Raw genomic sequence first — 223,749 nt, forward strand, 5'->3', positions numbered from 1 at the left:
GACCAGAAGGTAGAGCGCGGCGATGTCGTGGTGGCCTTCGGCGGCGGCGTCATCGGGGACCTGGCGGGCTTTGCCGCTGCGGTGCTGCGCCGTGGCGTGCGTTTCGTGCAGATCCCGACTTCTCTGCTGGCTCAGGTCGACAGCTCGGTCGGCGGCAAGACCGGTATCAACGCACCGCAGGGCAAGAACCTGATCGGCGCTTTCCACCAGCCGTCGCTGGTGCTGGCCGACACCGCCGTGCTGGGCACGCTGGAGGCGCGCGATTTCCTGTCGGGCTACGGCGAGGTGGTGAAATACGGGCTGCTGGGTGATGCCGAGTTCTTTGCCTGGCTGGAGGACAACGGCCCGGCGCTGGCGGCGGGCGACATGGCCGCGCGGGTTGAGGCAGTTGCGCGCTCGGTCCAGATGAAGGCCGACATCGTGGTGCGCGACGAGACCGAGCAGGGCGACCGCGCGCTGCTGAACCTGGGCCATACCTTCTGTCACGCGCTGGAGGCCGCTACCGGCTATTCCGACCGGCTGCTGCACGGCGAAGGCGTGGCAATCGGCTGCGCGCTGGCGTTTGAGCTGTCGGCGCGGCTGGGCCTGTGTTCGCAGGAAGATCCAAGCCGGGTGCGCGCGCATCTGAAGGCGATGGGCATGAAGACTGATCTGGCCGACATTCCCGGCGAGCTGCCGAACGCCGAGGCTCTGCTGGAGCTGATGGGGCAGGACAAGAAAGTGGTCGAGGGCCAGCTGCGCTTTATCCTCGCGCGCGGCATCGGGGAAGCCTTTGTCACCGGCGATGTGCCGCCTGAGGCCGTGCTGGATGTGCTGCGCGACGCCGGAGCGTGAAGGAAATTTCATCCTGAAACTGAAAAGGGCAGCCACTGGGCTGCCCTTTTTGATAACTGCGGTCCTGTTCTCAGAACGGGATTTCGTCGTCGTCGATGTTGTGCGAGGCGCCACCGCCGAAGCCGCCGCCCTGACCGCCGCCCTGCGGGCCGCTGTCATAGCCGCCGCCGTAACCGCCGCCGCCCTGGCTGCCGCCGCCATAGCCGCCGCCCTGACCACCGCCGCCTTCACCGCGGCCGTCCAGCATGGTCAGCGTGCTGCCGAAGCCCTGCAGAACGATCTCGGTGGAGTAACGGTCCTGGCCGCTCTGGTCCTGCCATTTGCGGGTCTGCAGCTGGCCCTCGACATATACCTTGGAGCCCTTGCGAAGATACTGTTCGCAGACCCGCACCAGGCCTTCGCTGAAAACCGCGACGGAATGCCATTCGGTGCGCTCGCGGCGCTCGCCGGTGTTGCGGTCCTTCCAGGTCTCGGAGGTGGCGATGCGCAGGTTGCACACTTTGCCACCGTTCTGGAAGGTGCGCACCTCGGGGTCGCGGCCCAGGTTGCCGATGAGCATGACTTTGTTCAGTGAGCCGGCCATAGGGTTCGGTCCTTTGTCTTTATGAGTCTTTTGGTGTTCCGGTTCGGCAGCGGTGCGGGGCGAATCCCGCCGCGCCGGTTGCATGCACAGTATAGGCCCATGCGGGGTGAGGAAACCCGGTCTCTGTAGAGGAAATCCCGTGCGGTGGCGGGGAATGGCGGATTTGCGACGCGATTGCTTTAAATTTGTGGCGCATCGGGTATAGTCCCCGCGAGTGGGACAGTGTCAGGACAGCGGACATGCGAAAAGCCGTTGCTGGGTTCGTTATTGCAATTGTCGGGGTAGGGCAGCCTGCCATCGCCGATGTACTAAGCAGCAAGAATCGGAAGGCCTTGTTTGCCGCCCATACCCGGGTGCTGGATGGTCGCGCGGCCAGCCAGTACAGGAATTCGGTCAGGTTGCAGCCCAAGACCTACGAGGTGCCCTCGGCGGCGGCGACCTTGCGCTACAATGGCAAGTACCGGGGCGAGTTCCTGACCATGGCGCGCGAGGCGGCGCGCAAGCACAATGTGCCCGAGGAGTTGTTCCTGCGGCTGGTGCAACAGGAGAGCAACTGGAACCCGACCGCCAAGTCGCACAAGGGCGCGCTGGGACTTGCGCAGCTGATGCCCGCGACGGCGCGGGCGCTGGGGGTGGACCCGGCGGTGCCGCGACAGAATCTGGAAGGGGGCGCGCGCTACCTGGCGCAGCAGTATCGCAAGTTCGGGGATTGGCGGCTGGCCCTGGCCGCCTATAACGCCGGGCCTGAGGCGGTGCGCAAATACGGCGGCATTCCGCCGTACAAAGAGACGAAGAATTACGTGAAGAAGATCTGGGGCAGCTAACCGCGCGCTTGCTGGCGGACGCTGCGCATTAATCTTCGGGTAAGATCCGTTAATGCCCCGTTAACTCCGTGGGTTTGCCACGTATTTGTCTAAATTTTTCATGAATCTCTCGGCTGAAAATACACGCTGCCAGGAGATTTAACCCATGTATGTCAACAGCTTCGAGGAACGGGTTCATCGGATCGAGTGGCGCCCCACGGCAGTGCCGAGCCGCGCGCTGATCGACAACATGCTGGGCGCGCGCCTGCCACGACGGCCGCGCAGCGCCGTGTTGAGCCTCGCGGCGGCGATTACCGGCCTGCTGATCGGTGTCGGGCTGAAAGGCATGACGCTGGAGGGATCGCCTTGGGGGCCGGGAACGGGGTTTGCCGGGCTGATCGGCGGCGGCCTGTCGCTGGCCGGGCTTGCACTGTCGGTGACGGCGGCCATAGCGGCGGCCTGGCAGGGCAGGAAGACGCCGCGGTTGATGCAATTTGCCTCGATGAACCTTTTGATGATCGTCGTCCTGCTGCTGAGCTGAACGGACCGCCCGCCTTTTCGCTGCAACCGGACACTTATCGCCGGACGCGGGTGCGTTCCATGTCACCTGTGCCCGGCAGTTCGTGGCGGAGTTTCGGTTACTCGGCCGCGGTTTTGATGACCGGCGTCATCCGTGCCAGCGTTGCATCGTCCAGATGGCACTTAATCTGGTGACCTTTGCCCAGCTGGCGTTGCGGTGGCACCTCCCGCTCGCACAGATTGCCGGGCACTTCGGACTTCCAGCGGCAGCGGGTCTGGAACGGGCAGCCCGGCGGCGGATCCATCGCCGAAGGAATGTCGCCTTCCAGAACGATATGTTCCTTCTCGACCGAGGTGTCGGCGATCGGCACGGCGGACAACAGCGCCTCGGTGTAGGGGTGGTAGGGCGGCGAGAAGACCTGTTCGGTGTCGCCCAGTTCCACCACATGCCCGAGATACATGACCATGACGCGATCGCTGAGATAGCGCACGATGCTGAGGTCATGCGAAATGAACAGCAGCGTGGTCTTCTCCTTCCGCTGGATCTCCATCAACAGGTCGGTCACGGCGGCCTGCACCGACACATCCAGCGCCGAGACCGGTTCATCCGCCACCACGATCCGTGCGCCGCCCGCAAAGGCGCGGGCAATGCCGACACGCTGCTTCTGGCCGCCCGACAACTGCCGGGGCATGCGGTTTGCGAAGGCGCGGGGCAGTTTCACCAGGTCGAGGAGTTCCAGCATCTTCTGACGTCGCTCTGCCTCGGAATTGCCGACCTGAAAGATTTCCAGAGCCCGCATGATCTGACGTCCCACCGTCATCGAGGGGTTCAGCGTGTCGAAGGGATTCTGGAACACCATCTGCACGTCTGAAATGGTGCGGGTGTCGCGGGCTTCGATCGGGGTCTGCTCGATATTGCGGCCATCCAGCAGAATTTCCCCCTCGGTCGCGGTTTCCAGACCCATCAGCACCTTGGCGAAGGTGGATTTGCCACAACCGGATTCCCCGACGATGGCAAGGGTTTCGGATTCGCGGGCCTCGAAGCTGAGCGTTTCGTTCGCCTTCACGACCTTCTTTTCGCCGCCGCCAAACAGCGCGTTGGCGGCAACCTCGTAGTATTTCTTGAGATTGTCCATTTTCAGCACGACCTTGCCGGGGGCGGATTTCTCCTTCTGCTCGGCAAGGGTCAGCGGGGCGTTCCAGTCGATCTCCTCGAACCGGAGACACCGGGTCTCGTGGCGGTCGTTCCCCGGCACCGGCCGCATCGGAATGACCTGATCCACATCGCAGCGCCCGGCCTCGAAGTAGTCGCACCGCGGCCCAAAGTTGCAGCCCGGCGGGCGTTCATGCGGCAAGGGGAAGTTACCGGGGATTGCCACCAGGGGACGGGCGTTCTTGTCGGCGCCGGGCAGGGGGATGGAGCGGAACAATGCCTGGGTATAGGGGTGCTGCATCTCGTCGAAGACGTCATGGATCGAGCCGCGCTCGACCGCTTCGCCGGAGTACATCACGCAAAGGCGGTCGCAGGTTTCCAGAACCAGGCCGAGGTTGTGCGAGATGAACAGCATCGAGGTGCCGTATTTCTTGCCGAGATCCTTGACCAGATCCACCACCGCGGCCTCGACCGTCACGTCAAGCGCGGTCGTCGGCTCGTCCAGGATCAGCAGCGAGGGTTTCGACATCAGCGCCATCGCAATGACGATGCGCTGCTGCTGACCGCCCGACAGCTGGTGGGGATAGGAGTTCAGCATCCGCTCGGGGTCGGGCAGGCGGACGTCGGTCACCACCTCCAAGGCGCGGGCATAGGCTTCCTTCTGGCCGACGCCCTCGTGGATCATCGGCACTTCCATCAACTGCTTGCCGATCTTCATCGCCGGGTTCAGGCTGGCCATCGGCTCCTGGTAGATCATCGCGATCTCGTTGCCGCGGATGTCGCGCAGCTCTTCGGCTGTCATCTCGGCCAGGTCGCGTCCCTTGAAGCGGATGCTGCCGCTGACCACCCGGCCGTTCTTGCCGAGGTCCTGCATCACGCCCAGCGCCACGGTGGATTTGCCGCAGCCGGATTCCCCGACCAGGCCGACCGCTTCGCCCGGCTGAACAGTGACCGAAAAGTCCATTACCGCCGGGATCTCGCGCAGTCGGGTAAAGAACGAGATCGACAGTTTGTCGATTTCAAGGATCGGGCCGTCGTAGTCCGCCAGTTTGCTCATGTTCATCTCTCCCTGTCGGAGCTGGAAACCTGTCTTTCCGTTTGCCCCAAGTCGCCGAGGGGCCGGAGGGCATGCCCCCGGTCCCGTCGGTACGGATCAGTCTTTCAGGCTTTCTTCGCGCAACCCGTCGGCCAGCAGGTTCAGCCCCAGCACCAGCGTCAGCAGCGCAAAGGCTGGCGCAAGGGCGGGGTGCAGGTAGACCGACAGCAGCTTGCGCCCGTCGTTGATCGTCGAGCCCCAGTCAGGGCTTTCCGGCGGCAGTCCAAGCCCGAAGAAGCCCAAGGTGCCCAGCAGAATGGTTGTATAGCCGATGCGCAGGCAGAAATCGACGATCAGCGGCCCGCGGGCATTGGGCAGGATCTCCCACAGCATGATGTACCACGGCCCCTCGCCACGGGTCTGGGCGGCGGCGACATAGTCGCGCGTCTTGATGTCCATGGTCAGCCCGCGCACGATGCGGAACACGGTGGGCGAGTTGACGAAGACGACCGAAACGAACACCACCAGGATGCCGCCGGGAATGTCAAAGAAATCCAGCACGCGGGGCAAGCCCCAAAGGGAAAAGGTCGGCGTGTTCACCAGGTAGCCGCCATTGGAGACCGTTTGCAGGTAGAGCCAGAAGGCGATCACCAGCACCCCGGCGAGCAGCGGGTTGCGAAGCTTGGGGCGGGTGTAATAGCGCGTGTTCAGCAATACGGTGACAAAGACGATCGGGAACAGGAACAGCACGAGCGCCATGTAGTTCGGCACACCGGTGGCAACGATCTCCGGGGTGACCAGAAGGTAGAACAGCAGGATCACCGGGAAGGCCAGGATCAGGTTCGCGAGGAAGGACAGGAACACATCCAGTCGCCCGCCGTAGTAGCCCGCGGGCAGGCCCAGGGTGATGCCGACCATGAAGGCGAACAGGGTTGCCAGCGGCGCGATCTGCACCACCACCCAGGCCCCTTTGACCAGACGGCTGAAAACGTCCCGTGCAAGGTTGTCGCCGCCAAGCAGGTAATAGGGGTAGCTGCCTTCCTCCGGGTTGCGCAGCGGGGTGCCAGGGGCCTTGTTTTTCATCCCGGACAGCTGCGCCAGCGGATCATGGGTCACGATCATGTCCATGGCCCCGTAGATGCCGGTGAAGACCCAGAACATCACCATGCCAAAGCCGATCATGCCGATCGGACTGTCGAACAGCTTGCCATAGAGCCCCAGTCGCCGCTTGAAGGCGATGGAGAAGATGAACAGGATGACCAGCGTGACCCAGACCGGCGACAGCTGGTAAAGGATCCGCAGGGTAATCTCAAACGTGTCAAGTGGTTCCATCTGCGGCCTCCCTCAAGAAATCCGGATCCGGGGGTTCAGATACACGTAGCCGATGTCGGAAATCAGCTGCGTGATCAGAACCACCAGGACCGAGACCACCGAAACCCCAAGCAGCAGTTCGATGTCGTTGTTGCCGGCTGCCTGCACCAGCGTCCAGCCGAAGCCCTTGTAGTTGAACAGGGTTTCGACGATCACCACGCCGTTCAGCAGCCATGGGAACTGCAGCATGATGACGGTGAAGGGGGCAATCAGCGCATTGCGCAACGCGTGTTTCAGCACGATGTTGTGAAAGCTCACGCCCTTCAGCCGCGCGGTGCGGATGTATTGCGCCGTCATCACCTCGGTCATCGAGGCGCGGGTCATGCGGGCGATGTACCCCATGCCATAAAGCACGATCGTCAGCACCGGCAGGGTGAAATTCTCGAAATTCGGGTTCTCCATGGCGCTGGTGGCGGTGCCCTTGAACCACTTCAGCCCCACCGCGGAGGAGGAAAAGATGGCGATGAACAGAACGCCCGAGACATACTCCGGTGTTGCGGTGGTGGTGATCGCCACCGTCGACAGGGAGCGGTCCATTGCCGAGCCTTCACGCATCCCGGCCAGCACGCCGAGGATGAGGGCCGAGGGCACCATGATCAGCATCACCCAGAACATCAGGTAACCGGTCAGCCCCAGACGGGTGGCGATGATATTGCCGACCTCGTCGCGGAACACGGTCGAATAGCCCCAGTAGCCCTGCAGGATGCCGCAGTAGCGGGGGGCTTCCTCGGCCGTCATGCCAGGTTGGATGCAGCGCCCTGTGACCGTTCCATCTTCGGCGACGTGCCGGTAGGACGGCGCCAGCCCGATCCACTCCAGGTACTTCTTGGGGGTGGATTGCAGGTAGCCGCCTCGCTCCAGCCAGGTTGCCACGGCTTCGTCCGACATGCGGAAGTTGCCTTGGGTCTTGGCCAGCTTTTCAAGGTTTGGATAGAGGTTCGTCATGAAGAACACGACGAAGGTCAGGCAGAGCGCGGTCAGCAGCATCACACCGACCCGTCTGAGGATGAACACTCCCATGGATTGCTCCCATTGGTGGCTTTGCGCACAGTCCGGGTCTGACCGGCATATGCCGGTCAGGCAAAGGGCGCGACTTGCGTCCAGAAGCGGTCGGCCGCCCGGCGTGGGCGACCGGTTGGGTCAGATCAGGCTTTGCGTGCCCATTTGTAGATCTGCGGCAGATCGGCAATGTGCTTGTCGACGCCGGTGACGGCATCGGTGTGGTGCCGAATTGCGGTGCGCCAGTAGGGCTGGATGGTGACGCCTTCCTCGATCATGATGGCTTGCAGCTTGCCCATCACTTCGCGTCGCTTGTCTGCATCCGCGATCGAGTTGGCTTCGGCCAGAAGGGCATCGAACTCCTCATTGGCAAAGCCGCTTTCGTTCCAGGCCTCGCCCGAGCGATAGGCCAGCGCCAGCACCTGCGTGCCCAGTGGGCGGTGGTTCCAGTTGGTCGAGGAGAACGGGTATTTCGCCCAGTCATTCCAGAAGGTCGAGCCCGGCAGAATGGTGCGCTTGACCTTGAAACCGGCGTCGCGCAGCTGCGCGGCGACCGCGTCGGTGGTGTTCTTGCGCCAGTCGTCATCAATGGACAGCAGCTCATGCTCGTAGTCCAGCATGCCTGCCTCTTCCATCAGCGCGCGTGCCTTTTCCGGGTCATAGGGCAGGCGGGTCACGCTGGGGTCATGCTCGGGGTGCATCGGCCCCACGTGACAGTTGTCGGCGACGACGCCATAGCCCGACATGCCGAGTTCGAGGCAGACGGCGTTATCCACCGCCATTGCCAGCGCCTGGCGTACGCGCTTGTCGGCATAGGGTTTCTTGCCGTCGACCTCGGCCTGCTGGTTGGGCCGGATCACGATGGTAAAGCCAGACGGAATTTCCGACCGGGTGAGGCCGATGCCATCGAAGATATCGACGTATTCGCCCACCGATTCCCAGTTCATGTCGATTTCCTCGGCCTCATAGGCGGCGAGGAAGGCAGCGGGGTCGGTGCCGTAGTCGATGAACTCGATACGGTCGAGGTAGCCGCCCTTTCCGGCCTCATAGCCCCACCACTCGTGGTTCTCGTTGCGGACCAGCACGCCCTTGACGCCAACTTCCATGCTTTCCGGGAGCATGTATCCGGTGCCGATGGGGTTCTCCAGCATGGTCGCCGGGTCGTGGCTGGCGTGGGTGATCGCCGCCGGGTAGTCGGCCATGCCGGGGATCAGGGTGATGTCGGGGGTCTGCGGGCGCAGGACCACGGTGTGGCTGTCGACCACGGTGATCGCCCCTTCGGCGGCCTTGCCACTCTCGTTGTCGATCAGCGAGGCCATCCGGCCTGCCATCGAGTTGCCCTCGATGCTCTTGTCGCACCAGCCGGTGATGTTGCGGGCGACGTCTTCAGCGGTAAAGTCATCGCCATTGTTCCACTTCACCCCCTTGCGCACATGCAGGGTGAATTCGGTGGCGTCGTCGTTGGCCTCCCAGCTTTCCAGCAGCATCGGCGCGAACGAGCCATCGCTGTTGTATTCCACCAGGTATTCCAGCCAGCCCGCGGTGAACGTGGCGATCTGGGTCCAGTCGTAGGTGCGCGGATCCTTGAGCGCGCGCACTTCCATCTGCATGCGCAGAGTGCCGCCTTGCTTGGCGTCTTCGGCGGCGCGAACCGGGGCTGCCATGCCCAGCAGACCATAGGCCGCAGATGCGCTCACCCCCAGTGCCGTGGCCCGGCTGAGGAATTCACGCCGGTCCAGCATGCCGTCCAAAACTTCCCTGGCGTGCATCTTGGCGGCCCAGTGGATCGGGGCGGCGGTACGGATGTCCTTGGTCATGTGGGTCTCCCTGGTTTTGTCTGGAAATTTCGTGTCGCACGATAGACATGCTCAGCTGCCCCGTTGGATGGGCGGCTGTGAGATTTCTTTGTGTTAAAGTTTCCCCATGGCTCCATTCGGGCAGAGATATTTTATTTCGTCAATCCATAGTTTCGGTATTTTAGGGGCGAATAACGACATTTTTCCTGTCGTTTTCTGCGGTTTGGGGGTTTTCAACTCCCACTTCTGTTCACTTGTGTACAGAATCTCTCGGAGCGACAGGCGGAACTCGCAACGCAGGACGGGGAGGGGCGGGAATCGGGGCGTGCGACTGCCCGGGGGATCAGTCGGCGCTGGATTGGGCCAGTTTGCGCAGCGCGCTGGGCGTCTTGCCGGTGTGGTGGGTGATAAAGCGGGTGAAGTAGGCGGCGCTGCCGAAACCGAGGCGGCCGGCAATGTCCCGGATCGGCAGGTCGGTGGAAATCAGCAGACCCCGTGCCGCATGTAGCTGATGCTCCGTCAGCAGGGCCGCGGCGGTTCGGCCGGTTTCGGCTTTGCAGACACGGGTGAGATGGGTGGGGGTCACGGACAGCGCCGCGGCATGGTCGGCCATGCAGGTCTGCGCGCCGGGATGTTTCGCGATCCGGCGGCAATAGGCGCGGCTCAGCCGACGCGCGGCCGAGCTGCGAGCCGGTTCCGGGGTTGCGTCAGCCTGGCGCTGGAGGCTGATGGCAGCCAGCTGGCTGAGGGCATGTACCGCACGCTGCCAATGTGTCTCTCGCGCCGCCTGCTCGCGGTTGATCGTCTCCAGGAGCGCGCTCAGACGGCTTTGCTCCTGGAGGTTGGCAAGTCGCTTGTGCGTGGCATGCTCCGGAAACGGCGGCGACGGCGGGCCGGTGATCTCGAGCACCTGCCCAAGACACTGCCGCGAGAAGTCCGCGGACCACAGGGTGCCAGCCGGAATGAAGATAGCATGGTGGGGGCCGAAGCCCCGCTGGGAGCCGTCGACGCAGATGCGCCCCTGGCCGCGGGTGATCCATATCAGCAGGTGGCTGCTCCGGGTGTGGGACAGGCCCGTTTGCCATGCGCCGTCTGGCGCGAGCCGAATGAGCGGCATGACATGAACGTCCCTGGAGAAGCTGGGATCAAATGGCATTTCGTATCGCGTCAAGAAAAAGATGCCTCAAACCAGCCATGAAACGGGTGATTCGGGCAAGTTTTCACCAAATGAGGTGAAAATTTGAATGGAATTTGCAGGGGTGTTCTGGCGGGCTGTCACCGCCAGCCAAGAGGCTTCAGCGCGCTGCCGATCAAGCGGCGACCTCAGCCGAGTGTCACTTGGGTCCAGGCCTTCATGCGGGCGCGAAACCAGCTGCGTTGACGCTTGGCGAATTGCCGGGTGGCGATCGCGGCGCGTTCCTCGGCGTCCTCGATGGAGATTTTTCCGGCCACATAGGTCATCAATTCCGGCACGCCGATGGCCTTGCAGGACGGAAGGGCAGGGTCGTAGCGGTCCCGCATCGCCTCGATTTCCTCGAGGGCGCCCTGTTGCAGCATCTGGCCGAAACGTCGGCGAATGCGGGCTTCGAGCCATGTTTTGTCTGAGTTCAACACCAGCGCGGTACAGTCTTCGAGCGCAAGTGCCGGGGCGGGGGTGTCGTCCTGCCAGCTGGCCAAAGGGCGACCGGTGGCGCGCAGCACCTCCCAGGCGCGTTGGACGCGAGCGCGGTTCTGCAGGTCGATGCGGCTGGCGGTCTCGGCATCCAGCCCGGCCAGAAGCGCGTCCAGCGACATGCTGTCCGCCTCGGCCCGGACCGCTGCGGGCGTGGCGGGAATCTCCGCCATGCCCTCGGTCAAGGCCGTGAAATACAGCCCTGTTCCGCCCACGATAATCGGCCGCTCTCGCGCGTCCAGCAGGGGCAGCACCTCACGCAACCAGTGCCCGGCGGAGTAGGGGGCATCATAGGGCTGGTGCCCATAGAGCGCATGCGGAGCAATGGCTTCCTCCTCCGGAGACGGGCGCGCGGTGATGACCCGCCAGCAGTCGTAGACCTGGCTTGCGTCGGCATTGACGACCACGCCTCCGTGGCGCTCGGCGATTTCGAGTGCCAGCGCGGATTTTCCGGAGGCGGTGGGCCCGGCGATCAGGACCGGTAGGTCCGGGGCGATTTCGGGCAGTTGCATCTAGGTATTTTCCGTTTCTCTGGCGGCTTGCGCAAAACTGCGGTCAAACCGCGCCGCGTGCATTGAATCCCACGGCGATTTGATCCATTTTGCGGCCAAACTAACCCTCACATCTTCTGGAGCGCAACATGCCTCAACCGCAAGACAAGCCGGAGCTCGATCCGGCCGCCGCCTATAAACGCGTCATGCTGAAAATTTCCGGTGAGGCCTTGATGGGGGATCAGGGGTTCGGCCTGCATCCGCCGACGGTTCAGCGCATCGCGCGTGAGGTCAAATCCGTGCACGACATGGGGGTCGAAATCTGCATGGTGATCGGCGGCGGCAACATCTTCCGCGGCTTGTCCGGCTCGGCCCAGGGGATGGAGCGCACCACCGCCGATTACATGGGCATGCTGGCCACGGTGATGAACGCGCTGGCGATGCAGTCGGCGTTGGAAGGTCTGGGCGTGTTCACACGGGTAATCTCGGCGATCCGGATGGACGAGGTGGCCGAGCCCTATATCCGCCGCCGCGCCGTGCGCCACCTGGAAAAGAAGCGGGTCTGCATCTTTGCGGCAGGCACCGGCAACCCCTATTTCACCACCGACACTGCCGCGACGCTGCGCGCCAATGAAATGGCCTGCGAGGCGATCTTCATGGGCAAGAACGGCGTTGACGGCGTCTATGACAAGGATCCAAAGGAACACACCGACGCGGTGCGTTATGACGAGGTCAGCTACGACGACGTCTTTGCCAAACGGTTGAAGGTCATGGACGCTTCGGCCATTGCCCTGGCCCGCGACAACAACCTGCCTCTGATCGTCTTCCCGCTGGATGAGCCCGGCGGATTCCGCGGTATTCTGGCAGGCAAGGGCACCTATACCAAGGTACACGGCTGACCCTCACCGGGCGATCGCGCCGGTTTCGCTGCGCGCCATTTGTCGTGGCGACCGGGTGCGCGCGTGTCATCCAGGTGTCATGCGGACCCGTTAGTGTCCGGGGTGGCGGCAGGGTGTTCTGGTGATCCGGTTTGGGCAATTTTGGGCCTGCCTGCCGTCGGGTCTATTTCGGCCAGTTAAAATGCGCGTGGCGGAGAACCGTCACGCGCATTGTCTTTTCCGCGGTCTGCGGCGCGCAGGCTGACGCTCGCCCCTTGGGCGGTAAAGGCAGGACCTTTCTCGGCGTCGGCCTATCTTACGCGTAGAGACGGGCCGGGGTGGCGCGGCGGAGGGTCTTGGCTGCGAATCCTCGCCATGATCGCTATACATCGGCCCGGCAATGGCTTATGAGCCAAGGGAAGACCGCCTCAAATAAGGGGAGAGAGCAGCATGTCTGATGAATTTGAACTGGATACCGACGATCTGAAACGCCGCATGGATGGCGCCATGGCCAATCTGCGGACCGAATTCGCCTCCTTGCGCACCGGCCGGGCTTCGGCCTCGATGCTGGAGCCGGTGATGGTGGACGCCTACGGGTCGATGACCCCGATCAACCAGGTGGGCACCGTCAACGTGCCGGAGCCGCGCATGGTGACCATCAATGTCTGGGACAAGAGCCTGGTCGGCAAGGTCGAAAAGGCGATCCGTGAGTCGGGCCTGGGGATCAACCCTCAGCTGAATGGCACCATCATCATGTTGCCGATTCCGGAGCTCAACGAAGAGCGCCGCCGCGAGCTGGGCAAGGTGGCAGGCCAATACGCCGAGCACGCCCGCGTCGCCATCCGCAACGTGCGCCGCGACGGCATGGACCAGATCAAGAAGGCCAAGGCCGACGGGATGTCCGAGGATGACCAGAAGTTCTGGGAAGCCGAGGTCCAGGAGCTGACGGACAAGATGATCAAGGTCGTGGATGAGGCGCTAGAGGCCAAGCAGGCCGAGATCATGCAGGTCTGACGGCACAGTATGCCGCATGATCCGAATCCAAGAGTGAGTGCTGTCGGCGAAGCTCCGGCAGCGCGCACCGGTCCGCGCCACGTGGCGATCATCATGGATGGCAATGGACGCTGGGCGCAGGCCCGGGGTCGTCCACGCCTCTTTGGTCATCACGCGGGCGCGCGCAGAGTGCGTGAAGTTGTCGAGTGCTGCCCGGATCTGGGCGTCGAATATCTGACCATCTTTGCCTTCTCGACCGAGAACTGGAAACGCACCCAGACCGAGGTCGCAGGTCTGATGAGCCTGTTCCGCCGCTATATCTCCAAGGAGATGAATGCCCTGGCAGAGCGCAATGTCCGGGTGCGGTTCATTGGCGACCGGGTGCGCCTGGACGCCAAGCTGATCGACCTGATGGACAAGTTGGAACAGAAGACCCAGAAGAACGATGGCACCCAGCTGACGATCGCGCTGAACTACGGCGGACGCGACGAGGTCGCTCGGGCCACGAAGCGGTTGGCGCGTGACGTCGCAGAGGGGCGGTTGAACCCCGAGGATGTCGATGTCGAGACGCTGCCGCGTTACCTTGATACCTGCGTGTTGCCGGACCCGGACCTGGTGATCCGCACCAGTGGCGAAGCCCGGATTTCGAATTTCCTGCTGTGGCAGTCAGCCTATGCCGAATATGAATTCATCGATACGCTCTGGCCGGACTTCACGGCCGAGGAGCTGGCGCGGTTGTGCCGCAGTTTTGGACGCCGCGACCGCCGTTTCGGAGCGGTGAAGACATGAGCGGCGCGGCCAAGGATCGTTGGGCGGACCTGCTGCCAAGGCTGTTGTCGGCGGTCGTCATGGTTGGCCTCGGCGGCTGGGCGGTCTGGGTCGGCGGCATCGTCTTTGATGCGCTGATCGCATTGTGCTGCGGTGGCATGATCTGGGAACTGATGCGGATGCTGGCACCGCAACGGCCCGCGATGGCCCTGCAACTGGGTGTTGTCTCTGGCCTGGCAGTGCTTCTGGCGTCCTTTCTGCCGGTGGCCTGGGTGCTGCCGGTTCTTGCAGCGCCTGTCACGGTCGGCTTTGGCCAGATCCGCGAGAACAGGCAGCATTTCACCGGGTTTGCCCTGTGGGTGATGTTGGCCGGGTTCGGCTTCATCTGGCTGCGTGGGCAGCAGGACACAGGCCTGCTGGGAATGCTGTGGTTGGTCAGCGTCGTCGTGGTGACGGATGTTGCCGGTTACTTCGCAGGCAAGATTATTGGCGGGCCGAAATTCTGGCCCCGTGTCAGCCCGAAGAAGACGTGGAGCGGCACCTCGGCCGGATGGCTGGCGTCAGCGGCTGTTGGTGCCGGGTTTGCCGTGTGGCTGGACAAGGGGGCAGGGATGGTAGTCCTGTCGGTGCTGCTGTCGATGGCGAGCCAGGCAGGGGATGTTGCGGAAAGCGCCTTGAAGCGAAAGATGGGCGTCAAGGATTCCAGCAATCTCATCCCGGGGCACGGCGGGCTGTTCGACCGGTTCGACGGCATGCTGGGGGCTGCGGCCATGTTCCTGGTCGTGACCGCATTCTGGGGCTGACCAGACAGGATCTACCATGCGTAAAATCTCGATATTCGGGGCAACGGGGTCGATCGGGCAAAACACCATCGACCTGATCCGCCGCGCACCCGATAGCTATGACGTGGTGGCGCTGACCGGCGGTGCCAACATCGAGCGGCTGGCGCGGGACGCGATAGCCCTGCGCGCCGATATTGCTGTCACGGCCTATGACTGTCACTTGCCCGCCCTGCAGGCGGCGCTTCAGGGAAGCGGTGTCGAGGCGGCGGCCGGGCAGACGGCGCTGCTGGAGGCAGCGGCGCGCCCGTCGGACTGGATCATGTCCGCCATCGTCGGAGCCGCAGGTCTCGCGCCCGGCCTCGAAGCGCTGAAGCATGGCACCACTCTGGCGCTGGCCAACAAGGAATCGCTGGTTTGTGCGGGCCAGCTGTTGCTGCAGACGGCCGAGCGGTATGGTGCGCGGCTGCTGCCGGTGGACAGCGAGCATTCGGCGGTGTTCCAAGGGCTGGTCGGCGAAGATATTGCGGCGGTGGAGCGTATCATCATCACCGCATCCGGCGGCGCGTTTCGCGATTGGCCGCTGGAAGATCTCCCCAAGGCCACCCTGGCGCAGGCGTCCTCGCATCCCAATTGGGACATGGGGCAGCGGATTACCATCGACAGCGCATCAATGTTCAACAAGGCCTTGGAGGTTATTGAAACCAAGGAGTATTTCGGCGTTCGCCCGGATCAGATTGAAGTCCTGGTGCATCCTGAATCCCTGGTGCATGCGCTGGTCGGCTTCAATGACGGCGCCATCATGGCGCATCTGGGGGCGGCGGACATGCGCCACGCAATCGGCTACGCGCTGCATTGGCCCGAGCGGCAGAGCCTGCCGGTCGAACGTCTGGACCTGGCCCGTATCGGGCAGCTGAATTTCCGCGCGCCTGATCCGGCGCGCTACCCGGCGCTGCGGCTGGCCAATGAGGTCATGGCCCGAGGTGGCATGATGGGCGCCGCCTTCAATGCCGCCAAAGAGCAGGCGTTGGACGATTTCATCGCCGGGCGCATCCGTTTCACTGACATGGCGGTGGTTGTCGAAACCGTGCTGGAGCAGATGTCAGGCGAAAGTGATCTCATTGACGCTGAAATGACCCTTGATAACGTCGGCCGGGTTGACCATCTGGCCCGCAAACAGGCAGCGTGTGCTGCTGCAGAACGCATAGGATAGATCCCTTGGACCTTGTCGCTTTCGTGCCGCAGCTTGGCGGTTTTCTGTATACCATCGCCAGTTTTGTCATCGCGCTGTCGGTGATCGTTGCGGTGCATGAATACGGCCATTACATCGTCGGTCGCTGGTCCGGCATCCATGCCGAAGTGTTCTCGCTGGGATTTGGGCCGGTGCTGTGGAGCCGGGTAGACAAGCGCGGCACCCGTTGGCAGGTGGCGGCGCTGCCCTTTGGCGGTTACGTGAAGTTCCTCGGTGATGCGGACGCGGCCTCCGGCAAGGACGCGGCGGTAATGGAGAGTGCGGCTGCGGATCCGGCCGCATTGCGACGGACCATGCATGGCGCTCCCTTGTGGGCCCGGACGGCGACCGTGGCGGCGGGGCCTGTCTTCAACTTCGTGATGTCGGCGGTGATCTTTACCGCGGTGGCCTTGTCGCAAGGCGTGATGCGTGACCCGTTGACGGTGGGCCAGCTGGCGACCCTGCCGCAGTCGGCGACGGGCCTGCAGCCGGGCGATGAGTTGATCTCCGCAGGCGGGGTTCCGGTTCCGAGCTACGACGACAGTGCGGCCTGGGATGCTTTCCGCGATAACGTGCCGCAGCAGCAGCAGCTGCAGTACCTGGTGCGGCGCGATGGCACCGAGATGACGGTGGAGGGGCCGTACCTGTATCCTCCCCATGTGCGCGGCGTGGCGCCCCGCAGCGCGGCGTCTGACGCTGGGTTGCGACCGGGCGACGTGATCGTCGCAGTTGACGGTACCCCGCTGGTGTCTTTCGATGAGCTGAAGGACCACGTGGAGGCCGCAGACGGTCGCGTGCTGGTGCTGGACGTCTGGCGCGAGGGGGAGGTGGTCGAAATGGCGCTGGCTCCCCGTCGCACGGATGAGCCGCAGCCTGATGGCAGTTTTGCCACGAGCTGGCGGATCGGCATTATCGGCGGCATGGCGTTCGAGCCAGCAACCGATGCGGCGGGTTTCGGGGAAGCGCTTGCCGCCGGAAGCTACCAGGTCTGGGCCGTGGTCGAGACGTCGCTGTCTGGGTTGAAGCACATGATCACCGGCGCGATCAGCACTTGCAACCTGTCCGGCCCGATTGGGATTGCCGAGACATCCGGTGCGATGGCGAGCCAGGGTGCGGAAAGCTTCATCCGGTTCATCGCGGTGCTGTCGACGGCGGTGGGGCTTCTAAACCTCTTCCCGGTGCCGGCGCTGGATGGCGGTCATCTGGTGTTCTACGCCTATGAAGCCGTAACAGGACGTCCGCCCAGCGACGGCGCAGTCCGGGTCTTGATGACCTTTGGCATCGCCATCGTTCTTTCTCTGATGCTCTTTGCAGTCGGCAACGACCTGTTCTGCTGAAGCTGTTCAACTGGGCGCCGACGGCCAATCCCGGCCATGTTGGTGCCCAATTGACGCCATATTCCGCGGTTAACTTTTTGGAAACCCGTTGACGGTGCACGCTGCGACCGTGAACGGGAGGGTGAGACCGGGGGTTAGACATGCAAACATTGACACAATCCTGCCGTGGCTTGGGGCTGTTGGTGCGGCTGAACTGGGATCGGGCGCTGGCCGGGTTTGCAATCTTTGGCGCATTGACGGCCGGGACCTGGCTGGCCACCTTGTGATTCCCTGCAACCCGAGCCCTGCGATTGGGTTCAGGTTGCAATCTCCAAGCGTCTTGGTTGGTTTTGACAACCGCATTCAAACCCGCTACGCACATGCCAAAGCTGCTATAATAATCGGGTTCTGAAAAATGGTTTGGGGGAAAAACGCAGGCAAGTCCTGTGGGGCGCGCAACACTGGCGTCAACATCTTGTATCGTAAAGTCTCTGCAATTTCTCTGGCCGTTGCCTTGGGTTATGCCTTTGCACCACAGATGGCCGGGGCGCAGAGCTATCGTTTCAATACCGTTCAGGTCGAGGGCAACCAGCGCATCCAGACCTCCACCATCGTGGCCTATACCGGGCTTGAACGTGGCCAGACCGTCAGCGCAGGCGAGTTGAACGACGCCTATCAACGCATCCTTGACAGTGGTGTATTTGAGACGGTCGAGCTGGTTCCCCGCGGCAATACGCTGGTGGTGAAAGTGACCGAGTTCCCCACCATCAGCCAGATCAGCTTCGAGGGCAACGATCGTATCAAGGACGACGCCCTGTCGCAGGTGGTCGAGTCGGCGCCGCGGCGGGTATTCAACCCGTCGGTGGCTGAACGCGATGCCGCTGCCATTGCCGAAGTCTACAGCGCGCAGGGGCGCCTCGCGTCGCGGGTGACACCGCGCATCATTCGCCGCAGCAACAACCGCGTCGACCTGGTGTTCGAAATCTCCGAAGGCGACACCGTCGAAGTCGAGCGCGTGTCCTTCACCGGCAACCGGGTCTATTCCGACCGCCGTCTACGGCGTGTGTTGGAAACCAAGCAGGCAGGGTTGCTGCGCACTTTCATCCGCTCCGATACCTTGATCGAAGACCGTCTGGAGTTCGACAAGCAGGTTCTGCGCGATTTCTACCTGTCGCGCGGCTATGTTGATTTCCGGATCAACAGTGCCAACGCCGAGGTCACGCAAGAGCGTGATGCCGTCTTCCTCGTGGTTGACGTCACCGAGGGTCAGCAGTTCCGTTTCGGCAACATCTCCGTCAGCAGCGAACTGCCCGAAGCGGATGCGGATCTGTTCCGCTCTGTGCTGAAGATCAAGCCGGGCGTGGTCTATTCTCCGACGCTGGTCGAAAACTCCATCGACCGTCTCGAAGGGCTGGGTGTTAAGCAGGAAATTGACTTTCTGCGGGTGGAGCCGCGGATCACGCGCAATGACCGTGATCTGACGCTGGATGTGGAATTCGTTCTGAAACGCGGCCCGCGGGTTTTCGTTGAACGGATCGACATCGAAGGCAACACCACGACACTGGATCGGGTCATCCGCCAGCAGTTCCGGACCGTAGAAGGCGATCCCTTCAACCCGCGCGCCATTCGCAACAGCGCCGAACGCATCCGCGCGCTGGGGTATTTTGCCAATGCCGACGTGGAAACCCGGCAGGGCAGCGCGCCGGACCAGATGATCGTCGATGTTGACGTCGAAGAGCAGCCAACCGGTTCTCTGAACCTTGGTGGTTCCTACTCGGTCAATGACGGGTTCGGCATCAATGTGGGGTTGAGCGAGCGCAACTTCCTCGGGCGCGGCCAGCGGTTGTCGTTTCAGCTCGCCACTGCGACAGAATCGGATTCCTATATTCTCGGCTTCTCGGAACCCTATCTTCTGGGCCGGGATCTGCGCTTCGATCTGGACCTTGGGTTAAACGAGACCGACTCGAGCTACTCAGAGTATGAGACCAAGCGGATTTTCTTCCGCCCGGCGCTGACCTTTGCCACGGGCGAGGATACGACCCTGCAGGTGCGCTACACCTGGGCCGAAGATGAAATGCGCTATACCGAAGATGATCGGGAAATCGTTGCTGGCACGCGCACTGGCGACTTTTTGGCCGGACCAATCGTCCGCAGCGAAATTGCACAGGGCGCGCGCACGTCCAGCGCCATCGGGCTGACCTATCGCTACGATAGCCGTCTGACCGGGCTGGACCCGAATGCTGGCTTCCTGGTTGAGATCGGCGCGGACTATGCCGGGCTTGGCGGCGATTCCAAGTTCCTCAAGACCACGACGAAAATGGTGGCGCAGAAACGTGTTTTCAACGAAGAAGTCACCCTGCGCGCAACTCTGGAAGCCGGATCGCTGCATTGGAAGAGCGACGGTTTCAGCCGTTCGGTGGACCGCTTCATTCTCACACCGTCGATCATGCGCGGCTTCGAACCCGGTGGTATTGGCCCGCGGGACCAGTCGGCTGGTTACAATGATTTCCTGGGCGGTAACTACTATGCGGTTGCACGCTTCGACGCGGAATTCCCGCTCGGATTGCCCGAAGAAATCGGCATGCGCGGCGGCCTGTTCTATGACGTCGGAAGCCTGTGGGGGCTGGAAAACGCCAATACTTCGGCTGGCAATGTTGTCGGGAACCAGCAATCCTTCCGGCATGTGATCGGGGTGTCGCTTCTGTGGACCACCGGCATTGGTCCGCTGCGGTTCAACTTCTCCAAGGCTCTGGAAAAAGAGGACTTTGACGAGGAGCAGAACTTTGACCTCACCTTGCAGGCGCGGTTCTGATCGGGTGCCAGTGCGGGCGTTCCTGGGCAAAACCCGGCTGACAGGGGCAATTGTGTTCCTGTCAGCCGGGTTGGCCCATGCGCAGGAGGCATCTGATGAAGGCCCAAGGCCGGGGCCGCCATTGGCGCTGGCGACGGCAAGCAATTACCAATTGGGTTTGCCGCAAAGCGGGATCCTGACAATTCAGCCGGATCGGTTGTTTTCGCAAAGCGCCTTTGGGCGCCGGGTCGAGCGCGAGATCGAGGCCGAAGGCGCGGTGCTGACTGCGGAAAACCGCCGGATCGAGGCGGAGCTGCGGGCCGAGGAACTGGAGCTGACCAAGCGGCGTGCCGAGATGGAACCTGACGCCTTTCGCGCCTTGGCGGATGCGTTCGATCAGAAGGTTCAGGAAACCCGCCGCCGTCAGGACCAGAAATTGCGCGAGATCAACCAGATGGGCGAGGAGGCCCGGCGCGAGTTCCTGAATGCGTCGCTGCCGGTGCTGCAGCAGATCCTGGCCGAAACCGGGGCAGGTGCGATCCTGGATCACTCGTCTGTTTTTCTCAGCGCCGAAGCCGCGGATATCACCGGGCTCGCCATATCGCGGATCGACGAGGTTCTGGGCGATGGGGTCGACACCGATGAGGATGCGCCCTGAGCGCGCAAACTTGCCCAAGCGCCGCTGTCTTGCTAGGCACGGCGAACTATATTTGACGAACATGGGAAATCACGCATGACCACCGAGCTGCAAAGCGCTGACATTCAACTGATCCAGCGGATCCTGCCGCACCGCTATCCGTTTCTGCTGGTCGACAAGGTGGTCGATATCGACGGCTACAAGTCGGCGCGCGGCATCAAGAACGTCACGATGAACGAGCCGCACTTCCAGGGGCATTTTCCCGGCACACCGATCATGCCGGGCGTGACCATCGTCGAGGCGATGGCGCAGACCGCCGGCGTGATGTTGGGCGTTGGCATGGACATGGTCGACACCGAATTGCTGATCTACTTCATGAACATCGACAAGTGCAAATTCCGCCGCAAGGTGGTGCCGGGCGATGTGCTGGAAATGCAGGTGGAAACCGTCCGCGGCAAACCCGGCGGCAAGATTTTCAAGTTTTCCGGTCGTGCCACTGTTGACGGCGAAACCGCCGCAGAGGCCGAATTCACCGCAATGGTCGACCGCCAAAGCGAAGAGGCCTGAGATGAGCAGCATCCACCCGAGCGCCATAATTGAAGACGGAGCCAAGATCGGAGAGGGCTGCGAAATCGGCCCGTTCTGCGTGGTTGGCCCTGACGTGGTTCTGGGGGACCGGGTGGTGCTGAAGTCCCATGTCATCGTCACCGGCGATACCGAGATCGGTGACGATACGGTCGTGTTCCCCTTCGCCGTGCTGGGGGAGATCCCACAGGACCTGAAGTTCAAGGGCGAGAAGTGCCGCACCGTGATCGGCAAGCGCAACCGCATCCGCGAGCATGTGACGGTGAATGCGGGCACCGAAGGCGGCGGCGGCATCACCCGGATCGGGGACGATGGATTGTTCATGGCTGGCTGCCACATCGCGCATGATGCGCAGGTGGGGGACCGGGTTATCGTGGTCAACTCCGCCGCCGTTGCGGGCCATTGCGTGCTGGAGGATGACGTCATCATCGGCGGGCTGTCGGGCATCCACCAATGGGTGCGCATCGGTCGCGGCGCCATCATCGGCGCGGTGACGATGGTGACCAACGACGTGATTCCCTACGGGCTGGTGCAGGCCCCGCGCGGCGAACTGGACGGGCTGAACCTCGTTGGCCTCAAACGCCGTGGTGTGACCCGCAGTGACATCACCGCGCTGCGTGCCGCGTTCCAGATGCTGGCACAGGGCGAAGGCACCTTTCAGGAACGGGCGCGGCGGCTCGGCGACGAGACCGACAGCGATTATGTTCAGGAAATCGTTGCCTTCATCACCGGTCAAAGCGACCGTTCCTTCCTGACGCCCGGAGGCTGATGCGATGCTGGCACTGATTGCAGGAACCGGCCAATTGCCGGCCGAGGTTGCGGCGTGCGCGCCGGGGCGACCGCTGATCTGCGCCATGGCGGGATCGGAGCCTGACCAGGTCGACCCCGAGATCACCTTTCGCCTTGAACAGCTGGGCTCGTTCATCGAACGGCTGAAGGCGGCGCAGGTCACGGAGATCTGTCTGGCGGGCGCGGTACAACGCCCCGCCATCGACCCTTCGGCGATTGATGCGGCGACCTTGCCGCTGGTGCCGGTTTTGCAAGGTGCGCTGGCCTCGGGCGACGATGGAGCCTTACGCGCCGTCATCGGAATTTTCGAACAGGCGGGTTTCACCGTTCGCGCGGCGCATGACGTGGCGCCGGATCTGTTGATGGCAGAGGGGGTGCCGACCCAGGTGCAACCCGGAGAGCTGGACAAGGCCGACGCCGAGCGCGGTGCCGAAATCGTCGCGGCGATGAGCGCGGCGGACATCGGGCAGTCTTGTGCGGTTCGCAAGCGTCAGGCGATCGCGGTCGAGAATGTCTTTGGCACCGACTGGATGCTGGCGGCACTGGCGCAGCGCCCAGACGGGCAGGGCGGATTGCTGTTCAAGGCGCCGAAGCCCGCACAGGACCGGCGGGCCGACCTGCCAACCATCGGCGTCGAAACGGTCGAGGCCGCGGCGCGCGCGGGCCTGTCCGGCATTGTGCTGGAAGCGGGCGGCGTCATCGTGCTGGACCAGCAGGCGGTGATCGACGCCTGCGATCGGCTCGGCCTGTTCTTGTGGCTGCGCGCAGCATGAGCCTGCGGGTGTTCATCCTGGCGGGGGAGCCTTCGGGCGACCGGCTGGGCGGGGCGTTGATGGCGGGGCTGAGGCAGCTGGCGCCGGGGGTGCAGTTTGACGGCATCGGCGGCGCGCTGATGGCGGAACAGGGGCTGGTGTCGCGTTTCCCGATGGATGAGCTGTCGGTGATGGGGCTGGCAGAGGTGCTGCCGAAGTACCGGCACCTGAAGCGCCGGATCCGGGAAACCGCCGATGCGGTGCTGGAGACCAAGCCGGATGTGCTGATCACCATCGACAGTCCGGATTTCTCCTTGCGCGTGGCGCGGCTGGTCAAGGCGCGCAGCAACATCCGTACCGTGCATTACGTGGCGCCTTCGGTCTGGGCCTGGCGGCCCAAGCGGGCCGGAAAAATGGCTGAAGTGATCGACCACGTTCTGGCGCTCCTGCCGTTTGAGCCGCCGTATATGGAAGCCGTCGGCATGGACTGTGATTTCGTCGGGCACCCGGTGGTGGCCGAGCCGCAGGCAACAGCCGATGAGATCGCCGCGCTGCGGGCGGAATTCGGGCTTGGAGATGCGCCTTTCGTGTTGGCGCTGCCCGGCTCGCGCCGGTCCGAGGTCGGGCGCCTGGCGCCGGTCTTTGGTGAGGCCCTCAAGCGTTTTGTGGCTCAGCATCCCGAGTACCGCGTGGTTGTGCCAGCCGCTGCGCCGGTCGCCGCGATGGTGCAGAAGGCCTTGGTGGACTGGCCGACGAACACGGTGATGATCGACCCCGGCCGGTTTCTGCCAGAGCGGGCCAAGGCCCATAAACGCGCGGCTTTCGCCGGGGCGGATCTGGCGCTGGCGGCCTCTGGCACCGTGTCGCTGGAACTCGCCGCCGCCGCCACTGCGATGGTGATTGCCTATCGGTTCCAGTGGCTGACCTGGCAGATCATGAAGCGCATGGCGCTGATCGATACGGTGACGCTGGTGAACCTGGTCAGCGACAGCCGGGTGGTGCCGGAATGTCTTGGTCCCGATTGCACGGCGGAAAACATCGCCGCGCAACTGGATGCAGTGCTGACACAGCCTGACGCGCAGCAAGACGCGATGGCGCTGACGATGCAACGCCTGGGGGCAGGCGGGGAGGCACCCGGCCTGCGGGCGGCGCGTGCCGTGCTGGAGCGGCTTGGCTGAATGTTGCTGGACGAGCTTGCCTTTGCTCTTACCGCGGCTGCGGCACAGATGGCGACCAGTCTCGATAACTTCGCGGTGCTTCTGGCGCTGCTGCTGACGGTTGGCAAGGGGCGGGCGATCGCGGGGTACCTCCTGTCGCAAGCGCTCATGCTGTCGGTGGCCTTGGGATTTGCACTGGGGGCGGACCACTCGATGCCCGGTGGGCTGGCGGGCTACCTTGGGCTCATTCCACTGGCGATCGGTCTGCGCGGGCTGGTTCGGATGCTGACGCGCCAGCCCGGCGCTGCGGATGTTCAGCTGTCTTCGCGTGCGGGGGGGCTTGGCATTGCGGTGCTGTTTCTGGCGTTGTCGTTTGACAGCCTGGCGGTCATGGCGCCGCTGCTTGCGGACAGTCACCCGGGCTACCGGCCCTGGGCGTTCGGCGGCGCGGCTGGCGTTGTCGCAGGCTTGGCAGGCGCAGCTGCGATGACGGCCAAGGTAGCGGGCCCGATTGGAGCTTGGGCCGCCAGAATCGACCGTATCGGCCCATTTGTCATGATCGCCGCGGGAATCTATGTCCTGCTGAACAGCGGCACTGATCTGCAGTAATGTGAACGCCAGCGCCTCGGTGAAGGGCGCTGGCGATCAGATGGCGAAAGTTTTCAGGCCCGCAGGAACGGCGTGCGGGCCGGTTTTTCAGTAGCCGCGCCAGATCCAGCCGCCGCCAAAAATGCGGCTGCCTTCGCTTGCATAAAAGACGCAAGCCTGGCCGGGGGAGACGCCCTCTTCCGGTGTCAGCAGTTCCACCTCGGCGGTGGTGTCGGTGAGGGGGCGGATGATCGCCTCGCGCGGGGGGCGCGTCGAGCGTACCTTGACCTTCAGATGCCATTCTTCGCGGCTGGTGAAGGGCTCGTCTCCCAACCAATTGATTTCGCGTACAGGAATCGTGCGCGTGGCCAGCAGTTCCTTGGGGCCAACCACGACGTGCTTTTTGTCGACATCGAGCTTTACGACGTACAATGGCTCTGACAGGCCGCCGATGCCCAACCCGCGGCGTTGACCGATGGTGTAGTGGATGACGCCATCATGGGTGCCCAGAACCCGGCCATCCGCATGTACGATCTCGCCCGGCTCTGCGGCACCGGGGCGCAGCTTTTCGATCACGCTTGCGTAATTTCCATTGGGCACGAAGCAGATGTCCTGGCTGTCGGGCTTGTCCGCCACGGCCAGCCCGTATTGCGCCGCCATCTCGCGGGTGGCGTCCTTGGAGGGCAGGTGCCCCAACGGGAATCGCAGGAACTCAAGCTGTTCCGGCGTGGTGGAGAACAGGAAATAGCTCTGGTCGCGGTTGGCGTCTTCGGCCGAATGCAGCTCGGGTCCGTTGGGGCCCATCTTGCGCTGGATGTAGTGGCCGGTCGCCATGCAGTCGGCCTCAAGGTCGCGGGCCGTTTCCAGCAGGTCCTTGAACTTCACGCGCTCGTTGCAGCGGATGCAGGGCACCGGGGTTGCGCCGGCCAGGTAGCTGTCGGCGAATTCGTCGATCACCGCATCCTTAAAAATGTTCTCGTAATCCAGAACGTAATGCGGAAAGCCGCGCTCTTCGGCGACACGGCGGGCATCATGGATATCGATACCGGCGCAGCACGCACCTTTCTTGGCCAGTGCCGCACCGTGGTCATAAAGCTGAAGCGTCACCCCCACCACGTCATAGCCTTGGTCTGCAAGATGGGCGGCCACAACAGAGCTGTCGACGCCGCCTGACATGGCGACCACCACGCGGGTTTCCGAGGGCGGTTTGGCAAAGCCGAGCGAGTTCAATTGCGGGTCTTGGTCCAGCGCCATGGGGCAGCTCCTAAAGGCAAGGGGGCAGGCGTCGCAGAATATATGAAAATCCTAAGGACTCTCAAGGGGCGTGGTTCACGCGCCGTTAAGCCTGATGGGAAATTCTTGCGCCAATGTCCAATGAATAAGATCTTCGGGGGAAGACGGATGTTCTTGAAGAAAGTTGACGGACCGCGCGCGGTCACCTTGCCGGATGGTACCATCATGACACGGGCGGATCTGCCGCCAGAGAAGACCCGGCGCTGGGTGGCCTCCCGCAAGGCCGCGGTGGTGCGCGGTGTGCTGTATGGTCTGCTGCCCCAGAGCGAGGCGATGCGCCGCTATGGGCTGAGCGAAGAGGAGTTCCGCAGCTGGGTGGCCGCGGTTGCAGACCACGGCGAGGAAGCGCTCAAAACGACACAGCTCAAAAAATTCCGCAACAGAGAGGCGAAATAGAAGGACGCCCAAGAGTTGAATTCATAAATTAACCATCATGGTAACGGGCCATTAACTTTTTTCCAGCAAGGTTAACGAGACCTGAGGGAAACAGTGTACAGGCGGAGAAAACAATATGCGCATTCTTTTGGTTGAGGATGATCCAACCACGGCAAAGAGCATCGAGCTGATGCTGACCCACGCGAATCTGAACGTCTACACGACAGATCTGGGTGAGGAAGGGATCGATCTGGCCAAACTTTATGACTACGACCTGATCCTGCTGGATCTGGGGCTGCCGGACATGAATGGCCACGAGGTTCTGCGCCAGCTGCGCATGTCCCGTATTGAAACTCCGATCCTGATCCTGTCCGGTGCCGATGATACCGACAACAAAATCAAGGGTTTCGGGTTCGGTGCCGATGATTACCTGACCAAACCGTTCCATCGCGAGGAGCTGGTTGCCCGGATTCACGCGATCATCCGCCGCTCGAAAGGACACTCGCAGTCCATCATCAAGACCGGCAAGATCTCCGTCAATCTGGACGCGAAGACCGTGGAAACCGGTGGCAAGTCCATCCACCTGACCGGCAAGGAATACCAGATGCTGGAGCTCCTGAGCCTGCGCAAGGGGACCACGCTGACCAAAGAGATGTTCCTGAACCACCTTTACGGCGGTATGGACGAGCCGGAATTGAAGATTATCGACGTTTTCATCTGCAAGCTGCGCAAGAAGCTGAGCACGGCAACCGGCGGCGAAAACTATATCGAAACTGTCTGGGGCCGTGGCTACGTGCTGCGCGATCCGCAAGAGGACCAGATGGGCGGCGATCAGAGGATGGCCGTGGGCGCTTGAAAGCGTGAGGATCCCAGCGGAGCCTGAGCCAGGCTCCGCCGGTTCTGAAAGACCTGCCTTGCGGCGGGTCTTTTTGTTTGTGGTACGCGGCATTATGCAGGGACGGTGCAGGGGCATCACAGGTGCTGGACGCGACGGGCGCGGCACCGTATCACCTTGGGCCAGAACGAAGAGGGACCGCGCGTGGCAGACATTCACAAAAAAGACGTGGCAGAGCTTACGGCAGACGAGGCGCGAGAAGAGTTTCTAGCGCTGGAACAGCAGCTGCAAACTGCGGATATCGCTTACCACCAGGCGGATGCGCCGGAAATCAGCGACGCCGAGTATGATTCTCTGAAACGGCGGTATCGTGAACTGGTTGCGGCGCATCCGGACCTCGCCGAGCAGGCCACGCAGCTGGAGAACGTCGGTGCGCCTGCGGCCTCGGGCTTTGGCAAGGTGACCCACGTGGTCCGCATGCTGTCCCTAGGCAATGCCTTCGAAGATGAAGATGTCGCCGATTTCGATCGCAGCATTCGCAAGTACCTCGGGCTCGGGGCCGATGCGGCGCTGAAGTACACGGCCGAGCCCAAGATTGATGGCCTGTCGCTCTCGCTTCGCTATGAGCAGGGCCAGCTGGTTCAGGCCGCCACTCGCGGCGATGGCAGCATCGGCGAGAATGTCACCGCCAACGCGCGCACCATTGCGGATATTCCGCAGCAGATCGAAGGCGCGCCCGAGGTTCTGGAGGTGCGTGGCGAGGTCTACATGAGCCATGAGGACTTCGAGGCGCTGAACGCGCGCCACGCCGACCGTGGGGGCAAGATTTTTGCCAATCCGCGCAACGCCGCGGCGGGGTCCCTGCGCCAGCTGGATGCGGAAATCACCCGAGCGCGCCCCTTGCGCTTCTTCGCCTACAGCTGGGGAGACTTGAGCGCGCCGCTGGCTAAAACCCAGATGGAGGCCATCGCGCGGCTGCAAGCGCTGGGGTTTCAGACCAATCCGCTGACGCGGCTCTGTGCCTCAACCGAGGAGATGATCGCCCATTACCGCCAGATCGAGGAACAGCGCGCCACGTTGGGCTATGACATCGACGGCGTTGTCTACAAGGTGAATGACCTGTCCCTTCAGGAACGGCTGGGCTTCCGCTCGACGACGCCCCGCTGGGCGATTGCGCATAAGTTTCCGGCAGAGCTGGCATGGACCCGGCTGGAAGGGATCGACATCCAGGTGGGTCGGACCGGCGCGCTGAGCCCGGTGGCAAGGTTGAAACCGGTCACGGTTGGCGGCGTGGTTGTCTCCAACGCCACCCTTCATAACGAAGACTACATTCAGGGCCGTGATTCCAAGGGCGGGGAAATCCGCGGCGGCAAGGACATCCGGATCGGTGATTGGGTCCAGATCTACCGCGCAGGGGACGTGATCCCGAAGGTGGCGGATGTCGACCTGTCCAAACGTCCCGCGAATGCACAGCCCTACCAGTTCCCGCAGACCTGCGAAATTTGCAACAGCCCCGCCGTGCGCGAGGAGGGGGACGCGGTCCGTCGCTGCACCGGCGGCATGATCTGCCCGGCGCAAGCGGTGGAAAAGCTGAAGCATTTCGTCTCCCGCGCGGCGTTTGACATCGAGGGGCTGGGTGCCAAGCAGGTCGAGCAGTTCCATGCCGACGGCTGGATCAAGGAACCCGCCGATATCTTTGACCTGAAAGAGAAATACGGGTCGGGCCTGCAACAGTTGAAGAACCGTGAGGGCTGGGGCGAAAAATCGGCGGAGAACCTCTTTGCCGCGATCGAGGAAAAGCGCACCATCCCGCTGGCCAAGCTGATCTTTGCCTTGGGCATTCGCCACGCGGGAGAGGTCGCGGCTCGTGATCTGGCGCTGCATTACCGCAGCTGGTCCGCGATGGCAGAGGCGATCGACACCGCGCGCCCCGCGGCCCTCGCGCATCGCGCAGCGGATGAAGCGGAAGGGCGAGAGCGCGAGGCCGCGCAGAAGGAAGGTCGCCGGGCGCGCATATCCGACACCCGTGCGGCGGCGATTGCGGCCTGCGATGTCCCGGCAGCCGCGGCCGCTGCCTGGGCCGACCTGATCGGTGTCGATGGCATTGGGGCGGTGCTTGGTCTGTCCCTGTCCGACGCCTTTGCGAACACGGATGAGCGGGCGGCGTTTGACCGGCTGGTCGCGAAGCTGACCATCGTTGCCCCGGACGCGCCCGCCGCCGACAGCCCGGTTGCCGGCAAGACGGTGGTGTTCACCGGATCGCTGGAAAAGATGACCCGGGCCGAGGCGAAGGCACGGGCAGAGGCGCTGGGGGCCAAGGTTTCCGGCTCGGTGTCGAAAAAGACCGATATCTTGGTGGCGGGGCCGGGGGCCGGCTCCAAGGCGAAGAAGGCGGCGGAACTGGGGATCCAGACGCTGGACGAAGACGGCTGGCTGGAGCTTATTGCAGGCGCATGAGCGGTCGTCCGGAGATCCTGTTCCCCTTGTTCGCGGGGGCGGAGACCCTGCCGGGGGTGGGGCCGAAAACCGCGCAGTCGCTTGCCCAGATGGGCGTGGAAACGCCGCGCGATCTGCTGTTTTCGCTCCCTTATTCGGTGATCGACCGACGTCGCCGTAGCAGTATCAAGGGCGCTGAGTTGCCCGCCACGTTGACGGTTGAGGTGACCATTGGGCCTCATCGGCCGGCGAGGAACCGTGGCGGGGCCTACCGCATCCACGTGACGGATGCCGAGGTCGAATTCCAGCTGGTCTTCTTTCACGGTCGCAGCCGTTACCTGGAGGCGCAGCTGCCGGAGGGGGCCCGCCGTGTCGTTTCCGGCAAGGTGGAGCTGTTCGACGGCGTCGCGCAGATGGTTCACCCAGACCACATGGTGCCCCTTGCCGAGGCGGACGACATACCCGCCTTTGAGCCGATCTACCATCTGACCCAGGGCGTGACGCAAAAGACCATTTTCAAGGCCGTGCGCGGTGCGTTGGAGCGCGCCCCGTCGCTGGCGGAATGGATCGACCCGGGGCAAGTGACGCGAGAGGGCTGGCCGTCCTGGACTGAGGCCATCGCGTCCGTACATGCGCCACAGGGAACGGCGGACCTCGCGCCCGAGTCGCCCGCGCGGGCGCGACTAGCCTATGACGAGCTGTTTGCGCATCAGCTGACTCTGGCCTTGGCCCGCCAGAAGGAACGCAGGGTTCGCGGACTCCAAAGCCGGGCCACGGGCCGTCTGCAATCCAAAGTGCTGGCGGCGCTGCCGTATCGGCCCACGAACGCCCAGGCCCGCGCGATCGAGGAGATCGCCGAGGATATGGCCTCCGACAAGCGCATGAACCGGCTGCTGCAAGGGGATGTGGGTGCTGGCAAAACCCTGGTTGCCTTCATGGCACTGCTGGTCGCGGTCGAAGCAGGCGGTCAGGGGGTGATGATGGCCCCGACAGGCATCCTGGCGCAGCAGCATCTCGAAGGATTGGCCCCCTTGGCCGAAGACGCAGGGGTGGTAATCGAGATCCTGACCGGCCGTGACAAGGGAGCCGAGCGCAAGGCCAAGCTGGCGGCGCTGGCGCGCGGCGACATTCAAATTCTGGTCGGCACCCATGCGGTGTTCCAGCAGGACGTCGCCTTTCGCGATCTGCGGCTGGCCATCGTTGACGAGCAACACCGGTTTGGCGTCCGCCAGCGGATGGAACTGGCGGAAAAGGGCAAGGGGGCGGATGTGCTGGTGATGACCGCAACGCCGATCCCGCGCTCTCTGGCGCTGGCCCAATATGGCGATATGGATGTTTCGGTCCTGGATGAGAAACCGCCGGGACGTAAACCGGTCAAGACCGCCGTCGTCAGTACCGAGCGCATGTCGGAGGTGGTGGATCACCTCCGTAAGGCAATCGCCGAGGGGCGGCAGTGCTACTGGGTGTGCCCGCTGGTGGATGAAAGCGAGGTGAGCGACCTGACGGCGGCGGAGGAACGTTTCAAACATCTGCGCGCGATCCTGGGGGACGATGCCGTGGGGCTGGTGCACGGCCAGATGCCGCCTGCCGAAAAGGATGCGGCGATGGCGGCTTTCCAGGATGGGAGAACCAAGGTTCTCGTCGCCACCACGGTGATCGAGGTCGGGGTGAACGTCCCCAATGCCTCGATCATGGTGATCGAGCGGGCAGAGATCTTTGGTCTCGCCCAGCTGCACCAGCTGCGCGGCCGGGTTGGCCGGGGCAGCGCGGAATCGACCTGCCTCTTGATGTATCAGCCGCCGCTGACGGAAGGTGGCCGCAAGCGGCTGGAGGTGTTGCGCGAAACCGAGGATGGCTTCCGCATTTCCGAGACCGACCTTCAGATGCGCGGCGCCGGCGACATGATTGGAACGGCTCAGTCAGGTTTGCCGCGTTTCCAGGTCGCCGACCTTGAACGGCAGGCGGGGCTGATGGCGGTGGCGCAGAGCGACGCACGGGCGTTACTCGCCGCGGATCCGCACCTGCAAAGTGACCGCGGGCAGGCGGCGCGTGTTCTTCTGTGGTTGATGAAACGGGATCAGGCAATCCGTTTGATTTCAGTGGGTTAAAACGCCATCGCGCCGGTTTGGGAGGCTGGTGTTCCAGTTTGTTCGCAGATGTTCTCAAAAAGTTCTTTACAGGTGCGCCTGGAAATGAGAACAAAGGGGCAACAAATTTGCCAGAGAGCGAAAAATCAGACTGGAGGAGGCCCGCGCCATGATTTCACAGATCAAGACCACGATTGAGAATGCTCATTCCACGCTTCTGCAGGACGCCATCGGCGCAGCCTCTTTGCTGGTGATGCTGGTTGCGGCCTTGCACCTGCCGAGCCTGCTCTGACGGCTCGATGCTGCGCCGGTTTGACCGTCGTTAATCGATTTTCCTGATTGCATCTGCGGTGCCGGGTTGGCCAAGATCCCGTCCCGGATTGCCTGGGGGTCACCCGCCTGTCCCGATCCCCGTCTGGATTGCCTCAAGATCCTGCCGGGCCGACCCGGATCCCGCACCGCAGAGCATGACTGCCGCCGCCATCTGCCCGGATGTGCGGCGGTTTTTTCATGGCTGCACAAGGCGACCGACCCGCGGCGGCGGGGCAGGTTGCCAAGGTTGCCTTATCATGGATGCGGGCGTCGACCGCTCAGGCGCACTGTGCCTTTGTGGCTGTCTTCAGGGCCTCCAGCGTGGCCTCCAGCGCCAGCAGAATGGAGGCGTGGCGGTTCTTGAACTCTTTGGCGGGTTGCAGGACCTCGAGCGCATCGAAAGGGGCGTCAGGGACCGGTCCGCCTGCGGTTAGCATCGCTTTCAACTGGTCCCGGGCGGTTTCCACTTCCTCGAGCGACCGGCCGATCACGTTGGCGCCGACGACGGCGGCAGAAGCCTGCCCCAGCGCGCAGGCTTTCACGTCCTGGCCAAAGGCGCTGATCCGGCCATCGGATACCTCGACATCCACCGTCACGGTCGATCCGCAAAGGGGTGAGCGCTTCTTGACGGTCGCATCCGGCGAGTCAAGCCGCTGGAGATGCGGAATATCCGCTGCCAGCGCCAGAATGCGGGTTGAATACAGCTTGATCAGATCGCTTTCGCCAGACATCGATACCGGGCTTTCCCTGCTAGTTCGTTCCTCATACATAGGGAGCCGACCAACAGATGCAAAAGGTTTTTCACCATGTCCCTTTCCGCGCGCTTTGATCCCGCCACGCTGTCCTACAACGAAGCGGGGCTGATCCCCTGCATCGCCCAGGACGAGACCTCGGGGGAGGTGTTGATGATGGCGTGGATGAACGCCGATGCAGTCGCACGCACGCTGGAGACCGGTCGCGTGACCTATTGGTCCCGCTCGCGCCAGTCGTTCTGGATCAAGGGGGAAACGTCAGGCCACGTGCAGGAGCTGGTGGACCTGCGCGTGGATTGTGACAGGGACTGTCTGCTGGCAGTGGTGCGCCAGACGGGCGCAGCCTGCCACACCAACCGTCGGACCTGTTTCTATACTGCCGTGCGCGACGGGGAAGAGGTCGAGCTTATGAAGCCGATGGAGTGATCCTGGCGCGCAAGGGCTTGGCACCGGACGGGGCTGCCTGCGCTGGATGTCAGCAAGAGGAAGGTGGCAATCCGACCATCTCGCGGATGTCCTGCGGGCGGGCACCTTCGGCGCGATATTTGGCGATGGCGCGCGCGTCATCGCGTTTCGCCAGCCTCTTGCCGGCTTCGTCGCGGATCAGCCGGTGATGGTGGTATTCAGGCGTGGGAAGCCCCAACAGCGCTTGCAGCAGCACGTGGATCTGAGTCGCCTCGAACAGGTCGGCACCGCGCACCGCATGGGTGATGCACTGATCCGCGTCATCCACCACCACCGACAGGTGGTAGGAGCTGCCCATGTTGCGGCGAACCAGGATGATGTCCCCGACCGCTGAAAGCAGCTGTTCGGGATCGAGTTCGTGTGTGCCGTTGAACTCCGGCCCGCTTTCCGAAAAGCCGCGCAGTTCAACGGCAGAGATCGCCTTTTCCATGTTCAACCGCACCACGTCTTGCGGCGTTCTGCCAGCCATGGGGCGGCTGCGGCAGGTGCCGGGGTAGATGCGCCCGTCGGGGCCAAATTGCGGAACGCCTTCCTGCGGCGCTCCGGCGGCGGCCTCGATATCGGCGCGGTTACAACGGCAGGGGTAGGTGAGCCCCATGGCTGTCAGCTGCTCCAGCGCCGCGCGGTAGCGCGCGAGCCGGTCAGACTGGCGCATCACCGGCTGCGGCCAGTCGAGGCCGAGCCAGCTGAGGTCTTCGTAGATCTGGCGCTCCCACGCCGGGCGGGCGCGGGATTGGTCGATGTCCTCTATCCGCAGCAGGAAGCGGCCGCGGCGGGCCTGCGCCATGTCATGCGCCAGCAACGCGGAATAGGCATGGCCCAGATGCAGCGGCCCGGTTGGAGAAGGCGCAAAACGGGTGGTGAATGTCACGCTTTTTCAATTACATATACGGTTGATTTCAGGTCGATGCCCGGCAGGTGGTCGCCGTATTCCCGAAATAGCAGCCGCGCGGCGGAACAGTCCAGCCAATCGTTCAGCTTGCCGGTGTAGGCCCGGTCTTCCAAGGCGTGATCGTTGTAGGAAAAGACGAACAGCCCGCCGCGATCCAGCCCACGCATGATGACATCGAAGGTGGTCGGCGGCGCGGCCCCCTTGCTGAGCAGGCCGCAGCCCACGATGGCCCGGTAGGTGCCCGGCTTTACCGGCGTCTTGTCGCTGGTGTCCAATTGCGACAGGTGCCGATAGGCACCCTTGGTGCGGGCCTGGGCGAGCATTTCGGGCGAGGGATCCAGCCCGTCCACGACCTCGTAGCCAGCGGCGCGCAACGCAAGGCCTGCAAGGCCGGTGCCGCACCCGAAGTCAAGGATCGGGCTTTGCGGATCGGGCAGGTACTTCTTCAGGGCGGTCGCAATCCGCCCCGGCGTGGCATAGCCGTTTTCCGCGATTTCAGCATCGTAAGAGGCGGCCCAGCTGTCATAGTGCTTGCGGATCGCCTCGGGGCCGTCCAATCCGTAGGACTTGTCGAGAAACTTGTCGCTCATACGCTGGATGTTAGACCTGCAGGCGGCGCAGCGTCTAGGAAAAGTTGCTCAACCACTCCTGCCAGACCTGTTTTGCGCGGTCGGTATAGGCCTTGTACCGGTCCTTGCGGCCGCGGCGACCACCCTTCAGGCCATCCACCGGGCGGAACAGGCCGAAGTTCACATTCATCGGCTGGAAGGTCTTGGCCTCGGCACCGCCGGTGATGTGATGAATCAGCGCGCCCATGGCGCTGTCCTGTGGAACCTCGGGCAAGGTTCGGCCCAGAATCTCGGCGGCGGCCATGCGTCCTGCCAGCAGACCCATGGCGGCGCTTTCAACGTAGCCCTCGACACCGGTAATCTGCCCCGCGAAACGGATATGCGGTTTGGACTTCAGCCGCATCTGCGAATCGAGCAGCGTCGGCGAGTTCAGGAACGTGTTGCGGTGAATGCCGCCCAGCCGGGCAAAGCTGGCATTCTCCAGCCCCGGGATCATCCGGAAGACTTCGGTCTGCGCACCGTACTTCATCTTGGTCTGGAAGCCGACGATGTTGTACAGCGTCCCCAGCGCGTTGTCGCGGCGCAGTTGCACCACGGCGTAGGGTTTTTGATCCGGCTGGTGCGGGTTGGTGAGGCCCACAGGCTTCATCGGGCCGTGGCGCAGGGTCTCGCGGCCGCGTTCGGCCATCACCTCGATCGGCAGGCAGCCGTCGAAATAGCCGGCGGTCTCGCCCTCGTGGAACTCGGTCTTGTCGGCGGCGAGCAGCGCGTCGATGAAGGCCTCGTACTGGTCCTTGGTCATCGGGCAGTTGAGGTAGGCGGTACGCTCTTCCTCGGTTTCGCCCTTGTCGTAGCGCGACTGCATCCAGGCCTGCGACATGTCGATCGACTCGGCGTAGACGATCGGCGCAATGGCGTCGAAGAAGGCCAGCGCTTCCGCGCCGGTCTCGGCCTGAATTGCCTGGCCCAGCTCGGGCGAGGTCAGCGGGCCGGTGGCAAAGATCCAATGGCCGTCGGTCGGCAGTTCGGTGATTTCCTCGTAGGAGACCGACACATTCGGATGCGCCTTCAGCTTGGCGGTGACGGTTTCGGCAAAGGGCTCGCGGTCCACGGCCAGCGCGCCGCCGGCGGGCAGACGGTGTTCATCGGCGGTGGCCATGATCAGGCCGCCCGCAGCGCGCATTTCCCAATGCAGCAGCCCAACGGCGTTCTGCTCGTCATCGTCCGAGCGGAAGGAATTGGAGCAGACCATCTCGCCCAGGTTGCCGGTCTGGTGGGCAAAGGTCTCCACCTTGGGGCGCATTTCGTGGATCACTACCTTTACGCCCATGTTCGCCGCCTGCCAGGCGGCTTCGGACCCGGCCATGCCGCCGCCCACGATATGCAATGTCTGTGCCGAATGATCTGTCATGATCCGCCACATAGGGCAGGGCGCGGGAGCGTGCAATAGGCTTGGCAAGCACGGGGCGTCTTGGGCGTTGTCGCAACTCGGATGGCCCAAAGCGCCGCAGGCTGGCGGGCGCGATGTCATGTCGGGGTTTGAGGGAGATTTGGGGCCGCCGCTGCGGGAACAGGTACACCGGTGAGAGAGAACCGGCTGGAGGGACCCTTCCGCAGCAGCAGCCCAAATTGTGCAGACCGTCTGGCCTTGCCCAATCTTTGCCATCTTTCCGCCCAGATTGAAAGGCAGTTGGCTGGCGTCTTATGGAAACAATAAGTTGCGATTGGTAAACAAAGCCTAAAAATTTCCGAAAACTTCAGGAAAATTTCCGGAAAATCGCAGTAAAGGCTTTGGCGGTTCAATCCTGCCAGTCGGGCGCGCGTTTTTCGATGAAGGCGGCCATGCCTTCGACCGTATCGCGGTGCATTAGGTTCTCGACAATAGCGTTGCTTGTATAGGCATAAGCTTGATCCAGCGGCATTTGCAGCTGCTGGTAGAATGCCTCCTTGCCGATCTTGACCGCGGCGCCCAGCTTGGCGGCGATGACCTCGGCCATGCGGGTGGTCTCTTCCTCCAGATCCGCCAGCGGCACGGCGCGGTTGATCAGCCCCAGCTCGGCGGCGCGCGGGGCGTTGATGAATTCCCCGGTGGTTAGTAGCTCAAACGCCTGTTTGCGCGGGATGTTGCGCGACAGTGCCACCATCGGTGTCGAGCAGAACAGCCCGATGTTGACGCCGTTGACCCCGAACTTGGTGTCTTCGGCTGCCAGCGCCAGATCGCAGCTCGCCACCAGCTGACAGCCTGCCGCGGTGGCAATGCCGTGGACCTGGGCGATCACCGGCTGGGGCAGGGACTGCAGACCTGTCATCACATCGGTGCAGCGCGCGAACAGATCCTGGAAATAGGCCAGTCCGCCATCTTCCGCCTGGCGCCCCGCGGTCATCTGCTTGATGTCATGCCCGGCGCAAAAGCCCTTTCCGGCGCCGGACAGGATCACCACCTTGATGTGGCTGTCCGTGCGCAGGGCGTCGATCTGCTCCTGCAGGGCGGCCAGCATCTCGTCCGACAGGGCGTTCAGCCGCTCGGGCGCGTTCAGGGTCAGCCGGGCAATCCGGCCTGTGTCGCAACGTTCCAGAATTGCCATCTTGCTCTCCTCCTCTGGCTTGCGGAAACATTATGCGGGCACAGGCGAAAGGAAAAGCATGACGCTGGCTTTTGACGTGGCGGGGCTGACACAGTACCTGCATGAGATTTTTCCGCAGGTGCGGGATGACTTCGCGATTGAAACGATGGACGGGCAGACTCTGCGGATGCGGCTGCTGACCGGCGAGCGCCACCTGCGGCCGGGGGGCACGGTGTCGGGGCCGTCGATGTTCGCGCTGGCCGACTGCGCGGTCTATGCGTTGATCCTGTCGCGGCTGGGGCCGGAGGCGCTGGCGGTGACCACCAACTGCAGCATCGATTTCATGCGCAAGCCTGCCGCCAAGACTGACATGATCGCCGAAGCGCGGCTGCTGAAACTGGGGCGGGTGCTGGCGGTGGCGGATGTACTGATGTATTCCGAAGGGCAGGCCGAGCCGGTGGCGCGCGCCTCGATGACCTACTCGATCCCGCCGAAACGCTAGATCGCGGTGGCCAACGGCTGGCCCAGTTTGATCAGCGTCTCCCGGCCCTTGGCGCTGTTTTCGACCAGATCCTCGGCAAAGCGCACCTTGCCCGGCTCGAACACCACCACCACGGTGGAGCCGCCGAATTTGAAATAGCCCTTTTCCTCCATCTTCCGCACCGCGCCCGACGTGCGCGTGTTGACGATGGAGCCGACGCCGAAGGCGCCGACCTCGACAAAACAGTAGCTGCCGATGGTGTCCGTCTCGATCAGGGTCCAGCTGCGCTTGTTTTCGCCGAACACATCCGGCCCGGCTCCCAGCGCGATCGGGTTCACCGAATGCAGCGCGCCGTCGATATCGCGGGCGTCCGTGATGCGCCCGTCGGCGGGGAAGTGGTAGCGGTGGTAATCCGCCGGACACAGCCGCACGATGGCCAGCGCGCCACCGATGAAGCGATCCGCGATGCCGGGCAGCATGCTGCGTACCGACATCGGATGGCCTTTCACCGGGACAAAGACGTCTTCGGCCAGTTCGGGAAACACCAGCACCCGTCCGTCGGCGGGAGAGACGATGTCCTTTGGATCATCGCTGTAGGGGCGGACCTCGGGTTTCAAGTGGCGGATGAAAAAATCGTTGAAACAGGTGAAGCTGTCCTGCGGTTGCGCGGCCTCACTCATGTCTATGCCCAGTTCCTCGACGACCCTGGCGATCTTGGCCCGCGACAGTCGGGAGTCGAACCACGCCCCCATCAGGCGGCTCACCAGGGCGGAGCGGAACAGCAGTTTCTCCACCGGCCGGGCACTGGCGCTCTGGTAGGCCCAGCGGATCCATTTTTCCCCCAGCACGGCCTCTTCGAAGGTTTCGCCGGTGGCGCGGTCGACGACAAGGATGGGCTGGTGCTGCATGAAATCCGCCATATGTGGGTTTTGCTGCCGCGTCGCCTAGCAAAGACCGGCAGTCAGGCCAAGAGGGGATTGGCCGGGGTTGCGGCAGGACCGCCCATGGCCGGGGACGTCCAGGGGCCGGAGGCCGTCTTGCAAAAGCTCCGGTGGAGCTTTTGAAGCCGCAGGGTGCGCTAGCACCGGGCGCGCAAAGCGTGCCCGCCCTCCGGGCTGGACGGGCACGGCCCGGACGCGGAGCGTCCGCGCGTCACTTGTTTTGAGAGCTGGAGAGCGGGACATGAAAAAGGGGGCCGTGGCCCCCTCGATCTGCTGGCCCTTACGGGAACAGCTTTCTGACGTAGTTCGGCAGGGCGAAGGCCGCCTTGTGAACTTCGGGGTTGTAGTACTCGGTCTCGATCCCGGCGGCGGCGAAACGCGCTTCCAGATCGGCAAGGCTGACGTTGCGCGCCTTGTCCGAATGGCTCCCCCAGCCGAAGGCCATCGGCCCGCCCGCATAGGTCGGGATGGTGGCGAGGTAGCAGGACGCATCGGCAAACAGCGCCTGAAAGGCCCGCAGAGTGCCGGTCAGCTCATCGCCCTGCATGAACGGCACGCCGTTCTGGGTCACGATGATGCCATCCTCGGTCAGTGCGCGCGCGGCGTGGCCATAGAATGTATCGGTGAACAGGACCTCGCCCGGCCCGATCGGGTCGGTGGAATCAACGATGATGACGTCGAACTTCTCGGAGGTCTCCTTCATGAAGACCGCGCCGTCGTTGATCACCAGGTTCAGGCGCGGATCGTCAAAGGCGCCGTCACTCAGCATCGGCAGATACTCTTTCGAGAAATCCACGACGCCGGCGTCGATCTCCACCATGGTGACATGTTCGACCGACTTGTGCTGCAGCGCCGCGCGGGCCATGCCGCCGTCGCCGCCGCCGATGATCAGCACGCGTTTTGCGGCCCCATGCGCCAGGATCGGCACATGGGTCAGCATCTCGTGGTAGATGAAGTTGTCGCCTTCGGTGGTCTGCACCACGTCGTCGAGCGTCAGAATGCGGCCGAACTGGCCGTTCTGGAACACTTTCAGGCGCTGGTGCTCGGTGTTGCTGTCATAGAGCATTTCATCCACGCGCAGGGACTGGGCGTAGTGGTCATGCAACCGTTCGGTCATCCACTCCTGCTTGTCGGTGTTGCTCATGCCGCGATCTCCTTGGCGATCAGCTCCTCTCCGCGCAGCAGCTCGCGGACCTCGACCATGTCGGTGGCAAAGGCTTCCTTGAGGACATCAACCGCATTCCACGGCTCGGCGTCGCCGCACATGAACACGTCAAACGCGCCATAGCCGATCTCGGGCCAGGTATGGACGGAGATGTGGCTCTCGGCCAGCACAGCCACGCCGGACACGCCCTGCGGCGAGAACTTGTGGGTGTGGATGTGCAGCAAGGTGGCGCCACAGACCTCGACCATGCGGCGGAAGGCTTTCTGGATCCGCTCCTCGCAGTCCAGGCCGGTACCTTTCATCACTTCGATGATCAGGTGTGTGCCGGCAAAGACCTTGCCGTTCTTGCGGATAAAGTGGTCCTCGCGGTCGCTGTCGACCAGAGAATCAGCAATAGCGGTGTTTACACCGCGGGCGGTATCTTCCTCATGGGCGCCTGTCTCCAGACCGATCCCCAGTTGGAAGAGGTTGGCGTCCGTCATGACACTCCCCTTCGTTCCAGTAGATGACAATCCAGCCGGCCCTTAGCGCCCCCCCGGATAAGAGTCCGGGGTTGGGATCGGTACCGAAAGTGAGGCGGCGTTTAGGATGCATGGCAGATTCGATCAACACCTAATTTCAGCCATCCCGCCGGACGCATGGCTGCCTGCCGACTGGGACAGGCCTGCGCGAAAAAAAGGCCGGGGCGAACCCCGGCCGTCAGGAAGTTCCTTTGCCCAGGGGATCACGGGCGCCAGAACGGAAGAGTGGCTTCATGATGGGCGTCCTCGCGGGTCAGCCCGATGTCCTTCAGATGCGCGTCGCTCAACTGCTTAAGCTGTCGGCGGCTGCGCTGGCGCAGGCTCCACTTGGTCAGCATTACCGCGAAGGCCACCGCCCATTGTGCCAGAACCGGCATCGCGCGGCGGCCGGCCAGGTAGGACATGTTCGATTGTGCGGTGGTCAGATGCTGTGCCATGGGATATTCCTTGCTATTGTATTGGTACAATCCTGTTGATTTGTCGTGTTGTTCTGATACAAATTGCGACACACTTTGTCCAAGGAACGATTGTAATGGGTACAATTTGGCCGCAAAGTCTTGGGGACAGCAAAGGGCCCAAGTATAAAAAGGTCGCCGATACAATCCGTTCGGCAGTTCAGAGCGGCGCCTTGACGGCTGGTACAAAATTGCCCCCCGTGCGCGAACTGGCGTATCAACTGGGGATCACGCCCGGCACCGTGGCCCGCGCCTATAGTATCCTGACGGATGAGGGCGTGCTGGAGGCCGAAGTGGGCCGCGGCACATTTGTAGCGCACAGGAAGACGCCGGTTCAGGATGACGTATGGTCGCGGCAGCTGCACTTGCTGGAGGCGAAGGACCCGGGACATGTCAGCCTGTTCAGTCCGAGGATCGCGGATATGGGGCAGGTCGCCGCGGTACGCGAGACCTTGCAGAAAGTCGCCGAGTGCGACGCTTACAAGCTGCTGAACTATCCCACCCGCGATGCCTACCGTCCGGTGCGCGAAGTGGCCGCCAGGTGGTTGTCACAATCCCCGGTGGGGCCGGTCAGCGAAAATGACGTGGTCCTGACGCACGGTGGGCAGAACGGCCTGATGGTGGTTCTGCAGGCAATCCTGAAAGGGCCGCAACCGGTCATCATGGTCGAGGACTTGACCTATGCGGGGTTTCGGCGCGCGGCAGAGCTTCTGCGCGCGCAGGTCGTCGGCGTGGCCATGGACGAGGAGGGCCTCCGCCCCGACTCGATGGAACTGGCAATCCGCAAGAGTGGCGCGACGGTGCTGTGCACCAGCCCGGAGGTTCACAACCCCACCGGCCAGTTCACGCCCCTGGCCCGGCGCAAGCAGATCGTCGAGATTGCCCGGCGCCACGGCGTGCAGATCATCGAGGACGATTGCTATCGCCTGGGCGAGGCCCGGGCCCCGGGCTACCGCGCGCTGGCGCCGGAGCTGGCCTGGCATGTGTCCTCCATTTCCAAGCTCCTGACGCCGGCTTTAAGGGTCGGATTTGCCCTGTCGCCGGAAGGGCGTGCGGCGGATCTGCGCAGGGTGGCGGAATATGGGTATTTCGGGCTAGCCCAGCCGCTTGCGGAACTGGTTCGCATTCTGCTCAGCGATCCGCGAATGCCGGAGCTGATGGCGGCGGTGCGGGCCGAGATGGCGCGCTATGTCCGTGTCGCGGTGAATGTGCTGGGGGCCTTCGACCTGACGTGGAACCCGGACGTGCCCTTCGTGTGGCTCCGGCTGCCGTCGGGGTGGCGTGCCGCGGCTTTCACCCGCGCGGCCGAGGCACATGGGGTGCAGATCCGCTCGGCGGATGAATTTGCCCTGCGCGACGGGCGAGCGCCGCATGCGGTCCGCATCGCGGTCAATGCCCATGTGCCGCTGAAACAGTTTGAAGAGGCAATGCTGCGGCTGCGCGCCCTGTTGGACAATCCGCCGGAGCAGATCAGTGTCTAGGTTTGGGGTATTATAATACCTAATTTTTAAACCATTGAAAATGAACGGTTTTATGTGGTTTATCTCTGTTGACGTGATCTTTGGTTAGCCGTAAACACCCTCCATCGCATTCAGGCGCTCCCGCCTTGGGATTCTGCCTTCACGACAAACAGGATTGACCTGCCATGAAAACCTTCTCTGCTACTCCGGCAGATATCGAGAAGAAGTGGATCCTGATCGACGCCGAGGGCGTTGTTCTGGGCCGTCTTGCCTCGATCGTTGCCATGCGCCTGCGTGGCAAGCACAAGCCGTCCTTCACTCCGAACATGGACATGGGCGACAACGTCATCATCATCAACGCCGACAAGGTGCAGATGACCGGCAAGAAGCGCGACGAGCACTTCTACTGGCACACCGGCCACCCGGGCGGCATCAAGTCGCGCACCAAACAGGAAATCCTGGAAGGTGCCCACCCGGAGCGCGTTGTGTTCCAGGCCGTCAAGCGCATGCTGCCGGGCAACCGTCTGGCGCGCAAGCAGATGACCAACCTGCGTATCTATGCCGGTGCCGAGCACCCGCATGAAGCCCAGGCCCCCGAAGTTCTGGACGTCAAGTCCATGAACAAGAAAAACACCCGGAGCTGATATCGATGGCTGATCAGATCAACACTCTCGAAGAGCTCGCAGCTGCAACCGGTGTGGAAGCAGTGGCCGAAGAAACCATCACCCGTGAGCCGGTTCGTGACGAGCTGGGCCGCGCCTATGCCACCGGCAAGCGTAAAGACGCTGTTGCCCGCGTCTGGATCAAGCCGGGCTCCGGCAAGGTCGAGGTGAACGGCAAGGAAATCAACAAGTACTTCGCCCGTCCGGTGCTGCAGATGATCCTGCGCCAGCCGTTCCAGGTTGCCGGTGTGGAAGGCGAGTTCGACGTCTACGCCACCGTCAAGGGCGGCGGTCTGTCCGGTCAGGCCGGTGCGGTCAAGCACGGCATCTCCAAGGCGCTGCAGCTGTACGATCCGTCCCTGCGCGGCGCGCTGAAAGCGGCAGGCTTCCTGACCCGCGACAGCCGTGTGGTGGAACGTAAGAAATACGGTAAGGCCAAAGCCCGCCGTTCGTTCCAGTTCTCCAAGCGTTAATTCGCAGCGAGACAGTTTTTGGAAAGGCCCGCCGCTTGGCGGGCCTTTTCGCATTCTGGCCCCTGGGGACGGGCGACAACTCTGGATGGTCGACAACCACAGGTGGGAATTTTCAGGTTTCTTTTAGAAAGTTTGCATAAACTGTGTCCGGCACTTTCATGCAGATCGTAAGGATGGACCGGATAAATGGTATCAGCAGACAGTTTCAAAACCGCGCCGATTGGCGATGGTACTCTCGAAATCGGCCGCTTTACGCATGGCTATGAAGACATGTCGATCCGCGGGCAGGGCGGCGGCACCAATGTCTCGATCGGCTCGTTCTGCACGATCGGCGAGGGGGTGCAGATCCTCATGGAAGCGGCACCACAGGTCGAGTGTCTGACGGCGTTCCCGTTTGGCGCCGTCTTTGCAGAGGAAATGGGCGGCCCGGACGTGCACCCTGCCGCGCCGCGCAGTGGTGATGTGGTGATCGGCAACGATGTCTGGATCGGGGCCAACTCGACCCTGCTGGCAGGCGTCACCATCGGGGATGGTGCGGTCATCGGACCCAATTCCACGGTGACCGAAGACATTGGCGCCTACGAGGTCTGGGGCGGCAACCCGGCGCAAAGGATGCGCAAACGATTCGACGACGCGGTCTGCGCGCAGCTGCAACGTTTGCGCTGGTGGGACCTGCCCGTGCCCCTGATCCGGGAGATGGCGCCGCTGCTGACCGCGCAGCCCACCGTGGAGTTGATTGAGGGACTGCAGTCCATCGTCGACGACCTGGTCACCTTCTCGGATGACGCCGCGGCCTGAGAAGGCCGGGGCGTGCCTCAGCTGTCCGGTTCGATCAGACCCAGCCCACGCAGGTAGATGCCGATGCCGCTTTCCAGCAGGTCTTCGGCCGGGAAGGGCGACGCCGCACCGGGCGAGTTTCGCGCATAAAGCTCGACCACGCCGTGGCTCATCGCCAGCACATGCGCCGAGAACATCGAGGCCGGCGGACGTTTCTCCGCCGGAATATGCTGGCTGAGATCCGCTGCCGCACGTTCCAGGATGGATCTGGCCCGGGCCGCGGCATCAGCCAGTTCCGGTGTGCGGTTCACGGAAATTCCGCTTTCGAACATGGCGATGTAATGGCCGGGATGCTTGCGGGCAAAGGCGAGATAGGCCCGGCCGGTCGCTTCGAAGGCTGCCAGCGCCGAGGGCTGATATTTTTCATAGGCGTGCTGCATCAGGTCGGCGAACATCACATAGCCCTGTCGTCCGGCTTCGGCGATCAGGTCCTCGCGTCCCTTGAAATGACGATAGACCGCAGCCGGTGTGACGCCCGCCTGCTTCGCAGCCTCTGACAGGGTGAACCCGGTCGGACCTTTGGATTCGATCAGTTGCAGCGCCGCTTCGACCAGCGCTTGCCGCAGATTTCCGTGATGATAGCCGCGTTTAGGCATCCCAGATGTCCGGGCCTCCGCAAATTTTCGGGTCCGCAACGCCCACGCGGTCGGGATCCTTGTTGTCGTAGTCGATCGCCGAGAGCACCCGTCGAATGACGGCCAACCGGGCGCGGCGCTTGTCATCGGACCGCACAACCGTCCACGGAGCCTGAGGACTGTGGGTGCGGGCAAATGTCTCGGAAATTGCGGCCGTATACGCGTCCCATTTTTGCAACCCCTGCACGTCGATTGCGCTCAGCTTCCATTGCTTCAAGGGGTCGGATTCCCGGTCGAGGAACCGTCGCAATTGTTCGGCGCGCCCAACGTTCAGCCAGATCTTGAACAAAAGGATCCCGTCATCGACCAGCGCGTTTTCAAAATCGGGAACCTGGTGAAAGAAGTGTTCGCGCTGTTCGTCGGTGCAGAAGCCAAAGACCTTTTCGACGACCGCCCGATTGTACCAGCTGCGGTCAAACAGGGTGATCTCGCCGCCGGAGGGCAGATGCTGCACGTAGCGCTGGAAATACCATTGGCTCCGCTCGGCCTCGCTGGGTTTGGACAGGGCAACCACGCGGGCGCCGCGAGGGTTCAGATTCTCGCGGAAACGCTTGATGGTGCCGCCTTTGCCGGCGGCATCACGACCTTCAAACAGGATCGCCACCCGCGTGCCGCTGCGCCGCACCCAGTCCTGGAGTTTGACCAGCTCGATCTGAAGCTCTTCGAGTTCCTGCTCGTAGGTCTTGCGCTTCATCCGCTCCCGGTAGGGGTAGCTGGGGCTCAGGATTTCATCCTTGTCCGCCGTCTTGATCGCCTTGCGGATATCTTCGGGCGCGCCCGATTTGCAATAGCTGCTGATGGCGCCGTCAAATGGCAGTTGCATAAGCAAAACCCCTCTGTCCTCAACCCTTTATATGGGAAGGCACTATGGAATGTTAAATGCCTTTACGCAAATGACGGCTCGTCGGCAGCTGTCTCAGCTGCCGATCCGCTCCAGCTCATACGGTGTGGTCTGGTAGATCTCGTTGATCCAGTTGCCGTAAAGCAGATGCGCGTGGCTGCGCCAGCGGTTCTGTGGCTGGCGGCTCGGATCGTCATCCGGGTAGTAGTTTCCGGGCACATTGATCGCGGTGCCATTCGCCACGTCGCGGTCGTATTCCTGCTTCAGCGTGTCATTGTCATACTCGAAATGATTGAACACGTAGAGCGCGCGATGGGCGGTGTCTTCCACCAGGCAGGGGCCGACCTCGTCACTGCCCAGCAGCGTCTTCAGCCCCGGCACCGCATCGATCTCCGACTGCTTCATCTCAGTCCAGCGGCTGACCGGCACCACGAAATCATCCGAGAAGCCGCGCAGGTAGGGGGACGCGGGCGCCAGGTTCTGGTGGCGGAAGCAGCCAAAGGCCTTGTGGTCCAGCATGTGCTTCTTCACGCCATGGAAATAGTTGATCATCGCCATGCCCCCCCAGCAGACGCCGAAGGTGGAATGCACGTTGGTCTGGGTCCAGTCGAACACCTCACGCATTTCATCCCAGTAGGTGACATCGGTGAATTCCAGATGTTCGATCGGCGCGCCGGTGATGATAAGCCCGTCGAATTTCTCGTGCTTCACCTCCTGAAAGGGGCGATAGAACTCGGCCATATGCTCGGCGGCGGTGTTTCGGGTACGGTGTTCGCTCATCCGGATCAGGCTCAGCTCGATCTGCAGGGGCGTGGCGCCGATCAGCCGGGCGAACTGGTTCTCCGTCTGGATCTTCTTGGGCATCAGGTTCAAAAGCCCGATCCGCAATGGCCGTATATCCTGACGCGCCGCTTGATCCGGCGACATGACCATGACGCCTTCGTTCGTCAGAACGTCATAGGCGGGAAGGTCTGCGGGGATCTTGATGGGCATGGTTCTGTCCTGATTTGCGGATGTGTGTACGATATAGCGGAGGCTGACAAATAGGCGACCTAGTGGCAGTCCTCAAGAGCCGTGGCGATCAAATCGATGAAACCGGCCTCGTCGCGCACCGCCGAGATCTGGTCGGCGGTCACGGTAATGCCCCAGTTGTCCGCCATCGCCTGATAGCGCGGCTGACGGTGTGCCAGCGCCTGTGCATAGGTCCAGCGGATGAAGGCGTCGGGGTCCACATCCGCTTCTGATAGACCGTTTTCCTTGAGATATTCCTGCCAGACCCGGTCGAGGAACTGGGGTTGATAGGACATCGGCTTGGGCGCACGGTCGAACCGGCGCACCAGCTCCGCGGTATGGTTTTCGTCGCCCTTGATCCACACCATCAGCGTGTGCTTCGACAATTCCGACAGGATGTGGTCATTGGGGTCATCCGGATCGACCCATTCGCAGATCGAGCCGCCGGTGTCGCAGATGAAATTGTCATAGCCGTAAAGCTGCTGGGCACGGGTCTGGAAATACTGGGTGTCGAGCAGGGCGCGGATCTCCGCCACACGGAACTGCTCCTGGCGCCGCCGGTATTCATCTATCGGCAGACCGCCCTTGGTCGTGTCGCCCGGTTTTCCGAGGTAGGCCGCGACGGGGGTGAGATTTTCAAAGGTGATGTTGGAACCGATATAGATCGAATCCGACAGCAGCAGTTCGCGCAGGAAGGGCACTTTCATCGCCTCGGCCTTGGCGTTGTCGGCGATGTATTCACCCATGTAGCGTGTGCCGATGCGGTAATCGATGGAGTAGTGGAACCAGCTGCCCGCGCCGCGCAGAATGTTGCTGACATAAGTTTTGCCAAGCCCGGACATGCCAAAGAACAGCACCCGTTTGTTGGGCGCGTCGCGCCAGTCCTGTGCGGAAGAATAAAGCATCGGAGTCTCAAAGTCGCTGAAGGTGTCGCGTCTTGCTAATCGTCAGAGCAGGCGCGGTCAATTCCATGCGCGCCCGTGCCGCAGACGGGGCCGGGTACAGGGCATGAAAAACCCCGCCACCTGTAGCAGGGGCGGGGCTGTCAGTACGGTGCGCGCTGTAGCTCAGAAGTGGTAGCCGACTTTCACGCCAAAGCTGATCGCCTTGTTGTCGCGGAAGTCGGCAACCGGGACGCCGCCGGGCGACGCAACTGCATCTCCCAGATCGGTGTAGCGAATGCCGGCAGACACCGTCATCTGGTCCTGCTTGTACTGGACGCCCAGACGGATCGCCTCATAGCCATGCGTCGGCGCTAGAGGAGATACCAGCTGGTCGCCGTCCACATCGGCATAGATCAATGCCAGGGAGCCGGACCAGTTCTCGTTGAACTTGCGCCCCACGCCCAGAGTGTAGGTGAAGGAGTCGTCCAGATCGATCAGGTCGCGACCAAAATTTCCGGGGACCAGATCGGTGACACTGTGCTCTGCCCAGCGGATGCCGCCGAACAGGAGCGTGTCTGCGGCAATGCCTGTCTGGAAGTCCAGATTGACCGACTGCGGAGTCTTGGTCTTTGTCGAGCTGTTTGCGCTTACGCTTGCCGGCCCGGAGAAGGTTTCGGTCAAGTCGAAATCATGCTCGATTTCCGAGCTGTAGGTCAGTGCGGCGCGCAAGGCGATTTCGGGGATCTCATAGGCAACGCCTGCGACCCAGCCGAACGCACCATCTTTGCCGACTTTCACGTTGTAGGAAGTGAAAGGCGCTGGCAGTGCACCCCCGTAAAAAGCTCCTGCCAGGTTAATCTCGCCGTCGATCTCCTGATAGCGGATACCGCCGTGGACGCTAAAACGGTCGTTGAACTTGTAGCGCAGCAAGGCGGTCAGCGCGTTGGAATCTGCCTGTGCGGTGGTACCGCCCAAGAGTGCGGAGCCGCCGACAGGGTAGTTTACATCCACGCCCCAGGGCTGGTCGAAGATCAGCGCGAAAGACAGCTGCTCGTTGATGTCTCGCTTGTAGCCTGCGCCGAACATGTTGAAGCGTTCCCCGACATCGCCGGAGGCTGAGCCTGCTGGGTTCAGGTTGGTGCGGTCATTGCCCGACAGGTCTACCGATGTCGTCGCGGCGGAGAACTCGACGTAGGAGCCTTCCTCGAAGATGATGCCGATGGGCTGGCCGGTGCGGTCCAGACCGCTGGCCATCGCGCCGCCCGAAACCAGCGCCAGCGCGGCTGACGTTGCAAGATAGCGTTTCATTGTTCCTCCCTCAGAAAAAGCCGACGTGCGGCTTCTTGTCATAGAACCGTAACCGCCGATTTTTTGCCAAATCAATGTTAACGGAACGGAAACTTGCCGAAATACATCAGCTGAGGGCGGTTGGACGCGGTTTGGGCGCAACTATATTGAGGTAATTTGCCACGCAGATCACCGCCGCGCCGCCCAGCACCCAGGCATCCAGCGCCTCGCCGTAGATCACCATGCCCAGCACGGCGATGGTCGGCAGACGGGCGAAATCGATCGGCACGACGACGCTTGCAGGGGCCAGCGATAACGCGGTGGTGAGGCAGAAATGCGCGGTCAGACCGGCAATGCCGATCAGCACAAGCCAATGCACGACGTCAGCGGACGGCAGCGCCATGTCGCCGTCCCAGCCAGCCATCAGCAGTCCCATGACCAGCTGCATGACGGTGAGCCACAACAGGATCGAGGCGGTCGACTCCTTGCGGGTCAACCGCTTGGTCAGGATCGCCGTCAGTGCAAAGAAGACCGCACAGGCCGCGGCCGCCAACACGCCCAGGTTCACGGTTTCCGGGCTGGGGCGCGCGACGATCAGGATGCCGATGAACCCCAGCGCCACGGCCAGCATCCGCCTACGGGTCAGGATCTCGCCCAGCAGGAGCGGCGACAGGATGATGACCCACAGCGGCGACGTGAATTCCAGCGCAAAGACCTGCGCCAGCGGGATCAGCGTTACCGCCAGGAACCACAGGTTCTGACCCGTAAAATGGCAGGCATTGCGCAGAAGATGCACGCCCAGTCTGGCCCGGCTGACCTGATGCCAGCGGCCGGTGAAGGTGAGTACGCCCACCACGATCAGAACCCCGACGAGACTGCGGTAGGTCATGATCTCGAAGGTATCCAGTGTCAGACCGGCCTCGCGCCCTGCAATCGCCATTGCAGAGAAAGAGACGATTGCCCCCAACATCCACAGCGCAGCGCGGCCCGCGCGAGGTTCTGACTGTTCCATTTATGCGCTCCCCGCTTTCTGGCGGTCACAGAGCGGCAAATTCGCGGCCGGGTCAAGACGGGATGCCCTCAGCCGCGCGCATCGTGCGACGGGCAGACACGCTTGCGGTGGCTTTGGCGTTTGTCTCGTTGCCTCAGGCGGCCAATGCGTTTTGCGCTGCCGGGGCGGACAGCGATTTTCCCGACTTGATGTAGTCCGACGCCAGGGCGACCGGATCGAACCTCATCCGATTGAGCAAGCTGCGGATTTCGGCCGTCAGCGCCTCGGTGACCTGATTGTCGAGCCGGGCGGCATCCCGTTTGGGGGGCAGAATTGGTTCTGCTTTGCGTCTCAATGCCGCCAGCAGCCTCGTTGCGCCTTGTGGTGTTGTCGCTTCTTCAAGGCGCGTTTCGACAAAGTTTATCCGATCGCTGAATTTCAGCACGTAGTAGGCGTATCGCGTCTCCATCTCGAGAGCGTACCAGAGGGCCCAGCCGATCTGCCCCATCGGGCGCAGGATCGCGGGGTCCACGATGATGTTCGGATAGCTCATGTCCAGATACCATTGCCAGGCAATGGTGATGTTCTGGAAATCATTCCGACTGACGTAGCTTGCACATTGTTTTGCCAGGTCGCGGCGCAGGATGATCACGGTGCTGCGGTCGGCCAGATCGCTTTCGGCCAGCGCCTCGATCAGGCCGCATTTGCCAAGGGTGTGATTGGGCTCCGCATAGGGGGCTTGCAATGCGGTCAGCTTGTTCTGCCAGAAGGTCTTCATGGAGGCGTCCATGCCCAAGGTGTTGAACCGGCGCATATGGCTGATTTCCGGCATCTGCGAGCCGAAATCCAGCACCCCGAGGGGTTCATGTTTCGACGCCACGTTCAGATTCTCGCCGAAGAATTGCGCCAGCCACGCCGTGCCCGTGCGCCCGGCCGGAATGTGATTGTAGAAATGCGCTTCGGTTTCGGTTCCGCCCGGCCAGACGTGCCTGCGCGCATTTGCACGTCCGCAGGTTAAATCGGAGTGATGATGCTGTCGTCGTCGCAAAAGCTGGAAAGGGCAATTTCAAATGATGTGCCGCCGACCTTCTTGGTCTTGATAAAGATCAGCTTCAGTGGGTGGCAAATGATCATCGCGTCCTCCCGGCGTTCCGTCTTTGCCGACAGATTCCAGAAACCCCTGACGGATTGATTGATCAGCTTCAAAAGAAAAACCCCGGCCGATGGGGCCGGGGTTTCGGTATGCGCTTTATTCCCACTCGATGGTGCCCGGAGGCTTCGAGGTGATGTCATAGGTGCAGCGGTTGATGCCCTTGACCTCGTTGATGATCCGGGTGGCGGTTTCGCCGAGGAACTCGTGGCTGAACGGGTAGTAATCCGCGGTCATGCCGTCGACGCTGGTCACGGCACGCAGGGCACAGGCATAGTCATAGGTCCGTCCGTCGCCCATCACGCCAACGGTGCGCACCGGCAGGATCGCCACGAAGGCTTGCCAGATTTCGTCGTACAGGCCGTGACGGCGGATCTGGTCGATATAGATGGCATCGGCCTCGCGCAGGATCTCCAGCTTCTCGCGGGTGATCTCGCCGGGGCAGCGGATGGCCAGGCCCGGTCCGGGGAAGGGGTGGCGGCCGATGAAGCTGTCGGGCAGGCCCAGTTCGCGGCCCAGGGCGCGGACCTCGTCCTTGAACAGCTCGCGCAGAGGCTCCACCAGCTTCAGGCCCATCTTTTCCGGCAGGCCGCCGACGTTGTGGTGCGACTTGATGGTGACGGACGGCCCACCCGAGAAGGAAACGGATTCGATCACATCCGGGTACAGCGTGCCCTGTGCCAGGAACTCGGCGCCTTCGATTGTGTCGGCGTGCTTCTGGAACACGTCGATGAACAGTTTGCCGATGATCTTGCGCTTGGTTTCGGGGTCGGACACCCCCTCCAGTTCGCCCAGGAACAGCTCGCTCTCATCGGCGTGGATCAGCTGGATGTTGTAGTTGTCGCGGAACATCGTGACAACTTCCTCGGCCTCGTTCTTGCGCAGCAGGCCGTGGTCAACGAAGACGCAGGTCAGCTGGTCGCCGATCGCCTCGTGGATCAGCACTGCGGCAACCGAGGAGTCGACGCCCCCGGACAGCCCGCAGATCACCTTCTTGTCGCCAACCTGCTCGCGGATCTTCTCGATCATCTGTTCGCGGTAGGCGCCCATGGTCCAGTCGCCGGTAAAGCCCGCCAGCTTGACGAAGTTCTCATACAGCTTGGCACCGTTGGGGGTGTGGTGCACCTCCGGGTGGAACTGCACCGCGTAGAAGTTGCGGCTGACATCTGCGGTGATCGCGTAAGGCGCGTTGGGGGAGGTGCCGTAGACCTCGAAACCCGGCGCGATCTGGCTGACATGATCGCCGTGGCTCATCCAGACCTGTTCACGATCGCCATCATTGGCGAACCAGCCATCCAGCAGCGGCAGACGCGCGGTGGTGGGGGTGACAAAGGCGCGGCCGAATTCGGCGGTGCCATGGCCGCTTTCCACCTTGCCGCCCAGCTGGTGCATCATTACCTGCTGGCCATAGCAGATGCCCAGGATCGGCACGCCCAGATCGAAGATCTCCTGCGGCGCACGGGGGGAGCCTTCGCGGGTCACGCTGTCGGGCCCGCCCGAGAAGATCACCGCCTTGGGCGCCATCTCGCGCACAAAGTCCATGGTGACATTCTGATAGGGGTGGATTTCGCAATAGACGTTCAGCTCGCGCAGGCGGCGCGCAATCAGCTGCGTGACCTGGCTGCCAAAGTCGATGATGAGAAGGCGGTCATGGGATGTCTCTGTCATGCACGCGCCATAGGGCAGGACGACCATTTCCGCAAGAGGCTTTGACAGCGCGGCATCGGGTTTTCCGGCCGGGGCGTCGATGCTTGTCCGGTATGCCATCGCCGGCCACGAGGGGCTGAAATGCGCAGGGCATGTCGCTTTTCAACGTGAAAGGACGCAATCCTGCGGCGCGGCAGGGCAGGCGGCCTATAATACCCTTGGCAATGAAATGCCTGTGGTGAGGATAAACCATGACAGAAGCAGCAGCACCGCGCCGTCGCGCCCGGGGTGGCGGTGGCGCCGCCCGCCGCGCCGAACGGTCCTCCGTCAAGATCGAGACGGCCAAGTACATCGAGCGCAACATTCCGAACTTTGAGGTTCTGAACGCCGAGGCGCTGGAGATCATCGAGCACAACGCCGATACCATCCTTGAGGAGGTTGGCGTCAACTTTGTTGACAACCCGGCCGCGCTGGAGCGCTGGCGCGAAGCGGGCGCTGACGTCGAGGGAGAGCGCGTGCGCATCCCCCGCGGTCTGGCGCGCAAGCTCTGCGAAACCGCGCCTGCGGAATTCACCCAACACGCGCGCAACCCGGAGAAATCCGTCGTCATCGGCGGCCGCAACCTGGTGCTGGCGCCGGTCTACGGCCCGCCCTTCGTGCGTGATGCCAATGGTGGCCGCCGCTATGCCACCATGGACGACTTCAACAAGTTCGTGAAACTGGCCTACATGTCGAAGTGGCTGCACCACTCCGGCGGCACCGTGTGTGAACCCACCGACATCCCGGTGAACAAGCGCCACCTCGACATGCTGATGGCGCATATGACCCTCAGCGACAAGCCGTTCATGGGCTCCGTCACCGAACCCAGTCGGGCGCAGGATTCCGTCGATATGGCGGGCATCCTGTTCGGTCAGGACTTCGTGCAGAACAACACGGTGATGACCTCGCTCACCAACATCAACTCGCCGATGACCTTCGACGACGTGATGATGGGCTCGCTGGAAGTCTACGCCAAGAACATGCAAGCCTGCATCATCTCGCCCTTTATCGTCGGCGGCGCCATGGCGCCGGTGTCGGTGGCGGGCACGCTGACCCAGGTGCTGGCGGAAGTGCTGGCGGGCATCGCCTACAGCCAGCTGGTGCGGCCCGGTGCTCCGGCGATCTTCGGCGCCTTCGTGTCCTCGATCGACATGAACTCCGGCGCGCCGACCTTTGGCACTCCCGAAGCGTCGCTGGTGACCTATGGCGCAGGCCAGTTGGCCCGCCGCCTGGGCGTGCCGTTCCGCTCGGCCGGGTCGTTCTGTGGCTCCAAGCTGCCGGACGCGCAGGCCGCGTATGAAACCGCGAACTCGCTGAACATGGGGCTGATGTCGGGCGTGAACTTCATGCTGCACGCCTGCGGCTGGCTCGAGGGCGGCCTGGTGGCCGACTTCGAGAAGTTCGTGATGGATGCCGACCAGCTGGGCGCGCTGCACGGGCTGGCCAAAGGCGTCATGGTTGATGAAAATCATCAGGCCATGGATGCCATCCGCGAGGTGGGCCCCGGCGGCCACTACCTGGGATGCGCGCACACCCAGGCCAACTTCAAGTCGGCCTTCTGGAAATCCGACCTCCTCGACTACAAGCCGTTCGAGCAGTGGGAAGAAGAGGGCAGCCGCGACACCTATGCGCTGGCGTCCAACCGGGTTGAGCATCTGCTCAACACCTATCAGCAGCCGGCTCTCGATCCGGCGATCAAGCTGGCGCTCGACGAATACGTCGCCAAGAAGAAAGCGTCGATGCCGGACGCCTTCATGTAAACGGGCCAATTGGCGCGATATCTTCCGGCCCGGAAACGGGTGCAGGCGGACAACGGCGGTCTTTCGAGGCCGCCGTTTCTGTTTTGGCTTGGCTGCGGCGCGCCGGGCCGCCCAGGCAAGCCGCTTCGCCGACCAGTGCGATCAGCACGTCAACGTGGCGGATCATCGAATATCCCGGGTCATCCGCCTTGCGGGCGGTGTAGAGGTCCTGTTCCAGCTCCAGCAGCCGCAGGGCGGCGACGGCGGGTTTGGGAAGCTGCCCATGGCCGAGGACACGGCGCAGGTCGCGTTGCCTGCAATAGCTCTGGGCCCCCAATCGGGCCGCGCGCGCCAGGATGCGCGGACGGCGGAGCAATCTCACCCGGCTGAATAGATCCTGCATTCCAGTCTCCTTTCCTCTCTTGGTGCAGGCTCTGCTATAACACAACCTCAGGTAGTGTTGCGCCGGGTGCGATATTGGCGAACGGTCCGTTTGAGGAAGATTATGTATTTTTTGGAAACATCCCGGCCTGAATTGAATTATTGTTGACTGTCTGGCGGATGTTTCTGCACGGGCCGAAGGGGACGCAGTTGGCCCGTACGGTGGCATTCGCTGACGACCGGGGTTGAACCATGCACAACAGTCCGCAGTCGCCCTTGCCAGGTTGGGTGCCGCCAGAAGCCAGCCGTTATCTCCAGCACACAGAGGCTGGCCGGTCCATTCGTCAGCTCGCGCGCAAGGCCGGTTGTCACCCGTCGACCAATTCGCGCCAGGTGCGACGGGTGGAGACCCTGCGGGATGATCCGCTGATCGACGAGGTGCTCACCTATCTGTCGGCTCCCTACCGGAGGGGGGCGGGAAACACTCAGCGTGCGGGGCCGCCCTCGCAGACGTCGGCCCAGCCTGCCCGAGGGTTGATGTCGGGGTTTGAGCGCGAGGCAACGGGCGTGCTGACCCTTCTGAGCCGGGGCGGGGCAGTTCTGGCGGTGGCCGAGGGCATGGAGATGGCGGTCGTGGTGCGCGAGGGCGCGGAGACGGACCGGCACAGGGTTGCGGTGTCGCGACCGCTGGCAGGTGCGCTTGCGCTGTCCGGCTGGATCACCTGCAGCCGCCAGGGGCGGATCTGCCGCTATGTCATCACCACGGCTGGACGCAACGCGCTCAACCGGATCATCGCGGATCAGGAAAACCGCGCCCGCGCCCGGCTGGAGGGCGGCTTTGCCGAGGCGCAAGATCCGTTTCTGGCCCCTGACAACGGCGGTGGGAATGCGGCGCGCAAGTCGCGCTATGGCGGTGCGGAAACGCCCTTGGAAATGCTCGCCCGCCTGAGCGACCGGAACGGCAACCCCTTCCTGACCGCGGCGATGGTGCGAGCGGGGAAGCGTCTTCGGGAGGATTTCGAACTCGCGCAGATCAGCTGTCACCTGCATCAGGATCAGCGCCATTACAGCGCGGACAACCAGCTGCTGTGTTCCGGCAGCCATGCGGCGGGCGCAGAGGCGCGCGCGCGACTGACCCGCGCATTGCAGGCGCTTGGCATGGGGTTGAGCGATATCGCCTTGCGCTGTTGCTGCCACCTGGAGGGGTTGGAAACCGCCGAGCGGAACCTCGGCTGGCCTGCCCGCTCGGGCAAGGTCGTGCTGCGCATTGCCTTGCAGCACCTTGCCGAACACTACGGCGAAGATGGCGCCTCGGCGGATGAGATGATCGGATGAAGGATGCGGCGTCGGGCGGTGCAACAGAAAACGGGCCCACCCATGGTGGACCCGTTGCAATCAGCCCAGCTGATCAGCTTCGGCTCAGGCCGGAACCGCTGCTTGGGTTTCTTTCAGGTACTTCAGCACGTTTTCCGGTGCGGATTCGCCATAGGGGTCTTCGTTGTGGTTGTCGCACAGGCCGGGCTCTTCGAACCAGGCTTCGACCACGCCGTCGTTCACGATGGCGGCATAGCGCCAGGAGCGGGCACCAAAGCCCAGGTTGTCCTTGGCCACCAGCATGCCGATGCGACGGGTGAACTCACCCGAACCATCCGGGATCACCTGCACGTTTTCCAGCTTCTGGTCACGCGCCCAGGCGTTCATCACGAATGCGTCGTTCACGGACATGCAGTAGATCGCGTCGATGCCCTCGGCCTTGAAGTCGGCAAAGCCCTTCTCGTAACCCGGCAGCTGGTAGGTGGAGCAGGTGGGGGTGAAGGCGCCGGGCAGCGAGAACAGAACGACGCGCTTGCCTGCGAAATAGTCTGCGGTGGTCTTGTCTTCCCAGCGGAACGGGTTCGGGCCCTCGATGGACTCGTCACGAACGCGGGTGCGGAAGGTCACGTCGGGCAGCTTAACGCCAGCTTTCATATCGGGATGCTCCTGAAAATGTGGATGTTCGTTTCGGCGCGCAGGCTTAAAATGATTCTAAGCGGGTAGCAACACGTGCCGATGCGCCTCGGCGTCGCAGCGCCTCCGGACTGCTTTTGATGCGGAAGAACTCGCGGGCTGGCCTGCCAAAAATGGCCAGAAATCCCCCGGAAATCCCAGTGGCAACCGCCGGGCAGCCATGTCTGCGGCGCAATGCCGGGTTGACGATATGCTCGTGCCAAGCCAGATCAGCTGTGCTACACCCGCTAGAAAGCCAGAGGCCGGAAGGGAAACCCACGTGAGAGACCTAAAGATCCCGGAGCAGCGCCACCCAGAGAAGGCGCATCGTCCCGATAACGCTCAGCCAAAGAAGCCAAGCTGGATCCGGGTCAAGGCGCCGGGCGGCAAGGGCTATGCTGAAACCCACAAGATCATGCGGGAAAACAATCTGACCACCGTGTGCGAGGAGGCCGGTTGCCCCAACGTGGGGGAATGCTGGAGCCAGGGCCACGCCACCATGATGATCATGGGCGAGATCTGTACCCGCGGCTGCACCTTCTGCAACATCGCCACCGGCAAACCCGACACGCTGGACGCCTTCGAGCCGGGCCGGGTGGCCCATGCGGTGCAGAAGCTGGGCCTCAATCACGTGGTCATCACATCGGTTGACCGCGACGACCTCGAGGACGGCGGTGCCGACCACTTTGCCCAGACCATCCGCGCCGTGCGCCATCGCTCCCCCGGAACGACGATCGAAATCCTGACACCCGACTTCATCAAATGCGATGCCAGCGCGCTGGAGAAGGTGGTCGAAGCCAAGCCGGACGTGTTCAACCACAACCTGGAAACCGTGCCCGGCCTCTACCCCGAGGTTCGCCCCGGTGCCCGCTACTTCCACTCGCTGCGCCTGTTGCAGCGGGTGAAGGAGCTGGACCCCTCGATCTTCACCAAATCCGGCATCATGGTTGGCCTGGGCGAGGACGCGCAGGCGGTGAAGCAGGTGATGGACGACATGCGCGCGGCGGATGTCGATTTCCTGACCATCGGCCAGTATCTGCAACCCACGCCCAAGCACCACGCGGTTGACCGGTTCGTCACACCTGAAGAGTTCAAGACCTACGAGAAAGCTGCCTATGGCAAGGGCTTCCTGATGGTTTCCGCGACGCCGCTGACACGGTCTTCCTACCATGCGGGCGACGACTTTGCGCGTCTGCGCGAGGCCCGCAACAAGAAGCTGGGGCTTGCATGACGCCGCAACGCCTGGAGCAGCTGACGCGGCTGCGCCAGGCCCTGCACCAGATCCCCGAGGTCTCAGGTGCCGAGGAAAAGACCGCCGCCATGGTGGCGGGCTACCTGCGTGATTTTGCTCCTGACAAGCTGCTGACCGGGCTTGGCGGCCATGGGGTCGCAGCGGTCTACAACGGGCTGGCGGCAGGGCCCACGGTCCTGATCCGCTGTGAGCTTGATGGATTGCCCATCGCCGAACTTTCCGACCAACCTTACCGCTCTCGGCACGAAGGGCGCGGCCATCTTTGCGGCCATGATGGCCACATGGCCATGGTCGCTGGGCTGGCAGCAGAGCTGGCCGCGCGGCGTCCGGCCCGGGGGCGGGCGGTGCTGTTGTTCCAACCTGCCGAAGAAACCGGAAAGGGGGCGGCGGCGGTTCTTGCCGACCCTGCGTTCGCGCAGATCGTGCCGGACTATGCCTTTGCGCTGCACAATCTGCCGGGCCTCGCGGTGGGCAAGGTGGGGTTGTGTTCCGCTGCAGCCAACTGCGCCTCGCGCGGCATGCGGATTCGGTTGACCGGGCGCACCTCGCATGCGGCCGCGCCGCAGGATGGGATCTCACCCGCCGCAGCCATGGCGCAGCTGATGACCGGGCTGCCGGACCTGGGGCAGGGCGGCGATCTCGACGCGGATTATGCGCTGGTCACGCTGACCCACGCGCGGCTGGGCGAGGCGACATTCGGCATTGCACCCGGAGTGGGCGAGGTCTGGGTGACCCTGCGCACCGTCACCGACGCGCGGATGGAGCAACTGGTCGCTGATGCGACCGCGTTGGCTCGCCGCGCTTGCGCGGATCACGGGCTGATGCTGGATATCGAATTCGATGACGTGTTCGAGGCCTGCACCAACCACCCCGCCGCTGTTCAGATCTTGCAGGACGCCCGCGCAGAGGCAGGCCATCCGGCGCAGCTCGGCGATTTGCCGCAACGCTGGTCCGAGGATTTCGGGCAATTTGCCCGCCACGCCAAGAGCGCCATGTTCTGGCTTGGCTCTGGCGTCACCCAGCCGCAGCTGCACAACCCGGACTATGACTTCCCCGATGCGGCGATCCCGGTCGGAACCGGGATCTTTCTGCAAACACTACGGACCCTGCTGGGCTGACTGACCAGGGTGCCCCCCGTCAGTTGGTCAGCGCGTCGACCACGGCCACCGCGCCGATGATGGCGAGCGTGTCTTTGACGACTTCGTAGATCTTGCCGTTCTTGCGGATGTAGTCATGGCCTTCGCGCGGAGGTTTCAGGCCCCAGCGGTCGTAGTCCTCGATCCGGACCCAATCGCCGCCGTGAATATGACCGTGCTTGGCGCTGTGGCGCTTCTTCACCTGACCGGGCGCGTAATGTGCGGCGCTGTTCTTGTGCCCGGGGGCCCATTTCGGCGGGCCTGCGTGAGCGGCAACAGCCGACAAGGCAATGCTGGTGGCCACGGTGGCGAGCAGGGGTCTGAACATGGCATCTCTCCAGTGAATTCTGCTGTTTCCAGAGACATGGGAGAGACGCAGGCAAAAGGCAAATCGGCATTGCCTGAATCTGCCGACCCCTGACCGGAAACCGGCGGGATGACGCCGGTTTCCATGGTAGGTGTCAATGGTGTTCTCTGTGGCCTCGGCGCGACAGTGGCGCACCGGGCGTGCTCACAAAAGGCTCAGGTCAGCCCGCGTCGGTAAAGCGCACTTTGCCGATATAGGGCAGGTTCCGATTGCGCTGGGCGTAATCGATTCCATAACCGACGACGAATTCGTCCGGGATCTCGAAGCCCACCCAATCGGAGCGGAAATCCACCTCGCGTCGCGATGGTTTGTCCAGCAGCGCGATGGATTTCAGCCGCGCCGGGTTGCGGCTTTGCAGCAGGTGGGTGACGTGGTTGAGCGTGTGACCGGTGTCGACGATGTCTTCCACGACCAACACGTCCCGGCCTTCAATAGCGCCGCGCAAGTCCTTGAGAATGCGCACTTCCCGGCTGCTTTCCATCGCGTCGCCATAGGAGGAGGCTTCCAGGAAGTCGACTTCGATCGGCAGATCCAGTTCACGCACCAGATCGGCGATGAAAACGAAACTGCCGCGCAGCAGGCCAACGACAACCAGCTTGTCGGTATCGCCGAATTCGCGCTGGATTTCACCGCATAGCTCTTCGATCCGGGCCGCGATGGCCTTGGCCGAGATCATCACATCAATGACATATGGACGCTGTGACATGGCTGCCCCCTTGAAATTTCCGCGCGTTCATAGGACATGACGCGCCACGATCATAGCAGGAAATTCGACGCAGACATGCCAACTCATTCGGAAACCCGCCCGCTGCCTTATACCGCCCAGCAGATGTACGATCTGGTGGCAGACGTGGCGCAGTATCCGAAATTCCTGCCGTGGTGCGCCGCCGCCCGCATTCGCAGCCGCGCGCCCTTGGGCGAGGCCGAGGTGATGGAGGCGGATCTGGTGATCTCCTTCAAGGTCTTTCGGGAGCGGTTCGGCAGCCGGGTCACTCTTTACCCGGACGCCCACAAGATCGACACCGAATACCTGGACGGGCCGTTTCGCTACATGAAATCACACTGGCATTTCACCCCGCGTGAGGACGGGGGCTGCGATGTGTCCTTCTTTGTTGATTTCGAGTTCAAGAACGCCGTGCTGCAGGGGATCATCGGCGTGGTGTTCAACGAAGCAATGCAGCGTATCGTGCGCGCATTCGAGCGTCGCGCGGCGGAGCTTTACGGCGGCCGGTGAGGGCGCTGCCTGACCATCTGTTAATCATTCGTTTACCACGCTCCCGGGAAACCCGGCATTGCTCAGGTTTTGCCGGATTCCTGCCTTATTTCGGGAGCACCTCCGCGTGCAGAATTAACTTTCTGTTAGGAGTTTTGAAACGATGGTCGTAGGTGGAATTATTCCGGCATCCCCACAACCGCAACCACAGCCACAACCGGAGCCTGCCCCGCAGGAAGCCGGACCGGCTGCCCCGAGCGGTGCGGGTGAAGCCAGCGGGGGGCAGGCGGACGGCGGGCAGTCCGGAGGGCAGGCCGCCGACACTGGCAGCGCGCGCCGAGGCGGCCGTCGGGGCGCCGAGATGCGCGCCGCGGGCCGGGCGGCGGAAAAATCGGACCAGCCCGCTGACGAGCCGCGCACGTCGGCGCCGGACGTGCAGGCGCGCGCACGAGCGCAGGCGGCGCTTGATGATGCCCGCGCCATGGCGCTAATCAGCAGCATGGCCACACCGCAGAACAACGAAGGCTATCTCGGAGCGCTCGCTGGAGGGCAGGCGGCAGCCGATGGCGCACCGATGGTTGCGCGCTATGTCGAAAGCCTCGGTGCAATTGCCGTGTCTCCGGGGCCGGAGGTGCAGGCTGCCAACCGCGCGGTCTGACGCCGGACACGAAGCAGGTATGAGACATAAAACGGCCCGCCCACGGGCCGTTTTTCCGATCGCTTGGGCGGCATTGAGGTGCCGCCGCTACCGCGCGGTGCAGAGTGCCCGGGGGCGGGAAGAGCTGCAGTGGCGGCTGAGGCCGCCGCTGCAAAGTGGCTCAGGGCAGCGCGCTGCGCAGCAGGTTCAGAGCATGATCGCACGCGGCACGACGCACCTCGGCGCGGCCCCGGGCGCCGAACTCGATAGTCTCGGTCTGGGTTGCGCCGCCATTTACGGCCAGGCCAAAGCATACCCGCCCTTCGGGTTTGAACTCGGACCCACCCGGACCCGCGATGCCGGTGACGGATACCGCCAATGCGGTGCCAGAGCGGTTCAGGGCGCCCTCGGCCATCTCGCGTGCAACCTCCTCGCTGACGGCTCCATGGGAGTTCAAGGTATCTTCCCGCACCCCGAGCATCTCCATCTTGGCCGCGTTGGAATAGGTGACAAAGCCGCGGTCGACCACGGCTGAGGAGCCCGGAACGTCTGTCAGCGCCGCGGCGATCAGCCCGCCGGTGCAGCTTTCAGCCGTTGCAATGGTGACCCCCGACGCCGTGGCCTGGGTAATCAGGTCTGTCGCCGCTGTCATAGCCCAAGGACCCCGTGTGAAAAGCCTGCAAGCAGCGCGACACCAATGGCGGCCAGGATGCCCGCGATGACATCATCCATCATCACGCCGAACGGCCCCTGCTTGCGGTCGGCCCAGCCCACGGGGCCGGGTTTCCAGATGTCGAACAGGCGAAACAGCACGAAGGCGGCGATCCAGCCGGGCCATAACGCGGTGACTGGCAACCCATGCAGCCAGGCGGGCAAAGACACCGCCCAGATCGCGATACATTGGCCTGCCACTTCATCGACGACGATCTCCGACGGGTCGTGGTCGTCGCTTCCAGCGGTCATCTGCGCCGTGGCCCAAAGCCCCGCCGGGATGCAAAGCAGCGTCGCCAGCGCCAAGAGGGGAAAACCGCCAAGCTGGTGCAGCCCGTAGGCCAGCGGCAGCGCCGCGAGTGAGCCCCAGGTGCCGGGCGCGGGGCGCAAGTAGCCGATGCCGCCAACGGTTCCGATCAGCTGTGCGGCAGTCATGATTTCACCAAGGCCGCGGTGGCGAGAGCTGCGATACCTTCGCCGCGGCCGGTGAAGCCCAACCGTTCCGACGTGGTCGCCTTGATCGACACCCGGCTGGCATCGATCCCGAGGATGTCGGCCATCACCTCCTGCATCCGCGCGGCGTGCGGGCCGACCTTGGGATATTCGCAGACCAGGGTGCAGTCGACGTTGGAGATGGTGAAGCCCATGCCGCGTGCGAGTTCGGCGGCGTGGCGCAAAAAGATGTCGCTGGCGGCACCTTTCCACTGCGGGTCGGTGGGCGGGAAGTGGCGGCCGATGTCGCCCTGGGCCAGGGCGCCATAGATCGCGTCCGTCACAGCATGCATGCCGACATCCGCATCGGAGTGGCCCTGCAAGGTTCTGTCATGCGGGATCTCCACCCCGCAGAGGATGACGCTGTCGCCGGGCCCGAACCGGTGCACGTCGTAGCCATTGCCAAGCCTGATATCCATTTCTGCCCCCAGAATGCGTTCCGCCCGGGCAAAATCCTCGGGGCGGGTGATTTTGATGTTGTCCGGCTCGCCCGGAATGATGCGCACGTCAAGCCCCGCGGCGCGGGCGACTTCGACATCATCGGCGGCGCCGCCGGGATGGGCCCGGTGCGCGGCCAGGATCGCCTCGTAGTGAAATCCTTGCGGTGTCTGCGCCGCATATAGCCCGCTGCGGTCGCGGGTGCCGGTCACGCTGCCCTCGGCGCCGGTCCACAGGGCGTCGCTGACGGCAAGCGCGGGTGCGGCGGCGGGCGTGTTGTCCAGCGCGCCCGTTATGCGGTGAACAAGGTCAGGGCTGACACAGGGGCGGGCGGCGTCATGGATCAGTACCTTGTGCGGCTCCAGCGGTGCCAGCGCCAGCAGCCCGTTCAGCACCGAGGCGGCGCGCTCCGCCCCGCCTTTTGCCAAAGTCAATCCGGGCCGCTCTGCGAATTCTTGCCAGGCTGTGGTATCGTCGGGCGAAAGAACCAGCGCGATATGCTCCACCCCCGCCTTTTCAAAGGCTTGCAGGGTCCAGTCAATGACCCGTCGCCCTTTCAGCGGCCGCCACTGTTTGGGCAGCCCGCCGCCTGCGCGGGTGCCGCGGCCGGCGGCGACGATCAGGGCGGCTGTGGTCATGGGAAACCTCCTGCGGGACAGACGTGCTTTGTTTATGGGGTGGCGCGGGCTTAGGCAATCACCTGGGGTGAAGCGCCCAAAAATTGGGCAAATGGCGCTTTGCCGGGCCTTGAACAGGGCGATTTCATTGCTGCATAGCAGGGGCTTCGGGTAAAAACAGATCAACTGCACAAGGATTAGGCATTTGTCCTTCACCCTCGGAACCACCGACATGACCCCGCCCATCGCGCTTGCACCGATGGCTGGAATCACCGACCGCCCGTTCCGGGATCTGGTCCGCTCCTTCGGGGTGGGGCTGATGGTCAGCGAAATGGTGGCAAGCCAGGAAATGGTTCAGGCCAAGCCGGGCGTGCGCGAGCGGGCGGAGCTGAGCGCGGATGTCGAGAACACTGCCGTGCAGCTGGCGGGACGCGATGAATACTGGATCGCCGAGGCCGCCAAGCAGGTGGCCGGGCAGGGCGCTCGGATCATCGACATCAACATGGGTTGCCCGGCCAAGAAGGTGACCAACGGCTATTCCGGATCAGCCTTGCTGAAGACACCGGATCACGCCCTGCGGCTGATTGAGGCCGTGGTCAACGCAGTGGATGTGCCGGTGACGTTGAAGACACGGCTCGGCTGGGACGATCGTTGTTTGAATGCTCCGGACGTCGCCCGACGTGCCGCCGATGCCGGTGTGAAGATGGTTACGATCCATGGCCGCACCCGCTGTCAGTTCTACAAGGGCTCCGCCGATTGGGCGGCGATCCGCGCCGTGAAGGACGCCGTGCCGGTGCCGCTACTGGCCAATGGGGACATCGTGGATACCGCGACTGCGCGGCAGGCATTGAAACTGTCCGGCGCAGATGGCGTGATGATCGGCCGCGGGGCCGAAGGTCGCCCCTGGCTGCTGGCCCAGGTGGCGCATGAGCTGTGGGGGTCCCCGGCGCCGACCATCCCTGAAGGAGAGTCGTTTGTGCAAATGGTTTCAGATCATTACGAGGCAATGCTCACCTTTTATGGCTGGGATCTGGGGTTGCGCGTCAGCCGCAAGCATCTGGGCTGGTACATGGACTACGCGGGCACCGGACCGGTGATGCGCCGTCGCGTCCTGACCGAGAAATCTCCGGCGGAAGTGCTGGCGCTGCTGCCTGAAGCGCTGATGCCGACCGCGACGGAGGTCGCAGCATGAGCGACAGTTCCGCACTCTGGGCCTCGCTGCCGGTTCCGGCCTTTCTGATCGATGCCTGGGACAAGATTGCCGACGTCAACGCCGCAGCGGAAGGGTTCCTGAACACCTCCCGCCGGGCGCTGCTGGGGCAGCCGGTCTGGGATACCCTGGCCATCGACGCGCCGATCGAAAGCGCCTTTGCCCGTGCCCGGGTTCAGGGCACGCCATTGTTCGTGAATGACATCGACGTCGGGTCCGGCAGTCGCGCGCCGCTGCAGTGCGGGGTGCAGGTGGCGCCTTTGCAGGGGCAGGACGGCACCATGCTGATGATGGTCACGCCGCGCGAACTGGCCGGGCGGTTGACGCAGAACCACTCGTCAAAATCCGCCGCCGCCTCGGCCATCGGCATGGCCGAGATGCTGGCGCATGAGATCAAGAACCCGCTGGCGGGGATTACGGGTGCCGCGCAGCTTCTCAGCATGAACCTGTCGGGCGAGGATCTGGAGCTGACCGATCTGATCGTCAGCGAGAGCCGCCGCATCGTCAAGCTGCTGGAACAGGTGGAGCAGTTCGGCAACCTGTCGGAGCCGGATTTCAAGCCGGTGAACCTGCATGATGTCCTGGACCGTGCGCGGCGCTCGGCGCTGCTGGGATTCGGCGCGCATATGACCATCACCGAAGGCTACGATCCGTCGCTGCCGATGGCCTGGGGGGATGCGGACCAGCTGCTGCAAGTGGTGCTGAACCTTTTGAAGAATGCCTCGGAAGCTGCTGATAAAAAAGGCGGAAACATTCACATCCGCACCTATTACGAGCATTCTTTCCGGCTTCGTCGGAGTGACGGAACAGGCAAGCTGCTGCCGCTGCAGATCGAAATCTGCGACGACGGCCCCGGCCTGCCGGAGAAAATCAAGGACGATATTTTCGACCCCTTCGTGTCGGGGCGCGAAAACGGCACCGGGCTCGGTCTTGCTTTGGTGAGCAAGATCGTCTCGGAGCATAATGGCTGGATCTCGGTAAGCTCGGTTCCCGGGCGCACGGTGTTCCGGCTGTCGCTGTCGCGCGTCCCGCGCGACGTAGAACTGCAGGAGAGCTGATCCATGGATGGCACCGTTCTGGTCGCTGATGACGACCGCACCATTCGCACCGTTTTGACTCAGGCGCTGACCCGCGCCGGCTGCAAGGTGCATGCCACGTCCTCCCTGACCACGCTGATGCGCTGGGTCGGAGAGGGCAAGGGCGACGTGGTGATTTCGGACGTCATGATGCCCGACGGGAACGGTTTGGAGATGCTGCCCAAGATCCAGGCCGACCGGCCCGGCCTGCCGGTCATCGTGATTTCCGCGCAAAATACGATCATGACGGCGATCCGCGCGGAGGAGGCCGAGGCCTATGACTACCTGCCCAAGCCATTTGACCTGCCCGAGCTGATGAAGCGTACCTCCAAGGCGTTGTCGGCCAAGCGGACCGCGTCAGCGCCCGCCCGGGAAGAGACGCAGGAGCGGCCCGAGGAGTTGCCGCTGATCGGCCGCAGCGAGGTGATGCAAACCCTGTACCGGCTGATTGCGCGGGTGATGAACACCGATTTACCACTGCTGGTGACGGGCGAGAGCGGGACAGGCAAGTCGCTGATTGCGCGGGCCATCCATGACTTTTCCGATCGCCGGACCTTGCCTTTCGTCCATGTGGATGGCGCGTCGCTGATCGAGCTGGAAGGCCCGGCGCGGCTGCTGGCCCAGGCCAAGGGCGGCATGTTGGTGATTGATGAACTGGCCGATTTGCCCGAGGAAGCCCAGGCGCGCCTGGTGCGGATGATGGATGCACCGGGCGATCACGCACCACGGTTCCTTGCCTCCAGCCAGCGTGATCTGGCCGCGGCGATGGAGGCAGGTGAGTTGCGGCAGGATCTCTACTATCGCATCTGTGGCACTGCCTTGCATGTGCCGGCGCTGAGAGAGCGGGTGGAGGATATTCCGCTTTTGGCGGAACACTTCCTGACACGGGCCGAGAATGAGGGCGCGCCGCATCGGAGCATGAACGAGGCCGCGCGCGAAGCGCTGCGCCATTTTGGCTGGCCCGGCAACGTGCGGCAGCTGGAGAACACCGTGCGTCGACTGGCGCTGACCGCGCGGGGCGAGGAAATCACCGAGGCCGACGTGAACGCGGTCCTTGGCCCGCACTCCGGGCCGGAGCCGAGCAGCGCCGGTTTTGCCAACGAGAAGCTGTCCGAAGCCGTGGGGCGTCACCTGCAGCGCTATTTCGATCTGCATGGCGACATGCTGCCGCCGCCGGGCCTTTACATGCGGTTGCTGCGCGAGGTGGAAACCCCGCTGATCGAAATCGCCCTGGCTGCGACCGGGGGAAACCAGGCCAAATGTGCCGATCTGCTGGGGATCAACCGGAATACGTTGCGCAAGAAAATCACCGATCTGGATATTGAGGTGACACGCCGCCGCAAACTGATGTAATATCGCCACAGAAATGTGGCCGCGTTGCGATTTTCCTCGGCAGGGCCACGATATATGGCGGTGACTCGTTTTGAGTCACACATCGGGATGAGGGCAGTCAGTGGCGCATAAGTCACATCTGAGGGCGGCATACGGGCCGTTTGCGGCTTTGGACCGCTGGCGTAAAACGCGCCGGGCGCGCAATATCGGCACCATCGGACTGGTGCTGCTGGGGCCGATCCTGGCGCTTGTGACCTTCCTCATCATCGGACCGTTGGGCCAGGGGGCGTCGTCGCGCTCGCTGCGGCTGATTCTCCTGGCGGACCTTGTTTACATCCTGACAATCGCGGCGCTGGTGCTGGCGCAGATCCTGCGGCTGTTTGCGGCGCGGCGCTCGAAATCCGCGGGCTCCCGGCTTCACCTGAGGCTGATCGGCGCGTTTGGATTCCTGGCCCTGATCCCGACCGTGATCGTCGCGGTCTTTGCCGTGCTGACCGTGAACGTCGGGCTCGAGGGCTGGTTCTCGCAGCGGGTGCGTCAGGTCATCGGCAGTTCGCTGGCTGCGGCGGAAGCTTATCAGACCCAGCAGAAAAACGATCTGAGCGAGGACGCACGGGCGCTGGCGCGTTACCTCGACAACAGCCGGGCGCGCAGTTTCTTCATCAACGATGCGGAGCTGCGGCAGGTGCTGGCACAGGGGCAGTTGCAGATCCAGCGTGGGTTGCGTGAAGCCTATATCGTCGACAGCGCCGGTTTGATCCGCGCCCGCGGCGAACGCTCGTATGAGTTCGACTTTGAAAAGCCGAACAGCCGACAGATCGAGGTCGCGCGCGAAGAAGGGCTGTTGCTGATCGAGGATTGGGCCAACAGCGAGTTTCGGGCGCTGGTCCGGCTGAACGCCTTTGTTGATCGGTTCCTTTACATCAGCCGGGATGTGGACGGCGAGCTTCTGAACCTGCTCGACGATACCCAGGAAACCGCGCATCTGTATCAGCAGCTCGAAAGCGAGCGGGGGCGGGTGCTGTTTGAATTTGCCCTGCTCTACATCGGCTTTGCGGTGATCCTGATCCTTGCGGCGATGTGGCTGGGCATGTGGTTTGCGGAACGGCTTTCGCGGCCGGTCGGGCGGCTGACGGTGGCGGCGCAGCGCGTGGGTGCGGGTAATCTTGACGTCAAGGTGCCGGTCGATGATGGCGGCGACGAGATCGCGCAATTGGGCCAGTATTTCAACCAGATGACCCGCGAGCTGAAAGCCCAGCATGAGCGGCTTTTGGACAACACCCGGCAGATCGAGCGTCGGCGTCGATTGTTCGATTCGGTGCTGTCCTCGGTGACATCCGGGGTGGTCGGGCTCGACGCCGAAGGCCGTGTGACCTTTGTGAACCGCTCGGCCGAACGGTTGCTGGACTGGCGCGAGGATCAGCAGTCACTTGCTCTGGCCGTGGCGGTGCCGGAGTTTGGTCCCTTGTTCGATGAACTGGCCGAAAGCGGCGCCGACGTGGCTCAGGAGGAGATCAAGGTCACGCGTCAGGGGCGGTTGGAAAACCTGCTTGTCCGCATGTCGCCGCGCCGCTCGGAGGAGGGTGGCCTTGAAGGATACGTTGTGGCCTTTGACGATGTCACCGATCTGGTCAGCGCCCAGCGAATGGCGGCCTGGGGCGATGTCGCCCGACGGATCGCACATGAAATCAAGAACCCGCTGACCCCCATCCAGCTGAGCGCCGAACGGATCAAGCGCAAGTTCGCGCCCAAGCTCGGAGAGGAAAACAGCGACCAGTTGCAAGCGATGACCGATGTGATCGTGCGCCAGACGAATGATCTGCGCCGCATTGTTGATGAGTTTTCGAAGTTCGCTCGCATGCCGGAACCGGAGCGGCGCGAAGAGGATCTGGCCCGGTTGGTGCGCGACGCGGTTGTGCTGCAACAGCAGGGCCAGCCGGGTGTTCAGATCAAGGCCGATCTGCCTGAGGAGCCGATGCGCTCTGATCTGGATGCCACCATGATCGGTCAGGCGCTGACCAATCTGATCAAGAACGCAGGTGAAGCCATCGAAAGCCTGCAAAACAAGAACCCGCCGCAGGATCTGGCACCGGAAATCCGTGTGTCCGCCCGCAAGGAGGGCAATGCCTATGAAGTCCGCATCGCCGACAACGGTATCGGCCTGCCGGAGGATCGGGCACGGTTGTTCGAACCCTATGTGACCACCCGCGATGCGGGCACCGGGTTGGGGCTTCCGATCGTCAAGAAGATCATCGAGGAGCACGGGGGCACGCTGACGCTGGAAGACGCCCCGGTGTTTGAAGGACAGGCGCATTTCGGGGCCATGGCGGTGATCCGTCTACCCGCCGCGGCCATGACGGCAGCGCCGAACAAGAATACAGTGAAAGCAGGTCTGACATGAGTGACATTCTGATTGTAGATGACGAGCGCGATATTCGTGAGCTGATCTCGGACATTCTGGAGGACGAAGGCTTTGCCACCCGCAAGGCCGGGTCGTCAGAGGAATGTATGGCGCGTCTGGAGGAGGCTCAGCCTGCGCTGATGATCCTGGATATCTGGCTCAAGGACAGCCAGATGGACGGCATCGACATTCTGAAGACGGTCAAGCGCGACAACCCGGAAATTCCGGTGGTCATCATCTCGGGGCATGGCAACGTGGAAATCGCGGTCGCCGCGATCAAGCAGGGAGCCTATGACTTTATCGAAAAGCCCTTCAACATCGACCAGTTGATGGTGGTGATCCGCCGCGCCATGGAAACGTCGCGGTTGCGCCGGGAAAATACCGACCTCAAACGGCGCGACAGCGGCCCCGCCGAGATGATCGGCACCTCCGCCGCTTTCCGGACCCTGTTGGGCCAGTTGGAAAAAGTGACAAAATCCAACGGCCGGGTGATGTTGACCGGGCCTGCCGGCAGCGGCAAGGAGATCGCGGCCCGCTACATTCACGCCAACTCGAGCCGCGCGTCGGCGCCGTTCGTGACAGTGAATTGCGCCAGCATCGAGCCCGATCGGATGGAGGAGGTTCTGTTTGGCCGCGAGTCCACCGAGCGCGGCGTGGAACCGGGGCTGCTGGAGCAGGCGCATGGCGGTGTCGTGTTCTTTGACGAGGTCGCGGACATGCCCCTGGGCACCCAGTCGAAGATCCTGCGCGTGCTGGTGGATCAGCAGTTCCAGCGGGTCGGTGGCAACGACAAGGTGCGGGTGGACCTGCGGGTGATCTCCGCGACCAACAAGAACCTGGAGGCCGAAATCGCCGCCGGCACCTTCCGCCAGGAGCTCTATCATCGCCTCAACGTGGTGCCGGTCGAGGTGCCGTCCCTTGCGGATCGGCGCGAGGACATCCCGCTGCTGGCCAATCATTTCATTGCGCATTTCAATGAAACCCAGGGTCTGCCGCTTCGCGAGCTGACCGAGGAGGCTGTTGCGTTGATGCAGACAATGCTCTGGCCCGGCAATGTGCGCCAGTTGAAGAACCTGGTGGAGCGGGTGCTGATCCTTGGCGATGGCAGCGGCCCGATCGAGGCAAAGGACCTGCCGCGCGAGGAAGAAAAGCCGCAGGAGGATGGTCGCGTGGTGCTCTCCGGTGCCTTGGCCACCCTGCCGCTGCGCGAGGCGCGTGAAGCCTTCGAACGCGAATACCTGTTGACCCAGATCAACCGCTTTGGCGGCAATATCAGCCGTACCGCGTCCTTCGTGGGCATGGAGCGTTCGGCGCTGCACCGCAAGCTGAAATCGCTGGGGGTGGTGACCTCGAACAAGGCCGGGGCGCGCGTGGCCCATGTCGAGGCCGAAGAAGAGCAGGTCTGAACCAGCCTGCTAGGCGCCCGCACCGGCTGCGGGCGCTGCGCTCACCAAGTGGCGGACGAGCTGTTGCACGGAGACGTCAGGCCGCCATGCGCCGCGCAGGTGGTTTCGACGCAAGCCGGGCTGTGGCACTGCAGCCCGCGGGGCTGCAGCACATGGGGCTGGTCAGCCTTTGGTCCGGATACTGACCGTGCCATCGCGATTGCGGATGGCGCAGGATGTCTCGTCCAGAGGGCCAAGCAATGTCTGGCCAACGGTTTCGCCTGCCGTGCTTGCCCCTGTACAGCGCTTCAATTCGATCTGCTGATAGCCTTTGTCGGCCATGCAGGCTTTGGCCAGTCGCTGGCGGAGCTGCCGGTTGGTGTCGACGGTGTAAGTGCCGCCATCAGCCCAGTAGCCGGGCCGATAGTAACATTGTCCGCCGCTGCAATAGCGGTGACCGGGGTAGAAGACCGCCGGGCGCTGGCGGATCTCGGTCGCCACCGGGGCGTCCTTCAGGGCGCGCGTCTCGCAGCTCAGGGTGTCGGCTTCCAGGCGCGAAACCTCGGCGCCGGGTTTGTAATAGGCGGGCAGAGGGCCGCAAGCGCTGACCATCAGCAACCCGGCGGCGCCCAGGGAGCGGAAAAATGCATCGATCATATGGGGAAGATGGGGGCAAGCAGAGGATTTTACAATTAATTTGACCGTGAATGCGGCTTCTGTCATGCACAGTGCGCGAAACTCTGCGCCTCACTTCGCCAAGGAACACGTCTATGAAGGTCATTATCTGTGGTGCGGGCCAGGTTGGCTGGCAGATCGCCCGGCATCTGTCCGGCGAACACAATGATGTCACGGTTGTCGATAACAATCCGGATCTGGTGCGTCGCGCCACTGACACGCTGGACGTGCAAGGTATCCACGGATTCGCGTCCTACCCGGATGTGTTGCAGCGCGCGGGCGCACGGGATGCGGATATGATCATCGCCGCGACCCATTCGGACGAGGTCAACATGGTGACCTGCCAGGTGGCGCATTCGGTGTTCAAGATCCAGCGCAAGATCGCCCGGCTGCGGGCAAAGAGCTACCTGACCGCGATCTATTCCGATCTCTACCAGCGGGAGCACTTGCCGATCGACGTGGTCATCAGTCCTGAGCGTGAAGTCGCTGCGGCGGCGATGCAGCGGCTGTCGGCGCCTGCGGCGTTTGACACCGAAACGTTCATGGACGGCAAGGCACAGCTTCTGGGCATCCAGATCGATGAGGGCTGCCCGGTGGTCAACACGCCCCTGCGACAGTTGACCGACCTGTTTTCCACCCTGCGCGCGATTGTTGTCGGCGTGCGTCGGGACGGGACCCTGTTTGCGCCGGAGCCGGGTGACCAGCTGTTCGTCGGCGACAGCTGCTATGTCTTTTGCCACGTCGATGACGTGTCGCGCACCATCGAGGTCTTCGGCAAGCACGAAAAGCGCCAGGACCGCGTGGTGGTCGTCGGGGGCGGCAATGTCGGGCTTGAGGTGGCAAAGGCACTGGAGGCCAGCACGACCCGCATTCGCGCCAAGATGATCGAGCGGGACCGCCGCTCCGCCGAACGCGCGGCCGAACAGTTGGAGCGCACGATCGTGTTGAATGGCGACGGGCTGGACCGGGCGCTGATGATCGAGGCGGGCATCGACAAGGCTGACGCCATGCTGGCCGTGACCGATGACGACAAGACCAACATGCTGGCAGCGGTGCGGGCCAAGGCCGAGGGCTGCCCCTTGGCGATTGCTCTGATCAACGATCCCACGCTGGTGCCGCTTCTGCCGCATCTTGGGATCGACGCCTATATCAACCCGCGCTCCACCACCGTCAGCTCGATCCTGCGCCACATCCGCTATGGCCGGGTGCGGCAGGTGTATTCGCTGGGTGACGCCGAGGCCGAGATGATCGAGGCCGAAGTGCTCTCGACTTCGCCCATCGCCGGTCAGATGATCCGCGAGACGGATTTCCCCGAAGGCGTTCTGGTCGGCGGCGTGCTGAAGGATGGCGAGATGCTGCGCCCCTCCGGCGAGATGCGGATCGAGGAGGGGGATGTGATCGCCCTCTTTGCAATGGCGGATGACGTGCCGGAGGTCGAGCGCCTGTTGCAGGTCTCGATCGACTATTTCTAGAATGCGACAATCGGTCAAAGCCCCGGTCGGGGTGCTGCGGCTGCCGCTGTTCTTGCTGATCTCGGGTATTGCCTCGCTGGCGATGTGGCTGCCGGCCATCCACGCGCTGGTGCTGGACGACCACCACACGTCGCGCAGCTTCTTCTACTCTGGCATCCTGGGGCTGACGCTGGTGGTGATGATCGCGCTGGCGCTGGGCAACAAGGTGCCGCGCTACAGTATGACGGGTCAGTTGCTGTCGCTGCTGGCGACCTTCACGGTGCTGCCACTGTTCCTTGCGGTGCCGGTGCAGGACGCCTTGGTCAGCACCCGTTATCTCAATGCCTATTTCGACATGGTCAGTGCGATCACCACCACCGGCGCAGACATCTGGGCCGATCCGGCGCGTCTGCCGCCCAGCGTGCATCTGTGGCGCGCGATGGTTGGCTGGCTCGGTGGTCTCTTGATGTGGATTGCCGCATCGGCGGTTCTGGCGCCAATGTCGCTGGGTGGGTTCGAGGTCACGGCAAGAGGCCAGCCGGGCGGTGGCACTGCCGCGCCTGCACATATGGAGCGGGCGGATCCGCGCCGCCAGTTGGTGCTGGTGACCCGGACCCTGTCGCCCATTTACATCGGCCTGACGCTGGTGCTGTGGGTTCTATTGATGATCACCGGGGAACAGGCGCTGATCGGGCTGAGCCATGCCATGTCGGTGATGGCGACCTCCGGCATCTCTGCCGTCGGTGGTGTGGAACGTGCAGCCAGCGGCCTGGCGGGCGAGATGGTGATGTTCCTGTTCATGTTCTTCGCCCTGTCGCGGTTGACGTTTTCCAGCGACACGGTGACGGCCGGGCAGGGGCGCCTCGACCGCGACCCCGAGTTCCGGACCGGGCTGATGATCGTTTTCGGGGTGCCTTTGCTTCTGTTCCTGCGTCACTGGGTTGCCGCCTATGAGGTCGACGCGGGCGAGGATGTGGCGCAGGCCCTGCGAGCCCTTTGGGGGAGCATCTTCACCGTGCTGTCGTTCCTGTCCACCACAGGGTTTGAGAGCGCCCATTGGCAAGCGGCACGGGATTGGTCGGGGCTGGAAACGCCGGGGATGATCCTGCTGGGATTGGCGGTGTTCGGCGGCGGCGTCGCGACGACCGCGGGCGGGGTCAAGCTGCTTCGGGTCTATGCGTTGTATCTGAATGGCCTGCGCGAGATGGAACGTCTAGTGCACCCCCACTCGGTCAGTGGCGAGGGGGACCGGACGCGCAGGCTGCAGAAGAACGGTGCCTTTGTGGCGTGGCTGTTTTTCATGTTGTTTGCCCTGTCGCTGGCGGTGATCAGTACGGCGCTGGCGGCGGTGGGGTCCGATTTCGAGCAGTCACTGGTGCTGGCCATTGCGGCGCTGTCCACCACCGGGCCGCTGACGGAAGCCGCCGCAAGCGAGCCGATCGTGTTGGCGCTTCTGACCACGCCGGCCAAGTTGATCCTGTGTTTCGCCATGGTACTGGGGCGGCTGGAAACCCTGGCCTTCATCGCGTTGCTGTCACCGAATCTGTGGCGCAGCTGAGCGCGGGTGAGGCCGGAAAGTGTTTTTGTGGTGGAAACTTGCCAATTCTGGGTCCATAATCGACTGCAACATGCGTGCTGGTCCGCAGCACGCTGCAAGAACAAAGGCGAGATAATAAAAAATGGCTTCGGACAGACAGAATCTTCAGGATGCCTTCCTGAATCACGTTCGCAAAACCAAGGTTCCGGTCACAATTTTTCTGATCAACGGGGTCAAGCTGCAGGGTGTTATCACCTGGTTCGACAATTTCTGCGTGCTGCTGCGCCGCGACGGACAGTCGCAGCTTGTCTATAAACACGCGATTTCGACCATCATGCCGGCCCAGCCGATCAGTCTCTATGAGGGTGAAGACTCCAATTGATGGAGCATGACAGGAAGCGTACCCGGGCCTGGGTGCTGCATCCGGAAATCAAGTCAGACAGCGGGCGCCGCGATGCCGGTCCCGCACTGGAAGAAGCCGTTGCTCTGGCAGCGGCCTTGCCCGACCTTGACGTGGTCGGGTCAAACGTCGTGCGCCTGCCCAAGGCGCACGCGGGCATGCTATTCGGCTCCGGCAAGATCGAAGAACTGGCCGGTGTCTTCAAACAGCACGAGGTCGAACTGGTTCTGATCGACGGGCCGGTCACCCCCGTTCAGCAGCGCAATCTCGAGAAGGCGTGGAAGGTCAAGATCCTCGACCGGACCGGGTTAATTCTGGAGATTTTCTCGGATCGTGCGGCCACGCGCGAGGGCGTTCTGCAGGTCGAGATGGCGGCGCTGAGCTATCAGCGCACCCGCCTGGTGCGGGCGTGGACCCACCTTGAGCGTCAGCGCGGCGGTCTTGGATTTGTCGGCGGACCCGGCGAAACCCAGATCGAGGCTGACCGGCGGGCCATTGACGACCAGCTGGTGCGGTTGCGTCGGCAGCTCGACAAGGTGGTGAAGACCCGAACGCTGCACCGCGCCTCGCGGGCCAAGGTGCCGTATCCGATCGTCGCGCTGGTAGGATATACCAACGCCGGGAAATCGACGCTGTTCAACCGGCTGACCGGCGCCGAGGTAATGGCCAAGGACATGCTGTTCGCCACGCTGGACCCGACCATGCGACGGGTGCAGATCCCGGATGGGCCGGAAGTGATCCTGTCCGACACGGTGGGCTTCATCTCGGATCTGCCGACCGAGCTGGTCGCCGCCTTCCGCGCCACGCTGGAGGAGGTTTTGGCCGCCGATGTGGTGCTGCATGTGCGCGACATCAGCCATGCCGAGAGCGAGCATCAGGCCGAAGATGTCGAGGCGATTCTCGCGTCGCTCGGGATGGAGGACAACCGCGCCCGTATCGAGGTCTGGAACAAGCTGGATCAGCTGCCTGAAGACGAGGCGGAGGCCCGCCGTCAGCGCGCCGCGCGCGAGGAGGGGATCCACGCGATTTCGGCGCTGACCGGTGAGGGTTTGGACGACCTTCTGCGCGACATCGCCGAGAAGCTACAGGGGGTGCGCCACGAGGAGGTTCTCAACCTCAGCTTTGCCGAGGGCAAGCAGCGTGCCTGGCTATTCAAGGAGGATCTGGTCCAGAAAGAGGAGCAGACCGACAGCGGGTTCGAGGTCACCGTTCTGTGGACCGACCGGCAGAAGGCGCGGTATCGAAAACTGTGACCCTGACGGTAATCTGGCCATGAAAACGGGCGCCACGGCGCCCGTTTTTTTATTCTCAGTCTCGGGGCGTGATCCGCGTGACCCCTACGGCGGCGGCGCGGGCCAGCTCCTCATCCAGGGACATCGGGATGTATTCGCCGCGGCGCCACAGCTGCGCCATGTCGTCGTAATAGCGCGACAGCGGATGGCCGGACTGCCCGGTCGAGGTGATGAACACCGAGCTATCGGGATCGGCGAAGTCATAAACGCCGCGGTAGCCGGCAGCATGGACGTTGTGGAACGGATCCGGGTCGCGCCCCGAGGTCTTGCCCCGTTGCAGGGTGTTGTCGCTGCCGCTGGTGGACTGGCGGATGTTCACGAAATAGCGCAATACCGGCACCTCGCCCAGCACCGGGTGGTCTTGGGTGGCCTGGTGCGCATCGCCCCAGCGCAGCGATTCCAGCGCGCTGCCATAGCGCTCCGAGATCCAGACCAATGCGTCGTCGAGCGCCAGCCGGGCCATGTCCTCGCAGGTCTCCCTGGGCGCGCTCTGGCGGACGTCGCACCATGCAGAGGCCCCATCGACGTTGCGAAACACCCGTTCGATGAACAGAGGCTCGACATGTCCAAAACTCTTGGCCAGCGGCCCAAGGTCATCGGTGATCAGCCGGGCCTGAAGGGCGCGCAGCCAGGCCGCGTAGATCAGCGGCTCCGGCAGGTGCTCGTTCATCTCCCCGTTCCACTCCGACAGCAGTGACAAGGCGATCTGGCGCTGCCGCTCCGGTGTGCCAGCGGGCGCGGCCTCACCGGTGAACCACAGGTTGGCACCGATCAGCGGCAGCAGGCTGCGGGCGGTATAGGACACCGTGTCGAGCTGCGCCTCGATGAAGCTGTCACGGGTGTGCACCTCGCGGGTCTGCATCAGCTTGTGCCACCGGTGGATGCGCTGGGTGTCCCCCCAATCATAGGACATGTGATTGGGGAAGGGGCGTTCGAGGATCTTGTTGTTGGTGTTCCCAAGGATCCCGCCCTGCGGAGAGACGAACTGGGGATTGTCCTCGTAGGGCGCGCGCCCCTTCCAACGGTTCTCTGGGCGCCAGCCCTGGCTTGGCATGCGGCCCCGGCTTTGGTGGGCGGCGTCGCGTTGCGGGAAGGCGCCCACGGTCTTGAGCGCGATGGTCTCGCGATCCACCAGCGTCAGGTTTTGCGACGGGGCGATGAAATCCTTGCCCGCATCGATGGCTTCGGCGACCGTGCCGCTGCGCATCAGCGCCAGGGCCGCGGTCATCGACGTGTCGCGCGGGCTGAGCGCGGTCCAGGCAAGCGAAACGACATGGCCGGGCGGGGTGATGTCTGCGAGGTTGAACATAGACCCCGGCAGCACGGGGCCATTGTCTGTCCAGCGCAGGGTCAGGGTGACCGGCGGCTGGTCCTTGATCTGGATGATCGACGGTCGGGTGACGAATTTCTTGTAGCCGTCGACGCTCAGATATTCTTGCGGGTTGTCCGGGTTCAGCCGTTCGATGAACAGATCCTGATCATCGAGGTAGGAGGAGGTCACCCCCCAGCCGAGGCTGTCAGAGCGACCGGTCAGAACCGCCGGGATGCCGGGGATGGTGCCGCCGATCACCGCGCCTGTGCCCAGTTCGAGCCGGGCGAGATACCACACGCCGGGCGCCGACAGGCCCAGGTGGGGGTCATTGGCAAGAAGCGTGCCGCCCGCGGCCGACCGGCTGGGGGCTGCGGCCCAGGCATTTGACGCCCCGGCAAGGCCGCGTGGCGCGACAGGGAACAGCAGGCTGTCCTCGGTCGTGTCGGTGCGTGCTGCGCGTCGGCTGGACGCCTGATGCAGGCCTGCGCCGGGGACCAGTTCGGCGTATTCCGGCAGGGCGGTCAGGCCGCTGCCCGGCGCATCGGGCAGGATGTCGCGCAACCGATCGCCGTCCTGCAACGCCAGAGAGGTGCGGGCGCGCAGGATTTCCTCCTTCATGTGGCCGGAGAGCTGCAGCGCCATCAACTTCATGATCGCGATGCTGTCCGCGGGTTGCCACGGGGCCATCGGCATATTGAACAGGAACATTTCCGGCGCGCCCCGGCCAAGCGCCTTTTCATTGATCTCCTGCAGGCGGGCGTTGACGCCGGCCGCATAGGCGGTGAGTGCCGCCATCGCCTCGGGGGACTGGACGGAGACCGATTGCTGCGCCAGCCGGTACAGGTCCAGGCGGCGCAGGTAGGTATCGGTCTCCACCGTGCGGCTCCCAAAGACCTCGGACAGGCGGCCCTGGGCAGTCCGGCGCAGCACCGCCATCTGCCACAGCCGGTCCTGTGCGTGCGCATAGCCGAGGCCATAGTACACGCTGTCATCACTGGCGCCGAAGCTGCCGAAGATATGCGGAACGTTGGCGTTGTCGCGGACGATTTCGACCGGGGCGGACAGGCCGGGCAGGGCGATATCCTTGTCATAGTCCGGAAGCGATTGCGAGGCGAGGTAGTAGACCAGGGCAACTGCCAGAACGCAAAGCAGGATGAGGCCTGAGGTCAGGCGCAGAAGCCAGCGAAAGAGATGTCGCATCAGCAGAGTTTTTCCGGTTCAATTTGTTGTTTCCGGCCTCCAGCGGATTGCACGCGGAGGGCCGGGTGGTAGTGTCGTCGCCAACATATGCGAAGTCTGAACAGGGGAAAAGCACATGGCGAAAATCGCGTTTCTGGGTCTCGGTGTGATGGGCTATCCGATGGCGGGGCACTTGCAGGCCGCAGGGCACGAGGTGATCGTCTACAATCGCACCACGGCCAAGGCCGAGGCTTGGGCCGCAGAGCACGGCGGTGGCTTTGCCAAGACGCCGCGAGAGGCTGCGGACGGGGCCGAATTCGTCATGGCCTGTGTTGGCAATGACGACGATCTCCGGTCGGTCTGCCTGGGCGAAGACGGCGCTTTTGCTGGTCTGGCCGAGGGGTCTGTATTCGTCGATCACACGACCGTGTCGGCCAAGGTGACCCGCGAGCTTTACGCGGCGGGGCGCGAGCGGGGCATCGCCTTTGTCGATGCGCCGATTTCGGGCGGTCAGGCCGGAGCCGAGGGCGGCGTTCTGTCGGTCATGTGTGGCGGCGATGCGGATGCCTATGCGCGGGCGGAGCCGGTGATGGATGCCTACGCCCGAATTTGCCGCCGGATCGGCGAGAGCGGCGCAGGGCAGATGACCAAAATGTGCAACCAGATCGCCATTGCCGGTCTCGTACAGGGGCTCAGCGAGGCGCTCCATTTTGCCGAGAAGGCGGGGCTGGACGGGCGTGCGGTGGTTGAAGTGATCAGCCAGGGCGCGGCGGGCAGCTGGCAGATGTCGAACCGTTACGAGACGATGCTGGACGATCATTTCGAACACGGCTTCGCCGTTGATTGGATGCGCAAGGATCTGGGTATTTGCCTGGACGCCGCTGACGAGACTGGGGCCAGCCTGCCGGTGACGGCGCTGGTGGACCAGTTTTACAAGGATGTTCAGAAGATGGGCGGCGGTCGCTGGGACACCTCGTCGCTGTTCAAGCGGCTGCGCGAATTGGGCTGATCGCCGGACACCTGAAACCAAGACACGCGAAACCAAAATGGCCTTTCCCGACGGAAAGGCCATAGTTTTTTCTGGGTGCCCGGATCAGGCCGACTTGGGCCTGGTCGACATCCTTACGGTCAGGGGATGATCCGGGTGTATTTCGTGCCTTCCACGGTTGCGCCGATGCGGAAGCCGGCCTGACCAAAGACCACCGCCAGCACGGGCGAGGTCAGCGTATTGGTGTCGGCGGTGACGGATTCGCCTTCGTTGTTCGCCACGGCTTCGATGTCGGCACCGGCCACCCAGCCGCTGGAGCGGCGGAAGTCGGCGAGCGCCTTGGGGGTCATGAAAAACAGGACATGCGAATGCTGCTGGGCGCCGAGCTGCAGACCTGCGTTGCCCTTGATGGCCGAATAGTAGTCCACCGTCACCCCATCGATACGCAGCACGCCGCGGCCGTAGGCCCCACCCAGCATGAAGCCCGCCTCGGTCACCAGGGGCATCACGAGCATGCCGCTGGCCTTATCGGCCAGGGTGCGGGTGTTGGGATATTGGTTGTACATCTGCCGCAGGGTTGCATCTGCGCGGGCATCGATGATCGCGCCGTTCTTGGTGCCGACGCCGTTGCCACAGGCGGCGGTGACGCCAGTGGCGGCCAGCGCGCCAAGGGCAAAGCTGCGGCGGGTCAGGGTGGGGGAGGATGAGCTGCTCATTTTCTCGGGTGCCTGTAATGGTTTGTGCCATGGCCGGTTGGCTCCGGCGCTGGCGCGGTTATACGCGGAAAACCGCTGCCTGTCATCTGCCGGGCAGACGTGGGCGGCGGCTTCCCGCTGAAACGTGGAGGTGGGCTCAGCCGTTCAGCAGCCGGGCGGCCTCGGGCGCGAAATAGGTCAGGACACCGTTGCAGCCCGCCCGTTTGAAGGCCATCAGGCTTTCCATCATCACCTGCTCGCCGTTGATCCACCCATTCTGTGCTGCAGCCTGGATCATCGCGTATTCCCCGGACACCTGGTAGGCGAAGGTGGGCACGCCGAAGGTGGACTTCACGCGCTGGCAGATATCCAGATAGGCAATGCCCGGCTTGACCATCACCATGTCCGCGCCTTCCATCAGGTCGCGCTCAATCAGCCGCAGCGCCTCGTCGCTGTTGGCGGGATCCATCTGGTAGGTCTTCTTGTCCCCCTTCAGCGCACCCGAGGCCCCCACCGCATCGCGGAACGGACCGTAAAAGCCCGAGGCGTATTTGGCGGAATAGGACAGGATCGTCACGTTGGGATGGCCTGCTTGCTCCAGGGCCCGCCGCATGGCGCCGATACGCCCGTCCATCATGTCGGAGGGGCCGATGATGTCGGCACCCGCCTCGGCCTGTGCCAAGGTCATCTTGACCAGGGCTTCGACCGAGGCGTCATTGACGATCTCGCCGTTCACTACGTAACCGTCATGGCCGTTGATGTTGTAGGGATCCAGCGCGACATCGGTCATCACCGCGATGTCCGGTGCGGCCTGTTTGATGGCGCGAATGGCGCGGTTGGTCAGGTTGTCCGGGTTCCATGCCTCGGCGCAGTCCTCGGTTTTCAGCGACGCGTCAGTGTAGGGAAACAGGCAGATCGCCGGGATCCCCAGCGCCTGTGCCTCGACCGCAGCCTCCGCCACCTTGTCGACCGAGCGCCGCAGAACACCGGGCATCGACTCGACAGGCTCCATCTGGCCTTCGCCCTCGCGGACGAAGATCGGCCAGATCAGATCGGCAGTGGTCAGGGCGTTTTCACGCACCAGGTCGCGGATGGGCTGGCTGACACGGGTGCGGCGCAGGCGAGCGGCGGGGAAGGGCGCAACGGTAGGTTTCATGGTGGACTCTCAGGTTGATTGGCCCATGGGTGGCATACCTGCGCTGGGCGCACAAGCGGCTGAACTGGCAAGGTGCGGTTTGGCCGCGGCTTTCAAGTTATCGACGCCATGGTCTTGCCTGCGCGGGCCGGGCAGTTGATATAGGGCCGGTTGACGCAATTGCGGTCCGAATTTCCGGGGCCGCAGAAGGGGGCAGGCGTGGATCTTCTTCAGATTATCTACGAAATGATTGAGCTGCGGTCGTTTTCCAACCTGTGGTACTGGATCGCGCTGGCGGTCCTGTGGTCCTCGGCCAGTCATTGGATCCTGGGGGTGCCCTACGACATGGTGCACAGGGCCGCGCGCAAGGGCGGCCAGGCGGAACGCGATCTGGAGGATATCACACGGGTCAATGTGAACCGGATGCTGTATATCGCCGAGGTGTCCGGCCCGTGGCTGGTGGCGCTGTCCTGTTTCCTCCTGAGCGGGCTGGCGGTTCTGGGATTTGGCTACTTGATGGAGATCGCACAGGCGGTCTTCTTGCTGCTGTTCCCGATGGCCATCGTGAGCGTCATCACCTTTGCCACCGCGCGCCGCATCGCGCGGGAAGCCGCGACGGGCCGGGTTCTGCGGCGGCGTCTGGCCTTTTGCCGACTGTATATCCAGATGGTCGGTGTCGTCGCGATTATCATAACCGCCTTCTGGGGCATGTATCAAAACCTGACTATCGGCGCATTCTGACCGAGGCGTGAGCCGGGTGGGTTCGAGGGTTTGAAGAGGAAAACGGCATGGCACAGCGTGCAATCACCATGGGCGGTGCGCCCGAAGGCTTTGATGCCCGGCTGATCCTGAAAGAGGTGCAAAGCTCTGGCGCACCGTTGCTGCATGTGGCGCGCGACGACAAGCGGATGGAGGCGATGCGTGCGGCGCTGGCCTTCTTTGCGCCCGATATGCCGGTGTTCGTTTTTCCGGGGTGGGACTGCCTGCCTTACGACCGGGTGTCTCCGAATGCTGACATCTCTGCCGCCCGTATGGCGACGCTGGCGGCCCTCGTGCATGAGATGCCCCGGCAGTTCGTGCTGCTCACCACGCTGAACGCCGCCAGCCAGCGGGTTCCCGCGCGATCCGTGCTGCGCGAAGCCGCCTTTACCGCGCGGGTCGGCGGGCGGGTCGATGAAGACGCGCTGCGCAAGTTCCTCGTCCGCATGGGATTTACGCAAAGCCCGACGGTGATGGAGCCGGGGGACTACGCCATCCGGGGGGGGATCATCGACATCTTTCCCCCGGGGGAAAGCGGGCCGGTGCGGCTGGACCTGTTCGGGGACGTTCTGGACGGTGCCCGCCGGTTCGATCCGGTGTCGCAGCGCACCACCGAAAAGCTCGAGGTGGTGGAGCTGGCGCCGGTTTCGGAGGTGATCCTCGACGAGGCGGCGATCACCCGGTTCCGTCAGAACTACCGCATCGAATTCGGTGCCGCGGGCACGGATGACCCGCTGTACGAGGCCGTGAGCGCCGGGCGCAAACATCAAGGCATCGAACACTGGCTGCCGTTCTTTCACGAAAAACTGGAAACCCTGTTCGATTACCTGCCGCAGGCCACGGTCACGCTGGACGATCAGGTGACACCGGCGCGGCTGGCGCGCTGGGACACGATCGAGGATCAGTACCAGACCCGCAAGCATACCATGGCGCAGAAAGGGCGGCTTGACACGGTCTACAAGCCGACGCCGCCGGGGCTGCTGTATCTGGATGACGGCGCCTGGGAACAGGCCACCAGCAACCACCGGGTGGTGCAATTCCACCCCCTGCCGCAGGCCTCGGGTCCGGGCACGGTGGATGCGGGTGGCCGCATCGGTCGCAATTTCGCACCCGAGCGACAGCAGGAAAAGATTAGCCTTTTCGGGGTTTTGGCGGAGCATATCAAAGCGCGGATGCAAGTCGGGCCGGTGGTTGTCGCCTCATATTCCGAAGGCGCGCGTGAACGACTGACCGGGCTGATCGAGGACGAGGGCCTGGCGGAGGCGATCCCGGTGATGGACGGCACCCGCATCGGCAAGTCCGGCCTGCATCTGGCGGTCTGGGCGCTGGAGCACGGGTTCGAGGCGCCGGACATGACGGTGATTTCGGAGCAGGACGTGCTGGGTGACCGGTTGATCCGCGCGCCGAAGAAGCGCCGCAAGGCAGAGAACTTCCTGACCGAGACCCAATCGCTCAGCCCCGGTGATCTGGTGGTGCATGTGGACCATGGCATCGGCCGCTACAAGGGGCTGGACGTGGTCACGGCGGCGGGGGCCGCGCATGAATGCATTCTGCTGGAATACGCCGAGCAGGCCAAGCTCTACCTGCCCGTCGAAAACATCGAGCTGTTGTCCAAATACGGCCACGAGGAAGGGTTGCTGGACCGTTTGGGCGGTGGCGCATGGCAGGCCAAGAAGGCCAAGTTGAAGGAACGCATCCGCGAGATGGCGGACAAGCTGATCCGCATCGCGGCCGAGCGCGCCCTGCGCAAGGCCCCGGTGATGGATCCGCCGCCGCATGCCTGGGAGGAGTTCTCAGCCCGTTTCCCCTATCAGGAGACCGACGATCAGCTGCGCGCCATCGAGGACGTGATGGAGGATCTGCACTCGGGTCAGCCGATGGACCGGCTGATCTGCGGCGACGTGGGCTTCGGCAAGACCGAGGTGGCGATGCGCGCGGCCTTCGTCGCCGCCATGTCGGGGCTGCAGGTGGCCGTGGTGGCTCCGACCACTCTGCTGGCGCGCCAGCACGCCGCATCCTTCGCCGAGCGGTTCCGCGGGTTTCCATTGCAAGTCAGGCAGTTGTCCAGGTTTGTTACAGCCAAGGAAGCGAGCCAGACCCGCGAGGGACTGGCCAAGGGCACCGTCGACATCGTGGTGGGCACCCACGCGGTGTTGGCCAAGAACATCAAGTTCCAGAACCTCGGCCTGTTGATCATCGACGAGGAGCAGCATTTCGGCGTTGCCCACAAGGAGCGTCTGAAGCAGCTGCGCAGTGACATCCATGTGCTGACCCTGACCGCAACGCCGATTCCGCGCACGTTGCAGCTGTCGTTGACCGGCGTGCGGGATCTTTCGATCATCGGCACACCGCCGGTGGACCGGTTGGCGATCCGAACCTACGTCAGCGAGTTCGACAGCGTTACCATCCGCGAGGCGCTCCTGCGTGAGCACTACCGGGGCGGCCAGAGTTTCTATGTGGTGCCGCGCATCAGCGACCTGCCGGAGGTCGAGGAATTCCTGAAGGCGCAGCTGCCGGAGCTGACCTACGTGGTGGCACACGGCCAGATGGCCGCGGGTGAGCTCGATGACCGCATGAATGCCTTTTACGATGGCAAGTACGATGTGCTTCTGGCCACAACGATTGTGGAGTCGGGGCTGGATATTCCGACCGCGAATACGATGGTGGTGCACCGCGCCGACATGTTCGGCCTGTCGCAACTCTACCAGATCCGCGGGCGTGTCGGGCGCTCCAAAACCCGCGCCTATGCCTATCTCACCACCAAGCCGCGCCAGCGGCTGACGCCTGCTGCCGAGAAGCGCCTGCGGGTTCTCGGCTCGCTCGACACCCTGGGCGCGGGCTTTACGCTGGCCTCGCAAGACCTTGATATCCGGGGCGCAGGCAATCTTCTGGGCGAAGAGCAGTCCGGCCAGATGCGCGACGTGGGCTATGAGCTGTACCAGTCGATGCTGGAAGAGGCGATTGCCAAGATCAAATCGGGCGAAGCCGAAGGGCTGGCCGACACCGACGACCAATGGGCGCCGCAGATCAACCTCGGCGTGCCGGTGTTGATCCCCGAGGATTATGTGCCGGATCTGGACGTGCGTCTGGGGCTCTATCGCCGCCTGTCGTCGCTTTCGACCAAGGTGGAGCTGGAAGGATTTGCGGCCGAGCTGATCGACCGGTTCGGCAAACTGCCCAAGGAGGTCAACACGCTCCTGCTGGTGGTGCGGATCAAGGCGATGTGCAAACGCGCAGGCATCGCCAAGATGGATGGTGGCCCCAAGGGGGCAACGATCCAGTTCCACAATGACAAGTTCGCTTCGCCGCAAGGCCTGGTGGAATTCATCCAGGCGCAGAACGGTCTGGCCAAGGTGAAGGACAACAAGATCGTCGTCCGCCGTGACTGGAAAAAGGACAGCGACAAGATCAAGGGGGCGTTCGCCATCGCCCGCGATCTGGCCGAAAAGGTTGTCGCGGAAAAGAAAAAGGCCAAGGCAAAAGCCTAGGCCTGAAGGGCGCCAAGGAAACCGGGGGTTTCCTTGGCAATGTTCTGTTTGCGCATACCGCTGACCGCAGGTTGCGATGCGGGGTTATTCCGCGGGCAGGCGGGCCTCGATATGGGCCATGCGCAGCATCAGCGTAAAGGCCAGGCAGGTCATCGTGAGCAAGCCGGTGCCCAAGGGCAGCAGGGTGCCATCAAACAACAGCCCGACCGGAGCCGCGATGGCCACCGCCAGTACGGTTGAAACCGCACCGGTGACCGAGGCCGCCATGCCGGCAATATGGCCCATCGGCTCCATCGCCATGGCATTCAGATTGCCGAGCGTGGTGCCCGCCAGAAAGAAAACGCTGGTCTGCCATGCCACGAACAGGCCGAACATCAAGCTTTGCGGCAGCGCCTGGGTGCTCAGCACCAGCATCGTGGCGGAGAACAGGATTTGGGCTCCGAGCGACCAGGTCACAATTCGGCGCATGCCGACACGCACCACGATGGCGGCATTCAGCAGGCTGGCGCTGCCAGACATCAGCGCCACGAAGCCGAACCAGAACGGAAAGCTTGCCCCGCGATCGAAGATGACGTCGTAGACCTGCTGCACCATCGTCAGCATCGTGAACAGCATGCCAAGGCACAGGGTTTGCACCATGATGGACAGGCGCACGCTGGGATGGGCGAACATCTCGCGTACCGCGCCCATCAGCAGCGGCATGCGGAAGGGGCGGCGGTTCTGTCTTGGCAGGGTTTCGGGCAGGCGCAGACCCATCCAGGCAATGATCACCAGCGCAAACAGGGTGAACGCAAGGAAGATGGCGCGCCAGCTGGAAACCGCGATGATGCCCGCGCCCAGCATCGGCGCAATGGCAGGGACAAGCGTGAAGATCATCATCGCGATCGACATGATCCGCGCCATTTCGCGCCCCGAGAACAGGTCGCGCACAATTGCCAGACCGACCACCCGTGGCCCGGCAGCGCCGAGCCCCATCACCACGCGCGAGGCCAGCAACAGCTCAAGCGACTGCGCGCGCCAGGCGACCAGCGCCGCGGCGATGTAAAGGATGGCGCCGCCTGCGATCACGCGCTTGCGCCCAAATGCGTCTGACAGGGGGCCGGTAAAAAAGGTGCCCATCCCCATGCCCAGCACAAATGCCGTCAGCACCAATTGCGCGCGATTGATGTCTCCGGGGCTGAGGGCCTGGCCGATTTCGGGCAGGGCAGGCAGCATTGCGTCGATGGAAAAGGCAATGGTGGCAAACATCATCGCGATAAGCGCGATGAACTCGGCTTTTGAGACGCCGGGCTTGGCGGAAATATTCATCTGAAACCTCTAACGGGGCTACAGGCGGCACCGGGGATCGGCGCCGGTCTGCGAGCCTTGCGTTTCCGCTAGCATGAATGCGACAACCGGGCCATATCCCGAGCCGCACAAAACGCTGTGCATTGTTGCGATGCTAAGCAGTTTCCTGCCGCCGTGGCGAGGTTTCCACAGGTGGTGTCAGTCGGACTCCGCGTTGGCCAATTGCTGCTGGATATCCGCGATGACCTGTTTCCACAGCTCGGGCTGCTGGGCACCCGGAACCGCGTGCTGATTGGCAACGATGAAGGTCGGCACCGAGGTGACCCCCATCTTGCGGGAGTGCGCATCGCGGCTCTGGATGGTTTCGACGTCGCTGTCACCTTCGAGAAGCCGCCGAATGGCGGCCGCGTCCAGACCGGCTTCCTCGGCCAGTTCGGTCAGCACATCGTGGTCTCCAATGTCCCTGGCCTTTACGAAATAGGCCTCGAAAAGCGCATCGACGATCAGCGACTGTTTGCCTTCGATGCCCGCCCAGTGGATCAACCGGTGCGCATCCAGCGTGTTCGGCGTGCGCGTCATCCCTTCGAAGTTGATTGACAGCCCGGCCTTCTCGGCGTGTTCTACCACCGGGGCATAGGCCTTCACCGCGCCTTCCTTGCCGCCGAACTTGCGCTCGAGATATTCGCGTCGGTCCATGCCCTCGCGTGGCATGTCGGGATTGAGCTGGAAGGGGTGCCATTCGATCACGAAGGGGTGATCCGGAACGTCTGCCAGGGCCTTGTCCAGATGTGTCTTACCAATATAGCACCAGGGGCAGATCGGATCGGACAGGATGTCGAGTTTGACAGTGGTCATCTTGGGTTTCCTTTGAACAGAGCGGGCAGGGCGCGACGGCGCAATTTTCCGTTGGCGCCCAGCGGCAGGCTGTCGAGATGGACATAGGCGCGGGGCTGCTTGTATCGCGCCAACCGGGCGGAGGCAAAGGCCTCCAGCTCGGAAACGCTCACTTCTTCGGGACCGGTGTAAAAAGCGGTGATGATCTCCACGCCGGGCTTGATCTCGACCGCAGCAGCCGCGACCTGCGAGAGGCCGGGATGCGCAGCCAATGCGGTTTCAACTTCGATCGGAGAGACCCTGTACCCGCCCGCGTTCATCATATCATCATCGCGGCCGAGATAGTGAATTTGGCCGTCGGCGTGCATCACGCCGAGATCGCCAGTCAGGAACCAGTCGTCCTGAAACCGCTCGCCGGTTTCGGCCTCGGCATGGAGGTATCCCAGCATCAGTCCCGGGTCGCTGCGGTGGACGGCGATGGTGCCGGGCTCGCCCCTTGGCACTGGACCTTCGGGGCCAAGGATGGCGACGCGCCGTCCGGGCTGGGGCTGCCCAAGGCTGCCGTCGCGCGCGGGCTGCTCCGGACAGGATGAGATGAAGGTGGAACACTCCGACATGCCGAAGGCTTCGTGCAGGGGGCGGTCGGTTGCACGTTTCCATTGCGCCAAGATCGCAGGGTTCAGCTTTTCACCTGCGCAAAGCCCGTGGCGCAGATCCGGCAGGGGCGGCAGGTCGGCGCGAAGCATTTTCCGATAGACACCGGGCGCGGCGGCAAAGAGCGTGGCGCGATGGTCTCGCAGCAATTGCGGGAGTGCTTCGGAGCTGGTGCCGGGCGTAGGCACCAAGGCGGTGGCCCCGGCGGCCCAGGGGTCCATCAACCCGGTGCCAAGCGTGAAGGTCCAGTTGAATGCGCCCGCATGCAGAAGCCTGTCGTCGGGCCTCAGCCCGTACCAGCCGGAGACCATCATCTGCCGCGCCCAGACCGCCCGATGGGCATGCAGCACGGCGCGCGGATTTCCGCTGGTTCCGGAGGTGAAGACGATATAAGCCGACCGGTCAGGGCTGCCCATGTCGTAGTCGCAAGGGGCCAGATCCCGCATGGCCACCAGAGACTCGGTCGTGATCTGGCAGGGGTGACTCGCGCAGGAAATGGCTGGATCCCGCAGCACCGCTGCCGGTTTCAGAAGGGCGATCATGTGCGCCGTCTCGGGTTCCGTCAGCTGGGCCGAGGTCGGCACCGGCACCAGCCCGGCGGCAATCGCACCCAGGTAGGCGATCGGAAATTCCACCGTATTGCCGAGCCGCATCAGCACCACGTCACCCGGGCGCAGCCCGGCCTGAAGGAGGCCGGTGCCGGTGCCCCGAACCGCGGCCTCCAGCTCCGCGTAGCTCCAGTCGGTATGTCGCGGGCCATCCACGACGGAAAGCGCGGTCTTGTCCGGTCGCGTTGCGGCGTGGCGCAGCACATGGGCGGCCATGTTGAACGGCGTCGGGCAGGGCACCGCCGCGGCGGAGGTGTCGGAAATGGATAGCATCACAATTGGCTAGCCCGCGCGCTCCTGCGTTGCAAGCGGCGTTGGCGCGGATTATAGAGAGCGCATGAAATCCCGTGACCCGAAATCCCTGATTACCATTGCCCGCGCCAGCGGCTCGGACGAGACCGCTGAACCCTTGGATCTGGGAGCCCGCGTGCGCGAACTGCGCAAGGCGCGGGACTGGACGCTGGAATACGCGGCCAATCAGGCAGGGCTGGCGCGCTCGACTTTGTCCAAGATCGAAAATGGCCAGATGTCACCGACTTACGAGGCGTTGAAGAAGCTGGCCGAAGGTTTGGAAATCTCCGTGCCGCAGCTGTTTACCCCGCCGCAAAGGGACCAGGTGAACGGGCGGATGACGGTGACTAAGTCCGGAGATGGCGCGGCCCATGCCACTGCCACCTACGAGCATGAGCTGCTGGCGGACGGCCTGTCCCGTAAGCAAATGCTGCCATACCGTGCCCGTGTTCGCGCGCGGTCGATGGAGGAATTCGACGGCTGGGTGCGCCACGACGGCGAGGAATTCCTGTACGTGCTCACCGGTGTCATCAAGCTTTACACGGAATTTTACGAGCCGATCGAGATGCGTCGTGGGGACAGCGCCTATTACGACGCTGCCATGGGGCACAACGTGATTTCCACCAGCCCGGAAGATGCAATGATCCTCTGGGTAACCTCGCTGGCCTGATCCACTTCGGGGCCAGTGGACCAGCTTCGCTAATGTTGCGGCTGGCCGTCCAACTCGCGCAGCAGGCTTTCGACATAGAGGAAGTCATCGACTTCTTCTCTTGCCTCGGTGAGCGTGAGGTGATGGGTGCGGGCCAGATAGGCGACGAATTTGTCCCGGTCATCCAATAGCGATGGGGCGTTCTTGGCCTTCAAATGTGGAAAGCGCTGTTTGATGCGTGGCATCCTGTCAATCCAGCTGGCAGCTGCTGCTTGTACAGGCATTGGGGGCACTCCCTGACAAACGGTTCACGATGGTTGGATGCCCATCCTAACATTTTTTCGACGACCTGATAACAGGGCGTCAAGCGCAGCGGCGTGGCCCGCCCTCAAAGTCGCCGGTCACCCGGCCGAATTCACAGTCCGATGGACGCTGAAAGATGGCTGGATGTGATCATTCGTTGCGGTGCTTTTCTGGCAGCAGATGGTCCGAGCCGCGCGCAAGAGGGCTAGCGCATTGTCGTACGATCGGTTCGCTGGGTGCGTGTCGAAGCACCGCTGCGTTGGGGGCTATCCAAGGTGACAGTTCGACGTTGTCGGATGTCGCCTGGGCCGTTGGGCGATGTGCCGGAGAGGCCAGTCAACGCTCATATCTCACCCGCCGTTCGGGGAAGTTTCGAGGTGCTTGAAGGCCGGAATGTGCACAGGATAGTTTTGCGAAAATGCAAGGGCGGGTCTGTTAGAGGGGAATCCGGAGAGAGGTGGTGTCGCCGCCCTATCTGCACCTGCAGGGGCAGTGGAGGCGACACCAAATGCTTTACTCTGGCTGATACCACCAGACATGCGGCATGAACTCGGTCCGGTCGCCGTAGATCGGCAGTGTCTCGGGAAAGCGCAGTTCTTTCTTATGCGCGATCCTGCCCACGTCGTAGGTCCAGAAGGGGATCACATAGCGACCAGCGGTCAACACCCGGTCCAGCGCGCGCACGGCGTGAACGAAATCCTCCGGCTCCTTGGCCGTTAGCATCGCATCGATCATCGCTTCGGCGGCCGGGCTGTTCATGCCCATCAGGTTGCGGCTGCCGGGTTCGGTAATCCCCTCGCTTCCCCAGTAATAGCGCTGTTCGTTACCCGGGCTGAGAGACAGTTCCCGGCGGTAACGTGTGAGGTCAAAATCGTAATTCGTCTCGCGCTCGACGAATTGGGCGTTATCGACGGTCTCCACCTTAAGCGATATGCCGAGGCGCTCCAATGCGCGCCCATAGATGCCGATCACCGTGTCCATCTCGCTGTCGCCCTGGCGGATCAGCACGGTCAGTTCCAGCGGCGTGCCATCGTCGTTGCGTAGCACGCCGTCCTGTACGGTCCAGCCGGCCTCTGCCAGCAGCTTGGCTGCGCGCCGCAGATCCTTTCGATTTCGCTCACTGCTATCGCCTTCGGGCAGGCTATAGCCCTCCAGCGTGCCGGGAGGCAGGTCGTCGGCGAAGGGTTCCAGCAGCTCGCGTACGGCACCTTCTGCCGGGCCGGGGCGCATGCCCAGAACCGAGCCCGAGTAATAGGACTGAATGCGGGGCTGGCTGCCGCCGGTAATCGTGCCGTTGATGTATTCGAAATTGAACGCCAGCAACAGCGCCTCGCGCACGCGCCAATCGTCCAGGGGAGCGCGGCGGGTGTTCATCACCAGGCCGGTCATCCCGGAGGGGCGCTGATGAGGGATTTCGGTCTTCACGATATCGCCACGTGTCGCGGCGGGGAAATCATAGGCGACCTCCCAACGGTCGGCATTGAACTCGCGCACGGCGCTCAGCTCACCCGCCTTGAAGGCTTCGAACAGGACGGTTTCATCGCCGAAAAAGTCGATGCGCATTTCATCAAAGTTCTGCGTTCCTGCGCGAAACGGCAGATCGGCGCCCCAGTAATCGGGGTTGCGCTGCAGCGTGACGTAACGCCCGGCTTCGTAGTCCGACACGACGTAGGCGCCGGTCCCGATGGGCGCGCCGTCGACGGTGTCGGTGGCGAAATCCTTGCCCTCCCATTGGGCCTTCTTGAGGATCGGTCGCATTCCGGCAATCAGCGCCAACTCGCGATCCTGCGTATTGAAGGCAATCCTGAGTTTGCGCGGGCCGGTCTGTTCAATGCTTTCGACCTTGGTCCAGAAACCGCGATAGCGGGGGTGTCCCTTGGTTCCCAGGGTCTCGTAGGACCAGATCACGTCTTCAACGGTAACCGGGCTTCCGTCGGAGAATCGCGCTTCCTCCCGCAGGGTGAATTCGACCCAGGATCGATCCTCGGGAACCTCAATCGATTCGGCCAGCAGCCCATAAAGGGTGAAGGGTTCGTCCCAGGAACGACCCATCAGGCTCTCATAGCTCCAGTAGCGGAGTTGCCAGGGGACGGTGCCTTTAAGTTGAAACGGGTTCAACGAGTCAAAGCCACCGGTGTTACCAAAGACAACCCGTCCGCCCTTGGGCGCGTCGGGGTTGGCATAGGGCAGGGACACAAAATCCGGTGGTAGAGCCGGGTCCCCATACATAGCTATGCCATGCGCTGATTCTGCCAAGGCGAAATTGGCGGTAAAAGCCAAGGTGATTCCTGCCCATGCAGCCCGAAAAATCCGGAAATTTTCTTTTCTCATTTTGCCTACAATCCCCGACGGCCCTTGTTTTCCTGCGCGATCACGCTAGGCGCGCTCCACCGTCTTTTCAAACTTTTAGCTTGGATGAAACTGGGAAATTGCTTATAAAGGGGTCACTGCTCGATAGGTTTCTTGCCTGTATGAAACCTGCCTCAATAACTGACGCCCGCCTCGCGCGGGCGTTTTTTTTGGTGACACGGCTCCGGTTGCCAAGGCTGTCCGCGCGGCAAAACGTGTGGATCTTTCCGTACTCCTACGCGTTTATTTTGCAGTTGCAGCATGGCACAGTGCGGCCAGAAACCGACAGCTGAGGGGTATAGCCAAATGTCGTTGAAAGGAAAAAACGCCGTTATCACCGGGTCGAACTCCGGGATCGGGTTGGGCATCGCGCGCGAACTGGCCCGGGCTGGCGCCGATGTGGTGCTGAATTCCTTTACGGATCGCGCCGAGGATCATGAGCTTGCCAGTCAACTTGCGGCCGAATTCGGCGTTGGTGCCCGCTACATTCAGGCCGACATGTCCAAGGGGAGCGAGTGCCGCGCCCTGATCGAGCAGGCCGGAGCCTGTGACATCCTTGTGAACAACGCGGGCATTCAGCATGTTGCCCCGATCGAGAGCTTTCCCGAGGAAAAGTGGGACGCGATCATCGCGATCAATATGTCGTCGGCCTATCACACCATGGCGGCGGCGCTGCCGATGATGCGGGCGGCAGGCTGGGGACGGATCGTCAACATCGCCTCGGCCCACGGCCTGACGGCATCCCCCTACAAATCGGCCTATGTGGCGGCCAAGCATGGGGTGGTGGGCATGACCAAGACTGTCGCGCTGGAAACCGCGGAGGAACCGATCACATGTAACGCAATCTGCCCGGGCTACGTGCTGACACCTCTGGTGGAGGCCCAGATCCCGGACACGATGGAAAAATACAACATGAGCCGCGAGGATGTGGTGAAGAAGGTGATGCTGGAGCGCCAGCCCAGTCGCGAATTCGCCACTGTCGAGCAGATGGGAGGGACCACCGTGTTCCTGTGCTCCGATGCGGCAGCGCAGATTACGGGCACGACGATCAGCGTCGACGGCGGCTGGACCGCCCTTTAAGGGCGCGCGTTCGGCAGGCGGGAGAGGGGCGGCGCTGTCTCGTTTCTCCTGCCTGCTCTGAGACAGCACAGGCGAAAGGGGCGAAAACGCGATGGTGAAACGGATTGATCTTGCCCTGCAGGGCGGCGGCGCCCATGGGGCCTTTACCTGGGGCGTTCTCGACCGCCTGCTGGAGGAAGAGCGGTTGGAGGTGGCGGCGATCACCGGCACCTCCGCTGGCGCACTGAACGGTGCCGCGTTCAAGTCGGGCATGGTGCAGGGCGGGCGCGAAGGTGCCAAGGCCGCCTTGGACAGGTTGTGGCGCAAGATGGGCGCCGTGGGCGATATGCGTTTTGCCCATTGGCTGACGCGCTTTGATGCCGTGGCCTTGGCCAGCACCTGGGAGGCGATGGTGCCGTTCTCGCCAATGGATACGATGAGCCAGGTCGTCTCGCCGTACCACTATGGGCCGTTCTATCGCAACCCGCTGCGCGACGTGGTCGAGGCTTTCGACTTTGCCAATGTCTGTGCCGATGAGGGGCCGGAACTGTTTGTCTGCGCGACCTGTGTGCGGACCGGAAAGATCCGGGTGTTCCAGGGGGAGGAGCTCGGGACCGACGCCATTCTGGCTTCGGCATGTCTTCCCGATCTGTTTCAAGCGGTGGAAATCGAGGATCCCCGGACGGGCCGGATCGAGGCCTATTGGGACGGTGGCTACACCGGAAATCCCGCGTTGTTCCCACTGTTTCGCGAAAACCTGCCCGGCGACGTGGTGATCGTGAACATCAACCCGCTGGAACGTGATGAAATCCCCAAGACGCCGCAACAGATACGAAACCGGGTGAACGAGATCAGCTTCAATTCTTCGCTGTTGCGCGAACTGCGGGCGATCAACTTCGTGCAGCGGCTGCTGGCGGATGGCACGCTGGAGCCGGGGCGGATGAAGGCGGTCCGGGTCCACATGATTTCCGACGATGCGTTGATGACTCAGTTGTCCGTGACCACCAAGCTGGTTCCGGTGCCGCAGATCCTGGCGCGGTTGAAACAGGCAGGGCGCGCCGCCGCTGACAAGTTCCTGGAGCGCGACTGGGGCAACCTGGGTGAGCGGTCCTCGGTCGATCTGCCGGAGATGTTCAGTTAGGCGCTCTTTCGCGCGCCCTGGCCGCTGTCCGCTGTCAGCGGCTGGCTCGGATCCTTGGGGTTGGGGTAGACGAGGCCTGCGGAAATCACCAGTTTCGCGGAATCCTCGACCGACATGTCCAACTCGATCACATCTTCCTCGGGAACGAACAGCAGAAAGCCCGAGGTCGGGTTCGGTGTCGTGGGAAGGAAGACGCTCATCAGCTTGCCGCTGGTTTCCGCACGGTTTGCAATCTCGCCCTTGGCCGTGGTGGAGATGAAGCCGATCGCCCAGATGCCTTTGCGCGGGTATTGTACCAGGCAGGCCTTTTCAAAGCTGCGCTCGGATTGGGCAAACACGGTTTCGGAGATCTGCTTGATGCCCGAGTAGACGGTACGCACAACCGGCATCCGGTCCACGAGGCTTTCGGCAAAGCTGATCATCGACCGGCCGATGATGCCCTTGGCGATCCAGCCGACGATGACCGTGAACAACAGGAAGATGATCAGCCCGACGCCGCGCAGGTTGATCCCGATGTATTGTTCAGGACGAAACGTATGCGGCACCAGCGGCAGCACCACGCTGTCGATCCACCCCATGACGGACCACAGAAGCCAGATTGTCAGGCCGACCGGGGCAATCACCACGATGCCGGTAAAGAAAGAGGCGCGCAGCCTTGAAAACAGTCCGGGGCGGCGGTGGGGTTCTTCGTCGAAGGGCGTTGTCATCTGGTCAGCTTTTGCGGAAATTTCCAAATGAACCTAGGCATTGAATGGGGGCGGAGCAATGGGGGCCGCCCCCAAAATCAAGTCATTATGCCAGTTTGTTCAGTTCCTGGGCGATCCGGGTCGCCAGTCGCGCGTTGTTGCGCACCAGTGCGATGTTCGCCGTCAGCGAACGTCCTTCGGTCAATTCAAAGATCCGGGACAGCAGAAACGGCGTTACATCCTTGCCCGCGATGCCTTGCGCATCCGCTTCGGACTGGGCCTGCGCGATCACGGGGGCGAGGTCTTCTGCGGCGATCTCGTCCTCGGCCGGGATCGGGTTGGCGACCAGTTGCCCGCCGGGCAGGCCCATCGCCTGCCGGGTTGCGTGGGCGCGGGCGATCTGGGCGGCGTCATCCATGCGCAGCGGCGCCTTCAGGTCGGATTGCGCCGACCAGAAGGCGGGGAAGCTGTCCTGGCCGTAGGCAATCACCGGCACGCCTTGGGTTTCCAGCACTTCCAGCGTCTTCGGGACGTCAAGAATGGCCTTGGCGCCGGCGGCGACCACGGTGACCGGGGTCTGGGCCAGCTCCAGCAGGTCGGCGGAGATATCGAAGGAGGTCTCGGCCCCCTTGTGCACGCCGCCGATGCCACCGGTGGCAAAGACCGAAATGCCCGCCAGCCGAGCGGCGATCATGGTTGCGGCTACGGTGGTGGCGCCGGTGCCGCCGGTGGCGATGCAGGCGGGCATGTCGGCGCGCGAAATCTTGGCGACGCCCTTGGCCTGTCCCAGCGCCTGCAGCTGCTCGGGTTCGAGACCAACGTGCAGCACGCCGTCCAGGACTGCCATGGTGGCGGGCACGGCGCCTGCATCGCGGATGTCCTGTTCGACCTGGGCGGCAACCTCGACATTCTGCGGGTAGGGCATGCCGTGGGTGATGATGGTGCTTTCCAGCGCCACGATGGCACGGCCCTCATCCTTGGCGGACTGGACCTCGGCGGAATAACGGATGTCGATCACAGCGGGGGTTCTCCTGAAACGTAGGTGGCGGCGGCTTTCAACGCCGCGGTCAATGCGGTGCGGCGGTCGGCGCCGCCGGCTTCGGCGGCGATATGCGCCGCCATGAAGGTGTCGCCTGCTCCGGTGACGCGGGCCACGGTAACACGGGGCGGCTCGAGGGTAATTGCGCCAGCGGCGCTGGCCTCGGTTGCGGATTTGCCGCCATCGGTCACCAACACCCGCGCCGCGCCACGCGCGAGCATGGCTTTTGCGGCAGTCTCGCTGTCGGTGAACTCGGCCTGGCACAGGATGCCGGCCTCCTCGAGGTTCACGTAGAGCGTGCCGCGGCTGCGGCTGAGGAAGGGGCGCAGGCGTTCAGCCTTGCCGGGTGAGGCAGGGGCCACGCGCAGGTCGGCGGCGGCAAAGGCCGGGCTGGCGGCGATCTCGTCCAGAAGCGACAGGGTCAGGTTGCCGTCCAAGGCCACCTGGCCTTCATAGGGGGCCTGGGCAGAGCCAAGCGCGCCGTCGGACAGCGGCCGCAGGATCTTGTCCCCTGCCGCTTCGAGGGAATGGGCATCGGCGATGGCGGCAATCAACCCGTTGGCGCCTTCGACCGCCATGTAGCGATCGGTCGGCAGGTCCTCGGAGCGATAGATATAGTCCGTGTTGAGGCCAAGGTGGCCACAGGCATTGATCAGTTCGTCCCCTTCCGGGTCGCGCCCCACCGACGTCAGCAGGGCAGGCGTCATGCCAAAGCGGGCGAGGGTCATCGCAATATTCATCGCCACCCCGCCGGGGAGACGGGTGATGCGACCGGGCATGTCGGAGCCACGCTGCATTTCCATGCTCGAGCGGCCGATGATGTCCCAAAGGACCGATCCGATGCACAGGATGGCAGGGGCTGAAGTGTTTGGCGCTTGTGTCATGGAAACCTATTGCCGCCTTTGACAAAACTTCGCAAGCGTGTTCGCCGCGCCGTGGCCGTAAAGGTCCGGCGCATCCCGCCTTGGCGGTTGCCAGGTGCGTGTCGCACGGCAAGAGGTCTGCGAATGCGTCCGCTGTTTGCATTCACGCAGGCATCCCGGGGCAACGACGGCGCAGGTGTCGCCACAAAGGTGCTTGCTATCTTGAGAGCCCTATCCAACACTCGTGGGACCACATCGGGTAAATTGCGCCGGAAGGGGCGCGCCGTCCGGCACAAGTAGTGGGGAGTGGTACAGGCAAGATGACATGACGTTGTCCTCCGGATTGCGGCGTTGGTTGAAAGGGCTGCGGATATGCGTCGCGCTTGTGATCTGCGCCTTTGCCGCTGTTGCCTCGCCTGCCCAAAGCCACGAGGTGACGCCCACGATCGTGGATTTCTCCGTTTCGGAAGGCCGGATCACGTTGCAGCTGCGGATGAACGCGGAAGCCTTCGTGGCGGGGATGGATCTGGATCGGCTGGCGAATACCGAGGAAAGCCCGCTATCCGCCGATTACGATGAACTTCGGGCGCTGACTCCGGCAGAGATTGAACCAATGGTGCGTCTCTTTGCCGAGGATTGGTTGAACGACCTCTCGGTCACTGCCAATGGCCCCGTAGAGCTGGCGTTGGAGACCGTACTCATCCCGGATGTCGGTGATACGACCGTGCCGCGCGCGTCGACATTGCGCCTGGTCGGATCCCTGCCAGCCAATGCGCGCAGCTTGCGAATATCATGGCCGACCGGATCCGGCGGGGTGGTGCTGCGCCAAAATTCCGTAGAGGCGCCCTATACCGGCTTTCTGAAGGCTGGGCAGCGGTCCGTCGCGATACCGATCGGCGGCGGCACTGTCGGCGCCCCGATGGAGGTCCTTGCCGATTATGCGCGTCTCGGGATGGCCCATGTTCCGGCCAAGGGAGTGGAGCACCTGCTGTTCGTTCTTGGACTGTTCTTGCTCAGCCCGCGCCTGTGGCCGCTGATGCTGCAGGTTAGCCTGTTCCTCGCGGGGCAAAGCCTGACGCTCGCGCTGGGCGCTGTCGGGGCTGTGGCTGTCAAACTCGCAGTGGTCGAGCTGTCGGTCGCGCTGACCATCGTTCTGGTGGCGGTGGAGAATATCTTTGTCCGTCGCCTGCATTATTGGCGCGTGGTGCTGGTCGTGGTCGCTGGCCTGCTGCACGGCCTTGCGCTTGCCCAACCATTGACGCAAGCCGGGCTGCCTCCGGGCGCGGTGTCACCCGCGTTGGTTGGCTTCGGCCTGGGTGTGGCGGCGGTTCAGGTTGCGGTGGTCGCAGTGGCCTATCTGGGGGTGCGCCTGTGGTTCGGGCGGCACCCGAAATACCGGGGCCGGGTGGCGATCCCGGCGTCGCTCACCATCGCGGTGGTCGGCGGCTATTGGTTGGTTGAGCGCCTGGTCCTGTAAGGCGCCCACTTTCCTCTGGATCGGCCCGGATCAGCCCATCGCCCGGGTCAGCGTCTTCAGTGCCGCCAGGGGATCTTCGGCGTGCCAGATTTCATCACCGATACCAAAGAAGTCGGTGAAGGGCGCGACCTGGCGCACCAGGTATTCGGTCAGCCCGCCTTCGGCGACGACCGGCACCTCGATCATCTCGGACCACCACTGGAACAGGTCAACCTCGGCCTGGGCACCATCGCCAAGACCGGACGTGCCGACCGGACCGAAGCTGACGTAATCCGCGCCCGCTTCGCCCGCGACCATTCCGTCGTGTTGCGACGCGCCGCAAAAGGAGCCGACGATGGCATCCGGCCCCAGCGCCTTGCGCGCGGTGCGGATGGATTTTGACGCATCGGTCAGGTGGACGCCGTCCAGCCCCAGGCGCTCGGCCAGGATCTGGTGGTCGGAGATCACCAGCGCCACGTCGCGCGCCATCGTCACTTCGCGCAGGGCGTCGCCCGCGCGGCTCAGCGTGTCTTCGTCACGGCTGGCCAGATCCAGCCGCACACAGGCGACCTCGACCGCGTCAAGAACCCGTGCCAGCTGACCGGGAAATTTGCCCAGCTCGAAACTGGGCGGGGAGATCAGGTAGATCTGCGGCTGTTCCGGTGCGTCTGCAGGGCTTTCCATCGTGGCGCTCCAATATTCAGGGAATTGGTCGGTATTTATCCGATTTGCTGCGGGACGCAAGGATTTGCGCGGTGCGAGGGGCAGGAAAAGGGCGGTCAGGCGGCGCTGGACCTTGCCCCGCAGCGCTGTGGGCAGTAGAGCTGTGCCGATTTTGCCGGAGATGAAGATGCCCACGGAAAACCCCCAACCCGCCTTTGTCCTTGTCCGCCCGCAGATGGGTGAGAATATCGGTGCCGCAGCCCGGGCGATGTGGAACTTCGGACTGGACCGGATGCGCATCGTGGCGCCCCGTGACGGCTGGCCCAACCCCAAGGCCGTGGCCATGTCGTCGGGCGCGGGTCGCTTGCTGGACGAGGCGCAGCTCTGCGCGGACGTGCCCGAGGCGCTGGGCGATTGCACCTATGTATTCGCCACCACCGCCCGCCAGCGCGGGCTGACCAAACCGGTCTACAGCCCCGAGCGCGCGATGCAGATCGCGGCGGAGAAGATCGCCGCAGGCGAGAAGGTCGCGGTGATGTTCGGCCCCGAACGCGCGGGCTTGGAGAACGAGGATATCGCCAAGGCCAACGCCATCATCTCGGTGCCGGTGAACCCGCTCTACGCCTCGCTGAACCTCGGCCAATGCGTGTTGCTGACCGGCTATGAATGGATGCGGCAATCCGCGGAAGTGGTGCATGAAACCACCGATCTCGGCCGCAAGGGCGAATGGGCCACCGGGCTCGAGGTGGAAAAGCTGGTCGAGCATTACGAGCAGCGGTTGGATGAGGCAGGGTTCTTCTTCCCGCCGGAAAAGGCCGAGGGCATGAAAACCAACCTGCGCAACCTTTGGTCCCGCATGCGGATGACCCGGTCTGATGTGCAGATGTTGCATGGCATCATGCGGCAGATGGTGCGCTGGAAGGAACGGGACGGCCAATAAGCCGCACTGGACCACAGCTGAAACCACCCCTAGCTTGGCAGCAAAGTTGACGAGGCAAGCATGAGCAAGCGTAGCATTTTCCAAGAAGTCGAGGGCGAGAAATCCGACGCGCCCGTGGTACAGCCGGGGGTGATCGATCGTGGCCGTTCCGGCGCTCGCAGGGCCATTCGCGCGTGGCTGATGGTGCTGTTTGGCCTGGTGGTGGCCATGATCGTCGTCGGCGGACTGACCCGGCTCACCGACAGCGGGTTGTCGATCACCGAATGGCGACCGGTGACCGGTGCCATCCCGCCGATGTCCGAAGCCGAGTGGCAGGCCGAGTTCGACAAGTACAAGCAGATCGACCAATGGCGCATCCAGAACCAGTGGATGGAGCTTGCGGACTTCAAGGAAATCTACTGGTGGGAATGGGGGCACCGTCAGCTGGGGCGCGTGATCGGTCTGGTGTGGGCCCTTGGCTTCTTTGGCTTCCTGGTTGCCCGGAAGATCCCGGCAGGGTGGACCGGTCGCTTGCTGCTGCCCGGTGTGCTGGGCGCGGTGCAGGGCGCGATTGGCTGGTGGATGGTGGCCTCTGGCGTCACCCAGGGAGAGGGCATGACCTCTGTCGCCTCTTATCGTCTGGCGACGCATCTTGGGCTGGCCTTTGTGATCCTCGGCTACATTGCATGGTACGTGCTGCTGCTTGGACGCGAGGAGCGGGAATTGATGCAGGCGCGCCGGGCCAAGGAGGCCAAGCTCTTCAGTCTCTCCACCGGCCTGATGCATTTCGCCTTCCTGCAGATCCTGCTGGGGGCGCTGGTGGCCGGGATCGACGCGGGGCGTTCCTATACCGACTGGCCGCTGATGGGCGGTCAGGTGTTCCCCCCGAACCCATTCATGGTCGAGCCGCTGTGGCGCAACTTCTTTGAAAACCCCGGCCTGGTGCAGTTCATCCACCGGGTTGCGGGCTACCTGCTGTTCGCCTTTGCGGTGGTGGCCTGGCTGCGCGGGCGCGGTTCGGCCCATGCGCGCACCCGGTTTGCCTTCAACGCGGTGATCGCCGCGATGTCGGTTCAGGTGGTGCTGGGGATCGTCACGGTGCTCTACGCGGCGCCGCTGCATGCGGCGATCACGCACCAGCTGGTGGCGATCGTCGTCTGGGTGCTGATCCTGCGCGCCCGCTACCTGTCGGCCTATCCGATTGCAACTTCGATCAAGGACCATTGAGACCATGACCGCATTTGACGAATTGATGGCGTTTGAACGCGAAACGCAGGCGCTGGCGCAGATCGCGGGCCGTCTCGGCTGGGATCAGGAAACCGTGATGCCCCGGGGCGCGGTACCCCAGCGGGGCGAGGAAATGGCCGCGATCGAAGCGGTACTCCATGCCCGCCGAAGCGATCCGCGCGTGGCCGAATGGCTGGAGCAGGCCGACGCTTCGGATGAGGTCGCAGCCGCGCAGCTGCGCGAGATCCGCCGCAGCTACCAGCGCACGGTGAAGGTCCCCGCCGATCTGGCCAAGCGTCTTGCCCAGGTCACGTCCGAGGCGCAGGGCAAATGGGCCGAGGCCCGCGCCGCCGAGGACGTCGCCGCCTTCCTGCCTGTCCTGGCCGAAGTGGTCGAACTGAAGCGCGAAGAAGGCCAGGCGCTGGCTGCGGGTGGCGATGTCTATGACGCCATGGTGCAGGATTATGAACCCGGCATGAGCGGCGCGGGGATCGCCGAGATCTTTGATGCCATGCGCCCCGGATTGGTGGAGCTGCGGGCCAAAGTGCTGGACCGTCCCGCCCCCAAGGCCGTCGAAGGCAAGTTCGACGAAGCCAAGCAAATGCAGTTGAGCGTCAAGATCGCCGAAACCTTCGGCTATGATTTGCGCCATGGCCGGGTCGACAAGGCGGTTCACCCGTTCAGCTCCGGCTCCGGGCTGGATGTGCGCATCACCACGCGCACCAGCGCCACCGATCCTTTCAACTGCATCTACTCCACCATTCACGAGGTCGGTCACGCCGCCTACGAGCAGAACATCTCACGCGAATTCCTGCTGACACCGCTGGGACGCGGGGTGTCGATGGGGGTGCATGAAAGTCAGAGCCGGATCTACGAGAACCAGATCGGGCGCAGCCGCGCCTTCACGGGATGGCTGTTCGGGCAGATGCAGGAGATGTTTGGCGACTTCGGCATCGCCGATGCGGATGCCTTCTATGCAGCGGTGAACCGCGTCAACAAAGGCTACATACGCACCGAGGCGGATGAGCTCCAATACAACCTGCACGTCATGCTCCGTTTTGATCTGGAACGCGCGCTGATGCGGGGGGATCTGGAGGTCCCCGACCTTGAAGCCGCGTGGAACGATCGCTTCGAGGCGGATTTCGGCTATGCCGTGGACAAGCCGTCGAACGGCTGTTTGCAGGATGTGCACTGGTCCGTCGGCCTGTTTGGCTATTTCCCGACGTATGCCCTTGGCAATGTATACTCCGGCTGCCTGTACCAGGCGCTGCGCCGGGACGTGCCGGGCCTGGATGCAGAGCTGGCGACAGGCGTTACCTCGGCCGCGACTGGCTGGTTGCGCCAGAACCTGCAACACTTCGGTGGCCTGCGCAGCCCGCGCGACACCATCATCCATGCGTCCGGGATGGAGCCGGGGCATGAGCCGCTGCTGGCGTATCTGAACGAAAAATTCGGCCTGATCTACGATCTGTAAATCGGGGCGGCCAGGGGTCCGGGGTGACGGGCAGCGGTTGCCCCGGAATTGCCGTATTGTTGGGGTATCCTCTCAGAACGTGGTGAGTTGAGAGGGTAACAAGATGCACACAGCCGTAGCTTATCTGCTTTTTGCCAGCTTCGTTCTGGCGCCGACGCTGATCTGAATTCGCTCGGCGGTCAGATCAATGCCATGCGCTCGGCCCGCTCCGGGTCGGGGAACGGTCGATAGAGGCCGTAGTCGGCCCTGGCAATCAACGCCGAGACGTTCGAATACAGCCGCTCGACTTCCTCGTCATGTTCGCCAAGGACGCGGAAGGCCTGGTCCAGCTGGGTCATATTGGTAAATTCGATCTCCAGCATGAAATCACGGGACTCGCCGCTGGCCAGGTTCAACTTGCGCCGCAGCAGGCGCCATTTCTGGACCACGCCGCGTTCCTTCAGGTAGCCCAGCCATTGGTCGACCGCGCTGGCAAAACTCAGGGCCTTGGCCTCGTGGTGCAGATCGATGGCACAGTGATAGAGGTTCATCAGGCGTCTCCTCGCAGATGGGCAACCACAGGATGAGGCTGGCACAGAAGGGTTAGCAGTGTGTTAAACGCCAAAAAAACGCCGCCCCGAACTTCGGGGCGGCGTTGTCGTTGATGCAGTGTTATAAGGGCTTCAGCTCTCTTCTTCGTCCTCGCCGTTCTCCGCGATCCAGGCGACCGAGACGACTTCTTCGCCTTTGCCGGTGTTGAACACCCGCACGCCACCGGCAGAGCGGGAGCGGAAGGAAATTCCCTCCACCGGTACCCGGATCGACTGCCCCTTGGAGGTTGCAAGCATGATCTGGTCGTCCATCTCCACCGGGAAGGACGCGACGATCTCGCCTCCGCGCATAGCCTTGTCCATGGCGGTGACACCCATACCGCCGCGGCCGCGCACAGGGTAGTCGTGGCTGGACGACAGCTTGCCCGAACCGCCCGACGTAATGGTCAGGATCAGGTTTTCGGCTGCCGACATCTCGGCATAGAGCTCGGTCGAGAAGTTGGGATCTTCCACCGCGTCCTCATCCGAAGCCTCGGCGTCGTCGGTTAGACCGGCCATGGCGCGACGCATCTTCAGGTAGGCCGTGCGCTGCTCCGGTGTGTATTTGGAGTGCCGGATGACGGACATCGACACCACCCGGTCTTCTCCGGTGAGCTTGATCCCGCGGACACCGGTGGATTCGCGCGAGTTGAACACGCGCACATCGGTGGAGCGGAAGCGGATGGCGCGGCCCGAGTTGGTGAACAGCATCACGTCGTCGTCTTCCGAGCAGATCCGCACGTTCACCAGCTGCACCGAGCCGTCCTCGGGCAGTTTCATCGCGATCTTGCCGTTGCGGCGAACGTTGGTGAAATCGGACAACCGGTTGCGACGCACGTCGCCGCCAGAGGTGGCAAAGACCACCTGCAGGTTTTCCCATTCCTCGTCCGGCACATCAACCGGCATGATCGCGGCAATCGACACGCCCGGCGGGATCGGCAGGATGTTGACGATCGCCTTGCCCTTGGAGGTGCGGCCACCCTGCGGCAGGCGCCAGGTCTTCAGCTTGTAGACCATGCCGTCGGTGGTGAAGAACAGCAGCTGGGTATGGGTGTTGGCCACGAACAGCGTGGTCACCACATCCTCTTCCTTGGTCTGCATGCCGCTGAGGCCCTTGCCGCCGCGCTTCTGGGCGCGGAAGTCTGCCAGCGGGGTGCGCTTGATGTAGCCGCCGGAGGTCACGGTCACCACCATGTCCTCCCGCTCGATCAGGTCCTCGTCCTCCATGTCGCCCGACCAGTCGACGATCTCGGTGCGGCGCGGCACGGCGAAGTTGTCTCGCACCTCGCGCAGCTCGTCCGCGATGATGCCCATGATGCGCTCACGCGAGGACAGGATTTCCAGGTATTCCTTGATCTTGCGCGCCAGTTCTTCCAGCTCGTCGGTAACTTCCTTGACGCCAATCTGGGTCAGGCGCTGCAGACGCAGCTCGAGGATGGCGCGGGCCTGGGTCTCTGACAGGTTGTAGGTCCCGTCGTCGTTCATCGTGTGGGTCGGATCGTCGATCAGGCGGATGTAGTCCGCGATCTCGGCGGCCGGCCAGCGTCGCGTCATCAGCTTTTCACGCGCTTCCGCGGCATCGGCCGAGGCCCGGATGGTGGCGACCACCTCGTCGACGTTGGAGACCGCGACGGCCAGACCACACAGGATGTGACTGCGCTCGCGCGCCTTGCGCAGCTCGTAAGCGGTGCGGCGGGCAACGACGTCCTCGCGGAATTCGATGAAGGAGGTCAGGAACTTTCGCAGCGTCAGCTGCTCAGGTCGGCCGCCATTCAGCGCCAGCATGTTGCAGCCAAAGGAGGTCTGCATCGGCGTGAAGCGGTAGAGCTGGTTCAGCACCACTTCGGGCGTTGCATCGCGCTTCAGCTCGACCACGACCCGCACGCCGTTGCGGTCGGATTCGTCCTGTACGTGGGCGACGCCCTCAATCTTCTTCTCGCGAACCTGCTCGGCGATCTTTTCGATCATCGCGGCCTTGTTCACCTGGTAGGGGATCTCGTCCACGACGATGGCATAGCGGTCCTTGCGGATCTCCTCCACGCGGGTCTTGGCGCGGATGATGACGCTGCCGCGACCCTCGAGATACGCCTTGCGCGCGCCCGAGCGACCCAGCATCACGCCGCCGGTCGGAAAGTCCGGGCCGGGGATGTAGTCGATCAGCTGTTCGCTGGTCAGGTCCGGGTCTTCGATCAGCGCCAGCGTGGCATCGACGACTTCGCCCAGGTTGTGCGGCGGGATGTTGGTGGCCATGCCGACCGCGATACCGCCGGCGCCGTTGACCAGCATGTTCGGGAACCGCGCGGGCAGAACCGTGGGTTCCCGGTCCTTGCCGTCGTAGTTGTCCTGGAAATCGACGGTTTCCTTTTCGATGTCCGCCAGGATCGCCGCAGCGGGCTTGTCCATGCGCACCTCGGTGTAACGCATGGCCGCCGGGTTGTCCCCGTCCATCGAGCCGAAGTTGCCTTGGCCGTCCAGCAGGGGCAGCGACATCGAGAAGTCCTGCGCCATCCGCACCAGCGCGTCATAGATCGCGCTGTCCCCGTGCGGGTGGTATTTACCCATCACGTCGCCGACGGGGCGGGCCGACTTCCGGTAAGGCTTGTCGTGGGTGTTGCCGGACTCATGCATTGCATAGAGAATGCGCCGGTGCACCGGTTTCAGCCCGTCGCGCAGATCCGGGATCGCGCGGCTGACGATGACCGACATCGCGTAATCGAGATACGAGTTGCGCATCTCGGACTCGATGGAGACCGTGGGACCGTCATAGACTGGCCGTTCCGGCAGGTTTTCATCCATATTTTCAGGAGTTTCCGGCGTATCGCTCACGTTGGCTGCCCGCTCTTTCTTCTGGCTCTATATCTTGTGTTAGCACCCTATCAGATACCGCATATGAGGCGCAAGCACACAGCCCGGCGGTCCGCAGGCGAGACCGATTTTACGGTATGATGCAGGTTTTAACAGAAATTAACCAATTACCTCCTAGCATCATGGGAAGGGGGATAGAATTGGAGGACAATTATGGAGACAACGGAAACTGAACTGATGCTGAAGGGATATGGGCTGACCACGGCGGAGCTGACCTACCACATGCCGGATTACACCCATGTGCTGAACACCTTCGTGTGGCAGCAATACGACCTTTTGCCCGATCATCCACGCCTGTTCGAATTCATCGAGTTCTGGCAACGCGAGATCGACGGACCCTTGCATTCAGTACGGTTCAGCCATCGCAAGATGATCGGTCCAAATGAATGGCGAAACGTGGTGGGAGAGTTCCCGATCCACTGACCACATCTTGCGAAACGCCGCACTGCGCTGATCGATGGGATCAGGGCGAATTTGCGTTGTTTTTCAATTGCCGCGTTCCGACTCGCGCAATAGGGTCGCGCCCACAGGTTTCGGCAGGTGTTCAGGTTGTGCCCCCTTGGTGCAATGCTTGCCGGTGCCGATGGTAAAGAATTGAGGCAAGGCAAATTCTCATGCGTACACGCGTTTACGGCACAGATATTGACAACCGGTTTAAGGCAACCACCGAAATCCGCGAGAGCTTTTATGGCCGCGGCGGGGATGATGTGTTCGAGATCTTTCATCACGATTTCGACCAGAATGATCCCGACCGGGTTTTCGGCCCCGACCAATCCGACCGGTTCTTTGGCGGCAGCGGGGATGACACCCTCGAAACGCTGCACTTCGATTTCACCAGGGAAGAGGGATTTGTCGCGCATTACAGCGACTACCGGCAGATCAGTTTTGATGGTGGCCGGGGCTATGACACCGTCGCATCCGACATTGTGATCAATGCGGTCGATCAGGGCGGACTGGAGCTGAGCCTGATCGAAACCAGCGTAAGGTCGGTGGAGCATTGGGACTACGATATCTCCCTCGGCAACTACAGCTCAGCCATGCCCGCTTTCAACAGTGGCACCTTCGCAATCGTCGCTGGCACTCAGGATGATACGCTGAAGATCGCGCAGTATCAGAACTGCTCGGGGGCAGAGATCGACATAAGCACCCTGAAGGGCAATGATGCGGTGATCTACAAGGCCTACAACAGCATCGGGCAATTGAATGTCGCAACGGGCAGCGGGCATGACTACTTCGATTTCAGCGCCCGCTGGGCGGTGTCCGCCGACGTTCGCGTCAATACCGGAAATGGCAATGACACGGTGGTGATCCACGGCTCGACGGTAAGCCATGCGCAGGACCTGGATGTGGATATCCGCACCGGCCGCGGCAAGGATACCATCGTCCTGGAAGGCGTGCACAGCGAGTTCGTGTCCGCAGGCGCTGGAAGCGATGACATCTATGTTCTGACGGGAAGCTTTGCCAACGCGCCCGATACGATCAAGACGGGCGGCGGTCGGGATCGCTTGTTCGTTGAACTGGATGCCTATTCCACCGTCGCGGTTATCCGGGACTTCGACGCCGACAAGGATGTCTTCGTGTTCGACCAGCAGGAAGCCAGGGAGCTGCTGCCGCGGGATGCGACCGTGACCTTTGACCGTCAGGAGTGGCAGGATGCGGAAGAGGATCGCCTGTTCATGGATAATGACGCGGACAAGCTTTACTACGGCGACAATGTGCTGGTTGAATTCAGCAATGACGTCACCCTGACCGCCGACAACTTCTCGGTCGGCGAGTGGGCGTTTTTCGCCTGATCCGGGCGGACGTTACGTCCGGATGACTGAACCTCCTGCTCGGGCCTCGTGCCCGGGCAGGGGGGGCAGTTTAGGCGGAGCAGCTGGCGCCGCCCAATACGCAGAATTTGGCACAATGCGGGTGGTTCAGCTGTACCGCCCGCTCGGCGTCGGCCAGGGTGCTGCCCATCTCGAATTCCTCTGCATATGGCAGCAAGGTGCAGGCCAGCACGGCCGGACGTTCAGCCCCCCGTCGCTTCACCACCATTCGCGAGGACGCGCACATGACGCTGTCCGGAGACTTGTTCAGGATGTCCCAGCAAGCGGTTGTGATTTCGGGCACTTCAACGGTTTCGTCCATTTCCGGGAACAGCACGGTCTGGCCGGGATCGAAGGCGTCGATTGCAAATCCGTGGGCGCGGTAGAGCGCGTCGTAGCCCGCACGCGCGTCACTTTCGCTCTCCCCCCAGACCGTGCGGCCTGCAACCGCCATTGAAAAGCCGTTGTCACGCAGCCACTGCATGCCTTCGAGGGTCTTGGCGAAACTGCCTGCGCCGCGTTCCTTGTCGTGCAGGGCCTTGCTGTGGTGGTCGACCGAGATGCGCAGGGTCAACTGGTCGGCAAAAGCCTGCTGCAGGTTCAGCAGCCCCGCTCGCACCGATTTTCGCATCATGGGCCGCATGGCGTTGGTCAGGATCAGGACCTTGTAGCCGCGCTCCAATGCTGCGCGCGCCATGGCGATCATCTGCGGGTTCATGAAGGGTTCGCCGCCGGTAAAGCCGATTTCCTGCACCGGCCAGCCGCGTGCCTCAAGCTGGTCGAGATAGTCTTCGACCTCGGCGGCGGTCAGATACACGAGCGCGTCGTTGGTCGGGGAGCTGAGGATATAGCAGTTGTCGCACTCGATGTTGCAGAGTGTACCGGTGTTGAACCACAGGGTCTGCGGGTTGCTGAGGGGGACCGATGCACGGGGTTGCCCGTCTGCGGTAATATAAGGGTCCTGGAACTTGCCCGTGTTTGCAGCGGGTTTTTGCAGATCTTTCATGCGGATATCCTTTGCAGCAGTTCCCTTCCGCGCAAGCTACCTTATACTATGCGGGAATTGAAAGCCGCCGGACCTTTACATGACACGGATGTGAGCGTCAGTGTACCTGGGCCACGCCAGGCAGGGCGAGCAACAAGCGGGAAGAGCAACGATGGTTTCGCGTATCATACCGGTCGCCCCCTTCGACCTGGTGATCTTTGGAGGTACGGGGGATCTGGCGCAGCGCAAGATCCTGCCCGCGCTTTTCCGGCGCCACTGTGCCGGACAGTTGCCGGGATCGGAACGGATCATAGGCGCCGCGCGGGCAGGGCTGAGTTGTGCCGATTATCGCAGTATCGTGGCGACGGCCCTGCGCGAGCACTGTGGCCCGCGCGCCGTCGATGATGCAGAGCTGACCAGTTTCCTGTCCCGCGTCAGCTACGTGGCGCTTGACGGAATGGGCACCCAAGGCTGGGAAGAGCTTGCCGCGCAACTGCGGCCGAGCGCGGAGGTGCCGGTTCGTCTGTTCTACTTCTCGGTTGGCCCGGCCCTGTTTGCACCGCTGGCGGAGCGCTTGCACAGTCACGGCTTGACCAATGGCGATACCCGCATCGTGGTCGAGAAGCCTTTTGGACGGGACCTCCAGACGGCCAAGGCGCTCAACCGCACATTGGCCAGTCATTTCGACGAGGGGCAGATCTATCGCATCGATCACTACCTGGGCAAGGAAACGGTGCAAAACCTGATGGCAGTACGGTTTGGCAATATGCTGTTCGAGCCATTGTGGAACAGCCAGTATGTGGACCACATCCAGATCACCGTGGCCGAAACCGTCGGCATCGAGGGGCGGGAAGACTATTACGAACGCTCCGGTGCCATGCGCGATATGATGCAGAACCACCTGATGCAACTGCTGTGCCTGATCGCGATGGAGCCTCCGGCCAAGTTCGACCCGGATGCCGTGCGGGACGAAAAGCTCAAGGTGATCCGGGCGTTGGACCCGGTGGAGCCGCATCACATCGTGCGCGGTCAATATCAGGCGCGGCAGGCGGCTGAGGGGGGCGCACAGGCGCATCCGTCCTACCGTGATACGGTCGGCAATCCGCGCAGCCGCACCGAGAGCTACGTGGCGTTGAAGGCCCATATCAGCAACTGGCGCTGGGCGGGCACGCCGTTTTATCTGCGCACCGGCAAGCGGCTGGTTGCGCGCTCTTCGGTGATCAACGTCATGTTCAAGGATGCGCCGCATTCCATCTTTGGTGCAGAAGCCGGACGCCACGCAAACCATCTGAAGATCCGGCTCCAGCCCAACGAAGGCATCACCTTGAGCGTGACCATCAAGGAGCCGGGGCAGGGGGGCATGCGCCTGATTGACGTGCCCCTGGACATGAGCTTTGCCGAGGCCCTGGGCTCGGAGGGGGGCACTCCGCCGGATGCCTATGAACGGTTGATCATGGACGTTGTGCGCGGCGACCAGACGCTGTTCATGCGTGGCGACGAGGTCGAAGCGGCCTGGGCCTGGACAGACCCCATCATCGCGGGGTGGGAAGCCCGCGGCGACGTTCCGAAACCTTATGACAGCGGCAGCACCGGACCCGGTGACGCTGATTTGTTAATGCGCCGCGATGGGCGTGAGTGGAGGGGAATAAACCCATGAAATTCAACGAATACGCTGATCGAGACATGCTGGCGATCGAGGTCGCCAATGAAATGGCGGGCGATCTGAAGACCCACCTTTTGCACAATGATCTGGTGTCGCTGGCGGTTGCAGGCGGCACCACGCCGGCGCCGATTTTCGATGACCTCTGTGCCGCGGACATCGATTGGGCGCGGGTGCAGGTCATGGCCACGGATGAACGTTGGGTGGCAGAGGACAATCCGCGCTCCAACGCGGCGATGATCCGGGCGCGGCTGCTGCAGAACCGCGCTGCGGCGGCGCAGTTCATGCCTTTCTACCTGCCCGGCCAGGAACCCGCCGCGGCCGCAGTCGAGCTGGAGCGGCAACTGCAGGATAAGCTGCCCCTGTCGGTGGTCCTGTTGGGCATGGGCGAAGACATGCACACGGCCTCGCTGTTTCCCGGTGCAGACGGGCTGGCGGAGGCGCTGGCGGCCGATGCGCCTGCCTTTGCCGTGATGCGCCCGGACAGCCAGCCCGAAGCCCGTATCAGCCTGACCGCACGGGTTCTGGATGCGGCGATTGCCAAGCATCTCGTGATCTTCGGCGACGCGAAACGCGCAGCCCTGGAGCGCGCGATGACCCTGCCGCCGGAGGAAGCGCCTATTCAGGCCGTGCTCTCAGAGGCACGGGTGCACTGGGCGCCCTGAGACGTGACCTGAGAGCGATCGTCAGCTCTGGCCTCGGGCTGCCAGCTGGCCGCAATACCGACCGCGCACCCCCTTGGTCAAGGCAGCGTAAGGTTGCTGGTGATCGTATTGACGAAATTCCCGCTCGCGGGATCCGTCAGCGAGGAAAACCGACCTCCGCCACTGGCCTCGGCCCAGGGGCCGGTGCCGCCGCTGATCGTCCAGCTGCCAGTGAGGGCGCCGGTTGCCTCCATGGCCTCGGCGTCCCAGTGCAGGACGACGCTGTCGCCCGCCTTGTCCTTGAAGGCGCAGATGCCACCACCCGAGGCGGCGCCTGCGGAAACCTCAACCGCGCCAAAGCAGGGGCCCGATGCGCCGTTCATCGGGTGGTCGGGGCTTTCCATGTCGACTTTTTCGTAAGTACTGCTGACCTGCATCACCATGTGATTGTCGGCAATTTGCGTCACCGTGCTGCTTGAGGTGCCCGTGCCTTGTCCGCCCTGGTCCCAGGTCGTTCCAGCAAGGGCGTTGCCTGCCGCCAGGATGCAGACAAACGCGCTGATCGAACCAAACTGTGCCATACCAATACCCTCTCAACCACGTGACCCGACCATCGGGTGCACGCGGGCAGTCTAGCACATACGGTGTGTTTTGGTGCGACGCCGCGGCACCAGGCCTACAGGATCCGTGCCATCAGGGCGGCCGGCCTGATGCTTAGGCGGCGCAGAGGAGAAAGGAAACTGGAGCGGGTAGCGGGAATCGAACCCGCGCGTTCAGCTTGGGAAGCTGACAGGCTACCATTACATCATACCCGCCTGTGGAACGAAGAATTATGCTGCGCCGCCAATGAGGTCAAGGGCGACGCTGCTGTTTTCCACAGGTTTGGTCTTAGCCGCGGCGGCGTCGGCGGCGACCACCGCCCGCGGCACCGCTCTCGCCGCCACCGGTGTTGAAGTTGACCTGCGGCAGGGTCACCACGGTTTCCAGGATCGGGAAGGGTTCAGCCGAGTTCGGGATCGCCGAGGCGTTGACGAAATGCTCCTGGAAGCGCGGCTCGACCGCGGTCTCGATCTTCTCGATGCGGCGCACGGTTTCTTCGATCTCGGCGCGCGCATCGGTGTTCAGCAGCGCGATCCGGGCACCGGTGCCGGCCGCGTTGCCCGCAGAGGTCACCTTGTTCAGCTCGCAATCGGGAATCATGCCCAGCACCATCGCGTGCTTGGCCGAGATATGCGCACCGAATGCACCGGCCAGCACCACCCGGTCGACCTTGTCGACGCCGAACTTGTCCATCAGCAGCCGCGCGCCGGAGTAGAGCGCCGCCTTGGCCATCTGGATCGCCCGGATGTCAGGGTTGGTGACGGTGATGGTCGGCCCGCCATCGGCAGATCCGTCCCACAGCAGGTAGGCATTGGTGCGCCCGTCCTGAATGCAGCGGCTGGTGCCGGTCTGCTCGGCCGAGCCGATGAGACCGGAGGCGTCCAGCACGCCCGCCAGTCGCATCTCGGCAATTGCTTCGATGATGCCGGAGCCGCAGATACCGGTGATGCCGGTGGTGGCGATGGATTCGGTAAAGCCGTCCTCGTCCGACCAGACGTCGGAACCGATGACGCGGAAGCGCGGCTCCTTGGTTTCCGGGTTGATTTCAACTCGCTCGATGGCACCGGGAGCGGCGCGCTGGCCGCTGGAGATCTGCGCGCCCTCGAACGCCGGGCCGGTGGGGGAGGAGCAGGCCAGTACCTTTTCCTTGTTGCCAAGGAGGATCTCGGCGTTGGTGCCGACGTCGACCACCAGCACCAGATCCTCGGACTTGTCCGGCGCTTCCGACAGCGCGACCGCCGCGGCATCGGCGCCGACATGGCCGGCGATGCAGGGCAGCAGGTAGACACGGGCAGCCGGGTGGATGTTCAGATCCAGCTCGTTCGCGCGCAAGGCCAGCGCGTTGGAGGTCGCCAGCGCAAAGGGCGCCTGGCCGAGTTCGAACGGGTCGATGCCAAGGAACAGATGGTGCATCACCGGGTTGCAGACAAAGACGGCATCGACGATCAGCGCCTTGTCGATCCCGGCCTCCGAAGCGATCTGGGTGAACAGCGCGTTCATGCCCTCGCGCACCGCGCGGGTCATCTCCTGGTCGCCGCCCTTGTTCATCATCGAATAGGACACCCGGCTCATCAGGTCTTCGCCAAAGCGGATCTGCGGGTTCATGATGCCCGAGGAGGCGACGACCTCGCCGGTTTTCAGATCGCACAGATGCGCGGCGATGGTGGTGGAGCCGAGGTCGACCGCCAGCCCGTAGACCGTGCCTTCATAGTAGCCCGGCCAGATGTGCATGATCTTGGGCGGGTGGCTTTCGTCGCCGAGGTGGACGGCGACGGTGACTTTCCAGTCGCCCTTGCGCAGCGCCGGTTGCAGGACGCTCAGGATGTGCAGGTCGGTCTTGACCCCCTTCAGCTGCCACTGGGTTTCCAAGGCCTCGATCAGCCGCTCCATGTCGCCGGTGGGTTTGTGCATGTCGGGTTCTTCGACCTCGACGTAAAACAGCCGGGTGGAGGGGTTCATCACGATGTCCCGGGCCTCGGCGCGTTTGCGCACAACCTGCCGGTGGACCTGGCTTTCCGGCGGCACGTCGATCACGACGTCGCCCTGCACCGTGGCCTGGCAGCCCAGGCGGCGACCATCGATCAGCCCGCGCTTGTCCTTGTAACGCTGTTCGACCTTGTTCCACTCGCTCAGCGCGCTCTCTGCCACGGTGACGCCGTGTTTGGGGAATTCGCCATAGGATGGCGTGATCTGGCATTTCGAGCAGATGCCGCGGCCGCCGCAGACAGAATCCAGGTCGACGCCAAGCTGACGCGCCGCCGTCAGGATCGGCGTACCTACGGGAAAACGTCCGCGCTTGCCGGAGGGGGTAAACACAACGAGGGGTTCGTCAGTCATGCCGGTGGCCTTCTCACTTCCGCAGTTTCGGCGGAGCATATGGGCTTTTGCGGCGGGCGAAAGGCATGGCGCGGCATTTTCAGGTCTGCGGGCGGCATTTTTGCAGGTTTCAGCACGGGTTTAACGGAAAATCAGCCCGGCAGGCATGCCGTTGCGGGGCGCGTGCGATGCTGCAGCGCAGGATTTCTGCCCCGGGCCTCTTTCCCATCGTCCAGTTCTGTGCCATAGGGTCACCGCCAAACGGGGTTATGCATGGGGATGACAAATGCAGATTCGTGAGGCTCTCACCTTTGATGATGTTCTTCTGGTTCCGGGCGCGTCCAGCGTGTTGCCGAATACGGCTGATACGCGCACGCGGGTGACGCAGTCGGTGTCGCTGAACATCCCGCTGCTCAGCTCTGCGATGGACACGGTGACAGAGGCTCGCATGGCGATTGCCATGGCGCAGGCGGGTGGCATGGGCGTGATCCACAAGAACCTGAACGTGGAGGAGCAGGCGCAGGAAGTCCGTCGGGTGAAGCGCTTTGTCTCCGGCATCGTCTACAACCCCATCACCCTGACCGCCGATCAGACCCTGGCCGACGCCAAAGCGCTGCAGGAACGCTACCGGGTCACCGGCTTCCCGGTGGTGGATGGGTCTGGCCGCGTGGTCGGCATCGTCACCAACCGCGACATGCGGTTTGCCTCGGATGACAGCACGCCGGTCTCGGTGATGATGACCTCCGACAACCTCGCGCTGCTGCATGAGCCCGCGGACCTGGAAGAAGCCAAGTCCCTGATGAAGGCGCGCCGGATCGAAAAGCTGCTGGTTACCGACAAGGATGGCAAGCTGACCGGCCTGCTGACCCTGAAGGACACCGAACAGGCGGTTCTGAACCCTACCGCCTGCAAGGATGAACTGGGCCGTCTGCGGGTCGCCGCGGCGACCTCCGTTGGCGACAGCGGTTTTGAACGCTCCGAAGCGTTGATCGATGCGGGCGTCGACGTCGTCGTGGTGGATACCGCCCATGGTCATTCGGCCGGGGTGATCGACGCGGTCAAGCGGATCAAGGCGAAATACGGCGATATCCAGGTGATTGCGGGCAATGTGGCCACTGCCGAAGCCACCCGCGCGCTGATCGACGCGGGGGCCGATGCGGTCAAGGTCGGCATCGGTCCGGGCTCCATCTGCACCACCCGCATGGTGGCGGGCGTGGGCGTGCCGCAGCTGACCGCGATCATGGATTGCGCAGGCGCGGCGGGCGACGTACCGGTGATTGCCGATGGCGGCATCAAGTTCTCGGGCGATTTTGCCAAGGCGATCGCGGCGGGCGCTTCCTGCGCGATGGTCGGCTCGATGATTGCGGGCACCGACGAGTCCCCGGGTGAGGTGATCCTGTACCAGGGCCGCTCGTTCAAATCCTACCGCGGCATGGGCTCGATGGGCGCTATGGCGCGCGGTTCTGCCGACCGGTATTTCCAGAAGGATGCTGCCAGCGACAAGCTGGTGCCCGAGGGGATCGAAGGCCAGGTGCCCTACAAGGGCGGCGCGGGCGCGGTTGTGCACCAGCTGGTCGGCGGCCTGCGCGCGGCGATGGGCTACACCGGCTGCGCCACCGTCGACGAGATGCGCAAGAACTGCAACTTTGTCCGCATCACCGGCGCCGGTCTCAAGGAAAGCCACGTGCATGACGTGCAGATCACCCGTGAAGCCCCGAACTACCGGGTGGGCTGAGACGATGATGGCCGCATGTGACCAAGGGGCAGGGGCATGACCCCCGCCGCCCGCCTGCAGGCGGCCATTGAGATCCTCGACCAGGTGTTGGCCGGGGAAGCGGCGGAAAAGGCGCTGACCTCCTGGGGGCGGCGCAGCCGCTTTGCCGGTTCCAAGGACCGCGCGGCGGTTCGCGATCACGTGTTCACCGCCCTGCGCTGCCTGCGCTCGCATGCTGCTCTTGGCGGCTCCCGCAGTGGGCGCGGCCTGATCCTGGGCGCTTTGCGCGAGGCGGGCACTGACCCCGATACCGTTTTTACCGGGGTCGGGCACGCTCCCGCAGCGCTGACGGCCGAGGAGCGGCAATTGCCTGCACCGCTGGAGGCCGACAGCGCCGAAGCGCTTGATATTCCCGACTGGCTGTGGCCGGAGTTTCGCGCCAGCCTTGGGGCAGGGGCCGCCGACGCGGCCCGGGCGCTGCGCTCCCGCGCGCCGGTGCACCTGCGCGTGAACCCGCGCCGGGGTTCGGTGGCAGACGCGCTGGAGCGTCTGCGGGCGGATGGTATCGAGGCCACAGAGCACCCCGCTGCACGGATGGCGCTCGAAGTGGTCGAGGGCGCGCGCCGGTTGCGCAACGCCGAGGCCTATCAGAGCGGATTGGTCGAACTGCAGGATGCGGCCAGCCAGGCGGTGGTCGAACAATTACCGCTGAGCGACGGCATGAAGGTTCTGGACTATTGTGCGGGTGGTGGCGGCAAGGCCTTGGCCATGGCCGCACAAGCCGACATTGACCTGTTTGCCCATGATGCCGACCCCAGGCGGATGAAGGATCTGCCACAGCGGGCTGCACGGGCGGGCGCAAAGGTGAGCTGCCTTCCGACCGATGCTCTCGACAGCGCCGGCCCGTTCGATCTGGTGTTGTGCGATGTGCCTTGTTCCGGGTCCGGCTCCTGGCGTCGCGCGCCCGAAGGTAAATGGCGATTGACGGCTGAGCGGTTGCAAGACCTGTATCAAGTGCAGGCCAACATCCTGCGTGAGGCCGCGCGGCTGACCGCGCCGGGCGGCTATCTGTCCTATGCGACCTGCTCAATGCTGCGCGGAGAAAATGCCGAGCAAGTTCAACGGTTTCTTCAGGGAAATGCCGGGTGGAAACTGGTCTGCGAGCGGAGCTGGAAGGTGCAGGACGGGACCGATGGTTTCCACGTTGCCGTGTTGACGCGCCAGACCGGCGATTGCTAGGGTTCCAGCTGGAAAAGTTTTGGTATTCTTAACGTGGTTTTAACCTGAACCGCCGCGTTATGGCGGCATCTCAGCAAAAGTAGCGGAGCCCTAATGCCCGGTCGCCAAGAAACCTCCGTTCCGGAACTGCGCGTTCACGCGCCTGAGCACGCCCGGCTTGCAGCGACCGTTCTGCTCGCGGTGATGTTGATCGCCAGCCCCTGGTTGTTGCCCCTGCCGGAATGGATCGGGCGCGGCTTCATCATGGTCGGGCTGACGCTGATTGCCGTGGCGGTGCTGATGATGGTGCAGACACGGCTGCGGCTGAATGCGCGCGCGATGGCCGCCGAGCTGCTGACGGGCTTTATCGAAAAAGACGCCACACCCAGTTTCGTCACCGATGACGACGGTGTGATCCACGCCTGCAACGGTGCCGCCGTGAAGCGGTTCCAGGATGCCACCCGCGACACGCTGGCGGGAACGTTGCGCTCGGTTTTGGCGAACCCTTCCGCGGTGCTCTACCGGCTGCAGAGCCGGGCACGTGTGGATGGTGCCGCGCGCGAGGATATCGTCACGCGCCGCGGGCATGTGCGGCTGGCGGTGCACCAGATGACCGGCGGCAGCTTCCTGTGGCGGGTTGAGGATATTCAGGAGCGCAGCAGCAGCGGGCGCGGTGCCGATGCAATGCCGGTGCCGATGATCACGGTGGGCCGCACCGGCGCGGTTTTGTTCATGAACGAAGCCGCGCGCACCCTGATCGGCGAGCGCGTGAAATCGACGGACCGCCTGTTTCCGTCGCTTCCGATCCTGCCGGGACAGATCAACACGCTCAGCACCAAGAACGGGCCGGTATCCGTTTTGGTCAGCGAGAAGAACCGCACCCAGGGTCGCAGCGAACTGTTCCTGATGGAAGTCGATGAAAGCGGCCTCAACTCCAGCCAGGCCGGTCTGGAGGCGTTGCCGGTTCCCTTCCTGAAGGTGGCGGCGAGCGGCGAGATTTTGAGCGCGAACCGAATGGCCCTGCGCCTGCTGGGGGTCAGCAGCTGTGCCAACCTGAAACTGGGCCAGTTGATGGAGGGCCTGGGACGGCCGATGTCGGACTGGCTGCGCGATACGGCCGACGGTCTGGCGCCGAACAAATCCGAGTTTCTGCGCCTGTCGCGTGGCGACAAGGAGGTGTTTGTCCAGGTCACCCTGACCCGCACGGTGGAAGAGGGCGAGCCCGTCCTGATCGCGGTGCTGAACGATGCGACTGAGCTGAAGACGCTCGAGGCGCAATTTGTCCAAAGCCAGAAGATGCAGGCAATCGGTCAGCTGGCGGGCGGTGTTGCGCATGATTTCAACAACCTTCTGACCGCGATTTCAGGCCATTGCGACCTGCTGCTGCTGCGTCACGACCAGGGCGACCAGGATTACGGCGACCTGATCCAGATCCATGAAAACGCCAACCGGGCTGCCTCGCTGGTGAGCCAGCTTCTGGCCTTTTCACGCAAACAGACACTGCAGCCGGAAACGCTGGATGTACGCGATACCCTGTCGGATCTCACCCATCTGCTGAACCGTCTGGTCGGCGAGAAGGTCACCCTGACGCTGAGCCATGACCCGGTGATGAAATCGATCCGCGCTGATAAACGCCAGCTTGAACAAGTGCTGATGAACCTGGTGGTGAATGCCCGCGATGCGATGCCGCAAGGGGGCGAAATCCGTGTCGAGACCGAGGTCCTGTCGCTCGACAAACCTCTCGAGCGCAACCGCGCCACAGTTCCGGCCGGCGACTGGGTCACCGTCAAGGTCTCGGACGAGGGCGTCGGCATCGCGCCGGACAAACTCCAAAAAGTGTTTGAGCCGTTCTACACCACCAAGCGCACCGGTGAGGGCACGGGTCTTGGCCTGTCCACCGCCTACGGCATCATCAAGCAGACGGGCGGTTACATCTTCGTGGATTCCGTGCAGGGGCAAGGCACCCAGTTCACGCTGTTCTTCCCGGTCTACAAACCGCAGGCCGAGCCCAAGGCCGCGGAAGCGCCAGCAGATGTGACCGAGCGCGGCGGCAATGCGCAGCACGGCGAGGGCGTGGTGCTGCTGGTGGAAGATGAAGCGCCGGTGCGCGCCTTTGCGTCCCGTGCGCTGCGGATGCGGGGGTACACCGTTCTCGAGGCTGAATCCGCCGAGGACGCGCTGCGCACGCTCGAGGATCCGGGGCTGACGGTGGATGTGTTTGTCACTGATGTGGTGATGCCCGGGATGGACGGACCCAGCTGGGTGCGCCAGGCCCTGAAGGAGCGCCCGGACACACGCGTGGTTTTCGTGTCCGGCTATGCCGAGGGGGCCTTCGGCGAAGCCGACCCCGAGGTGCCGAACTCGGTCTTCCTGCCAAAACCCTTCTCTCTCAATCAGTTGACGGAAACTGTTCACGCTCAGTTGCACTGAGTGTTGAGTGCGTCGCCTGACTGCGCTTTGTCGGTTTAGGCGGATTGCACCGGCTGGTTTACGGCCGGGATGCTGTCATAGAGGTCGAACTCCGCCGCTCGTTTGCGTCGCAGATGCGCCTCTGCTTCCGGCGTGAGGGTCAGCGCCGCCTGCGGGCTGACATTGCGCCGTTCGAGCCGGATGTCGGTGTCCAGGCGGTACTCCAGGAACAGTCGCAGCGCATCGGTGTCCTCGTAGCGGAACAGGTGGTCGACCTTGCAGCCGTTTGGCTGGGCTTCCAGAAACTTCGCCTGGCTGCCGACGTTGGCATAAGCGGGCGGCTTTCCCTTGCAGTAGGCCTGCACGAAGGCGTCGAAGGTGAGATCGCGGGTGGAGTTGGCATGCCCGTCCAGCGCCGGGCGCTGGCGATAGCGGAACCAGCTGCCAAGCCAGCTGATCGGTTCGCGCATCACGGCGACCACCTCCAGCTCCGCGCCGCAGACCTTGTCGAACATGGGCCGAATCCAGCGGTTGTAGCGGTAAAGCGGCGCATGTTTGAGCTGCGGCGGGTCGGAAATGATCAGATCGGCCCGGTCGCGCAATGCCTCCTGCAGGGCGGTGGTGCCGGTCTTGGGGACTGACAACAACGCCAGCCGTTCCTTGTAAAATATCATCATTTCATAAACCGTCCGGTAAAAACTGGTGGCGCCCGATTATCGTAAATACTTCCTTAACATCTTGCCCGCGCAGTGGGTACAGCAGTTTTCTGTTGCAATGTTCCCGTTTTGATCCGATAAGGAACAGGAGGTGAACAAAGCAGTGATTGCCGCGCGCCCCGGTGTGTGACACATAGAAAGGGACAAGGGACTATGGCGGATCTTTTGACCATGAAGAACAAAGTAAGCGGTGACAAGCAGAAGGCGCTGGACAGCGCGCTTGCCCAGATCGAGCGGCAGTTTGGCAAGGGCTCGATCATGAAGCTCGGCGACGGCAGTGCCATGCAGGAGATCGAGGCCAGTTCAACCGGCTCTCTGGGGCTGGACATTGCCCTTGGCATCGGCGGTCTGCCGATGGGGCGGATCATCGAAATTTACGGCCCGGAAAGCTCGGGCAAGACCACGCTGACGCTGCATTGCATTGCAGAACAGCAGAAAAAAGGTGGCGTCTGCGCCTTCGTCGACGCGGAACACGCGCTGGACCCGCAATATGCGGCCAAGCTGGGCGTCGACCTGGACGAGCTGCTGATCTCGCAGCCCGACACCGGCGAACAGGCGCTGGAAATCACCGACACGCTGGTGCGCTCGGGCGCGGTGAACATGGTGATCGTCGACTCGGTTGCAGCGCTGACGCCGAAATCCGAGCTTGAGGGCGACATGGGCGACAGCAACGTCGGCGTGCAGGCCCGCCTGATGAGCCAGGCGATGCGCAAGCTGACCGGCTCCATCAGCCGTTCCAAATGCATGGTGATCTTCATCAACCAGATCCGCATGAAGATCGGCGTCATGTTCGGCTCGCCCGAAACCACCACCGGCGGCAACGCGCTGAAATTCTACTCCTCGGTGCGTCTCGACATCCGCCGCATCGGCTCGATCAAGGACCGGGACGAGGTGGTTGGCAACTCCACCCGCGTCAAGGTGGTCAAGAACAAGGTGGCGCCGCCGTTCAAGCAGGTGGAATTCGACATCATGTACGGTGAAGGCATCTCCAAGATGGGTGAATTGCTGGACCTGGGCGTGGCGGCCGGTGTCGTCAACAAGTCCGGTGCCTGGTTCTCCTACGGGGATGAGCGGATCGGCCAGGGGCGGGAAAACGCCAAGACCTTCCTGCGCGAGAACCCGGCCATTGCCTACGACATCGAGGACAAGATCCGCGCCGCTCATGGTCTGGAGTTCGACCGGCCCGACGTGGATGACGCCGACGATATTCTCGAGGCCTGAACGCCGGATAGTCTGATCAAATCCCGGGATTTGCGGGGGCGCAGCGACGGCTGCGCCCTTTTTCGTGGGCTGTGCCGAACGGTCGATGTGGACAGTGCGCGGGCAGGGCGCTACACCTGCCCGGAACGCTTAGACAAAGCCGAAGAGATCCCGCATATGCCGACGCTCAACGACATCAGATCGACCTTTCTGAACTATTTCGCCAAACAGGGTCACGAGGTGGTGGACTCCAGCCCACTGGTGCCCCGCAACGATCCCACCCTGATGTTCACCAACTCAGGCATGGTGCAGTTCAAGAACTGTTTCACCGGGGTCGAGACCCGTGACTACAAACGTGCCACCACCTCGCAGAAATGCGTCCGTGCCGGCGGCAAGCACAACGACCTCGACAATGTCGGCTATACCGCGCGCCACCACACGTTTTTCGAGATGCTCGGCAACTTCTCCTTTGGTGACTACTTCAAGAACGAGGCGATCCCCTTTGCCTGGGAACTGATCACCAAGGAATTCGATATTCCGAAGGATCGGCTGTACACGACCGTCTATCACACCGATGATGAGGCCTTTGAAATCTGGAAGAAGATGGGCGTGCCGGAGGACCGGATCATCCGCATCGCCACCTCGGACAACTTCTGGCAGATGGGCGATACCGGCCCCTGCGGTCCCTGCACCGAGATCTTCTATGACCACGGCGATCACATCTGGGGTGGCCCTCCGGGCTCACCCGAGGAAGACGGCGACCGCTTCATCGAGATCTGGAACCTCGTGTTCATGCAGAACGAGCGCTTTGCCGACGGCTCGATGGTGGATCTGGACATGCAGTCGATCGACACCGGCATGGGCCTGGAGCGGATCGCCGCGCTGCTGCAGGGCACCCACGACAACTACGAGACCGACCTGTTCAAGTCGTTGATCGAGGCGTCGGCTAATGTGACCAACACCGATCCTTTCGGCGATCAGAACGTGCATCACCGGGTGATCGCCGATCACCTGCGCTCCTGCTCCTTCCTGATTGCCGAGGGTGTGCTGCCCTCGAACGAGGGGCGCGGGTACGTGCTGCGCCGGATCATGCGCCGCGCGATGCGCCATGCGTCCTTGCTGGGGGCTTCGGACCCGGTGATGCACAAGCTGGTGCCGTCGCTGGTGCAGAAGATGGGGGCCGCCTATCCCGAGCTGAGCCAGGGCCAGGCGCTGATCGAGGAAACCTTCGAGCAGGAGGAAACCCGTTTCCTCAAGACGCTGGACCGCGGTCTGAAGCTGCTGGACGAGGCCTCCAGCGATCTGGGCAAGGGCGACGTGCTGCCGGGCGAAACCGCGTTCAAACTCTATGATACCTATGGCTTCCCGCTGGACCTGACCCAGGACGCCCTGCGCGCCAAGGAGATCGAAGTCGACACCGAAGGCTTTGATGCCGCGATGAAGGCGCAGAAGGAACAATCCCGCGCGGGCGGGATCGGTCTTGGCGAGGCTGCGGACGTGAAGGTCTACTTCGATATCCTGGATGCCGCCGGCCCGACCGATTTCCTCGGCTACGAGACCGAAAAGGCGGAGGGCCAGGTTGTTGCGATCGTCAAGGATGGCGCGCAGCTGCAGTCCGCGGGCAAGGGCGACACGGTGCAGATCATCCTGAACCAGACCCCGTTCTACGGCGAGAGCGGCGGCCAGGTCGGGGATACTGGCTCCCTGACGGTGGACGGCGGCGCGGCGCGTGTCATCGACACCAAGAAGGTCGAAGGCCTGTTCCTGCATATCGCCGAAGTGACCGACGGCGAGATTTCCGTCGGGGCCGGGGCGACAATGGAGGTCGACCACGACCGGCGCAGCCAGATCCGCGCCAACCACTCGGCCACCCACCTGCTGCATGAAGCACTGCGCAATGCGCTTGGCGAACATGTGGCGCAGAAGGGCTCGCTGAACGCAGCGGACCGGCTGCGGTTCGATTTCAGCCACAACAAGGCGCTGAGCGCAGAAGAGTTGAGCCGCGTTGGCGCCGAAGTGAACGATTTCATTCGGCAGAACACGCCCGTCTCGACCCGGATCATGACACCGGGTGATGCCCGTGCGTTGGGCGCGCAGGCGTTGTTCGGCGAGAAATACGGTGAAGAGGTTCGTGTTGTCTCCATGGGGCGTGCGCCCACTGGCAAGGGCCACGATGGGGAAACCTATTCGATCGAACTCTGCGGCGGCACCCATGTGAAGCAGACCGGTGACATCGGCACCTTCGTGATCCTGGGCGACAGCGCGTCCTCCGCCGGTGTGCGCCGTATCGAGGCGCTGACCGGGGCCGCGGCATTTGCGCATCTGGAACGCGAGGCAGGCCGCATGGCCGAGGTTGCGGCGGCCCTGAAGGCACAGCCTGCGGATGTCATGGACCGGTTGAAAGCCCTGATGGATGAGCGCAAGGCGCTGCAAAACGAGATTTCCAATCTCAAGCAGCAAATCGCCATGGGTGGCGGTTCCGGCGGCAACGGCGCAGAGGCCAAGGAAATCAACGGCAAGACGTTCCTGGCGCAGGCCTTGCAGGGGGTGTCCGGCAAGGATCTGCGTGGCCTGATCGACGCGCACAAGCAGAACCTCGGCTCCGGCGTCATCCTGCTGATTGCAGAGGACGACGGCAAGGTCGCCGTGGCGGCCGGTGTTACCGATGATCTGACCGGTGAAATCTCGGCCGTGGACGTGCTCAAGGCCGCGGTGCCCGCGGTGGGCGGCAAGGGCGGCGGTGGTCGTCCCGACATGGCCCAGGGTGGCGGCAAGGATTTCTCCGGCGCTCAGGCCGCGATCGAGGCAGCGGAGGCGCTGCTGGCTTCCTGACCATTTGGTCAAAAAAAGCTTGGTCTTTCCGGCAAAACCCCTAATCTGCCGGGAAGATCAGAAACTATGGAGGCTGCGATGCCCGCACTTTGGATTGCCCATGTAACCGTCACCGATGCCGAGGCGTATGGCAAATACGCCGAGCTGGCAGGCCCGGCAATCGCCAAGCATGGCGGCAGCTTCATCGCTCGGGGTGGAAAGTTCGTGCAGCTGGAGGGCAAGGAACGCCCGCGCAATGTCGTGGCCAAGTTTCCGAGCGTCGAAGCCGCGGTGGAGTGCTACAACAGCCCCGAGTACCAGGAAGCGCTGAGCCACGCGCGAGACGCGTCCGAGCGGGAACTGATGGTTGTGGAAACCAGCGAGTAATTTTGCCGCCGCCCGCAAAGGGGCGAGCAAGCAGCGATAGGAACGGGCGCCCCATGGGGCGCCCTTTTCATTTGGCAGCACCCGGTTGCGAACCCGGTCCGCTGTGGCGCCATTGGCGGAAAGCGAAAAGGGGCGCCACATGGCGCCCCTTCTGCAAGGTCTTGTTGATTTCGGTCGCTTACTGCGCGGCCTTGGACATCCGCTTGCGCTCATGCGGGTCCAGGTAACGCTTGCGCAGGCGAATATTGTTCGGCGTCACTTCGACCAGTTCGTCGTCGTTGATATAGGCGATCGCTTCTTCAAGCGACAGTGTCATCGGCGGCGTCAGGCGCACGGCGTCATCGCTGCCGGAGGCACGCACGTTGGTCAGTTTCTTGCCTTTCAGCGGGTTCACTTCCAGGTCGTTGTCCCGGCTGTGCTCACCGATGATCATGCCGGTGTAGACGTCCGCCTGGGGGCCGATCATCATCTTGCCACGTTCTTCCAGGTTCCACAGCGCATAGGCGACCGACTGGCCGTTCTCCATCGAGATCAGCACACCGGCACGGCGACCGGGGATCGGGCCCTTGTGCGGTGCCCAGCCGTGGAACACGCGGTTCAGCACGCCGGTACCGCGGGTGTCGGTCAGGAACTCGCCGTGGTAGCCGATCAGCCCGCGAGAGGGAACATGGGCGATGATGCGGGTCTTGCCAGCGCCAGCCTGTTTCATCTCCACCAGGTCGCCCTTGCGGGCGCCGGTCAGCTTTTCGATCACCGCGCCGGAGTATTCGTCGTCGACGTCGATGGTGGCTTCCTCGATCGGCTCCATGCGGACGCCGTCGATTTCCTTCATGATCACCTGCGGGCGGGAGATCGACAGCTCGAACCCTTCGCGGCGCATGTTTTCGATCAGCACGCCCATCTGCAGTTCGCCGCGGCCAGAGACCTCGAAGGCTTCGCCGCCGGGGGTATCTTCGACCTTGATCGCGACGTTGCTTTCGGCTTCTTTCAGAAGACGGTCACGGATGACGCGGGACTGTACCTTCTTGCCATCGCGGCCCGCCAGCGGGCTGTCGTTGATGCCAAAGGTCACGGTGATGGTCGGCGGGTCAATCGGCTGGGCGTCCAGCGGCTCTTCCACTGCAAGCGCGCAGATGGTGTCGGCCACGGTGGCCTTGGACATGCCCGCGATGGAGACGATGTCACCGGCCTGGGCCTCGTCGATGTCCTGTTGTGCAAGGCCGCGGAACGCCTGGATGCGGGTGACGCGGAACTGCTCGATCTTCTGGCCGATGCGGCTGATGGCCTGAACCGTCGCGCCAACCTTCAGGGTCCCGGATTCGACGCGACCGGTCAGCAGGCGGCCCACGAAGGGGTCGCTGCCCAGCGTGGTCGCGAGCATGCGGAAATCTTCGTTCTGGCGTTTGATCTGCTTGGGCTCGGGCACGTGGTTCACGATCAGGTTGAACAGCGCGTGCAGATCCTTGCGGGGGCCGTCCAGCTCCATGTCGGCCCAGCCGTTGCGGCCGGAGGCATACATGTGCGGGAAGTCCAGCTGGTCTTCGGTCGCGTCCAGCGAGGCAAAGAGGTCAAAGCATTCGTCAAGCGCGCGGTCGGGCTCGGCGTCGGGCTTGTCGACCTTGTTCAGCACCACGATCGGGCGCAGGCCCAGGGCCAGTGCCTTGGAGGTCACGAATTTGGTCTGCGGCATCGGACCTTCGGCGGCGTCCACCAGCAGCACCACGCCGTCGACCATCGACAGGATCCGCTCAACCTCGCCGCCAAAGTCGGCGTGGCCGGGGGTGTCGACGATGTTGATGCGGGTGCCGTTCCACTCCACCGAGGTGGGCTTGGCAAAAATGGTGATGCCGCGTTCGCGCTCAAGATCGTTGCTGTCCATGGCGCGTTCCGCCACAGCCTGATTTTCGCGGAAAGCGCCGGATTGTTTCAGCAGCTCGTCAACCAGGGTGGTTTTGCCGTGGTCGACGTGAGCAATGATCGCAATGTTGCGCAGGTCCATGACGTTCGCCTTTGTAAGGAAGTTGCGCCGCGCATAGCCCGAACCCCGATCAAAGGCCAGAGGAAAACTACCCGGGACCACCAGCAATCGGCGATCAGTGGCCTGAAGTCTTGGAAAACAGGTGAATGATGACGATTCCGGACATGATCAGGGTCATTCCGATCACGGCGGGCAGGTCCAGCTTCTGGCCAAAGACAAGGTAAGCGATCACCGCAATCAGCAGGATTCCAAGGCCGGACCAGATTGCATAGACCACGCCGACGGGCATGAACTTCAGCGTCAGCCCCATCATGTAGAAGGAGAACCCATAGGCCACCAGAACGATCAGCGACGGCCCGAGGCGGGAAAACTGCTGGCTGGCTTGCAGGGCGGTGGTGCCGATCGTCTCTGCCGCGACCGCAATGATCAGGTAGATGTAGTGAACTGGCATCGGATCCCTCCGTTCTGGCAGGCCGACAGGAGATGACCTGCCATTGTCGCCTAGCGCATTCACCGCAGGTCGAAAAGACGCGAAATTGCGCGTCAGGCACATTTTCGCCCGCGCGATGAGATTTCTTTTGATTGAGTGCCGCTGAAACAGTTCTCGGCATCGGGGCGGGGATCCGGCCAGCGAGAGGCTGCCCGGATCGAAGTTACAACCGTCCAGACTCTCGGAACCAGGGTTCGACGCGGGATCGCACGTAGGTCCACACCCGCGGTGCGCCACGCTGGATCTTCGCGCCGACGCGCGCGTCCAGCTGGGGGAGGCTGACGTCGTAGTCCAGCCAGCTCCCGCCGCCGTTCAGCAGGTTCAGCAGGACGGGCTGCACCCGGTCGATCGACTTTGCAAACACGGCGTCCGGGCTTTCGGCTGCCTCGAATTCCTGCCAGATCTCATAAAGCGGTCGGCCCTGGTCCGCGGGCAGCAGGCCAAACAGACGGGTGGCCGCAGCTTGTTCCTTGTCAGCGATTGCAGCAAGCTCCTGCGGGTCAAGGACACCGTGGATCGGCGCATCGCCGGCATCGATCTCGACAAGGTCGTGCAGTAGAAGCATCTGCAGAACCCGGTCGACGTCGACGGGGGCCGTGCTGTGTTCGGCCAGCACCCAAGCGTAAAGCATGATGTGCCAGCTGTGCTCGGCGGAGTTTTCGTGCCGCGAGCCATCACCCAGTTTCGACGCGCGGGTGATCTGCTTCAGCTTGTCCGCTTCGTTCAGGAATGCGAGCCGGGTCGTCAGCTGGCTGCAATCGATGTCGCTGGCGCGGCCCAGTTTGGCCTGCGCGTGGTGGTAGGCTTGAGGAAAGCTGTGCTTCAGCGCCGCGGCGCGTCCACCGTTCAGGTTCTGGCGCACCACGTCGAGATGCCAGTCCAGCGGCGTTGCGCCATACACGGTCTGGAACATCGGCTGGCAATGATCGACCTGTTTGGCGTATTGCGCGTCCGGCGTTTCCGCCGCTTCGAACTCCTGCCACAGCGCGAGGAACTCCGCCCCCTGATCCTCAGGCAGCAGGCCGAACAGACGTTGTGACGCGGTCTGCTCAGCGGCGGCCACGGCGGCCCAGTCGGCCTCGGCGGTGATCGGGTGATCGCCTGCGTCAATTTCCACCAGATCATGCAGCAGCAGCATGCGGATGGCACGGAAGATGTCGACCTGTGGCGCCGCGAACGGCGCAAGCACCAACGCATAGAGCGCCAGATGCCAGCTGTGTTCCGCCGAGTTTTCGCGACGACTGCAGTCGAGGATCAAATTCTGGCGCTCGATGGTGCGCAGCTTGTCGGCCTCGAGCAGGAAGGCGAATTGCGCATCGAGACGGTTCATGGCTGACCCTTCGCGTCCAGCTGTGCCTTGACCTGTTCGATCTTGGCGTTCAGGAACGCGCGCGCCTTGCGCTCGGCCAGGCGAACGCGCATTTCGGTCAGGAAGGCCTCCTCCAGCGACTGGGAGGCGGCGCCGAGAACCTGGCCCACCTCCACGTACAGTCGCTCTTCGCCGGTGGCGTCCTGCACCTTGAGCGTATCGATCGCCAGTTTCTGGGCCAGCGTTTCGATTGTGCCCATCAGCGGCTGGTCTCGGTCAGGCGGCGTTTCACGTAATCGGTGACGCTGCTGATCATCGTGTCCATATGCGGCTCCTGGAAGAAGTGATCCGCGCCCTCGATCTCATTGTGGGTGATGGTGATGCCCTTCTGCTCGTGCAGCTTGTTCACCAGGTTGGCGGTGTCGGCGGGCGGTGCCACGCGGTCGGCGGTGCCGTTGATGATCAGGCCCGACGAGGGGCAGGGTGCCAGGAAGGAGAAATCATACATGTTGGCCGGCGGCGCCACCGAGATGAAGCCGGTGATTTCCGGACGGCGCATCAACAGCTGCATGCCGATCCAGGCGCCGAAGGAGAAGCCCGCAACCCAGCAATGCTTGGAATTGGAGTTCATCGACTGCAGGTAATCCAGCGCTGACGCGGCATCGGACAGCTCGCCCACGCCCTGATCGTATTCGCCCTGGCTGCGCCCGACGCCGCGGAAATTGAACCGCAGCACGGTAAAGCCCATGTTGTAGAAAGCGTAATGCAGGTTGTAGACGACCTTGTTGTTCATCGTCCCGCCGAACTGCGGATGCGGGTGCAGAACGATGGCGATCGGGGCGTCTTTTTCTTTTTGCGGGTGATAGCGGCCTTCGAGGCGGCCTTCGGGTCCGGGAAAGATGACCTCGGGCATGGGCGGTTCAAATCCTACTGTCGTTTGTCGGGTCTGCCGTCAGAAAACTTGACGGGTTCCGTCAGGCATCTTAGAACAGTTCTAATCACGGCGTGGGCCAAGCCGCGCACCGTCAGGCTGAGATACGCACAGACGTCGAGAAGGTCAATGTTTTCGCACGTCCAAGGCGATTTCGAGGGATGAAACATGAAACTTTCCACCAAAGGCCGTTATGCAATGGTCGCCCTTGCAGATATCGCCCTGCAGCCGACGGGCAATCTGGTGCCGCTCGGCGATATTTCACGGCGTCAGGATATTTCCCTGCCGTACCTTGAGCAGCTGTTCGTCAAGCTGCGTCGTGCCGGACTGGTCGAATCCGTGCGTGGTCCGGGAGGCGGTTACCGGCTGGCGATGCCGCCCGCGGAAATTCGCGTGGTCGACATTCTCTCGGCAGTGGATGAGACGGTCGATGCCATGCACAAGGGGGCCGGGGCCTCGGGTGCGCTGTCCGGTAGCCGGGCGCAATCGCTGACCAACCGCCTGTGGGAGGGGTTGAGCGCGCATGTCTATGTGTTCCTGCACCAGACCCGCCTGTCCGATGTGATCGAGAATGACCTGGCGCCCTGTCCGGCGGTTCCGAACCTGTTCGCGGTTGTGGATGATTGAAACCGGAAGGTCCGCTGGCACAGGGGCTTTGCGCTGGCGGCTATTCCGCGTATGAGACGGGACCACTTTGAAAAGATGACTCCATGACACGTGTTTACCTGGACCATAACGCCACTGCGTGGCTGCGCCCCGAAGCGCGGGAGGCGATGGTGGCCGCGATGGATGTCTGCGGCAACCCCTCCTCGGTTCATGCGGAAGGGCGTGCCGCCAAGGCCCTGGTCGAGAAGGCGCGGGCCCAGGTCGCGGCTGCCTTTGGCGCCGACGGGGCCGACATCGTGTTCACCTCCGGCTCCACCGAGGGCGCGGCTCTGGCTCTTGCCGGGCGCAAGCTGCACGGTGCACCGGTCGAACATGACGCGGTGCGGGCCTGGACGGTCGAAGACCTTCCGGTCGGCGCCGATGGGGCAGTGCAGGTTTCTGATCCCGCGGCCTCGACCGTGCAGCTTGCGAATTCTGAAACAGGGATCATCCAGACGCTCCCCGATGGGCTGGCGGTTACAGATGCGACCCAGGCCTTTGGCAAGCTGCCGGTCGCCTTCAACTGGCTGGGCGCGCAGATGGCGCTGATTTCGGCGCATAAACTGGGCGGCCCCAAGGGGATCGGCGCCGTGGTCCTGCGCCGTGGCACGGACCTGCCTGCGCAGATCAAGGGCGGCGGTCAGGAAATGGGACGCCGGTCCGGCACCGAAAATGTCATTGGAATTGCCGGGTTCGGGGCCGCAGCCGAGGCTGCCGCAAAAGATCTGGCAGATGGTGTCTGGGACAGGGTTGCAGAACTTAGAAATATTCTAGAAAAGGCGCTTGTGTCTGGCGCAAGCCATACTATTTTTGTCGGGAAGGATCAGACGCGCCTGCCGAACACTTTGTGTTTTGCGACACCGGGCTGGAAGGGCGAAACCCAGGTCATGCAGATGGATCTGGCGGGGTTTGCCATCAGCGCGGGCAGTGCCTGTTCCAGCGGCAAGGTGCGCGCCAGTGCGGTGCTGACCGCGATGGGATATGACGAGGCCACGGCACAAGGCGCAGTGCGCGTGTCGCTTGGGCCTCAGACAACGGAAGAAGATGTGCTGCGCTTTGCCGAGGCGTGGCTGCAAAAAGAAAAGAAACATCGCGCCCGCGCGGCGTGAATGAGGAGATGACAATGGCCGCTTTGGACCAGACCCAAGTCAAGGAAGGTGTTGACCAGGAAACCGTGGATGCGGTCCGTGAAGTAGGCGGTGCCTATAAATACGGCTGGGAAACCGACATCGAGATGGAATACGCCCCCAAGGGCGTGAACCCGGACATCGTCCGGCTGATCTCGGAGAAGAACGAAGAGCCGGAATGGATGACCGAATGGCGCCTGCAGGCTTTCGAGCGCTGGGAAAAGATGGACGAGCCTGACTGGGCCATGGTCAGCTACCCTGAGATCGACTTCCAGGACCAGTATTACTACGCCCGTCCGAAGTCGATGGAAGTGAAGCCGAAGTCGCTGGACGAAGTCGATCCCAAGCTGCTGGCGACCTACGAAAAGCTGGGCATCCCGCTGAAGGAACAGATGATCCTGGCCGGCGTCGAAGGCGCAGGCGACACCCCGGAAGAAGGCCGCAAGGTGGCGGTTGACGCGGTGTTCGACTCCGTCTCCGTCGGCACCACCTTCCAGAAAGAGCTGAAAGAGGCGGGCGTCATCTTCTGCTCGATCTCCGAGGCGATCCGTGAGCACCCCGAGCTGGTGAAGAAGTACCTCGGCTCCGTGGTGCCGGTTTCCGACAACTTCTATGCAACGCTGAACTCGGCCGTGTTCTCGGACGGCTCCTTCGTCTACGTGCCGCCGGGCGTGCGCTGCCCGATGGAACTGTCCACCTATTTCCGCATCAACGCGGAAAACACCGGCCAGTTCGAGCGCACCCTGATCATCGCCGACAAGGGCTCTTACGTTTCCTACCTCGAGGGCTGCACCGCACCGCAGCGTGACACCGCGCAGCTGCACGCCGCGGTGGTGGAAATCATCGTCGAGGAAGACGCCGAAGTAAAATACTCGACCGTCCAGAACTGGTATCCGGGCGACGAGAATGGCAAGGGCGGCATCTACAACTTCGTGACCAAGCGCGCCGATTGCCGCGGCGACCGCGCCAAGGTGATGTGGACCCAGGTGGAAACCGGTTCTGCCGTGACCTGGAAATACCCCTCCTGCATCCTGCGTGGTGATGAAAGCCAGGGCGAGTTCTACTCGATCGCGATTGCCAACAACATGCAGCAGGCCGACACCGGCACCAAGATGGTGCACCTGGGCAAGAACACCAAGTCGCGCATCGTCTCCAAGGGGATCTCGGCCGGCAAGGCGCAGAACACCTACCGCGGTCTGGTGTCGATGCACCCCAAGGCCAAGAACTCGCGCAACTACACCCAGTGCGACAGCCTGCTGATCGGCGACAAATGCGGCGCCCACACGGTTCCCTATATCGAGGTGAAGAACAACTCTTCCCGCGTGGAGCATGAGGCGACCACCTCCAAGGTGGACGACGACCAGCTGTTCTACTGCCGTCAGCGCGGCATGGACGAGGAAGAGGCGGTGGCCCTGGTGGTCAACGGCTTCTGCAAGGACGTGCTGCAGGCGCTGCCGATGGAGTTCGCCATGGAAGCGCAGCAGCTGGTTGCGATCTCGCTGGAAGGCTCGGTGGGGTAAAAGGAGTGCTTGAAACGCTGGAGGCAATCAAGGCTTGGGCATTCCCACAGACTTTGGTCGCTCAAGTCCTTGTTGGCCTCCTTCTCGCTCTGGCAATCTTGCTGACTTTCAAGGTCGGGCAAGTTTTGTGGCCGAGCGATCCGGAAAATGGAGCGATGAGGGCTTTTGCAATACTGGTCGCTGCGTCGACGTTTGTAGCGATGAAAGCCATCTACCTGAATTTCGGATTGATTTTGGTTGAGCGGGAAGCTGAAAGCCAGTGAAAGGAGAAGGCAGGAAATGATCGTCACAACGACCAACAGCGTCGAAGGCTACCAGATCGCGGACTACAAGGGCATCGTGGTGGGCGAGGCGATCATGGGCGCCAATGTGGTGCGCGATTTCTTTGCCTCGGTCACCGACATCGTTGGCGGCCGCTCCGGGGCGTATGAAAGCAAGCTGCAGGATGCCCGCGAAACCGCCCTGGCCGAGCTGGAAGAGCGCGCCCGCGCTGCCGGGGCCAACGCCGTGGTGGGCGTTGACCTGGATTACGAAGTCATCGCCGACTCCATGTTGATGGTTTCGGCAAGCGGCACCGCTGTGGTGCTGGCGTAGAAATGAGCAGGCCCTTCAAAGGCCATTGAAATATCGCGGGCCACGCGCTCGCCACAGAATGCGACACGAGGAAAAAATGCTCGAAATCAAAAACCTGCACGTCAAACTTGAAGATGAAGACAAGCAGATCCTGAAGGGTCTGGACCTCAAGGTCGAGGCCGGCAAGGTGCATGCCATCATGGGCCCCAACGGCTCGGGCAAATCGACGCTGTCTTACGTGCTGTCCGGCCGTGATGGCTATGAGGTGACCGAGGGTTCGGCGGAACTGCTGGGCGAGGACATCTTGGAGCTGGAGCCGGAAGAGCGCGCCGCGGCGGGCATGTTCCTGGCGTTCCAGTACCCGGTCGAAATCCCCGGCGTTGGCAACATGACCTTCCTGCGCACTGCCGTGAACGCGCAGCGCAAGGCCCGCGGCGAGGAAGAGCTGTCGGCTTCCGACTTCCTGAAAGAGGTCCGCGCCAAGGCAAAGACCCTGAAGATCGACGCCGACATGCTGAAACGCCCGGTCAACGTCGGCTTCTCCGGCGGTGAGAAGAAGCGCAACGAAATCCTGCAGATGGCGATGCTCGAGCCGAAGCTCTGCATCCTGGACGAGACCGACTCCGGCCTCGACGTGGACGCAATGAAGCTGGTCGCCGATGGCGTGAACGCGCTGCGTGACGAGGGCCGCGGCTTCCTGGTGATCACCCACTACCAGCGCCTGCTGGACCACATCAAACCGGACGTGGTGCACATTCTGGCGGATGGCCGCATTGTGAAAACCGGCGGCCCCGAGCTGGCGCTGGAAGTCGAAAACAACGGCTATGCCGGCATCCTGGCCGAGGTGGACGCGTAATGGCACTTCCCGAAGCAAAACAAACCGCAACCGAGGCGCGGCTGGCCGCGCTGACGCTGCCCGAGGGCGGCTGTCTTGCCGCCGCGCGCGATGCCGCGCTGTCGCGGGTGCAAACCATGGGTCTGCCGGGGCGGCGTGACGAATACTGGAAATACACCCGTCCGGACACGCTGGTGCAGGCGGATGTGCCTGAAGCCGCGGTTTTCGAGACCGGCGAGCCGCCGATGTTCAACGACTTCGACCGCCTGAAGGTGGTGTTCGTTGACGGTGTGTTCGATGCCGAAGCCTCCGACGATCTGTCGCTGGAAGGTATCACCATCGAGCGTCTGGCCGATGTCGAGAAGAAGGACATCCACTGGGCCAAGGACCTCTACGGTGTTCTTGAGGCGCGTGGGCAAACCCCGGTGCAGCGGCCGCTGGCAGCGCTGAACAGCGCCTTTGCCACCGATGGCGTGGTCATTCACGTGACGGGAAAGCCGTCGAAACCGATCAACCTGATCTACCGTCATGCCGACACCGGGTCGGATGCGATCCTGCATCACGTGATCCGCGTGGATGCCGGTGCCGAGGCGACGATCCTCGAAAATGGCCCGGCAGCCGCACGGTTCAACAAATGCATGGAGATCGACGTCGCCGACACCGGCAGCCTGCACCTGGTGCGCGCCCAGGGGCGTGACCACGAGCGCCGGGCCGCGACGCATCTCTTTGCCCGTCTCGGCAAGGAATCGGTTTTCAAATCCTTCACCCTGACAGTGAATGGCGTGCTGACCCGCAACGAAGCCGTGATCGAGCTGACCGGGGATGATGCCGTGGCCCATATCGCGGGCGCTTGTGTCGGCGATGGTGATTTCCACCACGATGACACCGTCTTCATCACCCATGACGCGCTGAACTGCGAAAGCCGCCAGGTGTTCAAGAAGGTGTTGCGCAACGGGGCCACCGGTGTGTTCCAAGGCAAGATCCTGGTGAAGGAAGGCGCGCAGAAGACCGACGGCTACCAGATTTCGCAGTCGCTGCTTCTGGACGACGACAGCCAGTTCCTGGCCAAGCCTGAGCTTGAGATCTATGCCGACGACGTTGCTTGCTCGCATGGCTCCACCTCCGGTGCGATCGACGAGGAAGGCCTGTTCTACCTGCGGTCCCGCGGTGTGCCCAAGGCCGAGGCAATCGACCTGATGACACTCGCATTCCTGGCCGAAGCGGTGGAGGAGATCGAGGACGGCGACGTGGCGGATGCGATCATCGCCCGGCTGCAAGGCTGGCTGGCCCGGCGTCACTGATGTCGGTCACCACGGATATTCCGGCAACCTACCTGGGGCCGCGCAAGGTTTTTGCGCGGCTTCTCAGCATGGGCGCGCGGGAAGACCGGCTGCTGGTGTTCCTGCTCAGCGGCTGCGTGCTGGCCTTCGTGGCGCAGATGCCGAAGCTCGCCCGCGAAGCGCATCTGACCGGGCAGGAGCTGAACATGCTATTGGGCGGTGCGCTGCTGGGCATCGTCTTCATCGCGCCTTTGTTGTTCTACGCATTGGCGCTGATTGCCCATTGGCTGGCCCGCGCCCTTGGCGGCGTCGGGGAGGCCCATCAGGCGCGGCTTGCGCTGTTCTGGGCGTTTCTGGCGGCGAGTCCCGTGATGCTCTTGCATGGGCTGGTGGCCGGGTTCATCGGTGCGGGGGCCGCGCTGGACAGCGTCGGGCTGCTGTGGTGCGTGGTGTTCTTTTGGTTCTTCGCCTCGGGGATGGTTCAAGGATACTGGGCAAACAGATGAAATCGCTGCTTGAATTTGCTGCTTTCACGGTGCGTTCGCCTCAGCTGGCGGCGGATCGTATCCTGTCGGCGTCCTGGCCGCGGGAGGTGGTGTGGACCGCTTTCCTGCTGTCGGTGGTGCTGAACAGCTGCGTCTATGCGCTTCAGCAGATCCTGTTCCCACTGCCCCCCGAGGTGCTGCTGCCGCGGTTCTCGCCCGGCGCCTATTTCGTGGTTGTACTGGCCTTGCAGGCGGCCTTTGTCGCGATGCTGTCGGCGACCGGTCGCTGGCTGGGCGGGCAGGGCAGTTTCCTTGCGCTGCTTGCGGTGATTACCTGGTTGCAATTGATGCAGGCCGGGCTGAACACGGCCCTGATCGTGATGTTCCTGGCGCTGCCGTCCCTGGCGGCGCTGGCGAACATCGGGGTGAATATTCTGGTCTTTGTGATCCTGCTGCATTTCGTCAAGGCGGCCCATGGCTTTGACAGCATCTGGCGTGCGTTGGGTGTGGTGCTGATGGCCAGCCTGATCTTGGTTTTTGCCCTTCTATTCCTCTTGGGCCTGATCGGCCCCACCAACCTTGGATTTCCCGAACATGTATGATGTGGAAAAAATCCGCGCCGATTTCCCGATCCTGTCGCGCACCGTGAACGGCAAGCCGCTGACCTACCTCGACAACGGCGCTTCGGCGCAGAAGCCGCAGGTGGTCATCGATGCCGTCACGCGTGCCTACGCAGAGGAATATTCGAACGTTCACCGCGGCTTGCACTACCTGTCCAACCTGGCAACCGAGAAATACGAGGCGGTGCGCGGTACCGTTGCGCGGTTCCTGAACGCCGGGGATGAGAACAGCATCGTGCTGAATTCCGGCACCACCGAGGGCATCAACCTTGTCGCCTATGGCTGGGCGATGCCGCGGTTCGAGGCGGGCGACGAGATCGTCCTGTCGGTGATGGAGCATCACGCCAACATCGTGCCCTGGCACTTCCTGCGCGAACGCCAGGGGGTGGTGCTGAAATGGGTCGACACCGAGGCCGACGGCAGCCTGGATCCGCAAAAGGTGATCGACGCCATCTCCCCGCGGACCAAGCTGGTGGCGGTGACCCAGTGCTCCAACGTGCTGGGCACCGTGGTCGACGTGAAAACCATTACCGCGGCCGCCCAGGCCAAGGGCGTGGCGGTGTTGGTTGACGGCTCGCAGGGTGCGGTTCACATGCCGGTCGACGTGCAGGACATTGGCTGCGATTTCTACGCGATCACCGGTCACAAGCTCTATGGTCCCTCCGGGTCCGGCGCCATTTACATCAAGCCCGAGCGGATGGCCGAGATGCGCCCCTTCATCGGTGGTGGCGACATGATCCGCGAAGTGTCAAAGGATCAGGTGATCTACAATGATCCGCCGATGAAGTTCGAAGCCGGGACTCCCGGCATCGTGCAGACCATCGGCCTTGGCGTTGCGCTGGATTACATGATGGGCCTCGGAATGGCGAACATCGCCGCGCATGAGGCGGGCCTGCGCGATTACGCCATGTCACGGCTCAAAGGTTTGAACTGGGTGAACATCCAGGGGCAGGCTCCGGGAAAGGCGGCGATCTTCAGCTTTACGCTGGAGGGTGCGGCCCATGCCCATGACATCTCCACCATTCTGGACAAGAAGGGCGTCGCGGTGCGCGCCGGGCACCATTGCGCCGGACCGCTGATGGACCATCTGGGGGTATCGGCGACCTGCCGGGCGTCATTTGGTCTCTACAACACCAAGGCGGAAGTCGACACGCTGATCGAAGCGCTGGAACTGGCGCATGACCTGTTCGCCTGAAACAGGCTGCGCATGAATGCGGGGTTATCCCCACAAAAAGCGGCGCCCGCAAGGGCGCCGCTTTTCTGTCTCCGGGCCTCAGCCTTGCATGTGGCGGTCGACCATCCGTTGCACCATCGGGGCGAAATGCCAGAAGTCCGGTGTCTGCATGTCGGGCCGCTTGCCGGCTTCGTCCAGGTAGCGCACGGCAATGATCTGCGGCAGGTTCGGATTTGTCTCGAAGGCCGCAACTTCCTCGGGGCTCATCGGGCCACCTTGCAGGTTCAGCGAATGGATCGAGGCGTCTGACAGCCGCTTGAAATACTCGGGCCTGGTGGCGCAAAGATAGCGCTTGGCCGCAACGTGATACCGCACGCAATCGGTGATCACGCTGGGAAAGAACCGCTCCAGAACCTCGGCGCCGGCATCTTCGTGGTGGCGATCTTCGGTGTCCTCCATGCTGAAGGTGCCGAATTCGCTGGTAAAGTGGCCGATGTCATGCAGCAACGCGCCGACGATGATCTCCTCTGGCTGGCCGTTCTGCTCTGCGATGGTCGCGCCCTGCAACATATGCTCGGTCATCGTGACGGGCTCGCCGAGGTATTCCTCGTCACCCCGACGGTCAAAGATGTCACCGAGGAAGGCTACAATGTTGTCGCGGGTCAGGGTGCTGAAATCGGGCTTGCTCATGGGTCAGCCTTCCAGTTCGGCGTTCAGCACGGCGAGGGTGGACAGCAGGCCGTCCTTGTCGGCGTAGCATCCCTGCAGCCAGCGCGATCCGCTGCCGGAATAGCCCAGCCGCGCGTGCAGCACGCGGGTGTTGTCGACGATGAAGCTTTCGCCGGGCTCCAGCTTGAAGGCAATCCCCATCTCGGGGGCGTCGATGATCTCGGCCAGTTGCCGGTAGGCGGCGTAATAGGCGTCCATCCGCTCGAACGGAACATCCACCAGAGGTGCCGCGGAGCGGTTGTTGAAGCGTATGGCGCTCAGCTCCCCATCCGGCGAGAGTTCGATCATCGGGCGACGCGAGCGCAGATGAACGCCGTCAGAACCCTTGTACTCGAACCGTGCTGGGTAGCCTGCCAGCAGCGCGAACCCCTCGGGGTTCAGCTCGCGCAGGCGTTCCGCGGCGCGAAAACCGTCGACCACGATGCTGTCGCCGCCCTCGGCCGAGTTCTCGAGGCAATAGAGGATCTGCAAGGTCGGCACCGGATCGCGGTAGGGGTTGTCGGTGTGCGCCTGCAGGCCCAGCCCGGTATAGGCGAGGTTGGTCGGGTTGACCTCGGTGCGGACCTCGAAATAGCGGCCGTAGTTGGTTTCGCGGACGAAGCCGAACATCGCTGCACAGTCCAGTAGCGCGCCTTCGCGCACCGGACCGCCGGCCAGCTTGGCAAAACCCAATCGTGCCACGGCGTCAAGCCAGTCACGCTTGGCCGTGGCGTCAGTCTGCACTTGCTGCCAGTCGAACGTCGGGGCCGCGCGGGAGCCGTCCCAGGTCTCGCAATCCTGCGGAAGACGTCCGAAGGCCGCCTTGTCAGACCGGTCATAACGATGGTCCTGCAGCCATTGCAGCGGGAAGGTGACAGTCTTCTCCTCGGGGGCAAAGCAGACTTCGAGATGATCTTCCTTCAGCGCGGCATCGCGAATATGGCTGTTCTGCGGAATGTCGCCGAGGGTGATCAACCGCTGACCGTTGCCGGGGGCGCGTGTCTCTGCATCCAGCGCGTTGTCGCGCAGCCATATGGCATGGAAACGGCTTTGGCTTCCGTCCGCAAAGGTCAGGGTCAGGAATTTGCCTGAAGTGTCAGTGCTCAGGGTGGCGGGCATCGGGGCCTCCGGTTGTCAGGTTCCTGCTTGCTTGACTAGCCCGGTACAGTCATCAAGAGAACGACGCATTTGAGGGTGTAAGGCCAAGGAAATCTTATGTCAGACAAAGCCAAACGACCCGGGCTGCCACCGCTGGACTGGCTGCGGGTGTTCGAGGCGGCGGGGCGCCACGGGAATTTCACTGCTGCGGCGGAGGAGCTGGGCACCAGTCAGGCGGCGGTCAGCCAGCGCATCCGTAATCTGGAGACATGGCTGGGGCGCCCCTTGTTCCTGCGCATGGCGCGGGGGGTTACCCTGACGGTGGAGGGGGAAAGCTATCTGCCGCTGGTGCAGGACACGTTGCTTGCCCTGGCGCAGGGCACCCGAAACCTGTTCGACCACAGCTTCCGTGAGTTGCGCATCGCGGCGCTGCCCGGCCATCTCGAGTTGCTGGTGATGCCCCGGTTGCCAGAGCTCTCGACCGTCGATCCGGGCGTGCGGCTGGTGACCGAAACCGTGCCCAAACGTCTGGAATTCGATGCGGCGGAGGATGCCGCGCACATCCGCTATGGTCGCGGAAAATGGGAACGCCGCGACGCGGCCTTGTTGGGAAATGAAGTCCTGCGCCCGATGGTTGCGCCGCAGGTCTTGGCGGACTGGAAAGACCTCCCCGTGATCGAACTGCGGGGAGAGCGACCGGGCTGGGCGGAATGGGCCCGCGTCACTGGGGAGGATGAGCCTGCGGCTGCGAGCATTTCGGTGGACTCGATGTCCCACGCGCTGGAGCTTGCGCGGCTGGGGCAGGGCGTGGTGTTAGGGTCTTGCGTCCTGGCGTGGAAATTGTTGCAGGCCGAACAGCTGTGTTGCGTGCCAGCGCCGCAGCTCGCGGTGGTGGATGGGTATTGGCTGACTTGGCCGCCGAGCCTTGCGACGTCGCGCAGGCAATCGCGCCTTCTGGAGGCGCTTGTGGTTGCCCTGACGCCGTGATCCAATGTCCGGATCCGGACAGCATCCGCGTTTTAGTCCGGGTAACGCCCGATTTGCGCAAAATAGGCATCCAGCAAGGGCCGGACTGTGCGTTTGTTGGTGAAGGAAAACCCGATCGACCCTGCCTTCCGCCAGCGGGCCAGAACCAGGAATTCGCCGATGGCGGGCACCAGGATTCCGGTCAGCGTCCTCAGGTCAAAGGTGTTCTTTTCCGCCTCCAGCCGAACCGCCATGCCCCTGTAGCTGATGTTGTAAACGTCTGCCGAGAGCGGTCCGCCATCCAGATGAAGGAGGCAAGGAAGGTCGATGGGGAGTCGGGGTTCCGTTGGTTCGGCCCGCCGAAAGATCGAGTTTGATTTCACCATGCTGCCGCACCACTTGTTATCACTGATCCACCTTCAGCCTATGATGGTAAGGTTAACAAAACCTTTTCGGGGCAACCGCCGACGGCTGGCGTGGACCTGCAACAGCGAAGGCGACCGAAACCGGTTTGGCATGCCCGAACGCGCAGCCTGACCGCCACGGGCCTCGGCCTCCGAACTTAGGGGCAGTTGCTGCGCCGACTGTTGCAGGATTGCGGCTGTAAAGATTTCATTTCGCAGTTCCGGCAGGCGCGAATGGATTGCGCCGGATGCATGGCTGATATGTTTTATTGTTTTAAATCAGTGTGATGAAGATCACATAGTGCGCGAAATTCAGGCAAGTATTGGCCGATCGTGCAGAGCTGTAGGCGTAAATCCGCCGATGAAATCACCACGGCAGGTTTGAGCGGTTTTCAACCCCTCAAACCTCAAATCCGCGCACATTACCTCTAGCAGCAACCAGCGGCTCCAGGGATGGAGGGGCCAGCTGGCCAATGGAACAGGAGACTCAGATCATGAGCACCAAATTCAAGGCACGGGCGGGCGCGGCGTCCCTGGCTGCAGCAGCCCTCGCAGCGCCGGCATTTGCCGGACCGACTTACACCAACGACACCGGCGGCAGCTTCAGCTGGTACGGTCACTTCAACCCGTCCTTCCAGTCGTTCGACGACGGTGTGGAGGACTACAACCGTCTGGTAGACAACTCCGGCTCCAGCTCGCGCATCGGCTTCTGGCTGAACCAGGAGTTCGGCGAGAACACGCTGCGCTTCCGGTTTGAAACCTCCTTTGGTTTCCGCAGCAGCGATGGCGTGGACCAGAACAGCACCGGCGACAATGTCAGCTGGGACCGCACCAACATCCGCCACGTCGACCTGCAGTTCGACACCGCGAATTACGGCCGCTTCTCGGCTGGTCAGGGTTCGATGGCCAGTGACGGAATCACCGGCGCCGACTTCTCGGGCACCGGTCTGGGCGCAAGCGTCGCGGTTGCCGACCCGGCTGGCGGCTATGCATTCCGTACTGGCACCGGCGCTCTGAGCACGGTTTCGATCGGCGATGTCTTCAATGACTACGACGGCAGCCGTCTTGGCCGCGTGCGCTATGACTCGCCGGAACTGGCCGGTTTCACCCTGTCGACCTCCTACGGTACCGACATCCTGAACGAGGACAACGACCGCGAAACCTATGACGTGGCCGTCCGTTACTCCAACGATCAGGTCGGCGCTTTCGCGATTGATGCGGGTATCGGCGCAGCCTGGACCGAGCGGACCGGCGAGGAAGATCGCCGCGACATCTCCGGCTCCTTCGGCGTTCTGCACAAGGACACCGGTCTGTCGCTGAACGTCGCCGCCGGTGAGCGCGACATCGCAGGCAGCTACGCCTACGCCAAGCTGGGCTATGAAGCGAACCTGATCTCGGCCGGCTCCACCGCCTTCTCCGTGGATTACTATGACGGCTCCGACATGGTCACCAACGGTGACAGCGCGGAATCCTGGGGCGTTGCCGCGGTTCAGAAGATCGACGCCTATAACGTCGAGGCTTACCTGGGCTACCGCAACTACTCCTACGCGGATAACAGCGCGACCAGCTACCAGGATGCCGACGTGATCCTGGCGGGTGCCCGCTGGAAATTCTGATCGTCTCCTCCCTCGCGGTCAGAACGGAAACACGCCCCCTCGTGGGGCGTGTTTTTGCGTTTGCGGCAGGGAAAACTGCTGGGCGGGGAGCAAAAACCGCCATTTCGCGTCTCTGGCGGGCAATGCCCCTTGCGCCGCCGCCTCTGGGGAAATAGAAGACCGCAAATTGTCTGGGGGCGCCTGCGCGCACGCGCCCCGAATCTCTATGGGGTATAGGATGCAGGTCACCGAGACGCTGAACGAAGGTCTGAAACGCGGCTACGCCATCACCGTCACAGCTGCCGAGCTGGAGGCGAAAGTCAACGAGAAGCTGGCCGAAGCCCAGCCGGAAGTTGAAATGAAGGGCTTCCGCAAGGGCAAGGTGCCGATGGCACTGCTGAAAAAGCAGTTCGGCCAGCGCCTGATGGGCGAAGCCATGCAGGAAGCCGTCGATGGTGCGATGAACAAGCACTTCGAGGACAGCGGCGACCGTCCGGCGATGCAGCCGGAAGTCAAGATGACCAACGAAGACTGGAAAGAGGGCGACGACATCAACGTCGAGATGTCCTATGAAGCGCTGCCGGAAATCCCGGACGTCGACTTCTCCGGTATCGAGCTGGAAAAGCTGGTGGTCAAGGCGGACGAAGATGCCGTGAACGAGGCGCTGAACAACCTGGCGGAAACCGCCCAGGAATTCGAAGCCCGCGAAGACGGCGCAGCAGCCGAAGACGGCGACCAGGTGGTCATCGACTTCGTCGGCAAGGTCGACGGCGAAGCGTTTGAAGGCGGCGCAGGCGACGACTATCCGCTGGTTCTGGGCTCCAACTCCTTCATCCCCGGCTTCGAAGAGCAGCTGGTCGGCACCAAGGCCGGTGAAGAAAAAGACGTGACCGTGACCTTCCCCGAGGAATACGGCGCCGAGCATCTGGCCGGCAAGGAAGCCGTCTTCACCTGCAAGGTGAAAGAGGTCAAAGCCCCGAAAGCGGCCGAGATCAACGACGAGCTGGCGAAGAAATTCGGCTCGGAAGACCTGGAAGGTCTGAAGGCACAGATCGCCGAACGCCTGGAAGCCGAATACGCCGGTGCCGCTCGCGCCGTGATGAAGCGCGCCCTGCTGGACAAGCTGGACGGCCTGGTCTCCTTCGACCTGCCGCCGTCGCTGGTCGAAGCCGAAGCCAAGCAGATCGCGCATCAGCTGTGGCACGAGGAAAACCCGGAAGTGCAGGGCCACGACCACGGTGAGATCGAGCCGACCGAGGAGCACACCAAGCTGGCAGAGCGCCGCGTGCGTCTGGGCCTGCTGCTCGCCGAACTGGGCCAGAAAGCCGAGGTCGAAGTGACCGACGCGGAAATGACCCAGGCAATCATGCAGCAAGCCCGTCAGTACCCCGGCCAGGAGCGCCAGTTCTTCGAATTCATCCAGAAGAACGCTCAGATGCAGCAGCAGCTGCGTGCACCGCTGTTTGAAGACAAGGTTGTTGACCACATTGTCGAGCAGGCCAAAGTCGAGGAGAAAGAAATCTCCAAGGACGACCTGCAAAAAGCGGTTGAGGCTCTGGAAGACGAGTAATCGTCCTCTTCTCACGGATTTCGGAAAGGCCGCCCTCAGGGCGGCCTTTTTCGTTGTCAGGCAGGAAAGTGGTGCTCAGGCGTGCAAGCCGGAAAGAATAAGGCCGCGCAGCAACTGCCACGCGGCCTTGGGGTGTGGGGAGCAGAGAGCCTTTACAGCTCTATGCGGAAGCGCGCGAAACCATCCGGGCCTTCGCCTGCCGGGGTGATGTTGACGCCGGGCACCGCATCTGCGTATTGCGCGGCCTTGGGGCCGGTGTCGAACAACACAGTGGTGCCGGGCAGGGGGGCAAAGCGCCAGTTGCCGTCCGCCTTGGGGCTGACGGTGCCTTGCTCGACGATGTAGCGCACCAGCACGTCGCGGTTGGTATCCGGGCCTTCAAAGACCACGGTGTCGCCCTTGGCACCGGGAAAATCCCCACCTCCTTCAGCACGGTAGTTGTTGGTGGCGATGATGAACTCCTGCTCGGGGTCCAGTGGCTTGCCGTTGTAGGACAGGTTCACGATGCGGTTGGCATCCGGGTTCGCCAGCTCCCCCTTGGGGGTGAACATCGATGGTTGGCTCAGGTCGATTTCATAGGAAACGCCGTCGATCACATCGAAATTATAGGACGGAAACGCCGGGTTCAGCAGAACCTGATCAGGCTTGCCCGGTTCGATCTGGTTGAACATGCCGGCCGACCGTTCCAGCCAGCCTTTGACCTCGGCGCCGGTCACCTTCACCGCGCGCACGGTGTTGGGGTAAAGATACAGATCGGCGACATTCTTGATCGCCACATCGCCAACCGGTACGTCGGTGTAATACTCCGGGCCACCCCGGCCACCGGCCTTGAACGGGGCCGCGGCTGACAGGATGGGCAGGCCTTCAAACGCGCTGCCTTGCAACATCTGTTCGATATACCAGGTCTGCGCTTGCGAGACGATCTGCACCGAGGGATCGTCCGCCACCAAGGCAAAATAGCTGTGCAGCGGCGCGTCGGTCTTGCCCACGGCCCGGCGCACATAGGCGAGCGTGGCGTCATGCTCGGCCTGCACCGCGTCCAGCACCTTCTGCTGGCTGGCGACCAGTGCGGTGACGGACCGGTCCTCGTTGCGCTTGGAGATGGGGCGTGCCTCGGACGCGTGGCCGACCACGCGCCAGCCCGTACCGTCGCGTTCCAGCATCAGGTCGATCAGCCCCATGTGGCTGCCCCAAAAGCCGCCCATCACGGCGGGTTTTCCGTGGATCGTGCCCTTGTCGGCATCCACCGCGGCAAAATCCGCATAGTTGGAGGAGGGGAACACGAGGTGGCTGTGCCCTGTCATGATGGCGTCGATACCCTCCACCTCCGCCAGCGGCACCGAGGCGTTTTCCATATCCTCACCGCCGGTGGCGGCCCCGATGCCGGAATGCGACAGCGCGAGGATGATGTCGGCACCTTTCTCCTTCATCTCAGGCACATAGGCGCGGGCGCATTCGACAATGCCGCGGGCCTGGACGTTGCCTTGCAGATGGCGGCGGTCCCAGTTCATCACCTGCGGCGGAACAAAGCCGATGATGCCGATGCGAATGGGATGCGTGTTTCCGGCCCCATCGGCGACGGTGCGCTCAAGGATCTGGTAGGGCGGCAGCAGGGTCTCGTCGTCGCGCGGGGTGGCGCCCGCCTTCTTCACCACGTTTGCGCAGACCACCGGGAACTTGGCCCCGGCCAGGGATTTCTCCAGAAAGGACAGGCCATAATTGAACTCATGGTTGCCGAGGGTCGATGCATCAAAACCGACAGTGTTCATCGCCGCGATCACCGGGTGCAGATCGCCCTCCTTCATGCCGCGCTCATAGGCGATGTAATCGCCCATCGGGTTCCCTTGCAGGAAATCGCCATTGTCCAGCAACAGCGCGTTGGTGGCTTCGGCGCGGATTTCCTCAATCAGGCTGGCGGTGCGCGCCAGCCCGACCGTGTCGACTTCGCGGTCGCCGTAATAGTCGTAGGGAAACACATGCACATCCAGGTCGGTGGTTTCCATCAGGCGCAGGTGGACCTGCCCTGCGGCGGCCTGAACGGAAAACGGGTGCAGGGCTATCAGTCCGGCGCTTCCGGCCAGAAATGAGCGGCGGTCTAGGGTGATGGGCATGGACGTCTCCTTGTCAATAATTGGATCCGCAGGGCAAAATCCTGGCCCCTGCGGTAGTCGACAGATGTAACACCTGCGTTGCGCCCGAGGGGGAGACGGCATTCCAATCGCCGTTTTCCCCGCCTCAGCCCAGACCGGTTTCCTCCAGCATTCCGCGCCGTTTGGCTTCGTAATAGTAGCCGCGCGAATAGTGCTTCACCGCTTGCGCCTCGCTGCCGTCCGCCAGCAACCAGGCCCCGCGCAGGTATTTGCCAGCGTATTTGAGGTTGGTGTCCGCATCCAGAAGATCTTTGGGCTGGCCCTTGAAGCCCATCGAGCGGGCGGTCGCGGGCAGGATCTGCAGCAGCCCGTAATAGGGGCGGTTCACGGCCCAGGGGCGATGGGTGCTCTCGCGGACGGCCAGGCGGTGGACGAGGCTGCGCGGCAGCTCGTAGTGATCTGCCCAGCGGTTGATCTTGCGTCGCAGCTCTGGCGTTTCATTGGGATAGAGCGGCGGATCATACACCGCCGGCTCCGGGGTGGCGGCAGTGCTGCCGCAGGCGGAAAGGGTTGCGGTTGCAAAAATGGAAATAAGGCAGGTCCGGCGGTTCATGCGGCCTCCGATGTTGTGGAATATCGGGGCGAGCCTAGCCAGATTGCCCGGCGTCGCAATCCGCGTGATGCAGGGCTCGCAGACGCGGGCGACGAACCGCCCACGGCCTGCAAAAATCCGCCAAACCAGGTTTATCAAAATTTAACAATTCAACGTTTGTTAAATATGTCCAACCCCTACATATTGAGGTTGCGCATTGAGGCAATACGACCCTCAGGCAGCAAACCCCGAACGCCTGTGGGGTTGGCTGACCAGATCGGGCAGTGGGGGCCGCGGCTGTTTCCCAAATTTCGCGGTCCCCGATTTGCGTTGATCCCGGCCCTAGCTGCGGGCCGAGGGGCGGCTGTTCGGGCGGTCGGCTGAAGCGCCGAACAGGCCGAGGCCGGGCGCGATCATGCCGCTGCGCACGGTCTCCGAAATCGCTTCAGTGCGGAACTTCGGCTGGTCGAACTGATGGCCGCGCAGCAGCCGGAACAGCAGTCTGCGCCGCAGGGCCAGCTCTTCGCGCTCCAGGTTTCTGTCACTCATGGGCACCCCCTTCTTTCGTCTCCCGCAGCCATGCTGGCAGAGACAGGCAAAGGGAGGGTTAGGGGGAAGTGCGGAAAATGACGCGCATTTATCCCTTAGTTGCAAGCTATTGGGCCAAAAAGAAAAGGCCGCCCGGTCAGGCGGCCTTTCCAGATGTCACCGATCCGAGAGGGATCAGTTGTTTTCGTCTTCGCCAGCGGCTTCGGCGGCCGGTGCCATGTCGTCATCGTCCGACGCAGCGGAACCGATGTCGTCGAACAGTTCGGAGATCTCGAACTCGGCAGCGGCTTCCTCTTCGGCGGCCAGCTCCTGGATCGATTTGCCCGACGCCTGCAGCTCGGCCTCTTCGGCGGAACGTGCAACGTTCAGTTTGACAACGGCCATGACTTCCGGGTGCAGGTGCACTTCGGCTTCATGCAGGCCCAGGACCTTGATCGGCTCACGGATGATGACCTGCTTGCGGTCAACCGAGAAGCCGGCTTCGGTGGCCACTTCGGCGGTGTCACGCGGGGTGACCGAGCCGTAGAGGTTGCCGCCATCGGAGGCCTGGCGAATCACGACGAACTGCTGTCCGTCCAGTTTCTCTGCCAGAGCCTCGGCTTCTTTCTTGGTCTCCAGGTTGCGCGCTTCCAGCTGCGCTTTCTGGGCTTCGAAGGAAGCGATGTTGGCTTCGGAAGCGGTCTTTGCCTTGCCCTGCGGCAGCAGGAAGTTGCGGGCGAACCCGGGCTTCACGTCAACGACGTCGCCCATTTGGCCCAGCTTCGCAACGCGCTCAAGAAGGATAACTTGCATCTGCTTATCTCCTTACTTCACGGCGTAGGGCAGCAGGGCGAGGAAGCGGGCGCGCTTGATTGCACGGGCCAGCTCACGCTGCTTCTTTGCCGAAACGGCGGTGATGCGCGAAGGCACGATCTTGCCGCGCTCAGAGATGTAGCGCTGCAGCAGACGGGTGTCCTTGTAGTCGATCTTCGGCGCGTTGTCGCCCGAGAACGGGCACACCTTGCGGCGGCGGAAAAACGGTTTGGCTGCCATGATTTAGCGTCCTTTTCTCAAGCTTCGATCAGCGGCGCTCGCGACGGTTGTCGCGTTCGTCACGTTTCTGCATCTGGACCGAGGGGCCCTCGGCGTGCTCGTCGACCTTGATGGTCAGAACGCGCATCACGTCGTCATGCAGGCGCATCAGGCGCTCCATTTCCTGGATCGCCGACGACGGAGCATCGGTGCGCAGGAAGGCGTAGTGGCCCTTGCGGTTCTTGTTGATCTTGTAGGCCATGGTCTTGACGCCCCAGTACTCCTGGTCGACCAGCTTACCGCCGTTGTCGGACAGAACAGCACCGAAGTGTTCGATGAGGCCTTCAGCTTGCGAGTTGGACAGGTCCTGACGCGCAATCATGACATGCTCATAGAGTGGCATGCGAACTCCTGTTTGTGTCTAGGCGCATTTCATAGACCTGGCATCTGCTGCTTCCGCTGCCGGGTCACGAGAGGCTGCGCGGATCGAATAAAGTGCGAAAGCAGGGCCTCCTATACAGGCTGGGGCCGAAAGAGCAAGTCAAAAGGGCCGCGGCTGCCGGAGGTCGCGCGCCACGGCGCGGTCGCGGTCCTGCACCGAACGGGCGCTGGGAGGCACGGTCCGGGCAGCCGCAGCAAAACCCCGTCGCGGACACAATCCTGCCCGAATGTGCCGCTCATCTTGGTTAACGAAACATTAACCGCCCATCAGGCCGCCTCGGCCAAGCGGTTGGGTGGCAGAACGGGAGAGGGCAGCGCAATGGCAATGACGGATCAATTTCAGGGCTACGGAGCCGCCATGCCTCGCCGCGTCGGTTTGGGCGGTCGGGGCGGCCTGCCGGAGACGGTCTCGTTGAGCTTGCGCCTCGACGCCAACTGGACCCTCGGGCTGGTGCTCAAGCGGTTCATTGGGGCTGCGATGATGCTCAGCGCGGTTGGGCTGTGGCTCATGCCCGAGGCCGGAGAGCGCTATGACCTGACGCTGGTGCGCCTGGGGATCTCGGTCTCGCTGGTGCTGGTCGGGCTCGCTCTGCTGAGCGTGCGGGAGGCTGCCAGCCGCCCGGAGGCCTGTTTTGACCCGATCCGAAAGGAGCTGCGGCTTCTGCGTTGCGACGCCTACCGCCGCCCGCGCACGATCCTGCGACGCAGTTATGACCGGCTGGGCGGCGCGCGCTTCACCGCGGCCACGGTGCAAATCTACGAAGCCGACGGCAGCCTGCTGATGGAACTGCCGATCTGTTCGACCGCCCTGCGCAGCCAGCTGCGTGATCAGCTCAGCGGGTTGGTTCATATCCTGTCCTGATTTTCATCACGTTTTCGCGAGTTTAGGCCCGGCGCACAATGCGCCGGGTTTCGTGTTCGTGCGCTCACAGATACTGTTGGTTTTTGTGGGCTTCCCTTTGCAGGGGGGCATGCGCCACATCTGGTGGCACAAGAATTCATGAAACGGAGCCTTACGATGAAAAAGACCCTGTTTGCCGCCGCACTGGCCGCAATCGCCGCAACCGGCGCCGCCGCTGCACCGGAGAAATACGTCCTCGATTCCGGCCACAGCCAGGTTATCTTCGACTACAACCACCTCGGCTATTCGACCACCTACGGCATGTTCTCGGGTTTCGAGGGCGAGATCATGTTCGACCAGGAAGATCCGGCGGCTTCCAGCGTGTCTGTGTCCATGCCGCTGAGCAGCATGCTCACGGGCTGGCAAAAGCGCTTTGACCATTTCATGAGCAAGGATTTCTTCGACGCCACCGAGGATGAGACCATCACGTTCACCTCCACCGCGATCGAAGTGACGGGCGAGAACACCGCCAAGATCACCGGCGACCTGACCCTGAACGGCGTGACCAAGTCGGTCGTGCTTGACGCCAAGCTGAACAAGGCGGGCGAACACCCGATGGCGAAGAAGCCTTGGGCCGGCTTTGACGCCACCACCACGCTGGTGCGCTCCGAGTACAACCTCGGCCAGTTCGCGCCCTTCGTCAGCGACGAGGTCAATGTGAAGATCTCGATCGAGGCGATGAAAGCCGAAGAGTAATCGCGGCGCGTCTGATCGCATCAGATTGGTAAACACTGCACCGCCGGTTCCGTCTGGAACCGGCGGTTTCCGTTTGTCCGGACCCTCTTGCCGAATTCTGTTCCGCGCCGCTGTCGGCCTCCGCGCGGCCCATCCGTCCGGGGGCGTGCAGGGTGCAGCAGCGGGGAGCAAAAAAAATCCCCCGGCCACGAGCCGGGGGCAAACTCTGATGATTGGGGCCTCAGCTTACGGTTTGCGCGTCGCCTCCAGGTCGACGGAGACGTCGACGGCAAAACCGAGCGAGCTTTCATCCGGCAGGCTTTGTCCGATGCCGAAGTCCATCCGGTTCAGGGTCAGCCCGCCCTGCATCCGGGCGGTGTCCCCGTCCAGGTCCAGCGTAAAGGGCAGGGTGACCGGCATCTCCTGGCCTTTCAATGTCAGCGTACCGCGTGCCTCGTACCCGGTCTCCAGCTTGAAGATCTGCGCCGCGAAGCGGGCGGTGGGATAGCTGGCGCTGTCAAAATAGTCCGCGCCCATTGCCTGCTGGGTGACAGAGCCCAGCTCAAGCGACGGAATGGCAATCGTGACCTCTACCTCGCCCGCCGCACCGGGCGTTGCGGGCTCCTCGAACTGGATCTGCGCTGACCATTCGGCAAAGCTGCCGGTGACGGCGCTGCCCATCTGGGTGACCGAGATCGCCAGCGTGCCCGACTGAACCTGCCAGTTGCTCGCCGCGGTGTCCTCGGCGGTTGCGGTCTCGAGCGCGGTGACCGGGGTTGCGATCCCCTGCGCCTGTTCCGGCGCGTGGCGATCCAGCACGCCAAGGGTTGCGCCACCACCAAGCACGCCGAGCCAGACCAGCGCAGCCACCAGCAGAGGCAGCATGCTGTGGCGTTGCGGCGGCACTGACGGCAGGCGATACTGGCCCGGCAGCATCCGGCGCAGCGTGGCATCGCGGTCGATCACGTGATGCTTCAGCGCACCGGCAATATGCAGCGCCAGCGCCGCCGCCAGGGTCCAGACCAGCAGCCAGTGCAGGCCGCCAAAGACACCTGCCACCACGTCCGATTTCGGCACAAAGGGCAAATCCTGACCAAAGGGCCACCAGATCGGCGCAAAGCCGGTGGTCGCGGCGTGGTGGATCCAGCCGGACAGCGGCACCGCCACCAGCGAGCCATACAGCAACCAGTGCACGGTTTCTGCCGCCAGCGCCTCGGCCTTGCGATCGGGGTGCAGCAGGCCCGGCTTGGGCTGGCTCAGCGCCCAAAGGATGCGCAACACGGCGGTGAAGAAAACGGCTAGGCCAAGGGTCTTGTGCACGGAGAACAGCAATGTGGCGCGTTCGATAACCGCGGCATCGCCGGTAAAATCGGGGCCTTGGATCTGCTGCGCCAAGTCGTTGGCGATGTAGCCCAGGGGAAAGGCCGACAGAATGAGCAGGGCGGTCAGCCAGTGAAAGGTCTTGGCGACGCTGCCATAGCTGTGTGTGGTGTTCTGGCGCGGCATTTTCTGGCAGTCCTTCTGATGTCGTTGCTGTCTCAAACCTAGCAACCCCGCCCCGGCGCGCAACACGCGGCAGGGCCATATCCCTGCACAGTCTTGGTGCGCAGGCTGCGGCTTTGCTTGTACGCCGCGTCAAGGGCCGCTACATCAGGCAAAACGTTCAATTAGACGAGGTCATCAATGACGATCGCATTTGTGTTCCCCGGACAGGGTGCCCAGACCATCGGCATGGGCAAGGCGCTGGCCGAGGCGTATCCGGCCGCCAAGGCCATCTTCGATGAGGTCGACGAGGCCCTGGGGGAAAGCCTGAGCCAGCTGATCTGGGAGGGCGACATCGAAACGCTGACCCTGACCCAGAATGCGCAGCCCGCGCTGATGGCCACCTCGCTGGCGGCGATGCGCGCGCTGGAGGCCGAAGGTCTGGGGATCGAAAAGGCCGCCTTCGTGGCCGGGCACAGCCTGGGTGAATACTCCGCACTGGCGGCTGCCGGGGCCATCTCGGTTGCGGATACCGCGCGCTTGTTGCGGACCCGTGGGCGTGCAATGCAAAGCGCCGTGCCGGTGGGCGAAGGCGCCATGGCAGCGATCCTGGGCCTCGATCTGGAGGCCGTGCGCGCCGTCGCGGACGAGGCCGCGCAAGGAGAGGTCTGCCAGGCCGCCAATGACAACGACCCGACGCAGGTCGTGGTCTCCGGCGCCAAGGCCGCGGTGGAGCGTGCCGCCGAGATCGCCAAGGAAAAGGGCGCAAAGCGCGCGGTGATGCTGCCGGTCTCCGCCCCGTTCCACTGCGCCCTGATGCAGCCTGCCGCCGATGCCATGGCGGAGGCGCTGGCCGGTGTTGAGATCAAATCCCCCGCGGTGCCGCTGATTGCCAATGTGCGCGCCGATGCGGTGACCGATCCGGACGAGATCCGCCAGCTGCTGGTCGAGCAGGTCACCGGCTCGGTGCGCTGGCGCGAGAGCGTGCAGGCTATGGCGGCCAAGGGCGTCACCGAATTCTGGGAAATCGGCGCAGGCAAGGCGCTGTCCGGCATGATCCGCAAGATCGACCGCTCCCTGACCAGCCGCCAGGCCGGCACCCCCGAGGACGTGCAGGCGCTGGCCGCCGAGTAATCGACCTTTTGCAAGACTTTCGGCCTGTGTCGCGCGCCGTGCAACGCGGCGTTCCACGGGTCGGCCATTAACTGAGGAAATGACATGTTTGATCTGACTGGCAAGAATGCCCTGATTACCGGCGCCTCCGGCGGCATCGGCGGCGATATCGCCCGCGCCCTGCACAAGGCCGGCGCCACCGTGGCGCTGTCCGGCACCCGCGAAGAGCCGCTGAAGGCGCTGGCCGAGGAACTGGGTGAGCGCGCCCACGTGCTGCCCTGCAACCTGTCCGACGCCGAGGCGGTCGAGGCGCTGCCGAAACAGGCGGCCGAGGCGATGGGCTCGGTCGACATTCTGGTGAACAACGCGGGCATCACCCGCGACAACCTGTTCATGCGGATGAAGGACGAGGAATGGCAGAGCGTGCTGGACGTGAACCTCACCTCCACCATGCGGCTGTGCCGCGGCGTGCTGCGCGGCATGATGAAGGCGCGCTGGGGCCGCATCATCAACATCTCATCCGTCGTCGGTGCCACCGGCAACCCGGGCCAGGGCAACTATGCCGCCTCCAAGGCCGGCATGGTCGGCATGTCTAAGTCGCTGGCCTATGAGGTCGCCAACCGCGGCATCACCGTGAACGCTGTTGCGCCGGGCTTCATCGCAACCGCGATGACCGACAAGCTCAACGACAATCAGAAAGAAGCGATCCTGAACCAGATCCCGGCCGGCCGGATGGGAGATTCGCAGGAAATCGCCTCCGCCGTGTTGTATCTGGCCAGCCCCGAGGCCGGGTATGTCACCGGCACCACGCTGCACGTGAACGGCGGCATGGCGATGATCTGATTGGTCTGAGACCAGCATCTAGCAAGGCTTCGCGGTACCGCCGCGCAGCCTGTCCATAGTGTGATGGCGTCCGGATCGGGCCAGAACCCGTGGTCAACCACTTGAAAAGCTGACCATTTGGAAAAAAAGTTACCCTGCACACTTGCAAGGGCTTGATTGCAGCGCCATCTGCACGCTTCATAGCCGCCAGGTGCAGGCTGGCCGGGCAGGCGTCTCTTTGCGAAACCGTTTGCCTTGGCTGCGGTCTATGCTATAGGCGGCGCATATTCGCGGTGGACTTCCCGTTGGGGCACGCCGCACCGTTCCCGCATCGCGGGGATGACACCGCCCGCTCCGGGCAACAACCACGCCGCCCGCAGGGGCAAGGGCAGAACCGGGCAGAGTGCCCTGAAAAACGAGGAAGAGACATGAGCGACGTCGCAGATCGCGTTAAAAAGATCGTTGTTGAGCACCTGGGTGTTGAAGAAGACAAAGTCACCGAAAACGCCTCCTTCATCGACGATCTGGGCGCAGACAGCCTGGACACCGTTGAGCTGGTCATGGCCTTCGAAGAAGAGTTCGGCATCGAAATCCCGGACGACGCAGCCGAGACCATCCAGACCTTTGGCGACGCAGTCAAATTCATCTCCGAAGCGTCCTGATCGACGTTTCCGGGATACCGGTCAGACGGCGTCTTCCCCTTGGGAAGGCGCCGTTTTTCTTTTTGGGGGATGCAGTTCCGGCGCGGCAGGTCGGCACCGCGAATCTCTGCCAGAGGTTTGACCCGCGACGGGCGTGCCGCGGTGGCCAAATCGTGGAACCTGCGCCGCAATCAGACTGCAAACGGTCAGGAAACGGCGTCAGCCAGCGCCACATCCCGTGCTAAGCTACCTCTGATACGGGCAACATCAGAGGAGACTGGTGCAATGATGATCTACCCCACGATGGAACTTCAGAATGGCCGGTGCGTGACGCTGGAAAAGGGCCGCCTGGACGAACCTCAGATCTGGCACGTGGATCCCGTGGAAACCGCCCGCAGCTTTGCGGCCGCTGGCGCCGAATGGATGCACATCACCGACTTCAATGCGATCGAAGGTGATTTCAGCAACGAGGACCTGATTGCGGAGATCATCCGTGCGGTCGGCATTCCGGTGCAGTTGGGCGGTGGCATGCGCACCCGCGAACATGTGGAGCATTGGATTGACCGCGGCGCCGGGCGCATCGTGATCGGCACCCTCGCTGCCCGCGATCCGCAGCTGGTGCAGGAACTGGCCAAACACCACCCCGATCAGATCGTGCTGGCGGTCGACGTCTACCAGGGGCAGGTGATGACCGATGGCTGGCGCCAGGCTGGGGCGATCTCGCCCGAGGATTTCATCGCCGCCTTTGATTCCGCGCCCTTGGCCGGCATCCTGGTGACCGACATCGACAGCGACATGTCCGACGTCGAAGCGCAGCTGGGCCTGATTTCCGGCCTCGCCGAACAGGCGCGGGCACCGGTTATCGCCAGCGGTGTCGTGCGGGGATCGGATGATATCTCGCGGCTGAAGTATATCTCCAACATCTCCGGTGCGCTGGTGGGGCGGGCGCTGTTCCGCAAGACCTTGACGGTCGAGGAAGCGCTGGCGGTGGCGCGCCCGGAACCCGAGCCGGTGGCGGAGTTCCAGTAAAATCACCCATTGGCGCGGGTCCGGCCCGCGCCAAAGCTGTCGCCTGCCGCAGGTCTGCCTGCGGCGGCCAGCCTCTCAGAACGTGGGCGCGTCCGGCGCGGCAGGTGGGATCTGGTTCGGAATGGCCTGTGCATCGCGGTCCGAAGGGCCGCGTTTTGACCATTTGAGCAGCGTCTGCAGCGTCTCGCGGGACATTGGCTTGGTGAAGTTGACCCCCACGTAGTCGGCGCTTTGCCAGATCACCTGCGCCTGGATTTCATCCACGGCGGGAAAGGCGACGGTGACCGCGCTTCGCACCGCGGGAAGCGGGCTGCCGGACAGGTTCCAGATACGGACCTTGGCCCCCATCCGGCTGATGTCGACCAGCTTGGCGCGCAGCAGCTGCTGGTTGGACTGCAGACTGCAGGGCAGGGAGCAGGGATAGCGTTTGCTTCTGCGCCGGTGTCGGCGGGCCAGGCGCTCTCCGATGACCAGCCCGGCCCCGCCCAGGATCAGCGCGGTGAACGAGGTCGCAATGGCCGTCTCCCGCGACATCCATTGTTCGCCCCCGGCACCGTTTCCACCAGATCCCGCCCGGACCTCCCCTGCGGGCAAGTCGCAGGCCAGCGGAATGATGCGCCGTGCAAACTGGTTCAGGAGAGCTGCGGTGTTCAGCCGTTCGGCACTGCTCAGTGCGGCGGCGGTGCCATTGCGGTCGTAGATCTGCAGCAGGCCTTTTTGCTGGGTGATCAACCGCACCGCCAGGGGTTCGAAGGTCTCGAGCCCGGCCCGCCGCATGTTCATGCGCAAATTTACCACGGAATGTTGTTCCAGCCAATGGCGCAGCAGCGTGACGTTCCCGGGCGCATTGCCGTGTTTCAGATGTTCCAGGAACCCGCGGGCGCCGTGCTGAAAGGTGACGAGATCCGATTGCAGCATGCAGGTTGCCCTTGATGCCGCGACCCTGTCAGCGCTGGCCAAGGCCACGCTGGTTGCAAGGAGTGCTGACAGCATCAGGGACCGGAATGTCATGGCGGGGCTCTTTTGCAGGTTGGGGCAGTCTCTCAGTCGTATTCTAGTCTCCGGAAGTGTCGCACAGGACGGCGCAAAAGGTGTTAAAGGCTGCGAGAAAGAACCGTCAAATTGTCGTAAAAGCATTGACGGCAGGCGCGGGAAATGCCCGCCCCGTTGGGGCCGGGCAGCCATTTTCCCGCGCGCGTGTGCCGCAGACGCCGGATGGATGACGGCGCAGGCGCGTCCGGGATGTTGTAAGTGCTAAATGGAGGCAGGCAGGCCAGATGGCACTCGCGCTCAGTGGGCCAGTCGGGCGCCACCTTTCACATCGCCTGTGTCTAGGGCTTCCATCGGATAGGCTTCCAGCAACCGGTGCAGCTGCATGAAATTGAAATCCTTGGTGAATTGCACGCCGATATAGTCAGCCGTCTGCCAGCGGACCTGCGCGGTCACCGTGTAGCCACCGAATTGCAGTCCGACCCGGCCCGAGACCACCAGCGGCACGTCGGGGCGCAGTTTGGCGCCAGCGCGGCTGAGGTCCACCAGATGTCCCCGCAGGGTGCGGCTGCCGGCCTGAAGCGTGCAGGGCACCGCGCAGGGAAACCGTTTGGTGCGACGGATGCGACGGATGCCGATGCGATCGAGGAAATAGAGAATGCTGCCGCCCAGAACCAGAAAAGAAACCCAGGCAATGCCCGCATTGATGATCTGCTGGCGCATGCGGGCATCTTCGGCCGCGACCGCGACCAGCTTGCTGCCAAAGCCCTCTTCCTTGACCTGGTCGCAGGGCAGGGCTTCGACCAGCAGGCCGAACTCGGCCACCAGCTCGGCGACTTTGAGATGGCGCGCACTGTCGCGCGCGGCGATACGGCCCTGGCTGGCGTGGATGTGCAGCAAGGCCTGATGCCGTTTCAGCAGTTCCATCGCCGGGGGCGCGGCTGCGGTGATTCCGACCGCGCGCATCCGCTGCAGCAGCGGTTCCGGCGGGTGCACGCTCATCCAGCTGCGCAATCCCTGCAGGTGATAGGCCCCTTCGCCGGTCTCAAGATAGGAGAGCACGCCCCGGGAGGCGCGGTGCAAGTTGGACAGGTCCTGATGTACGGCACAGCTGGCCTCGGCGCGCAGTGGCAGCAGGCCGGTCAGCAACAGTGCGAGTATCAAAAGCCATCGTTGCATGGCGAGGGTGGTCCCTTGTTACGTGCAGCTGCAACAATGGGGTAAATTTCCGAATTTGCGGTTAACGCCGCCAGTGCGGCTGCAGCGATTTGCTTGGCTAAGGCACGGGAGAACGGCCTTTCCCTGCACAGGAAAAAAGCGGGTTGGAGACACTATTGGCCCGATGCTCCAACCCGCTGTGGCAAGCCGTCTGACCGGATGCCGAGTATTTCCTTGAAGGTGAGTTCAACCTACAGGTGAAGTGTTAACGAAAACTTCCTCTTTCGCAACTTTTGCGCAAAAAACGGCCAGTTGCGCTCGAAATACGTGTCCCAGCCCGCTCTTGCGCCCATGTGCCATTCCAAGCTATCTGAACGGACGGATTGCCGAGGCATAGGAGAGCAAGGAATGCGCCGAGTAGTAGTCACCGGACTGGGCCTGGTCACCCCGCTGGCCAGCGGAGTCGAAGAAACCTGGTCCCGGTTGCTGGATGGACAGTCGGGCGCCGGCCCCATCACCCTGTTTGACGCCGAAGCCAGCGGCGTCGCCACCACTTATGCCTGCGAGGTTCCGCGCGGCGACGGGTCTGAGGGCACGTTCAACCCGGATGACTGGGTCATCAAGAAAGAACAGAAGAAGATCGACGACTTCATCCTCTATGGCATCGCCGCTGCGGACATGGCTGTCCGGGACGCTGGCTGGACGCCCGAGGACGAGGAAAGCCGCCTGCGTACCGGCGTGATGATCGGCTCCGGCATCGGCGGCCTGTCCTCGATCGCCGACACTGCCGTGATGATCAAGGAGAAAGGCCCCCGCCGGGTGTCGCCCTTCTTCATCCCCGGCGCGCTGATCAACCTGATCTCCGGTCAGGTCTCGATCCGCTTCGGCTTCAAGGGCCCGAACCATTCCGTCGTGACCGCCTGTTCGACCGGCGCCCATGCCATCGGCGACGCGGCCCGGCTGATTAAATCCGGCGACGCCGACGTGATGATCGCAGGTGGCGCCGAGGCGGCGATCTGCGAGATCGGCATTGCCGGCTTCAACGCCTGCAAGGCGCTGTCCACCAAGCGCGCCGATGACCCCAAGGCCGCCTCGCGCCCCTATGACGCCGACCGTGACGGTTTCGTCATGGGCGAAGGCGCCGGCATCGTGGTGCTGGAGGATTACGAGCACGCCAAGGCCCGCGGCGCCAAGATCTATGCCGAGGTGCTGGGCTATGGCCTCTCGGGCGATGCCTACCACATCACCGCGCCCTCCGAGGACGGCGAAGGCGGCGAGCGCTCCATGCGTGCGGCGCTGAAAAACGCCGGTCTGGAGCCGTCCGCGATCGACTATATCAACGCCCACGGCACCTCGACCATGGCCGACACGATCGAACTCGGCGCGGTGGAACGTCTGTTGGGCGATCACGCGGCCAATGTCACCATGTCCTCGACCAAATCCGCCACCGGCCACCTGTTGGGTGCGGCGGGCGCGATCGAGGCGATCTTCTCGATCCTGGCGATCCGCGACCAGGTGGCACCGCCGACCATCAACCTGGACAACCCGGCGGTGGAAACCCCGGTTGACCTCGCCCCCAACGCCAAGCGTGAGCGGGAAATCAACGTGGCGCTGTCCAACTCCTTCGGCTTTGGCGGCACCAACGCGTCGGTGATCTTCGGGAAATCCAGCTGATGTGGCGCAGCCTCGCTTCCAACATGCTGTCGATCCTCATCGTGGCGCTGTTCCTTCTGGGCGGCGTCATCCTGTGGGGCAAATCGCAGTACACCGCCGAAGGCCCGCTGGACACGGCGATCTGCCTGCGGGTGGAGCGGGGATCGAACATGACACGGGTGAGCCGCGATCTGGAAGAACAGAACGCGGTCTCCTCAGCGACCCTGTTCCGTCTCGGCGCCAAGTACAGCGAAAAGACCGGCCAGCTGAAGGCCGGTAGCTTCCTGGTGGAGCCGGGCGCCTCGATGGAGGAGATCACCAACCAGATCACCACCTCCGCGGCATCGACTTGCGGCACCGAGGTCGTCTATCGCATCGGCGTGACCCGCACCCAGGCCGAGGTGCGCGAACTCGATCCGGCCACCAACAAGTTTGTCGAGAAGGCGGAGTTCATCCTCGGTGAGGGCGAAGTCCCCGAAGCCTATACCGAGACCCGTCAGGACAGTGACACCCGTTACCGCATCGCGGTGGCCGAAGGTGTGACGAGCTGGCAGGTGGTCGAGGCGCTGAAGGCGATGGATGTGCTGACAGGCGATCCCGGCGAACGTCCGGCCGAAGGTCTGCTCGCCCCGGACAGCTACGAGGTCACACCGGGCACCGAACGGGCCGCGGTGCTGGCGGAAATGCAGGAACGCCAGTTGCTGCGCATCAATGCCGCCTGGGAAGGCCGCTCGGACAAGGCCGCGGTGAAAACACCCGAGGAAATGCTGATCCTTGCCTCGATCATCGAGAAGGAAACCGGCGTTGCCGAGGAACGCGGTTTGGTCGCTTCGGTCTTCACCAACCGCCTGAACCGCGGCATGCGGCTGCAGACGGACCCGACCGTGATCTACGGCGTCACCAAGGGTGAGGGCGTTCTGGGCCGTGGTCTGCGGCAGAGCGAGCTGCGCGGGGCAACCCCGTGGAACACCTATGTGATCGAAGGCCTGCCGCCGACGCCGATTGCCAACCCCGGCATGGCCAGCCTCGAGGCGGCGGTGAACCCGGAAGAAACCGACTACGTGTTCTTCGTGGCGGACGGCACCGGCGGCCACGCCTTTGCCGAAACGCTGGAAGAGCACAACCGCAACGTCGCCAAATGGCGCCAGATCGAGGCCGAGCGGCAGCAGAACAACTGATCGCCGCAACCTCAGAGAATATGGAAAAGGGCGCCGACTGGCGCCCTTTTTTGTTGCGCATCAGGGTCGTAGGGCGTTCTGTGCCCGTTGCGCGTCGTTCCCGCCGAGCTTGACTTTTGCGCTATTTTCACGTAAAGGTTGCATTGCAGCTGGAAGAAACACTAGGCCGCGTCGCGTTCTGCGGCGGCCTGTCTTTCTCTCTTGTGCGGATCAAGAAACGCATAAGGCAGCCAGGTTTTCATGACAGACCAGACACCGGACAAGGATGGCGGCAGCCACCTGAAGCGGCAGGTATTGTATACCTCCGATCTCTTGCGCTCGCTGCAAGAAAGCATTCACCGCCTGCGCAACGAGGCAGAGGCGCTGCGCGAACAGTTGGAGACCAACGGAATTGACGAGGTGACCGGCACCAAGGGGCAGGTCAGCAAGCTGGAGCAGCTGATCCGGGAATGCCAGAAAGTGGAGAGAGTCCTTGCAGAACAAAGCAGTGAATTCGCCGACCTGTTCAAATCCGAAAACGAGCTCGATCTCGTCGCGGCGCGCGCGGCTGTCGAACGCGGACTTTCTGGCCTGCGTGCCGCCCTCGATCCTGAGCTGGTTCTTGGATGAGCTGGACCGCCGCACGCTTTGTGCGCTGCCGCATCTGTTCGACATCTGGGCGCTGGATCACCAGCGCCCGCCGCCGGGCGATTGGCGCGCCTGGGTGATCCTGGGCGGGCGCGGCGCGGGCAAGACGCGGGCAGGGGCGGAATGGGTGCGTTCCTTGGCCGAAGGGCCGCGGCCGCGCGATCCGGGCCGGGCGCGGCGCATCGCGCTGGTGGCGGAAACCTATGACCAGGTGCGCGACGTGATGATCCACGGCGACAGCGGCATCCTCGCCTGTTCGCCGCCCGACCGGCGACCGCAGTGGAAGGCGTCGGAGCGCAGGCTGATCTGGCCCAATGGCGCCGAGGCACAGGCCTTCTCCGCCCACGACCCGGAGGCGCTGCGCGGCCCCCAGTTCGACGCCGCCTGGGCGGATGAGCTGGCCAAGTGGAAAAAGGGGCAGGAGACATGGGACATGCTGCAATTCGCGCTGCGGCTGGGGCGGGATCCGCGCGTCTGCGTCACCACCACGCCGCGCAATGCGCCCGCGCTGAAACGGCTGCTGGCCGCCCCCAGCACGGTGCAGACCCATGCCGCCACCGAGGCCAACCGCGCCAATCTCGCACCCTCCTTCCTTGAGGAGGTGCGCGCCCGCTACGCGGGCACCCGCCTTGGTCGGCAGGAACTGGACGGCGTGATGCTGGCCGATGTGGAAGGCGCGCTGTGGACCAGCGCCACGCTGGCGGGCCAGCAGCAGGCCAACCCACCGCCCTTGGACCGGGTGGTGGTGGCGGTGGACCCGGCGGTGAGCGCAGGCAAGGCCTCCGACGCCTGCGGCATCGTGGTGGCGGGCGCCGTCACCCGCGGCCGCCCGCAGGACTGGCGCGCCTATGTGCTGGCCGACCGCACCGTGCAGGGGGTGGGGCCGCTGGCCTGGGCCAGGGCGGTGATCGCCGCCCGCGACGAATTCGGCGCCGAGCGGGTGGTGGCAGAGGTCAACCAGGGCGGCGCGCTGGTGGAAACCCTGCTGCGCCAGGCCGACCCGCTGGTGCCATTCCGCGCCCTGCACGCGGGCAAGTCCAAATCCGCCCGGGCAGAACCCGTGGCCGCGCTTTATGAACAGGGCCGGGTGCGGCATCTGCCGGGCCTGGGAGAGCTGGAGGAGCAGATGTGCCAGATGACGCCGCAGGGCTATCTGGGGCAGGGCTCGCCCGACCGGCTGGACGCGCTGGTCTGGGCGCTGCACGAGCTGATCCTCGCCCCCGCCGCCTATCTGCGCCTGCCGCAGGTGCGCGTGCTGTAAGCGCCCGCTCTGGCCCTTTCGGGGCGCTGAAACCACGGAGCCGCCCGTTCGCGCAACGGGCGGTTTCCTTTTTTTATCAGTCGCTTGCTGTCGGGTGTTGCACCCCCTGCGTACGCACCGCTTCGCAAATCTTCAGGGCTTTCTGGCATCAATCATCCCCAGCAAAGACGCACCGCCCGCCACCGGGCCGCCGCGTCATCCTGAACAACAAGGAGCGGATCATGGTCTTTGACCTCTTGCGGCGCAAATCACCGGAACCTCCCGAGCGGAAGGCCAGCCAGACCGCCCGCGTCGTCTCCTGGCAGGGCACCGGCCGCACCGCCTGGAGCCCGCGCGACAGTGTTTCCCTGACCCGCTCCGGCTTTGCGGGCAATCCGGTCGGCCACCGGGTGATCCGCCTGATCGCCGAAGCCGCCGCGGCGGTGCCGCTGGTGCTGCAGGACAATCACCAGCGCTATGAAAGCCACCCCTGGCTGTCGCTGCTGGCGCGGCCCAACCCGGCCCAGACCGGCGCCGAGTTCCTCGAGGCGCTCTACGGCCACCTGCTGCTGTCCGGCAATGCCTATGTCGAAATGGCCGCGGCAGAGGACGGCACCCCGGCAGAGCTGCATGTGCTGCGCTCGGACCGGATGCATGTGGTGCCCGGCCCCGATGGCTGGCCCGAGGGCTTTGACTACGTGGTGGGCGGCCGCAAGCACCGCTTTGCGGCGGATCCGGCGCAGTCGCCGGTCTGCCATATCAAGAGCTTCCACCCGCAGGACGATCACTACGGCCTGTCGGCCCTGCAATCGGCGGCGATGGCGATCGACGTGCACAACGCCGCCTCACGCTGGTCCAAGGCGCTGCTGGACAACGCCGCGCGCCCCTCCGGTGCGCTGGTCTGGAGCGGCTCGGACGGCCATGGACGCATGTCCGAGGAACAGTTCCGTATCTTGAGCGATGAGATCCAGTCCAATTTTCAGGGCGCCAGAAACGCAGGCCGCCCGATGGTGCTGGAGGGCGGGCTGGACTGGAAGCCGATGGGCTTTTCCCCCTCCGACATGGAGTTCCAGAAAACCAAGGACGCCGCCGCGCGCGAGATCGCGCTGGCCTTCGGGGTGCCGCCGATGCTGCTGGGCATTCCGGGCGATGCGACCTACGCCAACTACCAGGAGGCCAACCGCGCCTTCTACCGGCTGACGGTGCTGCCTCTGGTCTCCAAGGTCGTGGGCGCGCTGGCGGACTGGCTGACCGGCTGGAGCGGCGATGCGCTGACCTTGAAGCCCGATCTCGACCAGCTGCCCGCCCTTGCGGCCGAGCGTGAGGCGCAGTGGCGGCGGGTGGCCGCGGCGGACTTCCTGACCACCGCGGAAAAACGACAGCTGCTCGGCCTGCCGACCGAGGCCGCCGCGCCAGTCCAGACGGAGGGCCAGCCGGATGACTGAACACCCGATGCACGCTTTTGACTGCTCGCCGGGGCTGCGCCTGTCGGCGCATGAGCGGGTCGCGCAGATCCAGCACGAGGCCGTGAACCGCCGACTCGACCGGATCGAGCAGATGATGGAGCGGCTGGAAAAGCGCTTGTGGCTCACCGTCTACGGTGTCGCCGCGGTGATCCTGGCGCAGGCCTTCCAATCCTTCCTGGCGGTACAGTTGCCGTGAAATCAAACATTTATGAGGCACATGTCATGCAGGACATTCCCCCGCTCGAACATAAATTCGCCAGCTTCGGCAAGGATCTGGCGCTGACCGGCGCCGCCGCGATCAGCGGCTACGCCAGCCTGTTCGGCCGACCCGACCGGGGCGGCGACGTAGTGCAGCCCGGCGCCTATGCGGCCTCGCTGGCGGCACTGGCGGCCGAGGGGCGCAGCGTCAAGATGCTGTGGCAGCACGACCCGGCACAGCCGATCGGCGTCTGGGACGAGGTGCGCGAGGACACCCGCGGGCTGTTCGTCAAGGGACGCATCCTGACCGCCACTGCCAAGGGGGCCGAGGTCGCCGCGCTGATCCAGGCGGGCGCCATTGACGGGCTGTCGATTGGCTACCGCACCCAGAAGGCTGCCCGCGGCGCCGACGGCTGCCGCCAGCTGTGCCGGGTGGAACTGTGGGAGGTCTCGCTGGTCACCTTCCCGATGCTGCCCGCCGCCCGGGTGACCGGCAAGTCCAGCGCCGACACCCCCGGCGGCGAAGCGGCCGAGCCCGGCAGCGATGCCCTGCGCGCCCTGGCCGACGGCCTGCGCCAGATCACCCGTGACCTCAAGACAGGACAAAGCACATGAGCACAGACACCCAGCCGGACCAGTCCGGCGACACCCTTCCCCTGGTCCATGAAGTCAAGCAGGCCATGTCCGGCTTTCTTCAGGAATTCAAGGGGTTCCAAACCGACGTGCAATCAAGGCTGAAACAGGCAGAAAAGCGAGTGACCATGCTGGACCGTAAGACAATCTCTCAGAACCGCCCCCCTCTGGCCGCCGCCCGCGACAATGCGGCGCCGCATCAGAAAGCCTTCAACGCTTACTTGCGCAGCGGTGACGACGACGGCCTGCGCGGGCTGGAGCTGGAGGGCAAGGCGATGTCCACTGCCGTGGGCAGCGACGGCGGCTACCTGGTCGACCCGCAGACCGCCGAGACGGTGAAGACCGTGCTGCAATCCTCCGCCTCGATCCGCGCGGTGGCCTCGGTGGTGCATGTGGAAGCGACCTCCTACGACGTGCTGATCGACCACAGCGAGCTGGGCGCCGGCTGGGCCACCGAGACCGATCCCACGGCAGAGACCGGCACCGGCACCATCGACCGCATCACCATCCCGCTGCACGAGCTGAGCGCGCTGCCCAAGGCCTCGCAGCGGCTGCTGGATGACAGCGCCTTTGACATCGAGGGCTGGCTGGCCGGCCGCATCGCCGGCAAGTTCGCCCGGTCCGAGGCGGCGGCCTTCATCAACGGCGACGGCATCGACAAGCCCAAGGGCTTCCTGTTCCACCCCAAGGTGGACGACACCAGCTGGAGCTGGGGCAGCATCGGCTATGTCGCTTCGGGTGTGGACGGCGACGTCGGCAGCGGCGATGCGGTGATCGACCTCGTCTATGCGCTGGCGGCGGAATACCGCGCCAATGCCACCTTCATCATGAACTCCAAGACCGCGGGAATGCTGCGAAAACTGAAGGACGCCGACGGTCGCTTCCTGTGGTCCGACGGTCTCGCCGCGGGGGAGCCTGCGCGGCTGATGGGCTACCCCGTGCTGGTGGCCGAGGACATGCCCGATCCGGCCAGCAACAGCTACTCCATTGCCTTTGGCGACTTTGGCGCGGGCTACACCATCGCCGAGCGCCCCGACCTGCGGGTGCTGCGTGACCCGTTCAGCGCCAAGCCGCATGTGCTGTTCTATGCCACCAAGCGGGTGGGCGGCGACGTCAGCGATTTTGCCGCGATCAAGCTGATGAAATTCGGCCTGACCTGACCGTCAGGACCGATGGCGGGGCGGCAGCCCGCTCCGCCGGCAGGCATGCCCGACTTTTCCCTTGTCGTCCAGCTGCTCCCCCTCCGACCGAGCGGCAAGGGATGGCGCGTGCCTGCCGCATCTTTCACCGCCCGCAGACCGGGACCACGACGGGGGAGGCCACAGGAGTAAGATGATGATGCTGAGCGAAGTGACTCCGGTGCCGGATACCGCGCTGCCCCTGGCCGAGTTCAAGGCGCATCTGCGCCTCGGCACCGGCTTTGGCGAGGCGGGGCTGCAGGATCCGGTGCTGTCCGGTTTCCTGCGCGCGGCCCTGGCTGCGATCGAAGGAAGGACCGGCAAGGCACTGATAACACGTGAATTCCTGCTGGAGGTCCGGCACTGGCGCGATCGCGCGCGGATGTTGCTGCCGATTGCTCCGGTTGCAACGATCGACGCCGTACACTTGCGCGACGCCGCCGGGACGGAGACCCTGCTGGATCCGGCGTCCTATCATCTGGAGGCCGACAGCCACCGCCCGCGGCTGTGCCCGGCGGGTGCGCTGCTGCCTGCCATTCCCGCGGGCGGCAGCGCGCGGATTTCCCTGCGGGCCGGGATGGCGGCGGATTGGGGCAGCCTGCCAGCCGATCTGGGCCAGGCGGTGATGCTGCTGGCGGCGCATTACTACGAACACCGCTCCGACACCGGACTGCACGGGGGCTGCATGCCCTTTGGCGTCACCAGCCTGATCGAACGCTACCGCAGCCTGCGGCTGGTGGCGGGAGGGCTGGCATGAAACGGCTCCCCGATCTCAGCCGCGCCCTGGTGCTGGAGGACCCCCAGCGCAGCCCCGACGGCGCTGGCGGGTTTAGCGAAACCTGGGTTGCCCTCGGCACCCTTTGGGCAGAGGTGAAACCGCTGTCCGGGCGTCTTGCGGGCGACGGGCTATCTTTGCAGAAGTACCGCATCACCCTGCGCGCAGCACCGGATGGCTTTGCATCCCGACCGCGCCCGGACCAGCGTTTCCGCGATAACAACCGGATCTACCGCATTGATGCGGTTGCAGAAACTGATGCCGCGGGTCGCTACCTCACCTGTTTCGCGGTCGAGGAGGTGGCAACATGACCTATGCCCTGGCTGGCGGGCTGCAATCCGCCATCTACACCCATCTCAGCGGTGATGCGGCGCTGTCGGAACTGGTTGGCAGCGCCATCTATGACGCGCTGCCCGCAGGCACGCTGCCGCAGACCTATGTGGCGCTCGGCGGCGAGGAGGTTCTGGACCGCTCCGACGTCACCGGCAGCGGCGCAGAGCACCGCTTTTTCGTGACCGTCACCAGCGATGCGGCCGGGTTTGCCGCCGCGAAATCCGCTGCCGCCGCCGTCTGCGATGCGCTGGTCGGCGCGGCGGTGCCGCTGCCGCGCGGACGGCTGGCGGGCCTGTGGTTCGACCGCGCCCGCGCCGAACGGCTGACCGGCGGCGGCAGGCAGATCACCCTGCGCTTCCGCGCCCGCCTCGAGGACGTGTGACCTCCGCGGCGATCAGCGCCCCATGACACTTCATTCGGAGAAAACCCATGACTGTACAAAACGGCAAGGACCTTCTGGTCAAGGTCGACATGAACGGCGCCGGCCTGTTCGAAACCATCGCGGGGCTGCGCGCCACGCGGATCAGCTTCAACGCCGAAAGCGTCGATGTGACCAGCCTCGAAAGCCAGGGCGGCTGGCGCGAACTGCTGGCCAGCGCCGGTGCGCTCAGCTTTGTCGCTGTGTGATCCGATGGTGAACCCACAGGCAGGCGAGGCGGAATTGGTCGTGAATGGAACGCCTTACGCGCTGAAACTGACTCTGGGCGCGTTGGCGGAGCTGGAGCAGCTACTGGGCGAGGACACTCTGATTGCGCTGGTGCAGCGGTTTGAACAAGGCCGGTTTGCCGCCCGCGACGTGCTTGCGCTCCTTGCCGCGGGCTTGCGCGGCGGCGGCCATGATCTCTGCCGCGAGGCGCTGGCGGCGGGCAGCATTGAGGGCGGGCCTATGCAGGCGGCACGGGTCGCGGCAGAGCTGCTGACACGCAGCTTCACCCCGCCGCAAACCCCATGACCGGGCTGGACTGGTCAGGGCTGATGCGCGCCGGGATCGGCGGGCTGCGGCTGCTGCCGCGCGACTTCTGGCTGCTGACCCCGGCCGAGCTGCAGCTGATGCTGGGCGCAGGCACGCAGGCGCAACCGATGCAGCGGGCGCGGCTGGCGGACCTGATGCGCGCCTATCCCGACACGCCTGCGAAGAAGGAGGCAACAGATGACTGACACATCTTCGATGGCGGAACTGGAACTGCAGGGCGAAGCCCTGGGCGAGGCGCTGGACGGGGCTTCGGACATGGCGGCGGGATTTGCCGAGGTGCTGGGCCGCGTCAAGCAGGGGTTTTCCGAAACCGGCCGTGACGCGCAGGTGCTGGATCGCAGTCTTTCCAAGGGTTTGCGGCGTGCTTTTGACGGGTTGGTGTTCGACGGCAACAGCCTGTCACAGGCGATGGACACGCTGGCCCGCAGCCTGGTGCGCACCACCTACAACGCGGCGATGAAGCCGGTGACCAATCATGCCGCGGGGCTGCTCAGCGAAGGGTTCGGCGCGCTCGTCGGCGGGCTGCTGCCCTTTGCCGAGGGCGGCGCCTTCAGCCAGGGCCGGGTGATGCCCTTTGCCAAGGGCGGCGTGGTCAGCGGGCCGGTGGCCTTTCCGATGCGCGGCGCCACCGGGCTGATGGGCGAGGCCGGGCCGGAGGCGATCCTGCCGCTCACCCGCGGTGCCGACGGCGCGCTGGGGGTGCGTGCGCAGGGCGGCGGCGCGGTGCACGTGGTGATGAATGTCTCCACCCCGGACGTGCAGGGCTTTGAACGCAGCCGCAGCCAGATCGCCGCACAGCTGTCCCGGGCGCTGTCCCGCGGCGGGCGCAATCGTTAAGATCGGAGGGTAAGTATATGAATTTTCACGAAGTCCGATTTCCCGCCTCGCTCAGCTTCGGCTCGGTCGGCGGCCCGGAGCGGCGCACCGATGTGGTGACGCTCGCCAATGGGTTCGAGGAGCGCAACACCCCCTGGGCGCATTCGCGCCGCCGTTATGACGCGGGATTGGGGCTGCGTGCGCTGGAGGATATCGAGACGCTGATCGCCTTTTTCGAGGCGCGTCAGGGCCAGCTCTATGGCTTCCGCTGGAAGGATTGGAGCGACTACAAATCCGCCCGCCCCAGCGCCGAAGTGCGTTTTGACGATCAGGACATCGCCACCGGCGACGGCAGTACGGTGACCTTTCAGCTGGCCAAGACCTACCGCTCCGGCGGCCACAGTTATCAGCGCCCGATCACCAAGCCTGTGGCGGGCACCGTACAGGTGGGCATCGGCCAGGACGCGCTGCAGGAGGGCGTCGATTACATGCTCGACACCGCCACCGGCCTGATCACCCTGTCGCATCCGCCGGAGAAAGGCCTGGTGCTGCGCGCGGGGTTTGAGTTCGACGTGCCGGTGCGGTTCGACACCGCCAGCATCCAGACCAGCGTCGCCTCTTTTCAGGCGGGCGAAGCACCGGCGGTGCCGGTGGTGGAGCTGCGGGTATGAGCCGTCTTTCCGATGACTTCCGCGCTCATCTTCAGACCGGTGTGACGACCGTTTGCCGCGCCTGGGCGCTGCGGCGGCGGGACGGTATGGAGCTGGGGTTCACCGACCATGATTGTACTCTCAGCTTCGACGGCATCACTTTCCGCCCCGGCAGCGGGCTGACGGCGCGGGCGGTGAGCCAGGCCACCGGCCTGTCGGTCGACAATAGCGAAGCACTGGGCGTGCTGTCCGATGCCGCCGTCACCGAGGCTGACATCGAGGCGGGCCGCCATGACGGGGCCGAGCTGCGCTGCTGGCTGGTCAACTGGCGCGATGTGACGATGCGCTGGCTGCAGTTTCGCGGCACGCTGGGAGAGATCCGCCGCGCCGGCGGCGCATTCGAGGCAGAGCTGCGCGGGTTGACCGAAGCGTTGAACCAGCCGCAGGGCCGGGTCTACCAGAAGCCCTGCACCGCGGTGTTGGGCGATGCCGCCTGCGGCTTTGACCTGACCACCCCCGGCTACGCGACCGACCTGCCTGCGGCAGAGGTGCCGCGCCTCGACCGGTTCCGCTGGGAGGATCTTCCGGGGTTCCAGCCGGGCTGGTTCACCCATGGCCGCCTGACGGTCCTCAGCGGCGCGGCGGCGGGGCTGTGGGCGGCGGTCAAGGCCGACCGGCGCGACGCCGGCGGCCGCGAGATCAGCCTGTGGGAGCCGATCCGCGCCGCGGTGGCGCCGGGCGACATGATCCGCCTGCAGGCGGGCTGCGACAAGCGGCTGGAGACCTGTCGGCTGAAGTTCAACAACCTGCTGAACTTCCAGGGCTTTCCCGACATCCCCGGCGAGGATTGGGTGATGGCGGTGCCGCGACGCTCTGGTGTCAACGGCGGCGGGAGCCGGAGATGAGCGCGGCGGCGGGCAGGGTGGTCGCGGCGGCGCGGTGCTGGATCGGCACGCCCTATGTGCATCAGGCCAGCTGCCGCGGCGCGGGCTGTGATTGCCTGGGGCTGATCCGCGGTCTCTGGCGCGAGCTGCTGGGCACCGAGCCGGAGCTGCCGCCCGCCTATACGATGGACTGGTCCGAACCTCAGGGCCGCGAGGCGCTGTGGCAGGCGGCGGCGCGGCACCTGACGGCCAAGCCGTTGCAGCAGGCCGCGCCGGGCGACGTGATCCTGTTCCGCATGCGCGCCGGATCGGTGGCCAAGCATCTGGGGGTGCAGTCCATAGTGGCGAGTTCTGGCGGAAAGGGCAGCGTCGGGTCGCGGGCGGGCGTGAAGCATCCGCCCGGGGGGGCGGACGGGCGCTGCCCGGCCTTCATTCACGCCTACGCAGGCCACGGGGTGGTCGAAAGCCCGCTGACCCCGCCCTGGCAGCGCCGCATCGTGGCGCGGTTTCACTTCCCCAAGGAGCAGATCTGATGGCAACCATACTTCTATCCGCCGCCGGTGCGGCGATCGGCGGCACAATCGGCGGCACGGTTGCGGGGCTGTCCTCGGCCGTCATCGGTCGCGCGGTGGGGGCCACCTTCGGGCGGATGATCGATGAGCGGCTGCTGGGGGCGGGCTCGGACCCGGTGGAGACCGGCAAGGTCGACCGCTTGCGGCTGACCCAGGCCAGCGACGGCGCCCCGGTGGCGCAGGTCTTTGGCCGGATGCGGCTGGGCGGGCAGGTGATCTGGGCCTCCGAGTTTCTGGAAACTGCCACCACCAGCGGCGGGGGTGGCGGCAAGGGCCGCCCGGCACAGCCGCAGGTGACCAGCTACAGCTATTCGGTGTCGCTGGCCATTGCCCTGTGCGAGGGCGAGATCGCCCATGTCGCCCGCGTCTGGGCCGATGGCGAGGAAGTCTCGCCAAGAGATCTGAACATGACCGTCTACACCGGCAGCCCGGACCAGCTGCCTGACCCGGTGATGGAAGCGGTGGAGGGTGCAGGCCAGGTACCCGCCTATCGCGGCACCGCCTATGTGGTTATGGAGAACCTGGACCTCTCCCGCTTTGGCAACCGGGTGCCGCAGTTCTCCTTTGATGTGCTGCGTGCCGAACAGCCCGGCAGCAGCACGCACGCGCAGGATCTGGGCCAGCTGGTGCAGGGGGTGGCGCTGATGCCCGGCACCGGTGAATACACGCTGGCGGCGGATGTGGTGCAGTATTCGGGCGGTCCGGGCGATGCCAAGCCTGCCAACCAGCACACGCCATCAGAGCTGTCGGACCTCAAGACCTCGCTGAACGCGCTAGAGGCGGAGCTGCCGGCCTGCGGTGCCGCCTCGCTGATCGTGTCCTGGTTCGGCGGCGATCTGCGCTGCGGGACGTGCAGCCTGAAGCCGAAGGTTGAACATAAGAGCGCCGAGGGCAGCCTGCCCTGGCGGGTCAGCGGGCTGGACCGGGCGGCAGCCGAGGCGGTGCTGACGCAGGATGGCACGCCGCTCTATGGCGGCACACCCGCCGACGCCGCGGTGATCCAGTCGGTCCGGGAAATGCAGGCGCGCGGGCTGCGGGTGATGTTCTACCCGTTCATCCTGATGGACCAGGCCGAGGGCAATGCGCTGCCCGACCCCTGGACTGGTGCCGCCAGCCAGCCGCAGTTGCCGTGGCGGGGGCGGATCACCCTGTCGGCGGCCCCCAGCCAGCCCGGCTCCCCCGATGGCACGGCGGCTGCGGATGCGGAGGTGGCGGCCTTCTTCGGCACCGTGACGGCGGCGGATTTCACCGTGGCTGAGGGCAGTGTGACCTATACCGGGCCGCAGGAATGGAGCTTGAGCCGGTTCATCCTGCACTACGCCGCCCTGTGTGCGGCGGCAGGTGGGGTCGAGGCCTTCTGCATCAGCTCGGAAATGCGGGCGCTGACCCAGATCCGCGGCGCTGCGGGCTTTCCGGCGGTTGCGGCGCTGCAGGCGCTGGCCGCCGAGGCGCGCGCGCTGCTGGGGCCGGACACACGGATCGGCTATGCCGCCGACTGGTCCGAGTACTGGGGCTATCAGTCGCCCGAGGGCGATCGGTACTTCCACCTCGACCCGCTGTGGGCGGATGAAAACATCGATTTCATCGGCATCGACAATTACATGCCGCTCAGCGACTGGCGCGAGGGCGACGATCATCTGGACGCACAGGCGGGCGTGCCCGCGATCTACGATCCCGCCTACCTGCGCAGCAATATCGAGGGCGGCGAGGGCTATGACTGGTACTACCACTCGCCCGAGGCCGATGCGGCGCAGATCCGCACCCCGATCACCGATGGCGCGCATGACGAGCCCTGGGTGTGGCGCTACAAGGATATCCGCAACTGGTGGGCGCAGGAGCATCACGAGCGGATCGGCGGTGTGCGGCAGGCTGTGCCGACGCCTTGGTTGCCGCAATCCAAGCCGATCTGGTTCACCGAACTGGGCTGTGCGGCGATCGACAAGGGCACCAACCAGCCCAACAAGTTCCTTGATCCCAAAAGCTCGGAGTCAAAGCTGCCGAAATATTCCAACGGCCAGCGTGACGACCTGATCCAGATCCACTACCTGCGGGCGGTGCTGGGCTATTGGGGCGAGGCGGCGAACAACCCGGTGTCCGAGGTATACGGCGCGCCGATGCTAGACATGAGCAACGCCTATGTCTGGGCTTGGGACGCGCGGCCCTTTCCCGCCTTCCCGAGCCGTCTTGCGATCTGGAACGACGGCGAGAATTACCTGCGCGGCCATTGGCTGAACGGGCGGGCGGGGCAGCGCACCCTGGCCTCGGTAGTAGAGGAGATATGCCATCGCGCGGGGCTGGAGGAGATCGATGTCTCGCAGCTTTATGGCGTGGTACATGGGCAGGTGATCGCCGATCTCGGCGATGCCCGCGCCGCGCTGCAGCCCCTGATGCTGCAGCACGGATTTGACGCGGTGGAACGCGACGGGGTTCTGCGCTTCGTCATGCGCAAGGGCACGGCGGCGCAGGCGCTGCCGCTGGACCAGCTGGCCGAACACGCCGAGATCGGCAGTCGGCTGGAGGCCGCCCGCGCCAGCGAGGCGGAGCTGGCAGGCCGGGTGCGTTTGCGGTTTACCGAATGGGGCGGCGACCATGCCGCTGGCGCGGTCGAGGCGGTGCTGCCGGACGAGGCCACCCATGCGGTCAGCCAGAACGCGCTGCCGCTGGCGCTGACCCGGGCCGAGGCGCGGCAGGTGGTGGCGCGCTGGCTGGCCGAGGCGCGGATCTCGCGCGACACGCTGCGGTTCTCATTGCCGCCGTCGCTCTTGCATCTGGGTGCGGGCGACGTGGTCTCGCTGCCGCTGGAGGGCGGAGCGCGGAGCTACCGCATCGACCGGGTGGAACAGGCCGAGGCGCAGCTGGTCGAGGCGGTGCGGATCGAGCCCGGCGTCTATGACACTGCCGATGCGGCCGAAGAGCTGCCCCACGTCAGCGCCTTTGCCGCGCCGGGGCCGGTGCTGCCCTTGTTCCTGGACCTGCCGCTGATGCGCGGCGACGAGGTGCCAGAGGCGCCGCATCTGGCGCTGACTGCCGCCAGATGGCCGGGCAGCGTTGCGGTCTATGGCTCTGCCACGGATGAGAATTACGCGCTGGAGCGGGTGATTGCCGCCCGTCAGGTGATCGGCATTACTGAGACGCCGCTGGCGGCGGCGCGGGCCGGGATCTGGGATCGTGGCGAAGATCTGCAGCTGCGGCTGATCTGGGGCAGCCTGGAAAGCCGCAGCCTGGAGGCGGTGCTGAACGGGGCCAACGCTGCCGCCATCGGCGACGGCACCCCCGGCAACTGGGAGCTGTTCCAGTTTCGCGAGGCGGAGCTGATCGCGCCGCAGACCTATCTGTTGCGCGGGCGGCTGCGCGGTCAGCTCGGCACGGATGCGCTGATGCCGGATGTCTGGCCCGCGGGATCTTATGTGGTGCTGCTGGACGGCAGTGCGGTGCAGTTGGCGCTGGCGCCGGACCAGCGCCGCCGCGCCCGGCACTACCGTATCGGCCCGGCGCAGCGGGCGCTGGACGATCCCTCCTATGTGCATGAGCAGCACAGCTTCGACGGCAACGGGCTGCGCCCCTATGCGCCGGTGCATCTGCGGCTGCAGGGCGCCTTGGGCGGGGACATGGTTGCGGGCTGGATCCGCCGCACCCGGATTGAGGGCGACAGCTGGGACCTGCCGGACGTGCCGCTGGGCGAAGAGTTGGAGGCCTACCGCATCCGCGTGCTGCGCGGGGAGACGCTGCTGCGCGAGGCCACGGTTGCGACGCCGCAGTGGGCCTATGCTGCTGCGGCGCAGGCCGCCGACGGCGTGCAGCCCGGCGACGTGCTGGAGGTGGCGCAGCTGTCGGCGCGCTACGGCGCGGGGCCTGCGGCGCGGCGGGTGCTGGCATGAGGCGGCCGGTGCTGCCGGGCGATGTCTCGGCCGTGGCGCGGGCCTTGCTGCTGGTGCCTCCAGAGCGCAGGGAGCCGCTGTGCCGCCGCATTTTCGGTATGGCGGCAGAGGCGCGGGCCCATACCGATCTTCTGCACCGCCTGCATCCGCGCTGGGGCGACGGCACGCTGAGTGCGGCGGCGCGGCGGTTTGCCTTGGCGGAAGAGCCGTTCCTGGATGATCCCGCCTATCTTGCCTGCACCCGGCTGGTGCTGCGCGAACTGGACGCGGCGCTGGCGGGAACATCCGAGGCCAGAGGGGCAGCTCCCGCCCGCTGATCCCTGCACGAAACCTGCATGGCCTGCGGTTGGGCCGGGCGCCGCCAGCCCTGCGGGCTGGCGGCGCGGATCGCTTCGGGCCCGGCCCGAAGCGACACCGCCGAAGGCGGCGCAACCGGCTTCACCTTTGCGCGAGACGACGTATTCAGATCGGAAATATGCCCGATCACGGGTTTGCGTTTGCGCCATTCCGGCTTAGATGGCTATTCTGGGCCGAGTGAATAAAGGATGCTGAGCCATGATCGAGACGCGCCAGGCGATTACCCCGGTCGACCCCGTATGGGATCGGATCACCCGCGAAGCCGAGGAGGCCGTGGCCACCCAGCCGCTGATGGGCGGGCTGATCCATGCCTGTATCCTGCACCACAAATCGCTGGAGAAGGCGCTGTCCTACCGGATCTCGGCCAAGCTGTGCTCGAACGAGATGTCGATGATGGTGCTGCGCGAGATCGTCGATGACGCCTATGCCGCGCGCCCGGACCTGGTGGAGGCCGCGCGCGCCGATCTGGTGGCGATCAACGAGCGTGATCCGGCCAGCCACCGGTTGCTGCAGCCGATCCTCTATTTCAAGGGGTTCCAGGCGGTGCAGGCTTATCGGGTCAGCCATTGGCTGTGGAACCAGGGGCAACTGGATCTGGCCTATTTCTTCCAGATGCGGACTTCGGAGATCTTCGGCATCGACATTCACCCTGGCGCGCGCATCGGCAAGGGGATCATGATCGACCACGCCCATTCCATCGTCATCGGCGAGACCGCGGTGGTGGGCGACAACGTCTCGATGCTGCATTCGGTGACGCTGGGTGGCACCGGCAAGGAAGAAGAGGACCGTCATCCCAAGATCGGCGACGGCGTTCTGATCGGGGCCGGTGCGAAGGTGCTGGGTAACATCAAGGTGGGCCATTGCAGCCGCATTGCCGCTGGCTCGGTCGTGCTGGAGGAAGTGCCGCCCTGCACCACGGTGGCGGGCGTGCCGGCCAAGATCGTGGGCGAGGCGGGCTGCGCGCAGCCGTCGATCAGCATGAACCAGGTGCTGGGCAAAGACTAGGGCGGCTGATCCGCGGGCCGTTGTGCAGAGGGGTCGCGGCGGGTTTTGAGTATTTGAAGAAAGGTGAGGGGGCGGGTGTGCCCTCTTTTTGCTGCCGGGCCACCTGGCCGTGCGGGAATGCCAAAGGCTTGGCGCGGCGCAATGTCTTGGCTAAGGTCGGGGCACGGTCGGCAGACACCGAGGCGCCGCTGCCCCGCAACGGGGTGCTAAACCTGCCCAGCATTCGGCCCTTTCCATTTCGTCAGAGGCGCCGGTATCCGTCAAGACAGCGGCCAGCGGTTTGGCAGGCGCCAGAAATGGATATGTGATGAACAGACTTCTCCTGAGCCTGGCGGTTGAGGATCTTTCCGCCTATTGCCGCGCGCTTGGCCGCCAGCTGGGCGAAAGCAGCCCCGGCCATCTGAAACTGATGAACATGCTGGCGCGGGCGGGCGGGTATCAGAACCTGCAGCATCTGCGCGCGGTGCAGGCGGCGGCGGCGCGAAGCCGCCGCAGGGAGCAAGCTGCCTCCGGTGCGCAGGAGGTGCAGGCGCAGGCTGACCACCGGCTGCTGGAACGCTGTCTGAACCAGTTCGATGGCCAGGGCCAACTGCTGCGCTGGCCATCGCGGCGCGCGGTGCAGACGCTGGCGCTGTTTGCGCTGTGGGCCGAACTGCCGGCGGGGCAGGAAATGGCGGAGCGGCAGGTCAACGCGAAGCTGAACCGGCTGCATCGGTTTGACGATCCGGCAACGCTGCGGCGCACGATGATCTCCTGCGGGCTGCTGACCCGGCGGCGCGACGGCAGCGGCTACCGCCGGGTGGAACAGGCACCGCCCGCCGAGGCGCAATTGCTGATCCGCGCGTTGCGCCGCCGCCGTGCGTCCGCGCCGCCGCCCGGACAGGCGGAAGCGCAAGGCGCCGGGCAGCCCGCCAGCTAGCCGGCGGCGCGCCAGCCCGCAGTGCGGGCCGCGGGCTGCGCGCCGTGCTGGTCAGCCTGCGCGGCGGGCAGGCGGAAGGCTGCGGCCAGCTGGCTGAGCCCTTCGGCATCGCGGCACAGGCCGGACATGGCGGTCACCGTCTGGTTTACCACATCGGTGTTGCCGCGGGTGGTGCCCTCCAGCGCGGTCAGCCGGGCAGTGAGCGCGCGCAGCGCCGCCGCCTCGTGGCTGAGCCCGCGGGCCGAGCCGCTGACGCAGCCGGAGATTTCGCCCAGATCCGCGATGATGCGGGTCAGCACCGCACCGGTCTTGCCGACTTCCTCGGCGCCCTGGCTGATGTGCTGGCTGGTGCTGGAAATCAGCGCCCGGATTTCGGTTGCGGCCTCGGAGCTGCGCTGTGCGAGCGCCTGCACCTCGCTGGCGACCACCGCGAACCCGCGCCCGGCCTCGCCCGCCCGGGCGGCCTCGACCCCGGCGTTCAGCGCCAGCAGCGTGGTCTGGAAGGCGATGTCGTCGATCACCCCGGTGATCGAGCCGATGCGGGCGGCGCTGTGCTGGATGCCTTCCATCGCGGCGGCGGCGCTGGTCATCACGGCATTGCTGGCCTCGGCCTGCTCGACCGCGCTGGCGGCGAGGCCATTGGCGGCGCGGACCTCGTCCTCGGCGGCGCCAAGCGCGGTGCTGAGGTCGTTCAGCGCCTGTGACAGCTCACCCAGGTCGGCGGCCTGGCTGGTAATGCGCCCGGCCAGGGTGGCGGAGTCGCCGCGGATGCGGCTGCTGTGGGACAGGATCATGTGGCCGGTGCCCAGCACCTGCGTCATCATCCGTGCGAGGCTGTCGAGGGCGTCGTTGAAATCACGGCGCAACGGCTCGTAGGCGGGGGCGAGCGGCTGGTGGAGCCGGTGGCTGAGGTCGCGCCGGGCCAGCGCATCCAGCCCGCCGCGCAGCTGCTCGACGGCGTCGGCCTGGGCCTGCTGGTCGCGCGCGCGGCTGCGGGCTGCGGCGGCGGCCTCGGCCAGGGTGGTTTGCAGCATGTCGATGCGGCGGGCGATGCGGCCCAGCTCGTCCCGGCGCGTGGCAAGCGGCAGGCGCGAGTCGTAGTCGCCGGAGGTGATCCGCTCCAGCGCCCGGGTGAGCTGCTGCAGCGGCCGCCCCAGCAGGCGGCGCAGGATCACCAGGCAGCCGAGCAGGGAGACCAGCAGGATCGCCGCGCCGAGTGCCGCGTCACGCAGCAGCCCGGCCCGCAGGGCCGAGAGCGTGGCGGCGGGATCCCAGACCATCACGAGCACGCCGCGCATCGCCCCCTTGCGCGATGTCACCGGCAGCACCAGTGTGTGGCCATCGGAAGATTGCCAGGGCTGTTCGTCGGCCATCACCCTGTCGCTGATGGCGGCAAGATCGGGCAGGGCGGACGTGGCCGCGGGGGGCTGGCCGGCCTCGGCCATGACCACCCCATCGGCGCGGACCGCGCGGGCATAGGCAAAGCTGCTGCCCGCCCGTTCGATGACATCGGCAATCTGCTGCTCGACCGAGCCGGAGAAGCCCAGCTTCATCGGCTGGGCAATTTCGCGGGCGGTGGCGGTGGTCAGCTCGCGTTGCAAGAGGCGCAGGCTGTCGAGGGCCTGGGTCTGCAGCCGCTGGGCGGCGAGGTAGGCCATCGGCAGCGCGGTCAGCAGCGCAAAGACGGTTACCAGAAGGGCGATGCGCAGGTTGAGCGACCGCCAGGCAAAGCCGCTGGACGTGTCGACGCGGGCAGCGCCCCGGCGGCGCAACAGGCGGAACTGCGGAAGAGCGAAGGACATGACAGAATTCCTGCAAATGACAGATGTCCTTGCAGTAGGAAGCCAGAGCTGAACGAGACGTAAACACCGCCGCGGCCAGGACCGATTGTCATGAAAGCTTCATCCTGGGCGGTGTGCGGGTAGCCAAATCGACGGTTTTCCAGCCCGTTGCTGACCGCGTGTCCGCTGCGGCGGAGGCGAGGCCCGCAACGAAAACAGGCCGGGGATTTCCCCGGCCTGCGTCAAGGTCTCGAGCCCAAGGCGGCTGCCGGTCAGGCCAGCATCACCATCGGGTTTTCAAGGTTGTCCTTGATGACGTTCAGCAGCTCGGCGCCAAGCGCGCCGTCGATGACGCGGTGGTCGACCGACATGGTCACCGACATCACCGTGGCGACGGTCAGTTCGCCGTCCTTGCCGACCACCGGCTTCTTGACACCGGCCCCGACGGCCAGGATGCCCGCATGCGGCGGGTTCACGATGGCGTCGAAGTTGTCGATGCCGAACATGCCGAGGTTGGAGATCGCGAAGCTGCCGCCCTGGTATTCATGCGGGGCCAGCTTGCGGTCGCGGGCGCGGGCGGCGAGATCCTTCATCTCGGTCGACAGCGCCGAGAGGGATTTGGTGTCGCTGTCCTGCAGAACCGGGGTGAACAGACCGCCCTCGATCGCGACGGCAACCGCCACGTCGGAGGCTTTCATCTTGAGCACCCGGTCACCGGCCCAGACCGCATTCGCGTCCGGCACCGCCTGCAGCGCCAGGGCGCAGGCCTTGATGATGAAGTCGTTGACCGACAGCTTGACGCCGCGCGGCTCGAGTTGCTTGTTCAGCTCGGCACGGAACTTCAGCAGCGCATCCAGCTGGATGTCGCGGCGCAGGTAGAAATGCGGCACCTGCTGCTTGGCCTCGGTGAGGCGGGCAGCGATGGTCTTGCGCATACCGTCGAGCTTGACCTCTTCGAAGTCGCGGCCCTCGTACATGCGGGCAACCTGATCGGCGGAGGGGCCAGCGGCGGGCGCGGCTGCAGCTGCGGGGGCCGCGGCAGTTGCCGGGGCGGCAGCCTTGGCGGCCGGCGGCTGGGCGTTTTCCACGTCCACCTTGATGATGCGGCCACGCGGGCCGGAGCCCTTGATCTGCGCGAGGTCCAGACCCTTGTCGGCGGCGATGCGGCGCGCCAGGGGCGAGGCAAAGATGCGGCTGCCGTCTGCAGCGGCAGGGGCTGCCGGTGCGGGCTTGGCGTCAGCCTTGGGGGCGTCGGCCTTGGCCGGAGCTGCGGCTTCGGCGGGCGCTTCGGTCTTGGCCGCGGCCGGGGCGGCATCGGCGCTGTCGATGTCATCGGCGCTTTCGCCGTCTTCCAGCAGCACGGCGATCGGCGTGTTGACCTTGACCCCTTCGGAGCCCTCGGCCACCAGGATCTTGCCGACGACACCTTCGTCCACGGCTTCGAATTCCATGGTGGCCTTGTCGGTTTCGATCTCGGCGATCAGGTCGCCGGAGGAGACGGTGTCGCCCTCCTTGACCAGCCATTTTGCCAGGGTGCCTTCCTCCATCGTGGGAGACAGCGCGGGCATCAGGATTTCTGTTGGCATCTTTGCGCTCCCTTACCGGTAGGTCACTTGTTTCACCGCTTCGATCACCTCGTCGGTGGTGATCAGCGCGTGGCGTTCGAGGTTGGCGGCATAGGGCATCGGCACGTCCTTGCCGGTGCAGACCATGACCGGGGCGTCGAGATAGTCGAACACCTCGCGCTGCACTTCGGACGCGATGTAGCTGCCGACGGAGCCCTGCGGCCAGCCTTCTTCGACGGTGACCAGGCGGTTGGTCTTCTTGACCGATTCCATCACCGTGGGCAGGTCCATCGGGCGCAGGGTGCGCAGGTCGATGACCTCGGCCGATACGCCGTCCTCGGCCAGCTTGTCCGCGGCTTCCAGCGCATACTGCATGCCTATGCCGAAGGAGACGATGGTGACGTCGGAGCCTTCGCGCCAGATGCGGGCCTTGCCGAAGGGCACGGTGTAGTCATCCAGCTTCGGCACGTCGAAGGCGCGACCGTAGAGGATCTCGTTCTCGAGGAAGATCACCGGGTTGTTGTCGCGGATCGCGGTCTTCATCAGACCCTTGGCGTCGGCGGCGGAGTAGGGCATCGCCACTTTCAGGCCCGGGATCTGCATGTACCAGGCGGCATAGTCCTGGGAGTGCTGGGCACCCACGCGCGCGGCGGCGCCGTTGGGGCCGCGGAACACCATCGGTGCGCCCATCTGGCCGCCGGACATATACAGCGTCTTGGCCGCGGAGTTGATGATCTGGTCAATCGCCTGCATGGCGAAGTTGAAGGTCATGAACTCGACGATGGGACGCAGGCCGCCAAAGGCCGCACCGGTGGCGATGCCGGCAAAGCCGTGCTCGGTGATCGGGGTGTCGATCACGCGCTTGGAGCCGAATTCGTCCAGCAGCCCCTGCGAGACCTTGTAGGCGCCCTGGTATTCGGCGACTTCCTCGCCCATCAGGAAGACGTTTTCGTCGCGGCGCATTTCCTCGGCCATGGCGTCGCGGATCGCTTCGCGCACGGTGGTCTGCACCATCTCGGTGCCCTCGGGGTAGTCGGGTTCCAGCACCTTGGCGGGCTGGGCCGGGGCCTTTTCGGGCGCGGCGGCGGCGGGCGCGTCGCTGGCCGGAGCTTCGGCGGGGGCGCTGTCATCGCTGCTGGCGCCGCCACTGGCCTGGTAGTCGTCGGCGCTTTCGCCTTCCTCGACCAGCACGGCGATCGGGGTGTTGACCTTCACGCCCTCGGTGCCTTCCGCGATCAGGATCTTGCCGACGATGCCTTCGTCGACAGCTTCGAATTCCATCGTCGCCTTGTCGGTTTCGATCTCGGCCATGATGTCGCCGGAGTTCACGGTATCGCCTTCCTTGACCAGCCATTTGGCCAGGGTGCCTTCCTCCATGGTCGGCGACAGGGCGGGCATCAGAATTTCAGTTGCCATGTCTTGTTCTTCCCTTTCAGGTCAGCAGCTTACGCGTAGATGTCGGTCCAGAGTTCGTCGAGGGCCGGCTCCGGGCTCTCCTTGGCGAATTCTGCGGATTTGTTGACGATCTCCTTGATCTCCTTGTCGATCGCCTTGAGATCGTCTTCGCTGGCGTGGCCGCCGGTCAGCAGCATCTCGCGGACCTGCTCGATCGGGTCGCGCTCTTCGCGCATCTTCTGCACTTCCTCGCGGGTCCGGTACTTGGCCGGGTCCGACATCGAGTGGCCGCGGTAGCGGTAGGTCTTCACCTCGAGGATGTAGGGGCCTTTGCCCGCGCGGCAGTGGGCCACGGCGCGTTCACCGGCTTCCTTGACCGACAGCACGTTCATGCCGTCGACCTCTTCCCCTGCGATGCCGTAAGCCTCGCCGCGCTTCCACAGCGCCGGGGATTTGGTGGACCGCTGGACGGAGGTGCCCATGGCGTACTGGTTGTTCTCGATCACGAACACCACCGGCAGATCCCAGAGCTGTGCCATGTTGTAGGTCTCGTAGACCTGGCCCTGGTTGGCTGCGCCATCGCCGAAATAGGTGAAGGTTACGCGGTCGTTGCCCTTGTACTTGTCGGAGAAGGCAAGTCCCGCACCCAGCGGCACCTGCGCGCCGACGATGCCGTGGCCGCCATAGAAATGCTTCTCTTTCGAGAACATGTGCATGGAGCCGCCCTTGCCCTTGGAGTAGCCACCCTCGCGCCCGGTGAGCTCGGCCATGACGCCATCGGGGTCCATGCCGCAGGCCAGCATGTGGCCGTGGTCGCGATAGGAGGTGATCCGCTTGTCACCTTCTTCCGCCACGGCCTCAAGACCGACGACAACGGCTTCCTGGCCGATATAGAGATGGCAGAAACCGCCGATCAGACCCATGCCGTACAGCTGGCCCGATTTCTCTTCGAATCGGCGGATCAGCAGCATGTCCCGGTAGTACTTGGTCAGTTCCTCGGCAGAAACGTTTGGTTTCTTTGCGCTTTTTCTAGCGGCCATGGTGGTCAGCTCCTCCTGTGGGCTAGATAGTTTAGTGTTAAACAAACTGATACACGGTTTGGCTCCGGCTGAATAGTGTTATTGTGACGCGGGGTTTGCAACCGGAGAAGACAGGCAAATGCAACGCAGTTCGCCGACCGGGTGCGCGACCCGCGCGGCGCGCAGCGGGCTTGCGGTTGCACGAGCGTGCGACCGGTCCCAGAATGTCGGGAAATACTCGGAGTGGAGCGGGGCGGTCAGCCGCGCCGGGGCCTGCGCTGGATCAGTGCGGGGTCTTGCAGGGGGGCAGTGGCAGGGGATCAGTGAATGACGATCTCATCCGCGCGCACCAGTCCCAGCACGCTGCGGGCCTGTTCGTCGAGCAGGTCGAGATCGAGGTAATCATCGGACAGGCGGTGGGTGAGGTTTTCCATTTCCGCGGTCTGCGCCTGCAGGCGGCCGAGCTCCAGGCGCAGCTCTTCGGCTTCGGCCTGAATCTCGACCCTGCGGAACAATCCGTAATCGCCCTGCACAGCGGCAAAGGTGAAGTAGGCGCTGAGCGCGAAGGCAATCGCAAAGAATGCAATCGCCCCGATGGAAGGGCGGGCGTTACGGGTCACGTGGGAGCTGCCTGTATGCTACTGCTCAAGTCTTCTGGAGGTGCGCCGTTTGCCGACGTCTGCAACCACTATGCCACAGGCGAATCGGCTTGTGAATTCCAAAACTGTCCACAAGGCGAAATACTGGGCTGGAAGTACCGGGTTGGAAATACCGGGGAAGGGTGGCCCGGCAGGCTGCCGGGCCCGAAGGGCAGAGGGTTACTGCTCCAGCGCGGCGACGCCAGGCAGGGTCTTGCCTTCCATCCATTCCAGGAACGCCCCACCGGCGGTGGAGATATAGCTGAAGTCAGCCGCCGCACCGGAGGCGTTGAGCGCCGCCACGGTATCGCCGCCGCCCGCAACCGAGATCAGCGTGCCAGCGCGGGTCAGCTCGGCCGCTTTCAGCGCCGCCGCATTGGTGGCAGCGTCAAAGGGTTCCATCTCGAAGGCGCCGAGGGGGCCGTTCCAGATCAGCGTCTTGCTGTTGGCAAAGACCTCGGCAATGCGGGCGACGCTGGCGGGGCCTGCATCCAGGATCATCGCGTCATCGGGGCAGGTGTCGGGCGGCAGCACCTCATGCGGGGCGTTGGCCTCGAACTTGCGTGCCACCACGATGTCGCTGGGCAGGATGATCTCGCAGCCCGCCGCCTTGGCCTTGGTCAGGATCTCGGAGGCGGTGTCGGTCAGGCTGGCCTCGGCCAGCGAGGCGCCGATCGCGTGGCCCTGTGCCAGCAGGAAGGTATTGGCCATGCCGCCGCCGATCACCAGGTGGTCGACCTTTTCGATCAGGTTGGAGAGCAGGTCCAGCTTGGTCGACACCTTGGCCCCGCCGACCACCGCGGTGACCGGGCGCTCGGGCTTGGCGAGCGCGGCTTCCAGCGCTTGCAGCTCGGCCTGCATCAGGCGGCCGGCGCAGGCAGGCAGCAGCCGGGCCAGGGCCTCGGTCGAGGCATGGGCTCGGTGCGCGGCCGAGAAGGCATCGTTGCAGTAGATGTCGCCGAGGGCGGCCATGCCGGCGGCCAGATCGGCGTCGTTCTTGGTCTCGGCGGCGTGGAAACGGGTGTTCTCCAGCAGCAGCACTTCGCCCTCTTTCAGCGCCTCGGCGGCCGCCGCGGCGCCTGCGCCCACGCAGTCGGCGGCAAACATCACCGGGCAGTCAAAGGCGGCTTCCAGCGCCGGAACCAGCTGTTGCAGCGACAGCTCGGCCTTGCGCTCGCCGCCCGGGCGGCCGAAGTGGGCCAGCAGGATCGGGCGACCGCCAGCCGCCAGGATGTCGCGCACCGTGGGGGTGATGCGCTGAATGCGGGTGTCGTCGGTGACCTTGCCATCCGCAACCGGCACGTTGATGTCCACGCGCACCAGCACGCGTTTGCCGTTCAGGTCCATGTCGTCGAGCGTCTTCCAGCCCATCTCGAGCCCCCTTATGGTGAAATAGCGGTTGAATTCGGGCGTTGTTTCGGGGGTTTTTGCTCATCAGTCAATGCTCCCTTGGCATTTGCCGACGCTGGCCTTAACAATCGGGGCAAATTTCGACGACAGGAGGGCCACATGGCCGAGATCAAGGATCCCGAAAACACCGTCATCATCGAACTGAAGGACGGCAATGTTGTTATCGAACTGCTGCCCGACGTGGCGCCGAAACATTGCGAACGCATGAAGGAACTGGCGCGCGCCGGCGAGTATGACAACGTCTGCTTTCACCGCGTGATCGACGGCTTCATGGCCCAGACCGGCGACGTGGCCAATGGCGACATGGAAGATGGGTTCAACATCCGCATGGCGGGCACCGGCGGCTCCAGCCTGCCGAACCTGCCGGCCGAGTTCTCCAAGCTGCCGCATGATCGCGGCACCGTGGGCGCGGCGCGGTCCGCAAATCCGGATTCGGCCAACTCGCAGTTCTTCATTAACTTCAAGGACAACCACTTCCTGAACGGCCAGTACACCGTCTATGGCCGCGTCATCGAAGGCATGGAGCATGTCGACGCGATCACCCGCGGCGAGCCGCCTGCGAACCCGGACCGGATGATCTCGGTCAAGGTGGCCGCGGATGCGTAAGACGCTGGCAGCTCTGGCCCTGCTGGCGGCGGGGCCTGCCTTTGGCTTGCTGAATGGCGCGCCCGCGGGCGCGACGGGCCTGGAAGTCCAGGTCGAGGGCGAGGCCAATGGCACCATCAAGATCGACCTGTTCGAGGATGTGGCCCCCAAGCATGTCGAGCAGATCACCGCGCTGGCCGAGGAAGGCCAGTACGACGGGGTGGTGTTCCACCGCGTGATCGACGGCTTCATGGCGCAGACCGGCGATGTCGAATTCGGCAAGCTGGGCGGCGACATGAGCATGGCGGGTCGTGGCGGCTCCGCGCGCGCGGACCTGCCGGCCGAGTTCTCCGACCTGCCGTTCGATCGCGGCGTGGTGGGGATGGCGCGGGCGCAGAACCCCAACAGCGCCAACTCGCAGTTCTTCATCATGTTCGACGCCGGTCATTTCCTGAACGGTCAGTACACGGTGGTCGGCAAGGTGACGGAAGGCATGGACGTGGTTGACGCGATCAAGCGCGGCACCGGCGGCAATGGCGCCGTGGTTGGCCAACCCGACGTGATGACCAAGGTCAGCGTAACCGAGTAAACCATCCCGCTCGGGATGTTGAAGGGCGGCCCGCTCCTGCTTGGCAGGGGCGGGCTGTCTTTCGTTTCGGTGCCGAGGAAGGCTGCCGCCCGACGCGGCTGAAGCTGCGTCACAGCTGCGTCACAAGCGCGTGTGTGCCTCTGGCGCGGGGCGGCGGGGCGCAGGTAGACTGCTGGCAAGGGGGAGGTCAGCCATGCTGAAACACCTGATACGCCTTGCCGCGGTGGTCCTGATGCCCGTTCTCGCCGCGTCGGCCAGTGCCGAGCCGACGCAGTGGGGGCAGGCCTGGCCGCAGACGGACTTCAGCCGCACCACGGTGCCCGACTGGCGGCAGATCCGCTCGGGCGGGGTGCCCAAGGATGGCATTCCGGCGCTGGATGCGCCGCGGTTCCGATCCGCTGGTGGCGTGCGGGACCTGACACCGCGAGAGCCGGTTGTCACCCTGGAACTGGCCGGGGCAAAGCCGCGGGCCTACCCGTTGCGCTACCTGACCTGGCACGAGATCGTCAACGATACGGTGGCGGGGGTGCCGGTGGCGGTGACCTATTGCCCGCTGTGCAATTCCGCGGTGACCTTCGATCGGCGCGTGCGCGCCGAGGGCGCAAGGCGGGTGCTGAGCTTTGGCGTCACCGGCAAGCTGCGGTATTCGGACATGGTGATGTATGATCGCGAAACCCAGAGCTGGTGGCAGCAGGCCAGTGGCGAGGGGATCGTTGGCGCGATGAGCGGCGTGCAGCTGACCGTGTTGCCCAGCTGGGTCGAGAGCTGGGCGGATTTCACCGCCCGCAATCCCGAGGGGTTGGTGATGGCGCAGCCGGGCTACAACCGCCAGTACGGGCGCAATCCCTATCGCGGCTATGACACCTCGGATTGGCCGTTTCTCTATGATGGCTCGCCACCGCCGCACGGGATTGCGCCGCTGGCGCGGGTGGTCCGGGTGGGCCACCGCGCCTGGCCGCTGAGCCGACTGGCGAAGGCGGGAGAGATCCGCGAGGCGGGCGTCGTGCTGAGCTGGCGTGCCGGACAAGCCTCGGCGCTGGACACCGGGGCGTTGGCGCAGGGACGTGACATCGGCTCGGTCCGGGTGCGCGACAGGGCCGGGCGCGACGTGGTGCATGACGTGATGTTCGCCTTTGCCTTTCACGCCTTCTGGCCGGACGGCAAGTGGATGTTGCGCTGATGCCGCTGGTCAGACCGAAAAAGGCGCGCCGCTGAGAGGCGCGCCCGTGTGGTGTTTCGTCGTGGGGGGCGAGTGTTCAGAACAGGAAGTTGTCGGCGTCCTGAAGTTGGGCCAGGGTGGTGTCCTCGACCAAGATCGTGACGTCGGCAAAGGCCACCAGGACGTCCTCGCCCTGCTGGGTGAAGTCCAGCTGGCCAAACCGCGAGGCACCGCGTCCGATTTCGATGTGATCCCTGCCGATCTCAAAATCCGTGATCGTGTCATTGCCGTGCCCCCGGTGGAAGACGAAGACATCGGCATGTTTGCCGCCGGTGAGCAGGTCGTCGCCCTTGTGGCCGATCAGCACGTCCTTGCCGCCGTCCCCAGCCAGCCGGTCGTTGCCATTGCCGCCGTTGAGGCTGTCGTCGCCGGACTGACCGCTGAGGGTGTCGCGGCCATTGCCGCCGCGCAGGTCATCATCGCCGCCGCCGCCCAGCAGCGCGTCGTGGTGGTTGCCGCCCGACAGGTAATCCGAGCCGCGTCCACCCACGAGCCGGTCGCGGCCATCTTCGCCGATCAGCGTGTCGTCGCCGCTGCCGCCCTTCAGCTTGTCCCAGCCGGAACCGCCGTTGAGGTGATCGCGACCGCTGTCGCCCAACAGCACGTCGTGGCCGTGTTCGCCCAGCAGGCGGTCATCGCCGCTTCCGCCCACCAGCCTGTCGGCCTCGGTTCCGCCGTTCAGGGTATCATCGTAATCGCCGCCCAGCAGCGTATCGTTGTCGGCGCCGCCAAAGAGCTGGTCATCGCCGCTGCCGCCGATCAGGACGTCGCTCCCAAGGTCGCCGGACAAACGGTCGGAGCCGCTGCCACCGTCAAGGGTATCGTTGCCATTGCCTCCGGTGAGGGTGTCGTTGCCACCCTCACCAAAGAGCAGGGCAGGGCCGGTGTGACCGGCAAAGGAGCGGCTTTCGGAACTGTAGCTTCCGACATGAAGATCGATGCTGCCGTCCAGGAAATCGATCCGCTCGATACTGCGCAGCTGGTCCTGTTCGGCGCCGGGGCCGGACAGGACAAGAGTGCCGTAATTCAGCGTGATGTCGTAAGCCGAACGGGCGCCATTGGCGACGAAAACGTCGAAGCCGCTGCCGCCGTCCACGTAATCGCTGCCGGTTCCGGTTTTGATGCGGTCATTGCCGCCAAAGGTCTCGATGTAGTCATCGCCGTTGTAAGCGGAAGTAAACACATCGTCGCCTGCCATGATGCCGGACATGACGGTGTCAAAATCGCCGTAGTAAATATCGTGGAATGTGACATTGAAGCCCGAGGCGGACGCCACCAGTGAGCCTTGATAGGAGAGGTTCACGCTGTGTACCTGACTGTCGAGCGATAGGCTGCTTGCATCGGCGTAAAAAAAGCTTCCCTGCAGCGTCAGGGTCAGGCCGTTGACGCTGGCGGTGAGGTGGGTGGACGTCGGAGGCGACACGTGAACGTCGTCAAGGTCAACGTTGCTGAAATCGATTGAGCCAAGCCTGTTGGCGTGGTCGAAAACTGTGATGATTGCCATGGAGTGTACCTAATTTTTGACCGCGATGCGCTGCTTCGGGTTGTGACCGAGGCATCGGTACCCGTTGAGGGAGTAGAGGTAAAGGGATGGCGTGCTGTTGAATTTCCAGTGTTGCCAAAACGAAGAACCGCCGCAGTAGAGCACTGCGGCGGTTTCATATTTCGTGTCCGGTGGCGTTCGCTGCGCCAATCGCGCGGCCTCGGCAGTCGATTTTGCCGTCGACTGCGGGCGTCTTAGCCTTCGGCCTTATGCGCGGCAGTTGCGGCCTGAACGGCAGCGGAGGGGGCCTGCGCGGGGGCGGCTGCCGGTGCGGCCGACGCCGGGGCGGATTTGCGGCCGCCGGGGTTCAGCGGGTCGTCCTGGCGCTGCACGGAGCCTTCGAAATGGGCGCCGGATTCGATTGCGATGGTCTTGTGGATGATGTCGCCTTCGACCCGTGCGGTGGAGGTCAGGCGCACCTTCAGACCGCGCACGCGGCCGACGATGCGACCGTTGATGACCACGTCATCGGCGGTCACTTCGCCCTTGATGGTGGCGGTCTCACCCACGGTCAGCAGATGCGCGCGGATGTCGCCTTCGACGGTGCCCTCGACCTGGATGTCGCCGGTGGTCTTGACGTTGCCGGTGACGTGCAGATCCGAGCTCAGCAGCGATGCGGCCGGCTTGGGCTTGGGGGCGCTGCTCTTGTAGTCGCTGACAGGCGCCGCAGGCGCGGCAGAGGGAGCCGGGTTGGTTTCGGCCTGTTTCGGTCCGGGCTCGTTGATTTTGCTCTTAGAAAACATTTCTCGCAGCCTTGATATAGATCATGGGGTTTACGGGTTGCCCGTTGACCCTGACCTCGTAATGGAGGTGGGTCCCGGTGGACCGTCCGGTGTTACCCATATCAGCAATGTGATCGCCGCGCGAGACCCTTTGGCCAACCTTCACGCGGAGTTTCGAGTTATGGGCGTATCTGGTTTCAATGCCGAAGGCATGGCGGATGGTGACCATCTTGCCGTAGCCGGACTGCCAGCCGGCATGTGTCACGACGCCATCGGCGGTGGCAAGAATGTCGGTGCCGGTGCGGCCGGCAAAATCGGCGCCCTTGTGCAGCCGCCGACCGCCGGTCTTGGGGTCACGCCGATAGCCGAAGCCGGAAGATTGGCGCACCTGGCTCAGATTGACGGGCGTTGCAAAGGGGGCCTGCTCCGCGGCGAGGCGGTAGAGGTTCAGCTGGTCCAGCTTGGCCAGAATGCTGTTGGCGCGGCGCTCCTCGGGGGTGGGCTGTTCGCCGCGGGTGGACATCGCCAGCGGCTCCAGCGGGCCGCCCTGGCCATTGTAGCCGCGCCGCACCTGCTCGAGGATCCGGTCAGTGGGCATGCCGGCGCTGCGGAACATCTTGTCCAGCGGTGTGACGGAGACCGCGACCGCTTCCTCCAGCTGGCGGAAGATCTGGTCGTTGCGCTCGTCCATCAGCTGCAGTTCGAGTTCCAGGGCGTCGCGTTCGTCCAGCGCGGTTTCCGCATCGGCGCGGATCTGGTCGCGCTCGGCGGCGGTATCATCCAGTGCGGCCGCCATCAGCTCCATCTGCGTTGCGGCACTGGCAATCACGGCGGGGGCGGTGTTTTCGCTGCTGGTTTCCTGTTTCAGCGCGACCAGTTCGCGGCGCGCCTGGTCGCGTTCGGTCATCGTGTCGCGCAGGGTCGACTGGATGACCTCGATGCCGGTCTCCAGCTCGCGACGGCGGGTTTCCGAGGCCAGCAGTTCCGACTGCATGATGGAAATCTGGGTCAGGGCGGCGTTGAAACGTTCCTGTGCCGCAAGCGCCTCTTCGGCGCGGGCGTCGCGCTCGGCGGAAATGGCGTTCAGCCGTTCGCGGTAGGTCTGCTGGTCGCGTTTGGCCAGTTCCCGGAAGTTGCCTGAGCCGATGCTGTCCATCAGCACAATGGCGGTGGCGACGATGCTCCAGGCGGTGAACAGCGTGATGCCGGCAACTGCCACCAGCTGGGTTTCAGATCGGAGCCGAATGAAGCGCGTGTCGGTGTCGGACTTCAGAAAGACCCGCCGTTCCGGGAAACGACGTTCGAGAAAGCTGTGAATTCTGACCGCGAGCAATGTGCGCAAAAGACGGTTCCCTCATTCCGTTCCCTGTCGGCAGCGCGCGGGCCTGCCGAATACTGGCGACGTGAATAGACAGGGTGACGCTATTGGGCAAGTGTGTTGACCCGATGCGCCGCCCGGCGGGCCGGAAGCGGCGTGGATAGGCGGGTTTCTGCCGAAAACGGCTGTCTTCAGCTGCCTGGCAGCGGGCGCTCCTGGTCGGACAGCGGCCAGTAGAAGTCAGGCGGCAGCCCGGCATCGGCGCGTTTTTCCTCGTTGAAGGGGGGCTTCAAGGCGCCGTGGAAGTATTTGCGAACGAGGCCGTGGAAGACTTCCTTGGGGTCCAGGTTGTCGCGGCCGCACAGGAAGTTGAACCATTTCGAGCCATAGGCGACGTGGCTGACCTCCTCGGCATAGATGATCTCCAGGGCGTTCACGGCTTGGGGCAGGTCGGCCTTGCGGAAGATCTCGATCATGCCGGGGGTCACGTCGAGGCCGCGCGCCTCCAGCACCATCGGTACCACGGCCAGCCGCCCCATCAGGTCATTGGCGGTGTCCTCGGCGGCGCGCCACATGCCCGCATGTGCAGGCAGCGCGCCGTAATGGCTGCCGAGCGCCTCAAGACAGTCGCACATCAGGTTGAAATGCTTAGATTCCTCGTCCGCGGCCTGCACCCAGTCGTCAAAGAACCCCATGGGCATCGGCACATGCGAGAACCGCGCGATGATGTCCCAGTGCAGGTCGACGGCGTTGAGCTCGATATGGGCGACGGCGTGCAGCAGCGCGATGCGCCCCTGCGGCGAGCCGGGTTTGCGTTTGGGCACGTCGCGCGGGTCGCGCAGTTCCGGTTCGGCCGGGCGGGCGGGGTGCAGCGGCGGGCTGGCGGTGCCGATGGCGATCTCGGGAGCCTCGCCGCGCCGATAGGCCTTCCATTCGGCGGCGTGCCGACGCGACAGGGCAGTCTTGGCGCGTCCGTCTGCGGTGGTCAGCACCTCGGCGGCGCGTTGGGCAAGCGTCAGGGGCGGGTTGGACATGCGGTCTCCTTGTGGCGGCGGGGCGGCGGGTTTGCAGCTTGTTTTCGGGCGGGTTCACCCGATTTGGCGGTGAATGTCCAGACGGTGCGCCATCAAGGCGGGCGGTGCGCTCCCGCCTGCGCGGGGGATCTGCGGGCTGATCCCCCTGGCGTAGTTGGGCATAGCAGCGCGCCTTCGGCGCGCTGCGCGCCGGGCCGCTGGCCCGGCGCCCGGCCCAACGGCTGGGGCTGCCCCTGAACAGGGGCGGCGGCAGCGGGCGGGAGCCTTCCGCTGCGCTGCCGGACGGACAGGCTGTCGGGGCGGGCAGTCAGAGCGCTTTGACCGCCTCCAGCACCTCCTCGACATGGCCGGGCACCTTGACCTTGCGCCAGATGCGGGCGATGCGGCCCTCTGCATCGATCAGGAAGGTGGAGCGTTCGATGCCCCAGTGCTTCTTGCCGTAGAGGTTCTTTTCCTTCCACACGCCATAGTCTTCGCAGACGGTGCTGTCGGCATCGGACAGCAGTGGCGTCGTCAGCCCATGTTTCGCGGTGAATTTCTCGTGCTTGGCCATGGTGTCGCGGGAGATCCCGTAGACCTTGGCCCCGGCATCGGCAAAGGCTTGCAGCGCCTCGGAAAAGCCGATGGATTCTTTGGTGCAGCCGGGAGTATCATCGCGGGGATAGAAAAACAGGACCACGGCGGAACCGCGCAGGCTGTCGAGGCTGACCTCGCCGCCTTCGGTGCTGGGCAGAGTAAAGGAAGGGGCAGGGTCTGATACGTCTAACATCTGTCTGTCTCCGGCAAACTTTGCGTGCTACTGGCGGCCAACATAACTCATGAGCAGCAAAGGGAAAGCCGAGATCGACCCCTTGGGTGACACTGACCGGAACGCCGCCGCCGCGGTGCCAGTGCCGGGGCCAGAGGCCGAGCGGTCCGCAGAGGCCGTGCCGGTCGCGCCGCCACCGCGCCGCCGCCGCCGCTGGCGCGTGCTGCGTGCGGCGGTCTGGCTGTTGGCGGTGCTGAGCTTCCTTGCCGCCGGTGCGATCTATTTCGGCATCGGCACCCGGCTTGATGCGCCGGAGTGGGTGCGCCAGCGGGTGGAAACCCGGATCGAGCGACATCTGAACGGGTTGCAGATTGAGTTCGGGGCCATCCACCTGGTGGTCAACCGGGGCTGGCGGCCGCGGATCAGCCTTCGCGACGTGGTGTTGCGCCATGCGGATGGTGCTCCGTTTGCGCAGCTGGCGGATGCCCAGGCCAGCCTTGCGATGAAGCCGTTGCTGCGGGGGCAGATTCAGCCGAAACAGATCACGCTCAATGGCTTGTTCGCGACCCTTCGGCGCAACAAGGATGGCTCGCTTGCCTTGAGCCTCGCCAGTGACGCCGCACCGACACGACGGGCCGAAACCCTGGTGGAGCTGATCCAGCAGTGGGACAGCCAGTTGCAGAAGCCGGTGCTGGCCGCCCTGACGGAGCTGGAGACCACGGCGCTGACGCTGTCCTATACCGATGATCGGCTGGGCCGCGGCTGGACGCTGGACGGTGGCCAGATCCGCCTGAACCGGCAGGGCAACGCGCTGTCCGTGGCGGCCGGTTTTTCGGTGCTCAGCGGGCGCGGCGAGGTGGGGCAGCTGGAAGCAAGCTATACCTCGGTTCTGGGCAGCCCGGCGGCCGAGTTCGGCATCCTGATTTCCGGCATCCCGAGCCAAGACATCGCCTTGCAAAGCCCGGCGCTTGGCTGGCTGGGGGTTCTGCGCGCCCCGATTTCCGGCGCCTTGCGGGGGGCGGTGGCCGCTGATGGCGCGCTGGAGCCGGTCCAGGCGAGCCTGCGCATCGGCGAGGGCGTGATCCAGCCAGCGGTGCAGACGCGCCCGGTGCCGATCAGCGGGGCCCGCAGCTACTTCACCTACGATCCCAAGGCGCAGAGGATCACCTTCAGCGAGTTGAGCGTGCAAAGCGGCTGGGGCTCGGGCGTGATGCGGGGGCAGGCCAGCCTGTCGGGGATCGAGAACGGTCAGTTGACGGGGCTGGTGGGGCAGTTGCGGTTTTCGGATCTGGATCTGAACCCGCGACGGATGTTCGAGGCGCCGGTGCGCCTGCCGGGCGTGGATGCGGATTTTGACCTGCAGCTGCAGCCGTTCCGGCTGAGGCTGGGGGAGATGCTGGTGCGTGACGGCGACAGCCGCATTCACCTGGACGGTGAAATTGCGGTGGGGGCTGAGGGATGGGACTACGATCTGAACGGTCGGGTCGATCAGGTCAGTGTGGCCCGGATCAAGGCGCTCTGGCCCGAGGCGGTGGCCCCCAAGCCGCGCCAGTGGCTGCGGGAGAACCTGCATTCGGGCGTGGTTCGGGACGCGGGCGTCTACATGCGGGGGCGTGGCAGTGGCAAACCGTTCATCGGGCTGGACCTGAGTTTCGCCGAGGTCGAGGCGCGGTTTCAGAAGCACATGCCGCTTTTGCGGCAGGCCGAAGGCCAGCTGAGCCTCTACGGCAACCGGCTGGTGGCGACGGCCTCCAAGGGCGTGGTGACGGCGGACGAGGGCGGCGACGTCGATGTGACCGGCACCGCTTTCATCATCCCCGACATCACCGTGAAGGAGGGGACACCCGGGATTGTCCGGGCGGTGGCCAGCGGGTCCGTCACGGCGGCGCTGTCCTTGCTGAACCGGCCGCCCTTGCAGGTGATGGACAAGGCCAATCTGCCGGTTGCGCTGGCGGACGGGCGCGTTGCGGCGACGGGCACGTTGTCGCTGCCGCTCAAGAAGAAAGTGCCGGTGGAGGAAATCCGCTATCACTACCAGGCCGAGCTGCGGGATGTGCAAAGCGACAGGCTGGTGCCGGGGCACGAGGTGGTTGCGGAGGTGTTGACGGTCGAGGGCGATCAGGGCCGGGTGCGGATCTATGGCGATGGCCAGTTGTCGGGTGTGCCACTGAGCGCCAGCTGGCAGCAGGCTGTCGGCAAGGGCGCTGCAGCGGGCAGCCGGGTCGACGGGACGATCGAACTCTCGGCAGAGGTGGTGGAGGCCTTCAATCTGGGTCTGCCGCCCGGCGCGATCTTCGGCCGCGGCGCGGGGCAGTATCATGTGGAATTGCGGCCCGATACGCCGCCGCGCTTGCATCTGCAGTCGGATTTGCAGGGCGTGGGCCTGCGCATCGCGGAAATCGGGTGGCAGAAGGGCGAAGCCGCCACCGGGCGACTGGACCTTGAAGCGGTGCTGAAAGCGCCCGCCTCGGTCGAGCGGCTGGAGCTGGAAGCGCCGGGCTTGCAAGCCTCGGGGCGGATCACGACGCGCACAGGCGGCGGGCTGGACACGGCGGAGTTTGCTTCGGTGCAGGTCGGCAACTGGTTCCGCGGCGCAGTGACTTTCCGTGGGCGAGAGGGCGCCGCGCCAGCGATCGAGGTGCCGTCTGGACGGCTGGCCTTGAACCGGTCACCCTTTTCGGCCTCAGGCAGTGCCGGGTCTGCGGGCTCCGGCGCGGGTGCGGCAGTGCCGGTCTCGCTGCAACTGGGCACTTTGCAGGTGACGGACAGCATTGCCTTGCAGAACTTTCGGGGGCGTCTTTCGACGCAGGGCGGCGTGAACGGTGAATTTACCGCGCGACTGAACGGGCAGACGGCGGTGGAAGGCACGCTGGTGCCGCGCAATGGCGGCACCGCCGCCCGGATCCGCTCCAGCGATGCCGGTGGGGTGTTCCGCTCTGCCGGGGTGTTTGCCCATGGCCGGGGCGGCAGCTTTGACATGACGCTGGTTCCGACAGGGGAGGCAGGCCAGTACGACGGTCGGGTGGATGTCCGCAACATCCGGGTGCGCAATGCGCCGTCGATGGCGGCGTTGCTGAATGCGATCAGCCTGGTTGGGCTGCTCGACGAAATGACCGGGCAGGGCATCCTGTTTACCAATATGCAGGCGCGGTTCCGGCTGAGCGAAAATCACCTGGTGCTGCATGAAAGCAGCGCGGTTGGCCCGTCGATGGGCTTGTCGCTGGATGGGGTCTATGACCTTGCCAGTACGCGGTTGAACATGCGCGGGGTGTTGTCGCCGATTTACCTGCTGAATGCCATCGGCCGCATCCTGTCGCCGCGGGATGGCGAAGGGCTGATCGGCTTTACCTTCACGCTGCGCGGGACGGCCCAGGATCCGTCGGTTTCGGTGAACCCGCTGGCGGGGCTGGCCCCCGGCTTCCTGCGTGAGATCTTCCGTGGTCCGGCCCCGACTGCGCCGGGGCAATCGCAGGACAACGGCGCAAGTGGTGCACAAGGCGAAGAGAGGCGCAATCCGCGTCCGCTGACAGGGAGTGAACGCTAGGAGCGCGCCCATCTATTTCTGTAGCTCCGTGTGTTGTCAGATGTGAAAACAGTCTGACCGGCGGCGCAGCTGCAAGGGGGGCTGACCCGGGCGAAACCGCGAAAAATCCCCATGGATTTTCCCGCCGTGAAGGCTTATAGCGCGGCCATGAAACTCAGTGATTTCGACTTCGATCTGCCCGACGACCTGATCGCCACCCGCCCTGTGAGCCCGCGCAGCGCGGCCCGTCTGCTGGTGGCCGAAGGCGACACCCTGCATGACGGCCGCGTGACTGATCTGGTGCAGTGGCTCAATCCCGGCGACCGGCTGGTTCTGAACGACACCCGCGTGATCCCGGCCCGGCTGAGCGGCCAGCGTCACCGCGACAGTGCGCAGGGTCCGGTGGCCGCCCGCATCGAGGCCACCCTGCTCGAGCCGCGTGCCGATGGGACATGGGCGGCGTTGCTGAAGCCGTTGAAGAAGATCAGGCCGGGCGAGGAGATCATCTTCTCCGACGCATTGAGCGCAACGCTGGAAGAGGTGGCTGAGGGCCAGGGGCACCTGCGGTTCAACCTTTCTGGCACCGATTTCGACGCTGCCCTGGCCGAGGCCGGGGCCATGCCGCTGCCGCCGTATATCGCTGCCAAACGGCCCGCGGACGAGCGCGACAAGACCGACTACCAGACCGTCTGGGCGCGCAACAGCGGCGCCGTTGCGGCGCCGACCGCCTCGCTGCATTTCGACGAACCGTTGCTGGAGGCGCTGGCGGCGCGGGGGATCGAGATTTCCTATGTCACGCTGCATGTCGGGGCAGGGACCTTCCTTCCGGTCAAGGTCGAGGATGTGACCACCCACCGGATGCACGCCGAATGGGGCCGCGTGAGCGAGCAGGCCGCGGCGGAAATCGCGGCGACCAAGGCGGCGGGAGGCCGGGTGATACCCGTTGGCACCACGGCGCTGCGGTTGATCGAAAGCGCGGCGCGCGACGGGCAGATCCATCCGTGGGAAGGCGATACGGATATCTTTATCTATCCCGGCTTCACCTTTCAGGTGGCCGATGCCTTGATGACCAATTTCCACCTTCCCAAATCAACGCTGATGATGTTGGTCTCGGCGTTGATGGGGCAGGAGCGGATCCGTCGGATCTATGCCCATGCGGTTGCTGAGCGGTACCGGTTCTTTTCTTATGGGGATGCGTCGCTTTTGATCCCCGGCAAGGCGGTTACGCCTTAGAAAATGGACGCGAATCCGCGCAAAAGCGCCGCATTGTCCCGCTGCCGCCTGTTGCGCCAGCGGGCAATACGTCATTCTGCGACCGCGTCTCGCGGGCGTAGGGCCGCCACGGGCGGTACATCGAGATGAAACCAGACCCGGCCCGTCCCGCGTGGAGGGCCGTGTTGCATTGGTCAGGAGGCATGCGAATGCTGCAAGTGCTGTCGAGCGCCTGGGCGCTTCTCTTGGGGGTCTGCCTGCTGATGGTGGGCAACGGGTTGCAGGGCACCATGCTGGGTGTGCGCGGGGATCTCGAGGGGTTCAGCTCGTTCGAGATGTCGCTGGTGATGGCGGCCTATTTCGTCGGCTTCCTTGGCGGGTCGCGTCTGGCCCCCGAGATGATCCGCCGGGTTGGTCACGTGCGGGTCTTTGCGGCGCTTGCGTCCTTCATCTCGGCCGTGATGATCCTCTATCCGATCCTGCCCAACACGATTGCCTGGGGACTGGGGCGGGTCATCATCGGCTTTTGCTTTTCCGGCGTGTATGTCACCGCCGAAAGCTGGCTAAACAATGCCGCTGACAATACCAACCGCGGCAAGGCGCTGTCGCTGTACATGATCGTGATGATGGTGGGGATCATCGCCGCGCAGGGGCTTATCCTGGTGGGGGACCCGGGCGGCTACGAGGCCTTCATCATCGCTTCGATCCTCGTTTCGATCTCGTTCGGGCCGATCCTGCTGTCGATTTCGCCGACCCCGGCCTTTGACACCACCAAGCCGATGACCCTGAAACAGCTGATGAATATTTCACCGCTGGGCTGCGTCGGCATGTTCCTTCTCGGCGGCGTCTTCTCGGCCCAGTTCGGCATGAGCGCGGTTTACGGCACCGCGGCCGGGCTGAGCCTGAGCCAGCTGTCCGTCTTCATCGCCGCGTTCTACGTTGGCGCGACGGTGATGCAATATCCGCTGGGCTGGATCTCGGACCGCATGGACCGGCGGGTGCTGATCATGTTCGTGGCGCTTGGCGGCGGTATCGGCGCGGTGGCCGGGTTTGTCTTTGGCGGTGATTTCTACATGCTGCTGCTGTCGGCCTTCTTCATCGGCGGCCTGTCGAACCCGCTCTATTCGCTGCTGATCGCCTATACCAATGACTACCTCGAGCATGACGACATGGCGGCGGCCTCGGGCGGTCTGGTGTTCATCAACGGTCTGGGTGCCATCGCCGGTCCGGTTATCACCGGTTGGCTGATGAGCGATGCGGTTTTCGGACCGCCGGGCTTCTTCGCGCTGCTGGCGGCGCTGATGTTCCTGACCGCGGCCTATGCGCTGTACCGCACGACTCAGCGTGCCTCGATCCCTGTCGAGGAGACCGGTACCTTCACCGCGATGTCACCCGCCGCGACACCGGTGGCGGTGGAATTTGCCCAGGAATATGCCATCGAAACCGAACTGGAAGAGCAAGAAACCGCCGCTGGCGAGAATTGATTGCGCTAACCCGCCGGGATTGTGAGGTTTATTTCAGCAGCTGCCCTTGCCTGTTGCAAATTGTGACCCAAGGTTACTTGTAAAGGCAGCAGAAAATGTCCTGTTGTGGGCGTCAGGAAAACACTTGGAGAAAAGACCGATGGCTGGTCCCGAAGAGATACTTTCATTCTGGCTCGATGAGGTGGGAGAAAAGGGATGGTATCTGCAGGATGAGGAGTTGGATCAGAAGATCCGCGACAAGTTTCTCAACACCTGGGAGGCGGCCTGCGACGGGCGGTTTTCCTTCTGGCTGACTTATCCCAGTGGCACGCTGGCCTATATCATCCTGCTGGACCAGTTCCCGCGCAACATGTTCCGAGGCGAGGCGCGCGCCTTCGCTTCCGACCAGGCGGCGCTGGCTGCGGCCAAGGTCGCGATCAACAAGAAATGGGATCTGAAGATCGATGAGCCGGCGCGGCAGTTCTTCTACCTGCCGCTGATGCATTCCGAGAACCTCTGCGACCAGGAACGCTGCATCCGCCTGATGATGGAGCGGATGCCGGAGACAGGCGGCAGCAACCTGCTGCACGCACGCGCGCACCGCGAGGTGATCCGCCAGTTCGGGCGCTTTCCCTACCGCAATGAGGCGTTGCACCGGCCCAGCACCGCGCCGGAGCGGGACTATGTGATGTCGGGGGGCTACGGGGAAACCGTGCGCCAGGTACAGGCCGCGGGCTGACGCCAGCCGCCTGATGATTTTGGCCGCCGTGTCCGGGATCGGGCACGGCGGTTTTTGATTCCGGGCCGGTAGGGGGCAGGCCATTTCCACACGGCAGGATTGTGTCGGGCCGCCGACTGTTGCATTGCTGTGGCGGCAAAGACTCTTGCCCATTTTTTTCAATTGATTGTTGAGGTCCGAATATGTCCAAACCGCCCCTGCCGCTGACCGGCAGCTGTCGTTGCGGTGCCACCGTGATTGAAGCCTCCGCCGCCCCGGTGCTGACCGCCGCCTGTCACTGCCGCGGCTGCCAGAAAATGACCGCCAGCGCGTTTTCGCTGACTGCGATGTTTCCGTCTGCGGCGTTCAGGGTGGTGCAGGGTGACCCGGTGCCGGGGGGCGCAAAGGGAGAGGAGTTGACCCATTTCTGCTGCCCGGAGTGCCTGAGCTGGATGTTCACGCGCATTACCGGCTTTGAGGACTTCGTCAATGTCCGGCCGGTGATGTTCGAGGACAGCAGCTGGTTCACGCCCTTCATCGAAACGTGGACCGCGACGCGCCTGCCGTCGGTCTCGGTCGCGGTCGAGCACAGCTATGACGCCTTCCCTCCGATGGAGGAATTCGGCGCGCTTCTGGAAGCCTACGCGGCGCAGGGCTGAGCCGTGTCAGCTGCCGGGGGGCAGGCAGCCGGTCTCTTCCGTGCCAAGTCCCGGCGCGGCGGCGATCAGCCGGGCTGCCAGCTCGGAGGCGCCGACACGGGCCGCGCTGGCAGCGGCCTGCTGCGGCAGCGTCTGGATGTCTGCGAGCCGGTCCTGAACCTCTGACAGCTGCTGTTCAAGCTGGGCCAATCGGGCAGAGGGCGGCGGGCCGTCGCCCACACGCATGTCACCGCGCAACCCGGCCACATCCTGTTGCAGGTTGAGGACCGCATCGCGCATTGGTTGGAGCTGTTGCGCGATTTCGGCGGCATTGGCGCTGACACCCTCGGTGGCGGCCAGCAGCTTCCAGCCCAGGAACAGGCACAGCGCCAGCAGGATCAAGGTGGCGTTTAGGCAGGCCTTGAGAAGATCAAAAAGGATTCGGGCCATGAAATTTTGGTGTCCATCTGTGGATTGCCGGAAAAAATTGTGCCTATGCTGTCCCGCAAATGTAGGTCTGCCAAGCGCAAACTGGGGCATTCTTGCCCGGCCGCAATGCCGCAGTACTGGGTGATTGCAGTGTGCTGGCAATTAGTTTAACGGTAAACTAGTTTTTTGAACCTGTTCAGGGGCGAGGGAGCACCATGGCCGCACAAACCTATGACGTGATCGTAATCGGGGCAGGACCGGGGGGCTATGTTGCCGCCATTCGGGCTGCACAGTTGGGGCTGAAAACCTGCGTGGTCGAGCGCGAGCACCTGGGGGGCATCTGTCTGAACTGGGGCTGTATCCCGACCAAGGCGCTGCTGCGCTCTTCGGAAGTGTTCCACCTGATGGAGCGGGCCAAGGATTTCGGCCTGAAGGCCGAGAACATCGGCTATGATCTGGACGCGGTGGTCAAACGCTCGCGCGGCGTGGCCAAGCAGCTGTCCTCGGGCATCGGCCACCTGATGAAGAAGAACAAGATCGACGTCGTCATGGGCGAGGCCACGATCCCCGCCAAGGGCAAGGTCAGCGTCAAGACCGACAAGGGCAGCCAGGAGCTGACCGCCAAGAACATCGTGCTGGCCACCGGCGCGCGGGCGCGCGAGCTGCCGGGGCTGGAGGCTGACGGTGATCTGGTCTGGACCTACAAGCACGCGCTGGATCCGGTGCGGATGCCGAAGAAGCTGCTGGTCATCGGCTCTGGTGCCATCGGCATCGAATTTGCCAGCTTCTACAACACCCTGGGTGCCGACACGACCGTGGTTGAGGTGATGGACCGGGTGCTGCCGGTGGAAGACGCGGAAATCTCCGCCTTTGCCAAGAAGGCCTTTGTCAAACAGGGCATGAAGATCATGGAGAAAGCCATGGTCAAGCAGCTGGACCGCGGCAAGGGCAAGGTGACCGCCCATATCGAGACCGGCGGCAAGGTGGAGAAGCAGGAGTTCGACACCGTGATCTCGGCCGTGGGCATCGTCGGCAACGTCGAGGGGCTGGGGCTGGAAGAGCTCGGCGTCAAGATCGACCGCACCCATGTGGTCACCGACGAATACTGCCGCACCGGCGTCGATGGGCTTTATGCCATTGGCGACATTGCCGGGGCGCCCTGGCTGGCGCACAAGGCGTCGCACGAGGGCGTCATGGTGGCAGAGCTGATCGCGGGAAAGCACGCGCATCCGGTGAAACCCGAAAGCATCGCGGGCTGCACCTATTGTCACCCGCAGGTGGCCTCGGTCGGTTATACCGAGGCGAAGGCCAAGGAGCTGGGCTACGACATCAAGGTCGGCCGCTTCCCCTTCATCGGCAACGGCAAGGCGATCGCGCTGGGAGAGGCCGAGGGCATGGTGAAGACCGTCTTCGACGCCAAGACCGGTGAGCTGCTGGGCGCACATATGGTCGGCGCCGAGGTGACCGAGATGATTCAGGGCTACGTGGTGGGCCGCCAGCTGGAAACCACCGAGGAAGACCTGATGAACACCGTCTTCCCGCATCCGACCCTGTCGGAAATGATGCACGAAAGCGTTCTGGATGCCTTTGATCGCGTGATCCACATGTGATCCGTGCAATCCCCGCTTGCGGACGCGGCGGGGACGCGAGAAAAGTTCTGCAAGGCAGGCGCGGGCTGCGCCTGCCTTTTGCTGTTTTCGGGAGGCGCTGCACATGGCCGGTTTGGCAAATACCCGGTGGGGGCTGGTCCTGGCGGTCTGGGCCGCTGGCCTGGGCGCGGCGGCGCAATACGGCAAGGTCTCGGTGGTCTTCGACCGGATCGCCGCCTTGTACCCGGGAGCCGGGACATGGCTCAGCCTGAGTGTCTCGATGACCGGGGTGATGGGGATCCTGCTGGGCGTCGTGGCTGGTTTGTTCGTGGCGTCCTTCGGGTTTCGGCGCACGCTGGTGTGGTCGCTGGCGGTGGGGGCGGTCATGTCCGCGTTGCAGGCGCTGCATCTGCCCTATGGTCTGTTCCTGCTGACCCGCGTGATCGAGGGGATGTCGCATCTTGGCATCGTGGTGGCAGGGCCGACGCTGATGGCGCTGTTGGCCAGCTCGGGGAACCGGGGCACGGCGTTGACGATCTGGAGCACCTTTTTCGGTGTCTCCTTCGCGGTGTTGAACTGGGTGGGGCTGCCGCTGGTGGCAGAGCATGGCGTGCTTGCGCTGTTCGGGGCCCATGCCGGGGTGATGGCGGCGCTGGCGCTGCTGTTGCATCGCGCGCTGCGGGATCTGCCGGTGCCGTCCCGCCAGCCGTTGCCCGCGCTGGCGGCCTTGCCCGGCTTGCATCTGCGGATCTACCGATCGCCGTTCAAGCTGGCGCCCGCAGCGGGGTGGTTGTTCTACACGTGCTGTTTCGTTGCGCTGATGACCGTTCTGCCGCCGCATCTGCCCGAGGCGCAGCGGGCGCTCGTGATGGGAGCGTTTCCGCTGGTCTCCATCCTGTCGTCGATGTTGCTGGGGGTGGCGCTGCTGCGCTGGCGCATGCCGCCCGTGCATTTGGCGCAGCTGGGGTTTGGCCTGTGTCTGCTCGCCGGGCTGTGGTTGTGGTGGATGCCGGGTGACTGGCTGGCCTGCCTTGCGCTCGCCCTGGCGTTTGGTCTCGTGCAAAGCGGAAGCTTTGCGGCGGTGCCGCATCTGAACGACAGCGCCGTCGACCAGGCCGAGGCCAACGGAGCGATGTCGCAAGCTGGAAATGCCGGAAACGTGATCGGCACCCCGCTGCTGCTGGGTGCGGTCGGGATGGCGGGCTATGGCGGCATGATGCTGGTGGTCTGCGGGCTGTTTTTGGCGGGTATCCTTGCGCATCAGCTGCTGGCAGCGCAGCGCAGGCGATCAGTCGCGTAACGCCGCGGTGCGGGGATGAAGGCGGAAACTGTCAGTTGATGGCGGCAAACTTTTGCGAGTTCGCGAAATGTTCTCATTTGGGGCTTGGCGTTTATAATTGCTTTGCCTATCTGTAGGGCGGACGTCCGCCGCAGGTTTGGCGGGCGCGGGTACGGGGGCACTATGGCTGAGTTGAAATCCATCGAAGTGCGCGGCGCGCGCGAGCACAATCTGAAGAGCATCGACGTGGATATTCCGCGCGATGAACTGGTGGTGATCACCGGCCTTTCGGGCTCGGGCAAATCCAGCCTTGCGTTTGACACGATCTATGCCGAGGGCCAGCGCCGCTACGTGGAATCACTGTCCGCCTATGCGCGCCAGTTCCTCGACATGATGGAAAAGCCGGATGTGGATCACATCAGCGGGTTGTCTCCGGCGATTTCGATCGAGCAGAAGACCACCTCGAAGAACCCGCGCTCGACCGTTGGCACGGTCACCGAGATCTACGATTACCTGCGCCTGCTGTTTGCCCGTGCAGGCACCCCCTACAGCCCCGCCACCGGCCAGCCGATCGAGGCGCAGCAGGTTCAGGACATGGTCGACCGGATCATGACGCTGGAGGAGGGCTCCCGCGGCTATCTGTTGGCGCCGATCGTGCGCGACCGCAAGGGCGAGTACAAGAAAGAGATGCTGGAACTGCGCAAGCAGGGATTCCAACGGGTGAAAGTGGACGGCGAGTTCTACGAGCTGGACGAGCCGCCGACGCTGGACAAGAAGTTCCGGCATGACATCGACGTGGTCGTCGACCGCCTGGTGGTGCGCGAGGGGCTGGAGACGCGGCTGGCGGACAGCTTGCGCACCGCGCTGGATCTGGCCGACGGCATCGCCATCCTGGAGACCGCGCCGCGAGAGGGCGAGCCGGAGCGGATTACCTTTTCCGAGAATTTCGCCTGTCCGGTCAGCGGCTTTACCATCCCGGAGATCGAGCCGCGCCTGTTTTCCTTCAACGCGCCCTTCGGGGCCTGCCCGGAGTGCGACGGGCTGGGCGTCGAGCTGTTCTTTGACGAGCGGCTGGTGGTGCCGGACCAGAGCCTGAAGGTCTATGACGGCGCGCTGGCGCCGTGGCGCAAGGGCAAGTCGCCCTATTTCCTGCAGACCATCGAGGCCATCGCGCGGCACTACGAGTTTGACAAGAACACCGCCTGGAAAGACCTGCCAAAGCATGTGCAGCAGGTGTTCCTTTACGGCTCCGGCGATGAGGAAATCCAGTTCCGCTACGACGAGGGGGGGCGGGTTTACCAGGTCGAACGCAGCTTCGAAGGCGTGATCCCGAACATGGAGCGCCGCTACCGCGAGACGGATTCCAACTGGATCCGCGAGGAGTTCGAGCGCTACCAGAACAACCGTCCCTGCCATCACTGCGAGGGCTACCGTCTGCGCGACGAGGCGCTGGCGGTGAAGATCGCGGGCGTGCATATCGGGCAGGTGGTGCAGCTGTCGATCCGCGAGGCGCTGGCCTGGATCGAGGATGTGCCGAACCACCTGAGCCAGCAGAAGCAAGAGATCGCCCGCGCCATCGTGAAGGAAATCCGCGAGCGTCTCGGCTTCCTGAATAACGTGGGTCTTGAATACCTTACGCTGTCACGTTCATCCGGTACCCTGTCGGGCGGCGAAAGCCAGCGGATCCGTCTGGCCAGCCAGATCGGGTCGGGTCTGACGGGCGTGCTCTATGTGCTGGACGAACCGTCCATCGGTCTGCACCAGCGCGACAATGACCGCTTGATCACCACGCTGAAGAACCTGCGGGACCAGGGCAACACGGTGATCGTGGTCGAGCATGACGAGGACATGATCCGCCAGGCGGATTACGTGTTTGACATCGGCCCCGGCGCCGGGGTGCACGGCGGCGAGGTCGTGAGCCACGGCACGCCGCAGCAGATCGCCTCCGACAGCAACTCGATCACCGGGCAGTATCTGGCGGGCACCCGCGAGATCCCTGTGCCCAGCAAGCGTCGCAAGGGCAACAAGAAGAAGATCAAGGTGGTGAAGGCCACCGGCAACAACCTGAAGGATGTCACGGCGGAATTCCCGCTGGGCAAGTTCGTTTGCGTCACCGGGGTTTCCGGTGGTGGCAAGTCGACGCTGACGATCGAAACCCTGTTCAAGACCGCCTCGATGCGGCTGAACGGTGCCCGCCAGACGCCTGCGCCCTGCGAAAGCATCAAGGGGCTGGAGCACCTGGACAAGGTGATCGACATCGACCAGCGCCCGATCGGGCGCACGCCGCGGTCGAACCCCGCGACCTATACCGGCGCCTTCACCCCGATCCGGGAATGGTTTGCCGGCCTGCCGGAGGCCAAGACCCGCGGCTACAAGCCGGGGCGGTTCAGCTTCAACGTCAAGGGCGGCCGCTGCGAGGCCTGCCAGGGTGACGGCGTGCTGAAGGTGGAAATGCATTTCCTGCCCGACGTCTACGTCACCTGCGAGACCTGTAACGGTGCCCGCTACAACCGCGAAACGCTGGAGATCAAGTTCAAGGGCAAGAGCATCGCCGATGTGCTGGACATGACGGTGGAGGATGCGCAGGCGTTCTTCCAGGCGGTGCCCGCGATCCGGGACAAGATGGATGCGCTGATGCGGGTGGGCCTTGGCTATATCAAGGTCGGCCAGCAGGCGACGACGCTGTCGGGCGGCGAGGCGCAGCGGGTGAAGCTGTCCAAGGAACTGTCGAAACGTTCGACCGGGCGGACGCTCTATATCCTGGACGAGCCGACGACCGGCCTGCATTTCGAGGATGTGAAGAAGCTGCTGGAGGTGCTGCACGAGCTGGTCGAGCAGGGCAACTCGGTCGTGGTGATCGAGCATAACCTGGATGTGATCAAGACCGCGGACTGGATCATTGACATCGGCCCCGAGGGCGGCGACGGCGGCGGTGAGATCGTCGCGGCGGGCACGCCGGAAGCGGTGGCAGAGGAGCCGCGCAGCCACACCGGGCGCTATCTCAAGGATATCCTTGCGGCCCGCAAGGTTGCGGCGGAGTAGCGGGTCGGGGCCAGTGCGTAGCTCGGGCCAGTGGGGTGAAGGTAGAGGGGCGCTGCCCCTCTTGGCCTTCGGCCAATTCACCCCGGAGTATTTTTCCAAAGGTGAACAGGGGGCGGCGCAGTTTCCTGCGCGGCTCGGGGCTGTGCTGTACCGGGGTGTTCAAGCTGCCGCGGGGGCGGCAGCCTGGCGTCGCGGGGCGCGCGCCCGGGACGCGGGCAGGGGCGGTGTCAGTTCGACAGCTTGTCCATGGCACCGACCAGTCGCAGCACGTTCTGTGTCTCGCGGTTGACCTGGTACACATAGCCACCGGCCTGCACGTAGCTGCCGTAGGGGTCCGGCGCCCAGTCGCCGGGGCTGCGGATCCACAGGTAATCTTCGACGATGCGGTCGCCGCGGCGGTAGAACTTGCGGATCTGGCCGTGCGGCGCGCAGCGTCCGCCCTGGCGTTGCAGGCCACCGGGGCAGGCGGTGGCGACGGCCTGGTCGGTGGCCGCGATGGGCTGGGCACTGGGCTTCGCGGCGCGGGTGTCGGCATCCGAGCCGGAGCCATATCCCGCGGTCAGGGGAACGATCACGGCCGAGGCCGCAGCGAGGAGGAGAAGGGAAACAAAATGACGGGCTACCATGAACAACGGTTCCTTGTTGCACTGCCCTTCACATATCCGGGCCTGCGCAATTTCCAAGGGGAAGAATTTGACGCCGGCGGCACGCCGCCGGTTGCTGGTCAGGCGGCGGCAAGAAGCCGCGCTTCGAAGCTGCGCAGGGCTGGGCGCACCGAGGGGCCATAGCCGCGTCCGGTGTCTGGGCAGAGCTCGGGAAACAGGGTCTGGATTTCGCCCAAGGTGGCCGCGTCAAAGCCTGTCGCGGTTTCAGGTCCGGGCTGGTAGCTCTCGCTGAGTGCGCCGTTGGCCCACAGCAGCTGGTGGCATCCGAACAGGAGGTGGAAATATTCGACCTCGGCCAGATCCGTGGCCGGGCGAATGGCGTGATCGTCAACCATGTCCTTTGCCTTGACGAGGACCTCCGGCGTGCCGAACAGCATTTCCGCGCGGTTGCCACGCAGCAACATCCGGTGTTGCGGTGACACGAGCAGCGGGCGGTCGTTGCCGCAGCTGCCGGGAGCAAAGCGGATCGGGGTGGTGTCCGGCGTGCAGGTGACGCGTCGGCGGCCGATCCACCGCAGGGTTTGCGGGCCGTGGTCATAGGTCATGACCTGCATGCCCGGGCGCAGGTCCTGCACCGGGATTTCGCCGCCGGGGACGCGGATCATGGTGCCGTGCAGAAAGCAGGGGACGGTCTGTGTCAGCTTGACCAGGCCGGTGTCGGAATTGCCCTGATCGTTCTCGGCGGTGTAGGTGAAATGGACGGTTTCGAGATCCGCATCGGTGACCACTGTGAAGGTGCCATCCGCGTTCAGCGTGATCTCCTGACCGGTTGAAAGGGTGACGGTGTCACCGGCTGCGACCGGCTGGCCATTGATATGGGTGATGGTGAGCACACCGCCGGAGGCATCGCTGTCGTTTTCCAGAACATCGAGGGTCCGGGTCTTGCCGACTGCGAATTCGGCCTCGTCGTCCTGCGCCACCACGCCGGTCTGCACGGAGCCGCCGGCGACCAGAAGATTGGTGTCGTAATTGCTGTCGGCGACATCGGCGACACCGATCTTGAGCGAGTTGACCTCGCCGACGTTCACCGGGGCGACGAACGTGAGGGTGATGGTGAAGCCATCCATCTCGGTGTTGTACTGGTCGCTCGTATTGTCGACATAGACGTTTTCGGCGGTCCCTTGGTTGATATTGCCGATCGAGGCCTTGCCGTTGCCGATGGACACCTGCGCCTCGACGCCGTTGACCCAGACGCCGATCACGTCGTTGTACTGGGAATTGGCAAATTCCTGGTATTCCTCGGAGGAGAGCACGAAGTCGAGCGTCAGCAGGTCGCCTTCGGGAATGAAGTCCACTTCGAGGAAAGCGGCGTCCCGGGTTCTGACACCGGCGAGCGCATTGAAATCGGCGTCATTGTCGACGCCGTTCGTGTTGGTGCTGGTGTTGTCGCGCTCGTTGGTGTTGCTGGTGCCGGAATTGTTGGTGAAGTCCCGTGCATGGCCGGTGGAGAGGATCACACCGGTATCCGCTGGCGCGACGCCGGGCGTGGCGCTGTCGGCGCCGCTGTAGATCCCCGAGGACTGCGCGTCGCCGCGGTAGGTGGCACTCTCGACCTGGACACCCGCGCCGAAGATCTCTTCCGCCATCTGGAGGGCGGTGGCGTTCGTGTTGATGTCAAGCTCGGTTGCCGTTGCCATGCCGTTACTCCTTCCCGGATAGGCCAAGGTGTCGGGCCCATGTAGTAAGGAATATTAAAGATTCTAGTCGAAATTGTGGCAACTTGCGGCCCGTCCCGCCTGCCGAGGGGCGGGACGTGGCGTCAACTTTGGCCAAGGCAACCGAAAATCGGTGCCTTGGCTGTTGGAGCGGTGTCGTTGGGTGTCAGCTCCGGCCGCGCTCGGAAAAGCGGGGCAGCATGGCCGAGAAGTCCTTGCCCTTGCCGCCTTCGTCTTCGACGAAGCGCTTGTAGAGTTCCATCGCCAGCTGGCCCATCGGGGTGTCGGCATCGGCGCTTTCGGCGGCCTGCTGGCTGAGGCCCAGGTCCTTCAGCATCAGCTCGGCGGCGAAACCGGGCTGATAGCCGTTGTCGGCGGGCGACTGCGGGCCGACGCCCGGGGCCGGGCAATAGGCATTCATCGACCAGCTGTAACCAGAGGAGGTAGAGACCACGTCGAACATCTTCTGGCGGTCTAGACCCAGCTTGTCGGCCAGCGCAAAGGCCTCGCAGGTGGCGATCATGGTGACGCCAAGGATCATGTTGTTGCAGATCTTGGCGGCCTGACCGGCCCCCGCCTCGCCGCAATGCACGGCCTTCTGGCCCATGATGTCGAACAGCGGTTCCGCCGCGGCAAAGGCCTCGGCGGTGCCGCCGGCCATGAAGGTCAACGTGCCGCCTGCCGCGCCGCCGATGCCGCCGGAGACCGGTGCGTCGACAAACAGCAGCCCGGCGTCCGCCGCCTGCTGCGCTACTGCGCGGGCGGAGTCGACGTCGACGGTGGAGCAATCCACCAGCGCCGCGCCCTTGGTCATCGCCGGGATGACTTCTGCCGCGACATGCCGCAGGATGGCGCCGTTGGGCAGCATGGTGATGACAACGTCGGCACCGGTGGCGGCCGCCGCCCCGGAATCGGCCATTGTAACGCCATCGATCTCGACCGCGGCCATGTCAAAGCCGGTGACCGCATGGCCCGCCTTGGCGAGGTTCGCCGCCATCGGGCCGCCCATGTTGCCCAGGCCGATGAATCCGATCTTCATGTGTTGTCCTCCTCAAATGTCAGCGCATCCGCCCCCAGGGGTGCCAGCAGCGCCTGAACCTCGGCGGCGGGCACCTCCAGCCCCTCGTGCCGCCACTGCGGGTTGCGGTCCTTGTCGATGATCTGGGCGCGGACGCCCTCGAGAAAATCGCTGTGTTCCATGGCGCGGTAAGTATAGCGGTATTCCAGGTCCAGCGCGCGGCGGATCGCCGGGCCTTCGGCGCGCAGACGGTGCAGCATCTCCAGCGTGCAGGCCATCGACAAGGGCGCGTTGCGGTTCAGCGGTTTCAGTGCCGCTTGCGCAAAACCGCTGTCCGCGGCGCTGAGGCTTGCGTGAATCTCCGCCAGGCTGGCGTGGGAGAAATGCGTCGCAATCTCGGCGCGCTGTTCGCGCAGCTTGCCTGCCGGGGCCGGTTGGGCGGCGGCCTCCACCGCGGCGGCGCGACCGGTTTCTTCGAGCGTGGCGATCAGGGCAGGCCATTGCTCCTGCGGAATGAAATAGTCGGCAAAGCCTGCTAGGATCGCATCATCCGCCCCCATGCGCGCCGCCGTCAGGCCGAGGTATTCGCCGAGATGGTCGGGCGCCAGCGCCAGCATCAGGGAGCCGCCCACGTCGGGGACCAGGCCGATGCCGGTTTCGGGCATGGCGATCTGGCTGCTTTCGCCGACCACCCGGTGGGTGCCGTGGCAGCCGATGCCGACACCGCCGCCCATGGTGAACCCCTGCATGAAGCTGATGATCGGCTTCTTGTATTCAAAGATGCGCGCGTTGACCCGGTATTCGTCGCGCCAGAACCGGCGGCCGTAGTCGAAATCGCCCTTGGTGCCGGTCTCGTAGAGTTCGGCAATGTCGCCGCCTGCGCAGAAGGCTTTCTCGCCCTCTGCGTCGATCACCACCAGTTTTACGCTCTCATCCCCGGCCCAGTCGCGCAGGGCGGTGTCGATCGCCATGCACATATCATAGCTCAGCGCATTAAGGGCCTTGGGGCGGGTGAAGGTGATGCGGCCCGCGCAGCCCTGCTTGCGGATGTGGATGTCACTCACGGTGAGGCTCTCCCCTTGGCTGGCCCGGCGACAGGCCGGGCAGGATGTGCTGTTTGCCCTTGGTGGCGCGGATCACTCCGCGATCATCTGGCGCGCCACGATCAACCGCATGATTTCATTGGTGCCTTCGAGGATCTGATGCACCCGCAGGTCGCGCACGATCTTTTCGATGCCGTAGTCCGCGAGGTAGCCATAGCCGCCATGGAGTTGCAGACAGCCGTTGGCGACATCAAAGGCGGTGTCGGTGACCATGAGCTTGGCCATCGCGCAGAACTTGGTCGCATCATGGGCGCCGTTGTCCAGTTTCCACGCCGCCTGGCGCAGGAAGGTGCGGGCCGCCTGCAGCCTGGTTTCATATTCTGCCAGCCGGAACTGCAGCGCCTGGAACTGATTGATGGATTTGCCGAAGGCCTTGCGCTCGGACATGTATTGCACGGTTTGGTCCAGCGCCGCCTGGGCGCCGCCCAGGGCGCCGGCGGAAATGTTCAGCCGACCTCCGTCAAGACCTGCCATCGCGTAGGTAAAGCCCTTGCCCTCTTCGCCGATCAGGTTGTCGGCGGGAATGGCGCAATCATCGAACTGCACCTGCGAGGTGGGCTGGGCCTTCCAGCCCATCTTGTCCTCCAGCGCGCCAAAGCTGAGACCCGGCGTGCCGTCTTCGACCACCACGGTGGAGATGCCCTTGGGGCCATCGCCGCCGGTGCGGCACATCACGACGTAGGCGTCCGAATAGGAGCCGCCGGAGATGAACGCCTTGGTGCCGTTCAGCACGTAACCGTCGTTGGTCCGCTCGGCGCGGGTTTTCAGCGCCGCGGCGTCAGAGCCGGAGCCGGGTTCGGTCAGGCAGTAGGAAAAGACCTTTTCCATCGAGCACAAGGCGGGCAGCCATTTCTGCTTGGTCTCTTCCGAGCCGAACTTGTCGATCATGCCGCCGCACATGTTGTGGATCGACAGGAAGGAGCCGACCGCCGGATCGGCCATCGCCAGCGCTTCGAAGACCAGCGTGGCATCCAGCCGTGACAGGCCTGTTCCGCCGTAGTCCTCGGAGACGTAAAGCCCGCCAAAACCGAGTTCGGCCAGCTGCGGCCACAGCAATTTGGGGATGGTTCCGTCCTTCTCCCACTGGCGGGAATGGGGGGCGATGTTTTCCTGGCCAAAGGCCAGCGCCATGTCAAAGATGGCCTGTTGTTCCTCCGTCAGCGCGAAATCCATGTGCAGCTCCTCCCCTGGGCCTGATGAATTGAACGGTTGTTAATTTAATAGCTGTCGCAGCGAGGTGAAGCAACCTGCGCAAATGCAAAGCCGCCGTGCAGCAATACCACAGCAGGGCAGGCAAGTGGGGCGAAGTTGGTGAGGGGAAAATTAACCCCTTTACGCGACAGTCGGCTGCAAACGGACCACGCGCAGGGGAATCCTGCCAAGACATTCCAAAAGGAGTAGACGCAGTGTCGAATTCTGGGGCGCAGCATTTTCTGGCAACCGCGGGCGCTGGCGGCAGGGACAAAACCAAGCAGGCCTTTGCAGAGGCGGTCGCGGGCAACGCGCGGGCGGACCTGGCGCTGTCGATGCGGTGCGGTATGGTAAAGCAGACCGCCGGCTCGCCAAGGGAACAGGCGCTGGCCTTGCACCGGCGCGCGCGGGAACTGGGCTTGAAACGTCAGTACAAGGATGCCGAGTACCTCCTGCGTGAAGCGCTGAAACTGGATGACAAGAACCGGCTGCTCTATGCCTCTCTCGGCGAAGTGCTGGAGATGATGGGCAAACACGAGCAGGCCATTCTGGCGCATATCGACGCGTTGAAGCTGGACCCGTCCAACTCGCAAAGCCTGTCTTACATCGGCAGCTATCTGAAGAGGCTGGGGCAGGATGAAGAGGCGATCAACTATTTCGCGGCGGCGGTGCAGTTTGACCCGAACAATGCCACGGCCCTCGCGCGCCTGATCTACCTGCGGCGTCGCAGCTGTGACTGGACCGATCTTGGCAACCGGGAAAAACGCATTCGGGTGTTCCGCAAGACCGAGGTCTGCATCGACCCGTTCTCCTTTCTGTCGATGACCGATGACCCCGGCCTGCAAAAGAAGTTTTCCGTCAAGGTGGCGCAGCTGGAAAAGACCACTGCGGATCATTGCGAGTTCGAGAGGCCGCGGGCCGAGGGGCGCAAGATCCGGCTTGGTTATTTCTCCAACGACTTCTTCGATCACGCCACCATGTTCCTGATGGGACGCCAGCTGGAGCTTCATGACCGCGAGCGTTTTGAAATCTTCATCTACGACTACGGCGACCCCAACCAGCAGGAGGGCCGTCTGCGGGCGGAGAAGGCCGCGGACGTATACCGCCAGGTGGCCAGCCTGCAGAACGACGACATCGCCCGGCTTGCACGTGAAGACGGGCTGGACATCGCCATCGACCTGAAGGGCTATACCAAGGGCAACCGGCTCAATATCTTCAACAACCGCCTCGCACCGGTCCATGTAAGCTATCTGGGCTATCCGGGCACGACCGGCATGGACGAGATGGACTATCTCGTCGCGGATCCGCACATCATCCCGGAGTCGCTGCGCAAGTACTACAGCGAAAAGATCCTCTACATGCCGGACTGTTATCAGCCCAATGACGATCTGCGCGAGGCCTCCGGGCAGAGGCCCACGCGGGCGGACGTCGGCTTGCCCGAGGATGCCTTTGTGTTCTGTTCCTTCAACAGCCCGTACAAGGTCTCGCCCGACGAATTCGATGTCTGGATGAAGTTGCTGGATCGGGTGCCGGGCAGCGTGTTGTGGTTCTACGCGCCGGTTGAAAAGACCCGGAAGAACATCCTGAAAGAGGCCAAGCGGCGCGGTATCGGTCCCGAACGTATCGTGTTTGCAGGGTTTGCCGCGCAAAAGGATCACCTGGCGCGTCTGGCGCTGGCGGATGTCTTCCTGGATGCCTTTGCGGTCAACGCCCATACCACCGCGAGTGACGCGCTGTGGGCCGGGGTGCCGGTGGTGACAAAGACGGGCAAGCAGTTCGCCGCACGGGTGGCGACCAGCCTCGTGAACGCGGTGGGGCTTCCGGAACTGGCGGCGCCGACCACTCAGCAGTACCAGGCGCTGGCCCTGAAGCTGGCCCGTGATCCGGACTACCTGGCGGACGTGAAGGCCCGCCTGAAGCAGGGGATCGAGACCGGCCCGCTGTATGACACCGAGACATTCACCCGGAATTTCGAGGCGCTCATGGAAAAAGCGCTGCAGCGGTTCAATGTGGGACTGAAGCCGGACCACCTGAGCCTGCGCTGATGTCCGCCCGGGCGGCGGAATGGCAGTTTACCTAAAAAGGGGGCGTGCATCGGTTGCACGCCCCCTTTTTTGAACTCACTTGCGCCGCACGGATGGGCGCCGTTCGCGGCGATCTATGACCAGTGCGTCGAGGTTACAGCAGCCGCACTTGGGTGCCGATCTGGACCAGCTCGTAGAGTTCCTCGACATGCTGGTTGTAAAGGCCGATGCAGCCGGAGGAGCTTTGCCGCCCGATCTTGCGGGTGTCATGGGTGCCATGCACCAGGTAGGCCGGCCAGTCGAGATACATGGCCCGCGTTCCCAGCGGGTTGCCGGGCACGCCACCTTCGATGCGCTGCGGCAGGGTTGGATCGCGTTCACGCATGTTCTGGGTCGGGGTCCAGCTTGGGTTTTCGCGTTTGCGCACGATGCGGGAATACCCGCGGCGGGTCAGCTCCTCGCTCATCGGGACCGACGACGGGTACAGGCGATAGGTGACGCCATCGCCGCCCCAGTAGTGCAGCGCACGGGAGGAGATGTCCGCCAGCAGACAGCCGACGCCCAGCTCTTCAAAGTGGTCGCGCCAGTCCTGCTGCTTGAAGGCGGAAATATTGCGCTGTACCGGGATCTCCTCGCGGATTGCCGGTTCGTTTTGCGGGAAGGCATCGGTCGATTGTGCCCGCAGCAGCGCCGGGGTGGCCAGGGTGGCGCCCATCCCCAGAAGGGTGGCGCGGCGGGTGATGGGAGATCTGCTCATGGTGTCCTCAACCCTCAGTCATTCGTTCACGTTCATCGCCGCAAGATAGCCATGTGCGCGGAATTTCCTAGTCCGTGCGCAGGGCCAAAAAGGGGTGATCACGTGTATGTGTTTGCCTGTGTGGGCCGTTTGTGGCGGCTTTCTGCCGACGCGGCGGTGTCGCGCCGGCAGTGGTGTGATGTCAGCTGTAAAGCTGGCGCGCCTGGGCAAAGGACAGCAGGCGCTTGCTGTCTTCGTCCCAAAGATGCAGGCGGGCGTTCGCCAGGCTTTCGCGGATGGTCATCCGGTTGCCCTCGGCCAGTTCCCCATGGTCGCGCAGCACTTCGGTCAGGCGGTAGAACGGGATCCGGCTGTAGAGGTGGTGCACATGGTGGATACCGATGTTGGCGCTCAGCCACTGCAGGACCGGCGGCAGCACGTAATGCGAGCTGCCGTGCAGCGCCGCATCATGCAGCTGCCAGTCCGCGTCCTGCTCCCACTGGGTGGTCTCGAACTGGTGCTGCACATAGAACAGCCACAGACCGGCGGTGGCGGCCAGGAGGGTTGCGGGCAGGAAGATCAGCAGGATCGGGGCAAGGCCACCAAAATACCAGATCAGCGACAGGGCCGAGAGGATGGCCAGATTGGTTCCCATGGCGCTGATCCAGTAGCGGCTTTGTCCCATCAGCCCGTAGGGCAGGCGGTTCTGCAGAAAGAACAGATAGCCCGGCCCGATGCCGAACAGGGTGACGGGATGGCGGTACAGCCGGTACATCAGCCGCCCCCAGCGCCCTTCCGCCCGGTATTCCGCGACGGTCATGGTGTGAATGTCGCCCATGCCGCGCTTGCCGAGGTTGCCGTGGGTGCTGTGGTGGATCGAATGGGTGCGGCGCCAGACGTCATAGGGCGTCAGCGTCAGAACCCCGATGGTGCGCCCCACCCAATCGCTGAGGTGGCGGTTGGAGAAGAACGAGCCGTGGCCACAGTCGTGCTGGATGGTGAACAGGCGCAACAGGAAAGCGGCGATCAGCACCGAGATTGCCAGTGTCAGCCAGTAGCTGACTGACAGGGACCACCAGGCCAGGGCCCACAGCAGCAGGAATGGCACCACGGTGACCAACAGTTCAAAGGCGCTGCGCCAGGGGTTCGGGTCCCGGTACCTGGCCAGGATCTTGACCCAGTCGCGTGCGGATTTGGTGGCCGGGGTGGCCTGTTTCGTGGTCGTGGAAATGCTCATGCGCCTGCCGTTATAGTTCTGTTACCGTCCGGATAGACGAGTTGCCGCGTGGAGCAAGTAAAAAAGACGGAATTTCTGACAAAAGCGGCGCACGTGCGCGGGATGTTGCAGGTGCCCGGATCGCGCCTGTGGGGTGGGAGCCAGCCCAAAGAAACAGGGCCCCGCCATGGCGGGACCCTGAAGATTTTCGCAATATCGGACGGTTAGTCCATGGCCTTGAAGTTGAACTCGCCGCCTTCCTTGATGCCCGAGGGCCAGCGGGAGGTCACGGTCTTGGTGCGCGAGTAGAACTTGAAGCTGTCCGGGCCGTGCTGGTTCAGGTCACCAAACATCGATTTCTTCCAGCCGCCAAAGGTGTGGTAGGCCAGCGGCACCGGGATCGGGACGTTGATGCCGACCATGCCGATGTTCACTCGGTGGGCGAAATCGCGCGCGGTGTCGCCGTCGCGGGTGAAGATCGCGGTGCCGTTGCCGTACTCGTGATCCATCGCCAGTTTCAGCGCGTCCTCATAGGTCGCGGCGCGGACGGTCGACAGTACCGGGCCGAAGATCTCCTGCTTGTAGATGTCCATGTCGGGGGTGACGTGGTCGAACAGGTGGGCACCCACAAAGAAGCCGTCCTCGTAGCCCTGCAGTTTGAAGTCGCGGTTGTCGACCACCAGCTTTGCGCCCTGGTCGACACCGGACTGGATCAGACCCAGGATGCGCTCCTTGGCGGCGGCGGTCACCACCGGACCGAGGTCGACGTCATCGCCCGCAGTGTAGGGGCCGACCTTCAGTTTCTCGATGCGCGGCACCAGTTTCTCGATCAGCTTGTCAGCGGTTTCCTCACCCACCGGCACGGCGACCGAGATCGCCATGCAGCGTTCGCCTGCCGCGCCGAAGCCAGCGCCGACCAGCGCGTCGGCGGCCTGGTCCAGATCCGCGTCGGGCATGATGATCATGTGGTTCTTGGCGCCGCCAAAGCACTGGGCGCGCTTGCCGTTGGCGGTGGCACGGGAATAGATGTACTGGGCGATCGGGGTGGAGCCGACAAAGGACACCGCCTGGATGGTCTCGTTGTCGAGCAGGGTGTCAACCGCTTCCTTGTCGCCGTTGACGACCTGGAACACGCCTTCGGGCAGACCGGCCTCGACGAACAGTTCGGCCAGCATCAGCGGCACGGAGGGATCGCGCTCGGAGGGCTTCAGCACCACGGCGTTGCCGCAGGCCAGCGCCGGGCCGACGTGCCACAGCGGCATCATGGCCGGGAAGTTGAAGGGCATGATCGCTGCCACGACACCCAGCGGCTGGCGCATGGAGTACATGTCGATGCCGGGGCCGGCGCTGTCGGTGAACTCGCCCTTCATCATCTGCGGCGCAGCGATGCAGTATTCGATCACTTCCAGACCGCGCTGCAGGTCACCCTTGGCGTCGGGGATGGTCTTGCCGTGCTCGCGGCTCAGCGCCTCGGCCAGCTTGTCCATGTCGCGGTTCATCAGGCTGACCATCGCCATCATCACGCGGGCGCGTTTCTGCGGGTTGGTGGCGCCCCACTTGGGCTGTGCCGCCGCCGCCTTGTTGATGGCGTCAGTGGTTTCTTCGGCGCTGGCCATCGGGCATTTGTACTGCACTTCGCCGGTGGCAGGGTTGAAGACATCGTCGAAACGACCAGACGTGCCGGACACGATCTTGCCGTTGATAAAATGACCGAGCTCTTTCATCGGATCCTCCTCTATTCATTTGAGGTCAATCCTAGGCTTGCAAAAAACGTCGCAAAAGGGGAAAGATTTCAAAGAGGCTTTGCAGTAACGCAATAGGTTAACAGCTGTCACAGCGCCGCAAAGCGGCGGTCGAATGGCAGCCTGTACGGAGGATCCGGCGCGATGGACCCGCAATGGGATGATATGAAGGTGTTTTTAGCGGTCGCCCGCGAGGCGAGCCTGTCGGGGGCAGGGCGGACATTGAAGATGGACCCTGCCACGGTGGGGCGCCGGGTGGCGCGGTTCGAGGCTGCGCTGGAGACGCCTTTGTTCGTGAAATCGCCGCAGGGCTATGCGCTGAGCGCCGCTGGCGACCGGCTGCTGGTCCATGCCGAAGCGGCGGAACAGGCGATGCGCGCAGGCACCGAGGCGCTGACCGGCCCCAGTGATACCTTGTCGGGGCAGATCCGCATCGGGGCACCGGACGGGGCGGCCAACTACCTGTTGCCGCAGGTCTGCGCCCAGATCTCCGAGGATAACCCGGACCTGGATATCCAGATCGTCGCGCTGCCGCGTGTCATCAACCTCAGCCGTCGCGAAGCGGACATGGCGGTGACGGTCAGCGCGCCGACCGCGGGCAAGCTGCTGGTCCAGAAGATCTGTGATTACAAGCTGCACCTGGTGGCCTCGCGTCACTACCTGAAAAACCACCCGCCGATTCAGACGCTGGAGGATCTGAAAGGGCACAAGATGATCGGGTACATCCCCGACATGATCTTCGACAAGGAGCTCGACTATCTGAACGACATCGGCGTCGAGCGGGTGGCCCTGGCGTCCAATTCGGTATCGGTGCAGATCAAGATGGCGGCCGAGGGTACGGCAATCTGTATCGCCCATGACTTCAGCCTGCCATCGCATCGGATGCTGCGCAAAATCCTGACCGACAAGGTAAGCCTGACACGGGGGTTCCACCTGGTACGGCACCAGGGGGATCAGCGCAGCGAGCGGCTGAACCGCTTTGCCGCAGCCCTGTCGCGGGGGATTCGCGATGAAGTTGCGCGGTTGGAGGCCCTGACCTGAACTGGGCAGATGGCCGAGCGCGCGGACACCTTGACTTGTAGCTGCATTGCGGCAAACCTTGTTTACACGCAAGAAAATTTCGAAGAGGTGCAGAATGCTCATTCAGGCCATCTTGAAGTCCAAGGCCACCACCGGCGTTGTGACCGTCAAACCGGATGCCACCGTTGCCGAGGCTGCCAAGCTGCTGGCGGAAAAGAAATTCGGCTCCGTCGTGATCTCTGCCGACGGGGAAACCGCGGAAGGAATCCTGTCGGAGCGGGACATCGTGCGGGAGCTGGCGGCCAGCGGTTCGGGGTGCCTCGACAAGCCGGTGCGCGACTACATGACTCGTGAACTGGTCACCTGCACCAGCCATGAGAACGTCGAAGAGATCCTGACCAAGATGACCCATGGGCGCTTTCGCCACATGCCGGTGGTGGAGAATGGCAAGCTGATCGGCATTGTCACGCTGGGCGATGCGGTCAAGGCGCAGCTGGCGGAAGTGGCGATGGAAAAAGACGCGCTCCAAGACATGATCATGGGCCATTGAGGGCCGCTGCCGCCTGAGAAGGCCGTAGCGAAAAATTCCGTATTTCTGCGCTCTTGCAATCGCGTGGTCAAACGTGTTTGCGTGTGCGAAATTTGACTAGGCAGGAGGCCGCAGATGCGCGTAGGTCTGTATCCCGGCACTTTCGACCCGATCACGCTCGGGCATATCGACATCATCCGCCGTGCCAGTGCGCTGGTGGACAAACTGGTGATCGGCGTTGCGATCAACCGCGACAAGGGGCCACTGTTCTCGCTCGAGGAGCGGGTCGAGATGATCGAGGCCGAATGCGCCAAGCTGAGCGCAGAGACCGGCACCGAAATCGTTGCACATCCCTTCGAGAACTTGTTGATCGACTGCGCCCGTGACGTTGGCGCGCAGATCATCGTCCGTGGCCTGCGGGCTGTTGCCGATTTTGAATATGAATTCCAGATGGTTGGCATGAACCGGGCATTGGACAGCTCGGTTGAGACGGTGTTTCTGATGGCCGAGGCGCGCCATCAGGCGATCGCGTCCAAGCTGGTGAAGGAAATCGCCCGGCTGGATGGCGATGTGTCCAAATTCGTCACCCCGCTTGTGCGGGAGAAGCTGTTGCAGCAGTTGGGAAAATCCGCCTGAACTATCGCTTTGGATTGCACCTTAAACAAAGCCGGGCTCATCGGGCCCGGCTTTGTGCTGTCAGGGGGCGGGATGTGCCCTGTGGGCTCAGCGCCAGAAGGCGAGCCAGTGGATCAGGGCAAACAGCTTCTTCCCGAGGAAAACCATGTGCTGGTTTCCAAACAGGGCGATGTCCACCACTGCGGCGAGGGTCAGGAGCACGCCGAGGGCAATGGCAATCCGGTTGGTCATGAAATCTCCGCCGCAAATGAAAACGCCTGCCCAGATAACCTGAGCAGGCGTGAAATCTCAAGCTGTTGGACTGCGATCAGCCCAGCTTGCCCATGGCGACGGCGACATCGGCCATGCGGACCGAGAAGCCCCATTCGTTGTCGTACCAGGCCAGGACGCGCACCATGCGATCATCGACGACGCGGGTCTGGTCCGGCGCAAAGATCGAGCTCTCGGGCGAGTGGTTGAAGTCAACCGAGACCAGCGGCGCGGGCTCATACCCCAGAACGCCTTTCATCGGGCCGCTGGCGGCCTCCTTGACGGCGGCGTTGATCTGCTCGGCGGTCACGTCGCGGCTGGCGCGGAAGGTCAGGTCCACGGCGGAGACATTCGGGGTCGGCACGCGGATCGCGGAGCCGTCGAGGCGGCCTTTCAGGTTCGGCAGCACTTCACCCAGGGCCTTGGCGGCGCCGGTCGAGGTCGGGATCATCGACATGGCGGCCGCGCGGGCGCGGTACAGGTCACCATGGCGGCGGTCCAGCGTCGGCTGGTCGCCGGTGTAGGCGTGGATGGTGGTCATGATGCCGTGCTCGATGCCAAAGGCCTCATCCAGCACTTTTGCCAGCGGCGCAAGGCAGTTGGTGGTGCAGGAGCCGTTGGAGATCATCTTGTCGCCGGCTTCCAGCTGGTCATGGTTGACGCCGTAGACGATGGTTTTGTCTACGTTCTTGCCGGGGGCGGACAGCAGCACCTTGCCGGCACCGCGCTCCAGATGCGCCTTGGCCTTTTCACCGTCGTTGAATTTGCCGGTGCATTCCAGAACCACGTCGCAGCCGGACCAGTCCAGCTCGTTCATGTCGTAGGTCGAGAACATCTGCATGTCGCCGCGGCCCAGGTTCATGGTGCCGTCGCCGATGGTCACCTCACCCGGGAAACGGCCATGCACGGAGTCGTATTTGATCAGATGCGCTGCGGTCTCCAGCGGGCCGGTTGCATTGACCTTGATCACCTCGATGTCGTCGCGGCCCGAGGCGGCGATATGCGACAGGGTGCAGCGGCCGATGCGGCCAAATCCGTTGATCCCGACTTTGATGGTCATCTGAGTGTCTCCAAGCGAGCAAAAACCTTTGGCTGCCATATAGCCCGCTGCCTATGTGGTCTAAAGGGGTAAAAGCGCCACAATATGAAACTGTTAGCGCAAAAAATGCATGTTGGCGATAACGGCTGGCGCCGGTGGCGTTAACGAAAATCGCGGCTTGCCGGGCGGTGGCGCTAACGCTTGTGCTGCGGCGCGGAAGCAGGCAGATTGCGGATCAACTGCGGGCTGAGATTTGAGGGATTTGGCATGAGCGGATTGCTGGCGCTTCTGGATGATGTTGCGGGGATTGCCAAGGTTGCGGCTGCCTCGGTCGACGATGTGGCGGCAGCTGCGGGCAAGGCAGGGGCCAAGACCGCCGGCGTGATCATCGACGATGCCGCGGTGACGCCCAAGTACCTGCAAGGTTTTGCGCCTGCGCGCGAGCTGCCGATCATCTGGCGCATCACCCGCGGCTCCCTGTTCAACAAGCTGATCCTGCTTTTGCCGGTCGCCATGCTGCTGGCCAACTTCGCGCCCTGGGCGATCACGCCCTTGCTGATGCTGGGCGGCTGCTACCTGTGCTTCGAGGGCGCGGAGAAGATCTTTCACGTGCTGTTCCCCCACGCGAGCCACGCGATTGACGAGGATATGAGCGTGAAGGACCCCGGCCATCTCGAGGAAGAGAAGATCAAGGGCGCGATCAAGACCGACTTCATCCTGTCGGCCGAGATCATGACCATTTCACTGGCCGCGATCGAGGCGCCGAATGTCTGGATGCAGGCGGCCACGCTCGCAGTGGTGGCGATCGGCGTCACGCTTGCGGTTTACGGCTCTGTCGCGCTGATCGTGAAGATGGACGACGTCGGCCTCTATCTGGCCGAGAACGCCCGCACCGGGCTGGGGCGCGGGCTGGGGCGCGGGCTGGTGAAGTTCATGCCGGTGCTGATGAAGATCCTGTCAGTGGTCGGCACCGCGGCGATGCTGTGGGTCGGCGGCTCGATCATCATCCACGGGCTGGAGGTGCTGGGCTTTGGCTGGCTGGGGCACCACATCCACGACTGGGCCTATGCGGTTGGCCACGCGGTGCCTGCAGCCTGGGAGGGCTTTGCCGAGTGGGTGGCCAAGGCGGCGATGGACGGGGTGTTGGGCCTCGCGCTGGGGCTGGTGCTGATCCCGCTGGCGACCAAGGTCATCATGCCGACGATTGCGAAATTCGCGAGCAACAAAACGGCTCATTGAAATTGCGTATTATCAGATGGAAATGTCCGCTATGAGCTACTTGTGACTTTAGCAAGCAAGTAAGTTTGAAAAATTTGAGGGTATCCACCGGTGCATTCGGCTCTACGACAGGCTCAAATTGAAGTTTGCAAAGCAGTTGGCGCGGAAGTCCGTGAATGCCACCTTGGTGACAAAGTTGGAATTTCTCAGACTGCTTTGGATGGTAAGCTTCCACTTAATGGTATGCGGCACCCAGAACTTAGCGGCACAACTGGTTGGTATATTTGGGGAGGTGAGCAACTTTCACAGAAGGACGACTTCTTTATGCCCATTCACACGGCGCACCTAGAACTAAAATGCGCCTTAGCCTTAAAGTTCCTGTCCTTGCCGCCTGGCTGGCGCTTTTTAACTGACGGAGCTTACGAGGATGTTTGGCTAGACGCTAACTTGCTTGATATAGATTAGAAACGGCAGCATCTTCAGCAATGCCGTCATTCGAAGAGGCTTTAAGGGCACCCGATCGGGTGCCCTTAAAGCCTTACACGACTGGGCTTATGCCGTGGGACATGCAGTGCCTACCGCCTGGGAAAGCTTTGCCGAGTGGACGGCCAAGGCGGCGATGGACGGGGTGTTTGGCGTGGCGCTGGGGCTGCTGTTGATCCCGCTGGCGACGAAGGTTGTGGGGCCGGTTCTGGGGATGTTTGGAGAGAAGAGGACAGATCATTGAGGATGTGAACGTTCTGTCGACCTTGAGTTCAACGGAATGTCTCTATGAGTGCATCGGTTCCGAAAAAATGTCTATGTAAGATTCAATACGATACCCCAGACCATTAGGCTCAT

The 223,749-nt window shown here is 63.8% G+C and carries 211 protein-coding genes, 1 tRNA gene and 2 pseudogenes (1 of these 214 only partly in view); 122 read left to right on the plus strand and 92 right to left on the minus strand.

Annotated elements, in window-relative coordinates; all coding sequences use genetic code 11:
- Window positions 1-834, plus strand: partial view of a 3-dehydroquinate synthase gene (gene aroB / locus ACZ52D_RS14520; RefSeq protein ID WP_369928998.1) — the 3' portion only. It extends 273 nt beyond the left edge of the window; 834 of the gene's 1,107 nt are visible here — the last part of the coding sequence; its start codon lies off the left edge, out of view; its stop codon occupies window positions 832-834.
- Between the two features lie 70 nt (window positions 835-904).
- Here aroB and ssb read toward each other — a convergent pair whose 3' ends face one another.
- Window positions 905-1,417: a single-stranded DNA-binding protein gene (gene ssb, locus ACZ52D_RS14525; protein WP_464441741.1), complete on the minus strand. Its 513-nt coding sequence runs from the start codon at window positions 1,415-1,417 to the stop codon at window positions 905-907.
- Between the two features lie 239 nt (window positions 1,418-1,656).
- On the opposite strand from ssb, the gene ACZ52D_RS14530 reads away from it, so the two are divergent.
- Both ACZ52D_RS14530 and ACZ52D_RS14535 read left to right on the plus strand, forming a co-directional pair.
- The gene (locus tag ACZ52D_RS14530) at window positions 1,657-2,241 is read left to right on the plus strand and encodes a lytic transglycosylase domain-containing protein (protein ID WP_369929002.1); all 585 of its coding nucleotides are present in this window, start codon (window positions 1,657-1,659) and stop codon (window positions 2,239-2,241) included.
- 145 nt (window positions 2,242-2,386) lie between these two features.
- Window positions 2,387-2,761 carry a hypothetical protein gene (locus tag ACZ52D_RS14535; protein WP_369929004.1) on the plus strand — a complete coding sequence of 125 codons (375 nt, stop codon included), beginning with the start codon at window positions 2,387-2,389 and terminating at the stop codon, window positions 2,759-2,761.
- A 97-nt stretch (window positions 2,762-2,858) separates the two neighbouring features.
- Here ACZ52D_RS14535 and ACZ52D_RS14540 read toward each other — a convergent pair whose 3' ends face one another.
- The 6 genes from ACZ52D_RS14540 to miaA form a co-directional block, all read right to left on the minus strand.
- Complete coding sequence (locus ACZ52D_RS14540; protein ID WP_222453332.1) at window positions 2,859-4,949, minus strand: dipeptide ABC transporter ATP-binding protein; 2,091 nt, start codon at window positions 4,947-4,949, stop codon at window positions 2,859-2,861.
- Between the two features lie 96 nt (window positions 4,950-5,045).
- Entirely contained in the window at window positions 5,046-6,260 is a 1,215-nt protein-coding gene (locus ACZ52D_RS14545; protein WP_464441742.1) for an ABC transporter permease, read from the minus strand.
- A gap of 12 nt (window positions 6,261-6,272) precedes the next feature.
- The gene (locus ACZ52D_RS14550) at window positions 6,273-7,319 is read right to left on the minus strand and encodes an ABC transporter permease (protein ID WP_222453330.1); all 1,047 of its coding nucleotides are present in this window, start codon (window positions 7,317-7,319) and stop codon (window positions 6,273-6,275) included.
- Window positions 7,320-7,444: 125 nt separating this feature from the next.
- Entirely contained in the window at window positions 7,445-9,115 is a 1,671-nt protein-coding gene (locus tag ACZ52D_RS14555) for an ABC transporter substrate-binding protein (protein WP_464441743.1), read from the minus strand.
- Between the two features lie 322 nt (window positions 9,116-9,437).
- Window positions 9,438-10,211 (minus strand): helix-turn-helix transcriptional regulator, encoded by a 774-nt coding sequence (locus ACZ52D_RS14560; RefSeq protein ID WP_464441744.1) that lies wholly within the window; start codon window positions 10,209-10,211, stop codon window positions 9,438-9,440.
- A 206-nt stretch (window positions 10,212-10,417) separates the two neighbouring features.
- Window positions 10,418-11,278, minus strand: a complete 861-nt coding sequence (gene miaA, locus ACZ52D_RS14565) for a tRNA (adenosine(37)-N6)-dimethylallyltransferase MiaA (RefSeq protein ID WP_464441745.1) — start codon at window positions 11,276-11,278, stop codon at window positions 10,418-10,420.
- 128 nt (window positions 11,279-11,406) lie between these two features.
- On the opposite strand from miaA, the gene pyrH reads away from it, so the two are divergent.
- From pyrH to ACZ52D_RS14635, 14 genes are all read left to right on the plus strand, one after another.
- Window positions 11,407-12,156, plus strand: coding sequence for a UMP kinase (gene pyrH, locus ACZ52D_RS14570; protein WP_222453326.1), 750 nt, complete (start codon window positions 11,407-11,409; stop codon window positions 12,154-12,156).
- A 429-nt stretch (window positions 12,157-12,585) separates the two neighbouring features.
- Entirely contained in the window at window positions 12,586-13,149 is a 564-nt protein-coding gene (gene frr / locus ACZ52D_RS14575) for a ribosome recycling factor (RefSeq protein ID WP_369929015.1), read from the plus strand.
- Window positions 13,150-13,158: 9 nt separating this feature from the next.
- Entirely contained in the window at window positions 13,159-13,917 is a 759-nt protein-coding gene (locus ACZ52D_RS14580; RefSeq protein WP_369929017.1) for an isoprenyl transferase, read from the plus strand.
- Complete coding sequence (locus ACZ52D_RS14585; protein ID WP_417472196.1) at window positions 13,914-14,699, plus strand: phosphatidate cytidylyltransferase; 786 nt, start codon at window positions 13,914-13,916, stop codon at window positions 14,697-14,699. Before ACZ52D_RS14580 ends, ACZ52D_RS14585 begins: the two co-directional genes overlap by 4 nt.
- A gap of 16 nt (window positions 14,700-14,715) precedes the next feature.
- The gene (gene dxr, locus ACZ52D_RS14590) at window positions 14,716-15,888 is read left to right on the plus strand and encodes a 1-deoxy-D-xylulose-5-phosphate reductoisomerase (RefSeq protein WP_464441746.1); all 1,173 of its coding nucleotides are present in this window, start codon (window positions 14,716-14,718) and stop codon (window positions 15,886-15,888) included.
- Window positions 15,889-15,893: 5 nt separating this feature from the next.
- Complete coding sequence (rseP, locus tag ACZ52D_RS14595; protein ID WP_464441747.1) at window positions 15,894-17,243, plus strand: RIP metalloprotease RseP; 1,350 nt, start codon at window positions 15,894-15,896, stop codon at window positions 17,241-17,243.
- Window positions 17,244-17,383: 140 nt separating this feature from the next.
- The gene (locus ACZ52D_RS14600; protein WP_369929025.1) at window positions 17,384-17,509 is read left to right on the plus strand and encodes a hypothetical protein; all 126 of its coding nucleotides are present in this window, start codon (window positions 17,384-17,386) and stop codon (window positions 17,507-17,509) included.
- Between the two features lie 128 nt (window positions 17,510-17,637).
- On the plus strand, window positions 17,638-20,034 hold the full coding sequence (gene bamA / locus ACZ52D_RS14605; RefSeq protein WP_464441748.1) for an outer membrane protein assembly factor BamA: 2,397 nt from the start codon (window positions 17,638-17,640) through the stop codon (window positions 20,032-20,034).
- 121 nt (window positions 20,035-20,155) lie between these two features.
- A complete protein-coding gene (locus tag ACZ52D_RS14610; protein ID WP_464441749.1) occupies window positions 20,156-20,671 on the plus strand; it encodes an OmpH/Skp family outer membrane protein in 516 nt (171 codons plus the stop codon).
- A 75-nt stretch (window positions 20,672-20,746) separates the two neighbouring features.
- Entirely contained in the window at window positions 20,747-21,217 is a 471-nt protein-coding gene (gene fabZ / locus ACZ52D_RS14615; protein WP_222453318.1) for a 3-hydroxyacyl-ACP dehydratase FabZ, read from the plus strand.
- A gap of 1 nt (window position 21,218) precedes the next feature.
- Window positions 21,219-22,004, plus strand: a complete 786-nt coding sequence (lpxA, locus tag ACZ52D_RS14620) for an acyl-ACP--UDP-N-acetylglucosamine O-acyltransferase (RefSeq protein ID WP_222453317.1) — start codon at window positions 21,219-21,221, stop codon at window positions 22,002-22,004.
- A 4-nt stretch (window positions 22,005-22,008) separates the two neighbouring features.
- Window positions 22,009-22,797: an LpxI family protein gene (locus tag ACZ52D_RS14625; RefSeq protein WP_464441750.1), complete on the plus strand. Its 789-nt coding sequence runs from the start codon at window positions 22,009-22,011 to the stop codon at window positions 22,795-22,797.
- Window positions 22,794-23,954 carry a lipid-A-disaccharide synthase gene (gene lpxB / locus ACZ52D_RS14630; RefSeq protein ID WP_464441751.1) on the plus strand — a complete coding sequence of 387 codons (1,161 nt, stop codon included), beginning with the start codon at window positions 22,794-22,796 and terminating at the stop codon, window positions 23,952-23,954. Before ACZ52D_RS14625 ends, lpxB begins: the two co-directional genes overlap by 4 nt.
- A complete protein-coding gene (locus tag ACZ52D_RS14635) occupies window positions 23,955-24,542 on the plus strand; it encodes a hypothetical protein (RefSeq protein WP_464441752.1) in 588 nt (195 codons plus the stop codon).
- A gap of 87 nt (window positions 24,543-24,629) precedes the next feature.
- On the opposite strand, the gene mnmA is transcribed toward ACZ52D_RS14635, so the two are convergent.
- Entirely contained in the window at window positions 24,630-25,775 is a 1,146-nt protein-coding gene (gene mnmA / locus ACZ52D_RS14640; protein WP_222453313.1) for a tRNA 2-thiouridine(34) synthase MnmA, read from the minus strand.
- A 147-nt stretch (window positions 25,776-25,922) separates the two neighbouring features.
- On the opposite strand from mnmA, the gene sciP reads away from it, so the two are divergent.
- From sciP to ACZ52D_RS14665, 5 genes are all read left to right on the plus strand, one after another.
- Window positions 25,923-26,210, plus strand: a complete 288-nt coding sequence (gene sciP / locus ACZ52D_RS14645) for a CtrA inhibitor SciP (RefSeq protein ID WP_222453312.1) — start codon at window positions 25,923-25,925, stop codon at window positions 26,208-26,210.
- Window positions 26,211-26,325: 115 nt separating this feature from the next.
- Entirely contained in the window at window positions 26,326-27,045 is a 720-nt protein-coding gene (gene ctrA / locus ACZ52D_RS14650; protein ID WP_222453311.1) for a response regulator transcription factor CtrA, read from the plus strand.
- Window positions 27,046-27,228: 183 nt separating this feature from the next.
- Window positions 27,229-29,481 (plus strand): NAD-dependent DNA ligase LigA, encoded by a 2,253-nt coding sequence (gene ligA / locus ACZ52D_RS14655; RefSeq protein WP_464441753.1) that lies wholly within the window; start codon window positions 27,229-27,231, stop codon window positions 29,479-29,481.
- A complete protein-coding gene (gene recG, locus ACZ52D_RS14660) occupies window positions 29,478-31,568 on the plus strand; it encodes an ATP-dependent DNA helicase RecG (protein ID WP_464441754.1) in 2,091 nt (696 codons plus the stop codon). Before ligA ends, recG begins: the two co-directional genes overlap by 4 nt.
- Before the next feature lie 148 nt (window positions 31,569-31,716).
- A complete protein-coding gene (locus tag ACZ52D_RS14665) occupies window positions 31,717-31,839 on the plus strand; it encodes a hypothetical protein (protein WP_369929041.1) in 123 nt (40 codons plus the stop codon).
- 298 nt (window positions 31,840-32,137) lie between these two features.
- Here ACZ52D_RS14665 and ACZ52D_RS14670 read toward each other — a convergent pair whose 3' ends face one another.
- A complete protein-coding gene (locus ACZ52D_RS14670) occupies window positions 32,138-32,590 on the minus strand; it encodes an iron-sulfur cluster assembly scaffold protein (protein WP_369929043.1) in 453 nt (150 codons plus the stop codon).
- 75 nt (window positions 32,591-32,665) lie between these two features.
- Between ACZ52D_RS14670 and hisI the strand changes: the two genes are divergently transcribed.
- Window positions 32,666-33,037 carry a phosphoribosyl-AMP cyclohydrolase gene (gene hisI / locus ACZ52D_RS14675; RefSeq protein WP_417472175.1) on the plus strand — a complete coding sequence of 124 codons (372 nt, stop codon included), beginning with the start codon at window positions 32,666-32,668 and terminating at the stop codon, window positions 33,035-33,037.
- A gap of 49 nt (window positions 33,038-33,086) precedes the next feature.
- Here hisI and gluQRS read toward each other — a convergent pair whose 3' ends face one another.
- The 4 genes and pseudogenes from gluQRS to ACZ52D_RS14695 all read right to left on the minus strand — a co-directional run.
- A complete protein-coding gene (gene gluQRS, locus ACZ52D_RS14680) occupies window positions 33,087-33,947 on the minus strand; it encodes a tRNA glutamyl-Q(34) synthetase GluQRS (RefSeq protein ID WP_464441755.1) in 861 nt (286 codons plus the stop codon).
- On the minus strand, window positions 33,944-34,558 hold the full coding sequence (locus ACZ52D_RS14685; RefSeq protein ID WP_417472171.1) for a class I SAM-dependent DNA methyltransferase: 615 nt from the start codon (window positions 34,556-34,558) through the stop codon (window positions 33,944-33,946). Before ACZ52D_RS14685 ends, gluQRS begins: the two co-directional genes overlap by 4 nt.
- A gap of 34 nt (window positions 34,559-34,592) precedes the next feature.
- A complete protein-coding gene (trmFO, locus tag ACZ52D_RS14690; RefSeq protein WP_464441756.1) occupies window positions 34,593-35,948 on the minus strand; it encodes a methylenetetrahydrofolate--tRNA-(uracil(54)-C(5))-methyltransferase (FADH(2)-oxidizing) TrmFO in 1,356 nt (451 codons plus the stop codon).
- 388 nt (window positions 35,949-36,336) lie between these two features.
- Window positions 36,337-37,125: pseudogene (locus ACZ52D_RS14695) on the minus strand (enoyl-CoA hydratase); the annotation flags it as partial.
- Between the two features lie 55 nt (window positions 37,126-37,180).
- Here ACZ52D_RS14695 and ACZ52D_RS14700 point away from each other — a divergent pair.
- Window positions 37,181-37,603 carry a PaaI family thioesterase gene (locus ACZ52D_RS14700; RefSeq protein WP_464441757.1) on the plus strand — a complete coding sequence of 141 codons (423 nt, stop codon included), beginning with the start codon at window positions 37,181-37,183 and terminating at the stop codon, window positions 37,601-37,603.
- Here the strand turns inward: ACZ52D_RS14700 and asd are convergent.
- From asd to ACZ52D_RS14720, 4 genes are all read right to left on the minus strand, one after another.
- A complete protein-coding gene (gene asd / locus ACZ52D_RS14705) occupies window positions 37,600-38,490 on the minus strand; it encodes an archaetidylserine decarboxylase (RefSeq protein WP_464441758.1) in 891 nt (296 codons plus the stop codon). The genes ACZ52D_RS14700 and asd overlap by 4 nt on opposite strands.
- 313 nt (window positions 38,491-38,803) lie before the next feature.
- Window positions 38,804-39,667: a polyamine aminopropyltransferase gene (gene speE / locus ACZ52D_RS14710; protein ID WP_464441759.1), complete on the minus strand. Its 864-nt coding sequence runs from the start codon at window positions 39,665-39,667 to the stop codon at window positions 38,804-38,806.
- Window positions 39,664-40,170, minus strand: a complete 507-nt coding sequence (gene speD, locus ACZ52D_RS14715) for an adenosylmethionine decarboxylase (protein WP_222453299.1) — start codon at window positions 40,168-40,170, stop codon at window positions 39,664-39,666. Before speD ends, speE begins: the two co-directional genes overlap by 4 nt.
- Before the next feature lie 242 nt (window positions 40,171-40,412).
- A complete protein-coding gene (locus ACZ52D_RS14720) occupies window positions 40,413-40,646 on the minus strand; it encodes a DUF1127 domain-containing protein (RefSeq protein ID WP_464441760.1) in 234 nt (77 codons plus the stop codon).
- 95 nt (window positions 40,647-40,741) lie between these two features.
- Here ACZ52D_RS14720 and ACZ52D_RS14725 point away from each other — a divergent pair, with 95 nt between their 5' ends.
- The 4 genes from ACZ52D_RS14725 to ACZ52D_RS14740 all read left to right on the plus strand — a co-directional run bounded on the left by ACZ52D_RS14725 (window position 40,742) and on the right by ACZ52D_RS14740 (window position 44,057).
- Entirely contained in the window at window positions 40,742-42,145 is a 1,404-nt protein-coding gene (locus tag ACZ52D_RS14725; protein WP_464441761.1) for an aminotransferase-like domain-containing protein, read from the plus strand.
- 164 nt (window positions 42,146-42,309) lie between these two features.
- Entirely contained in the window at window positions 42,310-42,768 is a 459-nt protein-coding gene (gene rplM, locus ACZ52D_RS14730; RefSeq protein WP_222453296.1) for a 50S ribosomal protein L13, read from the plus strand.
- A 5-nt stretch (window positions 42,769-42,773) separates the two neighbouring features.
- Window positions 42,774-43,259, plus strand: a complete 486-nt coding sequence (rpsI, locus tag ACZ52D_RS14735; RefSeq protein WP_222453295.1) for a 30S ribosomal protein S9 — start codon at window positions 42,774-42,776, stop codon at window positions 43,257-43,259.
- Between the two features lie 186 nt (window positions 43,260-43,445).
- Window positions 43,446-44,057 carry a CatB-related O-acetyltransferase gene (locus tag ACZ52D_RS14740; protein ID WP_464441762.1) on the plus strand — a complete coding sequence of 204 codons (612 nt, stop codon included), beginning with the start codon at window positions 43,446-43,448 and terminating at the stop codon, window positions 44,055-44,057.
- Between the two features lie 17 nt (window positions 44,058-44,074).
- Here ACZ52D_RS14740 and ACZ52D_RS14745 read toward each other — a convergent pair whose 3' ends face one another.
- The 9 genes from ACZ52D_RS14745 to guaA form a co-directional block, all read right to left on the minus strand.
- Entirely contained in the window at window positions 44,075-44,692 is a 618-nt protein-coding gene (locus ACZ52D_RS14745; protein ID WP_222453293.1) for a TetR/AcrR family transcriptional regulator, read from the minus strand.
- The gene (gene ppk2 / locus ACZ52D_RS14750) at window positions 44,685-45,554 is read right to left on the minus strand and encodes a polyphosphate kinase 2 (protein ID WP_222453292.1); all 870 of its coding nucleotides are present in this window, start codon (window positions 45,552-45,554) and stop codon (window positions 44,685-44,687) included. Before ppk2 ends, ACZ52D_RS14745 begins: the two co-directional genes overlap by 8 nt.
- A gap of 93 nt (window positions 45,555-45,647) precedes the next feature.
- Window positions 45,648-46,565 (minus strand): homoserine O-acetyltransferase MetA, encoded by a 918-nt coding sequence (gene metA, locus ACZ52D_RS14755; protein WP_369929067.1) that lies wholly within the window; start codon window positions 46,563-46,565, stop codon window positions 45,648-45,650.
- 59 nt (window positions 46,566-46,624) lie between these two features.
- Entirely contained in the window at window positions 46,625-47,488 is an 864-nt protein-coding gene (locus tag ACZ52D_RS14760) for an ATPase (RefSeq protein ID WP_464441763.1), read from the minus strand.
- A gap of 162 nt (window positions 47,489-47,650) precedes the next feature.
- A complete protein-coding gene (locus tag ACZ52D_RS14765) occupies window positions 47,651-48,775 on the minus strand; it encodes an OmpP1/FadL family transporter (protein ID WP_464441764.1) in 1,125 nt (374 codons plus the stop codon).
- 106 nt (window positions 48,776-48,881) lie between these two features.
- Window positions 48,882-49,766, minus strand: coding sequence for a DMT family transporter (locus ACZ52D_RS14770; RefSeq protein WP_464441765.1), 885 nt, complete (start codon window positions 49,764-49,766; stop codon window positions 48,882-48,884).
- A gap of 133 nt (window positions 49,767-49,899) precedes the next feature.
- On the minus strand, window positions 49,900-50,625 hold the full coding sequence (locus ACZ52D_RS14775) for a hypothetical protein (RefSeq protein WP_464441766.1): 726 nt from the start codon (window positions 50,623-50,625) through the stop codon (window positions 49,900-49,902).
- 134 nt (window positions 50,626-50,759) lie between these two features.
- The gene (locus ACZ52D_RS14780) at window positions 50,760-50,951 is read right to left on the minus strand and encodes a hypothetical protein (protein ID WP_464441767.1); all 192 of its coding nucleotides are present in this window, start codon (window positions 50,949-50,951) and stop codon (window positions 50,760-50,762) included.
- 43 nt (window positions 50,952-50,994) lie between these two features.
- Window positions 50,995-52,563 (minus strand): glutamine-hydrolyzing GMP synthase, encoded by a 1,569-nt coding sequence (gene guaA / locus ACZ52D_RS14785; protein ID WP_222453286.1) that lies wholly within the window; start codon window positions 52,561-52,563, stop codon window positions 50,995-50,997.
- A 230-nt stretch (window positions 52,564-52,793) separates the two neighbouring features.
- Here guaA and ACZ52D_RS14790 point away from each other — a divergent pair, with 230 nt between their 5' ends.
- Complete coding sequence (locus ACZ52D_RS14790) at window positions 52,794-54,341, plus strand: trimethylamine methyltransferase family protein (protein ID WP_222453285.1); 1,548 nt, start codon at window positions 52,794-52,796, stop codon at window positions 54,339-54,341.
- On the opposite strand, the gene ACZ52D_RS14795 is transcribed toward ACZ52D_RS14790, so the two are convergent.
- The gene (locus ACZ52D_RS14795; protein ID WP_464441768.1) at window positions 54,334-54,723 is read right to left on the minus strand and encodes a DUF6477 family protein; all 390 of its coding nucleotides are present in this window, start codon (window positions 54,721-54,723) and stop codon (window positions 54,334-54,336) included. The two genes, ACZ52D_RS14790 and ACZ52D_RS14795, sit on opposite strands and share 8 nt — an antisense overlap.
- A gap of 230 nt (window positions 54,724-54,953) precedes the next feature.
- On the opposite strand from ACZ52D_RS14795, the gene ACZ52D_RS14800 reads away from it, so the two are divergent.
- Window positions 54,954-56,036, plus strand: coding sequence for a DUF6456 domain-containing protein (locus ACZ52D_RS14800; RefSeq protein ID WP_464441769.1), 1,083 nt, complete (start codon window positions 54,954-54,956; stop codon window positions 56,034-56,036).
- A gap of 84 nt (window positions 56,037-56,120) precedes the next feature.
- Here the strand turns inward: ACZ52D_RS14800 and ACZ52D_RS14805 are convergent, their stop codons facing one another.
- The gene (locus tag ACZ52D_RS14805) at window positions 56,121-56,669 is read right to left on the minus strand and encodes a peroxiredoxin (protein WP_222453282.1); all 549 of its coding nucleotides are present in this window, start codon (window positions 56,667-56,669) and stop codon (window positions 56,121-56,123) included.
- Window positions 56,670-56,967: 298 nt separating this feature from the next.
- On the opposite strand from ACZ52D_RS14805, the gene lipA reads away from it, so the two are divergent.
- Complete coding sequence (gene lipA / locus ACZ52D_RS14810) at window positions 56,968-57,918, plus strand: lipoyl synthase (RefSeq protein ID WP_369929080.1); 951 nt, start codon at window positions 56,968-56,970, stop codon at window positions 57,916-57,918.
- A complete protein-coding gene (locus tag ACZ52D_RS14815) occupies window positions 57,915-59,057 on the plus strand; it encodes an amidohydrolase (protein WP_464441770.1) in 1,143 nt (380 codons plus the stop codon). Before lipA ends, ACZ52D_RS14815 begins: the two co-directional genes overlap by 4 nt.
- 19 nt (window positions 59,058-59,076) lie before the next feature.
- Here the strand turns inward: ACZ52D_RS14815 and ACZ52D_RS14820 are convergent, their stop codons facing one another.
- Window positions 59,077-59,403 (minus strand): hypothetical protein, encoded by a 327-nt coding sequence (locus ACZ52D_RS14820; protein ID WP_464441771.1) that lies wholly within the window; start codon window positions 59,401-59,403, stop codon window positions 59,077-59,079.
- Window positions 59,404-59,602: 199 nt separating this feature from the next.
- A complete protein-coding gene (gene hpt, locus ACZ52D_RS14825) occupies window positions 59,603-60,148 on the minus strand; it encodes a hypoxanthine phosphoribosyltransferase (RefSeq protein WP_222453278.1) in 546 nt (181 codons plus the stop codon).
- Between the two features lie 75 nt (window positions 60,149-60,223).
- On the opposite strand from hpt, the gene ACZ52D_RS14830 reads away from it, so the two are divergent.
- Together ACZ52D_RS14830 and ACZ52D_RS14835 are read left to right on the plus strand one after the other, a co-directional pair.
- Window positions 60,224-60,676, plus strand: a complete 453-nt coding sequence (locus tag ACZ52D_RS14830) for a type II toxin-antitoxin system RatA family toxin (RefSeq protein ID WP_464441772.1) — start codon at window positions 60,224-60,226, stop codon at window positions 60,674-60,676.
- 340 nt (window positions 60,677-61,016) lie between these two features.
- Window positions 61,017-61,313 (plus strand): hypothetical protein, encoded by a 297-nt coding sequence (locus ACZ52D_RS14835; protein ID WP_464441773.1) that lies wholly within the window; start codon window positions 61,017-61,019, stop codon window positions 61,311-61,313.
- Between the two features lie 160 nt (window positions 61,314-61,473).
- On the opposite strand, the gene ACZ52D_RS14840 is transcribed toward ACZ52D_RS14835, so the two are convergent.
- The 3 genes from ACZ52D_RS14840 to ACZ52D_RS14850 are packed head-to-tail and all read right to left on the minus strand — an operon-like array spanning window position 61,474 to window position 63,571.
- The gene (locus ACZ52D_RS14840) at window positions 61,474-61,944 is read right to left on the minus strand and encodes a CinA family protein (RefSeq protein ID WP_464441774.1); all 471 of its coding nucleotides are present in this window, start codon (window positions 61,942-61,944) and stop codon (window positions 61,474-61,476) included.
- A complete protein-coding gene (locus ACZ52D_RS14845) occupies window positions 61,941-62,438 on the minus strand; it encodes a phosphatidylglycerophosphatase A family protein (protein ID WP_369929092.1) in 498 nt (165 codons plus the stop codon). Before ACZ52D_RS14845 ends, ACZ52D_RS14840 begins: the two co-directional genes overlap by 4 nt.
- The gene (locus ACZ52D_RS14850) at window positions 62,435-63,571 is read right to left on the minus strand and encodes a bifunctional 2-C-methyl-D-erythritol 4-phosphate cytidylyltransferase/2-C-methyl-D-erythritol 2,4-cyclodiphosphate synthase (protein ID WP_464441775.1); all 1,137 of its coding nucleotides are present in this window, start codon (window positions 63,569-63,571) and stop codon (window positions 62,435-62,437) included. The genes ACZ52D_RS14845 and ACZ52D_RS14850 overlap by 4 nt, the downstream gene beginning before the upstream one ends.
- 184 nt (window positions 63,572-63,755) lie before the next feature.
- On the opposite strand from ACZ52D_RS14850, the gene dusB reads away from it, so the two are divergent.
- The 5 genes from dusB to ntrX all read left to right on the plus strand — a co-directional run bounded on the left by dusB (window position 63,756) and on the right by ntrX (window position 70,975).
- A complete protein-coding gene (gene dusB, locus ACZ52D_RS14855) occupies window positions 63,756-64,742 on the plus strand; it encodes a tRNA dihydrouridine synthase DusB (protein WP_464441776.1) in 987 nt (328 codons plus the stop codon).
- Window positions 64,739-65,818, plus strand: coding sequence for a two-component system sensor histidine kinase NtrB (locus ACZ52D_RS14860; RefSeq protein ID WP_222453271.1), 1,080 nt, complete (start codon window positions 64,739-64,741; stop codon window positions 65,816-65,818). Before dusB ends, ACZ52D_RS14860 begins: the two co-directional genes overlap by 4 nt.
- A gap of 3 nt (window positions 65,819-65,821) precedes the next feature.
- Window positions 65,822-67,189, plus strand: coding sequence for a response regulator (locus ACZ52D_RS14865; protein ID WP_222453270.1), 1,368 nt, complete (start codon window positions 65,822-65,824; stop codon window positions 67,187-67,189).
- A gap of 100 nt (window positions 67,190-67,289) precedes the next feature.
- Window positions 67,290-69,569, plus strand: coding sequence for a sensor histidine kinase NtrY-like (locus tag ACZ52D_RS14870; protein WP_222453269.1), 2,280 nt, complete (start codon window positions 67,290-67,292; stop codon window positions 69,567-69,569).
- Window positions 69,566-70,975 carry a nitrogen assimilation response regulator NtrX gene (gene ntrX, locus ACZ52D_RS14875; protein ID WP_222453268.1) on the plus strand — a complete coding sequence of 470 codons (1,410 nt, stop codon included), beginning with the start codon at window positions 69,566-69,568 and terminating at the stop codon, window positions 70,973-70,975. Before ACZ52D_RS14870 ends, ntrX begins: the two co-directional genes overlap by 4 nt.
- Before the next feature lie 162 nt (window positions 70,976-71,137).
- On the opposite strand, the gene ACZ52D_RS14880 is transcribed toward ntrX, so the two are convergent.
- Window positions 71,138-71,611 carry a hypothetical protein gene (locus ACZ52D_RS14880; protein WP_222453267.1) on the minus strand — a complete coding sequence of 158 codons (474 nt, stop codon included), beginning with the start codon at window positions 71,609-71,611 and terminating at the stop codon, window positions 71,138-71,140.
- A 113-nt stretch (window positions 71,612-71,724) separates the two neighbouring features.
- Here ACZ52D_RS14880 and trkA point away from each other — a divergent pair, with 113 nt between their 5' ends.
- From trkA to hflX, 4 genes are all read left to right on the plus strand, one after another.
- Window positions 71,725-73,101 carry a Trk system potassium transporter TrkA gene (gene trkA, locus ACZ52D_RS14885; protein WP_222453266.1) on the plus strand — a complete coding sequence of 459 codons (1,377 nt, stop codon included), beginning with the start codon at window positions 71,725-71,727 and terminating at the stop codon, window positions 73,099-73,101.
- A 1-nt stretch (window position 73,102) separates the two neighbouring features.
- On the plus strand, window positions 73,103-74,638 hold the full coding sequence (locus ACZ52D_RS14890; protein ID WP_464441777.1) for a TrkH family potassium uptake protein: 1,536 nt from the start codon (window positions 73,103-73,105) through the stop codon (window positions 74,636-74,638).
- 121 nt (window positions 74,639-74,759) lie between these two features.
- Entirely contained in the window at window positions 74,760-74,999 is a 240-nt protein-coding gene (gene hfq / locus ACZ52D_RS14895) for an RNA chaperone Hfq (RefSeq protein ID WP_005611588.1), read from the plus strand.
- Window positions 74,999-76,270 carry a GTPase HflX gene (gene hflX, locus ACZ52D_RS14900; protein ID WP_464441778.1) on the plus strand — a complete coding sequence of 424 codons (1,272 nt, stop codon included), beginning with the start codon at window positions 74,999-75,001 and terminating at the stop codon, window positions 76,268-76,270. The genes hfq and hflX overlap by 1 nt, the downstream gene beginning before the upstream one ends.
- A 55-nt stretch (window positions 76,271-76,325) precedes the next feature.
- Here hflX and ACZ52D_RS14905 read toward each other — a convergent pair whose 3' ends face one another.
- Window positions 76,326-78,821: a penicillin acylase family protein gene (locus ACZ52D_RS14905; protein ID WP_464441779.1), complete on the minus strand. Its 2,496-nt coding sequence runs from the start codon at window positions 78,819-78,821 to the stop codon at window positions 76,326-76,328.
- Window positions 78,822-78,936: 115 nt separating this feature from the next.
- Between ACZ52D_RS14905 and ACZ52D_RS14910 the strand changes: the two genes are divergently transcribed.
- A complete protein-coding gene (locus ACZ52D_RS14910; RefSeq protein WP_464441780.1) occupies window positions 78,937-79,809 on the plus strand; it encodes an NAD(P)-dependent oxidoreductase in 873 nt (290 codons plus the stop codon).
- Between the two features lie 119 nt (window positions 79,810-79,928).
- Here ACZ52D_RS14910 and ACZ52D_RS14915 read toward each other — a convergent pair whose 3' ends face one another.
- Both ACZ52D_RS14915 and hemB read right to left on the minus strand, forming a co-directional pair.
- Window positions 79,929-80,504 (minus strand): lipid-binding SYLF domain-containing protein, encoded by a 576-nt coding sequence (locus ACZ52D_RS14915; protein WP_464441781.1) that lies wholly within the window; start codon window positions 80,502-80,504, stop codon window positions 79,929-79,931.
- A gap of 136 nt (window positions 80,505-80,640) precedes the next feature.
- The gene (hemB, locus tag ACZ52D_RS14920) at window positions 80,641-81,639 is read right to left on the minus strand and encodes a porphobilinogen synthase (protein ID WP_222453260.1); all 999 of its coding nucleotides are present in this window, start codon (window positions 81,637-81,639) and stop codon (window positions 80,641-80,643) included.
- 198 nt (window positions 81,640-81,837) lie between these two features.
- On the opposite strand from hemB, the gene ACZ52D_RS14925 reads away from it, so the two are divergent.
- On the plus strand, window positions 81,838-82,359 hold the full coding sequence (locus ACZ52D_RS14925; RefSeq protein WP_369929115.1) for a component of SufBCD complex: 522 nt from the start codon (window positions 81,838-81,840) through the stop codon (window positions 82,357-82,359).
- Between the two features lie 47 nt (window positions 82,360-82,406).
- Complete coding sequence (gene mfd, locus ACZ52D_RS14930; RefSeq protein WP_464441782.1) at window positions 82,407-85,865, plus strand: transcription-repair coupling factor; 3,459 nt, start codon at window positions 82,407-82,409, stop codon at window positions 85,863-85,865.
- A gap of 84 nt (window positions 85,866-85,949) precedes the next feature.
- On the opposite strand, the gene ACZ52D_RS14935 is transcribed toward mfd, so the two are convergent.
- The 3 genes from ACZ52D_RS14935 to ACZ52D_RS14945 all read right to left on the minus strand — a co-directional run bounded on the left by ACZ52D_RS14935 (window position 85,950) and on the right by ACZ52D_RS14945 (window position 89,521).
- Window positions 85,950-87,173: a multidrug effflux MFS transporter gene (locus ACZ52D_RS14935; protein ID WP_464441783.1), complete on the minus strand. Its 1,224-nt coding sequence runs from the start codon at window positions 87,171-87,173 to the stop codon at window positions 85,950-85,952.
- A 177-nt stretch (window positions 87,174-87,350) separates the two neighbouring features.
- Entirely contained in the window at window positions 87,351-88,007 is a 657-nt protein-coding gene (locus ACZ52D_RS14940) for a DsbA family oxidoreductase (protein ID WP_417472114.1), read from the minus strand.
- Window positions 88,004-89,521 carry a class I adenylate-forming enzyme family protein gene (locus ACZ52D_RS14945; RefSeq protein WP_464441784.1) on the minus strand — a complete coding sequence of 506 codons (1,518 nt, stop codon included), beginning with the start codon at window positions 89,519-89,521 and terminating at the stop codon, window positions 88,004-88,006. Before ACZ52D_RS14945 ends, ACZ52D_RS14940 begins: the two co-directional genes overlap by 4 nt.
- A 64-nt stretch (window positions 89,522-89,585) precedes the next feature.
- Here ACZ52D_RS14945 and ACZ52D_RS14950 point away from each other — a divergent pair, with 64 nt between their 5' ends.
- The gene (locus ACZ52D_RS14950) at window positions 89,586-90,209 is read left to right on the plus strand and encodes a helix-turn-helix domain-containing protein (RefSeq protein WP_464441785.1); all 624 of its coding nucleotides are present in this window, start codon (window positions 89,586-89,588) and stop codon (window positions 90,207-90,209) included.
- Window positions 90,210-90,238: 29 nt separating this feature from the next.
- Here the strand turns inward: ACZ52D_RS14950 and ACZ52D_RS14955 are convergent, their stop codons facing one another.
- Together ACZ52D_RS14955 and ACZ52D_RS14960 are read right to left on the minus strand one after the other, a co-directional pair.
- Window positions 90,239-90,472: a hypothetical protein gene (locus ACZ52D_RS14955; protein WP_369929125.1), complete on the minus strand. Its 234-nt coding sequence runs from the start codon at window positions 90,470-90,472 to the stop codon at window positions 90,239-90,241.
- Window positions 90,473-91,004: 532 nt separating this feature from the next.
- On the minus strand, window positions 91,005-92,822 hold the full coding sequence (locus ACZ52D_RS14960) for an extracellular solute-binding protein (RefSeq protein ID WP_464441786.1): 1,818 nt from the start codon (window positions 92,820-92,822) through the stop codon (window positions 91,005-91,007).
- Window positions 92,823-93,146: 324 nt separating this feature from the next.
- Between ACZ52D_RS14960 and ACZ52D_RS14965 the strand changes: the two genes are divergently transcribed.
- Both ACZ52D_RS14965 and ACZ52D_RS14970 read left to right on the plus strand, forming a co-directional pair.
- Window positions 93,147-93,920: a 3-hydroxybutyrate dehydrogenase gene (locus ACZ52D_RS14965; protein WP_464441787.1), complete on the plus strand. Its 774-nt coding sequence runs from the start codon at window positions 93,147-93,149 to the stop codon at window positions 93,918-93,920.
- 91 nt (window positions 93,921-94,011) lie between these two features.
- The gene (locus ACZ52D_RS14970) at window positions 94,012-95,040 is read left to right on the plus strand and encodes a patatin-like phospholipase family protein (RefSeq protein WP_464441788.1); all 1,029 of its coding nucleotides are present in this window, start codon (window positions 94,012-94,014) and stop codon (window positions 95,038-95,040) included.
- Here the strand turns inward: ACZ52D_RS14970 and ACZ52D_RS14975 are convergent.
- From ACZ52D_RS14975 to ACZ52D_RS14985, 3 genes are all read right to left on the minus strand, one after another.
- The gene (locus tag ACZ52D_RS14975; protein WP_464441789.1) at window positions 95,037-95,747 is read right to left on the minus strand and encodes a DUF502 domain-containing protein; all 711 of its coding nucleotides are present in this window, start codon (window positions 95,745-95,747) and stop codon (window positions 95,037-95,039) included. The genes ACZ52D_RS14970 and ACZ52D_RS14975 overlap by 4 nt on opposite strands.
- Window positions 95,748-95,832: 85 nt before the next feature.
- Window positions 95,833-96,744, minus strand: a complete 912-nt coding sequence (locus ACZ52D_RS14980; protein ID WP_464441790.1) for a pseudouridine-5'-phosphate glycosidase — start codon at window positions 96,742-96,744, stop codon at window positions 95,833-95,835.
- Window positions 96,741-97,649, minus strand: a complete 909-nt coding sequence (locus ACZ52D_RS14985) for a PfkB family carbohydrate kinase (protein ID WP_464441791.1) — start codon at window positions 97,647-97,649, stop codon at window positions 96,741-96,743. The genes ACZ52D_RS14980 and ACZ52D_RS14985 overlap by 4 nt, the downstream gene beginning before the upstream one ends.
- 304 nt (window positions 97,650-97,953) lie before the next feature.
- Between ACZ52D_RS14985 and ACZ52D_RS14990 the strand changes: the two genes are divergently transcribed.
- Window positions 97,954-99,105, plus strand: coding sequence for a HupE/UreJ family protein (locus ACZ52D_RS14990; protein WP_464441792.1), 1,152 nt, complete (start codon window positions 97,954-97,956; stop codon window positions 99,103-99,105).
- 30 nt (window positions 99,106-99,135) lie between these two features.
- On the opposite strand, the gene ACZ52D_RS14995 is transcribed toward ACZ52D_RS14990, so the two are convergent.
- Window positions 99,136-99,768: a thiamine phosphate synthase gene (locus ACZ52D_RS14995; RefSeq protein ID WP_464441793.1), complete on the minus strand. Its 633-nt coding sequence runs from the start codon at window positions 99,766-99,768 to the stop codon at window positions 99,136-99,138.
- Between the two features lie 166 nt (window positions 99,769-99,934).
- On the opposite strand from ACZ52D_RS14995, the gene ACZ52D_RS15000 reads away from it, so the two are divergent.
- From ACZ52D_RS15000 to ACZ52D_RS15010, 3 genes are read left to right on the plus strand one after another with little or no spacing between them, the layout of a single operon-like run.
- On the plus strand, window positions 99,935-100,687 hold the full coding sequence (locus ACZ52D_RS15000; RefSeq protein WP_222453245.1) for an RNA methyltransferase: 753 nt from the start codon (window positions 99,935-99,937) through the stop codon (window positions 100,685-100,687).
- Window positions 100,688-100,747: 60 nt separating this feature from the next.
- On the plus strand, window positions 100,748-101,893 hold the full coding sequence (ctaA, locus tag ACZ52D_RS15005; RefSeq protein WP_222453244.1) for a heme A synthase: 1,146 nt from the start codon (window positions 100,748-100,750) through the stop codon (window positions 101,891-101,893).
- A gap of 4 nt (window positions 101,894-101,897) precedes the next feature.
- Window positions 101,898-103,367 carry a carboxypeptidase M32 gene (locus ACZ52D_RS15010; RefSeq protein ID WP_464441794.1) on the plus strand — a complete coding sequence of 490 codons (1,470 nt, stop codon included), beginning with the start codon at window positions 101,898-101,900 and terminating at the stop codon, window positions 103,365-103,367.
- 179 nt (window positions 103,368-103,546) lie between these two features.
- Here the strand turns inward: ACZ52D_RS15010 and ACZ52D_RS15015 are convergent, their stop codons facing one another.
- Entirely contained in the window at window positions 103,547-103,897 is a 351-nt protein-coding gene (locus ACZ52D_RS15015; protein ID WP_464441795.1) for a DUF6614 family protein, read from the minus strand.
- A gap of 132 nt (window positions 103,898-104,029) precedes the next feature.
- The gene (gyrA, locus tag ACZ52D_RS15020; protein WP_222453241.1) at window positions 104,030-106,732 is read right to left on the minus strand and encodes a DNA gyrase subunit A; all 2,703 of its coding nucleotides are present in this window, start codon (window positions 106,730-106,732) and stop codon (window positions 104,030-104,032) included.
- Between the two features lie 222 nt (window positions 106,733-106,954).
- Between gyrA and ACZ52D_RS15025 the strand changes: the two genes are divergently transcribed.
- Window positions 106,955-107,224 carry an usg protein gene (locus ACZ52D_RS15025; protein ID WP_369929144.1) on the plus strand — a complete coding sequence of 90 codons (270 nt, stop codon included), beginning with the start codon at window positions 106,955-106,957 and terminating at the stop codon, window positions 107,222-107,224.
- 191 nt (window positions 107,225-107,415) lie between these two features.
- A complete protein-coding gene (locus ACZ52D_RS15030; protein ID WP_464441796.1) occupies window positions 107,416-108,594 on the plus strand; it encodes a hypothetical protein in 1,179 nt (392 codons plus the stop codon).
- A 70-nt stretch (window positions 108,595-108,664) separates the two neighbouring features.
- Here the strand turns inward: ACZ52D_RS15030 and ACZ52D_RS15035 are convergent, their stop codons facing one another.
- Window positions 108,665-109,618 (minus strand): radical SAM protein, encoded by a 954-nt coding sequence (locus tag ACZ52D_RS15035; protein WP_464441797.1) that lies wholly within the window; start codon window positions 109,616-109,618, stop codon window positions 108,665-108,667.
- Window positions 109,619-109,769: 151 nt separating this feature from the next.
- Here ACZ52D_RS15035 and zwf point away from each other — a divergent pair, with 151 nt between their 5' ends.
- Window positions 109,770-111,254 (plus strand): glucose-6-phosphate dehydrogenase, encoded by a 1,485-nt coding sequence (zwf, locus tag ACZ52D_RS15040; protein WP_464441798.1) that lies wholly within the window; start codon window positions 109,770-109,772, stop codon window positions 111,252-111,254.
- Window positions 111,251-111,922, plus strand: a complete 672-nt coding sequence (pgl, locus tag ACZ52D_RS15045) for a 6-phosphogluconolactonase (RefSeq protein ID WP_464441799.1) — start codon at window positions 111,251-111,253, stop codon at window positions 111,920-111,922. Before zwf ends, pgl begins: the two co-directional genes overlap by 4 nt.
- A 77-nt stretch (window positions 111,923-111,999) precedes the next feature.
- Here the strand turns inward: pgl and ACZ52D_RS15050 are convergent, their stop codons facing one another.
- From ACZ52D_RS15050 to ACZ52D_RS15060, 3 genes are all read right to left on the minus strand, one after another.
- Window positions 112,000-112,482 (minus strand): hypothetical protein, encoded by a 483-nt coding sequence (locus ACZ52D_RS15050; RefSeq protein ID WP_464441800.1) that lies wholly within the window; start codon window positions 112,480-112,482, stop codon window positions 112,000-112,002.
- Between the two features lie 160 nt (window positions 112,483-112,642).
- Window positions 112,643-112,716, minus strand: a tRNA-Gly gene (locus ACZ52D_RS15055).
- A 73-nt stretch (window positions 112,717-112,789) separates the two neighbouring features.
- Entirely contained in the window at window positions 112,790-114,838 is a 2,049-nt protein-coding gene (locus tag ACZ52D_RS15060) for an ASKHA domain-containing protein (RefSeq protein WP_464441801.1), read from the minus strand.
- A 265-nt stretch (window positions 114,839-115,103) separates the two neighbouring features.
- Between ACZ52D_RS15060 and guaB the strand changes: the two genes are divergently transcribed.
- The 3 genes from guaB to ACZ52D_RS15075 all read left to right on the plus strand — a co-directional run bounded on the left by guaB (window position 115,104) and on the right by ACZ52D_RS15075 (window position 120,179).
- A complete protein-coding gene (guaB, locus tag ACZ52D_RS15065) occupies window positions 115,104-116,552 on the plus strand; it encodes an IMP dehydrogenase (RefSeq protein WP_222453233.1) in 1,449 nt (482 codons plus the stop codon).
- Between the two features lie 36 nt (window positions 116,553-116,588).
- Window positions 116,589-117,770 (plus strand): RsmB/NOP family class I SAM-dependent RNA methyltransferase, encoded by a 1,182-nt coding sequence (locus tag ACZ52D_RS15070; protein WP_464441802.1) that lies wholly within the window; start codon window positions 116,589-116,591, stop codon window positions 117,768-117,770.
- Between the two features lie 93 nt (window positions 117,771-117,863).
- Window positions 117,864-120,179 carry an ATP-binding response regulator gene (locus ACZ52D_RS15075; RefSeq protein ID WP_369929162.1) on the plus strand — a complete coding sequence of 772 codons (2,316 nt, stop codon included), beginning with the start codon at window positions 117,864-117,866 and terminating at the stop codon, window positions 120,177-120,179.
- A gap of 35 nt (window positions 120,180-120,214) precedes the next feature.
- On the opposite strand, the gene ACZ52D_RS15080 is transcribed toward ACZ52D_RS15075, so the two are convergent.
- Complete coding sequence (locus ACZ52D_RS15080) at window positions 120,215-120,835, minus strand: gamma-glutamyl kinase (RefSeq protein ID WP_464441803.1); 621 nt, start codon at window positions 120,833-120,835, stop codon at window positions 120,215-120,217.
- Window positions 120,836-121,027: 192 nt separating this feature from the next.
- Between ACZ52D_RS15080 and recA the strand changes: the two genes are divergently transcribed.
- From recA to ACZ52D_RS15095, 3 genes are all read left to right on the plus strand, one after another.
- Complete coding sequence (gene recA / locus ACZ52D_RS15085; RefSeq protein ID WP_222453229.1) at window positions 121,028-122,095, plus strand: recombinase RecA; 1,068 nt, start codon at window positions 121,028-121,030, stop codon at window positions 122,093-122,095.
- Window positions 122,096-122,251: 156 nt separating this feature from the next.
- A complete protein-coding gene (alaS, locus tag ACZ52D_RS15090) occupies window positions 122,252-124,906 on the plus strand; it encodes an alanine--tRNA ligase (protein ID WP_464441804.1) in 2,655 nt (884 codons plus the stop codon).
- Between the two features lie 78 nt (window positions 124,907-124,984).
- A complete protein-coding gene (locus ACZ52D_RS15095) occupies window positions 124,985-125,272 on the plus strand; it encodes a DUF1330 domain-containing protein (protein WP_222453227.1) in 288 nt (95 codons plus the stop codon).
- Window positions 125,273-125,450: 178 nt separating this feature from the next.
- Here ACZ52D_RS15095 and typA read toward each other — a convergent pair whose 3' ends face one another.
- The 5 genes from typA to ACZ52D_RS15120 all read right to left on the minus strand — a co-directional run bounded on the left by typA (window position 125,451) and on the right by ACZ52D_RS15120 (window position 129,962).
- A complete protein-coding gene (gene typA / locus ACZ52D_RS15100; protein ID WP_464441805.1) occupies window positions 125,451-127,271 on the minus strand; it encodes a translational GTPase TypA in 1,821 nt (606 codons plus the stop codon).
- A 94-nt stretch (window positions 127,272-127,365) separates the two neighbouring features.
- Complete coding sequence (locus ACZ52D_RS15105) at window positions 127,366-127,701, minus strand: DMT family transporter (RefSeq protein ID WP_222453225.1); 336 nt, start codon at window positions 127,699-127,701, stop codon at window positions 127,366-127,368.
- A gap of 202 nt (window positions 127,702-127,903) precedes the next feature.
- Window positions 127,904-129,070 (minus strand): HD domain-containing protein, encoded by a 1,167-nt coding sequence (locus ACZ52D_RS15110; protein WP_464441806.1) that lies wholly within the window; start codon window positions 129,068-129,070, stop codon window positions 127,904-127,906.
- A complete protein-coding gene (locus ACZ52D_RS15115; protein WP_222453223.1) occupies window positions 129,067-129,309 on the minus strand; it encodes a hypothetical protein in 243 nt (80 codons plus the stop codon). The genes ACZ52D_RS15110 and ACZ52D_RS15115 overlap by 4 nt, the downstream gene beginning before the upstream one ends.
- A complete protein-coding gene (locus tag ACZ52D_RS15120) occupies window positions 129,309-129,962 on the minus strand; it encodes an alpha/beta hydrolase (protein WP_222453222.1) in 654 nt (217 codons plus the stop codon). Before ACZ52D_RS15120 ends, ACZ52D_RS15115 begins: the two co-directional genes overlap by 1 nt.
- Window positions 129,963-130,148: 186 nt before the next feature.
- On the opposite strand from ACZ52D_RS15120, the gene iscR reads away from it, so the two are divergent.
- The 10 genes from iscR to ACZ52D_RS15170 all read left to right on the plus strand — a co-directional run bounded on the left by iscR (window position 130,149) and on the right by ACZ52D_RS15170 (window position 138,260).
- Window positions 130,149-130,607, plus strand: coding sequence for a Fe-S cluster assembly transcriptional regulator IscR (gene iscR / locus ACZ52D_RS15125; RefSeq protein ID WP_417472071.1), 459 nt, complete (start codon window positions 130,149-130,151; stop codon window positions 130,605-130,607).
- Window positions 130,608-130,690: 83 nt separating this feature from the next.
- A complete protein-coding gene (locus ACZ52D_RS15130; RefSeq protein WP_464441807.1) occupies window positions 130,691-131,734 on the plus strand; it encodes a cysteine desulfurase family protein in 1,044 nt (347 codons plus the stop codon).
- A gap of 14 nt (window positions 131,735-131,748) precedes the next feature.
- A complete protein-coding gene (gene sufB, locus ACZ52D_RS15135) occupies window positions 131,749-133,272 on the plus strand; it encodes a Fe-S cluster assembly protein SufB (RefSeq protein WP_222453219.1) in 1,524 nt (507 codons plus the stop codon).
- Between the two features lie 5 nt (window positions 133,273-133,277).
- Entirely contained in the window at window positions 133,278-133,535 is a 258-nt protein-coding gene (locus ACZ52D_RS15140; RefSeq protein ID WP_464441808.1) for a hypothetical protein, read from the plus strand.
- Between the two features lie 16 nt (window positions 133,536-133,551).
- Window positions 133,552-133,866 carry a YbjQ family protein gene (locus tag ACZ52D_RS15145; protein WP_369929178.1) on the plus strand — a complete coding sequence of 105 codons (315 nt, stop codon included), beginning with the start codon at window positions 133,552-133,554 and terminating at the stop codon, window positions 133,864-133,866.
- Between the two features lie 76 nt (window positions 133,867-133,942).
- Window positions 133,943-134,701, plus strand: a complete 759-nt coding sequence (sufC, locus tag ACZ52D_RS15150; RefSeq protein ID WP_222453216.1) for a Fe-S cluster assembly ATPase SufC — start codon at window positions 133,943-133,945, stop codon at window positions 134,699-134,701.
- A complete protein-coding gene (locus tag ACZ52D_RS15155) occupies window positions 134,701-135,981 on the plus strand; it encodes a SufB/SufD family protein (RefSeq protein WP_464441809.1) in 1,281 nt (426 codons plus the stop codon). Before sufC ends, ACZ52D_RS15155 begins: the two co-directional genes overlap by 1 nt.
- Complete coding sequence (locus ACZ52D_RS15160; protein ID WP_222453214.1) at window positions 135,981-136,466, plus strand: hypothetical protein; 486 nt, start codon at window positions 135,981-135,983, stop codon at window positions 136,464-136,466. Before ACZ52D_RS15155 ends, ACZ52D_RS15160 begins: the two co-directional genes overlap by 1 nt.
- Complete coding sequence (locus tag ACZ52D_RS15165) at window positions 136,463-137,047, plus strand: YIP1 family protein (protein WP_464441810.1); 585 nt, start codon at window positions 136,463-136,465, stop codon at window positions 137,045-137,047. The genes ACZ52D_RS15160 and ACZ52D_RS15165 overlap by 4 nt, the downstream gene beginning before the upstream one ends.
- Window positions 137,040-138,260 carry a cysteine desulfurase gene (locus ACZ52D_RS15170; RefSeq protein ID WP_369929183.1) on the plus strand — a complete coding sequence of 407 codons (1,221 nt, stop codon included), beginning with the start codon at window positions 137,040-137,042 and terminating at the stop codon, window positions 138,258-138,260. Before ACZ52D_RS15165 ends, ACZ52D_RS15170 begins: the two co-directional genes overlap by 8 nt.
- Before the next feature lie 78 nt (window positions 138,261-138,338).
- Here the strand turns inward: ACZ52D_RS15170 and tmpB are convergent, their stop codons facing one another.
- On the minus strand, window positions 138,339-138,929 hold the full coding sequence (tmpB, locus tag ACZ52D_RS15175) for a (R)-1-hydroxy-2-trimethylaminoethylphosphonate oxygenase (protein ID WP_222453211.1): 591 nt from the start codon (window positions 138,927-138,929) through the stop codon (window positions 138,339-138,341).
- A gap of 3 nt (window positions 138,930-138,932) precedes the next feature.
- Window positions 138,933-140,066, minus strand: a complete 1,134-nt coding sequence (tmpA, locus tag ACZ52D_RS15180; protein ID WP_464441811.1) for a 2-trimethylaminoethylphosphonate dioxygenase — start codon at window positions 140,064-140,066, stop codon at window positions 138,933-138,935.
- A gap of 96 nt (window positions 140,067-140,162) precedes the next feature.
- Between tmpA and ACZ52D_RS15185 the strand changes: the two genes are divergently transcribed.
- A complete protein-coding gene (locus tag ACZ52D_RS15185; RefSeq protein WP_464441812.1) occupies window positions 140,163-141,032 on the plus strand; it encodes a LysR family transcriptional regulator in 870 nt (289 codons plus the stop codon).
- Between the two features lie 32 nt (window positions 141,033-141,064).
- On the opposite strand, the gene ACZ52D_RS15190 is transcribed toward ACZ52D_RS15185, so the two are convergent.
- On the minus strand, window positions 141,065-141,265 hold the full coding sequence (locus ACZ52D_RS15190; protein ID WP_464441813.1) for a hypothetical protein: 201 nt from the start codon (window positions 141,263-141,265) through the stop codon (window positions 141,065-141,067).
- A gap of 644 nt (window positions 141,266-141,909) precedes the next feature.
- On the opposite strand from ACZ52D_RS15190, the gene ACZ52D_RS15195 reads away from it, so the two are divergent.
- Both ACZ52D_RS15195 and tig read left to right on the plus strand, forming a co-directional pair.
- Complete coding sequence (locus ACZ52D_RS15195; RefSeq protein ID WP_464441814.1) at window positions 141,910-143,031, plus strand: porin; 1,122 nt, start codon at window positions 141,910-141,912, stop codon at window positions 143,029-143,031.
- A 217-nt stretch (window positions 143,032-143,248) separates the two neighbouring features.
- Window positions 143,249-144,580: a trigger factor gene (gene tig, locus ACZ52D_RS15200; protein ID WP_222453206.1), complete on the plus strand. Its 1,332-nt coding sequence runs from the start codon at window positions 143,249-143,251 to the stop codon at window positions 144,578-144,580.
- Between the two features lie 152 nt (window positions 144,581-144,732).
- On the opposite strand, the gene ACZ52D_RS15205 is transcribed toward tig, so the two are convergent.
- The 6 genes from ACZ52D_RS15205 to rpsF all read right to left on the minus strand — a co-directional run bounded on the left by ACZ52D_RS15205 (window position 144,733) and on the right by rpsF (window position 149,225).
- The gene (locus ACZ52D_RS15205; RefSeq protein WP_464441815.1) at window positions 144,733-146,691 is read right to left on the minus strand and encodes a bifunctional 2',3'-cyclic-nucleotide 2'-phosphodiesterase/3'-nucleotidase; all 1,959 of its coding nucleotides are present in this window, start codon (window positions 146,689-146,691) and stop codon (window positions 144,733-144,735) included.
- Window positions 146,692-146,815: 124 nt separating this feature from the next.
- Entirely contained in the window at window positions 146,816-147,283 is a 468-nt protein-coding gene (locus tag ACZ52D_RS15210; RefSeq protein WP_369929196.1) for a transglycosylase SLT domain-containing protein, read from the minus strand.
- A 321-nt stretch (window positions 147,284-147,604) separates the two neighbouring features.
- Entirely contained in the window at window positions 147,605-147,811 is a 207-nt protein-coding gene (locus ACZ52D_RS15215; RefSeq protein WP_464441816.1) for a hypothetical protein, read from the minus strand.
- A gap of 174 nt (window positions 147,812-147,985) precedes the next feature.
- Window positions 147,986-148,603, minus strand: coding sequence for a 50S ribosomal protein L9 (rplI, locus tag ACZ52D_RS15220; protein WP_369929200.1), 618 nt, complete (start codon window positions 148,601-148,603; stop codon window positions 147,986-147,988).
- A 12-nt stretch (window positions 148,604-148,615) separates the two neighbouring features.
- The gene (gene rpsR / locus ACZ52D_RS15225) at window positions 148,616-148,843 is read right to left on the minus strand and encodes a 30S ribosomal protein S18 (protein WP_005982441.1); all 228 of its coding nucleotides are present in this window, start codon (window positions 148,841-148,843) and stop codon (window positions 148,616-148,618) included.
- Between the two features lie 28 nt (window positions 148,844-148,871).
- Window positions 148,872-149,225, minus strand: a complete 354-nt coding sequence (gene rpsF, locus ACZ52D_RS15230) for a 30S ribosomal protein S6 (RefSeq protein WP_222453201.1) — start codon at window positions 149,223-149,225, stop codon at window positions 148,872-148,874.
- Window positions 149,226-149,582: 357 nt separating this feature from the next.
- Here rpsF and ACZ52D_RS15235 point away from each other — a divergent pair, with 357 nt between their 5' ends.
- Together ACZ52D_RS15235 and ACZ52D_RS15240 are read left to right on the plus strand one after the other, a co-directional pair.
- Complete coding sequence (locus ACZ52D_RS15235; RefSeq protein ID WP_464441817.1) at window positions 149,583-150,125, plus strand: hypothetical protein; 543 nt, start codon at window positions 149,583-149,585, stop codon at window positions 150,123-150,125.
- 156 nt (window positions 150,126-150,281) lie between these two features.
- Window positions 150,282-150,860 carry a YceI family protein gene (locus ACZ52D_RS15240; protein WP_417472043.1) on the plus strand — a complete coding sequence of 193 codons (579 nt, stop codon included), beginning with the start codon at window positions 150,282-150,284 and terminating at the stop codon, window positions 150,858-150,860.
- 225 nt (window positions 150,861-151,085) lie between these two features.
- Here ACZ52D_RS15240 and ACZ52D_RS15245 read toward each other — a convergent pair whose 3' ends face one another.
- Complete coding sequence (locus ACZ52D_RS15245; RefSeq protein WP_464441818.1) at window positions 151,086-152,345, minus strand: cytochrome b/b6 domain-containing protein; 1,260 nt, start codon at window positions 152,343-152,345, stop codon at window positions 151,086-151,088.
- A gap of 177 nt (window positions 152,346-152,522) precedes the next feature.
- On the opposite strand from ACZ52D_RS15245, the gene fabD reads away from it, so the two are divergent.
- The 4 genes from fabD to ACZ52D_RS15265 all read left to right on the plus strand — a co-directional run bounded on the left by fabD (window position 152,523) and on the right by ACZ52D_RS15265 (window position 155,926).
- Complete coding sequence (gene fabD / locus ACZ52D_RS15250; RefSeq protein WP_464441819.1) at window positions 152,523-153,455, plus strand: ACP S-malonyltransferase; 933 nt, start codon at window positions 152,523-152,525, stop codon at window positions 153,453-153,455.
- An 84-nt stretch (window positions 153,456-153,539) separates the two neighbouring features.
- A complete protein-coding gene (gene fabG / locus ACZ52D_RS15255; RefSeq protein WP_222453196.1) occupies window positions 153,540-154,277 on the plus strand; it encodes a 3-oxoacyl-ACP reductase FabG in 738 nt (245 codons plus the stop codon).
- Window positions 154,278-154,684: 407 nt separating this feature from the next.
- A complete protein-coding gene (locus ACZ52D_RS15260; protein ID WP_005982462.1) occupies window positions 154,685-154,918 on the plus strand; it encodes an acyl carrier protein in 234 nt (77 codons plus the stop codon).
- Window positions 154,919-155,182: 264 nt separating this feature from the next.
- Window positions 155,183-155,926: a 1-(5-phosphoribosyl)-5-[(5-phosphoribosylamino)methylideneamino]imidazole-4-carboxamide isomerase gene (locus ACZ52D_RS15265; protein WP_222453195.1), complete on the plus strand. Its 744-nt coding sequence runs from the start codon at window positions 155,183-155,185 to the stop codon at window positions 155,924-155,926.
- 75 nt (window positions 155,927-156,001) lie between these two features.
- Here the strand turns inward: ACZ52D_RS15265 and ACZ52D_RS15270 are convergent, their stop codons facing one another.
- Entirely contained in the window at window positions 156,002-156,919 is a 918-nt protein-coding gene (locus ACZ52D_RS15270; RefSeq protein ID WP_464441820.1) for a PilZ domain-containing protein, read from the minus strand.
- 297 nt (window positions 156,920-157,216) lie between these two features.
- Window positions 157,217-158,095 carry a PilZ domain-containing protein gene (locus ACZ52D_RS15275; protein ID WP_464441821.1) on the minus strand — a complete coding sequence of 293 codons (879 nt, stop codon included), beginning with the start codon at window positions 158,093-158,095 and terminating at the stop codon, window positions 157,217-157,219.
- A gap of 387 nt (window positions 158,096-158,482) precedes the next feature.
- Here ACZ52D_RS15275 and fabF point away from each other — a divergent pair, with 387 nt between their 5' ends.
- From fabF to ACZ52D_RS15385, 22 genes and pseudogenes are all read left to right on the plus strand, one after another.
- Entirely contained in the window at window positions 158,483-159,748 is a 1,266-nt protein-coding gene (fabF, locus tag ACZ52D_RS15280; protein WP_369929219.1) for a beta-ketoacyl-ACP synthase II, read from the plus strand.
- A complete protein-coding gene (gene mltG, locus ACZ52D_RS15285) occupies window positions 159,748-160,905 on the plus strand; it encodes an endolytic transglycosylase MltG (RefSeq protein WP_222453191.1) in 1,158 nt (385 codons plus the stop codon). Before fabF ends, mltG begins: the two co-directional genes overlap by 1 nt.
- 240 nt (window positions 160,906-161,145) lie before the next feature.
- Window positions 161,146-161,514, plus strand: coding sequence for a hypothetical protein (locus ACZ52D_RS15290; RefSeq protein WP_464441822.1), 369 nt, complete (start codon window positions 161,146-161,148; stop codon window positions 161,512-161,514).
- The gene (locus ACZ52D_RS15295) at window positions 161,507-162,793 is read left to right on the plus strand and encodes a DNA-packaging protein (protein WP_464441823.1); all 1,287 of its coding nucleotides are present in this window, start codon (window positions 161,507-161,509) and stop codon (window positions 162,791-162,793) included. The genes ACZ52D_RS15290 and ACZ52D_RS15295 overlap by 8 nt, the downstream gene beginning before the upstream one ends.
- A gap of 221 nt (window positions 162,794-163,014) precedes the next feature.
- A complete protein-coding gene (locus ACZ52D_RS15300) occupies window positions 163,015-164,217 on the plus strand; it encodes a phage portal protein (protein WP_464441824.1) in 1,203 nt (400 codons plus the stop codon).
- Window positions 164,210-164,434 (plus strand): GTA head formation protein, RCAP_rcc01685 family, encoded by a 225-nt coding sequence (locus ACZ52D_RS15305; protein ID WP_222453187.1) that lies wholly within the window; start codon window positions 164,210-164,212, stop codon window positions 164,432-164,434. The genes ACZ52D_RS15300 and ACZ52D_RS15305 overlap by 8 nt, the downstream gene beginning before the upstream one ends.
- A gap of 26 nt (window positions 164,435-164,460) precedes the next feature.
- Complete coding sequence (locus ACZ52D_RS15310; protein ID WP_464441825.1) at window positions 164,461-165,051, plus strand: HK97 family phage prohead protease; 591 nt, start codon at window positions 164,461-164,463, stop codon at window positions 165,049-165,051.
- Window positions 165,048-166,229 carry a phage major capsid protein gene (locus ACZ52D_RS15315; protein WP_464441826.1) on the plus strand — a complete coding sequence of 394 codons (1,182 nt, stop codon included), beginning with the start codon at window positions 165,048-165,050 and terminating at the stop codon, window positions 166,227-166,229. Before ACZ52D_RS15310 ends, ACZ52D_RS15315 begins: the two co-directional genes overlap by 4 nt.
- 175 nt (window positions 166,230-166,404) lie before the next feature.
- Window positions 166,405-167,004 carry a head-tail connector protein gene (locus tag ACZ52D_RS15320; RefSeq protein ID WP_464441827.1) on the plus strand — a complete coding sequence of 200 codons (600 nt, stop codon included), beginning with the start codon at window positions 166,405-166,407 and terminating at the stop codon, window positions 167,002-167,004.
- Window positions 167,001-167,333 (plus strand): head-tail adaptor protein, encoded by a 333-nt coding sequence (locus ACZ52D_RS15325; protein WP_464441828.1) that lies wholly within the window; start codon window positions 167,001-167,003, stop codon window positions 167,331-167,333. The genes ACZ52D_RS15320 and ACZ52D_RS15325 overlap by 4 nt, the downstream gene beginning before the upstream one ends.
- Window positions 167,330-167,737, plus strand: a complete 408-nt coding sequence (locus tag ACZ52D_RS15330; protein WP_464441829.1) for a DUF3168 domain-containing protein — start codon at window positions 167,330-167,332, stop codon at window positions 167,735-167,737. Before ACZ52D_RS15325 ends, ACZ52D_RS15330 begins: the two co-directional genes overlap by 4 nt.
- 47 nt (window positions 167,738-167,784) lie before the next feature.
- Window positions 167,785-167,967, plus strand: a pseudogene (locus tag ACZ52D_RS15335) (phage tail tube protein); the annotation flags it as partial.
- Window positions 167,968-167,986: 19 nt separating this feature from the next.
- Window positions 167,987-168,307 carry a gene transfer agent family protein gene (locus ACZ52D_RS15340; protein ID WP_464443142.1) on the plus strand — a complete coding sequence of 107 codons (321 nt, stop codon included), beginning with the start codon at window positions 167,987-167,989 and terminating at the stop codon, window positions 168,305-168,307.
- Window positions 168,304-168,513, plus strand: coding sequence for a rcc01693 family protein (locus ACZ52D_RS15345; RefSeq protein WP_222453179.1), 210 nt, complete (start codon window positions 168,304-168,306; stop codon window positions 168,511-168,513). The genes ACZ52D_RS15340 and ACZ52D_RS15345 overlap by 4 nt, the downstream gene beginning before the upstream one ends.
- A complete protein-coding gene (locus tag ACZ52D_RS15350) occupies window positions 168,506-169,165 on the plus strand; it encodes a phage tail tape measure protein (protein WP_464441830.1) in 660 nt (219 codons plus the stop codon). Before ACZ52D_RS15345 ends, ACZ52D_RS15350 begins: the two co-directional genes overlap by 8 nt.
- 17 nt (window positions 169,166-169,182) lie before the next feature.
- Window positions 169,183-169,815: a phage distal tail protein, Rcc01695 family gene (locus ACZ52D_RS15355; protein ID WP_464441831.1), complete on the plus strand. Its 633-nt coding sequence runs from the start codon at window positions 169,183-169,185 to the stop codon at window positions 169,813-169,815.
- Window positions 169,812-170,699, plus strand: a complete 888-nt coding sequence (locus ACZ52D_RS15360; RefSeq protein WP_464441833.1) for a DUF2163 domain-containing protein — start codon at window positions 169,812-169,814, stop codon at window positions 170,697-170,699. The genes ACZ52D_RS15355 and ACZ52D_RS15360 overlap by 4 nt, the downstream gene beginning before the upstream one ends.
- Window positions 170,696-171,211: an NlpC/P60 family protein gene (locus tag ACZ52D_RS15365; protein WP_464441834.1), complete on the plus strand. Its 516-nt coding sequence runs from the start codon at window positions 170,696-170,698 to the stop codon at window positions 171,209-171,211. Before ACZ52D_RS15360 ends, ACZ52D_RS15365 begins: the two co-directional genes overlap by 4 nt.
- Window positions 171,211-175,128, plus strand: coding sequence for a baseplate multidomain protein megatron (locus ACZ52D_RS15370; protein WP_464441836.1), 3,918 nt, complete (start codon window positions 171,211-171,213; stop codon window positions 175,126-175,128). Before ACZ52D_RS15365 ends, ACZ52D_RS15370 begins: the two co-directional genes overlap by 1 nt.
- The gene (locus tag ACZ52D_RS15375; protein ID WP_222453173.1) at window positions 175,125-175,445 is read left to right on the plus strand and encodes a DUF7742 family protein; all 321 of its coding nucleotides are present in this window, start codon (window positions 175,125-175,127) and stop codon (window positions 175,443-175,445) included. Before ACZ52D_RS15370 ends, ACZ52D_RS15375 begins: the two co-directional genes overlap by 4 nt.
- Window positions 175,446-175,683: 238 nt before the next feature.
- A complete protein-coding gene (gene cysE / locus ACZ52D_RS15380; protein WP_417471998.1) occupies window positions 175,684-176,490 on the plus strand; it encodes a serine O-acetyltransferase in 807 nt (268 codons plus the stop codon).
- Window positions 176,491-176,797: 307 nt separating this feature from the next.
- The gene (locus ACZ52D_RS15385) at window positions 176,798-177,409 is read left to right on the plus strand and encodes a DUF2087 domain-containing protein (protein ID WP_464441838.1); all 612 of its coding nucleotides are present in this window, start codon (window positions 176,798-176,800) and stop codon (window positions 177,407-177,409) included.
- Here the strand turns inward: ACZ52D_RS15385 and ACZ52D_RS15390 are convergent.
- The 6 genes from ACZ52D_RS15390 to ACZ52D_RS15415 form a co-directional block, all read right to left on the minus strand.
- Window positions 177,406-179,211: a methyl-accepting chemotaxis protein gene (locus ACZ52D_RS15390; protein WP_464441840.1), complete on the minus strand. Its 1,806-nt coding sequence runs from the start codon at window positions 179,209-179,211 to the stop codon at window positions 177,406-177,408. The two genes, ACZ52D_RS15385 and ACZ52D_RS15390, sit on opposite strands and share 4 nt — an antisense overlap.
- A 251-nt stretch (window positions 179,212-179,462) precedes the next feature.
- Window positions 179,463-180,776, minus strand: coding sequence for a pyruvate dehydrogenase complex dihydrolipoamide acetyltransferase (locus ACZ52D_RS15395; protein ID WP_464441841.1), 1,314 nt, complete (start codon window positions 180,774-180,776; stop codon window positions 179,463-179,465).
- Window positions 180,777-180,788: 12 nt separating this feature from the next.
- Complete coding sequence (locus ACZ52D_RS15400) at window positions 180,789-182,171, minus strand: pyruvate dehydrogenase complex E1 component subunit beta (protein WP_464441843.1); 1,383 nt, start codon at window positions 182,169-182,171, stop codon at window positions 180,789-180,791.
- A gap of 29 nt (window positions 182,172-182,200) precedes the next feature.
- Window positions 182,201-183,190 (minus strand): pyruvate dehydrogenase (acetyl-transferring) E1 component subunit alpha, encoded by a 990-nt coding sequence (gene pdhA / locus ACZ52D_RS15405; protein WP_222453167.1) that lies wholly within the window; start codon window positions 183,188-183,190, stop codon window positions 182,201-182,203.
- Window positions 183,191-183,489: 299 nt separating this feature from the next.
- On the minus strand, window positions 183,490-183,789 hold the full coding sequence (locus ACZ52D_RS15410) for an FtsB family cell division protein (protein WP_222453166.1): 300 nt from the start codon (window positions 183,787-183,789) through the stop codon (window positions 183,490-183,492).
- Between the two features lie 198 nt (window positions 183,790-183,987).
- On the minus strand, window positions 183,988-185,178 hold the full coding sequence (locus tag ACZ52D_RS15415; RefSeq protein ID WP_464441844.1) for a phosphoglycerate kinase: 1,191 nt from the start codon (window positions 185,176-185,178) through the stop codon (window positions 183,988-183,990).
- A 138-nt stretch (window positions 185,179-185,316) separates the two neighbouring features.
- Between ACZ52D_RS15415 and ACZ52D_RS15420 the strand changes: the two genes are divergently transcribed.
- The 3 genes from ACZ52D_RS15420 (at window position 185,317) to ACZ52D_RS15430 (ending at window position 187,571) form a co-directional block, all read left to right on the plus strand.
- Window positions 185,317-185,823, plus strand: coding sequence for a peptidylprolyl isomerase (locus ACZ52D_RS15420; protein WP_464441846.1), 507 nt, complete (start codon window positions 185,317-185,319; stop codon window positions 185,821-185,823).
- A complete protein-coding gene (locus ACZ52D_RS15425; RefSeq protein ID WP_222453163.1) occupies window positions 185,816-186,391 on the plus strand; it encodes a peptidylprolyl isomerase in 576 nt (191 codons plus the stop codon). Before ACZ52D_RS15420 ends, ACZ52D_RS15425 begins: the two co-directional genes overlap by 8 nt.
- 193 nt (window positions 186,392-186,584) lie before the next feature.
- The gene (locus tag ACZ52D_RS15430) at window positions 186,585-187,571 is read left to right on the plus strand and encodes a DUF3179 domain-containing protein (RefSeq protein WP_464441848.1); all 987 of its coding nucleotides are present in this window, start codon (window positions 186,585-186,587) and stop codon (window positions 187,569-187,571) included.
- A 76-nt stretch (window positions 187,572-187,647) separates the two neighbouring features.
- Here ACZ52D_RS15430 and ACZ52D_RS15435 read toward each other — a convergent pair whose 3' ends face one another.
- The 5 genes from ACZ52D_RS15435 to ACZ52D_RS15455 all read right to left on the minus strand — a co-directional run bounded on the left by ACZ52D_RS15435 (window position 187,648) and on the right by ACZ52D_RS15455 (window position 192,996).
- Window positions 187,648-189,114, minus strand: coding sequence for a calcium-binding protein (locus ACZ52D_RS15435; RefSeq protein WP_464441849.1), 1,467 nt, complete (start codon window positions 189,112-189,114; stop codon window positions 187,648-187,650).
- 233 nt (window positions 189,115-189,347) lie between these two features.
- Window positions 189,348-189,896: a bactofilin family protein gene (locus ACZ52D_RS15440; RefSeq protein ID WP_369929275.1), complete on the minus strand. Its 549-nt coding sequence runs from the start codon at window positions 189,894-189,896 to the stop codon at window positions 189,348-189,350.
- Window positions 189,886-191,217 (minus strand): DUF5930 domain-containing protein, encoded by a 1,332-nt coding sequence (locus tag ACZ52D_RS15445; protein WP_464441850.1) that lies wholly within the window; start codon window positions 191,215-191,217, stop codon window positions 189,886-189,888. Before ACZ52D_RS15445 ends, ACZ52D_RS15440 begins: the two co-directional genes overlap by 11 nt.
- A 167-nt stretch (window positions 191,218-191,384) precedes the next feature.
- Window positions 191,385-192,227: a ferritin-like domain-containing protein gene (locus ACZ52D_RS15450; protein WP_464441852.1), complete on the minus strand. Its 843-nt coding sequence runs from the start codon at window positions 192,225-192,227 to the stop codon at window positions 191,385-191,387.
- A 307-nt stretch (window positions 192,228-192,534) separates the two neighbouring features.
- Window positions 192,535-192,996 (minus strand): peroxiredoxin, encoded by a 462-nt coding sequence (locus tag ACZ52D_RS15455; protein WP_222453157.1) that lies wholly within the window; start codon window positions 192,994-192,996, stop codon window positions 192,535-192,537.
- 49 nt (window positions 192,997-193,045) lie between these two features.
- On the opposite strand from ACZ52D_RS15455, the gene ACZ52D_RS15460 reads away from it, so the two are divergent.
- The 5 genes from ACZ52D_RS15460 (at window position 193,046) to ACZ52D_RS15480 (ending at window position 200,550) form a co-directional block, all read left to right on the plus strand.
- On the plus strand, window positions 193,046-196,519 hold the full coding sequence (locus tag ACZ52D_RS15460; RefSeq protein ID WP_464441854.1) for a YhdP family protein: 3,474 nt from the start codon (window positions 193,046-193,048) through the stop codon (window positions 196,517-196,519).
- Between the two features lie 147 nt (window positions 196,520-196,666).
- On the plus strand, window positions 196,667-197,731 hold the full coding sequence (queA, locus tag ACZ52D_RS15465; RefSeq protein WP_369929283.1) for a tRNA preQ1(34) S-adenosylmethionine ribosyltransferase-isomerase QueA: 1,065 nt from the start codon (window positions 196,667-196,669) through the stop codon (window positions 197,729-197,731).
- 188 nt (window positions 197,732-197,919) lie between these two features.
- On the plus strand, window positions 197,920-199,194 hold the full coding sequence (locus ACZ52D_RS15470) for an MFS transporter (protein WP_222453154.1): 1,275 nt from the start codon (window positions 197,920-197,922) through the stop codon (window positions 199,192-199,194).
- A 139-nt stretch (window positions 199,195-199,333) separates the two neighbouring features.
- The gene (locus ACZ52D_RS15475; protein WP_222453153.1) at window positions 199,334-199,912 is read left to right on the plus strand and encodes a DUF924 family protein; all 579 of its coding nucleotides are present in this window, start codon (window positions 199,334-199,336) and stop codon (window positions 199,910-199,912) included.
- A 182-nt stretch (window positions 199,913-200,094) separates the two neighbouring features.
- A complete protein-coding gene (locus ACZ52D_RS15480; protein WP_464441856.1) occupies window positions 200,095-200,550 on the plus strand; it encodes a GFA family protein in 456 nt (151 codons plus the stop codon).
- Between the two features lie 6 nt (window positions 200,551-200,556).
- On the opposite strand, the gene ACZ52D_RS15485 is transcribed toward ACZ52D_RS15480, so the two are convergent.
- Window positions 200,557-200,979, minus strand: coding sequence for a hypothetical protein (locus ACZ52D_RS15485; protein WP_464441857.1), 423 nt, complete (start codon window positions 200,977-200,979; stop codon window positions 200,557-200,559).
- Window positions 200,980-201,173: 194 nt separating this feature from the next.
- Here ACZ52D_RS15485 and lpdA point away from each other — a divergent pair, with 194 nt between their 5' ends.
- The 3 genes from lpdA to uvrA all read left to right on the plus strand — a co-directional run bounded on the left by lpdA (window position 201,174) and on the right by uvrA (window position 206,868).
- A complete protein-coding gene (gene lpdA, locus ACZ52D_RS15490) occupies window positions 201,174-202,568 on the plus strand; it encodes a dihydrolipoyl dehydrogenase (RefSeq protein ID WP_464441859.1) in 1,395 nt (464 codons plus the stop codon).
- A gap of 103 nt (window positions 202,569-202,671) precedes the next feature.
- On the plus strand, window positions 202,672-203,847 hold the full coding sequence (locus ACZ52D_RS15495) for an MFS transporter (protein WP_464441860.1): 1,176 nt from the start codon (window positions 202,672-202,674) through the stop codon (window positions 203,845-203,847).
- Between the two features lie 162 nt (window positions 203,848-204,009).
- Window positions 204,010-206,868 (plus strand): excinuclease ABC subunit UvrA, encoded by a 2,859-nt coding sequence (uvrA, locus tag ACZ52D_RS15500; RefSeq protein WP_464441862.1) that lies wholly within the window; start codon window positions 204,010-204,012, stop codon window positions 206,866-206,868.
- A 227-nt stretch (window positions 206,869-207,095) separates the two neighbouring features.
- Here the strand turns inward: uvrA and ACZ52D_RS15505 are convergent, their stop codons facing one another.
- From ACZ52D_RS15505 to ACZ52D_RS15525, 5 genes are all read right to left on the minus strand, one after another.
- Window positions 207,096-207,494: a hypothetical protein gene (locus tag ACZ52D_RS15505; protein ID WP_369929294.1), complete on the minus strand. Its 399-nt coding sequence runs from the start codon at window positions 207,492-207,494 to the stop codon at window positions 207,096-207,098.
- A 98-nt stretch (window positions 207,495-207,592) separates the two neighbouring features.
- Window positions 207,593-209,170 carry a choice-of-anchor L domain-containing protein gene (locus ACZ52D_RS15510; protein WP_464441863.1) on the minus strand — a complete coding sequence of 526 codons (1,578 nt, stop codon included), beginning with the start codon at window positions 209,168-209,170 and terminating at the stop codon, window positions 207,593-207,595.
- Window positions 209,171-209,354: 184 nt separating this feature from the next.
- Window positions 209,355-210,227, minus strand: a complete 873-nt coding sequence (gene mmsB, locus ACZ52D_RS15515; protein WP_464441865.1) for a 3-hydroxyisobutyrate dehydrogenase — start codon at window positions 210,225-210,227, stop codon at window positions 209,355-209,357.
- Entirely contained in the window at window positions 210,224-211,270 is a 1,047-nt protein-coding gene (locus ACZ52D_RS15520) for an enoyl-CoA hydratase/isomerase family protein (protein WP_417471960.1), read from the minus strand. Before ACZ52D_RS15520 ends, mmsB begins: the two co-directional genes overlap by 4 nt.
- Before the next feature lie 72 nt (window positions 211,271-211,342).
- Entirely contained in the window at window positions 211,343-212,482 is a 1,140-nt protein-coding gene (locus ACZ52D_RS15525; RefSeq protein WP_464441866.1) for an acyl-CoA dehydrogenase family protein, read from the minus strand.
- Window positions 212,483-212,715: 233 nt separating this feature from the next.
- On the opposite strand from ACZ52D_RS15525, the gene ACZ52D_RS15530 reads away from it, so the two are divergent.
- Complete coding sequence (locus ACZ52D_RS15530; RefSeq protein ID WP_464441867.1) at window positions 212,716-214,545, plus strand: O-linked N-acetylglucosamine transferase, SPINDLY family protein; 1,830 nt, start codon at window positions 212,716-212,718, stop codon at window positions 214,543-214,545.
- A 133-nt stretch (window positions 214,546-214,678) separates the two neighbouring features.
- Here ACZ52D_RS15530 and ACZ52D_RS15535 read toward each other — a convergent pair whose 3' ends face one another.
- The 3 genes from ACZ52D_RS15535 to ACZ52D_RS15545 form a co-directional block, all read right to left on the minus strand.
- Window positions 214,679-215,281, minus strand: coding sequence for a L,D-transpeptidase (locus ACZ52D_RS15535; RefSeq protein ID WP_464441868.1), 603 nt, complete (start codon window positions 215,279-215,281; stop codon window positions 214,679-214,681).
- Window positions 215,282-215,462: 181 nt separating this feature from the next.
- On the minus strand, window positions 215,463-216,497 hold the full coding sequence (locus ACZ52D_RS15540; protein ID WP_464441869.1) for a fatty acid desaturase: 1,035 nt from the start codon (window positions 216,495-216,497) through the stop codon (window positions 215,463-215,465).
- Between the two features lie 203 nt (window positions 216,498-216,700).
- A complete protein-coding gene (locus ACZ52D_RS15545; RefSeq protein WP_222453140.1) occupies window positions 216,701-218,200 on the minus strand; it encodes a CoA-acylating methylmalonate-semialdehyde dehydrogenase in 1,500 nt (499 codons plus the stop codon).
- Window positions 218,201-218,362: 162 nt separating this feature from the next.
- On the opposite strand from ACZ52D_RS15545, the gene ACZ52D_RS15550 reads away from it, so the two are divergent.
- The 3 genes from ACZ52D_RS15550 (at window position 218,363) to coaD (ending at window position 220,403) form a co-directional block, all read left to right on the plus strand.
- Complete coding sequence (locus ACZ52D_RS15550; RefSeq protein WP_222453139.1) at window positions 218,363-219,259, plus strand: LysR family transcriptional regulator; 897 nt, start codon at window positions 218,363-218,365, stop codon at window positions 219,257-219,259.
- A gap of 94 nt (window positions 219,260-219,353) precedes the next feature.
- The gene (locus tag ACZ52D_RS15555) at window positions 219,354-219,788 is read left to right on the plus strand and encodes a CBS domain-containing protein (protein WP_222453138.1); all 435 of its coding nucleotides are present in this window, start codon (window positions 219,354-219,356) and stop codon (window positions 219,786-219,788) included.
- Window positions 219,789-219,902: 114 nt separating this feature from the next.
- Window positions 219,903-220,403: a pantetheine-phosphate adenylyltransferase gene (gene coaD, locus ACZ52D_RS15560; protein ID WP_222453137.1), complete on the plus strand. Its 501-nt coding sequence runs from the start codon at window positions 219,903-219,905 to the stop codon at window positions 220,401-220,403.
- Window positions 220,404-220,490: 87 nt separating this feature from the next.
- On the opposite strand, the gene ACZ52D_RS15565 is transcribed toward coaD, so the two are convergent.
- Both ACZ52D_RS15565 and gap read right to left on the minus strand, forming a co-directional pair.
- Window positions 220,491-220,634, minus strand: a complete 144-nt coding sequence (locus ACZ52D_RS15565; protein WP_222453136.1) for a hypothetical protein — start codon at window positions 220,632-220,634, stop codon at window positions 220,491-220,493.
- Between the two features lie 76 nt (window positions 220,635-220,710).
- On the minus strand, window positions 220,711-221,712 hold the full coding sequence (gene gap / locus ACZ52D_RS15570) for a type I glyceraldehyde-3-phosphate dehydrogenase (protein WP_222453135.1): 1,002 nt from the start codon (window positions 221,710-221,712) through the stop codon (window positions 220,711-220,713).
- Between the two features lie 246 nt (window positions 221,713-221,958).
- Here gap and ACZ52D_RS15575 point away from each other — a divergent pair, with 246 nt between their 5' ends.
- The 3 genes from ACZ52D_RS15575 to ACZ52D_RS15585 all read left to right on the plus strand — a co-directional run bounded on the left by ACZ52D_RS15575 (window position 221,959) and on the right by ACZ52D_RS15585 (window position 223,636).
- The gene (locus ACZ52D_RS15575) at window positions 221,959-222,930 is read left to right on the plus strand and encodes a DUF808 domain-containing protein (protein ID WP_417471945.1); all 972 of its coding nucleotides are present in this window, start codon (window positions 221,959-221,961) and stop codon (window positions 222,928-222,930) included.
- 90 nt (window positions 222,931-223,020) lie between these two features.
- Window positions 223,021-223,374 carry an immunity protein Imm33 domain-containing protein gene (locus ACZ52D_RS15580; RefSeq protein WP_464441870.1) on the plus strand — a complete coding sequence of 118 codons (354 nt, stop codon included), beginning with the start codon at window positions 223,021-223,023 and terminating at the stop codon, window positions 223,372-223,374.
- A gap of 106 nt (window positions 223,375-223,480) precedes the next feature.
- Entirely contained in the window at window positions 223,481-223,636 is a 156-nt protein-coding gene (locus tag ACZ52D_RS15585) for a hypothetical protein (protein WP_222453133.1), read from the plus strand.
- Window positions 223,637-223,749: the final 113 nt, after the last annotated feature.

The organism is Leisingera sp. S2M4 (genome assembly GCF_055398055.1).

Excerpts from the sequence above, each read along its gene's own strand:
- ssb (WP_464441741.1), bottom strand. The coding sequence starts at position 1,417 with ATGGCCGGCTCACTGAACAAAGTCATGCTCATCGGCAACCTGGGCCGC.
- ACZ52D_RS14530 (WP_369929002.1), top strand. The coding sequence starts at position 1,657 with ATGCGAAAAGCCGTTGCTGGGTTCGTTATTGCAATTGTCGGGGTAGGG.
- ACZ52D_RS14535 (WP_369929004.1), top strand. The coding sequence starts at position 2,387 with ATGTATGTCAACAGCTTCGAGGAACGGGTTCATCGGATCGAGTGGCGC.
- ACZ52D_RS14540 (WP_222453332.1), bottom strand. The coding sequence starts at position 4,949 with ATGAGCAAACTGGCGGACTACGACGGCCCGATCCTTGAAATCGACAAA.
- ACZ52D_RS14545 (WP_464441742.1), bottom strand. The coding sequence starts at position 6,260 with ATGGAACCACTTGACACGTTTGAGATTACCCTGCGGATCCTTTACCAG.
- ACZ52D_RS14550 (WP_222453330.1), bottom strand. The coding sequence starts at position 7,319 with ATGGGAGTGTTCATCCTCAGACGGGTCGGTGTGATGCTGCTGACCGCG.
- ACZ52D_RS14555 (WP_464441743.1), bottom strand. The coding sequence starts at position 9,115 with ATGACCAAGGACATCCGTACCGCCGCCCCGATCCACTGGGCCGCCAAG.
- ACZ52D_RS14560 (WP_464441744.1), bottom strand. The coding sequence starts at position 10,211 with ATGCCGCTCATTCGGCTCGCGCCAGACGGCGCATGGCAAACGGGCCTG.
- miaA (WP_464441745.1), bottom strand. The coding sequence starts at position 11,278 with ATGCAACTGCCCGAAATCGCCCCGGACCTACCGGTCCTGATCGCCGGG.
- pyrH (WP_222453326.1), top strand. The coding sequence starts at position 11,407 with ATGCCTCAACCGCAAGACAAGCCGGAGCTCGATCCGGCCGCCGCCTAT.
- frr (WP_369929015.1), top strand. The coding sequence starts at position 12,586 with ATGTCTGATGAATTTGAACTGGATACCGACGATCTGAAACGCCGCATG.
- ACZ52D_RS14580 (WP_369929017.1), top strand. The coding sequence starts at position 13,159 with ATGCCGCATGATCCGAATCCAAGAGTGAGTGCTGTCGGCGAAGCTCCG.
- ACZ52D_RS14585 (WP_417472196.1), top strand. The coding sequence starts at position 13,914 with ATGAGCGGCGCGGCCAAGGATCGTTGGGCGGACCTGCTGCCAAGGCTG.
- dxr (WP_464441746.1), top strand. The coding sequence starts at position 14,716 with ATGCGTAAAATCTCGATATTCGGGGCAACGGGGTCGATCGGGCAAAAC.
- ACZ52D_RS14600 (WP_369929025.1), top strand. The coding sequence starts at position 17,384 with ATGCAAACATTGACACAATCCTGCCGTGGCTTGGGGCTGTTGGTGCGG.
- bamA (WP_464441748.1), top strand. The coding sequence starts at position 17,638 with ATGGTTTGGGGGAAAAACGCAGGCAAGTCCTGTGGGGCGCGCAACACT.
- fabZ (WP_222453318.1), top strand. The coding sequence starts at position 20,747 with ATGACCACCGAGCTGCAAAGCGCTGACATTCAACTGATCCAGCGGATC.
- lpxA (WP_222453317.1), top strand. The coding sequence starts at position 21,219 with ATGAGCAGCATCCACCCGAGCGCCATAATTGAAGACGGAGCCAAGATC.
- ACZ52D_RS14625 (WP_464441750.1), top strand. The coding sequence starts at position 22,009 with ATGCTGGCACTGATTGCAGGAACCGGCCAATTGCCGGCCGAGGTTGCG.
- lpxB (WP_464441751.1), top strand. The coding sequence starts at position 22,794 with ATGAGCCTGCGGGTGTTCATCCTGGCGGGGGAGCCTTCGGGCGACCGG.
- ACZ52D_RS14635 (WP_464441752.1), top strand. The coding sequence starts at position 23,955 with ATGTTGCTGGACGAGCTTGCCTTTGCTCTTACCGCGGCTGCGGCACAG.
- mnmA (WP_222453313.1), bottom strand. The coding sequence starts at position 25,775 with ATGGCGCTGGACCAAGACCCGCAATTGAACTCGCTCGGCTTTGCCAAA.
- sciP (WP_222453312.1), top strand. The coding sequence starts at position 25,923 with ATGTTCTTGAAGAAAGTTGACGGACCGCGCGCGGTCACCTTGCCGGAT.
- ctrA (WP_222453311.1), top strand. The coding sequence starts at position 26,326 with ATGCGCATTCTTTTGGTTGAGGATGATCCAACCACGGCAAAGAGCATC.
- recG (WP_464441754.1), top strand. The coding sequence starts at position 29,478 with ATGAGCGGTCGTCCGGAGATCCTGTTCCCCTTGTTCGCGGGGGCGGAG.
- ACZ52D_RS14665 (WP_369929041.1), top strand. The coding sequence starts at position 31,717 with ATGATTTCACAGATCAAGACCACGATTGAGAATGCTCATTCCACGCTT.
- ACZ52D_RS14670 (WP_369929043.1), bottom strand. The coding sequence starts at position 32,590 with ATGTCTGGCGAAAGCGATCTGATCAAGCTGTATTCAACCCGCATTCTG.
- hisI (WP_417472175.1), top strand. The coding sequence starts at position 32,666 with ATGTCCCTTTCCGCGCGCTTTGATCCCGCCACGCTGTCCTACAACGAA.
- ACZ52D_RS14685 (WP_417472171.1), bottom strand. The coding sequence starts at position 34,558 with ATGAGCGACAAGTTTCTCGACAAGTCCTACGGATTGGACGGCCCCGAG.
- trmFO (WP_464441756.1), bottom strand. The coding sequence starts at position 35,948 with ATGACAGATCATTCGGCACAGACATTGCATATCGTGGGCGGCGGCATG.
- ACZ52D_RS14700 (WP_464441757.1), top strand. The coding sequence starts at position 37,181 with ATGACGCTGGCTTTTGACGTGGCGGGGCTGACACAGTACCTGCATGAG.
- asd (WP_464441758.1), bottom strand. The coding sequence starts at position 38,490 with ATGCAGCACCAGCCCATCCTTGTCGTCGACCGCGCCACCGGCGAAACC.
- speE (WP_464441759.1), bottom strand. The coding sequence starts at position 39,667 with ATGAGCAACACCGACAAGCAGGAGTGGATGACCGAACGGTTGCATGAC.
- speD (WP_222453299.1), bottom strand. The coding sequence starts at position 40,170 with ATGACGGACGCCAACCTCTTCCAACTGGGGATCGGTCTGGAGACAGGC.
- ACZ52D_RS14720 (WP_464441760.1), bottom strand. The coding sequence starts at position 40,646 with ATGGCACAGCATCTGACCACCGCACAATCGAACATGTCCTACCTGGCC.
- ACZ52D_RS14725 (WP_464441761.1), top strand. The coding sequence starts at position 40,742 with ATGGGTACAATTTGGCCGCAAAGTCTTGGGGACAGCAAAGGGCCCAAG.
- rplM (WP_222453296.1), top strand. The coding sequence starts at position 42,310 with ATGAAAACCTTCTCTGCTACTCCGGCAGATATCGAGAAGAAGTGGATC.
- rpsI (WP_222453295.1), top strand. The coding sequence starts at position 42,774 with ATGGCTGATCAGATCAACACTCTCGAAGAGCTCGCAGCTGCAACCGGT.
- ACZ52D_RS14740 (WP_464441762.1), top strand. The coding sequence starts at position 43,446 with ATGGTATCAGCAGACAGTTTCAAAACCGCGCCGATTGGCGATGGTACT.
- ACZ52D_RS14745 (WP_222453293.1), bottom strand. The coding sequence starts at position 44,692 with ATGCCTAAACGCGGCTATCATCACGGAAATCTGCGGCAAGCGCTGGTC.
- ppk2 (WP_222453292.1), bottom strand. The coding sequence starts at position 45,554 with ATGCAACTGCCATTTGACGGCGCCATCAGCAGCTATTGCAAATCGGGC.
- metA (WP_369929067.1), bottom strand. The coding sequence starts at position 46,565 with ATGCCCATCAAGATCCCCGCAGACCTTCCCGCCTATGACGTTCTGACG.
- ACZ52D_RS14760 (WP_464441763.1), bottom strand. The coding sequence starts at position 47,488 with ATGCTTTATTCTTCCGCACAGGACTGGCGCGACGCGCCCAACAAACGG.
- ACZ52D_RS14765 (WP_464441764.1), bottom strand. The coding sequence starts at position 48,775 with ATGAAACGCTATCTTGCAACGTCAGCCGCGCTGGCGCTGGTTTCGGGC.
- ACZ52D_RS14770 (WP_464441765.1), bottom strand. The coding sequence starts at position 49,766 with ATGGAACAGTCAGAACCTCGCGCGGGCCGCGCTGCGCTGTGGATGTTG.
- guaA (WP_222453286.1), bottom strand. The coding sequence starts at position 52,563 with ATGACAGAGACATCCCATGACCGCCTTCTCATCATCGACTTTGGCAGC.
- ACZ52D_RS14790 (WP_222453285.1), top strand. The coding sequence starts at position 52,794 with ATGACAGAAGCAGCAGCACCGCGCCGTCGCGCCCGGGGTGGCGGTGGC.
- ACZ52D_RS14795 (WP_464441768.1), bottom strand. The coding sequence starts at position 54,723 with ATGCAGGATCTATTCAGCCGGGTGAGATTGCTCCGCCGTCCGCGCATC.
- ACZ52D_RS14800 (WP_464441769.1), top strand. The coding sequence starts at position 54,954 with ATGCACAACAGTCCGCAGTCGCCCTTGCCAGGTTGGGTGCCGCCAGAA.
- ACZ52D_RS14805 (WP_222453282.1), bottom strand. The coding sequence starts at position 56,669 with ATGAAAGCTGGCGTTAAGCTGCCCGACGTGACCTTCCGCACCCGCGTT.
- ACZ52D_RS14815 (WP_464441770.1), top strand. The coding sequence starts at position 57,915 with ATGACGCCGCAACGCCTGGAGCAGCTGACGCGGCTGCGCCAGGCCCTG.
- ACZ52D_RS14820 (WP_464441771.1), bottom strand. The coding sequence starts at position 59,403 with ATGTTCAGACCCCTGCTCGCCACCGTGGCCACCAGCATTGCCTTGTCG.
- hpt (WP_222453278.1), bottom strand. The coding sequence starts at position 60,148 with ATGTCACAGCGTCCATATGTCATTGATGTGATGATCTCGGCCAAGGCC.
- ACZ52D_RS14830 (WP_464441772.1), top strand. The coding sequence starts at position 60,224 with ATGCCAACTCATTCGGAAACCCGCCCGCTGCCTTATACCGCCCAGCAG.
- ACZ52D_RS14835 (WP_464441773.1), top strand. The coding sequence starts at position 61,017 with ATGCGCGCCGCGGGCCGGGCGGCGGAAAAATCGGACCAGCCCGCTGAC.
- ACZ52D_RS14840 (WP_464441774.1), bottom strand. The coding sequence starts at position 61,944 with ATGACAGCGGCGACAGACCTGATTACCCAGGCCACGGCGTCGGGGGTC.
- ACZ52D_RS14845 (WP_369929092.1), bottom strand. The coding sequence starts at position 62,438 with ATGACTGCCGCACAGCTGATCGGAACCGTTGGCGGCATCGGCTACTTG.
- ACZ52D_RS14850 (WP_464441775.1), bottom strand. The coding sequence starts at position 63,571 with ATGACCACAGCCGCCCTGATCGTCGCCGCCGGCCGCGGCACCCGCGCA.
- ACZ52D_RS14860 (WP_222453271.1), top strand. The coding sequence starts at position 64,739 with ATGAGCGACAGTTCCGCACTCTGGGCCTCGCTGCCGGTTCCGGCCTTT.
- ACZ52D_RS14865 (WP_222453270.1), top strand. The coding sequence starts at position 65,822 with ATGGATGGCACCGTTCTGGTCGCTGATGACGACCGCACCATTCGCACC.
- ntrX (WP_222453268.1), top strand. The coding sequence starts at position 69,566 with ATGAGTGACATTCTGATTGTAGATGACGAGCGCGATATTCGTGAGCTG.
- ACZ52D_RS14880 (WP_222453267.1), bottom strand. The coding sequence starts at position 71,611 with ATGATCGATGCATTTTTCCGCTCCCTGGGCGCCGCCGGGTTGCTGATG.
- trkA (WP_222453266.1), top strand. The coding sequence starts at position 71,725 with ATGAAGGTCATTATCTGTGGTGCGGGCCAGGTTGGCTGGCAGATCGCC.
- ACZ52D_RS14890 (WP_464441777.1), top strand. The coding sequence starts at position 73,103 with ATGCGACAATCGGTCAAAGCCCCGGTCGGGGTGCTGCGGCTGCCGCTG.
- hfq (WP_005611588.1), top strand. The coding sequence starts at position 74,760 with ATGGCTTCGGACAGACAGAATCTTCAGGATGCCTTCCTGAATCACGTT.
- hflX (WP_464441778.1), top strand. The coding sequence starts at position 74,999 with ATGGAGCATGACAGGAAGCGTACCCGGGCCTGGGTGCTGCATCCGGAA.
- ACZ52D_RS14905 (WP_464441779.1), bottom strand. The coding sequence starts at position 78,821 with ATGCGACATCTCTTTCGCTGGCTTCTGCGCCTGACCTCAGGCCTCATC.
- ACZ52D_RS14910 (WP_464441780.1), top strand. The coding sequence starts at position 78,937 with ATGGCGAAAATCGCGTTTCTGGGTCTCGGTGTGATGGGCTATCCGATG.
- ACZ52D_RS14915 (WP_464441781.1), bottom strand. The coding sequence starts at position 80,504 with ATGAGCAGCTCATCCTCCCCCACCCTGACCCGCCGCAGCTTTGCCCTT.
- hemB (WP_222453260.1), bottom strand. The coding sequence starts at position 81,639 with ATGAAACCTACCGTTGCGCCCTTCCCCGCCGCTCGCCTGCGCCGCACC.
- mfd (WP_464441782.1), top strand. The coding sequence starts at position 82,407 with ATGGCACAGCGTGCAATCACCATGGGCGGTGCGCCCGAAGGCTTTGAT.
- ACZ52D_RS14935 (WP_464441783.1), bottom strand. The coding sequence starts at position 87,173 with ATGAATATTTCCGCCAAGCCCGGCGTCTCAAAAGCCGAGTTCATCGCG.
- ACZ52D_RS14940 (WP_417472114.1), bottom strand. The coding sequence starts at position 88,007 with ATGACCACTGTCAAACTCGACATCCTGTCCGATCCGATCTGCCCCTGG.
- ACZ52D_RS14945 (WP_464441784.1), bottom strand. The coding sequence starts at position 89,521 with ATGCTATCCATTTCCGACACCTCCGCCGCGGCGGTGCCCTGCCCGACG.
- ACZ52D_RS14950 (WP_464441785.1), top strand. The coding sequence starts at position 89,586 with ATGAAATCCCGTGACCCGAAATCCCTGATTACCATTGCCCGCGCCAGC.
- ACZ52D_RS14955 (WP_369929125.1), bottom strand. The coding sequence starts at position 90,472 with ATGCCTGTACAAGCAGCAGCTGCCAGCTGGATTGACAGGATGCCACGC.
- ACZ52D_RS14960 (WP_464441786.1), bottom strand. The coding sequence starts at position 92,822 with ATGAGAAAAGAAAATTTCCGGATTTTTCGGGCTGCATGGGCAGGAATC.
- ACZ52D_RS14965 (WP_464441787.1), top strand. The coding sequence starts at position 93,147 with ATGTCGTTGAAAGGAAAAAACGCCGTTATCACCGGGTCGAACTCCGGG.
- ACZ52D_RS14970 (WP_464441788.1), top strand. The coding sequence starts at position 94,012 with ATGGTGAAACGGATTGATCTTGCCCTGCAGGGCGGCGGCGCCCATGGG.
- ACZ52D_RS14975 (WP_464441789.1), bottom strand. The coding sequence starts at position 95,747 with ATGACAACGCCCTTCGACGAAGAACCCCACCGCCGCCCCGGACTGTTT.
- ACZ52D_RS14985 (WP_464441791.1), bottom strand. The coding sequence starts at position 97,649 with ATGACACAAGCGCCAAACACTTCAGCCCCTGCCATCCTGTGCATCGGA.
- ACZ52D_RS14990 (WP_464441792.1), top strand. The coding sequence starts at position 97,954 with ATGACGTTGTCCTCCGGATTGCGGCGTTGGTTGAAAGGGCTGCGGATA.
- ACZ52D_RS14995 (WP_464441793.1), bottom strand. The coding sequence starts at position 99,768 with ATGGAAAGCCCTGCAGACGCACCGGAACAGCCGCAGATCTACCTGATC.
- ACZ52D_RS15000 (WP_222453245.1), top strand. The coding sequence starts at position 99,935 with ATGCCCACGGAAAACCCCCAACCCGCCTTTGTCCTTGTCCGCCCGCAG.
- ctaA (WP_222453244.1), top strand. The coding sequence starts at position 100,748 with ATGAGCAAGCGTAGCATTTTCCAAGAAGTCGAGGGCGAGAAATCCGAC.
- ACZ52D_RS15010 (WP_464441794.1), top strand. The coding sequence starts at position 101,898 with ATGACCGCATTTGACGAATTGATGGCGTTTGAACGCGAAACGCAGGCG.
- ACZ52D_RS15015 (WP_464441795.1), bottom strand. The coding sequence starts at position 103,897 with ATGAACCTCTATCACTGTGCCATCGATCTGCACCACGAGGCCAAGGCC.
- gyrA (WP_222453241.1), bottom strand. The coding sequence starts at position 106,732 with ATGGATGAAAACCTGCCGGAACGGCCAGTCTATGACGGTCCCACGGTC.
- ACZ52D_RS15025 (WP_369929144.1), top strand. The coding sequence starts at position 106,955 with ATGGAGACAACGGAAACTGAACTGATGCTGAAGGGATATGGGCTGACC.
- ACZ52D_RS15030 (WP_464441796.1), top strand. The coding sequence starts at position 107,416 with ATGCGTACACGCGTTTACGGCACAGATATTGACAACCGGTTTAAGGCA.
- ACZ52D_RS15035 (WP_464441797.1), bottom strand. The coding sequence starts at position 109,618 with ATGAAAGATCTGCAAAAACCCGCTGCAAACACGGGCAAGTTCCAGGAC.
- zwf (WP_464441798.1), top strand. The coding sequence starts at position 109,770 with ATGGTTTCGCGTATCATACCGGTCGCCCCCTTCGACCTGGTGATCTTT.
- pgl (WP_464441799.1), top strand. The coding sequence starts at position 111,251 with ATGAAATTCAACGAATACGCTGATCGAGACATGCTGGCGATCGAGGTC.
- ACZ52D_RS15050 (WP_464441800.1), bottom strand. The coding sequence starts at position 112,482 with ATGGCACAGTTTGGTTCGATCAGCGCGTTTGTCTGCATCCTGGCGGCA.
- ACZ52D_RS15060 (WP_464441801.1), bottom strand. The coding sequence starts at position 114,838 with ATGACTGACGAACCCCTCGTTGTGTTTACCCCCTCCGGCAAGCGCGGA.
- guaB (WP_222453233.1), top strand. The coding sequence starts at position 115,104 with ATGCAGATTCGTGAGGCTCTCACCTTTGATGATGTTCTTCTGGTTCCG.
- ACZ52D_RS15070 (WP_464441802.1), top strand. The coding sequence starts at position 116,589 with ATGACCCCCGCCGCCCGCCTGCAGGCGGCCATTGAGATCCTCGACCAG.
- ACZ52D_RS15075 (WP_369929162.1), top strand. The coding sequence starts at position 117,864 with ATGCCCGGTCGCCAAGAAACCTCCGTTCCGGAACTGCGCGTTCACGCG.
- ACZ52D_RS15080 (WP_464441803.1), bottom strand. The coding sequence starts at position 120,835 with ATGATGATATTTTACAAGGAACGGCTGGCGTTGTTGTCAGTCCCCAAG.
- recA (WP_222453229.1), top strand. The coding sequence starts at position 121,028 with ATGGCGGATCTTTTGACCATGAAGAACAAAGTAAGCGGTGACAAGCAG.
- alaS (WP_464441804.1), top strand. The coding sequence starts at position 122,252 with ATGCCGACGCTCAACGACATCAGATCGACCTTTCTGAACTATTTCGCC.
- ACZ52D_RS15095 (WP_222453227.1), top strand. The coding sequence starts at position 124,985 with ATGCCCGCACTTTGGATTGCCCATGTAACCGTCACCGATGCCGAGGCG.
- typA (WP_464441805.1), bottom strand. The coding sequence starts at position 127,271 with ATGGACCTGCGCAACATTGCGATCATTGCTCACGTCGACCACGGCAAA.
- ACZ52D_RS15105 (WP_222453225.1), bottom strand. The coding sequence starts at position 127,701 with ATGCCAGTTCACTACATCTACCTGATCATTGCGGTCGCGGCAGAGACG.
- ACZ52D_RS15110 (WP_464441806.1), bottom strand. The coding sequence starts at position 129,070 with ATGAACCGTCTCGATGCGCAATTCGCCTTCCTGCTCGAGGCCGACAAG.
- ACZ52D_RS15115 (WP_222453223.1), bottom strand. The coding sequence starts at position 129,309 with ATGGGCACAATCGAAACGCTGGCCCAGAAACTGGCGATCGATACGCTC.
- ACZ52D_RS15120 (WP_222453222.1), bottom strand. The coding sequence starts at position 129,962 with ATGCCCGAGGTCATCTTTCCCGGACCCGAAGGCCGCCTCGAAGGCCGC.
- iscR (WP_417472071.1), top strand. The coding sequence starts at position 130,149 with ATGAAACTTTCCACCAAAGGCCGTTATGCAATGGTCGCCCTTGCAGAT.
- ACZ52D_RS15130 (WP_464441807.1), top strand. The coding sequence starts at position 130,691 with ATGACACGTGTTTACCTGGACCATAACGCCACTGCGTGGCTGCGCCCC.
- sufB (WP_222453219.1), top strand. The coding sequence starts at position 131,749 with ATGGCCGCTTTGGACCAGACCCAAGTCAAGGAAGGTGTTGACCAGGAA.
- ACZ52D_RS15145 (WP_369929178.1), top strand. The coding sequence starts at position 133,552 with ATGATCGTCACAACGACCAACAGCGTCGAAGGCTACCAGATCGCGGAC.
- sufC (WP_222453216.1), top strand. The coding sequence starts at position 133,943 with ATGCTCGAAATCAAAAACCTGCACGTCAAACTTGAAGATGAAGACAAG.
- ACZ52D_RS15155 (WP_464441809.1), top strand. The coding sequence starts at position 134,701 with ATGGCACTTCCCGAAGCAAAACAAACCGCAACCGAGGCGCGGCTGGCC.
- ACZ52D_RS15160 (WP_222453214.1), top strand. The coding sequence starts at position 135,981 with ATGTCGGTCACCACGGATATTCCGGCAACCTACCTGGGGCCGCGCAAG.
- ACZ52D_RS15165 (WP_464441810.1), top strand. The coding sequence starts at position 136,463 with ATGAAATCGCTGCTTGAATTTGCTGCTTTCACGGTGCGTTCGCCTCAG.
- ACZ52D_RS15170 (WP_369929183.1), top strand. The coding sequence starts at position 137,040 with ATGTATGATGTGGAAAAAATCCGCGCCGATTTCCCGATCCTGTCGCGC.
- tmpB (WP_222453211.1), bottom strand. The coding sequence starts at position 138,929 with ATGAGCAAGCCCGATTTCAGCACCCTGACCCGCGACAACATTGTAGCC.
- tmpA (WP_464441811.1), bottom strand. The coding sequence starts at position 140,066 with ATGCCCGCCACCCTGAGCACTGACACTTCAGGCAAATTCCTGACCCTG.
- ACZ52D_RS15185 (WP_464441812.1), top strand. The coding sequence starts at position 140,163 with ATGTCAGACAAAGCCAAACGACCCGGGCTGCCACCGCTGGACTGGCTG.
- ACZ52D_RS15190 (WP_464441813.1), bottom strand. The coding sequence starts at position 141,265 with ATGGCGGTTCGGCTGGAGGCGGAAAAGAACACCTTTGACCTGAGGACG.
- ACZ52D_RS15195 (WP_464441814.1), top strand. The coding sequence starts at position 141,910 with ATGAGCACCAAATTCAAGGCACGGGCGGGCGCGGCGTCCCTGGCTGCA.
- tig (WP_222453206.1), top strand. The coding sequence starts at position 143,249 with ATGCAGGTCACCGAGACGCTGAACGAAGGTCTGAAACGCGGCTACGCC.
- ACZ52D_RS15205 (WP_464441815.1), bottom strand. The coding sequence starts at position 146,691 with ATGCCCATCACCCTAGACCGCCGCTCATTTCTGGCCGGAAGCGCCGGA.
- ACZ52D_RS15210 (WP_369929196.1), bottom strand. The coding sequence starts at position 147,283 with ATGAACCGCCGGACCTGCCTTATTTCCATTTTTGCAACCGCAACCCTT.
- ACZ52D_RS15215 (WP_464441816.1), bottom strand. The coding sequence starts at position 147,811 with ATGAGTGACAGAAACCTGGAGCGCGAAGAGCTGGCCCTGCGGCGCAGA.
- rplI (WP_369929200.1), bottom strand. The coding sequence starts at position 148,603 with ATGCAAGTTATCCTTCTTGAGCGCGTTGCGAAGCTGGGCCAAATGGGC.
- rpsR (WP_005982441.1), bottom strand. The coding sequence starts at position 148,843 with ATGGCAGCCAAACCGTTTTTCCGCCGCCGCAAGGTGTGCCCGTTCTCG.
- rpsF (WP_222453201.1), bottom strand. The coding sequence starts at position 149,225 with ATGCCACTCTATGAGCATGTCATGATTGCGCGTCAGGACCTGTCCAAC.
- ACZ52D_RS15235 (WP_464441817.1), top strand. The coding sequence starts at position 149,583 with ATGGCAATGACGGATCAATTTCAGGGCTACGGAGCCGCCATGCCTCGC.
- ACZ52D_RS15240 (WP_417472043.1), top strand. The coding sequence starts at position 150,282 with ATGAAAAAGACCCTGTTTGCCGCCGCACTGGCCGCAATCGCCGCAACC.
- ACZ52D_RS15245 (WP_464441818.1), bottom strand. The coding sequence starts at position 152,345 with ATGCCGCGCCAGAACACCACACACAGCTATGGCAGCGTCGCCAAGACC.
- fabD (WP_464441819.1), top strand. The coding sequence starts at position 152,523 with ATGACGATCGCATTTGTGTTCCCCGGACAGGGTGCCCAGACCATCGGC.
- fabG (WP_222453196.1), top strand. The coding sequence starts at position 153,540 with ATGTTTGATCTGACTGGCAAGAATGCCCTGATTACCGGCGCCTCCGGC.
- ACZ52D_RS15260 (WP_005982462.1), top strand. The coding sequence starts at position 154,685 with ATGAGCGACGTCGCAGATCGCGTTAAAAAGATCGTTGTTGAGCACCTG.
- ACZ52D_RS15265 (WP_222453195.1), top strand. The coding sequence starts at position 155,183 with ATGATGATCTACCCCACGATGGAACTTCAGAATGGCCGGTGCGTGACG.
- ACZ52D_RS15270 (WP_464441820.1), bottom strand. The coding sequence starts at position 156,919 with ATGCTGTCAGCACTCCTTGCAACCAGCGTGGCCTTGGCCAGCGCTGAC.
- ACZ52D_RS15275 (WP_464441821.1), bottom strand. The coding sequence starts at position 158,095 with ATGCAACGATGGCTTTTGATACTCGCACTGTTGCTGACCGGCCTGCTG.
- fabF (WP_369929219.1), top strand. The coding sequence starts at position 158,483 with ATGCGCCGAGTAGTAGTCACCGGACTGGGCCTGGTCACCCCGCTGGCC.
- mltG (WP_222453191.1), top strand. The coding sequence starts at position 159,748 with ATGTGGCGCAGCCTCGCTTCCAACATGCTGTCGATCCTCATCGTGGCG.
- ACZ52D_RS15290 (WP_464441822.1), top strand. The coding sequence starts at position 161,146 with ATGACAGACCAGACACCGGACAAGGATGGCGGCAGCCACCTGAAGCGG.
- ACZ52D_RS15300 (WP_464441824.1), top strand. The coding sequence starts at position 163,015 with ATGGTCTTTGACCTCTTGCGGCGCAAATCACCGGAACCTCCCGAGCGG.
- ACZ52D_RS15305 (WP_222453187.1), top strand. The coding sequence starts at position 164,210 with ATGACTGAACACCCGATGCACGCTTTTGACTGCTCGCCGGGGCTGCGC.
- ACZ52D_RS15310 (WP_464441825.1), top strand. The coding sequence starts at position 164,461 with ATGCAGGACATTCCCCCGCTCGAACATAAATTCGCCAGCTTCGGCAAG.
- ACZ52D_RS15315 (WP_464441826.1), top strand. The coding sequence starts at position 165,048 with ATGAGCACAGACACCCAGCCGGACCAGTCCGGCGACACCCTTCCCCTG.
- ACZ52D_RS15320 (WP_464441827.1), top strand. The coding sequence starts at position 166,405 with ATGATGCTGAGCGAAGTGACTCCGGTGCCGGATACCGCGCTGCCCCTG.
- ACZ52D_RS15325 (WP_464441828.1), top strand. The coding sequence starts at position 167,001 with ATGAAACGGCTCCCCGATCTCAGCCGCGCCCTGGTGCTGGAGGACCCC.
- ACZ52D_RS15330 (WP_464441829.1), top strand. The coding sequence starts at position 167,330 with ATGACCTATGCCCTGGCTGGCGGGCTGCAATCCGCCATCTACACCCAT.
- ACZ52D_RS15340 (WP_464443142.1), top strand. The coding sequence starts at position 167,987 with ATGGTGAACCCACAGGCAGGCGAGGCGGAATTGGTCGTGAATGGAACG.
- ACZ52D_RS15345 (WP_222453179.1), top strand. The coding sequence starts at position 168,304 with ATGACCGGGCTGGACTGGTCAGGGCTGATGCGCGCCGGGATCGGCGGG.
- ACZ52D_RS15350 (WP_464441830.1), top strand. The coding sequence starts at position 168,506 with ATGACTGACACATCTTCGATGGCGGAACTGGAACTGCAGGGCGAAGCC.
- ACZ52D_RS15355 (WP_464441831.1), top strand. The coding sequence starts at position 169,183 with ATGAATTTTCACGAAGTCCGATTTCCCGCCTCGCTCAGCTTCGGCTCG.
- ACZ52D_RS15360 (WP_464441833.1), top strand. The coding sequence starts at position 169,812 with ATGAGCCGTCTTTCCGATGACTTCCGCGCTCATCTTCAGACCGGTGTG.
- ACZ52D_RS15365 (WP_464441834.1), top strand. The coding sequence starts at position 170,696 with ATGAGCGCGGCGGCGGGCAGGGTGGTCGCGGCGGCGCGGTGCTGGATC.
- ACZ52D_RS15370 (WP_464441836.1), top strand. The coding sequence starts at position 171,211 with ATGGCAACCATACTTCTATCCGCCGCCGGTGCGGCGATCGGCGGCACA.
- ACZ52D_RS15375 (WP_222453173.1), top strand. The coding sequence starts at position 175,125 with ATGAGGCGGCCGGTGCTGCCGGGCGATGTCTCGGCCGTGGCGCGGGCC.
- cysE (WP_417471998.1), top strand. The coding sequence starts at position 175,684 with ATGATCGAGACGCGCCAGGCGATTACCCCGGTCGACCCCGTATGGGAT.
- ACZ52D_RS15385 (WP_464441838.1), top strand. The coding sequence starts at position 176,798 with ATGAACAGACTTCTCCTGAGCCTGGCGGTTGAGGATCTTTCCGCCTAT.
- ACZ52D_RS15390 (WP_464441840.1), bottom strand. The coding sequence starts at position 179,211 with ATGTCCTTCGCTCTTCCGCAGTTCCGCCTGTTGCGCCGCCGGGGCGCT.
- ACZ52D_RS15395 (WP_464441841.1), bottom strand. The coding sequence starts at position 180,776 with ATGCCAACAGAAATCCTGATGCCCGCGCTGTCTCCCACGATGGAGGAA.
- ACZ52D_RS15400 (WP_464441843.1), bottom strand. The coding sequence starts at position 182,171 with ATGGCAACTGAAATTCTGATGCCCGCCCTGTCGCCGACCATGGAGGAA.
- pdhA (WP_222453167.1), bottom strand. The coding sequence starts at position 183,190 with ATGGCCGCTAGAAAAAGCGCAAAGAAACCAAACGTTTCTGCCGAGGAA.
- ACZ52D_RS15415 (WP_464441844.1), bottom strand. The coding sequence starts at position 185,178 with ATGGGCTGGAAGACGCTCGACGACATGGACCTGAACGGCAAACGCGTG.
- ACZ52D_RS15420 (WP_464441846.1), top strand. The coding sequence starts at position 185,317 with ATGGCCGAGATCAAGGATCCCGAAAACACCGTCATCATCGAACTGAAG.
- ACZ52D_RS15425 (WP_222453163.1), top strand. The coding sequence starts at position 185,816 with ATGCGTAAGACGCTGGCAGCTCTGGCCCTGCTGGCGGCGGGGCCTGCC.
- ACZ52D_RS15430 (WP_464441848.1), top strand. The coding sequence starts at position 186,585 with ATGCTGAAACACCTGATACGCCTTGCCGCGGTGGTCCTGATGCCCGTT.
- ACZ52D_RS15435 (WP_464441849.1), bottom strand. The coding sequence starts at position 189,114 with ATGGCAATCATCACAGTTTTCGACCACGCCAACAGGCTTGGCTCAATC.
- ACZ52D_RS15440 (WP_369929275.1), bottom strand. The coding sequence starts at position 189,896 with ATGTTTTCTAAGAGCAAAATCAACGAGCCCGGACCGAAACAGGCCGAA.
- ACZ52D_RS15450 (WP_464441852.1), bottom strand. The coding sequence starts at position 192,227 with ATGTCCAACCCGCCCCTGACGCTTGCCCAACGCGCCGCCGAGGTGCTG.
- ACZ52D_RS15455 (WP_222453157.1), bottom strand. The coding sequence starts at position 192,996 with ATGTTAGACGTATCAGACCCTGCCCCTTCCTTTACTCTGCCCAGCACC.
- ACZ52D_RS15460 (WP_464441854.1), top strand. The coding sequence starts at position 193,046 with ATGAGCAGCAAAGGGAAAGCCGAGATCGACCCCTTGGGTGACACTGAC.
- queA (WP_369929283.1), top strand. The coding sequence starts at position 196,667 with ATGAAACTCAGTGATTTCGACTTCGATCTGCCCGACGACCTGATCGCC.
- ACZ52D_RS15470 (WP_222453154.1), top strand. The coding sequence starts at position 197,920 with ATGCTGCAAGTGCTGTCGAGCGCCTGGGCGCTTCTCTTGGGGGTCTGC.
- ACZ52D_RS15475 (WP_222453153.1), top strand. The coding sequence starts at position 199,334 with ATGGCTGGTCCCGAAGAGATACTTTCATTCTGGCTCGATGAGGTGGGA.
- ACZ52D_RS15480 (WP_464441856.1), top strand. The coding sequence starts at position 200,095 with ATGTCCAAACCGCCCCTGCCGCTGACCGGCAGCTGTCGTTGCGGTGCC.
- ACZ52D_RS15485 (WP_464441857.1), bottom strand. The coding sequence starts at position 200,979 with ATGGCCCGAATCCTTTTTGATCTTCTCAAGGCCTGCCTAAACGCCACC.
- lpdA (WP_464441859.1), top strand. The coding sequence starts at position 201,174 with ATGGCCGCACAAACCTATGACGTGATCGTAATCGGGGCAGGACCGGGG.
- ACZ52D_RS15495 (WP_464441860.1), top strand. The coding sequence starts at position 202,672 with ATGGCCGGTTTGGCAAATACCCGGTGGGGGCTGGTCCTGGCGGTCTGG.
- uvrA (WP_464441862.1), top strand. The coding sequence starts at position 204,010 with ATGGCTGAGTTGAAATCCATCGAAGTGCGCGGCGCGCGCGAGCACAAT.
- ACZ52D_RS15505 (WP_369929294.1), bottom strand. The coding sequence starts at position 207,494 with ATGGTAGCCCGTCATTTTGTTTCCCTTCTCCTCCTCGCTGCGGCCTCG.
- ACZ52D_RS15510 (WP_464441863.1), bottom strand. The coding sequence starts at position 209,170 with ATGGCAACGGCAACCGAGCTTGACATCAACACGAACGCCACCGCCCTC.
- mmsB (WP_464441865.1), bottom strand. The coding sequence starts at position 210,227 with ATGAAGATCGGATTCATCGGCCTGGGCAACATGGGCGGCCCGATGGCG.
- ACZ52D_RS15525 (WP_464441866.1), bottom strand. The coding sequence starts at position 212,482 with ATGGATTTCGCGCTGACGGAGGAACAACAGGCCATCTTTGACATGGCG.
- ACZ52D_RS15535 (WP_464441868.1), bottom strand. The coding sequence starts at position 215,281 with ATGAGCAGATCTCCCATCACCCGCCGCGCCACCCTTCTGGGGATGGGC.
- ACZ52D_RS15540 (WP_464441869.1), bottom strand. The coding sequence starts at position 216,497 with ATGAGCATTTCCACGACCACGAAACAGGCCACCCCGGCCACCAAATCC.
- ACZ52D_RS15545 (WP_222453140.1), bottom strand. The coding sequence starts at position 218,200 with ATGAAAGAGCTCGGTCATTTTATCAACGGCAAGATCGTGTCCGGCACG.
- ACZ52D_RS15550 (WP_222453139.1), top strand. The coding sequence starts at position 218,363 with ATGGACCCGCAATGGGATGATATGAAGGTGTTTTTAGCGGTCGCCCGC.
- ACZ52D_RS15555 (WP_222453138.1), top strand. The coding sequence starts at position 219,354 with ATGCTCATTCAGGCCATCTTGAAGTCCAAGGCCACCACCGGCGTTGTG.
- coaD (WP_222453137.1), top strand. The coding sequence starts at position 219,903 with ATGCGCGTAGGTCTGTATCCCGGCACTTTCGACCCGATCACGCTCGGG.
- ACZ52D_RS15565 (WP_222453136.1), bottom strand. The coding sequence starts at position 220,634 with ATGACCAACCGGATTGCCATTGCCCTCGGCGTGCTCCTGACCCTCGCC.
- gap (WP_222453135.1), bottom strand. The coding sequence starts at position 221,712 with ATGACCATCAAAGTCGGGATCAACGGATTTGGCCGCATCGGCCGCTGC.
- ACZ52D_RS15575 (WP_417471945.1), top strand. The coding sequence starts at position 221,959 with ATGAGCGGATTGCTGGCGCTTCTGGATGATGTTGCGGGGATTGCCAAG.